This window comes from Rhizobium laguerreae, assembly GCF_019778565.1.
Classification (GTDB): Bacteria; Pseudomonadota; Alphaproteobacteria; order Rhizobiales; family Rhizobiaceae; genus Rhizobium; species Rhizobium laguerreae.
Map to the genome: position 1 here is coordinate 1 of NZ_JAAXQT010000002.1, position 225,579 is coordinate 225,579.

Here is a 225,579-nt window from a genome sequence, read left to right on the forward strand (position 1 = left end):
CGGTGCTTTCCGACGACGATATCGTCGACATGCTGAAGAAGGGCGGCGTCGATCTCGCCCGCCGCACCGTAGCGAAATACCGGGAGGCAATGAACATCGCCTCTTCGGTCCAGCGCCGCCGCGAGAAACGGGCGCTCGCCAAGGTCGCCGGCTTCTGACGCGGCAATGCTTCGACCTCGATCGAAGCATCCGGCCTGCAAATCCCGCTATTCCTCTCCGGCACCCTTCGTCTTTTCAGACGTGCAATGGCGCTGCAACCCTTTCAATTGTCTTCAACGAACATCGAAATGCCAACCATAACACCGCAAAATTCCAACCTGGCCAGGGAGCTTTTCCTGCTGCTGGTGCTGGCGACCCTTTGGGGTTCCTCCTATAGCTTCATCAAGATCGGTGTCGAGACGATCCCGCCGATCACGTTGATCGCCGCCCGCACGCTGATTGCCGGCGGCATTCTGCTGGCCGTCCTGCGCCACCGGCGTGTCCGTCTGCCGCGTGATCGTGCCACCTGGCGGCGGTTTTTCGTTCAGGCCTGTCTGAACAGCGTCGTCCCCTTCACGCTGATCGCCTGGGCGGAACAGTCCGTCGATGCCGGATTGGCGGTGATCCTGAATTCGGCAACGCCGATCTTCACCTTCCTCCTGGCCGTGCTGATCACCGGCCATGAGCAGGTGACGCTGCGAAGGCTTTTCGGCGTCATGGCCGGGCTTGCCGGCATCTGCCTCGTCATCGGCATCGAAGCGCTCAGTGGTCTCGGTGAAAACCTGATGGCGCAGCTTGCCATCATCCTGGCGACTATCTGTTATGCAGGTGCCGCGATTTTCAGCAAGAACTTCAAGGGGCTTGATCCCGCCGTGCCGGCGGCCGGCTCGTTGATCTCAGGCGCGGTCGTTCTCTTGCCGATGAGTCTTATCATCGATCGGCCGTGGGAACTCGATCCTTCGGCGGCATCGATGCTGGCACTGCTGGCCCTCTCCGCCTTTTCGACGGCGCTTGCCTTTGTGATCTATTTCCGTCTCGTCCAGACGCTGAGTTCGGTCGGAACCACCGCGCAAGCCTATCTCAGAGTGCCGATCGGTGTTGCGATCGGCATCGTCTTCCTCGGCGAAAGGCTGAGTCCGACGGCCTGGATCGGACTCATCTGCGTCATATCAGGTGTCGCCGCCATGACGATCCCCGCCAGAAGGGGCGCAACGCAGGCGCGAAACGCGTAAAGTGGATGGACTGGCGGTCGGCGGTATGCCTTGCCCGACAAGGCATCCGCCACACGTTGACCGAGTGCCACTGTTGGTGATTCGGCGCCCTATTGACTTTTCGGCACGCTCTGGCTAGAAGCCCGCCGCAATCGATGCCGTGAACGGCGTCTGGAGTTATCCCCAGCATCAGAAGGGCACCAAGGACCCGCAGGCCTAAGCCGATCTTGCTTGAGATTGTGCGAAGTGCTTGGATGAACCTGAGGCTTGGCGTAAACTGATACCCGCAAACGACCATAAGAAGGGAAACTCCATGAGTGTGCGTGTATCCGGGAAACATATGGAAATTGGTGAATCTTTCCGTCAAAAGATCGAGGACCAAATTGGTATGGCCATCACGAAATACTTCGACGGGGGATATTCCGGCCAGGTGACCGTGGAAAAGGCGAGTTCTCGTTACTCGGCGGATTGCAAGCTGCATCTCGACAGCGGGGTGGTGCTGCATGCGGCCGGCGAGGCGACCGACCCGCAATTGGCTTTCGATGCCGCCTCCCAGCGGATCGAAAAACGGCTGCGGCGATACAAGCGCAAGCTGAAGGACCATCACGCCGGAAACCATCTGAATGGTTTTGCAGAGGTCTCCTACACGGTTATGGATTCCGTTCCTGATCACGATGATGAAATCGCTGACGATTTCGCTCCGGCGATCGTCGCAGAAAGCACGAAGCAGCTGAAGACCATGTCGGTCGCCACCGCAGTGATGGCGCTCGACATGACCGACGAGCCGCTTCTCCTGTTCCGCAGCCCCGGCAAGGAACATCTGAACATCGTTTACCGTCGGCACGACGGAAATATTGGCTGGATCGATTCAGCCAGTATCAAAGGCTGAGATCAGGGTGGTGAGCGGCGGTATTGCCGCCGCTCCTTGCATTTGATCCCGGCGACAGAAGGAAAAAGAAATGGCATTGGCAGATTTGCTCCATCAGGATGCGATCATTCCCGCCCTCAGAGTAAATTCCAAGAAACAGTTGCTTCAGGAATTGGCTGCAAGAGCCTCCAGGATCACCGGGCTCTCCGAACGGGAGATCTTCGACGTCATCCTGCAGCGCGAACGCCTGGGCTCGACTGGAGTCGGCAACGGCATCGCCATTCCCCACGGCAAGCTGGGAAACATCCATTCGATCGTCGGCATCTTCGCCCGGCTGGAGCAGCCGGTCGATTTCGAGGCGCTGGATGACCAGCCGGTCGATCTCGTGTTCCTGCTGCTTGCGCCGGAGGGCGCGGGCGCTGATCATCTCAAGGCTCTGTCGCGTATCGCCCGCGTGCTGCGCGATCACGATCTGGTCGCCAAGTTGCGCGCCACCGATTCCGCCTCGGCGATCTACGCCTTCCTCAACGAAGAGCAGACGTCGAACGCTGCCTGACGCGCGTCGCGCGATAACGCATCGCATTCTCGAATGCAAAAAGGCGCCTGATCTCCCAGGCGCCTTTGCATTGTGAGAGGCTGAGCGGAACTTGTTGGGCAAACCCACCGCGTTGACCCATCGGGCCACAGTCTCCAGGGTCCCATCACTATGCGAAACAGCACATCGGCGTCTGTCGCCGTCCATCCCTTCAAGATTTCATATCCTGTCTGCGACTTCCTCGCTCAAGGGGATCGAAGGTTGCGCTCCGGCCTTGAGGCAGGCGAGCGAACCGGCGACTGCCGCGCGGCGCAGCGCCGAGACAAAATCGAGGCCATCGTCGAGGCTGGCGGCGAAATAGCCGCAGAACGTGTCTCCCGCGCCGACCGTATCGACAGGTTCGATCTTGAGACCCTGCGCTCGTGAAATCGCCCCGTCGCGGATGGCGATGACCCCATCGGCGCCAAGCGTCACGATCAGCGTCTGGCCGGTCTCCGCATGCAGGCGCGCAAGGGCTGCCTCGCGCGCTTGCGCGTCCATGCCTTCCTGTCCGGCAAGCCGCTCGAACTCGGTCTCGTTGGCGATGACGATATCGGCGAGCCGGCCGAGACGCGGGGCATCGGGGATCAGCGGCGCGAGGTTGAGAATGCTGGTGACGCCCTTGGCGCGGGCGGCCGACAGCGCGCGTTCGACGGCAGCAGCCGGCACTTCGAGCTGCAGCATCAGGATATCGCCTTCGTTCATGCGGCCGATTGCCGTCTCGGCGTCGGCAGGCGTGACCTGGCCATTGGCGCCGGGAATGACGGCAATCATGTTTTCGCCGTCGCCGCCGACAAGGATCAGCGCCGTGCCGGTGGGACCGTCGACATGGTTGACGAGAGAAAGATCGGTGCCTGCATCATCGAGCAGGGCCAGCGCCTCCGCAGCAAAGGCATCCTTGCCGACGGCGCCGTCCATATGCACGTAGCGTCCGGCGCGGCGCGCTGCCAGCGCCTGGTTGGCGCCTTTGCCGCCGGCGGCTGTGGCAAAGCCGTTGCCGGCCACCGTCTCACCGGGCTTCGGCAGGCGCTCGGTCGTGGCGATGAGATCCATGTTGATGGACCCGAAAACTGTGATCATGAATGTGTCCCGTCTTCTAGAGCATGATGCCGAAAAGTCTGAGCGGTTTTCGGAGGACATCATGCTCCTACTGTTTCATGCGGGCGCGACACTGCCCGAAGCGGTCAGTCCTCGTCAACCACCCGGAGTTTCAGAAGGCCGGTGCGGCTCTCCACCGATTTGGCCGCGGCTTCGCTGTCGCGGGCGGGCTTGGCCTCGCCGCCACTCGCTTCGAATTCCAGCGCTTCGATCCTGGCGCCGCGTTTGGTCAGCTTGTCGGCCGAGGTAACCACCATGTCGATGTCCTTCTGCGCCATGGCGAAATGGCCCTGCAGCTTGCGCACCCGCTCATCGAGGCGGCTGAGATCGTCCATCAGGATCGCCACCTCGCCCTGGATCAGATGCGCCTGCGCCCGCATGCGCTGATCCTTGAGCACGGCCTGGATGACCTGGATCGACAGCATCAGCAGCGACGGCGAGACGATGACGATACGCGCGCGGTGCGCCTTCTGCACCACCGGCTCGAAATTCTCGTGGATCTCGGCGAAGATCGATTCGGACGGCACGAAGAGAAAGGCCGTATCCTGGGTTTCGCCCTGGATCAGATATTTCTCGGAAATGTCCCTTATATGGACCTCCATGTCGCGGCGGAACTGCTGGCCGGCGATCTTGCCGGCCTCGGGGCTGCCGGCATCGCGGATCGCGTTCCAGGCTTCGAGCGGAAATTTTGCGTCGATCACCAGCGGCGGCGCACCGTTCGGCATGCGGATCGTGCAGTCAGGCCGCGAACCGTTGGACAGCGTCTGCTGGAAGGCGTAGGCGCCCATCGGCAGACCGTCGGCGACGATCGTTTCCATCCTGGACTGGCCGAAGGCGCCGCGCGTCTGCTTGTTGGACAGAATGGCCTGCAGCCCGACGACATCCTTGGCGAGCGTCTGGATATTGTTCTGCGCGGCATCGATGACCGCCAGCCGCTCCTGCAGCCGCTGCAGGTTCTCATGCGTCGATTTGGTCTGCTCGGTGATCGTCGAGCTGACACGCTGCGACATGCCGTCGAGACGTTGGCTGATCGTCTGGTTGAGTTCGCTCTGCCGCGCGCCGAAGACTTCGGTCATCGCCGCGATCCGGCCCTGCATCTCTGCCTGGATCTTCAAAAGCTCGGCCATCCGCGTCTCGTTTTCCTGAGCACGAAAGTTCGCTTCCTCCGCCTGCTCGCGGCGAAGGCTGGCGCCGCGCAGCAGAAGCACGATTACCAGCAGGGCGAGGGCGGCGAGAACGCCGCCGACAAGCGCCAGCATGGCCGGGCTGATCGAGGCAAGGGCAAGGGCGAGCGATTCGGAATGGATGGTCATGCCGCGAGCATAACAGAAGAAATGGCGATATATAGATCAAAACGTGAACGGAATGGGGGGGGGGGCCTCAATATCCTCGCAAGCGACCGCTCTTCCTCCCTTGGGGAGAAGTCCGCAACATGGGTGCGATCACCCAGCAGAATTCGGACATGGTCGAGCAATCCTCGGCGGAAACCCGCCGGCTCAAGGACGAGGTGGAGACGCTGATCGAGCTGCTGCGGCGTTTCCGCGCCCGACCGGAGGGCCGCTCCGCCGGTGCTGCTCGACGGGCTGCCTGAGGCCAATATGGCAAAATTCCAGACGGGGATGCAAAAAAGCGTATTCCCCGCCTACCGGATAATTCCATAGTCGGAAAAGATGGGTTATGGGAACGCCATGACCATCAAGCCACTCATCATTCTTCCCGATCCCGTTCTCCGCCAGCTGTCCAAGCCGATCGAGCGGGTGGATTCCGACCTGCAGCGTCTTGCCGACGATATGCTGGAAACCATGTACGACGCGCCGGGCATTGGCCTTGCCGCGATCCAGATCGGCGTGCCGCGCCGCATGCTCGTCATCGATATCTCGCGCGAGGGCGAAGAAAAGCAGCCGCAGGTCTTCATCAATCCGGAGATCCTCACATCCTCCGACGAGCGCTCCGTCTATGAGGAAGGCTGCCTTTCGATTCCGGATTATTATGCCGAGGTCGAGCGCCCGGCCACCGTCTCGGTCAAGTATCTCGACCGGAACGGCAAGGAACAGACGGTGGAAGCCGACGGCCTGCTCGCCACCTGCCTGCAGCACGAGATCGACCACCTGAACGGCGTGCTCTTCATCGATTACATCTCGCGGCTGAAGCGGGAGATGGTGATCAAGAAGTTCACCAAGGCGGCGAAGTCCAAGGCGCTCTGACGCTGCGTTGAAAATTCATCGGCGAGAAACTATGATATCACTGATATCATAGTGGAGGTGCCGAATGGGTGATTTTCTGATCAGAAACATTTCCGAAGCATTGAAGCGAGACATTGCGCAATCGGCGCAGCGGAGCGGAAACAGCCTTTCGGACGAGGCCAAGGAGCTTTTGCGGGAAGCGCTGAAAAGAAAAACCGAAACAAAGCCCGAGACTTTGTCGGCGTATGACGCAATACGCGCCGCTTTCGTCAGCGAAAACGCAGTCGACGATGAATTTGCTGCAATCATGGACGAAATCGAGGCCGCGCGGAAAAAGGATTTCGGTCGGCCGTTCGAGGATTTCGAATGATCGTTCTCGATACGAATGTGATTTCCGAGTTCGCCAGGCCATTGCCGAGTGAAAAGGTGAAGGCCTGGATATTGCAGCAGGATGGCTCGAGAATCTGGCTTTGCACGGTCGGCTTGATGGAGCAGATTTACGGAGCTGAAAGGGCTTTCTTGAAGACAGGATCGGACCGCTTCTTTCGCGCGATCGAGAATTTGGTGAAAGGCCAGTTTCGCGATCGTATCGTCGGCTGGGATTTGGAAACGGCAATGGCAACCGGTCGCTTGCGGGCGAAACGCGAAAATATGGGGCGGCCGATTTCGGTCCAGGATGCCATGATAGCCGCCATCTGCCTTGCAAACGGCGCAACGCTTGCGACCCGCAATACCCGAGATTTCGAGGGGCTTGATCTCAAGCTCGTAAACCCGTTTGAAGACGGTTGATCCTCAATTGGCGAGATAAAATGTCTCTTCGCATCATCTTCATGGGAACCCCGGAGTTCTCGGTTCCGACCCTGCGCCTGCTCGTCGATGCCGGTCACAGGATCGTTGCGGTCTATACGCAGCCGCCACGGCCGGGCGGGCGGCGCGGCCTCGATCTGCAGAAATCGCCGGTGCATCAGGCGGCCGAACTGCTGGGCCTCCCGGTCTTCACCCCGGTCAATTTCAAGGATCCCGAGGAACGTGAGAGGTTTCGAGGCCTGAAGGCCGATGTCGGCGTCGTCGTTGCTTACGGATTGCTGCTGCCAGAGGCGATTTTGAACGGCACAAGGGATGGCTGCTACAACGGCCATGCCTCGCTGCTGCCGCGCTGGCGGGGTGCGGCACCCATCCAGCGGGCGATCATGGCCGGCGACGCAAAGACCGGCATGATGGTGATGAAGATGGACAAAGGTCTGGATACCGGCGCCGTGGCACTGACCCGCGAAGTCGAGATCGGCCCGAACATGACGGCCGGCGAGTTGCACGACCGGCTGATGTTGGTCGGCGCCAAGGCGATGGCGGAGGCCATGGTGAAACTCGAAATGAACGACCTGCCGCTGACGCCGCAGCCGGAAGAGGGCGTGCTATATGCCGCCAAGATCGACAAGGCTGAGACGCGCATCGATTTTTCCAGGGATGTCAGCGACGTGCACAATCACATCCGTGGCCTGGCGCCGTTTCCGGGCGCCTGGTTCGCGCTCGAAATCGGCGGCAAGCCGGAGCGGGTGAAGGTGCTGGCGTCCGAACTGGCTGAAGGGCAGGGTGCTGCCGGGCAATTGCTGACGGATGATCTCATGGTCGCTTGCGGCTCGGGTGCGGTGCGGCTCACCAGGCTGCAGAAGGCCGGCGGCAAGCCGCTGGCGGCGGCCGATTTCCTCAGGGGCACGCCGCTTGCGGCGGGCACGAGGCTTTCCTGATGCCGCGTTTCCGCATGACCGTCGAATATGACGGCGGCCCCTATGTCGGCTGGCAGCGGCAGGAGAACGGTCCCTCGGTGCAGGGTGCGATCGAGGCCGCGCTGCTGTCGCTGACCGGCGAGACGGTGTCGGTCCGCGGCGCCGGACGCACCGATTCCGGCGTCCACGCCATGGGGCAGGTGATCCATGCCGATCTTTCGAAGGAGTGGTCGCCCTACCAGCTGCAGAATGCCTTGAACGCGCATCTGAGGCTTGCCGGCGAGCGCGTCTCCATTCTCGACGTCGAGGCGGCTGCCGAATTCTTCGATGCCCGTTTTTCGGCACTGCGGCGCCATTACCTCTATCGCATCGTCAGCCGCCGGGCGCCGCTGGCGCTCGAAGCCGGCAAGGCCTGGTGGGTGCCGAAGGTGCTCGATCACGAGGTCATGCATGCCGCTGCCCAGAGGCTGGTCGGCCGGCACGATTTTTCCACCTTCCGCGCCGCCCACTGCCAGGCAAACAGCCCGGTGCGCACGCTCGACCGGCTGGATGTGACGCGCAATGGCGAGCTGATCGAGATCCGCGCCACGGCGCAGAGTTTTCTTCACAACCAGATCCGTTCCTTCGCCGGCACGCTGAAGTTCGCCGGCGAAGGCAAATGGACGCCTGATGATGTTGAGGCCGCGCTTGAAGCGCGCGACCGCAAGGCCTGCGGCCCCGTGGCGCCGCCGGACGGGCTCTATTTCATGCAGGTGGACTATCCCGACGTCATCCCCGATCGCCGAAGACTGGTCGCCGATACCGATGCCAATGACGGGAATGCTGACGATCCCTCGTAAACCTGCTCAGACGGGATAGATGCCGAGGAAGTGCTGCAGATATTCCGAAAGGATCATCGATGGCACGAGCAGCACCAGTGTCAGCGCCCCGGTCATGAGCGCATGACCATGGCAGATCATCCGGAGAATGCGCGCCAGCACGAAGACCTGCGCCAGCATGAAGGCGAGCAGCAGCAGCGAGACGAGGCCGACGGATCCCGGCAGGAAGAACACCAGCGCCAGCAGCAGCCCGTTGATATAGGAAAGCGGCACGCCGAGCCAGTTGATGCTGACGACGACGGGCGCGAAACGCTCGCCCATGCGGAAGGCAAGCAGCAGAAACCCGGCAAAGATCAGCGGCACGAACCAGTTGGCGACCTCGACGAGGCCGAGCCTGATATAGAAGGCAAAATCGACATCGGCTTTCGGCGGCATCGATCGCAGGAAGGCCTGTCGCCACCAGAGCCAGGAAATACCCATCGGCGGCAGGCACCAGAGCATCGCCCAGAACGAGCGGTTGACGCCGCGCTCCGACATGTCGAGGTAGCGGAAGCCGCGCGGATCCAGCCGGATCAGCAGCCAGAGGCCGGCCAGATAATATTGAACTTCCCTAAAGCCCGGCATTGGCGAACCAGCGGGCGATGAAGGTTTCGTAGATCGCCGTCAGCGTCTCCAGATCGGCGACAGCGACCCGCTCGTCGACCATGTGCATCGTCTGGCCGACGAGGCCGAACTCGACGACGGGGCAATAATCCTTGATGAAGCGCGCATCCGATGTGCCGCCGGTGGTCGACAATTTAGGCGACTGGCCGGCAACGCTTTCGACGGCCGATGACAGCGAGGCGATCAGCGCATTGTTGCGCGTCAGGAAGACATGGCTCGGCCGGTCGGCCCAGGTGATATCGTAGGCCACCGGTTCGCGGCCCGGCCGCAACGCGCCGTTGCCTGCGGCGGCTTCCAGACGGCGCAGGATTTCGGCACGCAGCGTTTCGACGGTCCAGCTGTCGTTGAAGCGGATGTTGAAGCTTGCCGATGCTTTGGCCGGAATGACGTTGGTCGCCGGATTGCCGACGTCAACCGTGGTCACTTCGAGGTTCGACGGCTGGAAATCGTCGGTGCCGCCGTCAAACGGCGGGTCCATCAGCGCCTGCGTCAGCTGCAGCATGCCGCGCACCGGATTGTCGGCAAGATGCGGATAGGCGGCATGGCCCTGCACGCCGTGAACGGTGATTTTACCCGACAGCGAGCCGCGCCGGCCGATCTTGATCATGTCGCCCAACCTGTCAGGATTGGTCGGCTCGCCGACAAGGCAGGCATCCCAGCGCTCGCCGCGCTCGGCCGCCCATTGCAGCAGCTTGATCGTGCCGTTGATCGCCGGGCCTTCCTCGTCGCCGGTGATAAGAAAGGAGATCGAGCCCTTGGGTGGCCCGCTTTTCTCGATATGGCGGGCGACGGCGGCGACGAAACAGGCGATGCCGCCCTTCATGTCGACGGCGCCGCGGCCAAAAAGCTCGCCCTTCGAAATCTGGGCCTCAAAGGGCGGATGCGTCCAGGCGCCTTCGTCGCCGACCGGCACGACATCGGTATGGCCGGCAAACATCAGATGCGGGCCGTCCGTGCCGAGGCGGGCATAGAGGTTTTCGATGTCGGGCGTTCCCTCTTCGCTCGCCTTCACCCTGTCGACCGAAAAGCCGAGCGGCGCAAGCATCGCCTCCAGCGCCGACAGCGCGCCGCCTTCGGCGGGCGTCACGGACGGGCAGCGAATCAGCGTCTGGAGATTGGCGACGGGGTCGGTAGCGGTCATGGCGGTCGAACTATCCGGCGGGAATGGCAAAGACATGGCAAGGCGGGGTTGCCTACAGCGCCGCGCGTCTTTTAAGACGCGCAAAGGACGCTGTAGCACTTTGAATTGCTGCATAATTTTATCCTTAAATAGATCTCGATTTAAGGAATTATGCAGGTGCGTAAAAAGACGCCGTCTGTTTACCGGATCAACGTCCCGGTGTCATCAATCTCTGAGCAGCTCGTTGATGCCGGTCTTCGAGCGGGTCTTTTCATCGACGCGCTTGACGATGACGGCGCAGTAAAGATGCGGCGCCGGCTGGCCGTTGCCCATCGTCGCATTGCCCGACGGCATCGAGCCGGCGACGACGACGGAATAGGGCGGCACTTCGCCGTAGGTCACCTCGCCGGTGGCGCGGTCAACGATCTTGGTCGACTTGCCGATAAAGACCCCCATGCCGAGCACCGAGCCTTCGCGGATGATGCAGCCTTCGACCACCTCGGAACGGGCGCCGATGAAGCAATTGTCCTCGATGATCGTCGGGCCCGCCTGCATCGGCTCCAACACGCCGCCAATGCCGACGCCGCCGGAGAGATGCACATGTTTGCCGATCTGCGCGCAGGAGCCGACCGTTGCCCAGGTATCGACCATCGTGCCTTCGCCGACATAGGCGCCGAGATTGACGAAGGAAGGCATCAGGATCGCGTTCGGGGCGATGTAAGCCGAGCGGCGCACGACGCAGTTCGGCACGGCGCGGAAGCCGGCGGCGCGGAACTGGTTCTCACCCCAGTTTTCGAACTTCGAAGGAACCTTGTCCCACCAGGTCGAGTTGCCCGAGCCGCCCTTCACCACGTCCATGTCGTTGAGGCGGAAGGACAGCAGCACGGCCTTCTTCAGCCACTGATTGACCGTCCAGGCACCGTCTGAGCTACGTTCGGCGACACGGGCCTTGCCGGCATCGAGCAGATCGAGCGCTGCTTCGACCGCATCGCGAATCTCGCCTTTCGTCGACTGGTTCACATTGTCGCGATTGTCGAAGGCGGCTTCGATGATCTTTTCGAGGGATGCGAGGTCGGTGGGGCTCATGAGAATTCCTTAAACTTCGATCTTTATCGTGGAGACGGCGGGGTCTCCGGAATGCGGTTGGCGGGGATGTATCCTGCTCTACAGCATGAACCCGTAGAACGGAATGATTTTTCCGACAAGATCATATCTGGATTCAAAGCGTTATAGCGACATATCCGGCTTCGTAGCCGGCAATACTGAAAGGCATTTCGACATGGCGAAGGGACGAAACGGCGGTTCGCGGCGCAAGGATGGCGTATGGGACCCGCTGAAGAGCAGCTCGACCGACAGGCAGCGCGCCGAAGCCGTGCCGAAGACGCCGCAGACGATGTCGCCTGCCTATCGCCTTGCCTATGTCGACGAGGATTTCCTCTGCCGCGAGGAATTGCGGCCGATCCGCCTGCAGCTGGAGCTGTTGAAGACGGAGATGATGCTGACCGAACGCGGCATCAAGTCGACCGTCGTCATGTTCGGCGGCGCCCGCATTCCCGCTCCCGGCCAGAGCGCCTGGGCAGCCCGCAACGATATCCAGCGCATCAACCTGGAGGCGGCGTCGGTCTATTATGACGAGGCGCGCAAATTCGCCCGGCTCTGCTCGAAATATTCGGCCACCTTGAATTTCCACGAATATGTCATCGTCACCGGCGGCGGCCCCGGTGTGATGGAGGCGGGCAATCGCGGCGCGGCCGACGAGGGTGCGCCGTCGATCGGCCTCAACATCGTGCTGCCGCACGAGCAGGCGCCGAACGCCTATGTGACGCCGGAGCTCAGCTTCAACTTCCACTATTTCGCCATCCGCAAGATGCATTTCATGGTGCGCGCCAAGGCGATCGCGGTCTTTCCGGGCGGCTTCGGCACGCTCGACGAATTCTTCGAATGCCTGACGCTGATCCAGACCGGCCGCATGGAGCGCCTGCCGCTGATCCTCTTCGGAGAGACGTTCTGGCGGAGGATCATTAATTTCGAGGCATTGGCCGAATTCGGCACGATCGCGCCCGACGATGTCAAGCTGATCAGCTTCGTCGATACGGCTGAAGCGGCATGGAAGATCGTGCAGGATTTCTACGAACACCGCGAGTAGGGGCTCAAGCGGGCCCTTCGGCCGAACGACACGCATTCACAATTCCTCCCGCTCCTTCCCATCGGAGCGGGAAGGGAGCGGGAGGACGGTTCGTGCGGCCTTACAGAAGCGGTCGGTCCGGCATGTCGTCGATCGAGATGACGCCGTCCTTGTTGCGGTCCATCCGGGTAAACAGCTTGTCGAAGGCGGCTGTGGCTTCCTGTTTGGAAATCTGGCCGTTCTGGTCGGTATCGATCCGTTGCATCATCAGCGAGGCGCGCATGAAGTTGCCGCCATGGCGCATCCAGCGATGTCCATCACGACCGTCGTGGCCGTTGCGCGGCGGCCGTCCCTGGTCATTGTTGTCGGCGGTTTCAGGTGCCGTGGGTGCGGCGTTCGCATCCTTGTTTTCGCCGGCCTCCTGCTTGCGCTGATCTCTCATCGCCTGCATCTGCGTTTGCCGGTACGTACGGATTTCACCCGGTGTCAGCGAACCGTCCTTGTTGGTGTCGATCGCAGCGAACATCTTGTCGATGCCTGCGGTCGCCTCGTCCTTGGAGATCTGTCCGTCCTTGTTCGTGTCGAATTGCTTGAGCATGCGGACATAGGTGATTTCGCGGAAGGCAGCGGCGCCCGGACCGGGCCGGCCCATGCCGGCATGCTGGCGCGGTCCGTCGCCCGGCGCGGCAAAGCCTGCCCCGGCGGCTGCGCCGAAGATGAGGGTGGAGGAAAGCGCTGCCAGTATCAGCTTGTTGCGGTACATCGTGTTTGCCTTTCGTAAGGTGTCCCTTCACGAAAGAAGATATGACCGCAGCCCCGGAAGACCCAGTTAAACATCGGTAAGCTGAGTGAAAACTTGGTAATGCTTTAGCCGGTAATCTTGCCGAGAAAAGCAGCGAGGTCGTCGGTGACGAAATCGATGTGATCCTCATCGCCGCTGGTCTTTTCCCACCATTCGACGACCGTCTCTTCCAGATTGCGCGGCACCAGCAGTACGGTCTGCATGCCGAGCGCCTTCGGCACCGTCAGGTTGCGCGGCAGATCCTCGAACATAGCCGCCTTGGTGGTTTCGACCCGCTTCAGCGCCGTGAATTTGTCGTAGGTCGCCTGCGCCGGCTTCGGCACGTAGTCGGCAGCGACGATATCGAAAATGTCGTCGAAATGCTCGAGGATGCCGAGCGCCTCCGCCGTCATTTCGGCATGCTTGACGCTGCCATTGGTGAAGATGAACTTGCGCCCCGGCAGCGCCTTGATCGCCTCGCCGAGTTCCGCCTGCGGCGTCAGCGCCGTGTAATCGATCGCATGCGCCTTTTCGAGGAAATCGTTCGGGTCGATGCCGTGATGGATCATCAGGCCCTGCAGCGTCGTGCCATGCTCGAGGTAATATTGCTTCTGCAGCTTGCGCGCCTCTTCCCGTTCCATCTGCAGGAGTGCCGCGACATAGGCGGTCATGTTCTTGTCGATCTGCGCGAAGAGATTGACATAATGCGGATAGAGCGTGTTGTCGAGGTCGAAGACCCAGTCGGTGATGTGCTGGAAATCGGCTCTATCAGGCGTGCGATCGATCTTGTTCATGGCGGTCTTATGGCACGGCTGATCCGCCAAGGAAATCGGCAAGAAGGAATAGACGCCCGATTTTCGGCGGACGGCGCAGGCACGGAATGCTAGAAAGCGGTCATGCTTTTCGAACGCCCCGATGATGATACGCTTTATGATGCCCTGATCGCCCGCAGTGCCGATTATGAGGGGCAGGCCTATGTCTGCGTCAAGACGACAGGCATCTTCTGCCGTCTGACCTGCCCGGCGCGCAAGCCGAAGCGGGAAAATACGCTCTTCTTCGACACGATCGCCGCCTGCATGCATTCCGGCTTCCGCCCGTGCCAGCGCTGCAGACCGCTGGAGCAGCCGGGCAGGGAACCTATCGTCGACGAACTGCTTGCCGCATTGGACCGCGAGCCGCAGTTGCGCTGGACCGAGGATGAGCTTGTGCGCCGCGGCCATGATCCCTCGACCGTGCGCCGCGCCTTCAAACGCGGGCTCGGCATGACCTTCCACGATATAGTGCGATATCGCCGGCTGGGAGAGGCGGCCCGGCAACTGGCCGACGGCGCGCGCGTCATCGATGCGCAGCTCGATGCGGGATATAACTCCCCAAGCGGTTTCCGGGCGGCTTTCCAGCGGCTGGTCGGCAAGGCGCCGGCGCTGTCGCAGAACCGCGAACTGCTCTTTGCCGACTGGTTCGACACCCCACTCGGTCCAATGGTGGCCGTTGCCGACAAGACGCATCTGCATCTTCTCGAATTCCACGATCGTAAGGCGCTGCCGACCGAGCTCGAGGCGCTGCAGAAGCGCATCCGCTCCTCGGTCGCGATCGGCCGCACCCCGGCGATCGACCAGATCGAGGCGGAGATCGGGGATTATTTCAAAGGGCGGCTCACCGTCTTCAAGACGCCGTTGGCGCTCGGCGGCACGCCCTTCGAAAAACATGTCTGGGCAAAGCTCATGGAGATTCCTGTCGGCCAGACGCGCGCCTATGGCGATCTCGCAAGGAAAATGGAAAGGCCGGAGGTCGTGCGTGCCGTCGGTCGCGCCAACGGCGCCAACCAGCTTGCCATCATCGTGCCTTGCCATCGCATCCTCGGCGCGGATGGTTCGTTGACCGGTTATGGCGGGGGGCTCTGGCGCAAGCAATGGCTGCTGCGGCATGAAGAGAAGTTCAGAGCACAAGCACCTAACATGGAGGAGACGGCATGAGCCAGACTGAAAAGGCCAAGGCATTCGGAGCATTGCACCGCAAGGGCGACCCGGTTGTTCTTTACAATATCTGGGATGCCGGCACGGCGAAGGCGGTCGCCGATGCCGGCGCCAAGGCGCTTGCCACAGGAAGCTGGTCGGTCGCCGCTGCGCATGGTTATGCCGACGGCGAGGAGTTGCCGATGTCGGTGCTGGTCGAAACGGCGAAGTCCATCACCGCTGCCGTCGACCTGCCGCTTTCGGTCGATTTCGAAGGCGCCTATTCGGCCGAGCCTGACGGTGCGGCGGCCAACGTTGCCAAGCTCGTGGAGGCCGGCGCCGTCGGCATTAATTTCGAAGATCAGGTGGTCGGCGGCGGCGGGCTTTATCCGGCCGAGAGGCAGGCGGCCCGCATCCGCGCCATTCGCGCCATGGCGGAAGGTAAGGGCGTCCCCTTCTTCATCAACGCTCGCACCGATCTCTTCCTGGCCGAGAGCGATCTTTCCAAACATGCCGGTCTGGTGGACGAGGCGATCGAGCGCGGCAAAGCCTATGCGGCCGCCGGCGGCAGCGGCTTCTTCGTTCCCGGCTTGATCGATCCCGCCTTGATCGAGAAGATCTGCGCGGCATCGCCGTTGCCGGTCAACATCATGATGCGGACAGGCGCCCCGGATGTGAAGACGCTGGCCAGCCTCGGCGTCGGCCGCGTCAGTTATGGGCCAGGGCCTTACCGGTCGATGATGGAAAAGCTGAAACAGGAGGCGGCGGCGATTTACAGCCTGCTCTGACGTCGAATGCCCGAGGGCCGCAGGTCTGCTGCGACAATCTGCGGCCCGCGATGAAATCCCGTTCCGCTCAGGAACGGAAGCGCAGATTTCGCCGCGTCAGCTGGCTGACCGAGGTGCAGCCCATCAGCTTCATGCCGCGCTCGATTTCGGTGCGCATTGTCTCCAGCGCCCGTTCGACGCCGGGCTGTCCGGCAGCGGCAAGCGGGAAGAGGTAGTAGCGCCCGAGCCCGACGGCCTTCGCCCCCAGCGACAGCGCTTTGAGAACATGCGTTCCGCGCTGCACGCCGCCATCCATCATCACGTCGATCCGGTCGCCCACGGCGTCGACGATCTCGGCCAGCTGGTCGAAGGCGCTGCGCGAGCCGTCGAGCTGGCGCCCGCCATGATTGGAAAGCACGATGCCGCTGCAGCCGATCTCGGCCGCGCGCTTGGCGTCTTCCACCGACATGATGCCCTTAAGGCAGAATGGTCCGCCCCATTCGCGCACCATCTCCGCCACGTCGTCCCAGGACATCGAGGGGTCCAGCATCTCGGTGAAGTATCGGCTGATCGACAGCGCGCCGCCATCCATCTTGACGTGGTTTTCGAGCTGCGGCAGCCGGAAGCGCTCGTGTGTCAGCCAGTCGATCGCCCAGGAAGGCTTGATCGCGAACTGGGTCATGCCGGCAAGATTGAGCTTGAAGGGAATGGCAAAGCCCGTGCGCTTGTCGCGCTCGCGGTTGCCGCCGGTGATGCTGTCGACCGTCAGCATCATCGCCTGCACGCCGGCATTTTTCGCTCGCGCCATCATCTCGCGGTTGAGGCCGCGGTCCTTGTGGAAATAGAACTGATAGACCTGCGGCCCGTTGCTGATCTGTCTCGCTTCCTCCAGGCTGATCGTGCCGAGCGAGGAGACGCCGAACATCGTCCCGTGTTTTGCCGCCGCTGCCGCGACCGCCCGCTCTCCCTGGTGGTGGAAAAGGCGCTGCAACGCCGTCGGTGAGCAATAGACCGGCATTGCCAGCTTCTGCCCCATGACGGTCACTGACATGTCGACATCGGCCACACCGCGCAAGACGTCAGGCACCAGATCGCAGGCCTCAAAGGCCGCGGTATTGCGCCGGTACGTCACCTCGTCATCGGCGCCGCCGTCTATATAGTCGAATATCGGCCCGGGAAGACGCCGTTTGGCCATGCGCCGGAAATCGTGAAAATTATAGCAGTCTGTCAGGCGCATTTCTGTCCTCGATTCCCTGTTCCGGTGTGCGGAAGATCCACCCTTCGCAAGTGAAGGGCGCAGCTTCGTTCAGGGAACGATCAGCGTTCCGATACCATGCTCGGTGAAGATTTCGAGCAGGACGGAATGGGCCGTCTTGCCGTTCAGGATGACGACACCCTGCACGCCGGCCTTGATCGCATCGATGCAGGTCTCGACCTTCGGGATCATGCCGCCGGAAATCGTGCCATCGGCAATCAGCGCATGCGCTTCGGCGACGGAAAGCTCCTTGATGAGCTGGCCGTTCTTGTCGAGCACGCCGGCCACATCGGTCAGGAATAGCAGCCGGGTGGCGTTCAGCGCACCGGCGATGGCGCCCGCGAAAGTGTCGGCGTTGATATTATAGGTGGCGCCGTCGCGGCCAGGCGCCACGGGTGCGATGACCGGGATCATTTCGGAGCGGGCAAGCAGATCAAGCAGCGTCCGGTCGACCTCGACCACTTCGCCGACGAAACCGAGATCGAGCACGCGCTCAATGTTCGAATCCGGATCCTTGATGGTCTTGCGTGCCTTTTCGGCGAAGACCATGTTGCCGTCCTTGCCGCAAAGGCCGATCGCCCACTCGCCGGTCTGGTTGATCAGCGCGACGATTTCCTTGTTGATCGAGCCGGCGAGCACCATCTCGACGATCTCGACCGTTTTCTGGTCGGTGACGCGAAGGCCGCCCTCGAATTTTGATTCGATGCCCATCTTGCTCAGCATGGCGCCGATCTGCGGGCCGCCGCCATGAACGACGATCGGATTGACGCCCGATTGCTTCAAGAGCGCGATGTCGCTGGCAAAGGCCTTGCCGAGCTCGGGATTGCCCATGGCGTGGCCGCCATATTTCACGACAATCGTCTTGTTCTCGTAACGCTGCATGAAGGGCAGTGCCTTGGCCAGAAGCCGTGCCTGCATTTCGCTTTCGGTTTCGTTCATGGGAACCCCGCAGAATTGTTCGCGGCCTTTTATCGCAAGTTTCTGACGGAGGGAATAATCCAGAGGGCAATAGTTTTTCGTATCTGTCGCGGAGCCGGACGTCGTTACCGTCTGGCGCACGCAAGCTTGAGATGAGGAACGGCATGCAAGGCGATGAGATCGCAGACTTGATCGGCCGCGTCGCACTCGGCGATCGCAGGGCTTTCGTGGCACTCTACAATCAGACCGGACCGAAACTTTTCTCGATCTGCCTGCGTATCTTGAAGGATCGCACGGAAGCCGAAGAAGCCCTGCAGGAAGTCTATATCAGCATCTGGCAACGCGCTCGCAGCTTCTCTGTCTCCTCGGGTTCGTCCTCGGCATGGCTGGCCGCAATTGCCCGCAACCGGTCGATCGATGCGCTGCGAGCGCGCAAGCCCGTCGCCGACGAATTGGACACGGTCTACGATCTGGCCGATGCCGGACCCGACCCGGAAATGCAGACGGTGACCAAGGATGAAGGAAGGCGGATTGACACCTGCATGGAAGAGTTGGAAGCTGATCGTGCGGTCGCGGTGAAACGGGCTTATGTCGAAGGGCTGAGCTATCAGGAACTGGCCGATCAGTTTGGTGTCCCGCTGAACACGATGCGGACCTGGCTTAGGCGCAGCCTCTTGAAACTGAGAGAGTGCATGGAACGATGACATCGCCCGACAAAAGCAAGGGAGACCGCTCCCGCGACGAGGTTCTCGCCGGCGAATATGTGCTTGGCGTCCTGTCGTTGCAGGATCGCCGGGTGGTGGAAGAGCGCATGCGCCACGACCGCCCCTTCGCTGCAATCGTCAGCCGCTGGGAAACCAACCTCTCCGCCTTCAACGACGAGTACGAAGGTGTTGCTCCGAACCGGGAAACCTTCAAGCAGATCGAGGCGCGACTGTTCGGCTATGGCCAAAAGCCCCCCTCCTTTTCGCAAGGGCTCTGGAATTCCGCCGTTTTCTGGCGCTCGCTGAGCTTCGCCTGCATCGTCGTTGCCGTCAGCGCCGTCATCTTCGCCTCCGGCGTGGTGCCGGAGCCGCAGGGGCCTGCACCACTGGTGGCCTCGCTTTCGGGCCAGAACAGCACCATCAATCTTCTTGCCTCCTACGAGCTTCAGAGCGGCCGGCTGAAGATCGTGCCGGTCGCCGCCGGCAAGCCGGAGGAGAAATCGCTGGAACTTTGGCTGGTGCCGGGCAGCGGCATGACGAGATCGCTCGGCGTCTTCCAGCCGGGCAAAAGCGGTGAACTCGTCATTCCCGCCGAACTGCGCAGCATGATAGCCGATGGCGCAACGCTTGCCGTCAGTCTCGAACCCTTCGGCGGCTCGCCGACCGGCCAGGCGACCGGTCCGGTGATCGCAAGCGGTCCCCTGCGCCGGCCATAATCGCGCCGGCCGTAAATTATGTCTCCTCTCTGAAACTCTTGGCGCCGCCTTCCGTAGTTCAAAATGTCCGGACGACGCTGAGGCATGAAGCCGGCGGACGGTTTCCGGTGAGGAGAAAATCATGATCAAGTCCGTATTGCGCGGCTTCGCGCTTGCCACCGCCATGTCAGCCGTCGCCTTCGCCGCCGCGAAAAACCCGACGGTCGGCGGTGCGGCGATGTTTGATAGCAAGAACATCATCGAGAACGCCGTGAACTCCAAGGATCACACGACGTTGGTCGCAGCCGTCAAGGCAGCCGGCCTGGTCGGCACCCTCGAGGGTAAAGGCCCCTTCACCGTCTTCGCGCCGACCAACGAAGCTTTCGCCGCCCTGCCGAAGGGCACCGTCGATACGCTGCTGAAGCCGGAAAACAAAGCGACGCTCACCAAGGTTCTGACCTGCCACGTCGTTGCCGCCGATGCGATGGCCAAGACCGTTGCCAAGATGATCAAGGATGACGGCGGCGAGCACGACATCAAGACCGTCGGCGGCTGCGTGCTGAAAGCCAAGGAAAGCATGGGCAAGATCACCCTGACTGATGAAAACGGCGGCGTCTCCCATGTGACGATCGCCGACGTCAAACAGTCGAACGGCGTCATCCATGTCGTCGACAAGGTGCTGCTGCCGAAGATGTAAGCCCGCTCATATCGGCAGACGCATTGGGGCGCTCTTCGGGGCGCCCCAAACATAGGCGCTCTATCGGGCCGCTTCGGCTCTCGGGAAGACGAGGGAGACACTCATGCCGGCGTCAGGGGACGAGCTGACTTCAACCTCGGCGCGGGCATTCTGTTTCAGCGACTGTACGATCATCGCGCTCAGCTTTCCCGGCTGCGGCCAGGTGACATCCCGGGGAAGACCGACTCCATTGTCAGCAACGGTGATCCTGCATCCGGTTTCGCCGACGACACAGCGGAGCGTGATCTCGCCGCCATCGCGTCCGAGGAAGGCATGCTTCAGCGTATTGGTGAGGAGTTCGTTGATGACGAGGCCGGCCGGCATGGCGACATCGACCGAAACCGGCCAGGTATCGACCTTCATGTCCAGCCGGATCCCTTCCACGGCATGGGCCGCCATCACCGAGGCGGCAATCTGGCTGACATAGGTGCCAAGATCGACCGTGGCGTTTTTCTCTTCGTCCGACAGCGAGCGATAGAGCAGGGCCAAGGCTTCAATCCGCCCGGCAAGCCGCGCAAATCTCTCGCTTTCCTCGTTCTGTTGAGCATTGCGCGCCTCCATTCGGATGAGCGCCGTGATCATCTGAAGATTGTTCTTCACGCGATGCTGAAGTTCCCGCAGAAGGACATCCTTCTCCGTCAGCAATGCGCTGAAGCTCTCCGCGCCGGTCGCCTCGTTGCGGGCGGCAAAGGCCACCAGTCGGAAAAGCGGCGTGTCGTCATCGTCGATGATGGTATTCGACCAGACATCGATGATCACGGTGCTCTCGGGTTCGAGCACTAGCGAGAAGGCACCGATATACTCCTCCGCAGAGGTCACCGCGGTTGTGAGCGGCACGTCTCCGGAGATGGACGTTGAATTCAATTCGATTTCCGACCAAGGCTTCCCCTGGACCTGCTTTGCCTCAAGCGCCGTCAGCCGTTCGAATTCCAGGTTGACGTAAATCAGCGGCTCGTTGCCGGCGAGTTCGGAGACAGCCACCGCGAATGGCACATGATCGAGAAAGTGTCGAAACCGGCTATCATCGAGGGCTTCGGCAAGGTGAGGCAGGTTGCCCACACCTTCGGGCGAAAGGGGCTGGTCTTTGGTGTTAGTCATCGACGATCACTCAAGGGGGCGACTTTTCTTGCACGGGCGAGATTTGACGGTTGCTTGAAAAAACGGGCGGAGGCAAGCGCAATCGGTGCTGACCAGCCTCCGCGATCGCACCGATTATCTGTCGGCGTCTTTCTGGAGTGCTGCAAAACGGCGCGGAACAGCCACTCTGAGCCAAAGCTCTTCGCGCTTTAGGTCCTTGTTTTCTGCATAGTCGTGCGCGACATTTTTAAGCTCTGTCATACGTAAAAGATGTCAGCAGGGTCGTGACGAAATTGCTTGCCCTTTCCTTGACCAGGACTTCCGTCCATTCATCAGTCCCGCGTAGCCGCAGATCCGTGTGAATACTATCGACGGCCGCTTCTTCGATACGCTTGATATGGCTCCTGAACGAAGCTTCGCCGCCGCCGTGATACATGTCTCTGATCACCATGCGCAGGATTTCCTGAATGGCGATCTGCCATGCCGTATTGATCGATTGAATTTCGTTCGCAGTCTCTGCCATTGACGCTTCCTTAATGCGAGTGAATTCCAGCACGCCTCCGGCCATGCTGCAGCGCGTGATCTGCAAGCCCGTCACTTCAGGCGCGTTTTAAATATCGAGCCTTGTCGATCGGCTTGCTCAGCGGGCTCGGGCGCGTTTCGCAATGAGGGCAGAGGTTGCCGACACCCGGTTACTATGTTCCCGCGCAAGCCGGGCTTCCCGAAGCCGCAACGTCTTTGCCTGTTGCGATTGGGCGTCGGATTCGAGCTCTTCGGCCGCCTGGTTCTTCGCGAAGAACTGGGTCTGGACGTTACCGAAGGCTATCTCCGCCCGCTGGCGAGATTTGCTGTATGTCTCTGTCATCTTGGGTCCGATACTGCGGGCTCGACACGCGAGCGAAAACGAAAAAGGCCAGGCAAATCGCCTGGCCTTGGATTGATAACGTGCTTCCGGCAGTGCCAGTACATCCGTGGTCAAAGGGAAGCAGATACCGATTTAAGCGTTCTGGAGATTGCAAGCGGACATCTTGCCCGACTTGTTGTCACGCTCGAGGTCGAAGCCGATCTTCTGGCCTTCGACGAGTTCGCGCATTCCGGCGCGCTCGACAGCGGAGATGTGAACGAAGGCGTCGTCGCCGCCATTATCAGGCTGAATGAAGCCGAAGCCTTTGGTGGAATTGAACCATTTAACTGTGCCAGTGGTCATGATGATGAACCCTTTCATAGCAATATTGAAGAACCGCAACGCCAAGGCGATGCGGATGATGATAGCGATTTTTGAAAGGAAGTTCGTTCAGGGCGCGGTGCCAATCGCGCGATAACCAAGCCAGCAAGCAAAATTCGATGCTCGCTATCTAGCTCATCAAGCTTGCTTCGTCAACTGTTAGTTTTCTGTCGATGCCACGTTCAACTTTGAGGTGCCGCAGAGATCTTTGCACCAAATTGGACGTCGCGTCCGGGGCGCGTACGCCTCTACTTCCAGCGGGCGATGCCCACAGTTTCGGCGATCGCCTGGCGCAGTTCGTCCAACCCATCGCCCTTTTCGGACGAGGTGGACAGCACGCCCGGATAGGCGGCCGGGCGCTTGCGGATCTTTTCCGCCGTTTCGGCAATGAGCTTCGGCACACCGGCCGCCTTGATCTTGTCGGTCTTGGTCAGCACGATCTGGTAGGACACGGCGGCCTTGTCGAGCAGATCAAGCACGTCGTCGTCGTTCTTCTTGATGCCGTGGCGGCTGTCGATCAGCACATAGACGCGCTTCAGCGTCGCGCGGCCGCGCAGATAATCGAAGACGAGCTTGGTCCACTTGTCGACCTGCTCCTTCGGTGCTTGCGCATAACCATAGCCCGGCATGTCGACGATCGCAGTCGGCGGCAGGTCGCCGCCTTCGCCGGAATAACCGTCCGGAACGAAATAGTTCAGTTCCTGCGTGCGTCCCGGCGTGTTCGAGGTGCGCGCCAAGCCCTTCTGGCCGACCAGCGCATTGATCAGCGAGGACTTGCCGACATTCGAGCGACCGGCAAAAGCCACTTCCAGCGGCCCTTCCGGCGGCAGGAAATTCAGGGACGGCACGCCGCGGATGAAGATCCATGGGTGGCCGAAGAGCGGCTTTTCGATGTCGGACATGCGGGTTCTGCAATCTCTGGGTTCGGTCTTTTACCGGGCTTCGTGGTTTTGTGGGCGGATGTCAAGCTTTGACGGGCGCCTGCGCGGCATGCCTTGTTTCCTTCGTCCGCCGCCCGGAAATGAAAAGCCCCGCCGGAGCGGGGCTTGGCAAGCGTCATTTCGACGGCACTTCTTTTCGTCGGAACAGACCCTTCAGATTGTCGAAGAGTTCGACCTTGACGCCGTGGCGCTTCATGATCAGCCCCTGCTGCGCCACCGAGAGCGTGTTATTCCAGGCCCAGTAGATGACCAGGCCGGCCGGGAAGCTTGCCAGCATGAACATGAACACCAGCGGCATCCAGTTGAAGATCATCGCCTGTGTCGGATCGGGCGGCGTCGGGTTCATGCGCATCTGCACGAACATGGTGATGCCCATGATCAACGGCCAGACGCCGAGGTGCAGCAGCGCCGGCCCCTCGAAAGGCAGCAGGCCGAACAGATTGACGATCGTCGTCGGATCCGGCGCCGAAAGGTCCTTGATCCAGCCGAAGAAGGGTGCATGCCGCATTTCGATGGTGATGTAGATCACCTTGTAGAGCGAGAAAAAGATCGGGATCTGCAGCGCCACCGGCCAGCAGCCGGCGATCGGATTGATCTTCTCTTCCTTGTAGAGCTGCATCATCGCCTGCTGCAGCCCCATGCGGTCGTCGCCGAATTTTGCCTTCAACTCCTCCATCTTCGGCTGCATGCGCTTCATGTTCGCCATCGAAGCGTACTGCTTGCTGGCGAGCGGGAAGAACAGGAGCTTGACGACGATGGTCGTGCACAGGATCGCCACGCCGAAATTGCCGAAGTAGCGGAAGAAGAAGTCCATCAGCTTGAACATCGGCTTGGTGATGAAATAGAACCAGCCCCAGTCGATCAGCCGGTCGAACTTCGGGATCGAGTAGCTGGCCTCGTAACCGTCGATAACAGGCACTTCCTTGGCGCCGGCGAAGACGAGGTTCTTGAGCTCGAGCGATTGGCCCGGCGCAACGGTGAAGGCATCATCCTTGTAATCGGCCTGATAGCGCGGTTGGCCATCGGCAAAGTGCGAGAAGCGCGCCTCATAGGCGGCACTTTGCGGTGGAACGATCGTCGCCGCCCAATATTTGTCGGTGATGCCAAGCCAGCCGCCGGTGGATTTCGCCGGCGTGACGGCTTCCTCTTCGACGGCGCTGTATTTGGTTTCGATCAGGCCGTCGCCGATCACGCCGATGAAGCCTTCATGCAGCACGTAGACGGAGGGCGTCGTCGGCTTGTTGTAGCGCGTCACCCGGCCGTAGGAAGACAGCGATGCGGGCGCCTGGCCGGTATTCTCGATCTTGTCGGCGACGGTGAACATGTAGCGTTCGTCGACGGAGATGGTGCGGGTGAAGGTCAGGCCCTTGTCATTGGTGTAGGAGAGCGTCACCGGCGTCTTTTCGGTGAGCTTGGCGCCCTCGGGCGCGGTCCAGAGCGTCGAGGCACCCGGAACGGCGCCTGTCGCGTCGCTGCCGATATAGCCGAGTTCGGTGAAATAGCCGTCCTTGGTCTCGGCCGGGCTGAACAGCGTGATGATCGGGCTCGAGTCGTCGACGGTCTCGTGATAACCCTTGAGCTTCAGATCGTCGAGACGGGCGCCGGCAAGGTTGATAGAGCCGGAAAGTGCCGGCGTATCGATGGCGACGCGCGGGGTCTTTGTCAGCGCCTGCTCGAGCGTCGCTGTCGCGGCTGCCTGGCCTGAAGGGGCCGTACCGCTCGGCTGGGCCGGCGTCTCGCCGCCGGCTGCCGGCTGCTGCACCTGCTCGGTCTGTTGCTGCGCCTTCTGGGCTTCCTGCGCCTTGCGCTGGGCCTCGATGCGCGGATTCATATAGAGAAACTGCCAGCCGAGGACGATCAGCACCGAGAGAGCGATCGCAATGAAATAATTGCGGTTGTTTTCCATCATACGTTCCTGGGGCGTCCGTCTCCGGAGCGCCGGTGTTTCGGCCTGGTTTCCACGCGGGATTTCAGTTCCGCGGCCAATTCCTGGAAGGACGCGTCAAGCACGTCCCTGCGCGCGACAACCACATAGTCGTGTCCGGGCTGCATTGCAAACCCCGCATGAAGCCGCACCGCCTCTTTTAGGCGGCGGCGCATGCGGTTCCGTTCGACCGCGTTGCCATGTTTTTTGGTGACTGTAAAACCGACGCGTGCCTGGCTGTCCGGTTCCTTCCGGTCGAGGACTTCGAGAAGGAAGAAGCCGCCCCGGCGTTTTTCGCCCTCGCGCACGGCAAGAAACTGCGGGCGGCTCTTCAGCCGCCCGACAGTGTGTTTCTTCTCACTGATCGTCAATTCGCCCGCCATCTTTACCGGGCAACCCGGCTTACGCCGACAGACGATTGCGGCCCTGCGCGCGGCGGGCTGCGATGACCTTGCGGCCACCCTTCGTGGACATGCGGGCACGGAAACCGTGGCGACGCTTGCGAACAAGCTTGGATGGTTGGTAGGTACGCTTCATTTATTTTAAACACCGCGGAGTGCGGCCCTTCTTGAATTTGCATAATGCAAGGAGCGTTGTTTTTCGAACGGGCGGGCCAATGAAAGGCTTGCGTGACCGGACGTGCGCGGGCTTATAAGGACGAACCCCATAAAAGTCAATTATGCCGGATAATTTCACTCTGCGCTGCTGGTTCGGAAGGTATTTTCGCACTCTGGTGTTAATAAATTAGGCCTGCCCCGAGTGGTTGTAAGTTTCGCCGAGGCAGATCGATAGCCCCGGTTTTCAGGCGCTTAAGCGTCCTCGCCGCATTCGGCATCGATCACTTCCGAAGCCATAATCGTAAATATTGGAAATCTAACTTTAATAAATTTCGCCGATATTCAATGCATCGACTGGGAATTTGCTTTCCAGGCAGTGGCGTAGCTAGGAGCATTGCATTGAAGATCCGGGGCAAAATTAATCTGCTGGTTTGCGTGATGGGCGCGGTGGCACTTCTGATCGGCGCAACGGCGTTGTCCGCCATGCACGAATACAGTCGCAACCTGACGGCTTACGAGCATGCCGCCAGCCGCGCCTATGCCGGCGAACGCCTCAATCGTTTCGTCACCGCCGTGGTCATGGAATCGCGCGGCATTTATGCCGCCAAAACGATCAAGGATACACCGAACTTCGCCAAGGGCCTGATGGCCGGCCTCGACGAGATCGACAAGGTCATCTCGGGTTGGGCGCCGCTCGTTCCCGAGAGCCAGAAGGCCGATTTTGCCAAGCTCGTCGCCCGCGCCGCGGAATTCCGCACCTTCCGCACGGAAACGGCCCGCCTCGGCACGGAAGTCGGCCCCGAAGCCGCCGGCCAACAGGGCAACAACGACGCCAACCGCGCCAACCGCAAGGCGTTCCAGGCGGAAATCGATGCCGTCGTCGCCACCGACAAGGCAGCGCTGGAGACCGTGAATGCCGAGATCGAGAGCTTCCGCTCCTGGGTGCTGATGCTCGTGCTCAGCATTACCGGCATCGGCATCGCGGTCGGCATCGGCATGGGCTTCTATATCGGCACCAGCCATTTGAGCCGCCCGATCAAGCGCGTCACCCATGCCATCAAGGAAGTCGCCGACGGCAATTTCGACGCCGAGGTGCCCTTTGCCGGCCGTCCGGACGAAATCGGCGAGATGGCCGCAGCGGTTGCGGTCTTCAAGGCGAACGGCCTTGCCATCAAGCGCCTGAACGCCCAGGAGGCGGCGATGCGTGCCAAGAGCGACGACCTGCAGTCGAGCATGTCAGTCGTCGTGGCGGCGGCTGCGGCCGGCGATTTCGGCCACCGCATCAGCAAGGACTACGAGGACGACAACCTCAACCAGTTCGCCGGCAACATCAATATGCTGCTGTCGAGCGTCGATGCCGGCATCGGCGAGACCCGCCGCGTCATCGCAAGCCTTGCCGAAGGCGATCTCACCCAGACGATGAGCGGCAACTTCCAGGGCGCCTTCGCCGAGCTGCAGCAGAACGTCAACAATACCTTCGTCACCCTGCAGGCGACGATGCGCGAAGTGCGCGAAACCACGGAAGCGATGAACGGCAACACCGCCGAGCTGCGCAATGCCAGCGACGACCTGTCGAAGCGCACCGAGCAGCAGGCGGCCGCCCTCGAAGAGACCTCGGCAGCCCTCGACGAGATCACCGCCGTCGTCCAGAATTCCACCGAGCGGGCGCATGAAGCCACCATTATGGTGTCCGAAGCCAAGGAAAATGCCGGCCGCTCCGGCGTCGTTGTGGGCAATGCCGTCGAGGCGATGGGCCGCATCGAGCAGGCCTCGCGCGAAATCAGCCAGATCATCAATGTCATCGACGAGATCGCCTTCCAGACCAACTTGCTGGCGCTGAACGCCGGCGTCGAGGCCGCCCGCGCCGGCGATGCCGGAAAGGGTTTTGCGGTGGTCGCCCAGGAAGTGCGCGAACTCGCCCAGCGCTCGGCAAAGGCCGCCAAGGACATCAAGGCGCTGATCACTAAGTCAGGCAACGAAGTGCAGGTTGGCGTCAAGCTCGTTCAGGCGACCGGCGAGGCGCTGGCCGAAATCGGCACCCGCGTTATCGCCATCAACGACCATATCCATTCGATCGCCACCGCCGCGACCGAACAGTCGACCGGCCTTAAGGAAGTCAATACCGCCGTCAACCAGATGGACCAGGTGACCCAGCAGAATGCTGCGATGGTGGAAGAGACCTCCGCCGCCACGCACAGGCTTTCAGCCGAAGCCGGTGGCCTGGTGCGCCTCATTGCCCGCTTCAAGTTGTCGGATGATGCGCCGGCACCTGTGGCGCTCGTCCGCAACGAGCCGCAAAGGCCGGTCGCTTCGCCCGCCCGCCGGGCGATCGCCAAGGTCGCCCGCGCCTTCGGCGGCAACGCGGCCGCAGCCGAGCAGAGCTGGGAAGAGTTCTAAGCTTTACTGATCACTCGCCACTCTAACGCCGCCTCCGGGCGGCGTTTCTTTGTGACGACGTGACGCTGCTCGCAAAGATTTGAAAGCGGAGCATCTTGGTCTAATATAGAGCTCAACGGTAAGGGCGGCTGAAGTGCTGCCGATCGGGCGAGACGAGAATGCCGATAAGAGACCAGGGCGACAATCCTTCGGCGGAAATCCCCGCGGCCGGCGAGGCTGCAAGGGCGCGGTGCCCGCCTGCCCGCATGTTCGGCGGCCTCTCCGGCAAGCTGCTCTGGCTCACCGTCTTCTTTATCATGCTCGCCGAAATCCTGATCTTCTTTCCCTCGGTTGCCAGCATGCGGTTGCGCTGGCTGCAGGACAGGCTGAACACCGCCGCTGCCGCCGCCATCGTCATCGATGGGCTGCAGCCCGTCGAGCTGCCGCGGGCGCTGCAGAAGGAGACGCTGGAGGCGACCGGCACCAAGGCGATCGTTCTGCGCAAGGAGGGCACCTCGCGGCTCTTGGCGACGACCGATATGCCGGCCTCCGTCGATGAAGCCTATGATCTCACCGACGTGCCGCCGGTGACGGCGATACGCGACGCACTCGACACTTTGATCTTCGGCGGCAGCAGGATAATCCGCGTCTATGGCCCCGTCGGTGACACCAACACCGGCGTCGAGGTGGTGATGAAGGACCGGCAGCTGCGCACGGCGATGTTCGCCTATTCCCGCAACGTCCTGTTGCTGTCGGTGTTGATCTCGCTGTTCACGGCGACGCTGATCTTCTTTGCGATCAACCGCATCCTCATCGGCCCGATTCGCCGGCTGACTGGCAGCATGCAGCAATTCTCCTCCGATCCCGAGAACCCCGCCCATATCTATATCGGCGACGGCGGCCGCGACGAACTGGCGGTCGCCGGCCGCAATCTCACCTCGATGCAGATGGAGCTGCAAAAGACGCTGAAGCAGCAGAAGAACCTCGCCGCTCTCGGCCTCGCCGTCTCCAAGATCAATCACGACATGCGCAATATCCTGGCGTCCGCGCAGCTGATGTCAGATCGGCTGGTCGATGTCGACGACCCGATGGTGAAAAGCTTCGCTCCGAAGCTCTTGCGCACCATCGACCGCGCCGTCGGTTACACCACCGAGGTGTTGTCCTACGGCAAGGCGAGTGAATCGGCACCACGCCGCCGCCATATCCGCCTGTTGGAACTGACCCAGGACGTCAAAGACATGCTGGCGATTGATCCGCAAAGCGGCATCGAATTCGCAGAGCAGATCGGCGCCGAGCTTGAGGTCGATGCCGATAGCGAGCAGCTTTTCCGCGTCATCCACAATCTCTGCCGCAACGCGCTGCAGGCGCTGACGTCGCCGGGCGAGGGCGGCCAGGGCTCCGTCCGGCGCATCACCGTTTCCGCCCAGCGCGTCGGCAGCGTCGTCAGCATCACGGTGGATGATACCGGCCCCGGCATGCCGCTGAAGGCGCGCCAGAACCTTTTTGCCGCCTTCCGCGGCTCCGCCCGCTCCGGCGGCACCGGCCTCGGCCTCACCATCGCCCGCGAACTGGTGCTCGCCCATGGCGGCACGATCGCGCTGGTGGAAAAACCGACGGTCGGCACGCAGTTCCGCATCGAGATCCCCGATCGCCCGGTTTCGCTGGAGGATTACCGCAGCCGGACGCATATTGAAAAGTGACGGGGTTTCGCAAGGCGCGGCCGCGGGCAGACAAAGACGCGATTTTTTCAGAAATGCTCTTGCATTGTCCCGAAGGACGTTTTAGAGGATCGCCACGCAAGCGGCACCGCCGCATTTTGCACGCACCCGTAGCTCAGCTGGATAGAGCACCAGACTACGAATCTGGGGGTCAGGAGTTCGAATCTCTTCGGGTGCGCCATTTTCATATAAAGCTGGGCACTCCTGCCGCAGCCGCTCCGCTCATCACCAACGCTCCAGAACGTCCCGCCTTCCGAGGATGCGGATTCCATCGTCATCGACTTCGACCTGATTGATAACGGAGCGAGGTAGGCGCGGCGGAAAGGTATCGGCCCTTGCGTTATGCCGTCGCCCTCATCGATGAGGCGACGGGACCGCTCCAGGCGAAGTCGGGGCCGGCGGACCGCCAACTGACGGACCGTCTCAATATTCACGCATTTATGAGCTGTATTGATTACCGCTTCCCGAATTGCAGGACTAGTCTGAATGATCGCTGCACACCAATTGTTAGCAGTGACGGCCGTGTGCCAAGCCACTCCGTTGGGAGACTGAAATGCAACGCAAGCTCGCGGCAATCATGGCCGCTGATATCGTCGGCTATAGCCGGCTGATGGCCGAGGACGAGTCTTCCACCTATGCAGAGCTGCGCACCGTTTTTGACCACCTGATCGACCCCACTGTCGCCCGCCATGGCGGAACCACCTTCAAAACGACGGGTGACGGCTTTCTTGCGATGTTCCCGAGCGTCAACGCGGCCGTTGATGCGGCACTTGCCATCCAGCAAGGTTTTGACGACGGGCCTTTCAAGCTGCGTATCGGCATCAACCTCGGGGATGTCATCGAGGATAATGGTGATGTCTATGGCGATGGGGTGAACGTCGCGGCCCGGCTTGAGGCCATGACCGAACCCGGCCAGATATTCGTCAGCGGCGCTGTGGTGATGGCCGCCGAGCGCAACCGCGGCGATCTGTTCGCCCGAGTCGGCCGCAGGCGCGCCAAGAATATTCCCGAGCCGCTTGAAGTGTACCGCGTAAGGCGGGCGGGCTCTCCCTGGTCGATCTGGCGGCAGGTGCCACATATCCTGCGCTGCAGCGCGGCGCGCTGGTCTTATGGCATTGCTGCCATCGCTCTCATTCTCATCGGCACCCAGATTTCACCTCTTCCGCTGGCAGCGATGGTGAGCGGGATTCCGACTGCACTTTCTCTGGACCAGACCCGTGGAGACCCCAGGCCCTCGATTGCCGTCATGCCGTTCGCAACCATGAGCGGCAGCGATAACCAGCCTTACTTTGCAGACGGTCTGACCGAGGACGTGACCACGGCGCTCGCTCGTAATCCCGAGCTTCAGGTCATCGCCCGCGATTCCACCTATGCCGTGCGCGGTCAGGAGACGGATGTACGTAAGCTCGCGGCAAAGCTTGGCGTTGATTACGTGGTTGAAGGCAGCGCGCGCCGGGAAGGCGACCAGCTCCGCGTTTCGGCGCAGCTCATTGATGTAGGCACGGGGGCGCACTTATGGTCGCGCAGCTTCGACAAGAAGGTTGCTGACGTTTTTACCGTCCAGAGCGAGCTCACCACGGAAATCGTCGCGCAACTCGCGCCCTATATCGGCCGAAGCGAAGCGGCAGCGGCGGCGCTGCGGCCGACGGATAGTCTGCAGGCCTATGATCTCGTCTTGCAAGCCCGCAACCGTTACCGGCACGGCGCCGCTGACCAGAACGCTATTCTCGATGCCCGTGGCCTGTATCAGCGCGCCCTGGAAATGGACCCGGCTTATGCCGCAGCCCGCGCAGGCCTTGCGTTGACCTACATCGGCGAAGTAGCGCAAAGGCCCGGCAGTCAGGCCGCCGCGCCCGAACTGGATTTGGGTCTCAGTGAGGCGCGGCAGGCCGTGCGGCTCGATCCCAATCTCGGTTTTGGATATCAGGTAATCAGTTTCGGACTTGCGCTGCAGGCGGACTATTCCGGCGGACTTCAGGCGGCGCAGCGTGCGGTCGAACTGAACCCCAACGATCCCGACAGTATGATTGCGCTGGCCAAAGCGCAGGTCCGGTTCGGAGACTATCCGGACGCTGTCGCCAATGCGGAACGGGCGCGCCGACTGCACCCCATGGCACCGGAATACTATGCCTACGTGCATGGTCAGGCGCTTTATGCCGATGGCCGCCGCGAAGAGGCGGCCACGGTCATCAGCGAGTGTCTTGTCAGAGCGCCCCGCGATGCGAATTGCCTTCTCATCCAGGCCGCGTTGCAGGGTGGAAGCGGAGAGCTTGAAAAGGCGCAGGCTACCATGGCGAGCCTTGTCGAGGCCCATCCGACATTCTCGCTGGAAGCGGAAAGGGCTTATCGCCGGTTCGGCGACGAGCCCTTGATGGAAGAGTTCCTGCAGGACTTGGCGAGAGCCAAAGCCCCGGAGACGGCTTGAGGTTCCTGTCAGCGTCGTGGTTTTAGAAGTTCGTGGACTGAAGGCGATGATGATCTCTGGGTCGCTGATCTGGACGCTGGCACGGTAGTGCCTCTTCCGTCTCCCACGTCGGGCGGGCTGAAAGCGGTGACCGACCTTCGCGCGACCGGTCAATTGTGACGAAGGGCGTCAATCCGGCCGTGGTTGTCAAGTCTACGGAGGCAGCATTGCCGGGCCATTATGATGGCTGATCGCGTATAATCTCTGCGTCATCACGCTGGATGGCGGGCCGAGATGACCGCTCGCCTTCCAGCGCCAAATAGGCGCTGCCACGGGTCGTGGCCTCATTCCTTGATGGGGATTCCGGCTTCGATCGCAGCTTCGATGAACGCCTGCCGCGCCTCCTCCCGGTTTCGTTTGCCCGCCATGACATCGGCGCAAACCGCACAGGCCTTGTCCAAGGCGGGACCCTCTTCGGTCGGCCAGTCTTCGACCAGCGCCCATGTTGCGGCCTGGGTCGTCTGGATCACCACCCACTGATCCGGCCCTTCAAGGGCGAGCGTTACCGGCTTCTTCCAAATGGTTTGCATGATCTCAGAACCTCTGCTGCGTGCTCTCTGCCGTTGCAGCCTGCACACATAGGGCGATTCATCCGGTGTGGCGAGGCGCAGTATGAACGAGATGCCTTTCTCGGTCAGCGAACTGCTGGGATGTGCTTTTCGAAAAGGGTTTCGTGCCGCCGCTTTGCGCGCTTATGCGGAGCCTCCTAGAATTCCTGCACGAATTCACACGCCAGCAAGGTTTTGCCGGGCAAAGCGTCTCCCTGGCGGGCAACGATGGAGACCCTTCCGGGGCCGGCCATTCCGGGTTCTGGCTGCAGGTCTGCAGGAAGTTCAAGCGAATAGCCCTTGGTGGATGTGCCGAGCAGGTCCGAGGTCTCCGGCTCCAAACCATATTTCGCGGCCAGATCGTCGGCGCGTTCGCCCTCGATCAAGACGCCAACAGCGTTACTTGCAAAGAAAATCTCGGTCGACTTAAAGCCGTCGCGGCCTATCTGGTTCGGGAGTTTGTAGATCGCCGCGCCCAAAGACGACGTGTCCGGCTTGGCCAGGGCTTCCACGACATCATAGATCTTCATTGCCGATGTCATCGTATAGGGTGGCTTGCAAAGGGCTGCGTCAAAGAACTTGTCATTGGCCGAATCGGCCAGAACCTGCCCGGCCTGAAATGCCGCAAAAGCGACGCACGCAGAGAAGGCGGCGTAGCGAATGAATTTGGGGTTTTGCATGAAACATTCCCGAGAAAGTGGCTGCCGTGGTTTCGCGTATTGCGAATGCCTAGGGGATTCGAGGTAATTATGCTACCCCAAGTTTAACCTCTCGGCGCCACTCTTCTCTTCCGTCTGACCGTACTGATGGGTAGGATGAGTGGCATCGGACGCGGAGACGGAGATATCGCAGCGCCGATCCGAAGGCAGGAAAGTCATGATCGCAGCCTATATCGATGAAATCATCATGTTTTGCGCCGGCCTGTGGATGACATCCGTGGGCTTTGGTTATCTGCCGTTTCCCGGCAAGCCGGCCAACCGGCCGCCGTTGGTTCGCCACTTCAAGTGGATGGGTCCCTTGCTGCTCGCGATCGCTATCATTCTGGCGGCTGCCTCATAAGCCGCGTGCTCAGACTGGGGTGAAGCAATGAACAATATGTTGGCCTGCCCGTCGTGCGGATTGGACAAAACGGAATCGATCGTCCACCGCGGTTCCTACATTCTCCGATGCGCCGCCTGCGGTGAAATGATTGTCGCGACATCCTTCATGGCGATGCTCGACTCGGATCATCAGTGTTCGGCCTTTATCGACCCTGGTCCCGGAAAACGCCCATCGCCAGAGATGCTCGTCGCGCGTGGACCGTTCCGGCAGATCGCAACGGCAATCAGCGCTGCGGCGAGTGACGGGACTCTGATACGTCTGATCTCCGACGTGAGAGATTGAAGTCCGCCTTAGCGTTGGCTTAGCCGTTTCACTTTGCGGTTGCGATCGAGCCGGCAGCTGGGAGGGGGCGCCCTCATGGGCGTAACCGGACGAGAATCTTGGCTTCGGGGAGGGTCAACTGTTCCGCCATGTCTTGCAATAGCTTCGAGTCCGGTTCGCTTATCACAAGATGGCCGCCCGTGATCGGCGTCAGGATCCGGGGTTCGATGACGACCTTGTCGTTAATCAGCACCTGCGTTATTTCTCCCACCGCCGCCTGCGTAAAATCCTGAAATTTTGCAGCGCTTTCGGGTGTGAGCATGATATCCAACTCAGATCCAAAAGAAGTGGGGGCCGAAACCACCTTCGCGCTCTTCACTTCGAGCGAGACAGGCGCGATCGCCTTCGGTCCGTCATTGTCTGGAGCCACGGTCTGCGATGCCTTCCGTGGGGCAGGCGGTATCGAAAGCTCATCCAGGATGCCTGGTCCGACTTTGGACGATGGCAGCGGCTCGATGTGCAAGTCGGGCGTCTGCAAGTCCTTTGCTGTCAGCACGGTGGGAAGCTGCAGGCTGGCCGGCATGTCCTCGCGTTGGATGTGGGTGTATGTGCGCAACGTCGTCCCTCCTGACGCGACCGTCACGATCTCCGACGCTTCGAGCGTCGAGCCATCGTTCAGGGACACCACGAGCTCGACGCTTCGGCTCTTGCTGGCGCGTTTGACGGAAGCCAGCTGATCGGCGGTGAGGTTCTTTGCCCGCTCGGCAAAGCCGCTGATCAAATTTGCGATCGCCGGCTGCTGCGACTGGCTGAATGCTGCGGCGTCGGCTTCCTCCGACAGGGAAAGGGTTGCCGTGCGTGCGGTTGCGTCGGTCGATTCCAGGGTCCAGGTCGACGTCACCGGAACACTGACGCCGCCATAATCCTCGTCTCGCGAGGTCGCCGAAGCCTGACCAATCTCCATGGTCTCCGCCTGATAGGATTGTCCCGTGGCAAGCAGTTGCGCCTCCGGCACCAAGGCGGCAATGATCTGAAGAGGGTTTGCCTCCAGCTTGGCGATGATGTCATAGACCCCGCTTTCCCCCGCCGCGGGAACTCCACCCGGTCCATTGGCCGCCATCTCCCGCATGCGCGTCACGATCTGATCGACACCGGAGAGATCGCGCGGGTTGCCGTTCTGGTCGGTTTCGAGTTCGAGCGCAGCGGTGCCATAGGCCGTGAGGGAATTTCGATAGAGCAGGTTCATCTGATAGCTGTCGGCAAGGCCCGCAATGCCTTCCGGCAAGTCGGCGCTGAGGGACCAGCGGACCCGCATGCCGTCTTCATCCCGAGACAGGACCGTCATACGCTGGCGAAACGCGCCGCGCATCGTCATGGCCGAGGCGCCTGGCTTGTCGAACCAGAACGACATATCGGTTTCGGTTGCTTTTAGCACGCGATAGCTACGCTCGACTCCCGTCGCCGGCGCGTAACCCGGGATCTCGATACCGCCGGCCGACCATGCCGGATGGGAGAGCGTGACGCACAGGCAAGCGGAGGCAAAACTCTTCCAGTACAATGATGTCATGCTGACAGGGCCCTGAAGATTGAAGCTTATGCGGCGCCTTCCGGTCGCCGGTCGCGAGCTTATTTGCTGATGAAGAGAATGGGTAGTGCCGGCGATGCGATAATCGTCCTGCGCGAAACTGATTCAAGTTTTCATTCGGTATCGCGCTCCACTGTGTGAATCATTGCCGAAAATCTAGCAGAAGGGATCGGGTGACATAAAGATGCAACCTAAGAATATTTTCCTAGTCGACGGGCCGTTCTTGCGTTAGCTTATCCGCAATTGCAACCTTGGACTGGCGGATGTCGAGCAAGTTTTTCTCTATCGGCGATGTGATCGCGTCAACGAGCCCTGGCCGTCGCGCACGGTGTGATCAGGGTTCCCGCAATGGGTCCGAGGCGAGGGGCTGATGGCCGAATTCAACCCTCGCGACAAAAGCCGAACCAGTCAGGGAAAGACGCGGGCGATGGTGCGCAAGCATACCGCTCCGCCGAGCGGGACGGATGACGGCAGCCTTCGCTGGCAATGGTTCACCATTCAGTTGCTGGAATCTGCGGCCTTCACCACATTGAGCGCGAATGCCTGCCGTGCCTTCTTCCGCATCGTCATCGAGCACACGTCGCATGCCGGCTTGGAAAACGGCAAGCTTGTCGTGACCCATCCTCAGTTCGTATCTTGCGGCGTGACCGGCGAATATGTGGCCGATGCGATCGATGAGCTCGAATATAAAGGACTGATAAAAATTCGCCGCGGCCGAGCGGGCAGCGGTGTCGCGCATCCCAACCGGTTCACGCTGACCTTTGTCGGTGACCACGAGGGTGCGCCGCCCACCGACGAGTGGAAGCGATGCACGGCAGAGAGGTGCCGGAAGTGGTCCGAAACCGACCGCAAGATTGCCGCCGACAAACGCGGACGCGTCGGCAGGAAGAAAAAAGTCCCACTTCGGAATTCCGAAATCCCCCCGCTTCGGGATTCCGAAATTCGTCGCGCTTCGTGAGATGTTGATATGAGGAAACATTGAATGATTTCAACGCCGCAACCAATTTCGGCATTCCGAAGTGCTATATAGATCTTGGTGGGGAGTGCCTAACGAAGGCACTTTGCCACGATCAGGAACTCTGTCTCCCGCCCTCCGATCTTCCCACCCGAAGTCGTGCGAAGCAGCAGGCCGAAAGCCTCGTAGAGCCAATACAGCGGGGGAATTCGGTCCTTGAGCGCATGCACCTGCGTCGACACATATTCGCCGACGAAGACCACATCCATGCCGAGTTCCTTTAATGTCCCGGCAATCTCCGAATGGGATGCCTCTGCGGCGTGCTCGACGCGGAATGGGGCATAGCCCGGCTTTCCGGCGTTTTTCTGCCTCAACACGTAGCGATAGAACAAGACGTGGGTCCACCAGGGCGTGAGATCGGTGAAGATCCCCTTGGCCGAGTTCAGGATCGGCCCCTTGACGAACACCAGGCCGCCGGGAGATAGGGTGTCATGGGCTCTCAGCAAGGCAGAGCGTGGGCTTTCCAGATGCTCGAGAACGTCCCAGAAGACGCAGGCGTCGAAGTGACGATCTCCATAGTCGATGGTCTGAGCATCGCCGAGGATCCTCTCGGCGGCGTCCTGGTTCTTTTCGAGTTGCTCTTTGGAGATGTCGACAACCGTATATCGCGCTCCTTTCAAGGGGATATGCGTGCGAGAGCCGCCTCCGACCTCAAGGATATTTGTATCAGTCTTGCTGGAAAATGCTGTTTGTGCGTGCGAGAGCGCGTCGTTTACCCACGGCGAAGCCATAATCTTTCCCTCCCGAAAGATTAGTGTTTACGACTATAAGTAAGCATTAATATAATATTTTAGCAATATTTCAACATGACTGGTCAAGTGGCGCGTCCGGCCGGAATGGCAGGCAAGCCCCCCAGTCTAGTTTCGCGCAACCTTGCTGATGTATCCGCAGGTCTGATGATCTTTGAGGCGTTTCAGCCGGAGGAATGCATGACGGTGGGAATTTGGGCTCTGGCTGTCCTGGCGATGATGACGGGTCTTGGCGGCTGCATCGACCATGCCAATGATCCCGTGCTCCTGGCGGTCGGCGTGCCGGTCAATCCGCCGGTTGTTGCGCACGGTCTTTGCATGACCGACGGCAACGCCATGTATGACGAGGCGAGGAAGCAGTATCAGCTGCGTGCCCAGCTGACCGGCTATGCCGGGGCGGATGAGTTGGAAGCCGAAACCACGGCGCGCGCTGCCGCCCACCGGCAATATGTCGCTTGCCTCTCCGGCCAGGGTTACCGGACATTATACGCGAATTGAGAACAGAGAATTCACGTTTCGTCACCAGCGCCGTTCGAGCCCTCTCCTGATCGCGACTTTTCACGTTTTTTGGCGATTTAGTCACGCCGGATCGCCTGCAATCACGAGTTTTGGAATTGCGGTCGAGTCGCGGAACTCCGCTGGTCAGAACGGCATTCTTCCAAGATAAATCCATAAGGAGGGTTTATCATGAAGATGTTCAGACTTGCCCCATCCGCCGCCGCGCTCGGCGCCCTTCTCGCCCTCGCGTCGATCATCCCCGCGCAGGCGGCACCCGTTCAGACGGCTCGGCCGCCTGCTGCTTCGGACGTGAAAATGGTGCAATATAAACCACATGCCGGTACGTGGCATGGCTATCGCGGCTTTCGCACGGAGCACGTCGGCACCCGCCGCCATTCCGATGGCTACTGGTATCCGCTTGCCGCCTTTGGCATTGAGGCCAATACCACGGGCTCCATCGTCCGCCACCCGGTCAACAGGGCGGCAGCCCCGCCAATGTGCAACCCTACGTTTACAGGATCGATCGGTCCCGGCAGCATGCCCTGTGATAACGGCTATTGAGCCGGCAAATGAAAGAGGCGGCGATGAGCCGCCTCTTTCTTGATCGTGCCGCTGCTCACATGTCTGTGATGGCCGTTGCGGTGCCGTAGTATGTGACGGATCCGCTTCCTAGCTCCGGGGCGTAAATTCCACGAATCCTCCCAAGGAGACGATTATGACCATGACTTTCAAGTACGGCCTGATGGCGGCTGCCTTCGGCGCAATCCTCGGCCTTTCGGCCTTCTCGGCCACGGCAGCTCCCCTTCAGTCGAGCGCGACAGAGCAAGGTTCAGCCGAGCGTCCGGTTGCCCAACAAGAAACCACGGTTGAGCATGACAGGCGCACCACCGGTTCGATCGGTGAGCGCGGCTCGGAAACCTCAGGTCGGATGACGCCTTACATGATGGATCCGAAGAAGCCCCTCAAGAGGGATTGCAAGCTCGGCTTCAACCCCGGGAGCGGCTCCAGCTGCAACTACTGACGAGACGCTCGGGCGTTCGCAACCGCGAGCGGCCCCGTCGGAGCTGAAGGGCGGCCTCCGAGCCGCCATCAGCTTGTTGGCAGACCTCGCTCTTCCTTCGGCGCCATCCTCGGCCTTGCCAGCATGTCCTTCCCCAGCTGTCGTTCGCACAGCGTTGCATTAAATGCAAAAATGCAGTAAGTAAAAAATCAAGCAGACTGTTGGCGCGCGGGTGTTGCGAAAGGCCGCAGCGACGAGCGATTGACGCCTCTGCCTTGGAATTGCCATGCTCGCCGCGATGGTCGCTTTTCATATTCAATCGAATTTCAGACAGGTGGGATAGTCATGACTGCAAAGGCCGCATGCACCGATTTCCTGCATTTTTTCCGCTCCTGGATCAGCAACCCGCTTCGAGTCGCGGCCATCGCGCCGTCGGGGGATTCGCTTGCCAGGATCATGACCAGTGAAATTGCCGCACTCGACGGCCCGATCATCGAGCTCGGCCCGGGAACCGGCGTTTTCACCCGGGCGCTGCTGGCGCGCGGGGTCAGCGAAGCGGATCTGACCCTGATCGAGTACGGTCCGGAATTCATCTCATCGCTGCAGGCGCGTTTTCCGACGGCGCGTGTGTTGCAGATGGACGCCGCCCATCTCGCCGATGCCGATATTTTCGAGGGCGAACCGGTCGGCGCGGTTGTCAGTGGCCTGCCGCTCTTGTCCATGTCGCCGCGCAAGATCGTGTCGATCCTGGCCGGCGCCTTCGCCTATATGCGGCCGGGCGGCGCCGTCTATCAGTTCACCTATGGCCCGCGCTGCCCGGTGCCGCGGCCGATCCTCGACCGTTTGGGCCTGAAGGCAGTGCGCATCGGCGGTACGGTGCGCAACCTGCCGCCGGCCTCCGTCTACCGGATTTCGCGCCGCAAGCCGCTGGAACTGTCGCGCGAGCGCTTTAGCTATCGTGAAAGCGACACTGAGATCGACGATATCGCGGCCTTTTCCAACGAAACGGCGGCTGAACGATGATGCCGGGCAGGAATGGCTGAGACTAAGCGGACGGAGACGACGGAAGGCAGGCGGGAACGCAAGCGGCGGCAGACGCGCGAGCGCATCGAGCAGGCGGCGATGACCCTGTTCCTGCAGCGCGGCTTCGAGGCCACGACGATCGAGGACATCACCGAGGCGGCCGATGTCTCCAAACGCAGTTTCTTCGATTATTTCCCCTCCAAGGAAGAGGTGGTTTTCGCCTGGCAGGATGCCTTCGCCGATCGCCTGATGGCGGCAATCGCCGCAAGGCCGGCGGACGAATCCTCCGTCACCGTGGTCGAGGCGGCGATCACCGCAAGCGTCATTGCGGCAGTCGACGAGCCTGGCCTAGCGTTAGGCGAACTCATCCATCGCACGCCAGCGCTGAAGGCCCGCGATCAGCTGAAATACGCCAAGCTCGAACAGAAGCTCGCCGAGGCGCTGCTGCTGCGCAAGGGAGGTGATCCGCTTGAGCGGCCCCGCATGCGCGTCCTTGCGGCCATCGTCATCGGTGCGCTGCGCGTCGGGGCTGAGCTCTGGCAGCAGCGCCCGCCAAGCGTTTCGCCGCAGGATTTCGCCCGGGAGATTTTCACCGACCTTTGGAAGATGCTGGCGGAATTCGGCGACGAGGCGAAGGCCAGGCTCTGACGCGGGCCGCCTGAGTCTCCGTGTGCACTGCCTGCGGCGTCAACTCGATGTCGATGTTTCCGCTCATCACCGTCATCAGGCCCTGTTATCGGAACCAGGCCGTCCTATATCTGCAAGCGTCGCAGCGGCCACATTCTGACGATCCCCGCGATAGGCAGATCATCACCATGCCGGGCATCGCTTTCGATCAGGGCAGACATTCGCGTTCGAAGGCATCTCCGAAAGCCGCGGCATTCGTGCCGCCGCTGTTCAACCGCCTCCGAGCGTTCCACCGATTTCAATGATTGATTGATAAGAGAGGAAAGACCATGTCGAGTTACAACGCAGCAAAGTCAGGCACCTTCAAGATCGGCGGCGATATCGAGATCAACCGTCTCGGTTTCGGCGCCATGCGCGTCACCGGCAAGGGCATCTGGGGCGAGCCTTCCGATCATGCCGAATCCATCCGCACGCTGAAGCGCCTGCCGGAACTCGGCGTCAACTTCATCGATACGGCCGATTCCTACGGCCCCGATGTCTCCGAATGGCTGATTAAGGAAGCCCTGCATCCCTATGGCGGCAAGTCTGTCATCGCCACCAAGGGCGGCCTGACCCGCCACGGCCCCGATATCTGGCTGCCCGTCGGACGTCCGGAATATCTGATCCAGCAAGTGCATAAGAGCCTGCGCAATCTCGGCGTCGAGCAGATCGATCTCTGGCAGTTGCATAGGATCGATCCGAAGGTGCCGGCCAGGGAACAATTCGATGCGATCAAATCGCTGCTCGATACGGGCCTCATCCGCCATGCGGGTCTGAGCGAAGTATCCGTTGCCGACATCGAGGCCGCCTCGAAGCATTTCAAGGTCGCGACGGTCCAGAACCGCTACAATCTCGTCGACCGCACCAGCGAGGACGTGCTCGATTATTGCACCAAGCACAATATCGGCTTCATCCCGTGGTATCCGTTGGCAGCCGGCGACCTCGCCAAGCCGGGCTCGCTGCTCGATACCATCGCCAAAAAGCACAATGCAGCCCCCAGCCAGATCGCGCTCGCCTGGGTGCTGAAGCGCAGCCCGGTGATGCTGCCGATCCCCGGCACCTCCAAGGTCAAGCATCTTGAGGAAAACGTCGCCGCCGTCGACATCACCCTCTCGAACGAAGAATTCTCCGCCCTCGACGCCGAGGGCAGCAAGGTCTTCAAGGCCGCTTGACGGGGCGAAGAACGGAGAGGGTGCGGCGTATTCCCTTCTCCCCTCGGGGAGAAGGTGCCGGCAGGCGGATGAGGGGGCCACACGGCACGCCCTTCACGTAAAATCTATTCCGGTACTCCGACGGCAACGCCGTTTCCCAGCGCCCTGAATACGTTTGAGACGATGTCATTGCGGCCGAAACCTGCACGGGTTGTAAGAAAGACCGGCTTCGCCGGCCCCCTCATCCGCCCTACGGGCACCTTCTCCCCAGCGGGGAGAAGAGGGAATCGAGACGTTGCGGCATATACTGTCTCCCCGCACGCGATCCCCGAGGCCGCAATCGGCATAATTTTGACCATCTGGTCAAACATGCTGCAAAATGAGGCGGTGGTGTGCCGTTTGGGAGGCAAGCATTGCGCTCAGCGCATTGCTGCATTGCGGTATTTTCGCTATTCCGAATCAAAAGAATTGGCTATTACTATCTTCGTAAGCAGTGCACTCCTCCTCCCAGCGCTCTTACATCGGACTGACAACACTCCTCCTCCCAGTTGTTAGTCAGGATCAAGAGCCCGGCGCACCTCCTCCCGCGTCGGGCTTTTTTCTATTTTCCCAAGTCTCTATTTTCTCATGCCCAAAAAGGCTTTCACTTCCCGCGGTTTGACTCGGCAAGCCTCGTCGGACTATTTGGACGGGCGCCGCCTGTCCGGTGCGTGAACCGATTGGAGTTGGTCATGATCGGCAAAAGACGCGGCTTGCCCGCGGCTCTGACAGGTCTTCTGATTGCAACGATGGCGCTCGCCGGCTGCGGCGGCAGGCCGGTCGGTGTCATGCAGGCGGCCGGCACCGCGGCCCCCGGCACGTCGAAGGTCGATCTTCTCGTCGCGACGACGCGCGCTGCCGACGACAATCCTGCCGTGCTTTTCTCCGGCGAGCGCGGCACCGGGCTCGCCGTCAATGCCGTCGACGTCTCGATCCCGCCGGAAGCCAATCGCAAGGCCGGCCAGCTGCAATGGCCAAACCGCCTGCCGGCCGATCCGTTGCGCGATTTCGTCACCGTTTCGGTCGATCCGCTGGAAGGCGAGCGGGCCGGCGAAACCTGGCTGAAGACCCATATGCCGAAGAGCCGCCGCGTGCTCGTCTTCGTTCACGGCTTCAACAATCGTTACGAGGATGCAGTCTACCGCTTCGCGCAGATCGTCCATGATTCGCATGCCGACGTTGCCCCCGTCGTCTTCACCTGGCCGTCGCGCGGCAGCATCTTCGATTATAATTACGACAAGGAAAGCACCAACTATTCCCGCGACGCGCTGGAAGAATTGCTGACCCGCACCGCCGCCAATCCGGCTGTCAGCGACATCACCATCATGGCCCATTCGATGGGCACGTGGCTGACCGTCGAAGCGCTCAGGCAGATGGCGATCCGCAACGGCCACGTCGCTCCGAAGATCAACAATGTCATCCTCGCCTCGCCGGATCTCGATGTCGACGTTTTCGGCCGCCAGTTCGCAAGCCTCGGCAAGGAAAGGCCGCACTTCACCATCTTCGTCTCGCAGGACGATCGCGCTTTGGCGCTGTCGCGGCGCATCTCCGGCAATGTCGACCGGCTCGGCCAGATCGATCCTTCCGTCGAACCCTATCGCAGCAAGCTCGAGGCGGCCGGCATCACCGTGCTCGACCTCACCAAGCTCAAGGGCGGCGACCGGCTGAACCACGGCAAGTTCGCCGAAAGCCCTGAAGTGGTGAAGCTGATCGGCGACCGGCTGATTGCCGGCCAGACGATCACCGATTCCAATGTCGGCCTCGGTGAGGCCGTCGGCGCCGTGGCGATGGGCGCTGCCCAGACCGCCGGAAGTGCGGTCAGTGTTGCCGTCAGCACGCCGATTGCGATCTTCGATCCGCGCACCCGGCGCAACTACGACGCCCAGCTGAAGCGTCTCGGCCAGTCGATGAACAACACCGTCGGTTCGGTCGGCGACAGCGTCGGCGCCGGCCTGCCGGAAAGCCAGTAAAAATTCCACAGAGCAATTCGAGCAAAAGTGCACAGCGGTTTTGCGTTTCGGAGAAAACGAAAAATCCCGTAGGCATCGCATCTTGATGTGATATATCAGATTCACGACGGCACTTCTGTCTGCCGTGCGATGGATTGATGGCATGGCGGATGAGACGAAGAAGAGCGTGGCTGTCGTCGGCGCGGGCGTGATCGGCGCCTCGATCGCTTTCGAGCTGCAGCGGCGCGGCCTCGAGGTGACGCTGATCGACAAGGGCGAGCCGGGACGTGGCACCTCTTTCGGCAATATGGCGAGCATAGCGCTCGATTTTGCCGCCGGCTCGGGCCCTTCGACCTGGAAGAAGATCCCCGGCTGGCTGCTTGATCCGGAAGGCCCGGTTTGGCTGCGTCCCTCCTATGCCGCCAGGATGCTGCCCTGGTTCCTGCGCTTCCTCGCTGCCGGCCGGCCCTCGCGTCTCCGAGAGATCGAGGATGCAGGCATGAGCCTGTCGAACCGCGTGCTCGGCGATTTCAGGCAGATGCTCCAGGCGATCGGCGCACCTGACTTGATGACCGAGGAGGGCTGTCTCGCGATCTACGAGACGGAGGCGGAATTTGCCGCCGATCGCGGCCATCTCGCCATGATGCAGCGCTACGGCCTTGAATTCGAGGTTTTGAGCAACGGCGCCATCCAATATTACGAACCCACTTTGTCACCGGCGATCGCCAAAGCCGTGCTGCTCCCCGACAACAAGTCGATCCGCGACCCTTATACGCTGGTGGTGAAACTCACAGACGCCGCAAAGGCTGCGGGCACGACTTTCGTCTCCGGCTCTGTGCGAAATATCGAGCGCAGAGGCGATGGCACCGCCGTCGTTCTCCTCGAGGATGGCAGACGGATCGAGGCGGGTTCGGTCGTGCTTGCCGCCGGCGTCCACACCCGTTTCCTTGCCGAAAAGCTCGGCGAGCCGATCCCGCTCGAAACCGAGCGCGGCTATCACACGCAGATCATGAAGCCCGGCATCGAGATGCGCTATTCGGTGATCTGGCCGCATCGCGCCTTCATGGTGACGCCGACGGCGGGCGGCATCCGGGTCGGCGGCAATGTCGAACTCGCCGGCCTCGACGCCGCGCCGGATTTCCGCCGTCCGCGGGTGCTGGTGCGCCATGCCCAGCGTGCGCTGCCGGGCCTGAAGGTCGAAGAGACGACGGAATGGATGGGACATCGTCCGGCGCTGCCCGATACGATCCCGATCATCTCGCCCTCGTCGAAAATGCCGGGCGTCTTTTACGCGACCGGCCACGGCCATCTCGGCCTGACCTTTTCGGCAACGACAGCGCTCGTGATCGCCGATATGGTAACCGGGCTCAAACCATCCCTCGACATGACCCCGTTCCGCATAGACCGTTATTAGGAGGTCCCGATGTCCGAAACCACCAAACCCGTAGCGCTGATCACCGGCGGCGGCCGCGGCATGGGCGAGGCGATCGCCCGTGAGCTTTCCGCCCAGGGTTATCAGCTGGCACTGATGTCGCCGTCCGAAAGCTGTGAGAAGCTGGCGGCCGAACTTGGCGGCGTCGCCTCGCGCGGCGTGGCCGAAAAGGCCGAGGATCTGAAGGCGATCTTCGACCTGACGATGAAGACCTATGGCCGCATCGATGCCGTCGTCAACCTGAGCGGCCATCCGCCGAAGGGCGACCTGCTCGATATTTCGGACGAGAACTGGACGCTCGGTTCCGACATGATGATCCTGTCGCTGGTGCGCATGGCCCGCCTGGTCACACCGGTCATGCTGAAACAGGGCAAGGGCGCCTTCGTCAACATCACCACTTTCGCCGCCTACGAGCCGACGTTGGTCTTCCCGGTTTCCTGCACCTACCGCGCCGCTGCCGGCGCCTTCACCAAGCTCTATTCCGATCGTTATGCGGCCGACAATATCCGCATGAACTGCATCCTGCCGGGTTATATCGATAGCCTGAACCACAAGCCCGGGACCGCCGAGACGGTCCCGATGAAGCGCATCGGCCATGTGGAGGAGATCGCCAAGACCGCGGCCTTCTTGCTCTCCGATGGCGCCGGTTATATCACCGGCCAGAATATCCGCGTCGATGGCGGCGTCACCCGTCACGTCTGATCTGGAGTTTTCGATATGAGATGGAAGCGCACGATCCAGCTGCTGGATGTCCATGCCGAAGGCGAGATCGGCCGTGTGGCGATCGGCGGCGTGCCGAAGATCCCGGGCGATACCATCGCCGCCCAGCTGCACTGGCTGAACACCGATCCGAAGGGTGGCGAACTGCGCCGCTTCCTTTGCCTGGAGCCGCGCGGCGCGCCCATTGGCTCGGTCAACCTGCTGCTGCCGGCGCGGCACCCGGAGGCCGACGCCGCCTTCATCATCCTGCAGCCCGACCAGGCGCATGCGAGTTCGGGCTCAAACTCGATCTGCGTCACCACGGCGCTTCTCGAATCCGGCATCGTCGAGATGCAGGAGCCGGAGACGATCGTCACACTCGAAACCGCCGCCGGCCTCGTCAGGGCGACGGCAACCTGCCGCGACGGGCGCTGCGAAAAGGTCAGGCTGACCATGGTGCCCTCCTTCGTGCAGGAGCTCGATGTCGCGATCGACACGCCGCATTGGGGAAGGATCAAGGCCGATATCTGCTACGGCGGCATCTTCTATGCGTTGGTCGATGTCTGCCAGATCGGCCTGACGATCGAGAAGGCCAATGCCGCCGGCCTCGTCCAGGCCGGCATGATCCTCAAAGAGCTGATCAACCGCGACATCAAGGTCGTCCATCCCGAGATCCCGGCGATCTCGGGCGTCGCCTATGTGATGTTCCGCGATACCGAAGCCGATGGCACGGTGCGCACCTGCACCACCATGTGGCCGGGCCGGGCCGACCGTTCGCCCTGCGGCACCGGCAACTCCGCCAATCTCGCCACGCTTTATGCCCGCGGCAGGGCCAAGGTCGGCGACGTCTTCACCTCGAAATCGATCATCGGCTCCCAATTCGAAGTCGGCCTCCAGGCAGTGACCGAAGTGGCCGGCCGCCCCGCCGTCATCCCCACCATCACCGGCCGCGGCTTCACCTTCGGCCTGACCCAGGTAGCGCTCGACCCCTTTGACCCGCATCCGAACGGTTTTGCGCTGACGGACGTCTGGGGGCCATCGGCTGGGGAGATTTGATCGTTCAGGGTTGATGCCGGAAAGTGCGAGCGGTTTCCCGGACGGTTGGCGCGAATGGCTGCCCCTCACCCTAACCCTCTCCCCGTAAAAACGGGGAGAGGGGACGTGCCTTGCGAGAGGCGGGAGAGGAACCGAGAGAGTGCGGCATATGCCCTTCTCCCCGCGCGCGGGGAGAAGGTGGCGGCAGCCGGATCAGGGGCAGCAGCACGCTCCAGCGATCCTACGAAGCGTCCGCGACCGACTGACCAAAGGTGACGCATGAGCATCCGCGTAACGCTATTCGAAATGCGGTCAGCCTTGCCTGCGTTCAGCAGCCCCGGTTCGAGTGTCCCAACCCAGCATGGCCAGCTCGGCGACTTCCTCCAGTTCGCCGCGGGTCGCTCCGTCGCGGGCCAGGATCGACATGCCGTTCTGAACGGTCTGCACGAAGCGGGCAAGTGCGTGGACGTCGGTCGAGGCTGGAATTTCGCCTGCTGATATCGCCTGGTTCAGGCGCGCCTTCAGGCGGTCGAGCGTGATGGCGCGGGCAGTTCGCACGAGTTCGCCGAGGTCCGCGTGGCCCTCGCTGCCGACCGAGGAGAGCGTCACCATGCAGCCGCGGGGAATATCCGCGACACAGCCGGTCAGGGCAGCGGCCGAATCCATCAGCAACGACATCACCGCTTCACGCGCCGCGCCGGCGGAAAAGAACCCTGCCCAGACAAGCGCCTCGTTATTGTCGCGATAGTGGCGCAGCGCCTCGGCGTAGAGCGCCTCCTTCGAACCGAACGCCGCGTAAAGGCTCGGCGATCCGATCCCCATCGCCTCGGTGAGGTCGGCGATCGAGGTCGCCTCGAAGCCCTTGATCCAGAACAGCCGGGTCGCTTGCGCCAAGGCTGCTTCCCGGTCGAACGCCCGCGGCCGCCCGCGACTGCGGGCAGGGGTTTCATTGACGTTCGACATCTCATCCGAATTTTGCACCGATCATTATATAAACCCGTTGACACTCCATCGCAACGTGCCTAGCTATTTATGTGTCGATCACTACAGAAAGAGAAGATCATGACAGAACTGGCTGGAATGCGTGCCCTCGTCACAGGTGGCTCGCGTGGCATTGGCGCCGCCATCGCATTGGCGCTTGCCGACAAGGGGGCTGATGTCGCCATCACCTACGAGCGTTCGGCCGATCGCGCCGCCGAAGTCGTGAAGGCGATCGAGGGCAAGGGCCGCAAAGCGCTTGCCATCCAGGCCGACAGCGCCGATCCGGCGGCCGTGAAGCGCTCGGTCGACGAGGCGGCCCGGGCACTTGGCGGTCTCGACATTCTCGTCAACAATGCAGCAATCGCGCTTTACGGTGCGATCGCCGATGTCAGCGTCGAGCAGATCGACGCGCTGCTTGATGTCAATGTGCGGTCGCCTCTGCTCGCTTCGCAGGCCGCCATTCCCTATCTGCAGGCGGGAGGCCGCGTCATTACGATCGGCTCGGTCGGCGCCGAACGCATCGTCGGTGACACCGGCACGGTCTATTTCATGACAAAATCCGCGCTCCACTCATTTACCCGCGGCCTCGCGCGGGAACTCGGATCTCGCGATATCACCGTAAACCTGGTCCAGCCGGGTTCGACCGACACCGATATGAATCCCGCCAATGGCGACTTCGCCGACTTCCAGCGTGCCCTGATCCCACTTGGCCGTTACGGTACGCCGGAAGATGTGGCGGCGGCCGTGGCTTTCCTCGCAAGCCCTGCTGCAAGGCACATCACCGGAACCATCCTCACGGTGGATGGCGGCTTGAATACCTGAACCGGGACATGTTGCCGCGGGGCTGCGAAAAGACAGGGATCGACAGATATCGGTCCTTTTCTTTCGCGCAGGGGGCAGGGGTTGGGGGATATCGAGCCGTATCCGTGGTCTGGAGCAATCGACGAAGTGACGGACCCGCCAGCCCACGCACTAGCCGCACGGGGTGACGCTAGATCGTATCGGCGAGCCGGTGGCCGGGCGTGGCGGTTGCGTGCAATGCACGCTCCGCGTAGCTGTGCAGCAGCGCGGGATCATCGATCACATGTGCGGGAACGGCGTAGTAGCGGCGAACCGTGACCGTCCGGCCGGCAGCGCGGTAGCTGAACGGCTCGCAGCCATCTGCCTCGAACTCCGCGCCCATCGCTGCGTCGACGCGGAGATACAAAGTGCCCTTCATGACGAACCCGAACTGCGCGCCGTTTCGAACCAGGGCGGAGCCGCCGAAGAAGCGCCTGATATCGATGCATCCGGCTGGGGCAATCTGGCTCGCAAAGTCGAGCGCCACCTGGCGTGTCGCCTCGCTATTCATGGTGCTGCTCCGCCAGAGGATCGAAGAAGCCGGTGATCGCGCCGAGCCGGCCATCGGAAATCACCCCGAAGCTCGTGCCGGTCTGCAAGACCCTCTCGTCTTCCTGGCGCAGTGCCCAGCGCGCCAGCGAACGGTCATTATGGTGGAGGACGCTCAATATCTTGAACCAGCCTCCCGGCATGCTCTCCTTGAAGCCGGCCATGTAAGCCGAGAGACCGGCGCGCCCGGCGATCGTTCCATTCGGGTCGCAATAGGTCACATCGTCAGCGAGGCAAGCCAGCATTTCCGGCTCGCGAGCGGAAGCATCCAGCGACCAGATGGCTGCATATCGATTCCAGAGGGCCTCAGGTGTCATAACATCGTCTCCAATTGATTGAATTCGTCTTCTATCGCCTGCCGCAGCCCGGCCTTGTCGTCACCGCCGCGAATGAGCACGAGAAGACCCTGATAGAAGGCCAGAAGGCGGGTGGCTGTTCTGTCCGCCTTGGCGCCATCGGCGTCCCGAACGAAGGTCGATGCCTCGGTCAGCCTTGAGCGGAATGTGGTGCGAAGGAGGCCGAGCGCCGCCTCGACACGGGGGTGCGGATCGGCACCACCGCCGAATTCCACCGCCATATTGGTGATCAGGCAGCCGAGCGAGCCATCGTCGGGCTCATGCAGGAGCGAAAGGAACAATTCGCGCAAGCCTTTAAGCCCGCTTCCCGGCGGCGCAAACCGCTCGATCCGTCCCTCCAGCACCGTGCAGTTGTAATGCCCGAACGCCGCGTCGAAGAGGCCGGCCTTGTCGCCGAAAGCGTGATAGATGCTTCCGCCTTTGAGCCCGGTCGCCTCCTCGAGATCCCGGATCGACGCCCCTTGATAGCCGTGCTTGCGAAAGATGTGCATCGCCCCCTTCAGCACCGCCTCCTCATCGAATTCCCGCGTTCGGCCCATTGTCGCCCCGATTCTTTATCAATTGTTCTAGAATGGCTGCTCAAGAATGGAAATGCAACGGTCTCGGTGACTTTCGGCGAAAAATCTCGGCCCGGTCGAGTTCGGTCATCGCCGGCGAGCGCGGGATCGGCATGTAGCGAGGAGCGACTCGGGGGCTCATGACGAAGTTTGAAGTGAGAATAGACCATCCCGACCGTGGTGATCTTTGCACCCTTCCTGGCTCGAGCGATCCGCGTACCAGCCTGCGGGAGATGGTGTTTGATTCGGCTGAGAAAAATTCCGCTTGACAACTTTGATGACAGGTATCATTAATCATCTTATGATGACGGTTGTCATTAAAGGTAGAGCGACCGAAGCTGCGTGCTTTCCTCTGACCCAACCCTGCCGGTTGGGGCCGGATATTGGAGTAAACGATGAACACTTCTGTAAGATATCTTCGGTCTGCGACGTGTTATGCCGAGGCGCCAAATCTCTGGATCAATGTTGGGGAAACCCCTTTTGCCTATCGCGACCTTGGCCCCCAGGGTGGCGTGCCGATCATTCTTCTCAACCATTGGGGCGCGGTGTTGGACAATTTCGATCCCCGCATTGTCGATGGTCTCGCCACCAGGCATCACGTAATCGCCACCAATTACAGAGGTATCGGCGCCTCAGGCGGTACGGCCCCTCTGACCATCGACGAGATGGCACGCGACACGATCGCGTTGATCCGAACGCTTGGGTTCAAAAAAGTCGATCTGCTTGGATTTTCTCTCGGGGGATTTGTCGCGCAGGACATCACGCTGAAAGCCCCCGATCTCGTGCGCAAACTTATTTTAGCCGGTACCGGTCCCGCCGGAGGCCGGGGCATCGAGAAGGTGGGAGCGATATCCTGGCCACTCATTATCAAAGGTCTGCTGACGTTGCGCGATCCAAAAACCTATCTGTTCTTCACGTCCACCGCCAATGGTCGCCAAGCCGCGAAAGCCTTTCTGGATCGGCTGAAAGAGCGGAAGGCGGGAAGGGACAAGGGGCCAACTCCAAGGGCTTTCCTGCACCAACTCCAGGCGATCAAAGCCTGGGGGCGGCAGGCGCCTCAGGATCTCGGCCGTATCACTATTCCGGTCCTGATCGCCAATGGCGACGATGACATCATGGTTCCGACCGTCAACAGCGCCGATATGGCCCAGCGCATCCCCGGAGCGGAGCTGGTTGTCTACAAGGACGCCGGGCATGGCGGGATTTTGCAGAACTACGCCGATTTCGTGCCGAAGGCTTTGTCCTTCCTTGGCGCCTGATACCACAATAGACTTTGAATTGGAGAAAGCCTCGTGAGGGCATTCGTCGTTGATAAGTACAAGAAGAAGGGCGCTTTGCGTCTGGCCAACCTGCCCGAACCGGAATTGCAGGACAATGATGTCCTGGTCCGGATTCAGGCCACGGCCGTAAACCTCCTGGACTCCAAGGTCCGGGATGGAGAGTTCAAGCTTATCCTTCCCTATCGCCCACCCTTCGTCCTGGGGCACGACGTTGCCGGAACGGTCGTCAAAGCCGGATCCGGGGTCAGGCGGTTCAAGGTGGGGGATCAGGTCTATGCACGGCCGCGCGATCATCGGGTCGGTACCTTCGCCGAATTCATCGCCGTCGATGAAGCCGACGTGGCGCTGAAGCCGAACAACCTCAGCATGACGGAAGCGGCGTCCATCCCGTTGGTGGGGCTGACCGCGTGGCAGGCGCTGGTCGAGGTGGGCAAGGTGAAACCCGGCGAGAAGGTCTTCATCCAGGCCGGTTCCGGCGGGGTCGGGACTTTCGCCATTCAGCTCGGCAAGCATCTCGGCGCGACCGTCGCGACGACGACGAGCGCTGGCAATGCCGAGCTGGCCAGAAGCCTCGGGGCGGATGTGGTGATCGATTACAAGACACAGGATTTCGAGAAGGTCTTGTCGGGTTACGATCTCGTGCTGAACAGCCAGGATCCAAAGACGCTCGAAAAATCCCTGGCTGTGCTGAAGCCGGGCGGCCAGCTCATTTCCATTTCCGGTCCGCCCGATCCCGCTTTCGCCGGGAAGCTCGGCCTGAACCTGTTTCTGAAACTGGTGCTGCGCCTGCTGAGCCGAGGAGTCCGAAAAAAAGCCAAGCGTCTCGGCATTCGCTACTCGTTCCTGTTCATGCGCGCCGAAGGGCAGCAATTGGGTCAAATCACCTCGCTGATCGAATCGGGCGCGATCCGCCCGGTCGTCGACAAGGTGTTCCCGTTTGAGAAGACCGGGGATGCGCTGGCCTATGTCGAGACCGGGCGCGCGAAGGGCAAGGTGGTCATCACGGTCGCAGACTAGAACCCTTGGAGAGCTCAGCGGCTCACCGGATTTTCATGACCTCTGCGACGCTGGCCCTTCCCAGCCGACTTTACGCCTCCAGCAACATACGCGTTTAACGCAATTCAAGGAGCTGACAGCATTGCATATATTAAGAAGGTCCACCGTTTTCGCACTCACCGCCGTTGCGGCCCTCATGTCATCGGCGGCATGGGCTGACAATACCTCGCCTGTTGGCTTGTGGCGGAATGTCGATGACATCAGCGGCAAGCCGAGGGCCTTGATCCGAATTACCGAGTCAAATGGCACCTTGCAGGGCAGGATCGAAAAAGTCTTTCTCGCCGCGAACGAAAGCCCGACCTGCGCGAAATGCGAAGGCGCGCTCAAGAACACGCCGGTCGTTGGCTTGGTCATCCTGAGCGGCCTGAAGAAGGACGGCAACGAATATACCGGTGGCCAGATTCTCGATCCGGACAATGGCAAGGTCTACAGCAGCAAGATTTCCGTCACCAACGGCGGCACGAAGCTCAACGTGCGCGGCTTTATCGGCGTGTCGTTGCTCGGACGTTCACAGGTCTGGGAACGTCAACAATAATTTCTAACTCTTTGTGAAAGTGACACATGACCAACAAGACACTCTTTGGGCCCTCTGTACTCGGCTCCCTCACGCTCTCCAACCGCATCGTCATGGCGCCATTGACTCGCAACAGAGCAGGCGCCGGATTTGTGCCGGGGGATCTCATTGCCGAATATTATGCGCAGCGGGCCTCGGCAGGACTGATCATCTCGGAGGCGACCCAGATTTCGCAGCAGGGTCAAGGCTATCAGGACACGCCCGGCATCTACACAGAGGCGCAGATCGACGGCTGGCGTAAGGTGACCGACGCGGTGCATGCCAAGTGCGGCCACATCTTCCTGCAGCTCTGGCATGTCGGCCGGGTATCGCATGTCGACCTGCAGCCGGATGGGCAGCCCCCGGTGGCGCCTTCCGCCATCAGGGCCGAAACCAAGACGTTTGTAAACAACGCCTTCGTGGATGTGTCGGCGCCTCGGGCGCTCGAACCGGGCGAGATCCCCGGCATTATCAAGGATTTCCGTGGCGCCGCCGCCAATGCGATCGCCGCCGGTTTCGATGGCGTCGAAGTTCACGGCGCCAATGGCTACCTGCTCGACCAGTTCGCCAGGGATGGATCGAACACCCGCGTCGACGCTTATGGCGGCTCGATCGAAAACCGCGCCCGGCTGACGCTGGAGGTGACGGCCGCGGTCATCGAGGAAGTTGGAGCGCAGCGAACCGGCGTTCGGATTTCGCCGGTGTCGCCGGCCAACGGGATCTCCGCAACCGATCCGCAGGCGCAGTTCAACTACATCGTCGAGCAGCTCGACGAGATGGGCATTGCTTACCTCCATGTCGTCGAAGGCGCGACGGGCGGGCCGCGCGACGTTGCCCCCTTCGACTATGAGGCGCTTCGCCGCAGGTTCAAGAACACTTACATCGCCAACAACGGCTACGATCTGGAACTCGCGACGGCAAGGCTGGAGCAGGGACTGGCGGATTTGTTCGCCTTTGGCAGGCCGTTCATTGCCAACCCGGATTTTGTCGAACGCCTGAAGGCCGGTGCACCGCTGGCCAATCTCGATATGGCGACACTCTATGGCGGAGGTGCTGCGGGCTACACCGACTATCCCACCATGGCCGCGCCGGTCGACGCCTGACTGCATGGGGCCGCGCATGCGCGGCCCTATTGGTTGCGCGCGTGATTTCCGATGGCATCACGGCAGTCGGCCCGGCAGGCATCCAGGATTTCATCCGCCAGGGTAGAATTGTCCGGGCAGGCTCTCGAAAGGACGATGGCGCCCACGGCCTGAGCAAGGAGGCTGATGGTCAGCGCGCGAGATCCGGCGCCGGAGGCGTGATCGCGCGCCATGTCGCCCTCGAACGTGCTGAGCAGGTTTTCGATTCCTGCGGCAAAAGCCGATCTCGTCTCATCCGGCAGCCGTGCTGCTTCGCAACTCAGTGCCGCAGCGGGGCACCCATGACCGCGCGCATCCCGGTGCTCGCGCGAGATATAGGCTTCGATGGCGGCAAGCGCATCATATCCTGCGTAGCGTTCCGCGGTCTCGCCGAAACCCCTGGCGGTCGCCGCTGCGATCAGCTCCTCCTTGGATCGGAAGTGGTTGTAGAAGCCGCCATGAGTGAGCCCGGCACGCTCCATCAGTTCCGCCACCGCCACGCCATCGAACCCGCGCTCGCGAAACAGCTCGGAAGCGATGGTGATAATCCGCGTGTAGTTTTCCTGCTTTTTTTCCTTGGTGATCCGCACTTCGCAGCCCTTTCGACGGCCATGCCCAACTATGATGTCGTGCGTCATTATAGCTTGACTTATTGATGACGTATATCATTAATAATGTCAACCAGTATAAGGATTACATCAGGGCAAGACGGACCTCACGGCATCCAACCCGCTGTAGAGGCGTCACAATCGTCGCGACACTGGAGCGAAGTATGTTTGAGGGTTTTGAAAGCGGCCGGATTGCCGTCGATAGCGTGGAGATCGCTTATGTCGCCGCGGGTGCGGGGGAGCCGCTGCTGATGCTGCATGGATTTCCGCAGACCAAGGCACTTTGGGCACGGATCGCACCAGAGCTGGTCGCGCTCGGCTATCGGGTGATCTGTGCAGATTTGCGCGGCTATGGCGCCTCCGACAAACCACCGGCTGGCGCTGATCTGACCAATTACAGCTTCCGCGCCATGGCAGCCGATCAACTCGGTTTGATGAAAGCGCTTGGACACGAGAGGTTTCACCTCGCGGGTCACGACCGCGGCGCCCGGGTGGCGCACAGGCTGGCTCTCGACCATCCTGCTGTTGTGGCGAGCGTCACTCTGATGGACATCGTGCCGACGGCGGTGATGCTGGGCGACCTGCGCCGCGAGGTCGCTCAAAGCTACTGGCACTGGTTCTTCCTCGCTCAACCCGCGCCCTTCCCGGAGCGAATGATCGAAGCCAATCCCGATCTCTTTTATGAAACCTGCCTGTTTGGATGGGGCGCGGCAGGCCCGCAGGATTTCGACGCCGAACAGCTCGCGGCCTATCGGGCTTCATGGCATGATGCCAAGGCGATTGCCGGCGGCTGCAACGATTACCGTGCGGCGCTGGCCGTCGATCTCGCCGACGATCTGGCGGAGCAAGGGAGACGTATATCGGCGCCTGCGCTGATCCTGTACGGCGCCGCCGGCGCGATGGCCAAACTCTATGATCTTCCAGCCACCTGGGCGGATCGCGGCACCACCATGGACGCTTGCGCTGTACCAGGCGGGCATTTTTTCCCGGACTCCGCGCCGGTCGAGGTTACAGAACAAGTGGCTGCGTTTCTTGGGCGTCATCCTTTTACCCCTGTGTCGGAGTAAAGTCCGGATGATTGCTCCGGCGCGCCGTCACGCTGTAAAACTTTGGACTGCTGCCCCGAGCGGCTCTCCGAGCGCCTGCGATATCACGCTCCAGTGGAACGGCCGGTCGGCCAGGGTGGACAGGGCTTGCTCGACAACGGCGACGTATCGTCAGGGATTGCGCCGTCGCGTCAATCAATGACACGCCCAACCCATTTGCCGACGGCGTCAGATCCTATGCGCTCGATGCCGACAAAGCCAAGCAGCTCCGGACGAAAAGTGAGGCATTGATAAGCGTAACTTGAAGTCGGTAAGCTCGTGTCGGCTTTGGTTCAGAGCCGACATACCGCCGCCCCCATCAATCGCGTTGCAAAATTCTGGCGCCGACCTGGCCTGTGGCAAGCTTCTCGGCCGGCGCTGGCCTGCCAAGCAGATAACCTTGGCCGATGTCGCAACCCAGCTCCTGAAGCCGCCGAAGCTGGCTCTCCTCTTCGATACCCTCCGCGGTTATCGTCACGCCAAGTCCCACACCGAGAGCGATGATCGCCTTGATCACCTTGTCTTGCTTATCGTCGGTTTCGAATGAAGAGACGAAACTCCTGTCAATCTTGATCTTGTCGAACCGGTAGTTGGATAGTTGTGAGAGGCTGGAATAACCTGTTCCAAAGTCGTCGAGAGCAATCCCGACCCCGGCATTCACCAGATCATCGAGGACGATTCGTGCCGTAACGGCGTCCTGGATGATGGCGCTCTCCGTCACTTCCAGCTCGACCCGGTGCGCGGGCAGACCGACATCGCCCAATATCTTGAGAATTCTGAGCCCCAGTAACCGATCGCTCAGCTGGATCGGAGAAAGGTTGAATGACAGGACGAGCTCACTTGGCCAGGAAAGCGCATCGGTGCAGGCGTGGCGAAGCAGTTGGTCGGTCAATTCGACGATCAGACCGGCTTCCTCCGCCACCGGAATAAAGTCGTTCGGTGGGATGAATTCGCCGGAGGCCGTCTTCCAGCGTGCCAGCGCCTCGAAGCCGATAATCCTGTTCGTTTTCAGGTCCACGAGCGGTTGATAGTAGGGAACGATTTCAGCCTTCTTGATGGCTGCTCTCAGATCAGCTTCCATCCGAATCCGCTTCGCCAACTCGTCCTGCATCGAAGGCACGAAGGGCTTCACCAGATTGCGCCCCTGCTTTTTGGCGACATACATCGCACAGTCGGAGTGTCGAATGACCTGACTGAGGTCATCGCCGTTCTCCGGAAAAAGCGCGAAGCCGACACTGGCGCCGAGGTCAACGGCGACACCATTGAATGTGAACGGCTTGCCGATCACGGTCACTATGCGGTTCGCCAACGCGGCAAGATCGGGATTTCCGGTTCGCCGCGCCAGAACAACGAATTCGTCTCCACCAAGGCGGAAAACGTATTCGCGGGGAAAGAGGGAAGAGAGCCGCTGAGCAACAGTCTTCAGCACCGCATCACCGTGATCGTGCCCCAGGAGGTCATTGACCTTCTTGAAGCCGTCGAGATCGATGCTGAACACGGCGTAGGTTTCTTCCCTTTGATCGGTCATCGCCTGCGCGCATACGGAATCCAGAAACCTGCGGTTAGGCAGTTCGGTCAGCGTGTCGTGACAGGCAATCCAGTCTACGTTCTTTTCGGCCTGCAGCCGGCGGTTGACCTCCCTCGAAAGATCCCGGATTCTCAGCGCGGAATAAATGAGCCCGAGAAACCCGGAGATATTGAGGGCGAGGAGCGCGTGGTCCAGCGGATAGTCATGATGCTTCTCGATGAACCGATCCAGCCCTTCATGCCATTGGAGGAACCAAGATAGGCAGAAGAGAACCAGGAAGACCGCGAGCCAGGCAACGATCTCCATCTGCGGTCTGGTTGGTCGGATGCGAGGCATATGAACAGGCTCCTGTTGTGTGAAGAGCCGTCATGGCCAGTTTGGTACACTCGTATCACCGAATGCCGACGACGGATGGCGCAACTTCGCGGCATCGGCGGTCACGCCGTGATCGAAGACCGCCTCAATTCATTCGGGCGGAATAAGAGGGCCGGTATCGCAGTGGCTGATGAAGCCGCGCAGCACCGACAAATCCCAAAGATCATCTGTTCGCTTGATAGGTTAATGGTGGGTTGCCTTTACGAAGGCACGGGAGTTTCGCTGCGCACAATGGATATCTTTGCCGTAAATCGGATGAGGATTCGGTCCCATGGTTTCTACCGTTCGCCGAATAAGACAGGAGCGCCCTAAAGATGGACCGGATTATCAAGGCTAATTCGATTGGCGGAGCGAGATGAGTTGGGCGTTTGCCTCACCCAGGACGCCATTCGTCATTCGCAGGTAGAGTGCTGTGCCGGTCTGTTCGAAGAGCGGCTTGACGCCTTCAGCCAAATTGACCGCCTCTTCCAACATGGCGATCCTCTCGTTTTTCGTAACCGAAGCAAGCTCTGCCTTTGCATAGTGCTGCAGGGTCAGCGCAAGTTTCATATTCATATAGGCGGTAGCGTCTTGCGAATTCAGCTTTTCCGTTATCACGTATGCGTCGCGGTGAAGTTTCAACGCTTTTTGAAATCCTGCTTCCTCTCGGTTCAGTTCGGCCAATAGCAGCGTGTCATCGCCAAGATTCGCCATGTTTTCCCAGCTCGGGCCGTCCTTGTCCAATTTCCTGGCTATTTCGAAGGTCAGACTATTGAATTTTACGGCCTTTTCAGCGTCGGCACGCTGCTGGCTATCCGATGCGATACGTCCATATGCTGCGCCAACCGTGCTATAGATGTATCGCAACGCACGTTCATCGGTGCTGTTTTCATATTTGCCCAGCCACTCCTCCAACGGCTTCACGCCACGCCTGGCGTGAGCGCTTCCGTTTCCTGGATTGAGTTCATTGGCATAACCCAGCGTTGCGGAAAAATCCTGAGCAAAATCAAGCTCCTTGCTCTTGCTTGGATCTTTGATCGCCCTGTATTCGCGTTCCAACAGTTCTGCAGAACGCAACAGCAAGGCCTCATCGGATTTCCAGCGCCCAAGCTCTTCCAGCGCCTTGGGCATTCCGCTTGGTACGAAGCTATCGCAGTCGCTCCGACCGGCAATTGGGCACAGGGCCAGCAGAGCTTCACCGGCTTCAGCTTTCATGGCGGAGCGAAATAGGAAGGGCGGATTATAACCAGCAAAGGCGCCGCTTGCATCGTTTGCGATCCAAAGGCTATCGAGAGCGGAGAAGGCCTCTTTTGCAGCATCCGGCGCAGCAGCATCCAGTGCGGCTCTCAGCATCGAAATCGCCAGGACAACGCGCTTGTTCCGATCGATTTCGTTGTCGGAAAGGGAATAAGTATATTCCTCGTCTCCGTCGCCAAGCATCGTGGCCAGCCAGATACGCTTTTGGCTTATCTCAACCGCGCTGCCCGTTGAAATGTCGTCGCATGCGTCCAGAAGCTCTTCTGCGGCCTCCGCATTGGATTTTGTCATTTCCCGTAGTTCGATGCAGAGGTCGGCATCTCCGGCATAGGAGAATTTATCCAGCAAGGGCGTCGCTATATGCACCTCGCGTCCCGAAGCATCCTTGTAGATCCTGGAAGGCGGCGTTTCGCTCGCCTGTGGGATGCCGTCTGGCTTGATTGGGGTAGACAATCGAGTTTCTGTCGTCAGCGCCATGTAGGCGGCGGCAACGAGCACGCAAGCAATCAGCAGGCGCACCTTCATTTGATTTTCTCAAACCAGTTCGACGCAGAGAAATGATCGATCAATCGACGCTCCCGGTTCCACATGTTTTACGGCGTTGAGCCGCTTCGCCAGGGTAGGGCGCATCCCGGAGCCGATCAACCCGCCAGCATGGTGTCCGCCAGGCTGTAGCAGTGGCTCGCCTGATAGGCGTTCCGACCTCGGTTCATGTGCGTCACATTGAAAGTCCGGATGGCGCGCAAGATGCGGCGCTCCGCCAGGAATTTGCGGATCGAGGCGGAGCCCTGCACAGTGATGCCAAAAATGTCCTCGCCGCGCGGAAAAAAGTAACCGACGTCTTGGGGCGTCACGACACAGTCCTCGAGAAAAGCCTCGTCCACATCGCCCTGCGCCGGTGAATGATCCGTGGTGAAGTCAGAAAGATGCACCAGGAATCGTGCACGCAGACCCTCGCCGTCGGCGTAGAGCGTGAAAAGCTCCATCCAGCTCGCATTAACGCGGATGAGCGGCTTGTCGGAAGTCGAGGGCAGGCACGAAACCGACCAGTAGTGCCGCTCGGTCTTGCGCGGGATGGGGATGCAGGTTTGTCCGTATGCCCCGAGAATTTGCAGAAGGTCTTGCGCCTGCGGGCGACGAAGCAGCTTCTCGAACCGTGCGACGTACTTGAACCGCTGTTCCAGGGACTCCACGCGCTCTTCGGCGTCGATCAACTCCGCCTTGCCTTCTATCCAATCCCGCTGCTGCTCAGGATCCAGAAATTTGCGCAGACCGGTGGTGCTGCGACGAGGAGTTGCGCTCATGTCAGGTGCCATGTGATCCGTGTCCTCATCGCTTCACCGGCTAATCCCGCACGTGCCCATGCAGCCGCTCGACGTCCGCTCCTGGTGTTGAGGTGCCGTTCGCAGCACTTGGCTTAACGAGCGATTTGGCGGCCTGGCCGACAGGACGCCAACGCACCGACCGCACCATAACATCTATCGAACCAGTGGCGAAAGTCGCCTGGGCGTCCGCCCCCTTGGGTAGATCATACTCTTGCGCAGGATGATATTGGCATAGAACCTGGGCCGCCGGTCTGGATTACCGCATAGGCGGTCTTCACCGGCTGCCAATCCCGGCCGACGAGCGGCAGGCCTCCTTATGGCTAGGCCTCAGGCTGCTTCGGCGCCGATCCTGAACGGGTTTTGCCAATCGGTCGTTTTAAAGTTCCGCCTCCCGCAACAGGTCGTTCAGGCGGGTGGCCCATTTCTTGTTGTCATCCCTGAACGGACCAAGCGCATCGCCGGCGGATTCGGAAAGGTCGCTGGCAGCCGCAGCAAAGCGGCGGGCCTGTTCACGATGTCCCGCGGCCATATGGCAGCACGCCTGAATGCGCAGAAGCGCCGGCCAGTCAGGCCGCGCCTTTAGCGCCGTACGTCCCGTTTCGAGTGCGCCCTCGACGTCGCCCGAAAAGAACAGTGCAAGCATCAGAAGGCTGAACCAAACCCCATTCTGCGGGTCATGGGGGTTAAGTTCGAGGCCGCGAGCCAGGGGCTGCCGCGCGCCGGCCGCATCCCCCGAAAAGAGACGGGCCATGCCGAAGACGAGATACCCCAAGGCGAAACTCGAACCGAGTTCGATGGACCGTTCCGCTGCGAGGATCGCCTGGTCAGCCCTGCCTGTGTAGGCCGACACAATCGCCAGCGCATAGTGCGAGTACGGGTTCCGCGCATCGAGATAGATCGCCCGAAGGGCCGCATCCAATCCTTCCTTCCCGTCCGCGGCGGGGTTATCAGTCCAGCCGTAGCCAATGAGGCCCGCATTGACCCGCGCCCGCCAGATCTGCGCCTCTGGAAGCATGGGATCGAGCTCCGCAGCCTGGCGGAAGAATCGCCGTGCGACAAGGTGGGTGGGCTGGGTGACCTTGTGGAAATTGAATGTACCTTGCCTTACAAGGTTCCAGGCAGTGATGTTGCCGGTGTGCGGAGCCATCGGAAGCCCATGACGCAACAGCAGCTCAGGCTCCACCGCCGCTGCGATCCGCTCGGCGATGGCGTCTTGCACTGCAAATACCTCGGCCACCTGAAGATCGTAATGTTCGGACCAGACGGTGGCGCCTTTCACTGCGTCGGCGAGGTGCACCGATATCCGGATCTGATCGCGGGTATTCCGGATAGCTCCATCCACCAGAAAATCGACGCCAAGTTCGCGCGCGATAGATTGCGGATCCCTTGAGCCAGCCTTCCTTGTGAAACTCGCCCCACGTGAGGCGACGCGGAACCATCTGAACCGAACGAGCGCCATGATCAGGTCGTCGGTGATACCGTCGGCCAGATACTGTCTTTCAGCATCACCGCCGAGATTTTCGAATGGCAGTACCGCAATCGCCGGCATCGAACTGGTCTGCGCGTGCCATCCGCTTTCGGCTGCGTCGGTCCGGCTCTCCACCGGACCGGAAAATCTGTATCCGACCCGCGGGACCGTGACGATCCATTCGCAGCCGTCTGATGCAGGGCCGAGCAGCTTGCGAAGGGCGGCAATCTGAACGGAAAGATTGCTTTCCTCAACAGTCAATCCCGGCCAAACCGCATCCATCAGGGCCGACTTGGAGACGACACCTCCCTGTGCCGAAAGCAGAGCGGCAAGCAGGGAAGCACCTCGGGCGCCGATAGCGACAGGCCTATTGTCGCGAAACAGGCATCCGTTCTCGGCAATGAACTCGAAGTGGCCGAAGGCAAGGTGCTGGGTGTTCATGGCCGGGAATGATACGCCGATTTCGCAACTTTTCGGAATTTTTCGGCCCCGCTTCAGGACTTGCGCCGGCCGAGCGCGCAGAGTCTGCTCCAGTGCAGCGGCTGAAGTGGTGAGAGCGATGAAGAACGAAGCAACGCAACCGAAATATCCTCATGGATTAACCGCGAAAGTCGTACGCGGGAGCGGCAGCCATGTCGCCGAGCAAGGGTCGGTCTATCGCTCGGGCGTCTCGGCACAAAGCGTCGGATCAAGCATGCTGTGGCTGGGGATGATTTCGCTACCGGCAGGCAGACGAACCAAGGCCCATCGCCATGAGGGACACGAGACGGCCCTTCTGATGACTGCGGGCCAAGAAATCGAGATCTGGTCGGGGCCGGAGCTCGAGCGGTGCGAATTGGTCCACGCCGGTGACTATCTGTTCATTCCGGCCGGCGTTCCCCACGTGGCCGTCAATCGCAGCACCGAAAGCGCCGAGTTCCTCGGTGCCCGCAACGACCCCGCAGCCAACGAGAGCGTCGTTCTGATGCCGGAGCTCGACAACATCGTACCTTAATCACACCGGGGAGCTGCACCATGGCCATCATCGAACAACGTCTGGCCGAAATGGGTCTGGAATTGCCCGAACCTTTGAAGGTTCGCGAGGGGCTGCATATGCCCTTCGCCTGGGTTCGGGTGCGCGGCACCCGCGCTTACATCTCGGGTCACGTCGCGTGCAACCGCGATGGGACATTGGCAGACCCCCTTGGCAAGGTCGGAGCGGAGGTTTCGCCAGAGCAGGGTTACGCGTCAGCCCGGCTCGTTGCCCTGGCCCATCTCGCCAGTCTCAAACGTGCTGTCGGAGACCTTGATCGGGTCACGGCTTGGCTGCGCGTCTTCGCCATGGTGAATGTTGCTCCGGGTTTCAATGAGACGCCGCTGGTCACAAACGGCTATTCCGATCTGATACTGGAGCTGTACGGCCCCAGCGTTGGCGCCCACGCCCGCTCGTCCATCGGCATGGCCATCCCTTTAAATGCGCCCGTAAACTGTGAAGCGGAAGTCGAAATAGACGGGTGACCCGCCGGAACAGGATGATTTAGGTCAGTTTGGCCTAAAATCTGAATCCTGTTCTACGTCAGATCGTCTGAGCATGATGTCGCCCGATAACCGCTCACACTTTCGGCATCATGCTCTAGTAAACGAAGGGATCAACCTCGGCCTGCGCCCCCGCCTCCTTCGGATAGATCACACCCTTGCGCAGGATGATATTGGCATAGAGCCTGGGCTCGCCGGTCTGGATCACCGCATGGGCGGCCCGCACCCTTCCGTAGAAATCCTGGCCGATCAGCGGCACCACCTGCCGGTGCGGCTCGTGGCGCGCGCAGCAATCGATCATCTCCTCATGCACGGGGTCGAGCTTGTCGCGCTCGGCCTTGACGGTCGAACGGAAGATCGCTTCCGCCACGAAATCGTCGATCGGCAGCACGCTGAGCACGGCGTTGAGAACCGGGATGAGGCGGTGGCCGTCGAGCCGGATCAGCCGGCGGGCATGTTCGACGCCCGGATAATTGCCGTCGACGATGGCGATCTCGTCGCCGTGGCCCATGGCGCGAAGCGTCAAAAGCAGCTCCGGGCTCAACAGCGGATCAAGTCCTTTCAGCATGGTCTACCTCCTTGAAGAGTACGTTCTGGTCGGTGAGGTAACGCGCGAAGATCGGCAGGCTGGCGCCGCCGATGGCGCGCGCCTGGGCGCCGACAGCGCCCTCGATGATTTCAGGCATGACGACGCCCTGCAGGTCGAGCTTGGCGGCTTCGTCGATCGTGGCCTGCACCACCCGGCTGCGCACCCAATCGGGAAAGCCGCCGTCGATCACGGCCGCGCTGAAATCGACGATCGAGGCGGCGGCAACGATCGCCTGCGCCAGCGCTTTGGCGCTGTCCTGGATCCAGGCTTCCATCGGCTCGCCGAAATCCACCCAGCCGTCGGCTGAATACCAGAGCGGCTCGGGATCGATGCCGCGCTCGCGCAGCATGTTTTCGAGCACGAAGATCGAGGCGATTTCGAGCAGCTGCATCGTCTCGCCGTTCTTGCCGCGCACCGGCAGCGGCCCGATCGCGCCCGCCGTGCCGGTGCGGCCGGAAAAGATTGCCGAATTCAGGACGATGCCGCCGCCGATGAAGGAGCCGATGAAGAAATAGACGAAATCCGGATAGGACGGTCCCACGCCGAAGACCAGCTCGGCGCCGCAGGCGCTGGTCGCATCGTTCTGCATGAAGACCGGATGGGAGACGCGGGAGGCGATGTCGGCCTGCAGGTCGATCTCCCGCCAGACCTCCATGGCGCCGGCCGGCGCCCCCACCTCTTCGGCCCAGTTCCAGAGCTCGAAAGGCGCGGCGATGCCGAGGCCGGCAATACGGCTGCGCTGCTTGTCGTCGAGCCGTTCTTCGAGTTCGCGGATGCCCGAGGTGACGAAGGCGAGGATTTCATCCGGCAACGGATAGGCATAGGTCTTATGCAGCTGCATGCGGATGCGGCCGACGAAATCCATCAGCACAAGATCGGCGCTGCGCCGGCCCATCTTCAAGCCGAAGGAATAGACGGCGTCGGGATTGAGATGCATCGGGATCGACGGCTGGCCGACACGGCCGCGCACCGGATCCCCGCGCGACAGCAGCCCTTCCTTTTCCAACACCCGCATGATGACGGAGACGGTCTGCGCCGACAGCCCGCTGCGGCGCGCGATATCGGCCTTCGACAGCGCGCCGTAGAGACGCACCAGCGACAGCACGAGCCGTTCGTTATAGGCTCGTACCCTGACCTGGTTTGCACCGCCGGCCGGATTCAGAATTGGTGGCGGGACCGGTGTGTTTGCCGGTCCATCCAAGGACGACATGGCCGCTCCTCCCGATTGTTGGCCTATGCCCTAATTCGATGGAGCATGCCACATCGAATTAATAATTCAATTGGATTTATTTATTGACAAGGCGATTTCTTTTCGCTCTTAATTGCCGTCGTCAAGGGCACGGGACCGCTGGGGGCATTGCGATCCACGGCGAAGTGTCGTTCTGTAAATTCCGGCCCCGCACGGGCGGCGCCGGCAAACTCTGGGAGGAGTTCCATGAAGAAATCTGTTCTCGCTTTCGGCGCGCTCGCGCTTGGTGTCACCTTTTCCGCTCCTGTCATGGCGGCTGACGTTGCTGCCTGCCTCATCACCAAGACCGACACCAACCCCTTCTTCGTCAAGATGAAGGAAGGTGCGACGGCTAAGGCCAAGGAACTCGGTGTCTCGCTGAAGTCCTATGCCGGCAAGGTCGACGGTGACAGCGAAAGCCAGGTGGCCGCGATCGAAAGCTGCATTGCCGACGGCGCAAAGGGCATCCTGATTGCTGCTTCCGACACCAAGGGCATCGTGTCTTCGGTCAAGAAGGCCCGTGATGCCGGCCTGCTGGTCATCGCTCTCGACACGCCGCTTGAGCCGGCCGATGCCGCCGACGCCACCTTCGCCACCGACAACCTGCTCGCTGGCAAGCTGATCGGCCAGTGGGCCAAGGAAACGATGGGCGACAAGGCCAAGGATGCCAAGGTCGGCTTCCTCGACCTGACCCCGTCACAGCCGACGGTCGACGTTCTGCGCGACCAGGGCTTCATGATGGGCTTCGGCATCGATCCGAAGGACCCGAACAAGATCGGCGACGAGGACGATGCTCGCGTCGTCGGTCATGACGTGACCAACGGCAATGAAGAAGGCGGCCGCAAGGCCATGGAAAACCTTCTCCAGAAGGATCCGAGCATCAACGTCATCCACACGATCAACGAGCCGGCCGCGGTCGGCGCCTATCAGGCGCTGAAGGCCGTCGGCATGGAAAAGAACGTGCTGATCGTCTCGGTCGACGGCGGTTGCCCGGGTGTGAAGTCGGTCAAGGAAGGCGTCATCGGCGCCACCTCGCAGCAATATCCGCTGATGATGGCAGCCCTTGGCGTCGAAGCGATCAAGAAGTTCGCTGACAACGGTGAAAAGCCGAAGCCGACCGAAGGCAAGTCCTTCTACGACACCGGCGTCTCGCTCGTCACCGACAAGCCGGTTTCCGGCGTCAAGTCGATCGACACCAAGGAAGGCACCGACAAGTGCTGGGGCTGAGCCCTGATTGTTGAAAGCAGACCGGCCGGGGCTTGATCCCCGGCCGTTTTCGACGGACGATGTGCCGTCGCCTCACGAACCGGCTCAGCAAAGACCGGATGGATATCGGTGACGGCCCCCGCGTGAGTTCGGCGCGCGGTTGCGGAGGAGGAACCATGACCGGAACACAGGAATTTGAACGCGTCCTCGACGACAGCGACAAGAGCGTCGCCTCCTTCGAGCACGAGAATATCTCGCTGATCAAGCGCGCGCAGCATTTTCTCCACTCGACACCGGCCGCCGTGCCGCTGATCGTGCTGGTGCTGGCGATCATCATCTTCGGGCTCACCATCGGCGAACGGTTCTTCTCGTCCTACACGCTGACGCTGATCCTGCAGCAGATCGCCATCGTCGGTATTCTCGGCGCCGCCCAGACGCTGGTCATCCTGACCGCCGGCATCGATCTTTCGATCGGCGTCATCATGGTGATCTCGGCGGTTATCATGGGCAATGTCGCCATCACTTACGGCATACCGACGCCGATTGCAGTGGTCGCCGGGCTTGTCGTCGGCGGCCTTTGCGGATTGCTGAACGGCTTCCTCGTCGCCTATATGAAACTGCCGCCCTTCATCGTCACGCTCGGCACGTGGAACATCGTCATGGCGACGAATTTCATCTATTCCGCCAATGAGACGATCCGCGATACCGACGTCGACGAAAAGGCGCCGCTGCTGCATCTTTTCGCCGTGAGCTTCAAGCTCGGCAGCGCCGTGCTGACCCTCGGCGTCATCGCCATGGTGCTGCTCGTCTTGGTGCTCTGGTATGTCCTCAATCACACCGCCTGGGGCCGGCATGTCTATGCCGTCGGCGACGATCCGGAGGCAGCCAAGCTCTCCGGCATTCAGACGAAGAAGGTGCTGCTCACCGTTTACGCCATATCAGGCGTCATTGCCGGCTTGGCCGCCTGGGTCTCGATCGGCCGCAACGGCTCGATCTCGCCGTCCTCGGCGGTGACCGATTTTAACCTCCAGGCGATCACCGCGACTGTGATCGGCGGCATCTCGCTGTTCGGCGGCCGCGGTTCCATTCTCGGCACGCTCTTCGGTGCCATGATCGTCGGCGTCGTCTCGATGGGCCTCAACATGCTCGGCGCCGACCCGCAATGGAAAGTCCTTTTGACAGGCGTGCTGATCATCGCCGCCGTCGCCATCGATCAGTGGATCAGAAAGGTTTCGGTGTAATCATGGCTCGCGAACCCCTTCTCACCGCCCGCGGTCTCGTCAAGCGTTATGGCCGCGTGACCGCGCTCGACAATGCCGATTTCGACCTCTATCCGGGTGAAATCCTCGCCGTCATCGGCGATAACGGCGCCGGCAAATCCTCGCTCATCAAGGCGATATCGGGCGCCGTCACCCCGGACGAGGGGGTGATCACACTGGAAGGCCGGCAGGTGCAGTTCCGCTCGCCGATGGAGGCGCGCGACGCTGGCATCGAGACCGTCTATCAGAATCTCGCCTTGTCGCCGGCGCTGTCGATCGCCGACAACATGTTCCTCGGCCGCGAGATCCGCAAACCGGGCGTGCTCGGTTCCATGTTCCGCATGCTCGACCGGCCAGCCATGGAAAAGCTGGCGCGCAACAAGCTGTCCGAACTCGGCCTGATGACCATCCAGAACATCAACCAGGCGGTGGAAACGCTCTCAGGCGGTCAGCGCCAGGGTGTCGCGGTCGCCCGCGCCGCCGCCTTCGGCTCGAAGGTTATCATCATGGACGAACCGACGGCAGCGCTTGGCGTCAAGGAAAGCCGCCGCGTGCTGGAACTGATTCTCGACGTGCGCGCCCGCGGCCTGCCGATCGTGCTGATCTCGCACAACATGCCGCATGTCTTCGAGGTGGCCGACCGGATCCATATCCACCGCCTCGGCCGGCGGCTGACGGTGATCGATCCGAAGGAATACACCATGTCCGACGCCGTCGCCTTCATGACCGGCGCCAAGGCGGTGCCGACGGAGCCCGTCGCCGCATGAATGCACGTATCGATGAAATCGCCGGCGAGGTGCTTGACCGCGCCGGCCATTCCAGACGTTTCCTGGTCGCCATCGCCGGACCGCCGGGCGCCGGAAAATCGACCATGGCCGACAATCTGGCGGAAGCGCTGAAGGCCAGGGGCGAAAGTGCCGAAGTTCTGCCGATGGATGGTTTCCACATGGACAACGCCATCCTGATCGAACGCGGCCTGCTGGCGCGCAAGGGGATCCCCGAGACTTTCGATGTTCGCGGTTTCCTCGATATCATCCGCGCCGTCCGGCTGGCCGATCAGGAGGTTCTGGTGCCGGTCTTCGACCGCTCGCGTGAACTCGCCATTGCGTCGGCCCGCCCTGTTTCCCCCGATCACCGCTTCATCATCGTCGAGGGCAATTATCTGCTTTTTTCGCTCGGCAAATGGGCCGAACTCGAAGGCGTCTTCGACTTTTCGATCATGCTGGCGCCGCCGATCGAGGTGCTGGAGGAGCGGCTCTGGGCCCGCTGGCGCGGTTATAACCTGACCGAGGAGGCCGCCAGCGCCAAGGTCTACGGCAATGACCTGCCGAACGGCCGGCTGATCCTCGAAAACCGCCGCCCGGCCGATGTGACGCTGGAGATCGCGCTGGCGTGATGCCGCGGCGATTGTTTTCATGTAAAAGATAGTGCTATCGAGGCCGCAGACGCATCGCTTCGGAGGCCTGCCATGCAATCGATCACCATCCGCCGTCCTGATGACTGGCACCTGCATCTGCGCGACGGCGCCATGCTGGAGGGCGTGATCGCCGATACGAGCCGCACTTTCGCCCGCGCCATCATCATGCCCAATCTCGTGCCGCCGGTCGTCACGTCAGCCGACGCCAAGGCCTATCGTGAGCGTATCCTCAAGGCCTTGCCGGACGGCCATCGTTTCCAGCCGCTGATGACGCTTTATCTCACCGAACATACCCGCCCCGATGACGTGGAGGAGGGGAAGAACAGCGGCCTCATCACCGCCGTCAAGCTTTATCCCGCCGGCGCCACGACCAATTCGCATGGCGGCGTCCGCGACATGGAGAAGGCGATGCCGGTGCTGGAGCGCATGGCAAAGATCGGCCTGCCGCTCTGCGTCCATGGCGAGGTGACGACGCCTGACGTCGATATCTTCGACCGCGAGGCCGTCTTCATCGAGACCGTGCTCGACCCGCTGCGGCAGCGCCTGCCGGAGCTGAAGGTGACAATGGAGCATGTGACGACATCAGATGGTGTCGATTACATCAAGGCGGCCAAGGGCAATCTCGCCGGCTCGATCACCACCCACCATCTGATCATCAACCGCAACGCCATCCTCGTCGGCGGCATCCGCCCGCATTATTATTGCCTGCCGGTCGCCAAGCGCGAAAACCACCGGCTGGCCTTGCGTGCCGCGGCCGTCAGCGGCGACCCGCGCTTCTTCCTCGGTACGGATTCGGCCCCGCATGTCGACCCGCTGAAGGAATGCGCCTGCGGCTGCGCCGGCATCTACACCTCGGTCAATACGATGAGCTGCCTTGCCCATGTCTTCGAGGAGGAGGGCGCCCTAGAGCGGCTCGAAGCCTTCGTGTCGCTGAACGGGCCAGCCTGGTACGGGCTTCAGCCGAACGAGGAGCGCATCACCCTATCACGGCAGGCCGACCCGATCATCTTTCCCGCCAAGATAGAAACCGGCGCCGGGCCGGTGACGGTGTTCGATCCGATGTTTCCCCTGCACTGGCAGGTGGTCCAGCAGGCGTAAGCTTCCGGATTTCAATTTTAAATAGATTTTTTATCCTAAATCCCGGCGTAACGTTAAACGCGTAACATTTGTATTGTGCAGTGCATCATTTGTTAACGGATGCATAAGACATTCCTCAGCACCGACCCCATGAGCTGCCGACATCATCCGGCGCGGCTGCAGTCGCGGAGGCTGAAAAGCATGATGCTTGACTATAACTCCCTCTTGCTGGCGCTCGGCGTTTCGGCGGCCTGCCTTGCGGTGACGCTGATGGGCAGCTGGCTTGTCCGCCGGGCGGAAACCGTGCTGTTGACAGCCACCGTCGGCCTGGTCCTCGTCGTCAGCGGCATTTTCGTCTACAGCGCCTATGTGACGACACCGGAGAAATGGTTGGGCGTCGCCAATTTCGTGCTGTTCCATGCCGGTTTTGCCACCATCTGGGGCGCAGGCAAACAATTCCTCACCGGCCGGGTGTCTCTCCTCGCCATCGCGATCCGCGCGCTTGCGGCGATGGTCTTCTCCGTCGTGCCGATGCTGTCGGGCTATGACGGCCTGGCTTTCATCGCCGACAACCTCGCCATCGCCCTTTTGCTTTTTGCCACCGCCCGGCAATATTGGCTCGCCCGTGCCGAAGCACCGGCGCCGCTCCTCGGCATCACAGCGCTTTATACGTTGACGGCGATCTCCTTCGTTCTCTGCGCCGCCGTGCTGATATCAGACGGCAAGCTCGTGATCGGCAAAGCCCCCAGCAACTGGGCCGAAGATCTGAGTCTTGCCGTCTGCATCGCCGGCATGACCGGGATCGGTGCGCTGTCGCTGGCGCTGCATCAATGGCGGCTTGCCGCCCGCCATCGTCTCGATGCGATCACCGATCCGCTGACCGGCCTGCTCAACCGCCGCGCCCTCTTCGACCAATATGGCGCCCGTCCGATGGGCACGACCACCGCCGTTATCGTCTTCGATATTGACCATTTCAAATCCGTCAACGACCGCTTCGGCCATGCCGCCGGCGACCGCGTGCTCAATATCTTCGCCGGCGAACTTTCGGCCCATTGCCGTAGCGGCGACACCGCTGCCCGGCTCGGCGGCGAGGAATTCGTACTGGTGCTGAAGGAGATCATGCCTGGCCGGGCAGAACTGACGGCCGAGCGCATCCGCCGGGCGTTCGAGGCGCGCGAGATCCATATCGACGACGAGGTGCTGACATGCACGGTCAGCGTCGGCGTCGCCCCCGGCCGGTCGAAGAGCTTGGATTTCGACACCATGCTGAGTGCCGCCGACAAGGCGCTCTACGTCGCCAAGCGCGCCGGCCGCAACCGGGTCGAACTTGCCAGCTATCTCAAGGCGGTTCCCGTCGAGGCAACGCGCACGGCGTCTTGATTCCTGATAAAACCCTCTCATAATATCGCCCTGGGCCGGATGCGGCCAGCCGCCCCGCGACGCTTAGCGTTATGGTGAATGCATCCAGACAACATCCTTCACATCCCTTGCCGTTTGGCGATCGATGGCGAACGGGTCAGCAGACGCGGGCACTGATCTTCCTGTTTGCCGCCAACGGAAGGATGACATCATGCGCGATTTTCGCGACGCCAAGCTCATGGCAAAGACATTGCGGCAGGCGCTTGCCGACCGCGATATTTCGCTGACCCACAGCGAGACGCTCGAAATCGTCGCCCGGCAGTTCGGGCTCGACCAATGGAATATCCTCTCGGCAAAGATAGAGGAGGCAGGCACCTCCCGCTCCGCGATCGGCATCGAACCGCCGATGCCGATCTTCCGCATCTTCTCGGTCGAAAAGGCCATGGAGTTCTATTGCGGCTTCCTCGGCTTCCATCTCGATTGGGAGCACCGCTTCGGTGAAAACTTCCCGCTCTATTGCCAGGTCTCGCGCGACGGCATGGCGCTGCACCTCAGCGAACATTCCGGCGACGCCAGCCCCGGCGCCAAGGCCTTCGTCCGCGTCGCCAACGTGCGGGCCTATCACGCCGAACTCTCAGGCAAGGACTACCGCTACATGAAACCCGGCGTCGAGGAAGCGCCGTGGGGGCTGGAGATGACCGTCACCGACCCCTTCAGCAACCGCATCGCCTTTTGCGAACAGACGTAGTCAGCGCAGCTTGGCTTATGGGTGACAAAGCCGGAGGCAGTTCGAAAGTTGGAAGCCGCGACCGTGTGCAGACCTGCCGCTAAAGAGCTTCAGTGCCTGGGCGACCAACAAGACCGCCGTTGCACTCTGAGGCGTCCGCGCACGGCGTCTTGATCCCGGACTGTCGTCTCGTCGTACACCCCACGGTCGGAGAGGTGTTGCGGCAGTGACGTTTGTTCAATCTATCCGGCGCAGACTTTCCACAAAGACACCTCGACTGGTGCCTCTGCCCGAAACGGCGATCCGGTGTAGCGGCCCAAGTTCTCTCCTGATGTCATCAGGGACACGGCAAATTTCGTCGAATAACATCGGAACCCCTTCGACCTGAACCGGTGTCCGACATTTTGAGTCGCCCCATTCATGTGCGTCGACGACGGTGAAGGAAAGCTCTACCTGATGGCCAGCGATCACGGCGAATAGCATCGGCACAGCGATGACGACGAGATGCTTTCCGAGGAAATAACCAGCAACCGGAGCGCCTAGCAGGCCGAAACCTTTCTTTACGCCGTCGTGCCTGCTCCTCAAAATAAGCCAGAACGGCAATGCCGCAGAGACCACGCCGACGGCGAGAGCAGGAAGGGCGGTCTTGGAAATCCACTCGTTTGACGGCAGAAAGTTAAAGCCGGATCTCTGGACGAAAATGGCAACTACAGTCGGCAAAAACAACATTGCCAGAAGGATCCCGCCCGGTTTGCCGAGCGGCCATTCGACATTCTCTTCCTTCGACCCCATGGACAACATACCGCTCTTTGCATGGAAACCTATCAATCACTCTGTGACACATTTCGGCTGGCAGCTTCAAGCGGGGTACGGTCAGGGCAGCAAAAACCATTTTGGCTGCGTCTAAGAGGTCGCGGAGTTCTTTTTACGACAAACTAAGGATCACGCTCCCTTGGATGTCGGCGCTTGCATCTCCGTCCTTGGAACTTACAGTCACACCATCGATGTTGTTTCAATGGAAATGAGTCCTGGTCGGTAGGATGGGGAACCAGATGAAATATGTTTCGGTGCTGATTTTAGCGCTTCTGTCGATTGTCTTCGGATGGTTATTCTATGAAAGGTACTGGAAGTTCCGAGATTGCATATCGCAAGCCTTATCCAGCTGCCTCACTCCCGACGGTGACAACCTGACGCAAGGCGGTTCTCTGTGGGCTGGTTTGGCAGGCTTGTTCTTGCTGCTCGCGGTGATCTCAGCCTGGCGCGCTTTCCGGAGCCGGTGACCGAACCGGGAGCGAAGCTGCGCCCTCCAATTTGCCTCATCCAAGGCGCGATCCGCAGGATCGCCTCGAAGGACACGCCGCCACGCTGCTCCTTGAATGCCTCCGCCTTCCTCAGACGATCATCAACGCCCGCACTAAGGCCACCGAGGCAAGCAGCGAGGCGATGGTCCGCACATGGTTCCACCACGTCCAGTTCCTGAGATAGGTGGTCCAGAGCTGAACCGCTTCCGTCCCGTTGCCGCCGGCCTTTGCCAGCGCATCGTTCATTGGCACGTTGAAGATGATGGTCGAGAGAAAGGCGGCGAAGATGTAGAGGGCTGCTCCGGCCAGCATCAGAAAGGATGCCCCGCCGCGCCAGTCGATCAGGGCGAGCACGGCTATGACGATGCAGAGGATTGCCGTCGGCACGAAGAGGCCCATGAAGGGCGAGCGGACGATCGTCACGTTGATCGAGTTCATCGCCGCGATGCCTTGTTCCGCCGGAATCCGCGAGAAGGCGGTCATGATGAAGGTCGAGAAGGCGAAGAAGATGCCGGCGACGAGGCCGCTGCCGATCGCTGCCGCCACGAGGGAGAGGATGAGAATGATCTGCATGGTCAGGCGCTCCATAGTCCGGTTGCCGCGGTCCGGCGGGCATATTGGCTGAAATCGGTGGCGGGACGGCCGAGAATTTCGGCGACGCCGCCCGTCACGTTGGAATTGCGCCCATCGAGTACCTGTCCGAAAAGCTCCTCCAGAAGATCGATCAGGCCCTGCGGCAGGCCGGCATCCGCAAGCCCGCCGGTGAAATCCGCCATCGACACCTGCTCGTATTCGATCGGCCGCCCGGTGGCCTGAGCGATCTCGGCGACCGCCTGGCGGAATGTCAGTGCCCGCGGGCCGGTCAGTTCGTAAGTCCTGTTGCGATGGCCGGGATCGATCAAGGCGGCGACGGCGGCATCGGCAATGTCGTCGGCATCGATGAAAGGTTCGCTGATCTCGCCCGCCGGCAATTGCAGGCGGCCGCTCAGGATCTGCTCCAGGAAGGCGCCCTCGCTGAAATTCTGGCAGAACCAGGAGGCGCGCAGGATGGTGGTGTTTATGCCGGACGCTTTCAGCGCCGCTTCGCTCCGCTGCGCGCCCTCTTCGCCGCGGCCCGAGAGCAGCACGATATGCTCAAGACCGCATTCCCCAGCGACCTTGGCGAGCGCTTCGATCGCTTCCGCCGCCCAGGCGACGGCAAGATCCGGCTGGAAGGCGACATAGGCGCTCGATGCGCCCTCAAGCGCACCGCGCCAGGTCGACCTGTCCTCCCAGTCGAACGGCCGTGCGCTGGAGCGCGATGCGGCGCGGACGGTGAGGCCGCACTCTTCAAGGCGTTTGATGATGCGGCCGCCGGTCTTTCCCGATCCACCGACGAGGACGATTTCGGAAGTCTGCATGTCAAAACTCCTCCCAAACTTTGAAAACAAGAGAAACTCTCTCATTTGCAAAATGAGATAATGTCTCTTATTTTGTTTGTCAACGTGGAAAAGGAGAAAGCATGTCGGAACAGCCGGTCGCGACGCGCAGGCGTCAGCAGGAGTCCACCGGCCAGCTGCGCCGCATCCCCAGCCAGCAGCGCGGCCGCGAGCGCTTCGAAAAGATCCTCGCCGTTGCCTCGCAGTTGATCGAGAGCCATGGCAGCGACGGCCTGAAGATGAGCGAGATTGTCGAGAAAGCCGGTCTCTCCTTCGGCGCCCTCTACCAATATTTCCCGGACAAGACCTCAATCATCCGCACATTGGCTGAGCGCTTCAACGAAGAGGGCAGGCGGTGCGTCGAAGAGGAACTGGCGAAGGTGACCGACGCTGCGGCCCTGCAGGGCGCACTCGCCAATATCGTCGACGAATATTACGCCTTCTTCCGCCGCGAGCCCGTCATGCGCGACATCTGGCATGCGACGCATACCGACAAGCTGCTGCAACAGGTCGATGCCGAGGACATGGAATTCCATGCCCAGGCATTTCTCGCGGTCCTTATCCGCCTATGGCCGGATCGCGACCGGAAGGAACTGCTCGCGATCGCGCGGCTGACGATGCAGCTGCTTGCTGCCGCCGTGCGTTATGCCGTGTCGCTGGATGCGGAGGAGGGCGCTCAGGCAGTCGCTCTGTTCAAGAAGATGCAGATCGTTGATATCGGCCGCCTGCTGCAGCAATAGCCCGCCTTTCGTCTGGAAACGGCGGGCTCTTGCTGCTATTCCCGCAGGGATCCAAGCCGAAGGAGAGCCGCATGATCCAGACCACATTTCCCGACCGCGACGTGATGGCCGAATTGCTGGCCAAGATGCTTTGGGAGATCAAGGCGGTGCATTTCAATGCCGCCCAGCCCTATAAACTCTCTTCCGGCATGGCGAGCCCTGTTTATATCGATTGCCGCAAGCTGCTCTCCTTCCCGCGCATCCGTTCGACGGTGATGGATTTCGCCGCCAGCACCCTGCTGCGCGATGCCGGCTTCGAGCAGTTCGATTGCATCGCCGGCGGCGAGACTGCCGGCATTCCCTTCGCCGCCCTGCTGGCCGACCGCCTCGGCCTGCCGATGGTCTATGTCCGCAAGCAGCCGAAGGGCCACGGACGCAATGCCCAGATCGAAGGCAACATGCCGGAAGGGTCGAGGGTGCTGGTCATCGAAGACCTGACGACAGCAGGCGGCAGCATGTTTAAGTTCATCGATGCCATCCGTGCCGCCGGCGGCATCGTCGATCACGGCATAGCGCTTTTCTTCTACGGCATATTTGGCGAGGAGCGCTTTGCCGATGGCAAGGTCAGGCTGCATCACATCGCCACCTGGCGTAATGTTCTGGCCGTCGCCAGGGAGCAGAAGCTCTTCGACGACACGACGCTGTCGGAAGTCGAGGCCTTCCTCGATGCGCCGCTGGCCTGGTCGGGAAGAAATGGTGGGGTTAGTGAGCTTTCGCTCTAGCCGGTTGACAAAAGCTCGCTTAATCAGTTGATGAACGTGCAAGTCCTGTTGGGAGGAATACGATGATTTTGTGCTGCGGCGAAGCCTTGATCGACATGCTGCCGAGGGAGACGACCTTCGGCGAAAAGGGCTTTGCGCCCTATGCCGGCGGCGCGATCTTCAACACCGCGATCGCGCTCGGCCGGCTCGGCATCCCCACCGCCTTTTTCACCGGCATTGCCGATGACATGATGGGCGAAATCCTGTTGGAGACGCTGAAGGCGAGCAATGTCGATTACAGCCCGTGCGCCATCACGCCGCGTCCCTCGACCATCGCCTTCGTCAAGCTGGTGAACGGCCAGGCGACCTATGCCTTCTACGACGAGGGCACCGCCGGCCGGATGATCACCACGGCCGACCTGCCGGATCTCGGCGATGATTGCGAAGCGCTGCATTTCGGCGCGATCAGCCTGATCCCCAGCCCCTGCGGCGAAACCTACGAAGCGCTGCTCGACCGGGAAGCTGCAAGCCGCGTCATCTCGCTCGATCCGAATATCCGTCCCGGTTTCATCAAGGACAAGCCGTCGCATATGGCCCGCATCAAGCGGATGGCCGCGAAAGCCGACGTCGTCAAATTCTCCGACGAGGATCTCGAATGGTTCGGCCTGCAGGGCGACCATGATGCGCTCGCCGCCCATTGGCTGAACCACGGTGCCAAGCTCGTCGTCATCACCAAGGGCGCGGAAGGCGCCTCCGGTTATACCAGGGATCGCAAGGTAACGGTGCCGAGCGAGCGCGTCACCGTCGTCGACACGGTCGGTGCCGGCGATACCTTCGATGCCGGCATCCTGGCGTCGCTGAAGATGGATAATCTGCTGACCAAGCGCCAAGTCGCTTCGCTGGATGAGCAGGCGCTGCGCAACGCCCTGACCCTCGGCGCCAAAGCCGCCGCCGTCACCGTCTCCCGCGCCGGCGCCAACCCACCCTGGGCGCGCGAGATTGGGCTTTAAGGCTTAAGCCGCAACCTCTCGATTTCCCCTTCTCCCCAGCGGGGAGAAGGTGCCCGTAGGGCGGATGAGGGGGCCGGCGAAGCCGGTCTTAACAACGCTCCTGCGGGGTTCGGCCGCGCTGGAAACGTCCGACCGTGTTCAGGGCGTTGGGACATGGCATTTCGGGATGGGTTTTGGATGAGGGATTGTGCCGTGCGGCCCCCTCATCCGCCTGCCGGCACCTTCTCCCCGAGGGGAGAAGAGATACGCGGCAACGTCTCGATTCCCTCTTCTCTCCTCGGGAATCCGAAAGTCGGGTCGGCCCGAGGGGTCAGATGCGCGAGGCCGGGTCGATGCCGATCGATCAGGAGACTATCCGGGGTCACGCTCCGAGCGAAGCTCGGGAGCAGGCACCAGATCCCGCAAGAAGTTTTTGCACCAAAGTGAGACGTCGTGAGACAGCAGATGCTCCATCATCATGCTCCAGCGGTCGCGGCGCTCCCCCAGCGACATGGCAAGGCCCTTGGCGATGGCATTGGCAGTGCCTTCGACATCGTAAGGATTGACCAGCAGCGCACCCTTCAACTCGCGAGCCGCGCCGGCGAAGCGCGATAGCACCAATACGCCCGGGCGATCGGGATCCTGGGCGGCGACATATTCCTTGGCGACGAGATTCATGCCGTCGCGCAATGGCGTGACCAACCCGATCGTCGCCAGCCGGTAGAGGCCGGCAAGCACGTTGCGGCTGATCGATCGGTTGACATAGCGGATCGGCACCCAGTCGACCGTTCCGATGGCGCCGTTGACGCGGCCTGCCTGTTCGGCGACCATCTTCTGCATATGCTCGTATTCGGGAACTTCCGATCGCGATTTCGGCGTGACCTGCAGATAGGTGACCTTGTTCTGGTAGGCAGGATTGCTGGTGAGGAAGGTTTCGAACGCTTCCAGCCGTTGAATGATGCCCTTCGAATAATCGAGGCGGTCGACCCCGATGATCATGTCCCGGCCTTCAACGCTGCGCCGGGTCTTCTGTACCATGATGTTGTTTGCGGCTCTCTCGGCGAACTCGGCGAAACCAGCAGTTTCGATCCCGATCGGATAGGCGCCGGCCTTGAATATCCGCCCATGGGAATCGAACAATCCATTTCCGAGGTCGTCGCCAATTCCCTCCCTTCTGAGATAGCCGGCAAAGTTCTGGAGGTCGTAATCGGTCTGGAAGCCGACGAGATCGTAATGCGAGAGGCCGCGCATGATTTCCTCATGGACGGGCATCGTGACCAGAATGTCGGCCGGCGGCCAGGGAATGTGCAGGAAGAAGCCGATCCGGTTCTTCAGCCCCATTTGGCGGAGTTCGGCCGCCAGCGGAATGAGGTGGTAATCATGAACCCAGATGATGTCGTCCGGCTCGATCATCGGCGCCAACCTGTGTGCGAAGAAGCGGTTGACGCGGAAATAGCCGGCCATTTCCTTACGGCCATATTCGGCGAGGTCCAGGCGATAATGGCAGATGGGCCAGAGAACGCGGTTTGCGAAGCCGCGATAATACTCCTCGACGTCGGTGTCGGTGAGATCGGTCAGCGCATAGGTGATGTTGCCCTTCTGCAGTTGCGACAACGGGCCAGGTTCCCTGTCCCCGCTCGATTCTCCCGACCATCCCATCCAGATGCCGCCACGTTCCTGCAGGGCTGCCTGCAGCGCGACGGCCAGGCCGCCGGCAGCGGCGCTCCCATCTTTGGCCGGCATGGGAACACGATTGGAAACGACAACAAGACGGCTCATGAGCTTCCTTTGGTGAAGATGGGCCATGAAAACGCTGTGTGACGAGCGTTTTGAGGCATCTCCCGAACTTGGGCAGGGACCCCATGCGGTGAAGGCGCCGACATCGACAGAGCCGACCCGGACGCGAGCGGCCCGGTGCAGATGCCAACAAGAACAACGATCGGAGCATTTTCCGCACAGATTTTGCTTGAATCTAGGGCGATTGCGGCGGATTGAAAGAATTATTTCTAAAGTTTTCCATTAGAAGAACGTTCAATCCGGTTTCGCACCATAGGCCCCATCAACAGGGATGCACCAGGCCGACCGCCATCAGTTCGCCATTGCGGCGGCAATGTCGATGTTGTCGCCAATCCGCCCTGGCGCGTGAGATTGGTTTGTAAGGTGGAGCCAGCGTCAGCCCCTCATCCGCCTGCCGGCACCTTCTCCCCGTCCTGACGGGGAGGAGGGAATATGCCGTGACCTCTCCGTTCCTCACTCGCCTTTCGCAGGGCACGTCCCCTCTCCCCGTCAGAACGGGGAGAGGGCTAGGGTGAGGGGCAATCTCGATCGCTTACTTCGCAAGCTTCGCCAACGCCGCAACCAGGCCCTGCGTCGAGGAGTCGTGCGATGCCGCACTTTCCTTGCCTTCGACGACCGGCAGCAGGCCCGTCGCCAGTTCCTTGCCGAGCTCGACTCCCCACTGGTCGAAGGAGTTGATACGGAAGAGCACGCCTTCGACGAAGACGCGATGTTCGTAAAGCGCGATCAGGCGGCCGAGCGCATAAGGCGTCAGCTTGTCGTAGACGAAGGTGATCGATGGGCGGTTGCCGGTAAAGACGCGGTGCGGCGCGATGAAATCGGCCTTTTTGTCGTCCATGCCCTTGTCGGTCAGCTGCTTCTTGGCTTCTGCGAAGGTGCGCCCCTTCATCAGCGCTTCCGACTGGGCGAGAACGTTCGAGATCAGCAACTGGTGCTGGTGCCGCAGTTTCGGCTCGAAGGCGTTGGCGGCGATCATGAATTCGGCCGGGATGATGCTCGTGCCCTGATGGATGAGCTGGTAGAAGGCGTGCTGGCCGTTGGTGCCGGGTTCGCCCCAGACGACCGGGCCGGAATTGCCTTCGACCGGCGTGCCGTCGATGGTGACGCCCTTGCCGTTCGATTCCATGTCGAGCTGCTGCAGATAGGCCGGGAAACGCGACAGGCGCTGGTCGTAGGGCAGGATGGCGCGGGTGGGGTAGCCGAGCACGTTGCGATGGTAGAAGCCGATCAGGCCGAGCAGCATCGGCAGGTTTTCGGTAATCGGTGCCTTACGGAAATGATTGTCGACGGCATGGGCGCCGTCGAGGAATCTGCCGAAATTCTCAGGCCCGACGGCGATCATCAGCGGCAGGCCGATCGCCGACCAGATCGAGTAACGGCCGCCGACCCAGTCCCAGAAGCCGAAGACGCGGGCGCTGTCGATGCCGAAGGCGGCGACCTTGTCGAGCGCCGTCGAGACGGCGGCGAAGTGGTGCTGTACGGCGGCTTCGCCGAGCGCCTTGGCGATGAAGTTGCGCGCCGTCTGCGCATTGGTCATCGTCTCGACGGTGGTGAAGGTCTTCGAGGCAACGATGAACAGCGTCGTTTCCGGCTGTACCAGCTTCAGGATGTCGGCGATATGGGCGCCGTCGATGTTGGAGACGAAATGCGCGCGCGGACCGTCATGGAAGGGGGCAAGCGCCAGCGTTGCCATGACAGGGCCAAGGTCCGAGCCGCCGATGCCGATATTGATGACATCAGTGATCGCCTTGCCGGTCGCACCCTTGAGCGTGCCGGAGCGGACGTCGTCGGCAAACTTGCCCATGGCGGCAAGCACTGCATTGACGTCGGGCATGACGTCCTTGCCGTCGACCAGAACCGGCGTGTTGGAACGGTTGCGCAATGCGGTGTGCAGAACGGCGCGATCCTCGGTGAAGTTGATCGCCTTGCCGGAGAACATTTCCTCGCGCTTCTTTTCGACACCGCCTTCTTCGGCGAGCTTCACCAAGAGCTTGAGGATGTCGTCATTCACCGCGGTCTTGGAAAAATCCATCAGCAGGTCGTCAAGCGCGACGGAAAAGCGCGAAAAGCGCTGCGAATCGGCGGCGAAGGCGGCACGGATATCGGTTGCCTTGGTGGCATCAGCGGTGCTTTTCAGCTGTTCGACGATGGCGTTCATGGGAGGCTCCTTTGGAGGCGGAAAGGTTGCGGAAACTATTCGCTTTCTCACCCGCAAATCAAGTTCAGCCACCTGCCGAAATAGAAAAAAGCCACCCGCGGCAAGCGGATGGCTGTCAATTTCATGACAGCGCCGCGCGTCCGAAAGACGTGCAAAGGACGCTGTAACACTTTGAATTTGTCAATTCAGCCGCGCAGGTCCTTGCGCAGGATCTTGCCGACCGGCGACTTCGGCAGCTCGGTGCGGAATTCGATGAAGCGCGGGCGTTTGTAGTTGGTGAGGTTGGCGATGCAATGGGCTTTCACTTCGGCTTCCGTCAGGTTCGGATCCTTCCTGACCACGAAGAGCTTCACCGCCTCACCCGAATGTCCGTCCGGCACGCCGATGGCCGCGGCTTCGAGGATGCCGGCATGCATGGCGGCGACTTCCTCGATCTCGTTCGGATAGACGTTGAAGCCGGAGACCAGGATCATGTCCTTCTTGCGGTCGACGATCTTGGTATAGCCGCGATCGTCCATGAAACCCATGTCGCCCGTGCGGAAGTAGCCGTCGTCGGTCATCGCCCGCGCCGTCTCTTCCGGCTTCTGCCAATAGCCGGCCATCACCTGCGGCCCGCGGATGCAGATCTCGCCGACGTCGCCGAGCGGCAGCGAATTGCCTGCCTCGTCGCGGATGTCGAGGTCGGTGGAGGGAAGCGGCAGACCGATCGTGCCGGTGAACTCAGGCGAATCGAAGCGGTTGGCAGTGGCAACAGGCGATGTCTCGGAAAGGCCGTAGCCTTCCGTCACTGCCGTGCCCGTCATCTTCAGCCAGCGTTCGGCGACCGGGCGCTGGACGGCCATGCCGCCACCCAGCGACATGATCAGCGAGGAGAAGTCGAGCTTGGCAAAATCGGCATTGTTCATCAGCGCATTGAACAGCGTGTTGAGGCCGGGGAAGATATGCACCTTCGATTTTTCGAATTCCTTGACGAGACCGGGAATGTCGCGCGGATTGGCGATCAGGATATTGTGGGCGCCAAGCGACATGCCCATCAGCGAATTCACCGTCAGCGCGAAGATGTGGTAGAGCGGCAGGGCGCAGAGGAAATTCAGCACCTCCGGCTCTTTCTTGCGCTCGAAGGCCGATCGAAGCCAGAGCGATAGCTGCGCCTTGTTGGCAAGCAGGTTTTCATGCGTCAGCACCGCGCCCTTGGCAACACCCGTCGTGCCGCCGGTATATTGCAGGAAGGCGATATCGCTGCCCGTCAGCGTGACCGGCTGGAGCTTTTTTCCCGCACCTTCACGCAGCACCTGGCCGAAGCTCCTGTGCTGAGGGATCGACCAGGAGGGAACGAGCTTCTTCACCTTGCGCACGACGAAATTGACGATCAGCCCCTTCGGCCCCAGCATTTCCCCGAGCGAGGTGACGACGACATGGCGAAGGTCGGTCTTGTTGAGAACCTGCTCCACGGTGCGGGCGAAATTCTCCAGCACGAAGATCGCCTTGGCGCCGGAATCCCGCAACTGGTGTTCGAGCTCGCGCGGCGTATAGAGCGGGTTGACGTTCACGACGACGAGGCCGGCGCGCAGTATGGCATAGGTCGCGATCGGGTTCTGCAGCACGTTCGGCATCATCACGGCGACGCGGTCGCCCTTCTGAAGGCCGGTGCTTTGCAGCCAGGCGGCGAGTTTGCGCGTCTGGCTCTCCAGTTCGCGGTAGCGCATCGCCTTGCCCATGCTGGAAAAGGCGTTCCGGTCGGCGTAACGGGCGCAGGATTTTTCGAGCAGTTCTGTAAGCGAGGCATATTCCAGCGGCGGAATCTCTGCCGGAACGATATCGGGATAGGAGGCAAGCCAGGGCTTGCCGGGCTTGGCTCCGTTCGGATGGACGGAAATGCTGTTCATCGTTTTCCTCTCTCCCTTGCGGCCGCCGCGCCGGCCGCGCCGGTGATCGGCTGGCCCACAATTGACTGGAAGAGTCCTCCATCTTCCAGTCCAGCAGCTTATGCCATTGCCTGAACGGTTCAAGCCGAATGAAGCTATACTGACCTTGACGTAAACGTCAACATCCGCCCGTTGCGAGATCGTGGAAGGATGGGAACTTTGAGTCCGCCATGACGTTGATCTTGCATACCCATCATGAGGAAAACACCAAAAGGAGGTGCACAAATGTTGAACGAGGATACTGACGCCACCCGCCGTGACCCCAATGTCAAGGACACGCATTCGCTGATCGCCAGCGACCGCGTCGAGGGCACCCGCGTCTATGGTCCGGATGGCAGGCATATCGGCTCGATCGAACGCCTGATCATCGGAAAGCGCGACGGCCGCGTCGCCTATGCCGTGCTGAGCTTCGGCGGCTTCCTGGGCATCGGTCACGATCACTATCCGCTTCCCTGGGAAAAGCTGAACTACGACACCCAGCTGGACGGCTATCGCATCGACTTGACCAAGGAGCAGATCGAAGGCGCTCCGAGCTATTCGGACGATGACGACACCTGGTACAACGACAATGGCCGCCGGGTCTATGATTACTACGGCGTGCCGCCCTACTGGATGTAACGTCGTCCGATAGGCCGAGCTGGAAGGGCCCCGCGGATGCGGGGCCTTTTTGGTGTTTGGCGATGAGCTTCGCTCTTACCCGAGGTCATTGAGCACTCGATCCGGCAGATGCTTGCTCACCCTCATTCCTGTGCTTGTCACAGGAATCCAGTGCGTCCAAGTCCTTGGGCGCGGAAGACTTTTCGCTTGAGGTATCGGGTCAATTCACCGCGCGGACGCGCGGTGGCTGGATTCCTGTGACGAGCACAGGGATGCGAGACCTCTTTAGTCCCCTGCGACGAGATCGTTGGCCGAGCGCAGCACGGCGCCGACGGTGATGTCACCTGCTTCAATCGTCCTTGCCGTCCTGACCGCAAACACATGGCTCTCGCCTGGCAGCAGGGTCACCAGCATCGTGTCGACAACGGCATCCGGATCCAGTCGATCCGCCATCAGGCAGAGATCCTTGAGGAAGTTTTGCGCCGTCACCTTGACCGCATACCCGCCATCGATCCCGACGACATCGACCGTCAGCCGCGGTACCGGCAGGGTAAGCTCGATATCCTCGACGAAATAATGGAAGGCCCGCCGGTCCAGCATCTGCACGACGATGAGTTCGTCCTTCGGTAAGCCGGGGGTGACGATATCCTCGGGCAACGGAAACTCCTTTGCCTCGAAACGGTCGCACAGCAGCCGCCAGAATTCGAATTCGGCAAGCACGGTGCCGTCGAGCTTCATGCGTTTGCCGCTGATCTTCGCCCGCCAGAACAGCGTTCGTTCATTGACCGCAACCGCCGCAAGTCCGCCGCCGCGCGGCTGGATCGTCAGCAGGCGCGGATCATAGGCGGCCTTCAGCGCATACCAGAGCGGCTTGCGGCGCCCGGCCGAATCGAGTGCCGCCCACGAGGTCACCGGCCAGCAATCGTTGAACTGCCAGACCACCGCACCCTTGCAGATATTGCGATGCGAGCGCATGTGCTCGACGCCGAAGCGGATGGCGCGCGCCTGATTGAGCTGGGTGGCGAAGTGCCAGTCGTCCATTGTCCTTGGCTCCGGCAGATGGCCGGACAGGCCGCGGATCAGCTTGTCATTGCCATCAGTTGCCTTCTGATGGTGGAAGACGCCGTTCGATTGCGGCGTCAGCGGCGCGTCGTGCACGCTTTCTTCGATCGTCGCCCAGGCGGCCGGCGCCTGCCAGCCGAATTCGGAGCAGAAGCGCGGGATATAGTTGCGATAGACCTCGTAGCCGACATCGTTCCAGACGTCCCAGATATGTTTGCAGCCATGTGCGTCGGCATTGGGTTCGATCTCCATCGAGCCGGAATAGGGACTGCCGGGATAGTAGGGCCGGTCCGGATCCAGTTCGGCGCAGAGTTTCGGCAGCAGGTCGAGATAGTAGCCGAGCCCCCAGCTTTCGCCTGCCTTGATGATCGGCCGCCAGCCCCATTCGTCGAAGCCCCAGATGTTTTCGTTATTGCCGTTCCAGAGGACGAGCGAGGCATGCGACATCAGCCGCACGACATTGTCGCGCACCTCCGCCTCGACCTCGCTTCTGAGCGGCTCCTCCTCGGGATAGGCGGCGCAGGCAAAGAGGAAATCCTGCCAGACCAGCATGCCGGCGCGGTCGCAGGCCTCATAGAACTCGTCTGCCTCGAAGATGCCGCCGCCCCAGACGCGCAGCATGTGAATATTGGCGCTTTTTGCCTCCTCGATCCGCGCGGCATAATGCTCGGCCGTCACCCGCGATGGAAAACAATCGTCCGGAATCCAGTTCGCCCCGCAGATGAAGAGCGGCACGTCGTTGATGACGAAGGTAAAGGCCGAGCCGTGTTCGTCGGCTGCGGTATCGAGCCGCAGCGAGCGGAAACCCAGCTCCCTTTCAAAGCCATCGAGCAGATCGTCGCTGAAATCGTCGATCAGCCTGACGGTCATCGGGTAGAGCGGCTGCGCGCCGAGATGGTGCGGCCACCAGAGCTGCGGCGAGGGGAGGGTAAGCTCGAAGGAAACCGCGTCTTCGTCAGGCCCAATCGCCACCGTCGTGGTCACGCCGCCGATTTCGGCAACGAGCCTCAACGGCGTCTTGTCGCCCTGCCGCGCCAGCCGGGCATGGACCTTCACCAGGCCGTCGCCGCCGGCACGTGTTGCCGATACCCGTGTTTCGGCAAGCCGCGACCGATCCCAGCTTTCCAGCCGTACCGGCTTCCAGAGGCCTGCCGTCACCAGCGTCGGCCCCCAGTCCCAGCCGAAATTGCAGGCCATCTTGCGCATCAGATTGCCCGGTCCCGGATAGTTGTTGGGACGGTAGCCGTAATGTTTCTCCATCTCCGCGCCATAGGCGTAGGCGGAGCGGAAGGTGACAGAAAGTTCGTTGGCGCCGGCCTTCAGCAGTGCCGAAACATCGAAACGATAGGTGCGGTGCATGTTGAAGGTACGGCCGATCTCTTCGCCGTTGAGTGATATCACCGCGACCGTATCGAGCCCGTCGAAGACCAATTCCTGCACCCGGCCATCGCCAGACATCGCCTCGAAGCTGCAGCGATAGCTCCAGTCGGTCTTGCCGATCCAGTCATTGGTGATTTCGTTGACGTCGATATAGGGATCGGGGATCAGCCGGTTGGCGAGAAGGTCGAGATGCACGCAGCCCGGCACCGTCGCGGGTATTGCAGCCGGCAGGCCGGGCCTGCCTGTATCGTTACAGGAGAGCGTCCAGCCGGAATTGAGCGCAGTCTTTTCGATCATGGCGGGCTCCTCATGCATGCCGCTTGAAGCTGTGGGATTATCTGTGGCTTGGAATGTATCGGTGGTTCGGCGTCGGATGCCTCAGAGAAACCGGCCGTGGCGCTGCAGCACCTCGATCTTGTAGCCATCGGGGTCGCTGATGAAGAAGAACAGGCCGAAGAGCTTGCCGTCGCGGTTGAGCTCCACCAGTTCACCGGGCTTGAGCCCGAGCTTTGACAGCCGCTCGCGCTCGACCGCCACCTCTTCGACGGAGACGGCGAGATGGCCATAGGCATTGCCCTGATCGTAGGGCGCGGTCCGGCCCTTGTTGACGGTCAGTTCCAGCTCGAAGCCGGTCTCGGCATTGCTCATGTAAATCAGCGTGAAGGTTTCGAAATCGACGCGGTCGGCGACCGAAAGGCCGAATGCCCTCTCGTAGAATTCGACGGAGCGCGCCTCATCGAGAACGCGGATCATGGAGTGGATCATCTTCGCCAAGTCTGCCTCCCAGTGCGCCGATCACTGCGATCTTGGTACCCGTCCTCCTACGCCGGGCGCAAGCCGATTCTTCGGGTGATCGCCGCTTCGACCAAGCCCATGGCATCATAGATCAGCACCGCCATCAGGCCGACGATCAGGCCGCCCTGCAGGATGAAGGCGGTGTTGTCGGAAATCAGCCCGGCAATGATGACCTCGCCGAGGCCCTTTGCCGCAACCGTCGAGCCTATCGTCGCCGTGCCGATATTGATCACGGTCGCAACCTTCAGCCCTTCGAGGATCAGCGGCAAGGCAAGCGGCAGCTCGACCCGCAGCAGCCGCTGCGTGCCGTTCATGCCCATTCCGTCGGCGGCATCGAGAACCTGCGGCGAAACCTGCTTCAGCCCGGCGACGGTGTTTTCGAAGATCGGCAGCAGGCCGTAGAGAAAGAGCGCGATCAGCGTCGGCATGGCGCCGAAGCCGGTGGCGGGAACGGCGAGCGCTAGCACCGCGACCGGCGGAAAGGTCTGCCCGGCATTGGCGATGGCGCGCGACAGCGGCAGAAAATCAGCCCCGCTTTCCCGCGTCACGAAGATGCCGCCGATAACGGCAAGCACGGCGCTGCAGACGATCGAGCCGATCACCAACTGCAGATGGCCGGCGGCCAGCGAGGCCAGGCTGTTCTGCGTATAAACGGCAGGCGCATTGTTGCTGGTCAGCGGCACCAGCATGAAGGAAAGCCACTCCGTCCTGAACAGCAGGATGAGCAGCAAAACCAGCGCCGCCAGGCGGAAGAGATTGGCGACGACGAGCTTCATGCCTTGCGGCCCAGTTCGAGGAGCCGCGTCATCGATATCGATCCCACCGGCGCCTTTTGCGCATCCTGCACCGCCGCCTCGTCGACCCCCTGCCAGATCATTTCGGCCAGCGCGTCGCGCAGACTGAGCGATTGCGGCAGGGCATAGGCGAGACCGCTCTTGGCCGGCTCCATGCTTTCCTTCAGCGGCAGCAGCGACATCAGCTTCAGCGCCCGGTCGGAGGTGCCGGTCAATTGCTGCACGAAGGGATCGGCAGGTTCGGTGAGGATCTTTTCCGGCGTCGAGCATTGCAGCAATCTGCCCTCGCTCATCACCGCGATCTGGTTGCCGAGATGGAAGGCCTCATCCATGTCATGGGTGACGAGAATAACCGTCGTGCCGAACTGCTTCTGGATCGCCAACAGATCGTCCTGCGCCTTGCCGCGGATGACGGGATCGAGCGCGCCGAAAGGCTCGTCCATCAAAAGCAGCTCCGGCTCGGCCGCCAGCGCCCGGGCGACGCCGACGCGCTGCTGCTGGCCGCCGGAGAGCTGGTGCGGATATTTGTCGGCAAATGTTGCCGGATCGAGGTTGAAAAGCCCGAGCAGTTCCTCGACACGCTTGGCGATGCGGGCGGAATCCCAATCGAGAAGCTGTGGGACGGTGGCGATATTCTGCGCTACGGTCCGGTGCGGAAAGAGGCCGTGTCCCTGGATGGCATAGCCGATCTTGCGGCGAAGCTCGGTTACCTCAACGTCCATCACATTATGCCCGCCGACTGAGATTTCGCCCTCGGTGATCGGCACCAGCCGGTTGATCATCCGCATCAGCGTCGATTTGCCGGAGCCCGACGTGCCGACGATGACGGTGATCTCGCCCTTCTCGACATTCATCGAGACGTCGTCGACGACGGTGGCCGCGCCATAGCGCTTGGTGACGTTCCTGATCTCGATCATGGTCATGCGGCAGATCCCCGGATGCTTTCGATGACCGCATCGAGGGTGACGGCCGATGAGAAGGCGAAGAAGACGGTCGGCACGGCGCCGAGCAGAACGAGGTCCATGGCCGTCTGGCCAAGCCCCTGGAAGATGAAGATGCCGAAGCCGCCGCCGCCGATCAGTGCGGCGATCGTCACCATGCCGATCGCCTGCACCAGCACGATGCGGATACCGGTGAGGATAACGGGAAAGGCGAGCGGCATGTCGATGCGGGTCAGGATCTGCCAGCGTGTCAGCCCCATGCCGGCCGCGGCGTCCCGCACCGAGGGATCGACGCCCTGAAGGCCGACGACGGTGTTGGCGACGATCGGCAGCAGCGAGTAGAGCACCAGCGCAATCAAGGCAGGCGCCGTGCCGATGCCGCGAATGCCGATGGCGGCGGCGAGGGGCATATGGGTGGCGAGATAACCGAGCGGCAGCATCAACAGGCCGAAGAGCGCCAGACTCGGGATCGTTTGGATGAGGCTGAGCCCTTGCAGCACGATAGCCCGCAGCTTCGGCACCCAAAAGCAGAGGATGCCGAGCGGCAGGCCAAGAACAATGGCAATGGCAAGCGAGCCGAACGCCAAGAGCAGATGCGAGATCGCTTCGGTTTCGAACTGCGGTGCCCGTGTCGAAAATTCCTTCATGATCGAAAGGCTGTCGAGCAGGCCGGAGGAGAGCGAGATGAAGAGCAGCGCCGTATAGGCGGCAAGGGCTGCGACCCGCATCCAGGGCGCCAGCCGGATCTTCACCAGCGCATCCGATATGACGAGGCCGATCACGGCAAACAGCACCCAGAAGCCGCCGCCGGGCGTCATGCGCGCCACCGTGCTGCCGGGTGGCGTCGCGGCGGTCGAGACGAGGCCGATCGCAACGATCAGCGCCGCAAGGCAGAGTGTGGCGATGACAAGCCGCGTGACGGCATGACGTAGGAACAGCGTGGCGAAGGCGGTGAGAAGGAGAAGCACGGTCAGGATGATGACGGAAAGCTGGGGAAGAAGCTGCATCAGCAGCATCGGCTTGCCGGCGGCGATACGGTTCGCCTTCACGTAGATGAAGGGCATCAGTGCAGTCGCCGCAATGCCGCCTGCCACCAGAACCACGCCGAGCCGGTCCAGCCTGCGGACCGCTAAGGTTTCTGCCATGAATCCCAATCCTGTCTGGCCAACCCTGTCAGGAAAGCCAATCCTGTCAGGAAAGAAAGCTCCGCCCGTAATCGGGCGGAGCGGGCAATGACTACTTCAGGAAGCCCTTTTCCTTGAGATAGGCTTCGGCGACGGATTTTGCCGGCTCGCCGTCGACCTGGATCTTGGCGTTGAGCTTGCGCAGCTCATCGGCGGTCAGGCTCTTGAAGATCGGCGACAGCACTTCCTCGATCTTCGGATTGGCCTTCAACACCTCTTCGCGGATGATCGGCGTCGGGGCATAGACCTGCTGCACGTTCTTGTCGTCTTCGAGAACGGTGAGTTCGGCCGCTTCGATGGCGCCGTCGGTGCCGTAGACCATGGCGGTGTTGACGCCGTTCGTCTGATCGGCGGCCGCCTTGATCGTTGCCGCCGTGTCGCCGCCGGAAAGAACGACCATCTGGTCGGGCTTCAGCTGGAAGCCGTAGGTCGTCTGGAAGGCGGGAAGCGCGCCGGCCGAATTGACGAATTCGGCGGAGGCGGCAAGCTTGGCGGCACCGCCGCCGGCAACCCATTTGCCGAAGTCGGTGAGGCTCTTCAAGTTGTTCGGGCCGGCGACGTCGCTGCGCACGGCGAGCGCCCAGGTGTTGTTGGCAGGCGACGGTGTCAGCCAGACGATCTTGTTGGCGTCGTAATCGAGCTTCTTCGCCAGCTCATAGCCCTGGTCGATGTTCTTCCAGGCGGCGTCATCGGCCTTGTTGAAGAAGAAGCCGGCATTGCCGGTATATTCGGGATAGATATCGATTTCGCCGGCGGTGATCGCCTTGCGCACGACCGGTGTCGCGCCAAGCGCGATGCGGTCCTGCGTCTTGATGCCGTTCGCTTCGAGAGCGAGCGCGATGACGTTGCCGAGCAGCGTGCCTTCCGTGTCGATCTTCGACGAAACGACGACGTCGGCGGCGTGGGCCGCACCCGCTGCGAAGGCGGAGAGCGAAACGGCAAGTGCGAGTTTCTTCAGCATGGAAAGTCCCCTTTTTCAAAAACCGTTGACCTACAGCGCTGCACGTCTTTCGGACGTGCAAGGACGTTGTAGCACTTTGAATTGCTGCACAATTTTATCTTAAATCGATACCGAATTAAGGAATTATGCAGTGGCCCAAGCCCCGGGCGGGAGGCCTGCGCATAGGAAATCCGCCGGCGAAGGCGGTGAAGCCGCCATCATGCCGGAATTGCGTGCGTGATGGAAATAGCGTGCATGCTCGAAAAATCGATGCAAGCCCCCTCCAGTATTTGCGGTCGCGGCACGATTATGGCGGCGAATGCACCTCCGCGCGCGGAAACGCATTCCCTTTTCCAAGGCCGGCGCGATTTGTTTTTGTCCCCTTGCGTGTTTCCACGATATTCCCCGGCTCTGTTGCGGATTCCCGCCGGCCGGATTTTTCTATGATCGAACGATAGCCCGCCTCTCCGGAAGCAGGGATATCTTTTTTCCTGAACACATCATATCGTCCGGTTTTTCCAGCGCTTTCCGGAGGCGGCCGTTTGCATCTTGGTGCCCTGTTCATCGCAAGCCATGTCCTGACCTCCGGTTCGGTCCGCGAGACCGCGCGGCGCTTCCAGCTGTCGCCCTCCACCGTCTCGACGGCAATCCATAATCTCGAGACCGAACTGGCGATGACGCTGACGGAACGCGCCTCCGGCGAGCTGGCGACGCTGATTGCGAGCGGCAGGGTGCTGGAAGGCCTGAAGCCGATCATGGCTGCGATCGCTGAGCTCGGCCAATGGGCCGGTCACGACGGCGCCGCCGCCGAGATTGACGAGGCCTGGGCTTCCCGCATTCCCGTCAAGATCGTCACGATGGAGCGGTTTCTCGAAGTTGCCGACCAGGGCAGCATCAACCGGGCCGCCCGTCGCCTTCGCCTCGGACAGCCGCAGCTTTCGCTTCAGCTTGCCAATCTTGAGAAATTTCTTGGCCATCGCCTGTTCGAGCGCCAGGCGCAGGGCTCGGTGCTGACGGAGGAGGGCAGGCGCGCCTACCAGATCTTCATGGCGATCAGCCAGGCGTGGAACGATCTCAAATCATCGGCCGACGAGCGTTATCGGCGCACCGCCCGGTCGCTGCGTATCGGCTCGATCATCCCGACCGGATCGGAAAGCTGGGTGGCGCGCTGCCTGGGATCGCTCGTGTCGGAATGGAATATGCGCCGCAACAACAATGCGATTTCGCTGGTCTCGATGACTGCCGACGATCTGCGCGAGGCGCTGAAGAGCGGCCGCATCGATGTCGCGATCCTGGATTCGGTCTTCGGCCTGGAAAGCTTCCGGCATCGCGAACTGCTGCAGACCGAGATGGTGGTGATTGCTCCGCCTGACAGTACCGGAACTAGCGTTGCCGATCTCGTTGCCGGCCACCCGATCTGCATGCCGAGCCCGCGCACCGGCCTCGGCCATGCGGCCATGGCCCTCAGCTACGAACGCGCCCCCAACCGGCGCCTGCGCGGCCAGGATATCACCGCGGCGGATTCGCTGCCTGTCATCGTCGACCTCGTCGCCAATCACGGCTACGTCTCCTTCCTCGGCCGGGTCAGCGCCATGCCGATTGCCGACAAGGTGCGTATCGTCGATCTCGACGAGCATCTGCCGATGTCCTATCACGTCGCCTTCAACCATCGCAAAGCCGCCGCCGATGCCTGCACAATGATCATCGATGCGGCGGCGAGAATTACATCGGAAGCGGTCGTCAAAACCGCAGCCGTGGCTTAAGCCGCGGCGGAGCTAGGGAGACTGTAGCGTGACGATCTTGCTGGAAGTGTGCGTCGACAGTGCCGAAGGCCTTGCCGCTGCGATCGAGGGTGGCGCCGGGCGCATCGAGCTCTGCTCGGCGCTGGAACTCGGTGGTCTGACGCCGGTGCCGAGCCTGATGCGGATCGCCGCCCGCGCACCCATTCCGGTCTACGCGATGATCCGCCCACATGCCGGTCCGTTCATCTTCGACGGGGCAGATGAGGAGGCGATGATGATCGACATCGATGCCGTGCGGACATCAGGCCTTGCCGGTGTGGTCATCGGCGCCAACCGGCCGGATGGCACGCTCGACATGCCGTTGATCCACCGTTTGAAGGCGCATGCCGCGGGCCTCGGTTCGACGCTGCATCGCGCTTTCGATCTGGTGCCGGATGCCGATCAGGCGCTGGAGCAGGCGGTCGAACTCGGCTGCGAACGCATCCTGACCTCCGGCTGCGCGCTCAAGGCCACCGACGGTCTCGAAACGCTGAAACGCATTTCGGCAAAGGCCGCCGGCCGGATCGCCATCATGCCCGGCAGCGGCATCCGCCCCGCCAACGTCGGCGAGATATTGAAGGCGACCGACGCCCGCGAGATCCACGGTTCCTGTAGCTCGCCCGTCGAAAGCGCCGATCCGCGCGCCGTGGCTTTTGGCTTCGAGGCGAAAAGCACGAACAAGACGGACGTCACGGTCGTCAGGCAGATGCGCAGGGCGATTGAGGCGGCGGCAGGATAACGGGGCGTGAGGACAAGGGAGCCTGCGTTTGTCGATGCCTCGCTGATGACGGAGTGCGGGGAACCTACGCAGCAGGTACCCGCGAACATGACAAAATAGGCGCCTAACGCTGTAGAGCTTTTCCGGCGCTGCTAACCACCAACACTGATCACCGCCTTGATCAGCCCATTCTTCTCATGCGCCCAGCGCGCGAGATCGCGCGGTGTATCGGCAAGCGTCGTGCGATGGGTGATGAGTTTGTCTACCGGCACCAGCCCTGTGGCGATCGAATCCGCCACATGTTCGAAATCGACGCGGGTGGCGTTGCGGCTGCCGATTACCATCATCTCGCGCTTGTGGAATTCCGGATCGGAGAAGCGGATATCGTCCTTGACGACGCTGACCAGCACCAGCGCGCCGCCATGGGCGACGAAGGAAAATGCCTTCTCCATCGAAGGGCCGTAACCCGTCGCGTCGAAGACCACGTCGAAGCCGTCGCCATTGGTCTTGTCGCGAACGGCCTCCGTTGTCGCCTCGTTGGCAATGATGCCGGAGGTGAAGCCGAAACGATCCGATGCCATCTGCAGCCGCTCGGTGCTGGTATCGAGCAGCGTCACCTGATGGCCAGCGATGCGCGAGAAGATCGCTGCCCCGAGCCCGATGGGCCCGGCGCCGATGACGAGCGCCCGTGCTCCCGCACCGGTCATCGAGCGGCGCACCGCATGCGCGCCGATCGCCAGGAACTCGGTCGTTGCCGCCGCTTCGAGACTTAAGCCTTCGGCGGCATAGAGGTTCTCGGCCGGAACCGAAATCTCCTCGCAGAAGGCGCCGTCGGTATGGACGCCGAGCACCTTGATATTGGTGCAGCAATTCGGCTTGCCCTGGCGGCAGGCGATACATTGCCCGCAGGAGAGATAGGGATTGACGATGACGGGCGTGCCGACCGCGATAGTGACGCCGTCGCCGGCTTCCAGCACCGTTGCCGAGATCTCATGCCCCATCACCCGGGGATATTCGAGGAAGGGATGTTTGCCCTCGAAGATGTGGTAGTCGGTGCCGCAGATGCCGACATGGCTGACGGCAAGCCGCACCCAGCCGGCGGCGGGAGCCGCTGGCGAAGGACGCTCGACGATATCGAGCACGCCGGGCTCCCGGCAAAGAACTGCTTTCATGACGGATCTCGCATTCCTTGAATGGAGGAAGCCGGCTTGTTCAGGCCGGCTGCCTCTTGTCGCTCAATTGCTCCGGCGGCGGCGCAGCTGGTCGAAGAACACGATCACGATGATCAGCAGACCGGTGATGATACGCTGCCAGAAGGAGTTGACGTTCAGAAGGTTCGCGCCGTTGTTGATGGTGGCGAGAATGAAGGCGCCGATCAGTGGGCCATGCACCGAGCCGACCGCGCCGAACAGGCTGGTGCCGCCGATGACGGAGGAGGCGATTGCCTGCAGTTCCCAGCCGTCGGCCTGCGTCGCATTGCCGATCGCGATGCGCGAGGCGAGCAGCACGCCGACGAAGGCGGCGAAGGAGGCAGACAGGATATAGGCAAGGTAGATCATACCCTTGACGTTGACGCCGGAAAGGCGTGCCGCCTCGGCATTCGAACCGACCGCGAAGAGATAGCGGCCCCAACGGCTTAGATGCAGGAAGATGAAGGAGGGGACCGCCACCAGGATGACCATCCAGAACAGGCTCGGAATACTGAGCAGATCGGCGCGGGCGAAATTGCTGAAGCCCTCATTGGTGATGTTGATCGTCGAGCCGTTGGTGATCAAGAGGCCGATGCCGCGCAGCGATGTCAGGGTTGCCAGCGTGATGATGAACGGCGGCAGGCCCATGTGCACGATGCCGAAGCCATGGAAGGCGCCGATCGCCACACCCATGAGCAGCGTCAGCGCGATCGCACCCCAGACCGGCACGCCCGCCTGCAGCAGCCAGGCGATGATCACCGTGCAGAAGCCGACGATGGCGCCGACCGAAAGGTCAATGCCGGCGGTGATGATGACGAAGGTCTGGCCGAGCGCCAGGATTGCCGTCATCGCGCCCTGACGCAGCAGGTTGGAGATATTGAGCGGCGTCCAGAAGCTCGGGGTGACAACGCCAAGCACGATCCAGAGGAAGATCAGCAGGCCGATCAGCGTCAGGCCGAACAGAATGTTCATTTTCCGGCGCGGCGGCGGCGCGACGATTTCGGTGGGGGTGACAGTCATGAATTTTCTCCCTCTTATTCTTTTGGCTCAGACGCCGATCGCTTCGCTGAGCACTTCTTCATGCGTCGCCGAGTGATAATTATGGCTCGCGACGATTTTGCCGGCGCGGAAGACGTGCAGCCGGTCGGCCAGTTCGTAGACCTCGGGCAGGTAGGAGGAGATCAGGATGATACCGGCGCCGTCCTTCAGAAGCTTGGCGAACAGCCGGTAGATTTCCGCCTTGGTGCCGACGTCAACTCCGACGGTCGGCTCGTCGAAGATGAAAAGCCGGGCGCCATGGCTCAGCCACTTGCCGATGACGATCTTCTGCTGGTTGCCGCCCGACATGCTGGAGGCCGGAACGCGCCGGCTCGGCGTCTTGATGCTGAGATTGCGGATCTGCTGGTCGGCATTGGCCGATTCGCGCGCGTGATTGATCACCGGCCCGTGGCTCAGCCGCCCGAACACCGGCAGGTTGATGTTGAGGCCGATCGGCAGGTTGAGGCAAAGCCCCTGGTCGCGCCGGCTTTCCGGCGCCAGCGCAATGCCGAGCTCCATGGCGGTGCGTTCGTTGCGGATGTCGACACGCTTGCCCATCCATTCGACATCGCCGGATGTCGTCGGCTGGCGGCCGTAGAGCCCGAGCGCGAATTCGCTGCGCCCCGCGCCGATCAGGCCGTAGAGGCCGACGATCTGTCCCGCCTTGACGCTCAGCGACACATCTTCGAAGCCCGGGCCGGAGAGGCCGTTGACCGTGAGGATCGTCTCGCCGATCGCGATTTCTTCCTTGTGGTAGATCTGTTCAATCGAGCGATTGATCATCAGCGAGATCAGTTCGGCATCGTTGGTCTCGCCGATCAGGCGCGTGCCGACATGCGTTCCGTCGCGCAGCACCGAGACACGGTCGGCAAGCTCGAAGACTTCCTCCATGCGGTGGCTGATATAGACGATGGTGACGCCTTCGCCCTGCAGGCGGCGGATCAGCTTGAAGAGCTGCGCCGATTCCTGGCGCGTCAGATAGGCTGTCGGCTCGTCGAAGATCAGGAATTGCGTGCCGCGCATCGCCGCGCGCGCGGTTGCCACCAGCTGCTGCTGGCCGATGGTCAGCTCGCTTAGCAGTGCACCCGCTGGCAGCCCAAAGCCGAGATCGTCGAGCACGGCCTGCGCCATCTTCTCCATCTGCTTCTTGCGCATCAGGCCATAGCGGTTGACCTCGTCGCCGAGGAAGAGATTGGCGGCGACCGTCAGGTGCCGGCAGAGCACGACTTCCTGGTGGACGGCGTTGATGCCGCGGGCGATCGCCTCGTTCGGCGTCGACAGTCCTACCGATTGGCCGCACCACAGCACTTCGCCGGCGGTGCGGGTGATGACGCCGGTCAGCAATTTGATGAGGGTGGATTTGCCGGCGCCGTTTTCGCCGACGATGGCGTGGATTTCGCCGGCAAGAAAGGTCAGCGTCGCTGGCTTCAGCGCCTGCACATGACCGTAATTCTTCTGCAGGCCCTTGAGTTCGAGGATAGGCGATCCGGCGGGAATTCGATTGGCTTCTTTCAGCGTCGCACTGTCATCATGGCGATGACTGACCTCTTCCAGTCCGATCATGGGACCTCTCCTCCTTGTGTCGCGTCTGCTCTCCATCCCCTGCAAAACATAGCACGGATGGAAAAGGCCGCGCCGGTTTTTGAAGCCGGCGCGGCCTGTCTGTCGTTATTACTTGATCTTCGGGTTCAGCAGCGCGTCGATCTTCGGATCGGCCATATTCGCCTTGGTGACGAGGTTTGCGCCGGTGTCGACGTTCTCTTCGACCTTCTCGCCCTTGGAGACGGCAAGCGCGGTCTTCACGCCGTCATAACCCATGCGGTAGGGGTCCTGAACGACGAGGCCGGCAATCGCGCCATCCTTGAGGAAGCCGACCGTCTTGTCGTCGCTGTCGAAGCCGATGACCTTGATCTTGTCGCCGAGCTTATTTTCGGCGATCGCCTGGCCAACACCCTGCGCCATGATCAGGTTCGAGGCGAAGATGCCGACGAGATTCGGGTTTGCCGTGATCAGGTCGGTCATCATGTTGAGGCCGGTCGTTGCCTGGCCGTCGCCGTACTTGTCGGCAATGACCTTAAGACCCGGATACTTGGTCTTCACCTGATCCAGGAAGCCTTCGCGGCGCTGTTCCAGCGAGCCAACGCCCGGAAGGTTGGTGAGGATGACGACTTCGCCCTCTTCCTTGCCGGTGGCGCCCTTGATAGCGGCGGCCAGACCGTCAGCGGCGATGCGACCGCCCTGAACGTTGTCGGTCGTCAGGAACGACTTGAACGCCTTGGAGTCAGCACCCGAGTCGATGCCGATGATCGGTACCGACTTGGCCGCTTCATCGATCGGCTTGCCGAGCGCCTTGAATTCGGTCGGCGAAATGACGATGGCCGCCGGCTTGCCGGCAACGGCGTTCTCAAGAATGCTGATCTGGCCGTTGACGTCGGATTCGGCCTGTGCGCCGAGTTCCGGCACGTTGACGCCGAGATCCTTGCCGGCCTTGCGGGCGCCGGCCAGAACGATCTGCCAGTAGAAGGACGTCGTGTCCTTGACGATGATCGGGATCGTCACGTCGGCTGCAAACGACGGTGCCGGTATCGCCGTGGCGATAACTGCGGCGCCCGCAAGCGCGGTAAAGGCGCGGCGGGACAGAAGGGATTTCACGAAACTCATAAGGGTTCTCCTCTCAGGGTGCGTTCTCCTCCAAATAAATCGACCGCTGAACGCAGGCGGACGATTTTTATCGATAAAAAACATTTGCCAGGTGAAGCTAGCCGAGGCGCAATCAAATTGCAAGAGCGCCAAACAGGCTTTTTTTATTCGCCAAACTCCCGCCAAGCAACTGATTTTATTCCAATACCACGATACCCTAAAATAGGGATCAGGCCATGTCGACCTCGTGCGGATGGACGACGCCCTTTTTCAAAATCAGGTTGCCGTACAGCCGGAATTCCGTCGTCGCGACGATATAGGTGGCCTTGCGGGCCATCGCGTAAAACGCAAAACGCTCGACCGGCACGATACGGAAATCGCCGGCGTGTTTTGCAACGATCTGCTGGAATTCGGTGCAGACCTCCGGCATCGCATCGGGATCGCCCACCACCTCCATCCGCCATGCCGCTTCCGGCACGAAGGTGTCGAGCGGCATATGGGTCAGGATGGCCTCGGCCATGTCGGTGGCGCTGACGCCGTCGGCGCGAATGACCGGCGGGCCCATCGACCCCGAGGGAAAATTGGCGTCCGATATGACGATGTCGTCGCCATGCCCCATGGTCTTCAGCGCATGGAGCAGGTCGGGGCCAAGCAGCGGATGAATACCCTTGAGCATAATCTCTCCTCAGACTCGGACGGCTTCGGCGCCGAGCGGCGGCGCGACCAGCGTATAGGGTTCGAATTCGGCATAGATCTCGTCGGCAAGCCGCGGCTCGACGATCTCCATATTGCGCGTCAGGCTCGAAGGCTTCGCCGTGCCGATCAGCACCGATGCGACGATCGCCTCGCGCAGCGGAAACTGCAGGGCGGGAGCCGCCAGCGGCACGCCGTGGCGTTTGGCGATCGCCTCCATGGCGCCCACCTTGGCAAGCACGTCGTTATCAGCCGGCATATAGTCGAAATGCGAACCCGGCACCGGGCCGGTGGCGAGAATGCCGGAGTTGAAGACGCCGCCGACGACGAGCGACGTGCCCTTCTGCCGGCAAAGCGGCAGCAGTTCGGCGACGGCCGAGCGGTCGAGCAGCGTGTAGCGGCCGGCCATCAGGATGCAGTCGAGATCGGAATGGCGCATGACGTCAAGGCAGACCGGCACTTCGTTGACGCCGAGGCCGAAGGCGGAGATCGCGCCAGACGACTTGAGTTCCTCCAGCGCCTTAACGCCGGAATCGAGAAACTGCTTCTGGTGGACCGCATTCTTCGCCGCGCCGTGTGTGTAGACGCCGAGGTCGTGCACATAGAGGATATCGATGCGGTTGAGGCCGAGCCGCGCATAGCTGAATTCGACCGAGCGCATGATTCCGTCATAGGAATAGTCGTAATCGGCATCGAAGGAGAGCGGATCGACATAGCTGTAATCAGGCACGGTGCCGGTCGGCACCGGTCGAAGCAGCCGGCCGACCTTGGTGGACAGCACGTAAGAGCCGTCCGGTTGGTCGCGCAGGAAATCACCGACCCGCCGTTCGGCAAGGCCGAGCCCGTACCAGGGCGCCACGTCGAAATAGCGGATGCCGCTGTCCCAGGCCGCCTGCAGCGTGTCCATTGCCTGCTCGCGCGGGCAGGCGCGATAGAGACCGCCGAGAGCGGCTGCGCCGAAACTGATTTCGGTCACCTCCAGCTTGGTCTTGCCGATCCGTCTCGTCTTCATCATTCCTCCTTACGAAGAAGCTGAAACTATCTATCTGGAGCAATCCCAGGAAAAGTGTGAAGCGGTTTTCCGTCCGGGATCGCGTAAAAAGAAAGGCTACAGCGTCGCACCGAGATGCCAGGGCACGAATTCATTGTCGCCGTAGCCGAAGAGCTCGCTCTTGGTCTTCTTGCCCGAGGCGGTATCGACGATGAGGTCGAAGATCTCGCGGCCCTTGCCGCTGATCGTCGCGTCGCCGGTGGCGATCGTGCCGCAATCGATGTCCATATCCTCTTCCATCGAAGCATAGAGCGCCGAATTGCTGGAAAGCTTCAGCGACGGCGCCGGCCGACAGCCGAAGCAACTGCCGCGGCCTGTGGTAAAGGCGATCATGTTTGCCCCACCGGCCACCTGGCCGGTCGCCGAGACCGGGTCGTAGCCGGGTGTGTCCATGAAGACGAGACCGGGGGCCGTGACCCGCTCAGCATAACCATAGACCGCCGTCAGCGGCGAACGCCCGCCTTTGGCAACCGCGCCGAGCGACTTTTCGAGGATGGTTGTGAGACCACCGCGCTTGTTGCCGGGCGACGGGTTGTTGTCGAGCGAGGCGCCATGCAGAGCGACGTAATCCTCCCACCACGCAATCTTGTCGTCGAGCTTCTTTGCCACCTCGTCGCTGACGGCGCGGCTGCGCAGCAGATGTTCGGCACCGTAGATTTCCGAAGTTTCCGACAGGATCGCCGTGCCGCCGGCTGCGGCCAGCAGGTCGGCCGCCACACCCAGCGCCGGATTGGCGGTGATGCCGGAAAAGCCGTCCGAGCCGCCGCATTGCAGACCGATGATGATCTCCCCGATCGACATCGGCACGCGCTTTTCTTTGCCGACATCGGCGGCGATCTCGCGCAGCATGCCCATGGCGCGTACCACCGCGCGGCGTGAACCGCCGGCATCCTGGATGTTGAAATGCCGCTTCGAGGCGCCGGCACCACTCTGCCCGTACAGCGTCAGCTGGTTGACCTCGCAGCCGAGGCCGATCATCAGCACGCCGCCGAAATTCACATGCCTTGTGTAGCCGGCGAGCGTCCGGTGCAGCACGTTCATGCCGTCGCCGGTCGAGCTCATGCCGCAGCCCTGATCGTGCACGATCGGCACGAAACCGTCGATGCCTTCATAATGCGGCAGGATCGTCCGGTTCGCCTCGTCGGCGATTGCCCGGCAGACCGTGGTGGAACAGTTCACGCTGGCAATGATGCCGATATAGTTGCGAGTTGCCGCCCGCCCGTCGGCGCGGCGATAGCCCATGAAGGTGCGCCCGACGTCGTCGACTGTGGCCGCTTCCGGCGCCGAATTGGCGGTGGCGGCGAGGCGGTCGTTTTCGAAATGCAGGTTGTGGCTGTGCACATGGTCGCCGGCCTTGACCTCGGCCGTGGTGCGGCCGATCGCCTGTCCGTATTTCACCACGGGTGACCCGAACGGAATATCCGCTATCGCCACCTTGTGGCCGGGGTCGATCTTCTCGCGGGTCTGAATGCCGGCAACCGTCGAACCCGGCGCGATTGCCGCCGTTGCGACCGCGACATTGTCGCCGGCCGAAAGGATGATCCAAGGCAGTTTGTCCAAGTCTCTATCTCCCTGGGAAAGGCTCGCTGCATCGGCGAAAGCGCATTGATTTTGTTTTTTATCTACAATAAACATTTTCAAGTCAACGGGAATATTGATCCTGTGGACGAGGGAGGCAATGAGCCGCAGGCGACCGGAAATAAGCTAAAGGTCGTTTGAACAAGCCCCGGTCTGTTCTGTCCTGCTTTGAAGCGGGGCGGTGGATACGAGGGCGGAAAGCGGGGTCTGGTGGCAAGGCAGAATACGGTCTTCAAGGAAGCCTATAACAGGTATGCCGTAGCCCTGCGCACGGATACCGCGCTGCCTTCGGAACCGGAGATCGCCGCCCAGCTCGGCGTCAGCCGTTCGACGGCGCGCGCCATCCTGACGCGGCTCAACGAAGAGGGCATCATCCGCTGGAACAAGCGCCAGAAGATCGTGCTGCGCCAACCCACAGACCACGACCTCTTTCCCTCCGAAGAAACCGACTCCCTGCATGATATCATCGAGCGCAGCTTCATGCAGCGCATCCTTGCCGATGATGCAGCACCCGGCATGCAGATCAACGAATTGGAGCTTGCCCGCGAGATCGGCACCGGCACCACCAGCGTCCGCGAATTCCTGATCCGCTTCTCCCGCTTCGGCCTCATCGAGAAACGCCCGAACAGCCACTGGACGCTCAAAGGCTTCACCCGCGAATTCGCGCTTGAGTTGGCCGATGTGCGCGAAATGTTCGAACTGCATTCCGCCGCCGAATTCGGCCGGCTTCCCAGGGATAATCAGAGTTGGGCCGATCTTGCCGCTATGCGCGACGAACATCACGCCATGCTTGCCGACATCAACCAGCGCTTCAAAGATTTCTCCGTCCTCGACGAGCGCTTCCACTTGCTGATCCATCGCGCCTCGAAGAACCGCTTCATCGCCGATTTCTACGACGCCATCGCCATCGTCTTCCACTATCACTACCAGTGGAACAAGACCGCCGCCCGCCAGCGCAACGAGCGCGCCATCCACGAACATCTGGATTATATCGCAGCCTTGGAATCCGGCGACCAGGCGGCGATCGAAACCGCCTGCCGAGCGCATCTGCACTCCGCCCGCCAGACCCTGCTGCAATCCCTGCCGCAGGTCGCGACGGAGAGCGCGTGAGGAGCGTAAGCGGAGGGGCGACATCAACGACGATTAGCCCATCCCGATGCAGCGTCGCTGCAAATGTCCGGTGGCATTTTTCGTTTTTCCGTCCGCTGTTGCCGCGTTACGGCCGACCTTGCCCGAACTCAACCAGAATGAGACACGATTGCCCTTGTTGCGTCCACCCGGCACCTTTCGGCCCGAAGGCAAGATTTATAAATCCGTCTCGATATGTCGGCAAAACCTCTGGGCTGATCCGGATGCCGCGTCAAAGCTATTGAAATAACCTCCTCGATGCGCATGGTCGACGCATCCACCGTCTGCGATGAGCGATGATCATCAATGGAGAGCAAGTTTCACCGATGGAAAACACCTCTGCCCCCTCCCGCAATGCCGAATGGACGCTGGCCGATTTCCTCAGCACCTATCGCTATTGGGCCGTGTTTTTTTCCTCGCTTCTTTTGGCAATCGGTGGACAGGGTTTCAGCACGGTCTTTCCCGTGATCTCGCAAATGACGGGCAACAGCGCTCAGACGATCGGGATCTTCTATTCCGGCTCCACTCTTGGCTGGGTTGCCGGCGCCTTCCTGGCTTTTATCGTCGCGAGCCGCCATGGCCGGTCGGCTTTGATTTCCCCCCTTCTCGTCTGTGCCATTCTCGCCATCGCTTTTCTGCCGGCGCCTGCTTTGTGGGGATCGCCGGTGTTTCTGTTTTTGTTTGGTGTGGTGTTCGGCACGGTTCGGGCCGTTTTCCCTCTCGCGATCGCGATATTCCTGGTGGGCGGGCGACCAGGAAAAATCGACTTCAGCTGCGCTCTCACGCTGATGTCGACGACGATCCTGCTCTCAGCCTTTGCTCCGATCGGCGCCTCGTGGTTATACGGGCTCGATCTCGGCGCCGTACCTGTCGTTTCGGGTTTGCTGGCCTGCCTGCTCCTCGCTGTCATATTGCTGGTGCCGGCCGGAAACCTGGCCTTCGATGAAGCTCCGCGTCCGCGACACAAGCCGCTTGCGCCGCGCCGGCGATCCCCTCTCCTGGTCGCCATCATCCTGATCACCCCGCCGATCCTGATTTTTCTGATGGCGTTCGGTGTCCATCTGTTTCAGGCAAATGATGCCGACGTCGCCTCCTCCCCCATCACGCTGCTTTTAGCGCTTCTGGTCTTCACCATTGCTGTGGCCGCCCTTATCTATCTTGCCTACTGGGTCTATCGCATACACGGGGAGCTAGCGGGCGCGGCGCAGTCGCAGCGCCTGCTGACGCCGCTTGCCGCCATGCTGATCGCGATCCTCGTACCGCTCGGATTGCCGGTTCTTGTGATGACCCTTGGCGATCTCCTCAACGAGCGGGCACGCGACAGAGGCCGGGGAGGTTTGATGTCGATTGCCTGGCTCGGCATCTGGAGTTTCATCTTGCCGCCGGTCGCCATCGCAATGATCCAGAACGCGGCGAACGACAGCTATGTCATGGGCTCAGATACGGTGTAACAGCGACAGCACGGCCGCGGTCTTCCCCTCATTTTCTCGACAAGCCCTTCGATGACACGTACGTCACCGGCCTCATGAAACATTTCGATGTGTAAGCCGTTATCGCGCTTATGGCCGACGCTAAACTCAATCCGACATCGGTCGACGGCACCGACGAACCGCACGGTGCCGAAAAGACGCGCCAGGAGAAGGCATCGACTGTCGAGGTCGTGCCGCCGCCAGATATCATTGAACCCGATCCGGAGTTGACGCCCGAGGAGGCCGAGCATGCGCGCAAGCGGTATTTGCTCAAGCGCTTCTGGATCACCGCGCGCCGTTTCTGGGGCCGTGGCGGTGACAAGCTCGCCTGGCCGTTGTCGATCGGGCTGCTTGCCATGATCTGCATGAATGTCGGCTTCCAGTATGGGATCAATCGCTGGAACCGCGCGATTTTCGACGCTATAGAGCGGCACGATGCCGGCACCGTCTATTACCTCAGCGGCGTGTTCGTGCCGCTCGTGCTTGGAACCGTCGCTCTTGTCACCACACAGGTCGCTGTTCGCATGATGATCCAGCGGCGCTGGCGTTCCTGGCTGGCGACGGCAGTCATCGCGCGCTGGCTGGCAAACGGCCGATACTACCAGCTGAACCTCATCGGCGGCGACCACAAGAACCCCGAGGCGCGCATCTCGGAGGATTTGAGGATCGCCACCGAAGCCCCCGTCGATTTTACCGCCGGTGTCATCGCGGCGTTCCTCTCGGCCTCGACCTTCATCGTGGTGCTGTGGACGATCGGCGGAGCCTTGACGCTGCCGATCGGAGGCTGGACCATTACCATTCCGGGCTTTCTCGTCGTCACCGCGGTCCTCTACGCCGTGATCACTTCCAGCGTGATCGCGGTGATCGGCCGCCATTTCGTGCAGGTCTCCGAGGTCAAGAACCAGGTAGAGGCCGAATTTCGCTATACGCTGACGCATGTGCGGGAAAACGGTGAGAGCATCGCGCTTCTCGGCGGCGAGGAGGAAGAGCGCAACGACCTCGACAAGACCTTCGGCAATGTGCTGAAGCAATGGGCTTTGCTCGCCCGCCAGCATATGCGCACGACGTTTGTGTCGCATGGGTCGATGCTGATTGCCCCTGTTGTGCCGCTCCTCCTTTGCGCCCCCAAATTTCTCGAAGGCAGCATGACGCTGGGCGAGGTCATGCAGGCAGCGTCAGCCTTCGCCATCGTCCAGACCGCCTTCGGCTGGCTGGTCGATAACTATCCGCGCCTTGCCGACTGGAACGCATGTGCACGACGCGTCGCGTCGCTGATGATGTCGCTCGACGGGCTCGAGCGTGCAGAACAGAGCGACGCGCTCGGCCGGATCAAGCATGGCCAAACCGAAAGTGAGGCGATGCTCAGCCTCAACGATCTCGCCGTGTCGCTTGACGATGGCACCGCTGTGGTCAAGGAAACCCGGGTCGAGATCCAGCCCGGCGAGCGGGTGCTTGTGTCAGGTGAATCCGGTTCGGGCAAGAGCACGCTGGTGCGGGCCATCTCCGGTCTCTGGCCGTGGGGTGGCGGCAGCGTCGATTTCCGCGCCGATCGACAATTGTTCATGTTGCCGCAACGATCTTATATTCCTTCGGGGACGCTTGGCCGTGCTGTCGCCTATCCCGGCGCCGCCGATAACTGGCCGCCGGATGAGATCAAGTCGGCCCTCGACAAGGTGGGACTGGATTATCTGAAAGATAAGATCGAGGAAGACGCGCCATGGGACCAGACCTTGTCGGGCGGCGAAAAGCAGCGGCTGGCCTTTGCCCGTCTCCTGCTGCATAAACCCGATATCGTCGTGCTGGATGAAGCAACCTCGGCACTCGACGAGAAGAGCCAGGACAAGATGATGCAGATGGTGATCGATGAATTGCCTGATGTCACCATCATCAGCGTCGCGCATCGCGCTGAGCTGGAAACCTTCCATAGCCGCAAGATCACCTTGGAGCGCCGCCGGGGCGGCGCAAAGCTTGTCAGCGATATCGATCTCATCCCGCGCAAGAGAAAGGGGAACTTGCTGTCACGCGTCTTGGAGAACCGCCGCTCCCTGCCGAAGGGTGGCACGAGTTCGAGCAAGCCGCCGCAGCCGCAGAATAGAAATTGAAGTCCGCTCGCGGGCGAGCAACCGCTGCCTATTGCGCATTCTGTGGCAGGTTGTCGGTGATGTCATAGTAATCGCCTTTGTCGGCAACAAAGATATGCATTTTCAATTTGGTTTCGGTCGGGCTATCAAATGCACCCATCGCGACAGCAATCCAGTCGTGATGGGGTGGATCCCAAAACAGCGATGAACCACATACCCCGCAAAATCCACGCCTCACCTTTTCTGAGGATTGATACCAGGTAAGACTTTCACCTCCTTGGATCGCGATCTGACGCTTTGGCACGTCGGTTGAAGCGAAGAAGTGGCCGGATTGTTTTCGGCATTTGGAGCAATGGCACGCGTCCGGCGCTCGAAGATCACCTTCGATCTCGAAAGTTACCGCACCACACAGACAGGATCCTTTGTGCATTAGCCTTCCTCTCATAAGCACCACTGGTGCTTCTAAAGCTGCGCCGAGGATTGCGCACTTGCAATCTGATCCAGATTTTCGATCAGCCGCTCGAGCAAATCGACAAGTTGCTCCGCTTCCGCATCCGTGAAGCCGGTCAATGCTCATGATTGCCCAGGGACAGGGCCGCGATTGCTTCCGGCATGCTGCGACTGTCAGCCGGATCGGCTAAAGCATGTCGCGCAAAAGTGTGCCGCGGTTTTGCGATAACGACATGCGTAAAAAAGGACCTAAAGCGCGAGGAGCGAATCTGAAAGATCGCGACGCGCTTTAGTGCGTTCAATTCGCGCTTGGCAGGCGGTATCGGTTCAGAGCTTGCGCGCTTCGAGACGCCGCTTGTCGCGCTCGACATAGTTGGAGCCCAGCTCCGTCAAACGGAATTGCCGTTTCTGAAATTCCCCACGGATCAGGATGAAGCCTTGCTCTTCGGCTTCGTTCAATGTCTTCAGGCTGGTGCCTTTAGGGGGAGACTGCCAAGCCATGCCATCGGCGCTGTGCAGCAAGACCATGATCTTTATAATTTTGTTTCTCCATGGCTGATGCATACAGCCGAGCTGTAACGCGTCGGCAATCCGCTGGTTTCGCTTTCTTGATTTGACACCATCCAGGAGAAGCCCGTTGATTTATAAGGATTATTTTTGGCCAATCCGGAGTTTCGCAAAAGCTGTTGTATAAAAGCTCCAATAGTCTTGGTCAATTCAATCACTCCGTCCCAACAGGTTGGGTCATGCCTGGCGATTGGTCCAATGGCGTTTATTTCCATTGAATCCCGCCATCAGCGGCGCATAGTGACGTTCCCGGCTTTGCCGGTTGGACGTAGGGGGGCCGGTGCATGTCAGCAAATCTCGACGATATCCGTAACCAGCAACGTGAGACCTGGGACAAGTTTTCCGCCGGCTGGAAGAAATGGGACAGCTTGGTTCTCAGCTGGCTTGCGCCGTTTGGTGACGCCATGCTCCGGCACGCAAATCTCTCCAACGGCTTTAGCGTGCTTGACATAGCCGCCGGCACTGGCGAACCCGGCCTGACGGCGGCGGCGGCAATCCCGGACGGCCATGTTGTCGTAACCGATCTCTCGGAAAATATGCTGACTGTTGCCGCAGAAAATGCGACCAAACGTGGCCTCAAAAACTTCGAAACTCGCCGATGCGATGCGGGAGCCTTGCCTTTTGCCGATGCCAGTTTCGATGCCGTCCTGTGCCGGTTTGGGTTTATGTTCTTCCCGGATATCGCTGCCGCCGCCAAGGAGATGGCACGCGTGACAAAGCCCGGTGCGCGCGTCTGCGCCGCAGTCTGGAGCACTCCTGTCAAAAATTCATGGGCGACCACCATCATGGGCACGATCGCCCGCCACGTGGAAATGCCCTCGCCACCACCCGGCTCTCCGGGCCTGTTCCGCTGTGCGGGGGAAGGCATGATGGTCGAGACCTTCAGAGAGGCGGGCCTTCTCGATGTCTCCGAGGAAGAGGTGTCAGCGATAATGGTGCACGACACCCCGGAGCGTTACTGGGACTTCATGACTGAGGTCGCCGCGCCGGTTGTCGCCGGACTATCCAAGGCAGATGCGGCAACACGGGAGAAAATCCGGGACGAGGTCCTGGAGCTAGCTCTCCAATCCGTCAGCGATGGCAAGATTCACCTTCGCTCAACGGCAACGGTCATCACAGGCACGCGATAACCTCAGAATCTCGTCGACAACGACGGCGAGCGGGAGAGCGGCGTCGATGACGACGCCACCCTTCGGAATATCTTCCATCGTTGCATGCAATCGCACAATCAGCTCCCGTTCGGCAGGTCTTCCGCTATCGGCGCGAAGGGCTGTACCGCTCAGCGCAGCATGTCACAACATGATCCCGTATCGCCGCAGCACTTTCTGAAGGCGACATGAAAGTCACATCCAACGTCAGCGCGTGCTGGTGCGGTATATCGAGAACCAGGGCCTGTTGGCTTCGGCTCCTCGACATCTCGACGTCGGTGGTTTTCAGGTGGTCGCGCCGCGCGGGGGAGGAAACGCGATATGCCAATTCTTCTTCGGCACAAATCAATCTCACGGGAATGAAGACCGCGGCGCGATGTCCGGCGGCTTCGACGAATTGTTGGTACGTCCGCGTGCTCCGCTCATCGCCTTCGACACCGGCATGGGTGAAGATGAAATTCGGCGACGGGCCGCCATAGGCCGTGATCGCATCCAGAACGGCCTGCCGGACCCGACCAGTGTACTCCCAGACGCCTTTTGGCAGCGGAGCGGCCTCGTCGAGGAGGCGCAAGATCGGGTTGTTGAACCAGTGATTATCAACGATCTTTGCTGATATAAGTGAGCCGAGCTCTTTGGCGATCGTCAGCTTCCCCACGCCCGGAAACCCCAAGAGCAACACGAAAACGCTCATCGTCCGACAACTCTCCAAACAGCCCAAATCTACCAGAATTTCCACCATGGACGCTTTGGATCGGAAGGCATCGAAGGCTCGGGCGGGAGTATGGCTTTCGCCGGCGTCACGATGCTCTCGCCATCTCGGCCATAATATTCTCCCTCTTCTCCCTGGACTTCGGCTTCGAGAGATTGGGCGATAAGCCACATTTTCCGACGGATTTCTTGATCGGGATTTTTGACAACGATGTTGCCTCCGCTCCACCAAAGCCATGCGGCGTTTTCTCGATTTTCGCCGGGTGAATATTCTTTCCAGACGCACATGCCCGTCTGTTCCACCCGTAGAACACCTCCATCGGCGGTAGGAGTTTCAGCAAAGCCGCGGTGCTGAATTTCCGGATCGTTGGCGACGTATTCGAGCCAATCGTCGAGAGTGATCGACGGAGACGCATCGAACCAATTTATTTTACGAGTGATGTGAAGATCGTAACCCATCAGAGCCTCTTACCTAAGTCGCGCCGAACGGCTGAACCGCTTTAATGGGAGGGCGCCTCGCTTGCCGCAGCCGGAGCCTCGCGCTTCCCACTAGGCCCAACCGGGATCAGCCAGGTGGTGAAGAAGGTGAGAACCGCGACGACGACCACGCCCCAGAAGCTCCAGTGCAGGGCCGCATTGAAGACAGCACGGATCGCCGGATCAGCGGCGAGCGTGGAGAGCCCGGTCGGCTGGTTCAGCACCTCATGCAGGCCCGCCGCCGCATCGCCGCTCGCATAATGGTTGATGCCGGCATTGAGGATGGCGCCGAGCACGGTGGCGCCGAGCGTATTGCCGAGGCTGCGGGCAAAGATGATCGAGGCAGTGGCGCTGCCGCGCATCGACCATTCGACGCTGTCCTGCACGAGCACGAGGCTGGTGAGGCTGATGAGACCCATGCCGAAACCCATGAAGAACGAGCCGGCGCCGGCAACGACCGGCGAACTGTCAGGCGTCAGGAACAACAGGAAACAGGCGCCGAAGGGAAACATCAGGCTGCCGACGCGCAGCGTGCGGCGGATGCCGAAGGCCTTGTAGAGGCGGCTGGAGAGCATCACCGCCAAGGGCCAGCCGACGACGAGCATGGTGAGCGTGAACCCCGCGACAAGAGGCGAGCGGCCGAGCACGCCCTGCACATAAAGCGGCAGGATTGTCGAAAGCCCGATCAGCGCCATGCCGGCCAGCAGCGTTGCCGCATTGCTGGTCGCAATCAGCCTTCGGCTCCACAGCGGGATCGAGATGATCGGCTCCGGTGCCCGCTTCTCCTGGGCGAGAAAGAGCAGGCCCGTGACCACGAAGACGGCGAAAAGCGAAAGCAGGATCCAGGCGCTCGCATCGGTTTCCGTCAGCATGACGAGAAGTGCCACGATCGAGATCGAAAACAGCACCGAGCCGAGATAATCGATCTTTGCCTGCTTGTGCGCCACGTCCTCCTTGAGGAAGACCATGAAGGCGATGATCGAGATGACGCCGATCGGCAGGTTGATCCAGAAGATCCAGGCCCAGGAGATATTGTCGACGATGATGCCGCCGGCAAGCGGCCCGACGACGGCCGAGGTCGCCCAGACGGTCGCCATCGCGCCCTGCACGCGGCCGCGTTCCTCGAGCTTGAAGAGATCGCCGATGATCGTCATCGTCACCGGCTGGATGGCGCCGGCGCCGAGCCCCTGCAGCAGCCGGAACAGCACCAACGACATCATCGACCAGGCAAGCCCGCAGAGCAAAGAGCCGACGAGGAAGATTAGGATGCCGCCGATCAGCACCGGCTTGCGCCCGAAAATGTCGGAAAGCTTGCCGTAGATGACCGTCGTCGTCGACTGCGCCAGCAGGAAGGCCGAAAACACCCAGCTGTAATAGGAAAAGCCGCCAAGTTCCCCGACGATGCGCGGCATCGCGGTCGCCACGATCGTCGCCTCGATCGCCACCATGAAGGTCGCGAGCATAATGGTGGCGACGATAAGCACGCGGTTCGAGCGTTGCGCTGCATTCGACATGACGATCCTCTTCGGGTGCTCCGCAGATGCCGGAAATATCGGCAGGCTGGCTGGGTGTGGGGCGATGCGCCGCTTGCGGAGTGATGGGCCCTTTTACGACCTCGAGCCCGGCCGGTAAAGCAGGCCGCGACCGGTTTCTGACAGCACCGGTTGTTTTCGCGTGATGTCAGGGAAGTTTCGGCCGAAAGCGAAGGCCCGGTGCCATTCCGCTCCGGGCCTTCGTTTTGTCAGAAGGAAGGCGAACAATCACCTCATCCTCATTGCGGGCATGCCTCGCCGAGCGAGCCGGTATCCGCGCTGCCGCTGGTGCAACCCGGCGTCTGCTGCAGGTTGGGATTGACCCCGCCGGGGTTGATCGTGCTGCGGCCGCTGTTGAGATTGACGCCGCCAGTGCCGGTCGTGCTGCCGGTGGTGCCGGAATCGGTGCCGACAGACCCTGTGCCCGTTGCACCGCCGCCGACAGAACCAGTGCCAGCTGACCCGGCGCCTGCGGAACCGGCGCCCGAACTCCCCGATCCGCCGATTACAGGCGCCACCGAAAGCCGCCCATTGGCATCCGCACCCCCGGCCGTCTGCGCCAGCGCCGGGCCGGCAAGACCGATCGAAAGCAGTGATATCGCGATGAACTTGCAGGACATGATTTTCTCCATGCTGGTTGTCTCACGGGAGAGAACCTGATCGGTGGGGGCATTGTTCCTGTCGTAGTTGCGATTTTCACGGTCGGTTGATGGGAGCCGCGGAGGAGAAGAAGCAGGTTAAATGTCGGGATCTAGCGATGTGTTGAAATCTGATGATTGGTAATCTCCACCAGCAAGCGCCGCCCGACTTTCTGCTTGGAATACACCCACTCATGTTCGATTAGGGAAAGAGCCTGTTCAACGCGGTTCGCGGAGACTGGGATACTGCAGCCGCAAAAGACCATGGAAAGGTTCTTGAACCGCTCATCCGTGACCCCGAACCGCCTGGTAAGCTGCTTCATATCTTTATCGACCGCGACCAAGATTGCATCGTTGGCCGAAGCAGTCTGGCAAACAACAGGGTCTTTCACACCCTCTTCAAGCGCCTCGCGGTGATAAATGACTTCGTGGCCGGCGGCTGACAACACCTGGCCAACGGAATCGGGCACGCTCGCATCAAGGAAGAAGCGCAACCCGACATCCCCTGATCATTAAGCAGCCGCCTCATAGCTGATGGCGGCGAGAATGTCCTCGGTAGTGAGGGTGGGATACTCCATCCGGATCTTTTCGATGGAATATCCCTCGGCTGCGAAAGCTTTGATCGTGTCTACCGGAATCCGCGTTCCGGCGATCACTGGCCTGCTGTTCGCAATACCTTTCTTCGACTCGATTTTACCGACAGAGGAGCTTTTCCGCTCCTTCATCTTCGCGACGGCATCCTTCATGTTCCCGGTCACAACCTCCAGCGGAATCTGCAGGACGCCCTGGCCTGAAAGGACTTCCTCCTTCGTTTTGCTTTCCGGATTGTCAAAAACGACCTTGCGCTTGAGCACATACAGCGTCGTCTTAGACCAGAGTGCATCGCCAAGATGAGCGAGCTTGTCTTTAACCCCGCGAAGATGTTGCAAGGAAACTTTCGAATCATTGCGTAGTGCACTCAGGACCTTCAGCGACACCAAGTCCCTAAAAGAATACAAGCGACTAAAGGGCTGACTTCTATCCTCATAAGCAAGGGTCGGAACAAAAAATTTAGTCCGATCCCAGTGCCTGAGTTGGCGCAAGGTAACACCTGTCAGCCGTTCCACCTGCTCCTCGGTGAACGCCGCAATGACAGAATTTTCCTTATCTTGCACCATGATTGCCTCTTTCAAATGATAAGTAGTCCTATCCGGTTAAAATATCCATATTGCTTTTTTGCGCAGGGCAATTGGGACACCTACAAGTCTTTGAAAATAACAGGAAAAATACCGTGCCTTTAGGCTTCTGCCCGTTTCGCTCGCCATACCCGCGCCGTGCGCCGTTGACGTGACGCGTAACAAAACATCTTAACATACAACGCGCGATCGCTCTAAATTAGATGCGCTCAAAACGGGTACTGGGCCTGTCCAAAAAACTCACGGCGTAACTCGGGAGGGGCTGAACGGGATCAAGCCTGTCACCTGGGATCAACTATGGAGGGTTCAGAGTAAATCTCACCGTCTGGATTTGCGTCACAGTGACGTTAAACGGTCGGCATTGTGTCAACGGCGGGGAAAATGGTGCCGCTTGCAGGACTCGAACCTGCGACCCCATCATTACGAATGATGTGCTCTACCACCTGAGCTAAAGCGGCGTTTCACGGCCGAAGCATGCGGCCTGCGATTTGCATGGCGCTGATACAGGCATTGTTGGAAGATTTCAAGCACCCTGTCATGGCTTTGGCAAAAAAGACGGGAGGGGCGGGAAGGCGCCTCACAGCGTCAGCCGGGCACGCGCTGCCCTGTATTCGGCCTCCAGCCGGTCGACGAGATTTGCCACCGGCTCGACGGCCTTGATGGCGCTGATGCCCTGGCCGCTGCCCCATATGTCCTTCCAGGCCTTGGCGCCGCCGACAGCCTGCTCGAAATCCATCTTCGAGACATCGGCAAGCGGCAGGTTGTCCGGATCCATGCCGGCAGCCACGATCGAGGACTTGAGATAGTTGCCGTGCACACCGGTGAAGTAATTGGAATAGACGATATCGCCGGCGGCCCCTTCGACGATCGCCTGCTTGTAGGCGTCCGCGGCGCGCGCCTCTTCGGTGGCGATGAAGGGCGAGCCGATATAGGCCATGTCGGCGCCCATCGCTTCTGCGGCGAGGATGGCGCCGCCGGTGGCGATTGCGCCTGCCAGCAGCAGCGGCCCGTCGAACCATTCGCGGATTTCCTGGACAAGGGCGAAGGGCGAGAGCGTGCCGGCATGGCCGCCGGCGCCGGCAGCGACCGCAATCAGCCCATCGGCGCCCTTGCGGATCGCTGAATGGGCATGGCGGTTGTTGATAATGTCATGCAGCACGATGCCACCATAGGAATGCACGGCGGCATTGACCTCGGGCACGGCGCCGAGCGAGGAGATGACGATCGGCACCTTGTATTTGACGCAGAGCGTAAGGTCGTGCTCCAGCCGCTTGTTCGACATGTGGACGATCTGGTTGACCGCGAAGGGCGCCGCCGGCCGCTCCGGATGGGCGGCGTCGTGGCAGGCAAGCTCCTCGGTAATCTCCGCCAGCCATTCGTCGAGCTGGCTTTCCGGCCGGGCGTTCAGCGCCGGAAACGCTCCGACGATGCCCGCCTTGCATTGCGCCAGCGTCAGTGCCGGATACGAGATGATGAAGAGCGGCGAGCCGATGACTGGTAGTCTCAGTTTATCCCTCAGGATCGGGGGCAGGGCCAAGGTCATCACCTCCTTTGACGTTTACGAAAACGTCAATCTCATAACAGAGATGAAAAGGCGATAAAAGACCGGCTGCCATGCCTTCGTCGATTTCAGCCCGAATATATACGTCCGAGAAAGCTAATAGAATAAGGCCCATAAGCGGTGAAAGCTGCCGATATCTCCGTCGATCGATGGCAGCAGGGCCCGCAAGGCTTGCGGTTTGCCGCACTTGCCGTTACCGAATTTTGATGGAGAACGGCAGGGATTGCAGTCCGATGCCGAGTTCAAGCTGAAGGACTGGATGTGAGCGGATTAGAAACGGCCATCAGAACAGCGCTCGAGAATTCCGATCGCGACAATCCGGAGGTTCGAGCGAGGATCTATCAGTCGGCCCGCCAGGCGCTGGAAGCCGGGCTGCGCAAGCAGGATATCACCGACACCGAAGTCGTCGCCCATCACCGCCACCGCCTGGAAAGCACCATCCACGCCATCGAAGGCGAGGAGCGCGACCGCCTTCACCCCCGCCAGAGGCCGCCTGAAGTGCCCGTGCCGCCGGTCGTGGAAATGCCGGCTCCGCCGGTTCCCCGCGGTGATGTGGCCGATATCGACAGCCTTATCGACAATCCTGTGCCTGTTGGCGAAACCCGCACCCCCGAGGTGGCCTTCAGCCGCGGCGACGAGTCCAGCCTCCACGACGTGCATGCCGGCAATGCCGATCATCTGGCTGCCGCTCCCGTCGGCGAGGAACGCCTTGCCCGCGGTCAGCGCGCCACCAATATGGATTTCCGCCCGGAGCGGGCTGCAGGCCGTCGCAAGCCGCGCAAATTCTTTTCGCGGCTCCTCGTCTGGTGCGTCCTGCTCGCCTTCATCGGCATCGGCGCCTGGTGGGCGCATACATCGGGCTTGCTGATGACGGCGGCCGAGCGCGACACCAGCGTTGCCAATCCGCCGGCAAGCACGCAGCCGGAGGATTTTACCGGCAATGACGAGAGCGCCGGGAATGCGGGCTCTCATACCGATGAGCCGGTGACCATCGATCCGCAGAACAGTTTCTCGGCCGATTGGATCCCGCTGTTCAAGCCTGAGGACGCCGACAAGATGCAAAGCGGCCCGCGGGCGCGCACCGAAAAGATCACCGAGAATGACGGTCCGGCCATCCGGTTGATTTCCGAAAGCGGTGCGGCCGATGGCAATATATCGATCAGCGTGCCACCTTCGGTGCTGCAGCAACTGGCCGGCAAATCCTCGACGATCGCGCTGACGCTGCAATCCACCACCGATGAGCCGACGCAGGTTACCGTCGAATGCAATTTTCAGACGCTCGGCAATTGCGCCCGCCATCGCTTCAACGTCACCCGGGAAAAGTCGGATGCGCTGCTGCAGGTCAAGTTCGACCGCTCGCTCGCGCCGAATTCGCCGGGCACGCTGACGATCAACAGCGATCTCGACGGCAAGGCGCGCGGCATCAACCTCTTCGCCATCCGCATCCTGCCGGGGCAGTAAGGCCGGTCCCGGCGGGGCCGGTGACCCCGGCTTCTATTTCAGAAACCCGGGCCCCGAGCCGATGATCTTCTCGTCGACCGTGCCGAGCGCTTGTCTGTCCTTGCCGTCATAATCGATCTTGTTCAGCATGTGACGGATAATTTCGAGGCGCGCTCGCCGCTTGTCGTTGCCGTGAATCACCGTCCACGGCGCGAAATCCGTATGGGTTTCCTTCAGCATCCGGTTGCGCTTGTCGCTGTAATCGTCCCATTTCGTCAGCGCGGCGATATCCATCGACGACAGTTTCCAGACTTTCAGCGGATCGTGCCGGCGGTCGTGGAAGCGCTTGAGCTGCATCTCGCGGCCGATATCGAGATAGAACTTGAAGAAGAAGATGCCCTCATGGGCGATGATCTTTTCGAGCTGCGGCGCCTGTTTGAGGAAATCCTCATATTGCTGCGGCGTGCAGAAGCCCATGACTGGCTCGACGCCGGCGCGGTTGTACCAGGACCGGTCGAACAGCACGAATTCGCCAGCCGTCGGAAATTGCGCGACATAGCGCTGGAAATACCATTGTCCCTGCTCGCGGTCGGTCGGCTTGGTCAGCGCCACGACCCGCGCAAGGCGTGGGTTCATATTCGCCGAGGAGGCCGAAATCGCGCCGCCCTTGCCGGCAGCGTCCCGTCCTTCGAACAGCGCCATCACCCGCTTGCCAGTCGCCTGCAGCCAGAACTGCACCTTGACGAGTTCGATCTGCAGCTTTTCCAGCTGCTCCAGATAGTCCTCTTCCTTGAGCTTCTTCTTGTGGGGAAAGTCGCCTGATTCCAGCGCGCGTTCGTCCACCCAGGCCGGCAGGGTGGGATCGTCGACATCGAAGATGCGCTTCTTGCCGCGGATCTCCAGCTCCACGGCCCTGTTTTCGACGTCCTCGTCCATATGATCCTCCTCAGCCTGATCGCTTTTCTCCCGCAGGCCAACATAGTTGCCGTTGAAAATCAAATCTTTCGCGACCCGCCGGCAATTATCCGCGGGTTTCGGCTGCGGTCTTTCGCATCTGAGCAGCAGCCCGAAAACTTCTGTCATGAATTGCCGCTATCAGGCAGAGTTCCAATATAAGAAAAACGAATCGACGCCGCGAGGGCACTTGCCAGACGAAACTCCATGGAGAAAAAGCCTGTTGGCGCGCATAAAGCGCGAACGGCCGGTGCTGCTTGCGGCAATCCTCAGCGCGCTCGCCGCGCTTGCCGCCGGCATGAACAAGTGGGTGGTGCTTGTCCTGCTGCTTGTGATGATCCTCACGGCGCTTTTCAACGAGGCGCCCACCATCGAGGCCGAGCCGGCACCGCCGGTGGAGATCGAGCCGGAAGCGCCACCAAGCCGGCTGCCTGAAGTTTCCGCCACGCTCTCCGGCCTCGATATCCCCGTCATGGTGCTGTCGGACGACGCCTCGGTGCTCTTCCAGAACCGCGCTGCCGAAAAGGCCTTCGGCGAGGTGGTGCTCGGCGCCCATATATCGGCCCGTATGCGCTCGCCCGGCGTGCTCGACATGGTGCGCGAAACCATCGCCACCAATGCGCCGAACCAGATAGAGCATTCCGAGCGGCTGCCCTCCGAGCGCGTCTATATCGTCCGCAGCGCGCCCATAGAATTCGCAGCCGATGACGGGCCGCATGAGCGCTATTTCATCCTGTCCTTCCGCGATATTTCCGAGGTCCGCCGCATCGACCGCATGCGCTCGGATTTCGTCGCCAATGCCAGCCACGAGCTGCGCACGCCGCTTGCCTCGTTGCGCGGCTTCATCGAGACCATCCAGGGACCGGCGAAGAACGATCTGAAGGCGCAGGCGCGTTTCCTCAACATCATGCTCGACCAGACGACGCGCATGAGCCGGCTGGTCGACGACCTGCTGTCGCTCTCTCGCCTGGAGCTGAAATCGCATATCGCTCCGGATGAGAAGATCGATCTGGTGCCGCTGCTTGGCCATGTCAGGGATGCGCTGGTGCCGCTGGCCAGGGATGTCGGCGTCGACATCAATCTGCATCTGCCCGACGGCAAGGTCGAGGTGCTGGGCGACCGCGACGAACTTGTCCAGGTCTTTGAGAACCTGATGGAAAATGCCTGCAAATACGGCCAGGAGGGCGAAATCGTCGATGTCTGGCTGAAGAACGGCACCGGCCAGCCGGTCGAGGTCAGCATCGTCGACAAGGGCCCGGGCATCCCGGCCGAGCATGTGCCGCGGCTGACGGAGCGCTTCTACCGGGTCAGCATCGAGGACAGCCGCTCAAAGAAGGGCACCGGCCTCGGCCTTGCCATCGTCAAACACATCCTCACCCGCCACCGGGCGCGGCTGATCGTCAAGTCGGAAGTCGGCAAGGGCACCGATTTTACCGTCCGTTTTTGACGATATGTCGCAACACTTTTACGTTGCATAATTTTATCATTTTAAATCAATAACTTATATTGTCACAAATGTTTCATCGATTTGACATAAAAGGACGAGGCTTCAAGAGCTAAGAGAGTCCCGCCGATGAAAAAAGGCAATGCGAGGGCCTCTCTAAGGCCGCACTCACACAAGCCCAATGCGGGAGATTTACATGAACACCTTCAAGCTCACCGTTGCCGCGCTCGCTGCAACTGCTGCTTTCGCTGGCGCTGCCGTCGCCCGCGACCAGATTCAGGTCGCTGGTTCGTCCACCGTCCTGCCTTACGCAAAGATCGTTGCCGAGTCCTTCGGCGAAACCTTCACCAACTTCAAGACGCCGGTCGTCGAATCCGGCGGCTCGGGCGCTGGTCTGAAGGAATTCTGCAAGGGCGTTGGCGAGGACACCATCGATATTGCGAATTCATCGCGTCCGATCAACAAGAACGAACTGGAAGCCTGCAAGGCTGCCGGCGTAACCGACATCCAGGAAGTCAAGATCGGTTATGACGGCATCGTCTTCGCAACCGACGCTTCCAACCCTGATCTCGCTTACGTTCCTGCCGATATCTACAAGGCCCTCGCAGCCCAGGTCGTCGTCGACGGCAAGCTCGTCGCCAACCCCTACAAGAAGTGGTCGGAAGTCAACCCGAAGCTTCCGGCTGTTGATATTGCTGCCTACATTCCGGGCGAAAAGCACGGCACCCGCGAAGTCTTCGAACAGAACGTTCTCGCTGCCGGCTGCAAGGCCTCTGGCGCAACCGACGTCATCGCCAAGGAAATCGCCGAGAAGGCTGCCCAGGGCAAGGCCTGCGTCGCAGTCCGCAAGGACGGCGTCGCCGTTGACATCGACGGCGACTATCCGGAAACGCTGGCGCGCATCGCCGCCAACAAGACCGGCGTCGGCGTATTCGGCCTTTCCTTCTATGAAAACAACGCCGACAAGCTCAAGGTTGCTTCGATGAGCGGTATCGTTCCGTCCACCGAAACGATCGCCAACGGCACTTACCCGGTTTCCCGCCCGCTGTTCTTCTACGTCAAGAAGGCACATCTCGGCGCTGTTCCGGGCCTGAAGGAATACGTCAACTTCTTCGTATCCGACCAGATGATCGGCCCTGACAGCCCGCTCGTCGAATACGGCCTCGTTGCCGCTCCGGATGCCGAGCGCGAAGCGATCCGCAAGGAAGTCGAAGCCGGTAAGGCTATGTAATGAATTTTGCCGGCGCGGTGCCTTTCAGCCCGCGCCGGCATTGCTTATGTCCCTGCCGGGCATGTCCGCTGCAGGGTTGAATTCCTTCTCCATGATTGGAAGCTGAAGGCAGCTGACGAAGCTGCCGGGCTTTTTGGGGCTATGGGCCTGGGGACGTAACGAATGAGCACATCCATCATACTTTTGTGCCTTGTGGTGATCGGAGTCGCCGCCTATCTGGTCGCGCGCAACCGTGCCACGGCGCTTGCCGGAGGCAGATCCTCCGCACTGCATTCACGGCCGGCCTATTACGGCGCCTATGCGGCGATCTGGGCAGTTCTTCCCGCCCTCATCGTCCTTGGCCTCTGGCTCTCCATCAGCCCCGGCATCATCCAGTCTTCGGTTCGCAGCGCTTTCCCTGACGACATCAAGGCTCAGGTCTCGGTCGAGCAGGATCTTGGTTATTCGACGGTGGCGACGGTCGCCCGCGGCCTGACGATGCTGACCTCGGATGAAACTGCGGCGGTCGGCAACGATCCAGCTGCGCTTCAGGCCAAGCTCCTCGAAAAGGGCGTGCCGCTTGCCGGCCAGCCGCTGCCTTACATGATCGACGCCGCCAGGACGCTCAACGCCATGAGCTTGACGAGCCGCATCGCCATGACGGCGATCGTCTTCGCGCTCGCCATTGCCGGCGCCTTCTATGCGCTGCGCTCCATCGCTCCGCGCTTCCGCGCCCGCAACCGGGTCGAGCGCGTCATGCTCTGGGGCCTGCTGCTCGCCTCCTCGATCGCCATTCTGACGACGATCGGCATCGTGCTCTCCATGCTGTCGGAAGCCGCTCGCTTCTTTACGGCCGTTCCCGCCATGGACTTCTTCTTCGGCACCGTCTGGGATCCGCGCTTTGCCGGAGCCGGCAGCTCGTCCTTCGGTCAGTTCGGGCTGATCCCGCTGCTGCTCGGTACGATCTATATCGGCCTGGTCGCCATGCTGGTCGCCGTGCCGGTCGGCCTCTTTGCCGCCATCTACATGGCCGAATACGCCTCGCCGAAGGTGCGCGGGGTCGCCAAGCCGCTGCTGGAAGTGCTCGCCGGCATTCCGACGATCGTCTACGGCTTCTTCGCGCTCGTCACCGTCGGTCCGTTCCTGCGCGATTTCTCCGCTCAGGTCAGCGGCCTTCTGTCCGGCAACTACAGCAATTTCATTCAGGCGCAGAGCGTTCTGACGGCCGGTATCGTCATGGGCATCATGCTGATCCCTTACGTGTCCTCGCTGTCGGACGATATCATCACCGCCGTGCCGCGGTCCCTGCGTGACGGTTCGCTCGGTCTTGGTGCCACACGCTCCGAAACCGTCAAGAAGGTGGTCTTGCCCGCAGCCCTTCCCGGCATCGTCGGCGCATTGCTGATGACTGCCTCGCGCGCCGTCGGCGAAACCATGATCGTCGTGCTGGCCGCCGGTGTGGCCGCCCGCATCCAGATCAACCCGTTCGAGCCGATGACGACGGTGACGGTCAAGATCGTCAACCAGCTGACCGGCGACCTTGAGTTCACCTCGCCGCAGACGCTGGTTGCCTTTGCCCTTGGCATCACCCTGTTCTGCATCACGCTTTGCCTCAATATCTATGCGCTTTACATCGTGCGCAAATACCGGGAGCAGTACGAATGACGGATATTGTTTCTCCCACATCAGGCGTCACCGTTTCCAAGGCGCCCGCGCGCCGCGATATCGGCATCAAGCGCCGCTATGCCGCCGAGCGCCGGTTCCAGGCCTATGGCATCGCCGCCATCACCTTCGGTCTCGTCTTCCTCTTCATCCTGCTGTGGACGGTGATCGGCAAAGGTTATACCGCCTTCCAGCAGACGGCGATCACCCTGCCGATCGAATTCGTCGAGAAGACGATCGACCCCGACAATAAGCGTGCGACCGATCCCTCGGTGCTGATCGCCGCCAATTATCCGGTTCTCCTGCGTGACGCGATCGTCAAGCAGCTGAACATCAATGCCTCGAGCCGTCCCGACGTGCGCGATGCAACCGCCATGCTGTCGAAGAGTGCGCCGATCCAGCTGCGCGATATGGTGCTCGCCGATCCGTCGATCATCGGCAAGACGGTCAATGTCACGGTGCTCGCCGACGCCAATGTCGACAGCGCCAACAAGGCCCAGATCGACCTCTCGGTCGATGAGAAGAACCGCAAGGTCAACGACAAGCAGGTCGGCTGGATGAACGAGCTGAAGGCGAGCGGCGCTCTCCACAAGCAGTTCAACACCGGCCTCTTCGTCAACGGCAATTCCAGCCGTCCGGAGGCCGCAGGCCTTGGCGTCGCCCTGATCGGCTCGCTCTACCTGATGCTGATCGTCCTCGTGCTCGCTCTGCCGATCGGCGTCGCCGCCTCGATCTATCTCGAGGAGTTCGCGCCGAAGAACAAGCTGACGGACCTGATCGAGGTCAACATCAACAACCTCGCCGCGGTGCCTTCGATCGTCTACGGTCTGCTCGGTCTTTCCGTCTTCATCAATTTCATCGGCCTGCCGCGCTCGGCCTCGCTGGTCGGCGGCCTGGTGCTGACGCTGATGACCCTGCCGACGATCATCATCGCGACGCGTGCGGCACTGCGCGCCGTGCCGCCGTCGATCCGCGCCGCAGCGCTCGGCCTTGGCGCTTCGAAGATGCAGATGGTGTTCCACCATGTGCTGCCGCTCGCCATGCCGGGCATCCTGACCGGCACGATCATCGGCCTGGCGCACGCGCTCGGCGAAACCGCGCCGCTGCTCCTGATCGGCATGGTCGCCTTCGTCGCCAATGCGCCGACGACACCGCTCGATCCCTCGACGGCTCTGCCCGTACAGGTCTATATGTGGGCCAACGAGGCAGAACGTGCCTTCGTTGAGCGTACTTCGGGTGCCATCATAGTCCTGCTCCTGTTCCTGATCGTCATGAACATGGGCGCCATCCTCTTGCGTCGTCGCTTCGAGCGCCGCTGGTAAACGGAGTTAAACATCATGAATATGTTGACGGAAGCTGCAGTTGAAAAGGCGCTGGATCAGAAGATGAGCAACGTCCCTTATAAGATGATCGGAAAGGATGTCTCGGTATACTACGGCGAGAAGCGCGCGCTTTTCGATGTGAACCTGAACGTCCGCGAAAACACCGTAACCGCTCTGATCGGCCCGTCCGGCTGCGGCAAGTCGACCTTCCTGCGGTGCCTCAACCGCATGAACGATACGATCGACGGCTGCCGCGTCACCGGCAAGATCACGCTTGATACCGACGATGTCTATGATCCCGATATTGACGTCGTCGAACTTCGCGCCCGCGTCGGCATGGTCTTCCAGAAGCCGAACCCGTTCCCGAAGACGATCTATGAAAACGTCTCCTACGGCCCGCGCATCCATGGCCTTGCCAAGTCGAAGGCCGATCTCGACCAGATCGTCGAAACCAGCCTGCAGCGCGCCGGCCTCTGGAACGAGGTCAAGGACCGCGTGCACGAATCCGGCACCGGCCTGTCGGGCGGTCAGCAGCAGCGCCTCTGCATTGCGCGTGCCGTCGCCGTCAGCCCTGAAGTCATCCTGATGGACGAGCCCTGCTCGGCGCTCGACCCGATCGCCACCGCCAAGGTCGAGGAACTGATCCACGAGTTGCGCGAGAACTACACGATCGTCATCGTCACCCACTCCATGCAGCAGGCCGCGCGTGTCTCGCAGCGCACCGCAATGTTCCACCTCGGCAATCTCGTCGAGGAGAACGACACCGACAAGATGTTCACCAATCCCGACGATCCGCGCACCCAGGACTACATCATGGGTCGCTTCGGTTGATTTTGGCGACACCAAGCCTTCCCGTTATTCGAGGATAAAGCCCCATGGCATCGACACATATTTTTTCTGCCTACGATGATGATTTGAAGTTCCTGTCCAGGCGGATTTCCGAAATGGGCGGCCTGGCCGAGCAGATGGTCAGCGAAGCCGTCCGCGCCCTCGTCAACGGCGATACCGCACTGGCGCAGAAGGTCATCTCCGACGATGTGATCCTCGATCACGCCGAACGCGAAATCGGCGACAAGGCGATCGTCACCATCGCCCGCCGTCAGCCGATGGCCTCGGACCTGCGTGAAATCATGGGTTCGATCCGCATCGCCGCCGATCTCGAACGCGTCGGCGACCTCGGCAAGAACACCGCCAAGCGCGTCATCGCCGTCCAAAGCACTGGCGTTCCCCGTAAGCTCGCCCGCGGCCTCGAGCATCTGTCCGAGCTGGCGCTCGTCCAGCTCAAGGAAGTACTCGATGTCTACACCAATCGTTCAGCCGACAAGGCGAATGCGATCCGTGAACGCGACAACGAGATCGACGCGATGTACACCTCGCTGTTTCGCGAACTCCTGACCTATATGATGGAGGATCCGCGCAACATCACCAGCTGCACGCATCTTCTCTTCTGCGCCAAGAATATCGAGCGCATCGGCGACCATGCCACCAACATCGCCGAGACGATCTTTTACATGACGACAGGCGCACAGCCGGAAGGCGATCGTCCGAAGGACGACAGCGCCAACACCGTAGGCGCGGTCACGGAATAACCGCCCGCATAGTTAGTTGCGTGCGCGCCCGTCCGGGCGCGCAAAGAGGTCGCAGCCAATTTCTGAATTTGCGCAGGATGAATTGCTTAAATCACCCCTGATTTAAGGATGATGCGCGAGGAGACCGACACGCATGATCCCGAGAGTTGCAGTTGTTGAAGACGAGGAAGCCCTCAGCGTGCTTCTTCGCTACAATCTCGAAGCGGAAGGCTTCGAGGTCGATACCATCCTTCGTGGCGACGAAGCCGAGATGAGGCTTCAGGAGCGCACGCCCGATCTTCTCATCCTCGATTGGATGCTGCCCGGTGTCTCCGGCATCGAGCTCTGCCGGCGCCTGCGCATGCGGCCCGAGACCGAGCGCCTGCCGATTATCATGCTGACGGCGCGCGGCGAGGAGAGCGAGCGCGTCCGCGGATTGTCGACGGGTGCCGACGATTATGTCGTCAAGCCCTTCTCGACCCCGGAACTCGTTGCCCGCGTCAAGGCGATGCTGCGCCGCGCCCGTCCCGAGGTGCTGTCGACGGTGCTGAAATGCGGCGATATCGAGCTCGACCGCGAAACCCATCGCGTCCATCGCAAGAGCCGCGAAGTCCGCCTCGGCCCCACCGAATTCCGCCTGCTGGAATTCCTGATGTCGTCGCCGGGCCGGGTGTTCTCCCGCTCGCAGCTTCTCGATGGCGTCTGGGGCCACGATATCTATGTCGACGAGCGCACCGTCGACGTCCATGTCGGCCGTCTGCGCAAGGCGCTGAATTTCTCCAACATGCAAGACGTCATCCGCACCGTCCGCGGCGCCGGTTATTCGATGGAAGCCTGAGGGCTTCCGTTCTGGTTACTGACAGAGTCGACCGACGATTTTTTCGTCGTGCTCGGGCTTGTCCCGCTGCTGTCCGGTTCGCGGCGATAGACCGCCCCTCATCCGGCTGCCGCCACCTTCTCCCCGCTCGCGGGGCGAAGGGACCCGCTGCGACGTCTCCGTTCCCCGTCCTCCACCTCTCCTGTGGCACGTCCCCTCGCCCCGTTTACGGGGAGAGAGTTAGGGTGAGGGGCAGCCATCCCGCAATAAGCGCTTCCATCCACTCGCATAAAAAAACGGGCCACTCGGCCCGCTTTCTGCATTCTAAACGATGTTCGCTCGTTCAGCTGGCCCGCGCCGCTGCCCGGCGGCGTTCATTCACCGGCTGGTAGGCGAGTTTCTGGTGATAGCCGCAATAAGGCGAATTGTCGGGGGATTCGCAGCCGCAGAAATGGAAGTCGTCCTTCAGCGGATCGCCGACTGGCCACTTGCAGGTGCGTTCGGTCAGTTCCGTCAGGCCGAGGCGGCGCGAAATCGGCACCACCACGTTGCCCCTCGGCACGTATTCCATTTCCTCGATCGTTTCGATCTCGATCTCTTCCTTCAGCATCGTCGCGCCCTGCTGGCGGGTGACGGTGCGGGTCGTGATCCGGGAGGCGTAGTTCGGTGCGCGCGGCGCCGATGTGTTGCGCTTCGGCGTTCGCGCCGCGGTGTTGGTGCCGCCGGCCTTGGCACGGCCGGGAAGGCACAGCCGGTGCACTTTGCCGATGACCGCGTTTCTGCTGACCCCACCGAGCTGCGCAGCAATCTGGCTGGCGCTCAGTCCTTCGGCCCAAAGCTTCTTGAGTTTCTCGACCCGCTCGTCTGTCCAGTTCATGCCCTGTCTCCACCTTTTGCGTTGGTGATGGCAGAATCCCTCACCGTTGTCCCGGGAGCTCCGAAACAAGAAACGCTTGATCAATTTTGGTGACTAGTTCCGCCGCATGCAGTCTAGTAATTGATCTTTAACCTAGTGTGAGGCTGACTCCGTGACAAGAGTCGCATGAATCCGGATGAATCGAATTCGTAGTTTTCCCCAACTTGCTGCCCCTGCGTGTCATTTCTGCAATAATGCCTGTTGATGACTGAAAATGCCGCTGTACACCCTTGCTGCATACGCTAAGGGCGCCGTTTTGTTGACATTGCAGCGCGAAAAGGAAATAGTGCCACTCGCCGCCGCAAGGCGGCATTTTTGATTTTTCGGGCCTGGTTTCCTTAGCCGGAGTCATTGCCCGGCAACTTTGATGGAGATCGCGCCATGGCTGAAGCCGCGCCGCTTTATGACACCTATTCTCGTGCCCCGCTGCGGTTCGAGCGAGGCGAGGGCGTGTGGCTGATCACCGAAAGCGGCGAGCGATATCTCGATTTCGGCGCCGGCGTCGCCGTCACGTCAGTCGGCCACAGCAATCCGCATGTGGTCGGCGCATTGAAGGAGCAGGCCGACAAGGTCTGGCACCTGTCGAACATCTATGAGATCCCCGGCCAGGAGCGTCTGGCAAAGCGCCTGACGGACGCCACCTTCGCCGACAAGGTGTTCTTCACCAATTCAGGCGCCGAGGCGCTCGAATGCGCAATCAAGACGGCGCGCCGCTATCAGTTTTCCAAGGGCCATCCCGAGCGCTTCCATATCATCACCTTCGAAGGCGCCTTCCACGGACGGACGCTGGCGACGATCGCCGCCGGCGGCCAGGAGAAATATCTCGAAGGCTTCGGCCCCAAGGCGCCAGGTTTCGATCAGGTGGCTTTCGGCGACATCGAAGCGGTCCGCGCCGCGATCACCGAGGCGACGGCTGGCATCCTCATCGAGCCCGTGCAGGGCGAGGGCGGCGTCCGTCCCGCCACGCCTGAGTTCATGAAGGCGCTTCGCCAGCTCTGCGACGACAACGGCCTGCTGCTGATTCTCGACGAGGTCCAGACCGGCGTCGGCCGCACCGGCAAGCTCTTCGCTCATGAATGGTCGGGCGTCACCCCCGACATCATGGCTGTCGCGAAGGGCATCGGCGGCGGTTTCCCGCTCGGCGCCTGCCTTGCCACATCAGAGGCCGCCTCCGGCATGAAGGCCGGCACGCATGGCTCGACCTATGGCGGCAATCCGCTTGCCATGGCCGTCGGCAGCGCCGTGCTCGACATCATCCTTGCCGATGGCTTCCTCCAGCAGGTGCGCGACGTAGCACTCGTCTTCCGCCAGGGTCTCGCCTCGCTGAAGGATCGTTATCCCGATGTGATCGAAGACGTGCGCGGCGAGGGGCTTTTGCTCGGCATCAAGGCTGCCGTTCCCTCAGCCGAACTGCTGCAGGCGATCCGCGCCGCCCATCTGCTCGGCGTGCCCGCCGGCGACAACGTCATCCGCCTTCTTCCGCCGCTTGTGGTCACCGCCGAGGAAGCCCGCGAGGGCCTTGCCCGCGTCGAGCGCGCCGCCGAGAGGATCCGCGCTTCCAAGGTTAAGAAGACGGCTTGAAGAAATTGCCGCCTTCGGGCGCAGCACAGGTACAGGTAAGTAGACGATATGAGCCCTAAACACTTCCTCGATCTTTCGGCGGTCACATCCGCCGATCTCAGAACGATCATGAACGATGCGCTCACCCGCAAGCAGGCCTTCAAGGCAGGCACGGGCGACAAGCCGCTCGCGGGCAAGATGCTGGCGATGATCTTCGAGAAGCCGTCGACGCGCACCCGCGTCTCCTTCGACGTCGGCATGCGCCAGCTCGGCGGCGAAACGCTGTTCCTGTCCGGCACCGAGATGCAGCTCGGCCGCGCCGAGACGATCGGCGACACCGCCAAGGTGCTGTCGCGCTATGTCGATGCGATCATGATCCGCACCACCGAGCATTCCAGGCTGCTGGAGCTTGCCCAGCATGCGACCGTGCCCGTGATCAATGCGCTGACGGATGACACCCATCCCTGCCAGATCATGGCCGATATCATGACCTTCGAAGAGCATCGCGGCCCGATCAAGGGCAAGACCATCGCCTGGACCGGCGACGGCAACAATGTGCTGCATTCGCTGGTCGAGGGTGCCGCGCGTTTCGGCTATCGCATGAACATGGCCGTGCCCCTTGGCTCGGAGCCAAAGGATCACTATCTGAACTGGGCCCGCAATGAGGGCGCCGAAATCATGCTTTGCCATGATGCCGACCGTGCGGTCGCCGGCGTCGATTGCGTGGTGACCGATACCTGGGTCTCCATGAATCAGGAACATCGGGCCCGGGGTCACAATGTCTTCCAGCCTTATCAGGTCAACGCGGCCTTGATGGCGAAAGCCGGCAATGATGCATTGTTCATGCATTGCCTGCCCGCTCATCGCGGTGAGGAAGTGACAGACGAAGTGATCGACGGTCCGCAATCCGTAGTCTTCGATGAGGCGGAAAACCGTCTTCATGCGCAGAAGTCGATTCTTGCTTGGTGCCTGGGCGCGATCTGAACCATAATCGGACGTCGCGAGTCACAAACTCGCGACCGCGCGAGCGAAGGGCACGCTGGCCCATCGCTCGGAAACTAGGAGTGAAAGCCATGGCAGAAGCTGCAGCCGCCCTCGGCCAGTTCGATTTCGCCGGCGATGACCATGTCGTCCCTTTCCAGGTGGAGGGGCTGGATGTGCGCGGCCGCGCCGTCCAGCTCGGCCCTATGCTCGATGCGATCCTCGAGCGCCATCATTATCCCGCACCCGTTGCCCGGCTGCTTGCCGAAGTCGTCGTGCTGACGGTGCTGCTCGGCACCTCGCTGAAGTTCGACGGCAAGTTCACGGTGCAGACCAAGGGCGACGGCCCGGTCGATCTTCTCGTCGCCGATTTCTCGACGCCGGAAAACGTCCGCGCCTATGCCCGTTTCGATCAGGCGCTGCTCAACAAGGCGATCGAGTCAGGCGAAACCGAGCCGGAGCAACTGCTCGGCAAAGGCATTCTCGCCTTCACCATCGACCAGGGCAAGTTCAGCCAGCCCTACCAAGGCATTGTCGCGCTCGACGGCACTACGCTGGAAGAAATTGCCGGCGTCTATTTCCGCCAGTCGGAACAGATCCCGACGCGCGTCCGTCTTGCCGCGGCCGAGCTCTTCGATCGCGACGATGCCGGCAAGCCGCGCCATCGTTGGCGGGCTGGCGGCCTCGTCGCCCAGTTCCTGCCGGAAGCGCCGGAGCGCATGCGCCAGCCGGATCTGCACGGCGGCGACGGCGACACCGGCAGCCGCCCGCATGGCGAGGACGATGCCTGGCTCGAAGCCCGTTCGCTGGTCGAGACCATCGACGCCGATGAACTGACCGATCCGCTGGTCGGCACCGAGCGGCTGCTGTTCCGCCTGTTCCACGAGCGCGGCGTGCGCGTCTACGAACCGCGCGCCGTTTTCGACCGCTGCAGCTGCTCGCGCGACAAGATCAAGGGCGTGCTCAAGGGCTTTTCGGCCGAGGAGATCGAGGCCAGCCAGGAAGATGGCGAAATCGCCGTGACCTGCGAATTCTGCTCGACCACCTACCACTTCGAGCCGGCCGAGCTTCAGCCGGCGGAATAGGCTCGGTTTGCATTGATGGCTGCCCCAAGTCCCTTCTCCCCAGCGGGGAGAAGGTGCCGGCAGGCGGATGAGGGGGCCACACGGCACATCCTTCACATAAAACCCATTCCGGCACTCCGACGGCAATGCCGTGTGCCCCGCCGCCCTGAACATGGTCGAGACGGTGTCATCGCGGCCGAAACCTGCATGGATGTTGTTGGAAAGACCGGCTTCGCCGGCCCCCTCATCCGCCCTACGGGCACCTTCCCCCGCTGGGGAGAAGAGGGAGTCGAGATGTTGCGGCATGCCCCTTCGCCCCGGGCGTCGAAGATCTCAGGAACGTGGCGCTGACGGAAAATGACGTCTCAATTGATGCGCCTCAGTTAAGCACGCGCAGCAGCCCAGGCGAATCCAGCGAGAAGGCGGGGATGTCGACATCGAACATCTCGCCGTCGTCCGTTTCCATCTGGTAATGGCCGAACATCAGCCCTGAGGGCGTGTCGAGCGGGCAGCCAGAGGAATATTCGTAGGTGTCGCCGGGCCTGAGCCGCGGCTGCTCGCCGACGACGCCGGGACCAGTCACCTCGTCCACCTGGCCGTTCTGGTCGGTGATGTTCCAGTAACGATTGACCAGCCGAACGGCTATGCCGGAATTGTTGCTGATGACAATCCGGTAACCCCAGACATAGCGATCGTCTTCCGGATCGGATTGCTCCTCCAGATAGAACGGCTCGACGACTACTTCGATCTCTCTTGTGAGGGCGCGATACATGCCTTGCACCTTAGTCAAGATATGTTACCCGTATCTTATAAGAGGCCCTGTCCGTCAAGAAACGGAACAATTATCATCGCTGAAATGGCTGTGATCCGAGGGGTTTTCGATCGTTAAGCCTAATTGTCAGTGTTAATTCCGTTTCGGAACGCCGCGGCGAGCGAACTTGTTCCCCCGGCCTCACCCAGTGAGGTCCGGCACGGCCTCACCTTGGTGAGATCCGGCCGAACCCGGGTGGGGTCCGGCCGCCTTTATTCCTAAATCAGGCCGATACCTTGGCAAGCGCCTTCGCGAAATCCTCGATCAGGTCGTCGGTATCCTCGATGCCGGCCGAAAGGCGGACCGTACCAGGCGAGATGCCGAGTTCGGTGCGTGCCTCTTCCGTCAGGTTCTTGTGCGTCGTCGTTGCCGGATGGGTGATCAGGCTCTTGCTGTCGCCGAGATTGTTGGAGATCTTGATGATCTCAAGCGCGTTCTGCAGCGCAAAGGCCGCATCCTTGCCGCCCTTCAGCTCGAAGCAGACCAGGGTCGAGCCGCCGGTCATCTGCTTGGCGATGATATCGGCCTGCGGATGGTCCTTGCGACCGGGATAGATCACCTTGGCGACCTTGCCTTGCTCGGCCAGGAAATCTGCGATCTTTGCGGCATTCTCGGTCTGCTGGCGCACGCGCAGCGGCAGCGTCTCAATGCCCTTCAGCAAAGTCCAGGCGTTGAACGGCGACATGGCCGGGCCGGTATGACGGAAATAATCGTGCAGGTTCTCGTCGATCCATTCCTTGTCGGAAAGCACGACGCCGCCGAGGCAGCGGCCCTGGCCGTCAATATGCTTGGTGGCGGAATAGACGACGATATGGGCGCCGAGCTCCAGCGGCTTCTGGAAGAGTGGCGTGGCGAAGACATTGTCGACGACGACCTTGGCGCCGATCTGGTTGGCCAGTTTGGCGACGCCTGCAATATCGATCACTTCGAGCGTCGGGTTGGTCGGGCTTTCCAGGAAGAACACCTTGGTCTTCGGCGTGATCGCCTTTTCCCAGTTGGCCAGATCCCGGCCGTCGATCAGCGTGCAGTCGATGCCGTATTTCGGCGCCAGCGTCTCGACGACCCAGCGGCAGGAGCCGAACAGGGCGCGCGCGGCGACGATATGATCGCCTGATTTCAGCTGGCAGAGGATCGCCGCGGTGACGGCGGCCATGCCGGAAGCGGTGGCGCGGGCGTCTTCAGCGCCTTCGAGCATGCACATGCGCTTTTCGAACATGTCGTTGGTGGGGCTGCCGTAGCGGGCATAGATGAAGCCCTCCGTCTCGCCCTTGAAGCGGGCTTCGGCCGCCTCCGACGTCTCGTAGACGAAGCCTTGGGTGAGATAGATTGCCTCGGACGTCTCGCCATATTGCGAACGCAGCGTGCCACCGTGGACGAGTTGGGTTGCCGGGCGCCAGGTCTTGCTCATGCCATCACCTTCACATAACAAAAAAACCGGTCGCAAAAGCAGACCGGTTTCAACCCGGTCTTTTTAGCCACTTGTTTAACGTGGCTGCAAGCCGACCGGCCAAATCACCACGGGATAATTCTGCAATACTGCTGTTAGCTGCTTGCGTCAATTCCCCGAGTTTGGTTTTGTCGGCGGCAAATGATGGATGAGGCATGATGGCTCGCGAAACGGGAATTCTGGCGGATCGCGCGATCTCCGCGCTGTTCGAAACGGGGCGTCTGATCTCCGAGCGGGAGCTGGACCGCGACCAGATCCAGCCGGCAAGCCTGGACCTGCGATTGGGTGGCAAGGCTTTTCGCGTGCGTGCCAGCTTCATGCCCGGCCCCTCGCATCTGGTGTCCGACAAGCTCGACCGGCTGAGCCTGCATGTGATCGACCTTACCGAGGGGGCGGTGCTCGAAACCGGCTGCGTCTATATCGTGCCGCTGATGGAGAGCCTGGCGCTGCCGGCCGACATGTCAGCCTCGGCCAATCCGAAGAGCTCGACCGGGCGCCTCGATATCTTCACCCGCGTTATCACCGATTACGCCCAGGAATTCGACAAGATCCCATCAGGCTATTCCGGCCCGCTCTATCTCGAAATCAGTCCGCGCACCTTCCCGATCGTCGTGCGCCGCGGCTCGCGCCTGTCGCAGATCCGTTTCCGCGTCGGCCATTCCCTGCTCGGCGAGCCGGAACTGTTGAAGCTACATGAAAGCGAAACGCTGGTTGCCAGCAAGCTGCCCAACATTTCTGGCGGCGGCATCGCGCTGTCGATCGACCTCGCCGGAGACAAGGACGGCCTGATCGGCTATCGCGGCAAACATCACACCGCCGTCGTCGACGTCGACAAGAAGGCCGAGCACGACCTCTTCGATTTCTGGGAACCGCTCCACAGCCGCGGCCGCAACGAGCTGATCCTCGATCCCGATGAATTCTATATCCTCGTCTCGCGCGAGGCGGTGCACGTGCCGCCGGATTATGCAGCCGAGATGACCCCGTTCGATCCGCTGGTCGGCGAATTCCGCGTCCATTATGCCGGCTTCTTCGATCCAGGCTTCGGCCATGCGCCGGCCGGCGGGCGCGGCAGCCGCGCCGTGCTCGAAGTGCGCAGCCACGAGGTGCCCTTCATCCTCGAAGACGGCCAGATCGTCGGCCGCCTCGTCTACGAACATATGCAGGAAAAGCCCGCCAGCCTCTACGGCTCCGGTCTCGGCTCGAACTACCAGGCCCAGGGCCTCAAACTCTCGAAGCACTTCCGCATCTGAGCCTTCCCGACCGCCGCGACTTGACAGCGGCCCCCATCTGTTGGAAATCTCGCTTCATCGCGGGTGTAGCTCAATGGTAGAGCAGCAGCTTCCCAAGCTGAATACGAGGGTTCGATTCCCTTCACCCGCTCCAGCTGCCCCGGCCGTCCGTTCGCCGCCTTTTGAAGGCGCTTCGTGATCTTTTATGAAAAGGGTTGCGCGCAGGCATCGGCTCCTAAAGGACACAGATGGCGCCTCGGCCGCGCGCAACCCCTAGCTTCGCCTTTATCTGGTCTTACTGACGCTCATCTCAATTCCCCCCAATTGAGACCTCACGTAGTCGCCGCGGCGAAGCTTTGCGAATTCGTCGGTGGCTTGTGCCGGTGCGCTCTTGAAAAGGTACCATTGACCGTCCGGTTCGCGTTTCTGATAGATCAGGCCGCCCTTCTTGCGGTGGCTGAAGCAGGTGATTGCCGTCGCCGTTCCGGTCTTGGCGTGCCAGTCGGCGTTGAAGCAGAGTTTACCCGACTCCGTGATGAACCAGCGGCCCATGCCGAAGGACGGCGAGCCATTTTCCCGCGACCAGGCGGTAAAGCGACGCGCCTTTGCGGAGAAGTAGCCGGCGCCGGCTTTCCACATCCAGGAATTCTGGTTGTAAAGCCGATAGATTTCCGCGCTGCTCATCGGCTTTGCGGTCTCGATCCCCGCAGGCTCATTGGTTTCGGCAGCGGACGCGGCCGTGGCGATACCGCCGGTCAGGACCACGGCCAGGAACATTTTTTGAAGCATGGACATGTTCAGGTTCCTTCTTGTTCAATTGATGCTTTCGCGGACGATCCGCCAGTCGGGGCGGCCATAGCCGTCCGGCCACGGATAGACTTCACGGTCGTTGAAGTAGATAACGGCGCTGAGCGCCGGGAACTGGGGATAGCGTTTCGTTACGCTTTCAGCCCAGTTTCGCACGAAGGAATCGCCGCCTTCGTATCCGAGTTCGGCAACCATGATGGGCTTGCCGTAACCGGCGACACGGGCGTATCCGGGCGCAAGGTGCTCGGCAAACGTCTGGTCACGGCCAGTCTTGTCCCTGTCGTATTGCTCCAGGCCAAAGACCGAGAGCCCGATAAGATCGACGACATCGTTGCCGGGATAAAAGGCTTGAAGCCCCTCATTGCCCTTCGGTGACCACATGTATTTGGCCGTCTTCAGGTGGACCTTGCAGACCTCCACCATCCGGCGATAGGCCTTGGCATAATCGTCGCCCTGCCAATGCGACCAGGAGAACTGGCTGTCGGTTTCGTCCATTTCCTGACCCCAGCGAATGATGACCGGACTTTTCAGCTTGGCAGCAGTCGAGCAGACGGCGGCCATGTTCGCATCGCGCGAACCGTCCAGGATGCTGTGCAGCAGTTCCTGCGAGGTTTGGCGCGAACCGGTCGACCAGGTCCAGGGCTCGACCGAGATCAGCAGGGTGCGGCCACGCGCTTGCGCATAATCGTCGGCGAGGGCGAGCGTGCCCAGATCGACATCTTCCCAGGGCAGGAAAAGGTGTTCGATCTTCGAATCGGGTGAGGCGCCTAAATCTCCGTGCGGATCATAGGCGCCGAACGTGATCGACTCCTTCGTGACGACCGGCATTTTGGTCGGCGGCGCAATGGACGATGTCGTCATTGCTAGCGGCTGCCCTTCGGCAGAACTGCCCAGAGCGGTCGGCAGGACCGCGACTCCCGACAGCAACAGGCCGGCTAACGACAACAGGGCTATTTTGGATGGGCTATGCATTGTGTAGTTCCTCCACGCTCGGCCGCACATCCGGGTGAGCGGCATCCGTTCTCAGTTGGATCTCCTCCGGATCGGAAATCCATCGTGGTTTGAAGAAGATCGTGCGCAGGGCGGTCCCGCCCCGGCCTGCACCGGAGGCGGCGTAGCGCTCTTCGAACAGCTGAAAGCGGCCGCTGCCCCAGGCGAGTGCCTCGGTCGCATCCTTTCCGCGCATGATGGTGGCAGCCCCCGGCAACGCGACGAGCGCAAGAAGCACGGTCGCCATCGCCGGACGGTAGAAACGCGGGGCCGCCGCAACCGTATTTTCCTTCGAATGACGCCCGACGATGACCAACAGCAGCGCGCAGTAGATTGCCGCGTTCAGGATGGTAAAGAAGTAACCACCCTTGGAGGCCCCGGCATCGCCGATTGCCAGGGCAGGCGATACCGCCATGAGCGCCAGCAAAGCGTAGGGCGCCAGGACACGCACCGGCAGCAGATCGACTTCGGACCGGCCTTTCGGCGTGACGCGGAAATCGACGAAGGAGCCTGTCACAAAATCGTGCACCGCAGCCAGCGTGCCGGCGAGCGCCCAGGGCCAGCGCGCGAAGAGAAAGAGCATGCATTCCCAGCTCAGGATCTTGGCGTCGTAGGGGCGGAACGAGCTGCTGGCGCGCCAGCGATAAGCCATCACCACGAGAGCGATAGAAAGCGGTGCGAAATGCGCCAGGAAATCGGGGTAGCTCACCGTCACGAAGTTCTGGCCGCGCACGAGTGCGATGATCGGCAACGTAAACATGAGCAACATAAAGAACGCAAAAAGCGGATACCAGAGTTGCGAAAAGAGGAACTGAAACTTGAGCCGGGGCGGCAGCCGGCCGACGAGGCTCGGCGAGTACCGCAACAGCACCATGACCAGGCTGCGCGACCACTGGAATTCCTGCGTCACGAGATCGCTGAAGGTTCTGGGGCCGTCACCATGGGCGATGGCATCCAGCGCATGCACACCCCGCCAGCCGCCGGCATTCATCATCAATGTCGTCGAATGGTCTTCAGCCAACTCCGGACCGAGGCCGCCGATCTGTTTGAGGGCGACGGTACGTACCGCGTAATGCGACCCTATGCACATCGGCGCCAGGCCGCCATTGTAACCGGCTTGGAGCGAGCCATGCATGCTGGCCTCGGCATAGAGCCTTCCACGTGCCGACCAGCTTTCGGAAGCGTTCTTGTCGCAAATGCTGGGGGCCGAGACATAGCCGACCTTTGGATCGGCGAACGGACGCAGCATGTGGAAGAGATAGTCGGGCGCGGGAACATGATCTGCATCAAGTTGCGCCACGAAATCGTAGCGGCTGTAGCCGTAGTGGTCGTAGAAGAAGGCGAGGTTGCCTTCCTTGCACCGCGTGCGTCGGGGCCACGACGTCCGATGATAATCGGATCGCCCCTTGCGGGTCGAGACGAAGACCCCGTGCCCGGAGCACCAGTCGAGAGTCTCGGGGGAAGGGTCTTCGTCGGCAAGCCAGGTGTCGTGTTCCACCTCCTGGGCAAGCATTGCCAGCAGGGTTTCACGGACGACCGAGAAGGGTTCCGCCGGCGCCTTGGTCACGACCATGGCCACTCGACTGCCCGCCGGCAGGCGCAAGGGACCGTTCGGTCTTGCCGCCCGATAGAAGACGACGATGAAATAGGCCGGCAGAGCGGTAACCCAGGCAAGAACGAGGCTCACCGTAATTGTGCCGAAAGCATCGACGTGATGGCGCGGCTCCAGCCACCAGATCCAGAAATAGGCGAAGGCGCAGACCCACACGGCCGCCGAGAACAGATATTCGGCCCGCCGATGTCCGGTCAGAACCGGGACAAGAAGCGGCTCGTGGGAGGGTTCCGGAGCATGCATCGCTTGGGTGATCGCAGGTTGGGTCACGCGCGCGCCTCCAGTCCGAAGAACGGAGCCGCCGTCCGCACGATGGTTTCGAGGTCGGAATATCGAGGCTGGAAGCAGAGCGTCTCGCGGGCCAGGCTGGCGTCGGCGTAGAGGCTGGGCGGATCGCCCGGCCGGCGTGGATGGATGACGACCGGGACTTCGCACCCGGTCGTTTCCTGAATCACGCGCAGGACTTCCCTGATGGAAAACCCCCGCCCGGTGCCGAGGTTGACAGCGAGGTTTGCTCCGCCTTTGGCGAGATGGGTGAAGGCCTGAACATGGGCGCGCGCGAGATCTGCGACATGAATATAGTCCCTTATGCAGGTGCCGTCAGGGGTATCGTAATCATCGCCGAATATCTCCAGGTGCGGAATCCGGCCGGCCGCGGCCAGCAGCGCCCGCGGAATGAGATGGGTTTCCGGAACGTGCCATTCGCCAAGCTCGCCGTCCGGATCGGCTCCACAGGCATTGAAATAACGCAGGGCAACGTACCGCAGGCCGTAGGCCGCCGCATAATCGGCGAGCATATGCTCGAAGATCAGCTTGGTCTTGCCGTAGGGATTGATGGGAGCCTTCGGCAACGTCTCGTCGATCGGCAGCACGGAAGGGACGCCATAGACGGCACAGCTCGAGGAGAAGATGACGTTCTGAAGCCCCGTCTGCCGGCAGGCATCGATAAGCGACAATGCACCGCAGACATTATTATTGTAATATTTCGCTGGGTTTTCCACGGACTCGCCGACGTAGGCCGAGGCGGCAAAGTGGATGACGGCATCGGGAGCATATTTCTCGATGACCTCGATCAGGCACGACGTGTCGAGGACGTCACCTTCGACGAAAGGCCCCCAGCGCACGGACGAACGGTTTCCGGTCGTGAGATTGTCGTAGACGACAGGCTCAATCCCCTCCGAGCGGAGGAGCTTGGCGGTGTGGCTGCCGATATAGCCGGCACCGCCCGTGACCAGGACCCGGGGCGCAGCCATCAGACCGCCTCCAGCTCGCGTGCCGGACGGGTGAGAAGGCCATCGAAATAGTCGATCGTCTGACGCAGGCCACTCGACAAGTCGATCTTCGGCCGCCAGTCGAGTTCCTGCATGGCAAGCGAAATATCGGGGCGACGCTGACGGGGATCGTCAACCGGCAGAGCGCGATGGATGATTTGCGACCGGGAGCCGGTCAATCCGATCACCTGCTCGGCCAGCTCCCGGATCGTGAATTCGCCCGGATTGCCGAGATTGACAGGCCCCGTCAGCGACGACGGTGAGGCCATCATGCGGACCATGCCGCCGATGAGATCATCGACGAAACAGAACGAGCGGGTCTGGGAACCGTCGCCATATATCGTAATGTCTTGCCCCGTCAGGGCCTGAACGATGAAATTCGAGACGACGCGGCCGTCGTCCGGACGCATCCGCGGGCCATAGGTGTTGAAGATGCGGATGATCTTGATCTCGACGCCGTGCGTGTTGTGGAAGTCGAAGAACAGCGTCTCGGCGCACCGCTTGCCCTCGTCATAGCAGGAGCGTGGCCCGAACGAATTGACGTTGCCCCAGTAGCTTTCGACTTGCGGGTGGACGTTCGGGTCGCCGTAGACTTCGGAGGTGGATGCCTGAAGGATGCGTGCGCCGGTGCGCGCGGCCAGCTCCAGAAGGTTGAGGGAGCCCAGCACGCAGGTCTTTGTCGTATGGATCGGATCGGCCTGATAGTGCGGGGGCGATGCCGGGCAGGCGAGGTTATAGATCTCGTCGACTTCCAGATCGAGCGGGTGGACGATATCGTGGGCGACGACATTGAAGCGATCGACTCGCTTCAGATGGACGATATTGCGCCGCATGCCGGTGGAAAAGTTGTCGAGGCAGATCACCTGGTGTCCGGCGGCCAAAAGCGTCTCGCACAGATGCGATCCGAGGAAACCTGCGCCGCCGGTGACAAGAACTCTCTTGGGAGTGCGATGTATTCCGGATGGACAATTTGCATCATGAGCCGAAGCTTGTACAGAGCGCGCACGAATCTTACCAAGATAGTTCACGACTACCTCCCGTGTTTCAGATTTTGCTATGAGATATTCGATATTTACTTCGACATATCGCGAAACCAAGTCGTTAGTTCATGCGAATATTTTGTTTGTCCGGTTTTCTGTTGGAAAGAACCGATGTTTATTTAGATACAGCTAAGAAAGGCAATTGTCGTTATCATCACGTCCTGGAAATTATCGCTCCGTACATTTCGGAGCGAAAATATGATAAACAACTTATGGAGGAGAATCTTCGGGCACTTCCGCTTTTTCAGACGGAGTTCTGCGGAGATTTCAGCCGCAAAAACAATTGCTTTTCTCAATATCCATGGCTCGGGTCGGGTTATGCGCTGGAGGAATTGGATGGCAACGGGGTCTGAATCCGACGATGATCCTTCCTCGGAACAGGAACGGCCGGCGCATATGGAGCGGCGGCGCTGGCCGCGTGAACCGGCCATGAGCAAGGAACGCCCGCCCCATGCCTCCCCTGCACTCGAGCCGCTGCGATTCTCGACGCAGGACCTGCCACCGGCAGAACAATTCCAGGCCTGGCGGGCACATATGGCGCCGCTCGTGGATGTTCATCTGCCGGAGGGAAAATCACCCGAAGACGGGTTTCTCGCGGAGCAGACCGGCTGGCATCTCGGCGATATCCTCATCGTCCAGCAGCGCGCGCATGCCCACAGATATATCCGCGATCAGGCCATGCTTCGATCGAGCCCCATCGACCATTGGAACGTCTGCCTGCAGCGCAGCGGCCAGGCCTGGACCGAGGTCAACCGTCGTGTCACCGAGACCGCTGCCGGCGAGATATTTTTCATGTCTCTCGGCAGCCCCTATCGCGGACGGACGACCGATACCGAAGCTTTGCTCGTGTTCCTGCCGTATGAGCTGCTGGCTCGCGATGCGAGCCTTCTCCAGAGCGCAGGCAACACGGTTCTTTCGGGCAGCCATGCCGAGTTGCTCACGGGCTATCTCACGGGCCTCGAAACGAACCTCGAGAATCTGACGATAGAGGAAGTGCCCCGGATCATCCAAACCATCGGCGATATGGTCGTTGCGGGCGCCGCATCGTCCACAAGGACTGATACCGGTCAAAACCAGGCCAACATGGGACTGATGGAGCGGGCGCACCGCTACATTCACGTCAATCTCCATTCGGAAAACTTGACACCGGACGTGATGTGCCGCGCGTTGGGGATTTCGCGTACGCGGCTTTACCAACTGTTTGAGGCGAGCGGAGGCGTGCTCAATTATATTCGCAAGCGGCGATTGCTGCAGGCCTATGCAGATCTCAGCAATTCGGCCGACCACAGGCCGATTTCAGAAATCGCAGAAGCCGCCGGTTTCGAGGTCGCCGCCAATTTTACGCGCGCCTTCACCCACGAATTCGGGCTGAGCCCGCGTGAAATCCGAAGGACGGTGGCAACCCAACAGCGGCCGGCTCCGGCCATCCGCTCGACGCGGCGTTACGGAAAAACGATCGGTGATTGGCTGGCCCTGACGGGTTGATCCGGCTCGGGCTGAAATCCAGACTCGAATCCGTTATGCGGCGGTCGACGCGCTTGCCGAAGACACCGCGGACTTGATCCAGACCCATGGCCTCTAAACCGCCTGTTGCAGTCTATGATGCCTGCTCCTCTCTTTTTCATCTTCGCAATGTGCAATGATTGATGCAGCTTTATGCTGAACAAACCGGTTCGCGTCAGATGCGATCTGAGGGCCTCCGTTCGCAATTGAGCGCATATTTCCCTTCACCCGCTCCATCTCCCGCAAACCATGCCGACTAAGCCTAGTCTCCAAAGAACCGGATCGGCTTGTATTGCCGATGCGCGATGATCAGGCTCCGGTCGGGCTGGATGATGTAGGTTTCCTCCACCTGCCGGCCGTATTGGTCGGTGAAATCATGCGGGAAGGCGGAACCAACAGGCGATTTGGTGAGCTTGGTGCGCGGCTGGCCACTATAGGTGATGCTGCCGGGGATGGGTTCGAGACCCGGTCCGCTGTAGCTGACGGTGTTGCATCCCGCCAGAACGAGCGTGCCGACGAGGCCGATGATTGCAGCTTTCATGTCCATCCCTCCCAATGCTTGAATAATATCACTCTACGCCTCACCGGCTAGAGTTCACGACACGAATGCCCATGCCGCTCTTCAATCCTTCGGGAAGCGTCGCCGGGGGCGCCGTGATCGAGCGGCTGGACGCGACATCCACCTGTTGATATTAGGGTGAGTATCCTGTCTCTCCAGCCGCGATGACGCATCATTGCCGAAACCGGTGCCCTCTGCTAGATCGGCATCGTCGAAAAAGGCAGGATCGGTTGAGGTAAGCCCGATCCCTTCCGCTGCAGCGTTAAGCGCTCTGGCGAAGCTCTGCTCCGTGCCATGGCACGAGAACCCCCGACGTGATCCGCATGAAGATGCGGGATCCCGGCGGCGTGCGGAGACGGCAAAAAGGCAGTCCCGGGATTTTTTTCGAACGGAGACTGTCATGCACTTGAACCATCTCGATTTCCACGTTCCCGATATTGCTGCCACGGCGGATTTCTTCATCCGCCATTTCGGCCTGACGCTGAAGGATATGCGCGGCCAGAACGGTCTCGCGATCCTGGAGGACGATGCCGGCCTCGAAATCATCCTCAGCCACGCAATCGCAAAATTCGGCACCGCCGATCAGGTGGAGATGGGGCGCCAGACCTATCACATCGGCTTCATCCTGCCCGAAAGGACGGATGTCGATGCGGTCCATGCCGGGCTTGCGGCTGCCAGTGCTGATCTGTCTGGCCCGCCGGGCGCGATGCGCGGCGGCTGGCTGTTTTATTGCACGGCGCCTGGAAACATCCTCATCGAGATCGGCTGGCGGCCGGGTTAGACGATACCCAAAAGGAAAGGGCGGCCGCAGCCGCCCTTTCCAATGCTTGTTTTGACAGGCTCAGAATTCCGTCCAGTCGGGATCCTGGCTTGACGATGTGCTGCTGCCGGCGCCGAAGGCGTGGGCGATTTTCTGGCCGAGCGCGCGGGCCGGCGAGGCGGCCGGGCGGGCGGTGCCTTCGCGGGCGACGCGGACCGGAGCTGCCCTGGCTGCCGGGCGGGCGGCAGCGCGTGGTGCTGCTGTGGCCATTGGCGCACTGGCAGTGAAGCCGCCGGTGCCGGTCAGCCTGAATTGGCCGAGCAGGTTGTTGAGCGCTGCAGCTTCCGTCGCCAGGTTGTGGCTGGCGGCGGTGGATTCTTCGACCATCGCCGCATTCTGCTGCGTGCCCTGGTCCATGGTGTTGACGGCGGTGTTGATCTCCTGCAGGCCGATCGACTGTTCGCGGGAGGCTTCGGCGATTGCGTGGACGTGCTGGTTGATCTCCTGCACCTCCTGGACGATCGCGTCGAGCGCCTTGCCGGTTTCGCCGACCAGCGAGACGCCGGTCTGCACATGCGAGCCGGAGGTGCTGATCAGCGCCTTGATCTCCTTGGCGGCCTTGGCCGAGCGCTGGGCGAGTTCGCGCACTTCTTGCGCGACGACGGCAAAACCCTTGCCGGCATCGCCGGCGCGGGCGGCTTCGACGCCTGCATTCAGCGCCAAAAGATTGGTCTGGAAGGCGATGTCGTCGATGACTCCGATGATGTTGGAGATTTCGCCCGACGACTTCTCGATCTGCTGCATGGCGGAGACGGCCTTGCGGACGACCTCGCCGGATTTTTCCGCTCCGAGGCGGGTACGGGCAACGAGCTGGCTCGCCTCCTCGGCCCGCTTGGCGGCGTCGCGCACTGTCGTGGTGATCTCCTCCAGCGCTGCTGCCGTTTGTTCGACGGAGGCCGATTGCTGTTCCGTCCGCTGGGAAAGCTGGTCCGCGGAGGAACGAATCTCGTTGGCGCCTGCGCCGATCGCCCGGGCATTGGCGCCGACCGTATGCATGGTTTCGTTGAGCTTCTCCACCGAGTTGTTGAAATCCTCACGCAGCGCATCGAGATGCGCGACGAAGGGCTCGGCGATATGCGAGGCGAGATCGCCGGCGGCAAGGCGGCGCAGGCCGTCGCCGAGTGCGGTGACGGCGCGGTCGAGTTCGGATGCTTCGCGGGCCTTCTGCGCCTCACGGTCGCGGCGCTCGCTGTCGCTGACGTCGCGGTCTGCTTCGGCACGCGCTTCGATCCGGGCGCGCTCGATCGCATTGTCGCGGAAGACCGAAACGGCCTTTGCCATCTGGCCGACTTCGTCGCCGCGGTCGAGGCCGCTGACATCGCTTGTCGTGTCGCCCTCGGCAAGCCGCGTCATGCGCTGGCGCAGCTGCATCATCGGGCCGGCGATGCCTATCTGGGCCACGACCACGCTGAAGCCGACGGCAGCGAGAACGGCGATGCCGATCAGAACGAGACAGAAGACGATCCGTTCGTTGACGGAAGCCGAGAGCGCGTCGCCGCCATCGTTGAGCATCGCCATCATCGCATCATTGTTGGCGATCATCTTCGGCGTCAGTGCATCGAGCTTGGCATTGATCAGGGCAACATTTGCCTGGGCGCCGGCGCCGTCCTTGGCTTTGCTCTGTTCGATGATCTTGTTCGCCAGCGTTTCGATCTCATCAATGCCCGCCTGGATTTCATCGATCGCCGGCTTGCGGCTGGGCACCAGCGCCAGCGCCTGCTTCATGCGGTCACGCGCCTGCGGCAGCTTGCTCGGCGTGGCGAGCGCCTTCTCGAATTCCGGCGTATCGAGCTTCATGTCGGCAAGCAGGCTTACCTGCAGCACCGAGGCCACCGCCGATGCGCTGGCGCGCGCGCTCAGCATCGAGGCCTGCGCCTCATGATCGATGAAGGCGCTGTAGGCGGCGTCCGCACGGCGGAACTCGGAAATGACGTAGATCAGCCCGGCCATCGTGATCAGCCCCAGGAGCGCCACCACCGATATGATTTTTGTGCGGATTTTCAGATGTTTCAGCATGGAAATGTCACCCGATTGACGGGGCGTGCTCGCGCGCCCGGTGCTTTTGAAATCAATTGTTGCAGAAAAAGCGCTGCTTCAATATCGCGGATTGGAGATTACGTTTGGGCTGACGCTTGCATCATGCGATCGGCTGGCGGGGTCCGATGTCGTCGCAACAAATAAGAGGCGATATTCTTTAATTCCGCGCTAACAGAGGGTGGCGGATGAGAGTGATTTTTAGGGGCTGACTTGTCCTCTTATGAGTTCGCGCGCGTCGTCGGCTCCCCTCACTCCCACGCATATTCCCCAACACGCATGACTCTGATACATCTCGCCGACGCTGCAATGCTTCGCGCTTAACCTGAGACCAAGATCAAGATGATGCAATTCAAGCTCGCATCCGTGACTCTGAAGGGCTTTTTCGCGTTCGGGCTGTTGCTGGGCGCGCTTTTTTCAAGTTGCGCCGCGTCCGCCCAGCAGGCGGCACCTTCGCTGCCGCTGCTCTTCGATGCGCGCGAACGTCTTGCGAGGCCCGATCTCTCCTCGCTGGTGCGCCTGCGCTTCCTGACGTCGGTCGATTTCCCGCCCTTCAATTTCACCGATCAGAACGGCAAGCTTTCCGGTTTCAATGTCGACCTCGCCCGCGAAATCTGCAGTGAGTTGGAGATTTCAGACAAGTGCCAGATCCAGGCGCTCCCCTTTACCGACCTCAGGGATGCGCTCGCCGCCTCACAGGGCGATGCCATCATCGCCGGTCTTGCCGTGACCCCGGAGCTGCGCCGGCAATTCGTCTTCTCCAGACCTTATCTGATGCTGCCGGCGCGCTTCGTGCGCAATCTCGCCGTGCCGCTTGACGGAAAGACCGCTGCCGCCCTTTCCAGCCACCCGGTCGGCGTCGTCAGGGGGACGGTGCATGAGGCGATGCTGGCCGCCTTCTTCCCCACGCTCAAGGCCGAGCCGTTCGATACGAAGGACGCTCTGCTTGCGGCGCTCAAGGACCGCAAGGTCGATGCCGCCTTTGCCGATGCGCTGCAGCTTTCCTTCTGGGTCTCTTCGCCGGCCTCGGCCAAATGCTGCGCGCTGTTCGACGGCCCCTATCTCTCCGAGCATTTCCTCGGCGAGGGCATGACGATCATGCTGCGGCAGAAGGACAGCGTGCTGACGGCAGCCATCGACCACGCGCTCGCCACGCTGTCGCGCAACGGCCGCCTCCAGGAAATCTATCTGCGTTATTTCCCCTACGGGCTTTATTGAAGCCGCAGTCCAAATTGCTCGCCTTCAGCCCCTGCGGAAGCGCGCAATCGCACTGCGCTCGATCGCCGCGCAGGTGAGCTTGTCGAGGCCGAGCCGATCGCGCAGCAGGCTGAGCAGCCGCAACTCCTCCGCCTTGACCGAGAGATCGGCGGATGCCACCTCGACGGCCAGCGCATAGGCCGTGTCGTAGAGCTTTGCGGGCAGGGTATCGCGCACGGTTTCGAGGACGACGTCGAGGCCTTCCGGCCCGGCCAGCAGCGCGGCGCAGTCGCGCGCCACCGAAATCAGCTTGTCGTCGTCGAAGTCCCGGAAAACCGGCAGGAATCCGATCAATTGGCCGATCCTTGTCATCTCCCTGTCGTTCATCGTGCTGTCGACGGCGGATGCCATCACCATCACGTAGATCAGCGCATCATGGGCGGAAAGCGGCTTGTTCATCTCTGATTCCTTTTTCGGTCAGCCCAGATTAGGAATTGGCGACAGCCATTACAAGGGATCGGCCCGATCCGGGCTGTCCAACCACTGTCGTGGCTGCCGGTTTAATTGCGGCGCGGGTCATCGCCGTAGAGGCCTTTTCCCGCCTGCCTGGCCTTTTCGGCGGCGGATGTAAGCGGCGAACCCGCCGTCGGTTCCGCCCAGCCCTTTTCGGCGAGCCATGAGCCGAGATCCTCCGTGCCCAGCCGGCAGGCAGTCGTGACGGTTTCCTTCCATTCCACCGTCTCGAGATCGCAGCTGACGCTGCGGTTGCGCAACAGCAGGCGCAGCGCCGTCTTCGCCATCATGCCGCAGGGCCATTGCCGGCCCGCCGGCCCGCATATCCTGTCGACCGGCGTCGGCACGATGCCGGCAAGCTGAAGCCGGCGCTCGCCGAAAGAAAGAATGCCGGCATTGTCGGCCATCGGCCGCGCCAGCTCCACCGCCTTTTTCGCAGCCGGACTTGGCGTTGCCCCGGCCGGAGTCTCCGCTTGTTGCGGTGCATCGGCCGGTTTGGGTGCCCCGCCGTCGCCCGGGTCGGGGGAGGGGGGAGCCGCCGGAGAGGGCGGAGCCTTTGGTTCCACTGAGCGGGCAATCATTTCGGCACGCTCGTCCGACATCGCCGCGGGTTCGCCGGGTTCGGGAGCAGCATCTGCCGCTGCCGTTGCCGCCTCTTCTGCGGACGCCGTCTCTTCGCCGGCCGTGCCGCCGCCAAGCCTTGCTTCGCCTGCCAGCAGCAGGCCGGCTACCACCGCCATCCCCGTGATACCTGTGATGAAGGCGGCAGGGCGCATGGAATATCTTCCTATTGGCTGGCCCAGATGATCCGGGCGATCCAGGCGACGTCGGAAAGCTCGAGAGTGCGGTTGGGATGTTCGGGATTGAGCGACAGCAGCTCGATCGACCGCGGGCTCTGGCGCAGCAGCACCTTGGCCATCACCTCGCCCTCGTTTGTGCGCACGACGACGCGGTCGTTGCGGCGCACCTGTGCCCCCGGCTCGACGATCAGCACGTCGCCGTCGCGGTAGAGCGGCATCATGCTTTCGCCCTGCACCTCCAGCGCATAGACGCCTGCCTTCCGTGCCGGGGCGGCCGGAAATTCCACCACGTCCCAGCCCTGGCCGGCCGGAAAGCCGCCATCGTCGAAGAAGCCGCCGGCGCCCGCCTGCGCGAAGCCGAGTAGCGGAATAGAGCCGCCTTGCTGGGGAAACGCGCTTTCCTGCGGCGCGGCCAGCTGTTTGGAAAGATCGGCATCCCGCCGCATGAAGGCCAAAAACTCCTCCATGCTTGCCCCTGTGGCGTCGAGCACTTTGGCGATCGATTCCGTCGAGGGCCAGCGCAGCCGCCCGTCGGCAGAAAGCCGTTTCGATTTGTTGAAGGAGGTCGGGTCGAGGCCGGCGCGGCGCGCAAGTCCCGATGGCGTCAGCTCGTGCCGTTCGGCAAGCCTGTCGAGCGCTTCCCAGATCTGGTCGTGTGACAGCATGCGCGCGATTCCGTCGCGGCTCATTTCAACGCCGCGCTTCAACCCGGCGCAATATTAATCGACCGTGCCGTCTGAGTAAAGATGAAAGAGGAATAAAATCCTGTTTCCAAAGGGAAATGTATCGCTCAGGCAACCATCGCCATATTGATCTTGCCGAGCTGGATGACGGCCTGCGTCCGGCTGTCGACGTCAAGTTTCAACAGGATCGCCGAGACATGGGCCTTGATCGTCGCCTCGGAGACGCCGAGTTCGTAGGCGATCTGCTTGTTCAGCAGCCCTTCGCCGAGCATGGTCAGCACCCGGCTCTGCTGTGGCGTCAGCGTATGCAGGCGGTGGATCAGGTCTGCGACATCGGGATCCTGCTCCTGCCCGTCGCGATAACTTTCCGGTGTGGCGATGTCGCCGGCAAGCACCGTCTGGATGCTGCGGCGAATATCCTCGATGCCGGCGGATTTCGAAATGAAGCCGGAAGCGCCGAGTTCCAGCGCCCGGCGGATCGTCGTCGCGTCGTCGGTTGCCGAGACGATGACGATCGGCAGGCTGGCGAATTCGGAGCGCAATGCCATCAGGCCGGAAAAGCCGCTGACGCCGGGCATGGCGAGATCGAGCAGCATCAGGTCGGCATCAGCATGGGCGCCGGCGGCCCGGCGCGCGGCGGCGAAATCGCCGGCCTCGACGATCGACTGCCGGCCTTCCATGCCGATCACCGCCTGGCGCAGCGCGTCACGGAAAAGCGGATGATCGTCCGCAATGATGATGGTCTGTTCCTGCATCGAAAACTCCCTCCCAAGAGCCCGACCATGCCGGCATGTGCCTCCGCCCCTCCGCGTTGCGCGCCAGCTTGTTCATAGTGACTATATCAGATCAGGTCTTCTGCGGAAGGGGATTGGTGTTTTCCTCGGCCTGGAACTCCTTCACCATCCCCATGAAACTCTTCATCATCCGCTCCATGATGCTGATCGAACGGTCGACCTCGGCATCGCTCGGCAGCGCACGTTGAATGACGCCGCCCTGTTCGAGCGCCGTCACCCGCTTTGCCAGCCGGTCGAGTTCGTCCTCATAGGCCGCCCGCTCGTCGGCGGCCATCCGGCAGACGAGGGCGCCGTCCTTGTCCTGGCAGATCGACATCGCCCCGGTCTGCCGGTCGAGCCGGACGAAATGGTCGCCGCTCTTCTCCAGTTGGAACCGGCCCGCATCGGCTTCGGCCGCCGCGGCCGCCAACGGCATCAGAAAAACGCCAAGCGTGAGAGCCAAAACCTTCATCGTCTCATCCTCCGGATTTTCGGGAGCATGATGCCGAAAAGTGTGCGCGGTTTTCGGACGACATCATGCTCTAATTCTGTTCCAGCTGTCCCGTTTTTCGGCGCCGAGGCGTGGACATCGCCGTCTCTTTCCGGCAAAGCCCTCGTGACCGAGGAACAGCCTATCGTGAGGCCATGATGACCCTGACACCGACCCTTTACAAGATCGTGACGGAAACGCTCTGGCAGCAAGCCAGACAAACCGGCACTTTTCATGGCGCCGGCATCGATCTCAAGGACGGCTTCATCCATTTTTCGACGGCGGAGCAGGTGAAGCAGACTGCCGCCCTGCATTTTGCCGGACAGTCCGGCCTGCTGCTGATTGCCGTCGATGGCAGCCGCTTCGCCGACAAGCTGGTCTTCGAGCCCTCGCGCGGCGGCGATCTCTTCCCGCATCTCTACGCCGATCTGCCGCTTGCGGCCGTGCTCTGGGAGGCGCCGCTGCTGCTCGACGAAGCCGGCGCCCATGTCTTCCCGGAGCTGCAGCCATGATCGATCCGTTCAAGCGTCTCGCCCGCAAGGGTCTCTTCCTGTTCGATCCGGAAACGGCGCACGGCATGTCGATCGCCGCCTTGAAATCCGGCCTCGTGCCCGCCTGTCAGATCACGCCCGATCCGCGGCTGCGCCAGACCGTTGCCGGCCTTGCTTTCGAAAATCCGCTCGGCATGGCCGCCGGCTACGACAAGAATGCCGAAGTGCCGGAGGCGCTGTTGAAGCTCGGCTTCGGCTTTACCGAGATCGGCACGGTGACGCCGAAGCCGCAATCCGGCAATCCGCGCCCGCGCATCTTCCGCCTGGTGGAGGATGAAGGCGTCATCAATCGTCTCGGTTTCAACAATGAAGGCCATGACGCCGCCTTCAGGCGCCTCGCCGCGCTAAAGGGCGGTGGCATGATCGGCGTCAATATGGGCGCCAACAAGGATAGCGAGGACCGCATCGCCGATTACGTCGCCGGCATCCGGCGCTTTTATTCCGTCGCGCGTTATTTCACCGCCAACATCTCCTCGCCGAACACGCCCGGTCTGCGCGACCTGCAGGGGCGCGAAAGCCTTGCTATGCTGCTGTCATCAGTGCTTGCGGCGCGCGACGAAATGGCGGGAACATCCGGGCGGAAGATCCCGGTCTTTCTTAAGATCGCGCCTGATCTGACCGAGGAAGGCATGGACGATATCGCCGCGGAAGTGCTTTCGCATGCGCTTGATGGCCTGATCGTCTCCAACACCACGCTGTCGCGCGACGGACTTAAGGATCAGCGCCAGGCGAAGGAGGCGGGTGGCCTCTCCGGCGTGCCGCTTTTCGAAAGGTCGACGGCGGTACTCGCTAGGATGCGCAAGCGGGTCGGTCCGGCCCTGCCGATCATCGGCGTCGGCGGCGTTTCCTCGGCCGAAACCGCGCTGGAGAAGGTCCGGGCGGGCGCCGATCTCGTCCAGCTCTATTCCTGCATGGTCTATGAGGGCCCCGGCCTGGCCGGCGATATCATCCGCGGCCTCTCGAAACTCCTGCACCGCGAAAAGGCCGCCTCGATCCGCGACCTGCGCGATACCAGTCTGGATTATTGGGCGGCGCGAAAGGTCTGATCGGCCCGCGGCTTCACCAGCATTGCCAGGAAGAAGCCGCGGAAGAGCAGGAAGGCGTTCATCGCCAGCCACAGGCCGTGATTGCCGAAGAGCGGCACGAAGACCGCGAGCATCAGGAGATAGCCGGCGAAGGATATCAGCATCCGGTTACGCATGTCGGCCGACCATGTGGCGCCGATGAAGACCCCGTCCATCAGGAAGGCGAGTGCGCCCGTCACTCCCGTCACCGCCGCCCAGGGCAGATAGGTTTCGGCTGCCTGCCGCACCTCGGGTGAGGTCGTCAGCACCGAGATCAGCCAGGGGCCGGCGAGAAAGAAGAAGGCCGAGCCGATCGCCGCCAGCCCGAAGGACCACAAGATCGTCAGCTTCAGCCCGCGGTCGAAGGCCGGCCGGTAATGCGCGCCGATCGCCCTGCCGGCGATCTGTTCGGCGGCATTGGCAAGCCCGTCGAGATAATAGCCGGACAGCAGAAAGAAATTCATCAGCACGGCATTGGCGGCAAGCGTCACAGCGCCGAAGCTGGTGCCGATCCGCGTCATGATGGTATAGGCGCCGAGCAGCACGAAGGTACGGATCAGGATGTCGCGGTTGAGGGCGAAAAGCTCGGCCAGCCGGTGCCGGGAAAAGACCTCCGCCCATTGAGGCCGCTCGGCCTTGTTAAAGCCGCTGAGTACGATGAAAAGTCCGGCAAGCGCGCCGACGGTTTCGCCAGCCATTGTACCCCAGGCGACGCCGGCTACGCCCCAGCCGAGCGTCAGGCCGAGATAGATGGAAAGCACGATGTTGATGCCGTTGATGATTGCCTGCAGCAGCAGCCCGATACTGCCCTGGCCGCGCCCGAGCACGAAACCGAGGATGGCGTAATTCGCCAGTGCCGCCGGTGCTGCCAGGATGCGGATCGAAAAATAGGTGCTGGTCGCCTCTGCAATCGGCCCATGCGCGCCCATCAACCTCAGCCCGGCGGTGATCAGCAGGGGCGAAAGGCAGAGCAGCGCCAGACCGCAGCCGAGCGCCGAAATCATCGCCCGGGAAAAGACCGCCTGCTGCTCGTGCTGGTCCCGCCGGCCATAGGCCTGCGCCGTCAGCCCTGTCGTCGAGGCGCGCAGGAAGTTGAAACTGCCCATGATGAGATCGAAGAGCATGGCGCCGATCGCCAGTCCCGCAAGCGCTTCCGGGTCGCCCATATGACCGACGACGGCAGTGTTCGTCAGCCCGAGCAGCGGCGTCGTCAGAAAGCCGAGCATCATCGGAATGGCAATCGACAGCACCATCAGGTGCGTCACGTCGAATGCCAGCGCATTGTCGTTGGTTCTGCTATCCATGCCTGCCTCGCCGCTTCGGCGCCGCGCGTTTTCTCAAACGCCCAAAGGACGCCGTACACTTTGAACTGCTGCAGGCGGAATCACCTCAGCTGGAAAGCACCATGGCCCAATAGGGCAGGTTCCTGGAAGATGTATTATGGGCGACGGCAACGCCAAGGCCGCCATAACGTCCCAGCATGTTTTCCAGGTGATGCGGCGAGTTGATCCAGGCCGTCACCACGGCATCGACGCTCTGCTGGCCCGACGCGATGTTTTCCGCCGCCGGCAGCCGAACGCCGCTCGCCTTGACGCGCGCGCCGAAACTGTCGGTTATACCCATCAGATGCGCCATCTTGCCGGCGCTGGCCATGCGTTTTGCCTGGAAAAGAGCGGCAGTGCTCGCCGCCGGATCGACGGCAAGCGGCGGCAGGCCGTTTTTGGCCCGCAGCTGGTTGACGAGCGGCAGCACGCTCGCCGTCTCGTCCTCGCCGTTTGACGGCGTGCCGGCCATCCGCGGGGTCGTGGTGCAGCCGGCGATGCCGGCGGCGAGCGCAAGTCCGGAAAGGCGCAGCAGGCCGCGCCTGGAAAGATCGATGGATGTCATGTTACCGGCGGTAGCTGAAAAGACGAAGAATGATGAAGAGCGGGATGACGATCGTCGCGCCGAGGATGAGATAGTCGCCGACGCGCCCGAGAGCCGAGAAGCCCCGGTACCAGATCTCGAGGACGAAGTCGCGCACGCCGTCGATGATGCTCCACGGCGTCAGGCCGAAAACGGTCATGACGAAACCGACGATCAGCGACACCACGAGAAGCTTTATCAATGTGCGGCCGATTGAATCGCCGAGGAACCTGTTCGCCTGATCGGACATAAGCCATCTCCTGTTTGCCCTTGGAATAAGGTCGCGGCGCGGCGCCCGCAAGCCCTTTCCCGAATTGGCCGCTCCGCCTCTGAAATAGGACTTGAGTTTTTTTGTGGCCGCCGCCAGATGCGGGCCGACGCATGTCGCGCAAAAGTGTGCAGCGGTTTTGCGGCAACGACATGCGTAAAAGATTTGACAGGCCCATTGATGCAACCCCACCAGCTTTCCTCCGGCGACGTCATCGCCGACCGCCGCGCCGATTATGCCAGGATGCTCGAAGAAGGCGGCGAGCCGGAAGCGGCTGCCGAGCTGATGGAACAGGCTCTCGAGCTCGTGCCTGCCTGGGCCGCCGGCTGGTATCGCCTTGCCAACTATGTGGAAAAAGCGGGCAGGGCAGATGCCGCGATCGAGGCCTATCGCAAGACGCTTGCCCTCGATCCGGAAGATATTTTCGGCGCCGCCCTCAAGCTCGCCCTTCTCGGCGACGTGGCCACGCCTGACCTGCCGTCGAGCCGTTATGTCGAGCGCCTCTTCGACGACTATGCCGACCGTTTTGAATCGGCACTTGTCGAAAAGCTCGACTACAGCGTCCCGCAGAAGCTTGCAGCGCTCATCGCCTCCACCGGCAGGCGCTACGAACACGCCGTCGATCTCGGCTGCGGCACTGGCCTGCTCGGCTCGGAGATCCGCGCCAATGTCGGTCGCCTCGAAGGCTTCGACCTCTCGCAGAACATGCTGGCCAAGGCCGCCGATAAACAAGTCTATGACAGTCTCGCCCAGGCCGATCTCTCGCTCACGCCCGATCTCTCCGGCTTCTTTGCCGATGCCGCGCGCCATCGCGCCGACCTGGTGACGGCAGCCGATGTGCTGATGTATCTCGGCAATCTCGAAAGCGTCTTTGCCATCGTCGGAGAACTCGCTGCATCAGGCGCCGATATCGCCTTTTCCGTCGAGGATGCGGGTGATGGCGAAGGCTTCCATCTCGCTCCGTCGCTGCGTTATGCCCATTCGGAAGCCTATGTCAGGACGCTTCTCGCCCGTCATGGCTTCCAATTTCTCAAGATCGTCAAATCGGTCATTCGCAAAGATGGCGGAAAACCTGTTTCCGGCATTCTATTCCTTACGCAAAAACCCGCGTAAGCGAACATTTCTTGCGATGTTTTTATAGGTCAGCATTACTTACCTATTTCGCTTGATCGGAAGACCGAAAAGCCCGATACTGCATCGCATCGGCAGAGCGCCCGGCAATATTACGCCGAGGCGCTCGGGCTCCTTTCATGATCCAAAATTCCGTCGCGCCCGGGCCTTCTCAAGCGCGTTCTTAAACTCGTCTGCCGTGGAGACTGGCGACATGACACAGCTCATCAATGCCCTTGGTTTTTGGAATACGACTGCGACGCGCCACACTCCGATCGAAGACGTGCAGGGCATATTCTCCGGCAGCCTCGTTGCGGCGCTCGGCCTTTATGTGCTCGCCAGCGCCGGCCTTCTGACCGGCAGCACGGCCGGCGTGGCCTTCCTCCTGCATTATGCCTTCGGCGCCAATTTCGGTCTCGCCTTCTTCCTGCTCAACCTGCCGTTCTTCTATCTCTCCTGGAAGCGACTCGGCATGGCCTTCACCATCAAGACCTTCATCGCCATCGGCCTGACGGCGGTGCTTGCTGATGTGCAGTCGCGCTTCTTGTCCATTTCGAGCATTCATCCGGCCTGGGCGGCACTTCTCGGCGGCCTGCTGCTCGGCTTCGGGCTGCTGGCGCTTTATCGTCACCGCGCCAGCCTCGGCGGCGTGGGCATTCTCGGCATCTACCTGCAGGAGCGTTTCGGCATCCGCGCCGGCCTCGTCCAGCTCGCCATCGACATGTGCGTGCTCGCCGCCGCCTTCTTCGTCACCACGCCGCCTGTCGTCTTCTATTCAGTGCTCGGCGCTGTCGTCCTCAACCTCTTCGTCGCCATCAATCACCGTGCTGATCGCTATATCGCGCTGTAACGTTACAAAACGGTAAGCCATTCTAAACAAAACGTAACTTGGCTGTGATCGGTCTCGGCGCCAAATTCATCTCGCGCCGGATTTGATGAGGTGAACTATGTCAGATTTGGAAAAACTTGTGAGACGCCGTATGCAGGAAGAATACGCCAAGGGCGCTTCCGCAGAAGACATTGCGAAAGTCGTCCGCGACCTGTTCAACAGCATCGACCTCTCGGGCAATCGGTTTGACGCCGTTGCCGTACGGGCCACCAGGGATCACGAGTGACCCGATATTCGACCGACCCGAGATTTTCGGGTCGGTTGCCAGGATGAATTCCTCGCCATCAGTCACGGCGCCCACACTAGCCCCTCCATGGCTGCCGCCACCAAACCGGGGTCGAGCCACGGGTCTCGACCCGTCCTTCGGACCCTCGTAAACGGGGCGAAGGATAAGCCGCACGGACTTCCTCGACTTCAATGCTGCGTTTGGCACGTCCCCTCTCCCCGTCTTTACGGGGAGAGGGTTAGGGTGAGGGGCAAGCCACACGGCAAACCATCATTAATCACTCGCAGCCGGAAAGAACCGTAAATCCGCCACTTCGACACGCTCGGTCAATCGCCCGTCGCAGACTGCAAGAATCGTATGCAGCACCGATGGCAGCGCTCTCAGCACGTCCACATTCCAGAAACGAACAACCGACCAGCCATTGCCGGTCATGAAGACATCACGAATGCCGTCTCGTCGACTTTCCGCATGTTGACTACCGTCGATTTCGATAACGAGTCGCAGTTCACGGCAGGCGAAATCTGCAAAATAGGGACCAATCGGCAATTGTCGGACAAACTTGTTTCCACTGAGCCGCCGGTCGCGCAGCTCATTCCACAGTCTGTCTTCTGCATCATTATCCGACTGGCGCAACGATCGCGCTCGGGCGGTGGTTTTGGGCTTGGGACCTCTCATTAAAGTCGTTCCGTGTGATTTGCCCCTCACCCTAACCCTCTCCCCGTAAAAACGGGGAGAGGGGACAAGCCTCAGGCTGCCTTCGCTACCGCATCGAGCGGATGTTGCGAGCGGAAGCCGACGGCCAGCCGGTTCCAGACATTGATGGCGCCGATTGCCACGGTAATCTTCGTCATTTCTTCCTCGGAAAAATGCGCCTTCAGAGTCTCGTAGTCGGCATCCGGCGCGCCTGTCTTGGCGATATTGGTCACTGAATCCACCCACCCAAGCAGCGCCCGTTCGCGGGCGTCATAGACCGGCGATTCCCGCCAGACGCACATCAGGTTGATCCATTGTTCGGAGAGCCCATCGTGGCGGGCTTCCTTCACATGCATGTCGACGCAATAGGCACAGCCGTTGATCTGCGAAGCGCGCAGCTTGATCAGGTGGATGAAGCGGCGCTCCAGCCCGGAGGACTGGACATATTGCTCGAGCGCGGCGACTGCCTTGTAGGCGTCGGGAGCGGCTTTGGCGAAATTGAAGCGTGGTTGCATGCTCTTTCTCCTTTGTTGTGGCTCAACGAGCCGTCTTGCGTTCATGGATTTCAAGGAAGGCGCAGCCTCTGGCTGCGATCGATCCGTCGTCGACGGCGGCAAGTTCGATGCCGATATCGGCCAGGCTCGTCTTGGCGAGTTCGGCGCGATAGACTTGTTCGGCTTTCAGCATCGCCGCGTTGATGGTGCAGGGCTGGGCGAACAAGCGATCGGAGACCGGGTTCGGTCCACGCTGGCGGATTTCAGCGCAGCGGAACGCCGGTGCAGACCCCTCGACCGCGAGCACGATGTCGAGCAGCGAAATATCCTTCGGCGCTTTTGCCAGCCGATATCCGCCCTTCGGCCCCGGTACGGTATCGAGGATGCCGGCGCCCGACAGCGCCTGTAGATGCTTCAGCAGATAGCTTGTCGAGACGCCGTGGAATTCTGCCAGCGCGGCGGCCGAAAGCACGCTGCCTTCGGAGAGGCCGGAAAGCATCGCAACGCTGTGAATGGCCTGCTCGACCCCGTCGCCCATCTTCATGCACCCGGCCTCCTCAATTCATGGATAAAAAATATCCACGATTATGCCTGATGTCAAGAGGTGCCCTCGCTGCTTGCCACTTGCCTTTATCCTGACCCCGGATAGAAGACGGAAACGCCGACAGGGGAACATCATGGCATCCAACGCTTTCGCAGGCTTTCTGAATTCCAGCGCCGATCGTCACTCGCTCTTCGACGACGCCCAGGGCATCGTCGCCGGCAGCATGCTCGCCGTGCTCGGCGTAACGCTTCTCTCCGGCGCGGGGCTGCTTGCCGGCGGCACGGCGGGCCTTGCCTTCCTCGCCCATTATGCGACGGGCTTCAGCTTCGGCCTCTGCTTCTTTGCCGTGAACCTGCCATTCTATTATCTCGCCTTCCGCCGCTTGGGCGCCGCCTTTACCATCAAGACCTTCGCCGCCATCGCGCTCACCTCGGTCCTGTCGGAATTCGTCTCGGGATTCATCAGCATGGCGCATGTCGATCCTATCGCCGGCGCGCTCTTCGGCGGCCTCGTTATCGGCGCCGGCATGCTGGCGCTCTTCCGCCACCGCGCCAGCCTCGGCGGCATCGGCATTCTCGCTCTCTATATCCAGGATCGCTTCGGCTGGCGCGCCGGCTTCGTCCAACTCGGCTTCGACGGCATCATCCTGGCGCTCTCCTTCTTCGTCGCAAGCCCCTTCATCATCGCCTGCTCGGTGCTCGGTGCGATCGTTCTCAACCTCACGATCGCCATCAACCACCGCAAGGACCGCTATATCGCCATGTAAAGGCTCGCGGCTCTTCTTTTTCCCCTGCATTTCACTACCTTCCAGGCGTGGACCAGATCGATTCCGAAGCCCGTGCCCTGCTGCCTGCCGCCTTTACCCGCTGGTTTGCGGAAAAGGGCTGGCGAGCGCGCGTCCATCAGCTGGAGCTGCTTGCTCGCGCCGAGGCCGGCGAAAGTACGCTGCTGATTGCGCCGACCGGCGCCGGCAAGACGCTCGCCGGTTTCCTGCCCTCGCTCACCGATCTCACCCGCCGCGGCAAGATCCCGCCCGGCTCCGCCTTCACCGGCATCCACACGCTCTATGTCTCGCCGCTGAAGGCGCTTGCCATCGATATCGAGCGCAACCTGATGAAGCCGGTCGACGAGATGGGCCTGCCGGTCACCGTCGAAAACCGCACCGGCGATACGCCGAACGCCAAGCGCCAGCGCCAGAAGCTCAACCCTCCGGATATTCTGCTGACGACACCCGAACAGGTCGCCCTGCTGCTGGCCAACCGGGAGGCCGAGCGCTTCTTCAAGGATCTGAAATATATCGTCCTCGACGAGCTGCATTCGCTCGTCACGTCCAAGCGCGGCCATATGCTATCGCTCGGCCTTGCCCGCCTGCGCCGCCTTGCCCCCGGTCTCCAGACGATCGGCCTGTCCGCCACCGTCGCCGAGCCCATGGATCTGCAGAAGTGGCTGGTCGGCCAGGAAGAGGGTAGCGAACATCATGCCGGCCTCGTCGTCGTCGAAGGCGGCGCCAAGCCCGATATCTCGATCCTGTCGACCGAGGAGCGTATTCCCTGGTCCGGCCATTCCGCCCGATATGCCATTCCCGACGTGTACCGCCAGCTCGTTGAACATCGCACGACGCTGCTCTTCGTCAACACCCGCAGCCAGGCGGAAATGCTTTTCCAGGCGCTCTGGACGATCAATGACGACAACCTGCCGATCGCCCTCCACCACGGCTCCCTCGACGTCGCCCAGCGCCGCAAGGTCGAGGCGGCGATGGCCGAAAACCGGCTGCGCGCCGTCGTCGCCACCTCCACCCTCGATCTCGGAATCGACTGGGGCGATGTCGATCTCGTCATTCATGTCGGCGCGCCGAAGGGCGCCTCGCGTCTTGCCCAGCGCATCGGCCGCGCCAACCACCGCATGGACGAGCCCTCGAAGGCGATCCTCGTGCCCGCCAACCGTTTCGAGGTCATGGAGTGTCAGGCCGCCCTCGATGCCAATTATATTGGCGCGCAGGACACCCCGCCGGTTGGCCGCGGCGCGCTCGATGTGCTCGCCCAGCATGTGCTCGGCATGGCCTGCGCCGAACCTTTCGACATGCTGGAACTCTACGATGAGGTCATCAGCGCCTCGCCCTATGCCGATCTGAGTTGGGAGACCTTCGAGCGCGTCGTCGATTTCGTCGCGACCGGCGGTTATGCGCTCCGCACCTATGACCGCTACGCCCGTATCCGCAAGACAGCGGAGGGCCGCTGGCGCGTCTCCAACCCTGCAGTCGCCCAGCAATACCGTCTCAACCTCGGCACGATCGTCGAGAGCCCGATGCTGAATATCCGCATGGTCAAGCGCGGCGAGGGCGGTAGAATCGGCCGCGGCGGCGCCACGCTGGGGAAGGTCGAGGAATATTTCCTCGAGCAGTTGTCGCCGGGCGATACCTTCGTCTTCTCCGGCAAGGTGCTGCGCTTCGAGGGCATCCGCGAAAATGAGTGCCTGGCGTCGCAGGCTTTTTCGCTCGATCCGAAGATCCCCTCCTACAATGGCGGCAAGTTTCCGCTGTCGACCTATCTCGCCGAGCAGGTGCGGGCGATGATCGCCGATCCCGATCGCTGGCGCCACCTGCCGGATCAGGTGCGCGACTGGCTGTCGCTGCAGGACGACAAGTCGATGCTGCCGAAGCGCGACGAGTTCCTGATCGAAACCTTCCCGCGCGGCAGCCGCGCCTATATGGTCGCTTATCCCTTCGAAGGCCGTCTTGCCCACCAGACGCTCGGCATGCTGCTCACCCGCCGGCTGGAGCGGATAGGCGCCAAGCCCCTCGGTTTCGTCGCCACCGATTATTCGCTGGCCATCTGGGGCCTCGAGGATATGGGACTGATGATCCGCAATGGCCGGCTCAATCTCTCCGACCTCTTCGACGAGGACATGCTCGGCGACGATCTCGAAGCCTGGCTGGACGAATCCTTCCTGTTGAAGCGTACCTTCCGCAATTGCGCCGTGATTGCAGGCTTGATCGAACGCCGCCATCCGGGCAAGGAAAAGAGCGGCCGCCAGATCACCGTCTCCGCCGATTTGATTTATGACGTGCTGCGCAGCCACGAGCCGGATCACATCCTCTTGCAGGCGACGCGGCAGGATGCGGCGACGGGGCTTTTGGACATTGGCCGTCTTGGCGATATGCTGAGGCGAATCAGGGGCCACATCACCCTCCGCGCTCTCGACCATATTTCCCCGCTCGCCGTGCCGGTGATGCTGGAAATCGGACGCGAGGCGGTGCCGGGCGAGGCCCATGACGCACTCCTGGCCGAAGCGGCGGACGATCTGATCGCCGAAGCGCTCGCTTGACGAGAATCGGGCCTGATGAGAATTGGGGCCCGACGATTTAGGCCTGACGACGATTTGGGAATGACGACCGTGATGAACCGCCTGGCGCTGGCGCGCGACATATCAGGACTGGCCGCGATGCCGGGCATCGAGACATCGGTCCATGGCATTGCCGCCGTCTGCGATCCGCTCGGCGCCCTCTATCTGCCGGATGCCGGCCTGCTCGTCGTCTCCGACCTGCATCTGGAAAAGGGCGCAGCCTTTGCGCGCCGCGGCATGATGCTGCCGCCTTACGATACGCTGGCGACGCTGACCGTCCTTGCCGCCGTCATTTCCCGCTATAACCCGAAGCTCGTTATCTCGCTCGGCGACAATTTCCACGACCGCATCGGTTCCAAGCACCTGCCGGAGAATCTTCGCGCCCTGATTGTCGAGATGGCGCGCGGCCGCGAATGGATCTGGATCAATGGCAACCATGATCCGGATGGCATCGTCGATCTGCCGGGCACATCTGCCGACGAGATGCATTATGCCGGCCTGACCTTCCGGCACGAGCCGAAGAACGGTTTGCAGAGCGGCGAAATCGCCGGCCACCTGCATCCGTCGGCGACCGTGCGCCGCCGCGAGAAATCCGTCCGCCGCCCCTGCTTTGCCACCGACGGCGCCCGCCTGCTGATGCCGGCCTTCGGCCTCATGAGCGGCGGTCTGGATCTCGGCCACCAGGCGATGAAGGGCCTGTTCGACAGGGGGGCGCTGATTGCGCATCTGCTTGGCAGGGATCGCATTTATTCTGTCCGGTATGGGAATTTGCGGGGATAGCGCTTGTTATCTCGATGTGCCGTGGCCGCCCCCCTCTGCCCTGCCGGGCCCGGGGTCGAGACATGTGGCTCGACCCCGGGCCTGGCAGGGCAGAGGGGGGCTGACGGGCACGCCATTGAATACCCTCAATCGCACTCCTGCAACTGCCGCTGATATGTCCCTGCCATCCGCGCAAACTTCTGCGCTGTCTGCTGCAATTGCCCGTTCGAGCGCCAGTCGCCGCGTTTGTACCCTGTCGGACCGGAATAATAGGCAAGATAAAGATTATAGGCATCGTTCAGCGGAATGCCGGTCTCCACGCTGTTCTGGTAGTGATACCAACCAATGAAATCGATCGCGTCGGCGAAGTTCGCCCGTCGCGCCGTCCAGTTCCCCGTCTGCGACTGATAGTGATCCCAGGTCCCGTCGAGCGCCTGCGAATAGCCGTAGGCGGTCGAAGGACGGGACCAGGGAATGAAGCCGAACAGCTTGGTGCGCGGCGGCCGCGCATAGGGCTGGAAGCCGGATTCGGTATACATCGTCGCCATCAGGATCGGCACGGGCACGCCGTATTTCTTCTCCGTCCGTTCGGCGGCGCTCTGCCAGCTGGAGAAGAGCCCGTCGCGCTCGTCGAAGACGGCACAGATGTTCCTCGTCTGCTTCGGCGCCGTCGCGCAGCCGGCAAGCAGCGCGAGACCCACGGCCGTCAGAACGATACGAGTACGCATGACAAAACCTCTCGTTTCCGAGAGATTACTAACTCGTAAATGTTAAAAACCGGTTTTTAGTCGAATGCGAACTTCCCGGGCTGCTCTCTTGTGCGGCCAGGGATGATTACCCTGGCCTGATCACCGGGACGGCGTCGCATCAAAATCCCACCGGGTGGAACGCCGCTAAGCCTTGACGGGCTCGTAGCGCAGGATCATCGCGCCGCCTTCCGTCGTGGAGGATTCGATGAGCTTCAGTGGCACCCGGCTCTCTGCCGGTTTGAAAAGCGGATTGCCTCCGCCGAGGATCACCGGCACCAGGCAAACCCTGATCTCGTCGATAAGGCCTGCCTTCAGCAGGCTGTCGGCAAGCTCGGCGCTGCCGAAGATGAACATCGTCTTGCCGTCCTCCTGCTTCAGCCGCGTCAATTCGGGGATCGGATCGCTGACGACGCGGGCATTGTTCCAGCCGGGCTCGCTCATCGTCCGCGACACGGCGATCTTGGCGATGCCGTTCATATAGGCTTTGATCTCGCCTTCGCCCTCGGCTGTCGGCCAGTAGGAGGCCATGCCCTCATAGGTCTTTCGGCCAAACACCAGCAGATCGCTTTCGTTCCCCAACTGTTCGGCATAGCGCTGCAGCTCGGGCCCCCAGGCGAAATTGTGGAAGTCGATATCCCACGGTTTCGTGCCTTCGAAGTAACCATCGAGCGTCATCAGGTTCCAGACAGCAAGCTTTCTCATTTTTCATCCTCCTTCTGAATTTCCATCGAAGATTAAAACTGGTTGCGCTTAACAACTGGTTGAAAGTTAAATCGACTGATAGCAATATGCAAGCGGTTTTTTGGGGGAAAACGGATGAGCCGCGACAAACATCCGGGCCAGCAGCTGCCGCACAGCGGGCGACGCCTGAGCTGGGCCAATAGGAAGAAATGGAGTGCGGCGCCCTGGCTGTGGATCAGTCCTTGCGGAAAATCAGGCTGGCACCCCAGCCGGTGATGACGGCGAGCAGCACGGCCGCAAAGCCGTAGAGGATCGGCTGCTCATGCGCCGCATCGGTGATCGTCTGCTCGATGCCGGTCTTGATGACCCGCAGCGGCAACGATTTTTCGGTGACGAAAAGGCCACTCTTGAAGAGGTAGGCGCGCACGGTGTGCACCCCGTTCGGAATATTTGCCGGCAGGCGCAGGCTCGCCTTGAAAAGGTTGGAGGAAACGAACCGCACACCGCTCGGGTTGCGGTCGTAGAGCCCGCCGCCCTGCTGCAGCCGCCGGAAGGCGTCGCGGAACTCGCCGAGATTGCTGCCGTCGCCGACGAAGCCGACCGGCGTCAGCGGAATGTGGTCGATGCCGATCCCCTGATCGGTCAGCTCGAGCGGTGTCGTCAGATCGTCGATCATGCGCGAGCTCGACATCGAATAGGAATGCGGCACCGCTTCGAAGGTCATCGAGCGGGTGTTCACCCAGATGCCGAAGACGCGTTCCTTCCTGCGCACCGTCGCATCCTCGCGCGGGCCCTCCAGTACCACGACCACGTCATATTGGCCGATGGCGAGCAGCAGCTGGTCGGTATTCGAGAGCGCCCCGAAGATGGTGAGATCAGCGCCGTGGAAATCCGAGGTGATGGCGATTTCGCTGGTCGACGTGCCGATTTCCAAAACTTCACGCACCGCTTCCGTTGCTTGCCCCGGCAACCACTGCGCTCCGGCAGAGGTCGGCAGCAGGCAAAGCAATGCGATGACAGCGGCAGCCAGGCGCATCAGTTGCCCGCTCCCATCACCACCGAGTAGACGTCCGCCGGCGTCACCACCAACGCGACCGCCAGACGCACGCCGACGGCGAGCACCAGCAGGCCGAGCAGGGCGCGCAGCTGCTCGCCGCGCAGTTTCTGGCCGACGCGCACGCCGTATTGCGCCCCGATCACACCCGCCACCATCAGGATGAAGGCGAGCACGATGTCGACGGAAAAGTTGGTCGCCGCCTGCACGATCGTCGTATAGGCGGTCACGAAGATGATCTGGAACAGCGAGGTGCCGACGACGACATTGGTCGGGATACGCAACAGGTAGATCATCGCCGGCACCATGATGAAGCCGCCGCCGACACCCATGATCGAGGTGAGGATTCCGATCGCAAAGCCGAGTGCGACGATCGGAATGACGCTGAGAAAGATCTTTGATTTCTTGAAGCGCACCTTCAGCGGCAGCTTGTGCACCCAGTGCTGGTGACCGGGCTTGCGCGGTACGGGCGGCTCGTTGCGCGCTGCCCGCCGCATGGCATTGATGCTTTCGAGCAGCATCAGTCCGCCGACGGTGCCGAGGAAGATGACATACATCAGCGAGATGATGAGATCGAGCTGGCCGATGGCGCGCAACAGCGAGAAGATCCAGATCCCGACCGTCGCACCCGCAAGGCCGCCGACCAGCAGCACCGTGCCGAGCTTGACGTCGAGCGAGCCGCGCCGGAAATGCGAGATCGCGCCAGATATCGACGACGCCACCACCTGGTTGGCGCCGGTCGCGACTGCGACAACCGGGGGGATGTTGTAGAAGATCAACAGCGGCGTGATGAGAAAACCGCCGCCGACGCCGAACATTCCAGACAGGAATCCGACGGCCGCCCCCATGCCGAGAATGATGAAGATGTTCACCGACAATTCTGCGATGGGCAGATAGATTGTCACAGCCGACCCCGAATGATGACCGCCCCTGCCGGGCGGTTTCTTGTCACGTCCCCGTTCGAATGCGCACCATACTGTGAAATCGTTGCCAGAGGCTTTCGATCGGCCCCGTGATTAAGCCATAGAGAATGACGGAGAGATCGGTGGCAGAGGATTCGCCGGATGCGCGGATCGATATGTCCGGGCATAATCCGGCTTTTTTCAGGTTTTGTGACAGGCGACGGCAAAATTGAAAAAAGCCTTGCGGCATAGTGCCGCCAGGCACTTTTCATCGCCCGGAATAAAGAGGCTATCCTGCGTCGATGCGACGCGGGCGTCAGATTGCCTTGCTGCCCTGCTTGTTGCGCTCGAGCAGCGCCTTCACGGTCGCGTCGGTCACCTTGCCGTCCGGCTCTTGGCCGACGGCCTTCTGGAAGTTTTTGATCGCGGTCACGGTCTTGGCACCCATTTCGCCGTCCGGCACGCCGGCGTCGAAGCCGTTATTGTTGAGGATCGCCTGGATGTTGCGGATCGCCTTCTTCATGTCGACGCTCGCTGTCTTGACGCCGGTTCCCGCCCATTCGTCGGGAATGTCGATGGCGTTCGTGCGATGGTCGACCGGCTCCGCCTTCCAGAGATCGGCCTTGGCGCGCGCCCGTTCGAGCTGGTCGGGCTTCATGGCTTTGGCCACTTCGTCGCGCTTCTGCGCCGCATCCTTGTCGCCGCCCTTGGCGGCGATCGCAAACCACTTGTAAGACTCTTCGAGATCCGCCGGAACCCCGTTGCCGCGCGCGCAGAGGATTGCCAGGTTGAACTGGCTGTCGGTGATGCCGAGGTTCGCTGCCTTGGTGAACCACGAGGCGGCCGTCGCATAATCCTGCTGGCCGAGGGCGCCGGAGGCGTAGAGGACGGCAAGATTGTGCATGGCGCTGGCATTGCCCTGGTTTGCCGCTTGCTCGTAAAAACCCTTCGCCTTGGCGATGTCGCGTTCGACGCCGTTGCCCTTCTCGTACATGCTGCCGAGCCGGTATTGCGCAGGCGCAAAGCCCTTATCGGCCGCAAGCTGGTACCAGCCTGCGGCCTGCTTCTGATCGACCGTCATGCCGTTGCGGCCGTCGGAATAACGCGCGCCGATCTCGAACAGCGCCAGCACATCGCCGCTGCTCGCCGCATCGGCAAGCGATTTCGGCTGGATGGTGTCGGGAATGGTGATGGCCGGTGCGGGTGCTGCCGCAGCCGGGGCGTTCGGAACGAAGCCCGATGCTTCCTGTGCCGCGCCGGACGGACCGGGAGCGGCAAAGGTCGCTGCCCCTTCGCCGTCAAGCGGTGTCTCGTCGGTCAGATGCTCACCGCCGACCGGCGGGACTGCGTCCGGCTGCGCCTGTTCGGCGGCGGGCGGTACAGCTTCCGCTGCCGGAGCGGTCGTTCCGAGAGCGGCGGCATCCGGCTGGGCGGGTGTCGCGTCAGGCAAGGCTGGCGCCGGGTTTTCCGCGCCGGTCAGCGCCGAGACTTCCGCTGGCGGCTGCGGCGCGCGCTCGCCGCTTGTCAGCGTTCGGGCGAGCGGAAAGGCCATGATCGCGAGCAGCACGGCGCCGACAGCCAGCAGGATCGGCCGCCGGTAGCGCGAAAAGGCGCTGGTCTTGCCGGTCTTGTCAGAAGCCTTGCCGACCTTGTCGGCATTCGCGCCCTTCTTCTCGGCCTTGCCGGCTACCTGCTTCGGATTGGCATCCACCTCCATCGCAGCCGCCTGCGCCGCACGGCGCGCGGCAGCGATATAATCGGCGCGATCGGTTTCGCCGGCAGGTTTGCCGCGTGCCGCACTCTGGCTGGCGCGAACCCGTTCAAGGATCTTCTTCACGTCAGGCGCGCCCGAACCCGGCTCGAGCAATTCGTTTGCCGCATCCGTCGGCACGACGTCGGTGGGATCGATCGACGGCGCTGGGTCGATCATCGGGCGTTCGGTCGTCCGGCTCTCGGACTTCTTGCCGGGCAGCAGCCGCTTGCCGAGGTTGGCGAGCAGGCTGGCCTTCGCCGGCGCCTGTGTCCGTGCCGCTGTCGCAGCCTCCGTCGTCCTGGTCGCGGCTTCGATCGCGATCGCGCTCGTTCCGCTCATGGCGTTGGTTTGTGCCGGGGCGTTGGCTTTTGCCGGGGCGGCAGGCTCTGTTGCGACCTCGGCCGTGCGGATAACAGGAGAAGCCTTCGCTATCGGGGCAGCGGCCGGCGTCCTGTTCATCTCGGCTTCGGCCACCATCAGCGCATAGGGATCGACATCGAAATCGACGTCGGCGATCGGCATCTGGGCCGCCGGCCGGCCGCGATCTTCCATGCCGTCGAGGCGGTCGGCAATATGCACCAGCGTCTCGTGCAGCGCCTGGAAAGTCTTGTGCGTGCGTTCTTCGCTGTCGCGGCTGAGATCCTCGAGGTGGCGCAGATCCTCGGCCAGTGCCGTCAGCGCCGACATGTCGGCGGCGGGCATGACGACACCCTGCGGGCCGCCATGGCGCGAATAGGCTTCGACGACGGCCTCTGCCGCCTGGCGTGCCGCCTCGATGATATATTCGTCGCTCGTTGCCATGTAATCTTCGATCGCGCCCATGCGCTGGTCGAATTCGGGAGGTATCGCAGCGCTTTCGCGCGGCGCGCTCATCAGTGCCGAAAGATTGGCGATCTGGTCTTCGAGGTTCTTCAGTGCGTGCGGATCGGTCGGCGCTGCCGATGTGCTCTCCTCCAGCCGGGCGGCAATGTCGCTCAGCCGCCCTTCGAGACGCAGGAAGGCGCTGTCGTCGGCTACAGCGGCGGGCGCCGGCGCCTGCTGCTGATGGGCCATCTCGTCGATGCGCCGGGCGAGATGGTCGAGCCGCTGCGCCAGCACGTCGTTGACGGCGCCGTTCTCAAGCGCGTCGATCTTGCGGGAGATGTCGGAAAGCGTGCCGGTGAGATCGGTCTGCGGCGCAGTCTCCTGCGTGCGCTCTAGCAGATAGGAAAGATGTTCCAGCCGTTCGTCGAGCCGCGACGTCGATTCCGCCTTCGTCAGTTCCTCGACGCGTCCCGTCAGCGCCTCCAGCCGCATCGCCAGCTCGTCGGCCGGGTTCACGCGGCTGGCCGCATCATGGCTCATCAGGTCGATCTGGTCGGCGAGCGCCGCAAGCCGGCTTTCCAGCCGCTGCATCAGACCCGGATCATTTGCAGTGGCGGTGCGGCCGCTTGCCGCGATTGCCCGGCTGATCTCGTCGAGCCGCATGTCCATGGCCGCGAACTGCTCGGACATGACCCGGTCGTGCGGCTGGATCATATTGCCGAAATGCTCCATCGCCGTGGCGATCGAGATCAGCTTGTCTTCCAGCGCCCGAACGGCCGGGCTTTCGCCCATGCCGCCGATATGGCGCTTGATATCGTCGAGCCGATAGGCGAGCGAAACGAGCTCTTCCTGCAACCCCTCGGTATCGAGCGCCGCAAGCCGGTTTTCGAAGCCATCCCAGCGATTTTCCAAATGGCGCAGCGAATCTTCGCGCGCCAGCCCGTCCATCAGCGAGCGCAGCTCTTCGAAATCCTCGCGAAGGCCCGTGGCCTCCGGTGCGGCGGAGCGGCCGGTCAGTTGCGTGATGCTCTGGGCCAGGCGGCCCATGTCCGCGCGTATGTCGTCGGCGAAACGGCCGTCTCCGGCATTTGTCTTGATTTCGCGCAGCTCGGCGCGCAGCGCGTTCATCTCGCGGGTGACGCCCTCGGAAATGTCGCGCTTCAGGTCTTGTCGCAAGTTGACGAGCGCCTGGGCAATCTCCGTCATCGTGTCGTCGCCGGCGCGGAAGGCAGGCGCCGGCGCTGCGGCGCGCGGCGCAGGTTCACGAAGTTGCGGGGCCTGCTCGCGTGCGTAGGGCCGTTCGCGGCTGGCTTCGAGCGCGCGCTGGCGTTGACGAATTTCGGCGAGCGGATCCGGCCGCGGCTCGGGCGGGGCCTTTGCGGGCCGGGGAGCATGGGAAGCGGCATAAGGATCGCGCTCGGCCGTTGCCGCGCGCGGCCGCTGTTCGCGCCCGCTGCCCATCAGCCCTTCGATGCGCGCCTCCAGCCCTTCGATCGTGCGGTTCAGCGCATCGAGCGAGGTCCTATCGGACTGTCGGGAAGGATTTGATCGCGATCCGTTCATCTTCTTGCTCGCTTCGACTGCTCGACCCCTCGTCAGAGCTCGATCGTTGGCTTTTCGTCTGCTGCCCGCTTTACGCGGGCCTGAGCGCACCATTCATAAGACGATAGTCAATTAGACTTTCCTCAAGCTGAACGATGTAGCGGCATCCTAAGGGAACGCGAGACGGGGGAAAGGATGCGGATCACTACTGCTCAATCCGCACCTTTCACGAAACGTGGTAAACAAGCCGTTAATGCCGATGGGAATTTTTTAACGTATGTGTTCTAAACGCCGTTTTTGGCGGCAATTGCCCCCGAACGCGTCATATCGAATGGCCGCTCGCGCGCTCAGGCCGGCCTGGATATTGCAGCTCGATCTTCACGCCTTTAGGGCCATAGACGAAGACCTGGCCGAGATCGGTGTCGGGAATATCGTAATATTCGAAGCGATAGCCGCCCGCCAGCAGGGCTCAGAAGCTCTCCGTCCAGGGCCGGACTTCCACCTCCAGCGACCATGCGCTGCGGTGCTGGCGAAGCACATCGATATAGGTCTGGGCGATCGCATCCGGCAGCAGCGTGCCATCCGGCTTCTCCACCCGATCCGGCCGGATCTGCGAGCGCACCGCGCCGTCGATGACGAAATGCGCGACATGGATGCCCATCGGCCCGAGTTCGCGGGCGGCACTCTGGGCAAGGCCGCGCAGCGCGAACTTGCCCATCGCGAAGGGGGCCGATTGCGCAAAGCCCTTCACGCTTGCCGACGCGCCTGTCATGAGGATGGCGCCGCGGCCGCGCGGGATCATCCGTCGCGCCGCCTGCTGCACCACCAGGAAACCGCCGAAAGCAGTAGTCGCAATCGCCTTTTCGACCTCGGCGGGATCGAGTTCCGCCAGCGGGCCGCGCTGACGGGCGCTGGCATTGAAGATCACCACGTCAGGCCCGCCGATTGCGCCAGCGGCCTCTTCGAAGAGTGCCGCGACGCTCGCCGGCTGCGAGACGTCGGCGGTAAAGGCGCTGGCGCCCGTTTCATCGACCAGCGCCTGGAGTTTTTCGATATTGCGGGCGGCGAGCCCGACCCTGACGCCCTGCGCCGACAATTGCCGCGCAAGCGATGCGCTGATGCCGGAGCCCGCGCCGACGATAAGCGCGCTCTCATAGGGAAAGTCGGTCATAATATCTTCCTCGATGGATCGTCCCATAGACGTAGGACGTCGGAACGACTTGCGCCACTGCCCGGCCGACACTCCGTTCTGCGATGGACAAGGAAGATGAGATGGCGTCTGCTCCGCCAGTGCTTCATCGCCGCGGATTCGTGCTCTCGAATTTTTTCAGGAAAAGACGGCACAAGCGCAGAATTTGACGTTTACGCAAACGTCAATATTTTGTAAGACAGTGCCCAAGGCCGGCGCGATCCGGTCAGTCGAATGGGAGGAATTTGAGAGATGCCAGTCTACAAGGCCCCGGTGAACGATACGCTTTTCGTCCTGAACGACGTACTGGGTCTCGAGCGCTACAACAATCTGCCGGGTTTTGCCGACGCGACCCCCGATATGATCGAAGCGATCCTCGGCGAGGCCGGAAGGGTTGCCGAGGAAGCTCTCTTTCCGTTGAACTATTCCGGCGACCAGGAAGGCTGCACGCGTCACGACGATGCCAGCGTCTCGACGCCGAAGGGCTTCAAGGAAGCCTATAAAGCCTATCGCGACGGCGGCTGGATCGGTCTTGCGGTGCCGGAGGAATTCGGCGGGCAGGGGCTTCCCTATACGCTGCATACCGCCGTCGGCGAATATACTTCGGCCGCGAACATGTCGCTGATGATGTATCCGGGCCTGACGCAGGGCGCGATCGCGGCACTCCTCGTCCACGGTTCCGACGAGCAGAAGGCCACCTATCTGCCGAAGATGGTGGACGGCACGTGGTCTGGCACCATGAACCTCACCGAGCCGCATTGCGGCACCGATCTCGGCATGCTGCGCACCAAGGCGGTGCCGCAGGCTGACGGCAGCTACAAGATCTCTGGCCAGAAGATCTTCATCTCCGCCGGCGAGCACGACCTGACCGACAATATCGTCCATCTGGTGCTGGCCCGTATCGAGGGTGCGCCCGAAGGCACCAAGGGCATCTCGCTCTTCATCGTTCCGAAATTCCTCGTCGGCAAGGACGGCGTGCTCGGCGCCCGCAACACTGTCTCCTGCGGCGCCATCGAGCACAAGATGGGCATCCACGCCAACGCCACCTGCGTGATGAATTACGACGAGGCGACCGGCTTTCTGATCGGCGCCGAAAACCGCGGCCTCAACGCCATGTTCGTGATGATGAACGAGGCCCGCCTGATGGTCGGCCTGCAGGGCATCGCCATTTCCGAGATCGCCTATCAGAACGCCGCCAGCTATGCCCGCGACCGCATCCAGGGCCGTTCGCTGTCCGGCCCCAAGGCGCCGGACAAGAAGGCCGATCCGATCATCGTCCATCCGGATATTCGCCGCACGCTGATGACCATCCGCGCTTTCAACGAGGCCGGCCGCGCCTTCCTGCTCTGGACCGCGCTCAAGTCTGATATCGCCCACCGCGCTAGCGACGAGAAGGAGCGGCAGACGGCCGACGATATTCTCGGCCTCGTCACCCCGATCCTCAAGGGCGTGATGACAGATAAGGGCTTCGATCATGCCGTCATGGCTCAGCAGGTCTTCGGCGGCCACGGCTATGTCGAAGAGCACGGCATGAGCCAGTATGTGCGCGATGCCCGCATCGCCATGATCTATGAAGGCGCCAACGGCATCCAGGCGCTCGATCTCGTTGGCCGCAAGCTCGCCTTGAACGGCGGCCGCGCCGCCATGGCCCTCTTCAAGGAGATCGGTGATTTCTGCGAGGAGAACCGCAGCAACGAAAAGCTCTCCTTCTTCACCAAGCATCTCAAGAAGGGCTTGAACGACGTCCAGGGCGCGACCATGTGGTTCATGCAGAACGCCATGGCCAAACCCGATAATGCCGGCGCCGGCTCGACCGACTACCTGCACCTCTTCGGCCTCGTCATTCTCGGCTATATGTGGGCGAAGATGGCCAAAGCCGCCGAGGATGGCCTTGCATCCGGCGATGCGGCTCGCGAGGATTACCTGAAGAACAAGCTGGTCACCGCCCGCTTCTTCATGGAACGCCTCATGCCGGAAACCGCGCTTCGCAAGGCCCGCATCGAGGCTGGCGCCGACACGATGATGGAACTGGCCGCCGAAGCGTTTTGAGCCGGTTCTCCCTCCCCCTTGTGGGGAGGGCTGGGGAGGGGTCTTATCTCCTCCTTCCAAGAGTTGAGGCAAGATAGATTGCCGTCAGGGAGATGAGACGATGACCGAGGTTTTCATTTACGACCACGTGCGTACGCCGCGCGGCCGCGGCAAGAAGGACGGCGCCCTGCATGAGGTGCCCTCCGTCCGCCTTGCGGCAAAGACGCTGGAGGCGATCCGCGACCGCAATGGGCTCGATACGGGAACGGTCGACGACATCATCATGGGCTGCGTCGATCCGGTCATGGATGCCGGCGCCGTCATCCCCAAGGCCGCCGCCTTCGAAGCCGGTTACTCCACGAAGGCGCCTGGCATGCAGATTTCCCGCTTCTGCGCCTCCGGCCTCGATGCCGTCAATTTCGGTGCCGGCAAGATCGCCCAAGGGGCCGACGATATCGTCATCGCCGGCGGCGTCGAAAGCATGTCGCGCGTTGGCCTCGGCATGTCCGGCGGCGCCTGGTTCATGGACCCGTCGGTAAATTTCCCGGCCTATTTCATGCCGCAGGGTGTCTCGGCTGACCTGATCGCCACCAAATACGGCTTCAGCAGAACCGATGTCGATGCCTACGCGGTCGAGAGCCAGATGCGCGCCGCCCAGGCCTGGGAAAAGGGCTGGTTCGACAAGTCGGTCATCCCGGTCAAGGACCAGAACGGCCTGACGATCCTGGCAAAGGATGAGCATATGCGTCCCGGCACGGATATGCAGGCGCTCGCCTCCCTCAATCCGTCCTTCCAGATGCCCGGCGAGATGGGCGGCTTCGAGGCCGTCGGCATCCAGGCCCATCCTGAAATCGAGCGCATCAACTATGTCCACCATGCCGGCAATTCCTCCGGCATCGTCGATGGCGCCAGCGTCGTCCTGCTCGGCTCCAAAGCCGGCGGTGAGAGCATGGGCAAAAAGCCGCGCGCCCGCATCAGGGCTTTCGCCAATATCGGCTCCGATCCGGCCCTGATGCTGACCGGGCCTGTCGACGTCACCGAGAAACTGTTGAAACGATCAGGCATGAGCCTTGCCGACATCGATCTCTTCGAACTCAACGAGGCCTTCGCTGCCGTGGTGCTGCGCTACATGCAGGCCTTCGACATCGACCATGACAGGATCAACGTCAATGGCGGCGCCATCGCCATGGGCCATCCGCTCGGCGCCACCGGCGCGATGATCCTCGGCACGGTGCTGGACGAACTTGAACGCCGCGACCTCAACACCGCGCTGGTGACGCTCTGCATCGGCGCAGGCATGGGCACGGCAACGGTTATCGAGAGGGTCTGACGATGGGCTTCAACACCGGTACGATCGAAACCGAATATGCCGAGGTCACCGAGCACTGGTCGCCCCGCGTCATCGCCGATCTCAACGGCCAGAGCGTCAAGCTCGCCAAGGTCCAAGGCCAGCTCGCCTGGCATTCGCACCGCGACGAGGACGAGCTTTTCCTCATCTGGAAGGGCGCGCTGACCATCGAATATCGCGACCGGCCGCATGTGCATCTCAAGGCGGGCGATTTTCATGTCGTGCCGAGGGGTGTCGAGCATAATCCGGTTGCCGAGGAGGAATGCTGGATCGTGCTTTCCGAGCCGTCGCAGACCAAGCATACCGGCGATGTCGTCACCGAAAAGACGAAGACCTTAGACGCGCAGCGCAGCCATTTGCCGGCCTGATCGGGGAGGAAACCCAATGACCTACACCAATTTCACGCTCGAAACCGACGCCGACGGCATCGCTCTCGTCACCTGGGACATGCCCGGCAAATCGATGAACGTCTTCACCGCGGAGGTGATGGTCGAGCTCGACGCGATCATCGACGCCACGACCGCTGATGCCGCCGTCAAGGGCGTCGTCTTCACCTCGGGTAAATCCTCCTTCTCCGGCGGCGCCGATCTGTCGATGATCAAGTCGATGTTCAGTTCCTACCAGGAGGAGAAGGCAAAGAGCCCCGAGACGGCCGTGCAGAACCTCTTCGGTCTGGTCGGCCGCATGAGCGGCCTGTTCCGCAAGCTCGAAACATCGGGTAAGCCCTGGGTTTCAGCCATCAACGGCACCTGCATGGGCGGCGCTTTCGAACTGTCGCTCGCCTGCCACGGCCGCGTCGCCTCCAATGCCAAGAGCGTCAAGATCGCGCTGCCCGAAGTGAAGGTCGGTATCTTCCCCGGCGCCGGCGGCACGCAGCGTGTGCCGCGGCTGGCGAACGCCCAGGATGCGCTGCAGATGATGACGACGGGCCAGTCGCTGACCGGCTCCCGCGCCAAGGCGATGAACCTCGTGCATCAGGTGGTCGAGCCAGATCAGCTCATCCCGGCAGCCAAGCAGATGATCAAGGATGGCCTGAAGCCGGTCGCCCCCTGGGACGAGAAGGGCTTCAAGCTGCCGGGCGGCGGCATCTGGACGCCGGCCTCTGCCCAGCTCTGGCCGGCAGCCCCGGCAATCCTGCGCCGGGAAACATCGGGCAATTATCCGGCAGCGCTTGCCATCCTGAAATGCGTCTACGAAGGCCTGCAGGTGCCGTTCGACACCGGCCTGAAGATCGAGCAGCGTTATTTCACCGAAGTGCTGCAGACCCGCGAAGCCTTCTCGATGATCCGTTCGCTGTTCATCTCCATGCAGGAGCTCGGCAAGGGCGCCCGCCGCCCGGCAGGTCACGCGATGACCGAGCTGAAGCATGTCGGCGTCGTCGGCGCCGGCTTCATGGGCGCCTCGATCGCTTATGTCACCGCCGCCGCCGGAATCCCGGTGACGTTGATCGACCGCGACATCGAAGCGGCGACCAAGGGCAAGACCGTCTCCGAAGGCCTGGTCAAGGATTCTGTCGGTAAGGGACGTCTTACGCAGGATGAGGCTGCTGCATTGCTCTCCCGCATCACGCCCTCGGCAAACTATGCCGACCTCGCCAATGCCGATCTCGTCATCGAGGCGGTGTTCGAGGATCGCGAGGTGAAGAAAGCGGTCATCGAGGCGGTCGAAGCCGTGCTGCCGGAAGGCGCGGTCTTTGCCTCCAACACCTCGACCCTGCCGATCTCAGGTCTCGCCAAGAATTCGAAACGCCCGGCCGATTTCATCGGCATCCACTTCTTCTCGCCTGTCGAGAAGATGATGCTGACCGAGGTCATCCTCGGAAGCGACACCGGCGACAGGGCGCTGGCTGTTGCTCTTGACTATGTCGCAGCCATCAAGAAGACGCCGATCGTCGTCAACGACACCCGCGGCTTCTTCGTCAATCGTTGCGTGCTGCGCTACATGTCGGAAAGCTACGACATGCTGATCGAGGGTGTGCCGCCTGCCATGATCGAGAATGCCGCCAAGATGGCCGGCATGCCGGTCGGTCCCTTGGCGCTCAACGACGAGGTCGCTATCGACCTCTCGCTGAAGATCCTCAAGGCCACGGTCGCCGATCTCGGCGAAAAAGCCATCGACCCCAAGCATATGGAACTCATCTCCCGCATGGTGGAAAAGGAGGGCCGTTTCGGCCGCAAGAATTCCAAGGGCTTCTACGACTACCCGCCGAAACCGGCGAAGAAGTCCCTCTGGCCCGACCTCAAGAACCTCTACCCGCAGAAGCCGGCGGATGAGGTTGACTTCAACGTCCTCAAACAACGTTTCCTCGTTACCATCGCGCTCGAAGCCGCCCGCACCGTCGAGGAAGGCATCGTCACCGATCCGCGCGAAGCGGATGTCGGCTCGATCCTCGGCTTTGGCTTCGCGCCCTATACCGGCGGCGCGCTGAGCTATATCGACGGGATGGGTGCGAAGGCTTTCGTGGAATTGGCAGAAAAGTTAGCTGCTGCTTACGGGGATCACTTCAGCCCGACGCCGCTGCTGAAGGACATGGCCGCTAAGGGCGAGACGTTCTACGGCCGGTTCGACCCCTATGCGAAGGTGGGGAAGGCGGCCTAGGCCGCCTTTTCAGCTGTGCAGCTCTTGCCGGGTTTCAAATTGAATGGGACAGGGTGGCTGCGGCAATCTCAACCGCAAGCAGCGCACGCCTCGCTGTCACCTGGACCGGACCGCCCATGCAACCATCAACCGATATCCTGGGATTCGCCGATCCCATGGCGTGGGAATCCTGGCTCTGCCGGCATCACGCAGCATCGACCGGCGCTTGGCTGAAGATCGGCAAGAAAAATGCGAAACGAACTCTGATCACCATCGACGAGGCGCTGGATGTGGCGCTCTGTTACGGCTGGATCGATAGCCAGCGCAAAGGATTTGACGCGAACTCCTACCTGCAGCGCTACTCGCCCCGGCGAACCAAAAGTCCGTGGTCCAAGCTCAATGTCGATCGAGTAGCAACACTCGCAGAAGCTGGCCGCATGCGGCCCGCAGGACTTGCCGAAGTCGCTGCCGCCAAAGCCGACGGACGGTGGGCTGCCGCCTACGCTCCGCAGCGCGATGCCAGCCTGCCGGACGATCTGCTGGCGGCGCTCGCTGAGAACGCTGCCGCCGGCGCTGCCTTTGCGCGGCTCGACAAGACCGGCCAATATGCAATCGTTCTTCCGCTTCTCAAGGCAACGACCCCGGAAGTGCGGGTCGCCCGCCTCGGCAAGGCGATCACCAGGTTGGCGCAGGCAGAATAGACAGTATTTTCAGCCTCTGCCCAATTCTTGCCGCCGGTTTTCCGCGCTGCTCGGCGGGGAGAGACCTGCCGGCGGTGCCTGAAACGTCGTCGATTTCCCTTGCTGCGGCCTTGTCACGGACACAATTTCCGATTACATATTCGCGCATCGATCTTGCTAGATGAACTTTGAAACGACCTCGCGTCGTTCCTGGCGAACTTCCTCCAAAATCGGTTTTCATCGCCGCTTGGCATTTATCCGAGCTGCAGTCTTCTATGAACGATTCGAAAAGGATATCGTCATGAGCACAGGTACCGTAAAGTGGTTCAACGCAACCAAGGGCTTCGGCTTCATTCAGCCGGATGACGGCGCAGCCGACGTTTTCGTCCACATCTCTGCCGTTGAACGCGCTGGCATGCGCGATCTCAAGGATGGCCAGAAGCTGTCTTACGAGCTCGTCCGCGACAACAAGTCCGGCAAGATGTCGGCAGACCGCCTCCAGGCGGCCTGAGCCTTTTACAGCGCCGCGCGTCTTCTGGACGCGCAAAGGACGCTGTAACACTTTGACTTGCTGCAAATGTGCAGCAAGTCTCTAAATATCATCTCCGGATCGTGACCACGGATGTACTGGCACGGTTCGTTGAGATAGCAGGGAAGGTCGGGTTAACCCGGCCTTTTTTTGTGTCTGGCTGGCTGATGTGGTGCCCAGTTGGCGGAGTAGCCGGCCACGGCACGACCTTAAAGAATCTTCCGTTTCGCCAAGCTGAATACGTAACCGGCGACAACAAGCCCCGCAATACAGGTAAGTCCCTCAACCGCCTACCGCCTCGCCACCATCCAGCATCTCCATGACCCGCGTCATCACCACCCGCGCCGCATCGAGTTCGGCTGAGGTAAACGCCGCGCCCAGCCCATCGGCCCATCCGGCTTGGGCGATCTCGATGACGCCGAGCCGCGCCGCTCCTTCTTCCGTCAGCCGCACCAGCTTGGCGCGCTGGTGCAGCGGGTTGTCGGCATAGGCGATCAGCCCTTCGCTTTCCAGCACGTCGGCAAGCCGCTGCACGCCCTGGCGGGCGAGGCCGAGCGCGCGGGCGATCTGCGCCACCGACATGCCGCCGCGTCGTGCCGCGGCCAACACCTGCCAGCGCGCGCTGGTTTGTCCCGCCGGCTTTGCCAACTGGTCGCCGGCGGCCGTCAGGTGGCCGGCGAGGCGGAGAGCGGTGATCGCGAATGCGGAGAACGCATCCCCCTCCATCGTCCGCTCCGGTCGATTTTGTTTGACAACATGTTGTCGATTTTGTATCTCATCCATAATGACAACATATTGTCATATGCGGAGACTGAAGGCAACGCCGGAGGAGGAGATCGCCATGAGGAAGACTTACAAGGGAAGCTGCCATTGCGGCAAAGTGCATTACGAGGTGGACATGGACCTCCAGGAGGGCACCGGCCGCTGCAATTGTTCGATCTGCGCCAAGCGCCGCTATTGGGGCGCCAACGTCAAGCCGGAGGATTTCCGGCTGATGTGCGACCAGGCGGAAACGTCCGACTATCAGTTCAACACCATGAGCGGTCATCACCGCTTCTGCCGCACCTGCGGTGTATCATCCTATGGCGACGGTTATGTCGAAGCGATCGGCGGCGCCTATGTCTCGATCAACATCGCCTGCCTTGACGATATCACCCCTGAGGAACTGGCAGCACTGCCGGTCCGTTACTCCGACGGCAGGCACGATGCCTGGTGGAACGAACCGACGGTGACGAGTTATCTCTAATCGATGTCGGATCCTCGTCCTCCCCTTCGTCCTCTGTCCATAACGGAAAAGGAGAACGATCGTGAAAGACGAAGCGAATGCCAGGATCGACGAAGAGGCGATCATCGCCATGTTGATGATGCGCGCCAAGGCGCTGGGCGAAAAGAACGCCAAGGACGTGCTTTCCTACGAAACCGAGGATGAGATCGAATTTTCGCTGGCGCCGCCGCTGGTCGGCATTGGCAAGGATGAGGCGAGCCTGCAGGCTTGGTTCGATACCTGGGAAGGCCCGATCGGCGGCGATGTACGTGATGCCAAACTGACCGTCGGCGAGGATGTCGCTTTCTGGAGCGGCCTCACGCGCATGACCGGGACCAAGACCGACGGCGCCGCCGTCGATCTGTGGTTCCGCCAGACCCTCGGCCTCGTCAAGCAGGATGGCCGATGGCTGGTTGCCCACCAGCACGCCTCGGTGCCCTTCGCCATGGATGGCAGCGGCCGGGCGCTACTCGATCTCAAACCGTGAAGACTGTCAGGCAGCACTCCCCGCGACCTTCCGCCGGTCGGCGCGAATGCTCACCAATCCGACGCCCATCAAAAGCAGGATCGCCGTCGCATAGATATCCGTCGTCAATGCGTAACCGGCCGACTTTGCCAGAAATCCGGCCAGGATCGCCGGCAGGCTGAAGGCGAGGTAGCTCTGGACATAGAAGGCCGACAGCAGCCCGGCCCGCTCGTCCGGTTTGGCGAGCGGCATAATGGTGCCGATCGAACCGAGGAAATTGGTGCCGAAACCGGCGCCGGTGAAAATCGTGCCGATCAGCAGCAGCGGCACATTGGCGAGATGCACGCCGGCAACGACGGTCAGGATGCCGATCGCCTTGGCCGACACGCCGAAAGCGAGATTGGCCGAGGCCGTCTTGCTGCGCCTGAGATAGACGGCGATTGCTCCGCTCACCATCAGCGTGGTGACGACGGCTCCACCCGTCAGCGGCGCCCGGCTGCCGGTTGTACTGGCGACCAAGGACGGGACCAGCGAGAGATAGAAGCCGGCAAGCGTCCAGTTGGCGATATTGATCGGCGTCACCAGCGAGAGTGGCCGCTTCACCTGCTTGGGAATGGTGACCCGCGGTATCAGCGAGCCGAGAGCACCCGGCCGCGTGCCGCCGGTCTCGCCTGTCAGCCAGATGGCGGCGGCCTGCAGCGTGAAGGCCAAGAGCAACAGCGCATAGACCAGATGCATCGGGAAGGGGCCATATTGGATCAAGGCGCTGGTGCCGACCGCACCCACCGCCATGCCGCAAAGCGGCGCGATCGAGTTGACGATCTGTCCCTTTGCCCGATCGACATCGACGAGCGCCGCTCCGATCGAGGCGCCGGCGATCCCCGTTGCCAGCCCCTGCACGATCCGCGCTGCGATCAGCCAGGCGGGACCGCTTGCGACGACGAAGAGGCCCATGGCGACGATTTCGAGCACTAGGGCGAAAAAGATCACCGGCTTGCGGCCGAGGTGATCCGAGATCGAACCGGCAATCAGCAGCGCCGCCAGCAGAGCGAAGGCGTAGACCGCGAAGATCACTGTGATCAGCACCGGCGCGACGGAAAAGTTTTCCTGATAGATCCGATAGAGCGGCGTCGGTGCGGCGGAGGCGCCGAAGAAGGTCGCGAGCGTCAGCGCATGAAAGCCGATCGAGGCGCGCGGCGAATTCTCGGTGGATTTGGCTGCGGCGAACATTTATAAGCCTCTTAAAGCTAAGCCGTTGCGTTAGCTTATGTAGAGCGGGCATTTCATAAAAGCAAATTATTTGCGTTAATAGGTCTGTCAAAGATTTTGAACCATCGAGGTCAAAGGGCGAAAGACGATTGCAGGCATGACAGTGAAAGAGAATCTCCGTCCGGGCGGCAGAAGCGCCCGGGTTCAGGCATCGGTACACAAGGCGGTCCGTGAGCTGATGGCCGAAATGAGCCGCGCCGAGGTGACGATCCCGCTGATTGCCGGCAAGGCGGGGGTAACGCCATCGACCATCTATCGCCGCTGGGGCGACCTGCAGGAGCTTCTCGCCGATGTCGCCGTCGATCGGCTGCGGCCGGATATGCAGCCGATCGATGCCGGCAGCGGCAAGGCCGATCTCGAAACCTGGGCCGAGCAATATGCCGAGGAAATGTCCTCCGGCCCGGGCCGCGAGATGATCCGCGACGTGCTGGCGGCGCAGGCGGGCGCGAACGCCTGCAAATGCGCTGAATTTACCCGCCAGCAGATCGGCGTCATCGCCGAGAGGGCAAAGGCCCGCGGCGAGGTCTTTCCGGATGTCGAGCGCGTCATGGACCAAGTCGTGGCGCCGATTATATACCGCATCCTGTTTGGCGACGTGCCGGCGACAAGGCGCGTGCGTGATCTGGTTGCGCGTGTCATGAGCGCAACGGACTAGAGCAATCTCAGCAAAAGTGCGTAGCGGTTTTGCGTCCGGAATTGCGTGAAAACAAGAAGATAGAGCATCTCCGTGTTTCGGAGAAAAACGGAAATGCTCTAAGTTTTTGTGTTACTCCGCGGCGGCGCGCTTGAGGCCGGAAATCTGGGTGATATAGGCGCGCAGCGCCGCCGGCCGCACCGGCTTGTGCTGGACGGCGATGCCGTATCGCTCGGCCTCGCTGCGCACCTCCGGCGTGCGGTCTGCCGTGATCAGCAAAGCGGGGATATCGGCGCCGAACCGCCGGCGCAGATGCAGGATCGCGGCAATACCGGTGCCGTCGCCGAGATGATAATCGGCGATGACGATATCAGGCGGTCCCTCCTGGCCATCGACGGTGGTGACCTCGGCGAGGCAATTGAGCGCCTCCACCTCGCAGCCCCAGCCGCTGATCAACAGCCGCATGCCTTCGAGGATCTTCGGCTCGTTGTCGATGCAGAGGATCTTCAACCCGCCCAGCGGCTGGCCCGGACGGTCGGCGGGAGCAACCGCTGCTGCCGCCGCGGCCGGGCGCGAGACGTCGAGCGGCATGGCAATGCGGAATTCCGTGCCCTTGCCATGCGTCGACTGCAGCTCGACCGGATGGTTGAGCACGCGGGCGATGCGGTCGACGATCGACAGGCCGAGCCCGAGGCCGGAGGCGGTTTTCGCGCCTTCGTCCAGCCGCGCGAATTCCTTGAACACGGTGCGGAATTTCGACGGCGGGATACCGATACCGGAATCGATCACCTGGATGATCACCTGGTTGCCGCGCCGCCGCGCCCCGACCAGCACCTTGCCGGTGATCGTGTATTTGATGGCGTTGGAGACCAGGTTCTGCACCAACCGGCGCAGCAGGTTGGGGTCGGAGCGGACGCGTAACGACGTTGGCATGACCACCAGCTTCAGCCGCTTTTCGCGGGCGATCGGCGCGAAATCGGTCTGAATACGCTCCAAGAGGTCGGAGAGCGCGACGGAGGCGAGCCGCGGCCGCATGGCGCCGGTATCGAGCCTGGATATATCGAGCACCGCGCCGAGAATGGTCTCGACCGATTCCAGCGCCGAATCGATGTTGCGCACGATCGGGCTGTTCTCGGATTGCGCCATGCGCTCGACCAAAGCCGAGGAATAGAGCCGCGCGGCATTGAGCGGCTGCAGGATATCGTGGCCGGCGGCGGCGAAAAAGCGCGTCTTACCAATATTCGCCTCGTCGGCGGCGGCGCGCGCCTCGCCGAGTTCGCGGTTAACTCGGGTAAGCTCGGCCGTGCGTTCGGCAACGCGCTGCTCCAGCGTCTCATTCGCCTGTTTCAGCGCTTTATCGGCACTGACGCGCTGGGTAATGTCGGTGAAGGTGGCGACGATGCCCTTGTCGGGCATGGCATTGGAGCGCACCTCGATAATCCGCTCGCCGCCGCCGAGCACCAGCGAGAAAGGTTTGTCGAGCGTCAGGAAATGCCGGACAGTCTGGCTGAGATCGCCGGGCGCGATGTCGCCGCGCTGGCTGAGCGTCGTGACGATTTCGGACAAGGGAAAACCGACCTGGCCGGCATTCTCCGGCAGGTCCAGCAATTGCCGGAATCGCCGGTTCCAGATCGTCAACCGGTTGGAACTGTCGAAGACGGCAATGCCTTGGTCCATCTGTGAAAGCGCCGTCTGCAGCATGTCCTGGTTATATTGCAGCGCCTCGCTCGCCTGGTCGAGCAGCCAAGCGGTGTCGGAAGAAGCATCCTCGATCTTCTGCAGGATCAACGACAGCACCAGCCGGGCCGAGGACGAGCCGATGGCGCTGCCGAGCAGCTGTTCGCTGAAGTGGATAAGCGCCATGTCGGCCGGCTGTTCATCTTCGAGCTTGCGGCCGGAGCTTTGTTCGTAGGTCGTCAGCGAGCGCTGCATGCGCTCTTCGCCGAGATAACGCGAGATCGCCGCCTTGAGATCGCCGACGCTGATGCGGGTCTTCCAGCCGCGTGTGGCAAATTGCGAGCGCGAATGCCGCTTCACGAAAATGCCGGCCTGGATGCGCTCCAGCGGCTTGGCGTTGCGGGTGAGCGAGCCGACGACGAAGAAGGCGCTGTTGACCAGCAGGCTCATCGCCGTCGCATTGACCAGCGGATCGGCGTCGGGCGCGGTGAACAATGTCGTCCCGGGAAAGATGAAGCCCAGCACGGCGCTCGCCACATAGGAATAATCGGGGCCGCCGAGCGAGGGCAGGAACAGCAGGTAGATCCAGATGACGAAGCCGGAGGTCAGCCCGAGGATCGCGCCGCGCGCATTCGCCCGCCGCCAGATCAGCCCGCCGAAAAGCGCTGGGGCGATCTGCGCGATCGCGGCAAAGGAGAGAAGGCCGATCGAGGCAAGGCCGGCGGTGCTGTCGGTCGAGCGGTAATAGGCGTAGCCGAACAGCAGCACGGCGAAGATGGCGCTGCGGCGGATGTTGAGCAGCGTCTTGGCGAAATTGTCGCGCTGGCCGGCGCGGCCGGCGAGTTTGCGCCTGAGGAAGATCGGCATGATGATGTCGTTCGACACCATGATCGACAGTGCGACGGAATCGACGATGACCATCGCCGTTGCGGCGGAGAAACCGCCGATGAAGATGATCAGTGAAATCAGAGGCATCTGGCCGGCAAGCGGCAGCGACAGCATGTAGAAATCGGCATTGCCGGTGCCGCCGAAGGTCAAGAGCCCGCCGATCGCCACCGGCAGCACGAAGAGATTGATGGCGATGAGATAGGTGGGAAACAGGAAGCCTGCGAGTTTCAGCTGTTTCGGGGTTCGGTTTTCGACAACCGTCACGTGGAATTGCCGCGGCAGCAGGATGATCGCAAAGGCCGACAAGATGATCAGGGTGATCCAGCGGCTGATCGGCGTATGGTAGCTGAGCGCCGACATGACCAGCTCGTTGTCGACGGTCTTGCGCCAGAGATCGGTCGGACCGTCGAACAGAAACCAGATGACGCAGACGCCGGCCGTCAGGAAGGCGACGAGCTTGACCACGGATTCCATCGAGACGGCGAGGATGAGGCCATCCTGATGCTCCGTCGCATCCGTATGCCGCGTGCCGAACATGATGGCGAAGCAGGCAAGCACCAGCGTTGCGGCGAGCGGCAGGTCGAGGAAATAGAGATTGCCGCTGCCGATGCCGTAATCGGAGGGATTGACCATGGCGCTGACGGTGCTGGAGATCGCCTTGAGCTGCAGCGCGATATAGGGAATGGCGCCGATCAGCGAGATCAGTGCGACGATCGTGGCGACCGTCGGGTTCTTGCCGTAGCGCGCCGCGACGAAATCGGCGACCGAGGTGAGCTTCTCTGCCTTGGCGAGCTCGATGATGCGGCGAAGCAGCGGCATGCCGAGGGTGAAGACCAGGATCGGGCCGATATAGATGCCGGCAAACTCCAACCCGCGCTGCGCCGCAAGCCCGACGCTGCCGAAATAGGTCCAGGAAGTGCAGTAGATCGCAAGGCTCAGCGCATAGACGACCGGCCATCCGCCTTCCAGTGCTCCGGGGCCGCGCTTCTTGCGGTCGCCATAGCTTGCCACGGCGAAAAGCAGGAGCAGATAGCCGAAGGCAGACGCGAATATGACCCAGCCTGGAAGCATTGACCCTCCGCCGGCAGAAAACCCGCCGGACCTCCCGTACATGGCCAGCTTAAGTCATTTCAGGCGCTTTGAAAATTGCTGGCCGTCTAGGCCTTAAGTCAAAGACCGCAGGGGAGGTATTGCCGAATAATTGCGATTGCCGATTGATTAATTGCAATGAAGATGTAGCTAATTAACACAATTGTATCAAAGGGAGACGGATCCGATGCTCAATGAGTTCAAGGCCTTTATCGCCCGTGGCAATGTCATGGATCTTGCAGTCGGCGTCATCATCGGCGGCGCCTTTGGCGGCATCGTCAAATCTTTGGTGGATGACCTTATTATGCCGATCGTCGGCGCCATTTTCGGCGGCTTCGATTTTTCGAATTACTTCCTCCCACTCTCGTCGGCCGTCAACGCGCAGTCGCTCGCCGCCGCCCGCGAGCAGGGAGCGGTGTTTGCCTATGGCAGCTTCCTCACCGTGCTCATCAACTTTCTCATTCTCGCCTGGATCATCTTTCTGATGGTCAAGGGCGTGAACACCCTGCGTGCCCAGGTCGAGCGCCAGGAAAAGGCGGCACCGGAGGAGCTGCCAGCGCCGCCGGCAGACGTTCAGCTGCTGACGGAAATCCGCGATCTTCTCGCCACGCGCCCGACGGCTTGATCCCGTCCGCTTCGGCCGGGCTTATTCATCACCAAAATCGATATGCCATCACTGGATGTCATGGGATTTGCCGGCGCAAATCCGCTATGAAGGCGGAAACCGGAGATATGCATGTCGATTGTCAGCAGCCTCAGCCCGCGCGCCCTGGCGGCGCCCGAAAGCGGGATCGTCGAACTCGTCAACTATGCCCGTGGCCGCGAAGGCCTGCTGCCGCTCTGGGTGGGTGAGGGCGATCTGCCGACGCCTGAATTCATCAGCAGAGCGGCGATGGATGCGCTTGCCGCCGGCGAGACCTTTTACACCTGGCAGCGCGGCATTCCGGAGCTTCGCCAGGCGCTTTCCGATTATTACAACAGACATTTCGAAATCCGGCTTCCGGTCGAGCATTTCTACGTCACCGGCTCCGGCATGCAGGCGATCCAGATCGCCGTGCAGGCGCTGACCTCGCCCGGCGACGAACTGGTTTACCTCTCGCCTTCCTGGCCGAACATTGCCGCCGCCCTCGAGATAGCAGGTGCGCGTTCGCTCAGTGTCGAGCTGCAGTTTGAAGGTGGCAAATGGGCGGTCGATCTTGGCCGCATCGAAACCGCGATCACCCCGAAGACCAAGGGCATATTCATCAACACGCCGTCGAACCCGACGGGCTGGACGGCAACGAAGCAGGATCTTGGCGATATCCTGGCGCTTGCCCGCAAGCATGACCTCTGGATCCTCGCAGATGAAATCTACGCCCGCTATTATTTTGCCGGCGGCCGCGCGCCCTCTTTCCTCGATGTGATGGACGAGGGCGACAAGATCATCTTCGTCAATTCCTTCTCGAAGAACTGGTCGATGACCGGCTGGCGCGTCGGCTGGATCGTCGCGCCCCCTGAAATGGGCCAGGTGCTCGAAAACCTCATTCAGTATTCGACATCGGGGGTGGCGCAGTTCATGCAGAAGGGCGCTGTCGCAGCCCTTGATCAAGGCGACGATTTCGTCGCTGCCAATATTGCCAAGGCGGCCCGCTCCCGCGATATCCTCTGCGATGCGCTAATTGCCACGAACCGCGTCGAGACGCTGAAACCGGATGGCGCGATCTATGCTTTCCTGAAGATCGACGGCGTCGCCGACAGCCGCAAGGCAGCGCTCGACATCGTCGACAAGACAGGCGTCGGGCTTGCACCCGGAACAGCCTTCGGACCGGGCGGCGAACTCTTCCTGCGCGCCTGCTTCCTACGTGACCCCACGCAGGTTGCGGTCGCGGCCGAGCGCCTCTGCAACTATATCCTCAAGCTCTGAGAAGCGTCGGCCAAGCCGATTTTGTGCCGAAATCGCCGGATCGATAAAACTCTAGCAAAGCCCGAAATCGGCCTCTAACCACGACTCCAAACATACCCGTTCAAAGGCCTTCCAAAGGCCGTGAGATAAGAAAATTGGAAAGAAAAACTGGCGCCTGATGCCCCTGCTTCTAAAAAACGAAAAAGCAGGGATGCGGGACATGGCGGTTTTGGTGACGGGCGGGGCCGGTTATATCGGCAGTCACATGGTTTGGGCGCTGCTGGATGCAGGCGAGGATGTGGTCGTGCTCGACCGTCTCTCCACAGGCTTTCGCTGGGCCGTGGCGCCGGCGGCGCGCTTCTATCTCGGCGACGTTGCCGATCCCGATATTTTGAAAAAGGTCTTCATCGAAAACGACATAGAGGCGATCATCCATTTCGCCGGCTCCGCCGTCGTCCCGGTCTCGGTCGCCGATCCGCTCTCCTACTACGACAACAATTCCGGCAAGACCCGGGCGCTGCTGAGCGCTTCGGTCAAGGCCGGTATCCGCAACTTCGTCTTCTCCTCGACGGCGGCCGTCTACGGCCAGCAAAAGACCGACCTGCCGGTGAAGGAGACGGCCCCCCTCAATCCGGAAAATCCTTACGGCCAGTCGAAGCTGATGACCGAGTTCATGCTGCGCGACGCCGCCGCCGCCTATGATTTCAACTATGTCGCGCTTCGCTACTTCAACGTCGCCGGCGCCGACCCGCACCACCGCGCCGGCCAGTCGACCTCAGGCGCCACGCACCTCATCAAGGTCGCCTGCGAGGCAGCGCTCGGCAGGCGCGACAGCGTCAATGTCTACGGCATCGATTATCCCACCCATGACGGCACCGGCGTGCGCGACTACATCCATGTCAGCGATCTTGTCGATGCGCATCTGAAAGCGCTGCAGCACCTGCGCAGGGATAAGGGTTCACTCGTTGCCAATTGCGGTTATGGCAGCGGCTATTCCGTGCTCGACGTGCTGAACATGGTCACCCGCCTGCACGGACATTCCTTCAAGATCCACATGGCGCCCCGGCGCGCCGGCGATTCGGCAAGCGTCGTCGCAGACGCTTCCCTCGCCCGGCAGGTGCTCGACTGGAAGCCCAAATACGATTCGCTGGAAACCATCGTCCAGAGCTCGCTCGATTGGGAACTGTTCCTTTCGAACAAGAATGTCGACGACCTGCACAGCATCCACCGGGCACTCGCCGCCGCGTCCTTCTGATCCAGGAACCCGTTTATCATCCCCGCGCCCGCGGGGGCCGCATGCCGTCACGTGAATAAGGAAAAATCAAGCTTTCTCTGGCTGGCTCTGGCCAACGGAAAAGAGAAGATGAAGAACTTTCTGGCCTCATTGCAGCTGCAAAAAGACAATCCGACGCTTCTGCTGGCGCAGTTCAGGGCCCTGTCGTCGCAGATTCCCATTCTCTATGTCCTGTTGGTCATCAACGCCCTTGCGGTGGCGATCACCCACCTCAAATCCGCGCCCCTTTGGCTCTCGCTCTACATTCCCGTGGCCTTGAGCGTCGTCTGTGTCTTCCGTCTCTGCTGGTGGGAGATCCGGGGCAAGGAAAACGTCACCGCCGAGCGGGCCTACAGGCTGATGAAGCTCACGATATCAGGGGCCGGCATCCTGGCCGTCGCTTTCGGCAGCTGGGCGATCGCGCTTTACCAATATGGCGACGCTTCCCAGCAGGGCCAGATCGCCTATTTCCTCGTCGTGACGGGCATTTCCTGCATCTTTTGCCTGATGCACCTGCCGATGGCGGCGGCGCTCACCACGGTCATCACCTTCTCGGCCATGGTCGCGACCTTCTTGTTCTCAGGCAATCCCGTTTTCGTGGCGACGGCCATCAGCGGCCTCTTCCTGATCCTGCCCTTCCTCAGGGTGATCAACAGCTATTTCCAGAATTTCGTCGGTCTCGTGCAATTGACCGAGGAGCTGAAGAAGAAGCAGGCGGAGGCCGAGGAACTGAACCTCGTCAACAGCCGCAATGCGCTGCATGACCAGCTGACCGGCCTTGCCAATCGCCGCAGCTTCTTTCTCTCGCTGGAAAAACGGCTGCAGAAGAATCCGTCCTCGCCGCCCGTCCTCGGCATTCTCGATCTCGACGGCTTCAAGCCTGTTAACGACGTCTTCGGCCATGCCGCCGGCGACCTCGTGCTCAAGGAGACGGCGCGCCAATGGCGCTGCTGGCCATGATCACCCGCTCGGGCATTGATCCGAAGCGCATCGAATTCGAGATTACCGAGACCGCACTGCTCTCCGATTTCGACACTGCCGACCAGGTGATCACTATGCTGCGCGCTGCCGGCATCTCGATTGCGCTCGACGATTTCGGCACCGGCTATTCGAGCCTCAGCCATATTCATCGTCTCGGCTTCGACAAGCTGAAGATCGACAAGTCCTTCGTGATGAATTTCGATCGCGATGCCCGCCGCATGAACATCACCCGCTCGGTCGCCAATCTCTGCCAGAATCTCGGCATCGCCTCCGTCGCCGAAGGCGTCGAAAGCGAAGAGATCGCCGAGGGATTGAAGGCGATGGGCGTTCGTCTGGCGCAGGGCTATCATTTCTCGCGGCCGCTGCCGCTCGAACTTGCCATCGATTACGCCGCCCGGTGCGAGGCTGATGCCTCCGCCCGTAATTCGCTGTCTGCCTGAACGAACTCTCGATCCGCCGCAAATCGACTGGAGTGATGCTTCACCGTCGTCTATTCATGGTCTCAACAGATGAGGTGGACCATGCAAGACGGCGAAGTCATCATTGAGCGGCGAGGGACTGCTGCTATCATCCGCCTCAACCGGCCGCGGGCGCTGAACAGCCTGACCCTGCCGATGATCCGGGCGATCACTGCGGCCCTTCACGACTTTGCCGGTGATCCCGAGTTGGCGAGCGTCGTGGCGACGGGAGAGGGCGAACGCGGCTTCTGTGCCGGCGGCGATATCCGCGCCCTGCATGAGAGCGCCCGCGCCGGCGATGGCCTGGCGGCAAGCTTCTGGCGTGAGGAGTTCCGCCTCAACCATATGATTGCCGCCTATCCCAAACCCTATGTCGCGCTGATGGACGGCATCACCATGGGCGGCGGCGTCGGCCTGTCGTCGCATGGCCGCCACCGCATCGTCACCGAGCGCACGCGGCTTGCCATGCCCGAAACCGGCATCGGCTATGTCCCGGATGTCGGCGCCACCTGGCTGCTGCCGCGTGGCCCCGGCGAGGCTGGAACATGGCTCGGCCTGACGGGGCTCGATATCGGCGCTGCCGACGCGATCCACGCTCGCCTTGCCGACCTTCAGATCGCTTCGTCGCGGCTGGGCGAAGTGAGCGATGCTCTCTCGGCGCTGCCGCGCGCCAGCACGTCGAGCGATGTTGATGCCGTGTTACAAGCTCTTGCGGAGCCCGCGGGAGAAGGTCGGCTGCGGCAGAACGCGGCGGTGATTGATCGCACATTCCGTTTCCACAGCGTCGAGGAAATCCTGGCAGCACTCGCCGAGGAGGAAGGCGAATTCGCCGCTGAGACGCGCCGGGTGATGCTGACGCGTTCGCCGACCAGCCTGAAGCTCGCTTTGCGGCTGCTCAGAGCCGGCCGCCGCAGCGCCTCGCTTGCCGAATGCCTCGGCCGTGAACTCGGCGCCTGTCTGCAGATGCTGGATAATCCGGATTTCTTCGAGGGCATCCGCGCTGCCGTCATCGACAAGGATCGCAATCCGCAATGGTCGCCGGCATCAGTCGAGGCTGTGGAGGTGGCTAGGGTCGAGCAATTCCTAAAACCGGCCGAGCCGCCGCTTTCACTCTGAACGCTATCCAGTTATCGCCACATGCCGCGCATGCGGGCGCCGACATCGATGCGCACCTGCCGCGCCTGGGCTTGAGCTGCCTCCGATTTTCCCTGAGGCCAGTTGCAGGCCTCGAAGAACTGCAGCAGGGTGGCCGGAATGAAGCGGCTGCGTGAGGCATAGACGTGCCGGTCGCCCTGCGAATTCTGCCCATAGGTGAAAAAGCGTTGCGGCACGACGAGGTCAAGACCATCCCGGGCGCGCGTCATCGCCACATAGAGCAGCCGACGTTCCTCCTCGATTTCGGCGGTGGTGCCGACGGCGAGATCGCTCGGTATGCAGCCGTCGACGACGTTCAGCATGAAGACCTTCGTCCATTCCTGGCCCTTGGCGGAATGGATGGTCGACAGGATGAGATAGTCTTCGTCGAGAAGCGGCACGCCCGCCTGGTCGCTGGTCGCGTCCGGCGGATCGAGGGTGAGTTCGGTGAGGAAACGCTCGCGCGAGGCATAACCGCTGCCGATCTGCTCGAGCTGCAGCAGGTCGGCCTGCCGCGTCGCTGCGTCCTCGTGCAGCCGTTCCAGATGCGGCGCATACCATTGCCGTGCCAGGCCGATCTCTGCCGGCCAGCCGGCCTTGCCGGTCTTCAGCTCCTGCAGCATCGAAACGAACATTGTCCAGTCCTCGCCGGAGCGCGGCGGTGCCGGCATGGCAGCGAGAGCAGAAATCGGGCTGGCGTCTTCGGCCATCAGATCGAGCGTCTTCTGCGCGGTCGACGGCCCGACGCCCGGCAGGATCTGCATCAGCCGGAAGCCCGCCACCCGGTCGCGCGGGTTCTGCGCGAAGCGAAGGGCGGCCAGCATGTCCTTCACATGTGCGCTGTCGAGGAACTTCAACCCGCCGAATTTGACGAAGGGGATGTTGCGCCGGGTCAGCTCGACCTCCAGCGGCCCGCTGTGATGCGAGGCGCGGAAGAGCACGGCCTGCTGCTTGAGTGTCACACCTTCCTCGCGATTGTCGAGCACCATGTCGGTGATGTAGCGCGCCTGCTCGGCCTCGTCGCGCACCGTGACCAAGCGCGGCCGCTCGGACGATTGGCGCTCGGTCCAGAGGTTCTTGGTGAAGCGCTCCGAGGCGAGATCGATGACGGCGTTGGCGGCCGCGAGGATCGGCTGCGTCGAGCGGTAGTTGCGGTCGAGCGTGACGATATTGGCGGCCGGGCTGAAGGCGGCGGGAAAGTCGAGAATATTGCGTATTGTCGCGGCACGGAAGGAATAGATCGATTGTGCGTCGTCGCCGACGACGGTCAGCCCCTGGCCCTGGGGCTTTAGCGCCAGCAGGATCGAGGCCTGCAGCCGATTGGTGTCCTGATATTCGTCGACCAGCACATGGTCGAAGCGGCTGCCGATATCCTCAGCAATCATCGCTTCGCCGACCATCTGCGCCCAGTAGAGCAGCAGGTCGTCGTAATCGAGCACGTTCTGGCTCTGCTTGGCCTCGACATAGCTGGCGAAAAGTTCGCGCAGCTGTTTCTCCCACGTCGCGCACCAGGGAAAGACGTCGCGCAGCACCAGGTCGAGCGCGGTTTCGGAATTCACCGCCCTGGAATAGATGGCAAGGCAGGTGCCTTTGGTGGGAAAGCGGCTTTCCGTCTTCGAGAAGCCGAGGTCGTGCCGGATCAGGTTCATCAGATCGGCGCTGTCTTCGCGGTCGTGGATGGTAAACCCAGGATCGAGACCGATCTGCTCCGCATAGTCGCGCAACAGCCGCGCGCCGATGCCGTGGAAGGTGCCGGACCAGGAAAGCGCGTCCGCCATGACGCCGGCATTCGCACCAAGCACGTCGCGGCAGATACGCTCGACGCGTCGCGCCATCTCGGCGGCTGCCCGGCGCGAGAAGGTCATCAGCAGGATGCGGCGGGGATCGGCGCCTTTGACGATCAGATGGGCGACCCGATGCGCCAAGGTATTCGTCTTGCCGGAGCCGGCGCCAGCAATGACCAGCAGCGGCCCGGCAATATGGCTGCCGTCGGTGAGCGTGCCGTGCTCGACGGCCATGCGCTGCTGCGGATTGAGCTTTTCGAGATACATCCAGCCGTCCGGTTGGGCTCCCGCAGAATCACCGCGGAAAGATTAGATGTTCCTTGAATGTTCGCGATTGCCGCCGCTGTCAAGCGATCTGGCGCGCGAGCAACATCTCAGTCGGGGAAATCGGGGCCGATCTCGCGCCGCACCAGCTTCAGGCTGCGGTCGGGCTGAAGGATATAGGTTTCCTCCACGCGCTGTCCCGTCCCGTTGTAGAACTGGTTGTAGACGGCGCTGCCGACCGGCGACTTGGCAAGTTTTGTTCGCGGCTGGCCGCCATAGGTAATGCTGCCAGGAATGGGTTCCAGCGCCGGCGTATCGGCCGAAGAGCAGCCGGCAAGCAATGCCCCGGTTAACAAGGCGAGCAGAAGCGCTTTCATCGTTGTCATCCTTCTCAGATTGCCGCCAGATATGGAAGCCGCGGCGACTTTCGCCAAGGGTAGCCCATGCCACCGCGCAGGTATCGCTGTCGAGCAGGCTCGTCTTTTCCGGGGGACGCAACGAAATGAGTCGCTGTCGCGTTAACAGACATCAACCAACATCAGGAAACGTTCACGGTGCTCGGCTTTCCAGCATTCACGGGCATGACGAGCCCGGCCGGCAGGGCCACAGCGATGCCGCGACGCGGGCCTCGGTGGAGAGCGCCCTTCATGCGGCCGCCGATTTCGAAGCCGGCGAAATCACCGTCAGCATGTCGGGCTCCTATGTCATCCTGGAAGGTTTCGTGCGCCGGCGGGGCGATGTCGAGCGGGCGATCGAGATCGCCGAGGGCGTCGTCGGCCGAGGCTATGTGCGTGGTCGCCTGCTGCGACGCTAATGCATGTCGCACAAAACTGTGCAGCGGTTTTGGAACAGCCGCACGCGCATGTCTTTCTGTTGGACGAGGGAACCAAAATGCTCCTCTGCGTGTTGAAATGCCGGACCTAAACGCTGGAGACTCTCATGCAGTTGCTTCCTCGCCTCTGGGCAACCACCTTGATAGTGGGTTGCGGTGTCTTTGCCGGCTCCGCCCATGCTTCGCTGGAAACCGGCACGAATTATTCCGCTTTGCCGAAGGACCAGATCGCCCTCAACGAATATACCGGTGCCGTCGCCTGCACACCGGTAGAGCCCCACTATCTCCCCTCCTTCATCCGCGCGGCGGACGGCACGATCATCGGCGTCGGTTATGTCGAAATTGAGAATGAGGGCGCGGACTGCTAAGGCATCCGCTTTGCTCGGACGAGGCTCGCCTGCGTTTCCGCAGAGGTGACGAGCCTCTAACCATCATCATGATGGCTGGTCATCTTCTATTGATGCACCTGTAGCAGGCGCAACGCCCCTTGCACCAAAACCCGGCACGCATTTGTTGCAGGGTTAAACTAAAATTAAAGCATTGTTCCGTTCCGGCACGCTTGCGCGCCCAGAAGGCGAAAATCGCCCGAAATTCCTTGCCGAACTGTTAATGCAGCTTCAGCTTCGCCTCTTCGGCGGCCGCCAGAAACTCGGCTCTTGCTTCTTCCACGCTCTTGCGCCCGTCGAGCGCCGCCCGGCAGGCGCTGCGGGCCTTGATATAACGAAGCCCGCGCATACTCGGCCACAGATCCGCCAGGCACTTCAGCGCATCGAACGGCCCATTGACCGTTCGCGCATCGGCACCTTCGAAGCCGACCGTGACCGGGCTGTTCCATCTTTCAGTTGCCATTGACGCTCCTCCACGATTGTCGACAGAAACGAAGCGCAGCATCTCCCAGTTCCTCCGGGGAGACTTTGCGATAGTTAATAGTCTAGCGTGATTTTTGCGGTCAGCAATGGTGGAATGCATTGGGGCTGATGAGGCGAAATGTCCTCTTGATGAGATTCACCAAGCGATCGGTGGGCGCGGGCCAGGAATTCCATTGGAATCTGCAATCATGACTCCCAACCCGAGGGGAATTTTTGGAGGGTGCAACCAAATCGCATGGCGCCGGCGCGGCATCATCGCTACCATGCTGTCGAAGCTGAGGGCTCCACATGGGTTTCGGTCGAAATCTGATCCAGACTGCTTTTCTCTGTGGGGCCTTGGCAATGCCGGTCCTCGCCCGCGGGGCAGAGGTGTCTGCTGAAGACGCTCTGCTGACGCGTCTCTCCATTGAAACCGTGCCACGACTCCAGCGGGAATATTTGCGGGCGACCCTGACACCCCAGGATGAAGGCACGGCGATAGATGTTGCTGCCTATGTTTTGTCTAAGACTTTTGATCGGTGGTATGTCGAAGGTATATTCGATGGAACTTTTTCGTGGCTTCACGCGCCAATTAAGGACGAAGTGTTGGTCACCAGAGAACTGATTGAACTGTGGCAGTTTTCGCCGTTTATATCTTACTATCTCGAGGTAACCGAGATTCCCGACTGCGCAAACAACAGCGTGCTGCTTCCCAGCTGTCACTAGTTTTGCCGAGGGGCGCAAAGGGAGGTCATATTCTTACCGAAAAACTGGTGCTGCCGAGTGGGATTAACCACCGACCTCACCCTTACCAAGGGTCGCCTGTGGTCCGTCGACAATTGTCCCCATCGTTGATCGCCCCTTGAAGGGGTGGTTTCTTATTGCTTGTTTCTGAGCAGGAGATTTGTAGTGGGTTGGCACGCATACATTGATGAAAGCTACTCGCCGGATAAGGATGCCTACGTTATTGGCGGCTGCATATCAACCAAGGAGGAGTGGGCTTCGTTCTCTACGGAGTGGCAATCCTACTTATGGCGATTTGGTCGGGTGGACGAGTCTGGGCTTCGATATTTTCACATGCAAGAAATGGCTCACAATCTTGAAGAGGTCGGCTTTTTCTATAGCGTAATGCAACTTTATGTCGCAGCGTACATTTCAGCGCGCTTCCATAAGTCTGATTTTGAACGAGCCATGAGGCGGATCTATATTCCTGGTAAGATCGTGGAATGGGATCGGCCGAACTATTACTGGATCGCGTTTCGCTGCCTGTTGGACAAATTCCATCTTGAAAGAGAGAAGCTTGCAGACTTGATCCCCTTGGATGAAACGGTTCAGTTTCACATGGATCAAATCTCAAGCGGGAAAGTGGTTGATAAGCTTTGGCCAGAATACATGCAGAACCGAAGCGACATGATGCGAGAGCGCTACGCTGGAATACCCACCTTCGAAAGCGACAAGAACTCTCTTCCGCTGCAGGCAGCAGATCTGTGGGTATGGTGGGTCCGTAAATGGTGCGATCTTAACCAGACCCACCGCATAACCGCTCATGATTTTGACGGCTTTGCGAAGTCCGCCAAACGGCGAGCTCCGAGGGTGACGGTCGATATATCCTTTTCGGAAGATGAATTCTTGCCTACCATGGAGAGATGGGCAAAATCCCAGTCAGGGGGAAACCAAGTCATGGTTTTACCAAGGGGCGCGGCGGAGTTTGATTTGCCGCAATTCTCTTCACAATCGCATTTTAGTATTGCCCGATATCCGTAGTGTTCATGGGGGACTTCGGCGTTGATCGTAGTGAAACGTCGCTTGAATTTGCTCAAGGGTTCACGAACCTTCCCAAGCTGAATATCCATTCAGGGCCGCCACGAGTACTCTTGATGCTGTTTTGTGCGAGATCGCGCCGGACGCGTTGCCAGTCTTCCAACTGAATTTGTTGAAAGAAAACTGGTGCTGCCGAGTGGGATTGAACCACCGACCTCACCCTTACCAAGGGTGTGCTCTACCACTGAGCTACGGCAGCAGGACCAGGACCCGTGCGAGCCGTGTGGCTCAATCGCGAGAACGGGGGGCTATTGCCACAGCTTGGCGGCCAGCGCAAGCCGCAAATTCCAACTTCGCGTGGATTGAGATGCAAGGGCCTTTTGGATCGGCGCGAATTCGGCTAATCCTGTCGCATGAATGAAAAGACCGAAACCGGCCAGCAGAGCCGCAAACAGGCGATCGAGGCACAGGCGAAACTGCGCCGCGAGCGCGCCGCCGAAAAGCTCAGGGAAAATCTGGGGCGGCGCAAACAGCAGGTGCGCGCCCGCCGTTCCGGCCAAGCCGACGAAACAAATGGGCTGCCCGCCGCAAAAATGGACGAATCGTAATGTTCCGTCCGTCGCGAATTGAAGCGTCTCGATAAATCCCCTAAACACCTCACTCCTTATTTCAAGGCAGAACTTTCAGGAAAGGCGGGCGCTGCCCGTAAGCGCACATGGATCGTATCAGAATCGTCGGCGGTAATGAGCTGAATGGCATCATTCCGATTTCCGGCGCCAAGAATGCCGCACTGCCGCTGATGATCGCCTCGCTTCTGACCAGCGACACGCTGACGCTCGAAAATGTGCCGCATCTGGCCGATGTCGAGCTGCTGATGCGCATCCTCGGCAATCACGGCGTCGATGTCGCCGTCAACGGCCGCCGCGAGCGCCAGGAAGATTCCTATTCGCGCACAATCCACTTCACCTGCCGCACCATCGTCGATACCACAGCATCCTATGAGCTGGTCTCGAAGATGCGCGCTTCCTTCTGGGTCATCGGCCCGCTGCTGGCGCGCGAAGGACATTGCCGCGTTTCGCTTCCGGGCGGCTGTGCCATCGGCACGCGCCCCGTCGATCTCTTCATCGAAGGCCTGACGGCGCTCGGCGCGACCATGGAGATCGATGCCGGTTATATCAACGCCAAGGCGCCTGCCGGCGGCCTGATCGGCGCACGCTACACCTTCCCGAAGGTTTCCGTCGGCGCCACCCATGTGGTGATGATGGCGGCAACGCTTGCCCGCGGCACGACGGTCATCGGCAATGCCGCCCGCGAACCTGAGGTTGTCGATCTCGCCAACTGCCTGAACGCTATGGGCGCCAAGATATCGGGCGCGGGTACCGCGACGATCACCATCGAAGGCGTCACCTCGCTCTCCGGCGCCCGCCACCGCGTCCTGCCGGATCGCATCGAGACCGGCACCTATGCGATGGCCGTCGCCATGGCCGGCGGCGACGTCGTGCTCGAAAATACCGATGTGGCGCTGCTCGAAACCGCGCTGGAAACGCTGCGCCGGGCCGGCGCGGAAATCTCGTCGACCAACAATGGCATGCGCATCAAGCGCAACGGCGCCGGCATCAGGCCGGTCGATATCGTCACCGATCCTTTCCCGGGCTTCCCGACCGATCTGCAGGCGCAGTTCATGGCACTGATGACCCGCTCTTCCGGCGTCTCGCATGTCACCGAGACCATCTTCGAAAACCGTTTCATGCATGTGCAGGAGCTCGCCCGCCTCGGCGCCAGGATCTCGCTGTCCGGCCAGACGGCGAAGATCGAGGGTGTCCAACGCCTGCGCGGCGCGCCTGTTATGGCGACCGATCTGCGCGCCTCCGTCTCGCTGGTCATCGCCGGTCTTGCCGCCGAGGGCGAAACCACGGTCTCCCGCGTCTATCACCTCGACCGCGGTTTCGAGCGGCTCGAGGAGAAGCTGACCCGCTGCGGCGCCATCGTCGAGCGCATCAGCGAGTAAGCACCGTTCATCCCGGTTGCGTAATTGGTCGCCGCGCCTTATTTCCCTTGTCTGACGCATCGCCATTCCGGCGGTGCCCGGCCTTGGCCGGTTATGGGATGAGGCTGAATGACCGACCTGAAACTTGTTGCGCTCGATAACGAGGATCTTGCGATCATGTCCGCGCATATGCAGGACAGCGTCTTCAAGGTCGGCGACATCGACTGGTCGCCGCGCGGCGCGCAGTTCGCGCTTGCCGCCAATCGTTTCGTCTGGGAAGGTGCCGAGCGCAAGCGCAAGGGTTTCGAGCGCCGTCGTGCTGCCTTGGTCTTCAAGCGCGTGCTTGCCGTCCGTTCGCTCGGCATTGATCGCGGCAAACGCGACGAGGTGCTGTCGCTGCTGGCGCTGCTCTTCGAGCAAAAGGGCGAGGGGCCGGAGGGCACGATCGAGCTGTCCCTGTCCGGCACCGCCTCGATTGCGCTCGATGTCGAATGCATCGAGGTCCAGCTGGCCGATATCGGCGGCGCCTGGGAGGCTTCCTCCAAGCCTCGTCACCGCTAATGCATGTCGCCCGGAAGTGTGCAGCGGTTCCGGGATAACGACATGCATAAAACAATGAGTGTTTGACGCCCTAAAGTTTGAACATCGCAGTTTCGAGTTGGGAAGGAATATCGACCTTGGCAATCTGGCTGGATCAGGCATCGGAAGGTTTCGAGCAGCATTTTGCCGCCTTTCTGACGACGAAGCGTGAAGTCTCCGAGGATGTGAACGTGGTCGTTCGCGCCATCATTGATGACGTGCGCGCCCGTGGCGATGTGGCGCTTGCCGAATATTCGCTGAAATTCGACGGCATCGATTACGCCACCGTCCCGATGCGTGTCACGCCTGAAGAGATCGACGCCGCCGTCGAGGCGGTGCCTTCGGAAGTGCTGGGGGCGCTGAAGCTCGCCGCACTGCGCATCGAGTCCCATCATCGCCGGCAGCTGCCGAAGGACGATATCTACGAGGACGATATGGGTGTCGGTCTCGGCTCGCGCTGGACGGCGATCCAAGCGGTCGGGCTCTATGTTCCGGGCGGCACCGCGAGTTATCCGAGCTCGGTATTGATGAATGCGGTGCCGGCCAAGGTCGCCGGCGTCGATCGCATCGTCATCGCCGTTCCTGCCACCGGCGGCGCCGTCAATCCGGCGGTGCTTGCCGCCGCCAAGCTTGTCGGTGTCACGGAGATTTATCGTGTCGGCGGCGCCCAGGCGATCGCGGCTCTTGCCTATGGCACCGAGACGATCGCTCCGGTCGCCAAGATCACCGGCCCCGGCAATGCCTATGTCGCCGCCGCCAAGCGCCATGTCTTCGGCACCGTCGGCATCGACATGATCGCCGGCCCCTCCGAGGTGCTTGTCATTGCAGACAAGGACAACAATCCGGATTGGATCGCAGCCGACCTCTTGGCCCAGGCCGAGCACGATGTCAGTTCCCAGGCGATCCTGATCACCGACGATGCCGCATTCGGCAAGGCGGTGGAGCAGGCCGTCGAACGCCAGCTGAAGACGCTGAACCGCGCCGAGACGGCGGCGGCAAGCTGGCGCGATTTCGGCGCAGTCATCCTCGTTTCCGACCTGAAACAGGCCATTCCGCTGGCAAACCGTATCGCTGCCGAGCATCTGGAGCTCGCCGTCGCCGATCCGGACCGGCTGCTCGACGGCATCCGCAATGCCGGCGCGATCTTCATCGGCGCCCATACGCCTGAGGTGATCGGTGATTATGTCGGCGGTTCGAACCATGTGCTGCCGACGGCGCGTTCGGCGCGCTTCTCGTCCGGCCTTTCGGTGCTCGATTTCGTCAAGCGCACCTCGATCCTGCGCCTTGGGCCTCAGCAGCTCCGCACCCTTGGCCCGGCGGCGATCGCCCTTGCTGTCTCCGAAGGCCTCGATGCCCATGCGCGGTCGGTCGCGATCCGCCTCAACCTCGAAAGGTGAGGGCATGGCGAAGGGCGAATTCCGGCTTTGCGACGTCGTTCTTGACGATACGATCGGCCGTTCGACGCCCGATGTCGAGCATGAACGCGCCGTCGCCATCTTCGATTTGATCGAGGAGAACAGGTTCGAGCCGCTCGGCCATGTCGGCGGACCTTACCGGCTGAACATCTCGCTGGTCGATTCGAAACTGGTTTTTGCCATCACCACTGAAGAGGGCGGCGGCGTCGCCACTCATATCCTGTCGCTCACGCCCTTCCGGCGGATCGTCAAGGATTACTTCATGATCTGCGAGAGCTATTACGAAGCGATCCGTTCGTCGACGCCGAGCCGCATCGAGGCGATCGACATGGGCCGGCGCGGCATCCACAATGAAGGCTCGCAGACGCTGAAGGATAGGCTGGCCGGCAAGATAGAGGTCGATTTCGATACCGCCCGGCGCCTTTTCACGCTGGTCTGCGTGCTCTACTGGCGCGGATGACGGCAATGGAGCGCGCCGCCGATGTCGAGGAGGGAAAGCGGCCGGGTGCCATCCTCTTCATGTGCGGGATGAATGCCATCCGCTCGCCGATAGCCGAAGCGATCGCCCGTAGCATTCTGCCGGCCAATACCTATATCAGGTCTGCCGGCGTTCGCGCCGGCGAGCGCGATCCCTTCGTAGATGCCGTGCTCGAGGAGATCGGGCTTTCCCTTGGGCGCCGCCAGCCGCAGACGCTGGAAGAGCTCGAGGATGATTACTTCGATCTGATCATCACGTTGTCGCCCCAGGCCCATCATGCAGCACTCGAGCTGACGCGGTCGAATGCGATCGACGTTGTCTATTGGCCGACCATGGATCCGACGGTTGCAATCGGAACGCGCGAGCAGATTCTGGAGAGCTACCGCGAGGTCCGCGATCACCTGGCCGGCCTCATCGAAAGCCGGCTACTCAAACGAAATGGCATTGCCGCGCAATCGGCGTGAAAACAAATAAAGGAAAGCCTGATCAACGAGGTTCACAAACCTGCGTTGATTGTGTAGTTTCCGCCCAAATTTTAAAGGCGCGCGCTGCGCTGCCTATTCAACGCACAGGAAGAAAACACTTATATGCCTAAAGAAGAAGTCCTCGAATTCCCGGGAATCGTCACCGAACTTCTGCCGAATGCGACGTTCCGCGTGAAGCTCGAAAACGAACACGAGATCATTGCCCACACCGCGGGCCGCATGCGCAAGAACCGCATCCGCGTTCTCGCCGGCGACAAGGTACTTGTGGAAATGACGCCCTACGATCTGACCAAGGGCCGCATCACCTACCGTTTCAAGTAAGTTTGCCCGAAGGTCCCCGCAAGGGTTTTTGCTCCCGTCTGACGATGGTCGAGGTTCCATGGCGCTGAAATACAAGCTCATTCTGGCCTCGGGCTCGCCCCGTCGCGTCGACCTGCTCAACCAGGCCGGCATCGAGCCGTCGCGCCTTATGCCGATGGATATCGACGAGGCGCCGAAGAAGTCGGAGCACCCGCGTTCGCTCGCCCGCAGGCTTTCGGCGGAGAAGGCGGAAGCAGCCCTTGCCGCCATCAAGAGCGATATCACCTGGAAGGGCAGCTATATCCTCTCTGCCGATACGGTGGTCGCTGTCGGCCGGCGCATTCTCGGCAAGGCAGAGTTCGCCGACGAGGCGTTGAACTCGCTGCATCTCTTGTCGGGACGCAACCATATGGTCTACACCGGCGTTTGCCTGGTGACCCCGGATCGTAAGGTCCGTCAGAAGATCGTCGAGACCAAGGTGCGCTTCAAGCGTCTCTCCGGCTTCGAGATCGAGAACTACCTGGCCTCCGGCCAGTGGCGCGGCAAGGCAGGCGCCTACGGCATCCAGGGCCTCGCCGGCACCTTCGTACAGAAGATGGTGGGCTCCTACACCAATGTCGTCGGCCTGCCGCTTTATGAAACCATTTTGCTTTTGACCGGCGAGGGCTTCGATGTGCATAGCCGGTGGCCCGAGGGCTGAGCCCGACGGCTAATCCCATAGGATGAACCGATATGCCTGAAGACAAGAAAGCGGCCGCCAAGGTCGAACCGCTGCGCAAGACGCGCCCTTGCCCCGAATGCGGCAAACCTTCCCACCGCGAACATTATCCCTTCTGTTCCAACCGCTGCCGCGAGGCCGATCTCTCCCGCTGGCTGACCGGCGCCTATGCCATTCCGGTTGCCGACGACGAGACGAAGGCCGATTATCCGGATGAGGAAAACTAGAGAAATCCACCCGCGAAGCTCTTATTTTTCCTCATGAATCCGCAAAGCCGGCAAGACCGTCAAAAAAGAGTCATTTGACGCTTGCCATGGGCGAACAAGATGCTATAACCCCGCTCGCTTCCGGGGTGAACCAAGGCCCCATGGTTCCTTTCTTGAAAGGAGCCATCGGAAGCAGGTTAGCCCAGGTAGCTCAGTTGGTAGAGCAGCGGATTGAAAATCCGCGTGTCACTGGTTCGATTCCGGTCCTGGGCACCACTTTGATTTCCTTGCATAATTAGCGAACTTTTGGCCTTGGAAAAAGGCGTCTGCTTGGCGGCCGTGGTAGCACATTGGTAGCCGCGCCAAACGGGGTGGAGAGGGCCAAAAACAGCGTGGCCGGCGCGATGGCGGGCCGTGTATCGACGGGGCGTTCGTTTCAACGGGCCTCATATCGTGATGGCCTGGAACAGGGAAGACCCGACCACCTCGCGTGACGACATCATCGATATCGCACGCTCGCTGGTGCCGCCGGCCAGGTGAGCGCATGGAACGTCAGCCGTTTCGCCGGGTCGGCCTCTTCACCTTAACCTTGATCTACGCGTTACATTGTGGACGAGTTCGCTGATGGTCGCGAACTCACCGAATAAAGCAGTAAGCTTGGCTTGCTCCTTGCCATCCAATCGGTGCTGCGAGCAGAAGTCCGCGATGCACCAGACCTTCGCCGCTGCGATAGGCTCGGCAGTAATCGAATCAATGTGTTGCATTGTAGTCCTCCCGCAAAGGAAGCTAACGAAGTTCAAATTAGCTTTCAATGAAATAAGAGGTCTTCCAAAAACTGCGGTTCCCATTGCCCGACGCGCCGCCGCTCTCGTTTCTACGCCGCGAAACGGCGTGCAGCCTTGTCGGACCATATCAAGCACGCTGCCGCTGGTTCCTGACGTCGAAGACGGACTGAGCGACGTCTGGGGTCGCGCGGTGCCACGGATCGGCAGACCTCTCAATTCTCAGAGGTCCTACGATATTCCGTCGGTGCGCAGCCAACCGCATTTTTGAATTGGCTGGAAAAATGGAAGGCGGAATGAAAGCCGAGAAGGCCGGCGATTTCTTTTACGGATTTGTCGGTGTTTACCAGGAAGTCGCGTGCTCGCTGAACGCGGACGTTCATTTGATACTGTTTCGCCGACATCCCGGTTTGCTCACGAAACAGCCGGCGAAAATAGGGGTAGCTCACCCCCATCTCTGCTGCGAGATCCTCGACCGATTGTGAAGTTCCGCAGCGCTCCATCAGGATCATGCGCGCCCGATCGACGAGGCGCGCGCCGGCGCCGCTTGCCAGATCGTCCGGCCGGCAGAGCAGCGCAAGGAGCTGCAACCCGAGCGTGGATATCACCAGCTGATGAAGCACAGGATCCTGCCGCGCCAGGTCATGGATGGCGGCGAACACATGATTGATCTCATCGCTTGCCGGGTTGAGCGGGCGTTCGACATGCAGGAGGCCAGCATCCACTGCAAAATCGAAAGCGGTTCCCCGGCACTCTATCCAGTGCTCGGTCCAGCCGGTTCGCCGATCGGGCGCGAACCTGTGCCACACGTCTGGGAACAGGAGAAAAATCGATCCTTCCGTGACGCGCACCTGTCGGCGCAGGTTGCCGAATTCGAGCTTCCCGCTGCCGGCGCTGATCAGCACGACCTGATAGGCCTGAAGGATGCGGCCTCGAGACCAGCTGAAATGATGGTCGTCCGGATGACGGCTCGGAGGGTAACTGGAGTGCGGCGCAATGACCGAATAGCCCGTCGAGACAGCGGTGCAGCCCCATGCTGCAGAAATTCTGCTGTCAGGCATGTAGACGAAGTAGTTTTCCGTCATTTGACGTCGCCTTTTTAGGATCATTTTTTGTATGCAAATGATCACTTTTGTGGATTTTGGCGTCGTGTCAACAGGTGGGGCCGATGGTACCGTCATCAGGTCAGGGCAAAGTCGATCGAATTTGCCGAAACGCTGATTGCATCAGCTATCGCCGCTGCCGGGGAGGGTAGGGGCTGGGAGGAGAATAGATATGAAAACTCACGCCAGACTGCTGGTCGCAGCCGCTTGCCTCGCCGCATCTGCTGCCCATGCCGATGATTTCCACGGGTTCGATCCCGCGAAGTTCGACGGCAATATGCTTTCGGCCGAGGCTCTCAAGGCCATGGCCGCCGACGCGTCGAAAGTGACGCCTCCGAAAAACGGCAGCAAGTACAGCATCGGCTTCGCCAATCTTCAGCGTGACATCGCTTTCGGCGTGCTCGTGGAGAAAGGCATTCAGGCAAACGCCGATGCTGCCGGCGTGGAACTCGTTGTCGCCGACAACCGGCTCGATGGGCCGACCGCGCTTGCCAATGCCAAATCTTTCGCCGAACGCAAGGTTGACTACGTCATCGAGTTTCAGACCGACGCAAACTTCGGTCAGACCGTGATGGACGTGTTCAAGCAAGACGGCACCAAGGTCACGGCAATCGATATCCCCATGCCCGGTGCAAGTTTCTTCGGCGTGAACAATCCGAAGTCCGGTTTCATGGGCGGGTCCTACCTTGCAACGGCTGCGGCAAAACAATTTGGCGCGGACACGGTAAAAAGCGGCTATCTCGTCATCGGCGCACTGCCCCAGTCGGGCGTCATCCCGCGCATGCGCACGGAAGGTCAGCGCGCCGGCTTCCTGGCCCTGACCAAGGATTTCCCGGCCGACCACATCATCGAGATCGATACGAAGAATACGCTGCAGGAATCCTATACCCAGATGAACAACGTACTCGGCCGCATTCCGCCAGGAGCGCCGATCCTGATCATCGCGATCAACGACCAGGCGACCATGGGCATGCTGCAGGCCGTCCGAGCAGCCGGACGTGTTGATCAGGCCATCGCCGTCGGCAACGGCGCGGATGAAGCCGAGGCGCTTGCCAGGGACCCGAAACTCGTGGCGGCGACGGGTTCGTTTCCAGGCAGCTACGGGAATTATCTCATTCCGATTGCGCTGTCTGCGCTCGCCGGAAAGGCCGTGCCGGAGGCAACCTTCGTCACCCATCAGATGGTAACAAAGGCAAACATCTGCAAATTCTACAAGGAATTCGCGTGCGCCGGCGAAGCCGACGGTTACACGTTTCCCGAGGCAGAGTTCGCAAGCTACCTCTCTGGTCTGAAAAAAGAGGATTGGTTGAAGGGGTACGAGGCAATTCTCCCCAAGCAATGATCTGGGGTCGGAGGCGATTCTGATGCAGACTGTATCGAGCACGGAGAACCGCGTGGCGCGGCTCCAAATCACCAACGTCACGAAGTCCTTCTCCGGCGTGCAGGTCCTGAAAAACGTCACCTGTTCGGCCGATGCTGGCGAGGTCGTGGCGCTGCTCGGGGCTAACGGTGCAGGCAAATCCACGCTGATGAAGATCCTGTCCGGCGTCTATTCCTGCGACGCCGGACAGATACAGATCGATGGGGCCGCAGTCGACATCACGTCGGCACGTGCGGCCATAGCATCGGGCATTCGCCTGATGCCGCAGGAACTGTCCGTGCATCCGGACTTGTCGGTCGCGGAGAACATCGCGTTGGGATCGATGCCCCAGCGCAAGATCGCCGGCATAAGTTTCGTCGACCGTGCCGCCATGCAGAGGCAGGCGACGACGCTGCTCGGCCGACTGAAGCTCGGTCATGTCTCTGCGAGCCGGAGAATGGGATCGCTATCGCTTCCGGAGCAGCGGATCGTCGAGATCGCCCGGGCATTGGCCGGCCAGGCTCGTATTCTGATCATGGATGAACCGACTGCTGCACTCGGAGAAGCAGATGCCGAAACCCTGTTCGGGGTGATCGACGCGCTTCGCGCCGACGGCGTCACGATCATCTATATCTCCCACTACCTCGACGAGGTGTTTCGCCTCTCCGACCGGATCGTCGTGTTGCGGGACGGCGAGGTGAGCGGCCAGTTCCAGACGAGCGCCACCAGTCACGAAGAGGTGCTGCGGGCGATGCTCGGAAGCGATCTCGGCGATCTTTTTCCGGCAAAGTCGCAATTCCTGCCGGACGAGACGATCCTGACTGTCGAAGGACTGTCGCTGCCAGGCTGGCTCAGCGACGTGTCCTTTTCGGTGCGCCGCGGCGAGGTCCTGGGTGCGTTCGGCCTGATCGGCTCCGGGATTGAGAAGGTCGGCAGAGCCATTTATGGGGCGGAGCCCAGGGCGAAGGTCCGTTCAATCCGGATGGGGACAGCCGAAACGGCGTTGTCGAACCCGCGGGCAAGCATTCGAAGCGGTATCGGTTTCGTTGCAGCCGAGCGCAAGCGGCAAGGCCTGATTGCCAACCTCACCGTCCGTACCAACACGACCCTTCCTTACCTCACGCGGTTTACGCGCTTCGGGCTCGTTGATGACAATCGGGAGCGGGTAATGTCGCAACACTGGATCCGCACCCTGCGCGTCAAGACGACGGGTCCGGAGCAGAAGATAAGACTCCTGTCCGGCGGCAACCAGCAGAAAGTGTGCCTGGTGCGATGGCTGCTCGGCGACCCCAAGCTGCTCATTCTCGAGGAACCGACCCGCGGGGTCGACCTCGGCGCTCGACGAGAGATTTATGAGGAGATCCGCCGGCTCGCAGCGAACGGATTGGGCATACTCCTCGTCTCATCGGACGCTGAGGAGGTCGCCGGTCTTGCCGACCGAGCGATCGTCTTCGAAGAAGGCCGGGCCGTGGCCACACTGGGAGCCAATGCATCGGCCGCCGAGCTGATGCAGGCGGCGGAGTCGCACTCCGTGTCTGCTGCGAACGAATTGGAGAAAGCATGAACAAGTCAAACTCGATCGTTGCGGGCGAACCCAAGCCGACCAGCCAACGCCAGTCGATGACGGAGATCCTTGCCAGACCGGTCGCCGGGATCGTGGTCCTGCTGGGCTTCTATGTCATCCTTCTCGCGGCTTTCGCTATGCTGTCGCCGTTCTTTCTGTCGGTGAGCAATCTTGCCAATATCGGCACGAACATGGCCTTTATCGGGCTCATGGCCGCAGCCGGAACGCCGCTGATCATAGGCGGTGGACTCGACCTGTCGGTGGCTGCCGTTGCCGGACTGGCCGGCGTCATCGTCGCATTGATGCATTCCAACGGGATCAATATCTGGGTTGGATGCCTGACAGCCTTGGTCATCGGCGCCGGGGTCGGAATTTTGAATGGCGTGATCGTCACCAAGCTGCGCCTCAATCCCCTGATTGTGACACTCGGGACGATGAGCATCTTCTCGGGCCTGTCGATGGTCATGACGGGTGGCTTGAGCAAGCCGCTTTTCGTGCCGGCCTTCAACTGGCTTGGTTCAGGTCGCATCTTTTTCGTGCCGTTTCCCGTCATCGTCATGCTGATCGTCTTTGCCGTCCTTTGGCTCGTGCTTGCCAAGACGCCGTTCGGACGGTTTGTGTACGCAACCGGCGGCAATCCCGAGGCCAGCAGCCTTCTCGGCGTGCCGGTCGAGCGCACCCAGATGATCCTCTACGTGATCTCGGGCATTTCAGGCGCTGCCGCTGGTATCATTCTTGCAGCAATGCTCGGCGCGGCAGCCCCGAATGCAGCAAGTCAGCATCTGCTGACGATCATCGCCGCGATCATTCTTGGAGGCACGAGCCTCTTTGGCGGGCGGGGAAGCGTCTGGGGTACGCTGATTGCGGTGCTGATCCTCGGAACTCTGAACAACGGCCTGACCCTCATGAACGTGTCCAGTTTTTGGCAGGATGTCACGCGCGGTGTCGTGTTGCTTCTGGCCGTGGGCCTCGACCAGCTTCGTGTCCGCCTGCAGGGCTGACCCCGCTATAATTCCAGGAGAAAATGGAATGTCTGATCGCCCTTTGAAGGCCGGCCTGTTCGGGATCGGTCTGGAGGCCTATTGGCCGCAGTTTGACGGCCTCGAAGCAAGGCTGCGCGGATATGTACATGTCGTCGCGTCCAAGCTGGAACGGCCTGGGGTCGAAGTCGTCAATCTTGGCCTCGTCGATACGCCGGAGAAGGCCGTCGATGCCGGCCATTTGTTTCGCCAGGCCGATGTCGATATCATTTTCCTTTACATCACCACCTACGCTCTATCGTCGACCGTCTTGCCGGTTGTTCGGCGTGCAAAGGTGCCGGTCATTATTTTGAATCTGCAGCCGGCTGGTGCGATCGATTACGCGTCCTTCAACGCACTCGGCAATAGGACTGCCATGACCGGCGAGTGGCTGGCGCACTGCGCTGCATGCCCGGTGCCCGAGATTGCCAATGTGTTCACTCGAGCGGGCATTCGGTTCCACCAAGTAACAGGCGTTCTCAACGATGACCCGTTTGTCGACAACGAGATCGAGGAGTGGATCGAGGCCGCACGGGTAGCCCAAGTCATGTCGCATAATCGCCTTGGCGTCATGGGGCGCTATTACAACGGCATGCTCGATATCTATTCCGATCTCACAGCTCAAAGCACGGCATTCGGGACACACATCGAAGTGGTGGAGATTGACGAACTAGCACGCCTCAGACGCGACGTTGGCGAGGCGGAAGTGGCGGCCTGCTTGGACAGAATCCGAACGGAATTCGACGTGCAGCCGGATTGCGATCCGGACGAACTGGCGCGGGCGGCAAGAACTGCTGTCGCGCTGCGCAAACTCGTCGACGCGAAGCGTCTCGGCTCGCTCGCCTATTATCATGAATCGGTGTCCGGGCATGAATACGAGGACGTCATCACGTCGGTAATCGTTGGTTGTTCGATGCTCACCGCCGAAGGCATACCCGTTGCTGGCGAATATGAGATCAAGAACGCGCAGGCCATGAAGATCATGGACAGCTTTGGCGCCGGAGGTTCCTTCACCGAATATTATGCAATGGATTTCGAAGCAGATGTGGTCCTGATGGGCCATGATGGCCCAGGCCATACCAAAATTGCAGAGGGTCGAACCAAGATCCGTCCTCTGGAGGTCTATCACGGTAAGGTCGGCGCCGGCGTTAGCGTCGAAATGTCGGTTAAGAATGGCCCGGTCACACTGCTCTCCGTGGTGGAGTGCGCCGGAAAAGTGAAGCTGTTGTGCGCCGAAGGACAATCGGTGCCCGGGCCGATCCTGGAAATTGGAAACACCAACAGCCGCTATCAATTTCCAATCGGGGCGCGCGCGTTCGTCGAGAATTGGAACGCCGAAGGACCGGCGCATCATTGCGCAGTCGGCGTCGGACACATTGGGAGCAGCATCGAAAAATTAGGAAAGCTGTTGGAGGTCGAATTCGTGAGAATTTGCTAATTGTCAAAATATTTCTCGATGCGGGAACTGCTTGACGAATAAAAAGCCAGTCGAAACGATCGCAGCTCCTCTACCCATCTTGCCGGCGTTGCTCTGGAGCCTCAAGGGGTGCGCCTGAGCCAGCGCGTTGAAGGCTCCCCGGGCATGAACACTTATCGCGCCGGTCGCGATAAATGTGGCCGCTTTCGTGTTTGGCGGCCGTAGTGGCATGCTGGTGGCAGCGCCTAACCCCGCAGCGAGGGCAAAAATCAGCTTGGCCGGCGCGATGCATGGCCGGGTCTCGACGGGGCGGTCGTGTCAACGGGTCTCATATCGTGATCGCCTGATGGGAACCGCGACTCCGCCCGTCCGTTACCATTGAGCAACGGAGGAAATGGACATGCGCAAGAAAAAAGCCATCGTCGAGGCGGCGCTCGAGTCCGAGTACGAGCGCCAGGCACTGGGGATCATGAATACGGAGCAAGCTTTGAAGCTTGAGGATTCCGACGGTCTTGTCTTCAGTCATCCGGATAAGGAGGCAGGAGTGACGGATCACTTCGTTGATCAAGATGAGCTGCGCCGGTTGGTGCGGCGGTCAACCTCGCCGGTTCCCGTATTGCAATCGCAGGATCGTACTACTCGGCAGGGCCGGACTGCACGTTAGTCCTGAACTTCAGGCAATCATGTAACCGCCGTCCACCGGCATCGATATGCCGTTCACCATGGCAGCCTGGTCGGACAGCAGGAAAAGAACAACCTCGGCAATGTCTACCGGCTCAGCGAAGCGTCCGACCGGAATTCGCTTCATCATCCCCGCGGCCTTTTCGGGATCGCTCCATGCCTTCACCGCCATTGGTGTCAACGTCACCGTCGGGTGGACGCCGTTCGCGCGGATGCCGTGAGGCGCGAGCTCTTTTGCCATGACCCGCGTCAAGCCATCCAATCCACCCTTGGACGCGCAATAAGCGGCGTGATCGGGGATGCCGACGAAGGATGCGACCGACGAGACATTGACGATGGCGCCTGGACGGCCTTCCTTGATCAGCGAACGGGCATATTCCTGGGCGACGATCATCGGAGCGCGCGTATTGACCGCGACAAGACGGTCGAATGCTTCGACGGTTGTCTCCAGGAACGGCTGAAGCTCGGTCGTGCCGGCGCAGTTGATAAGGAAATCTGCGGGAAGGGCAGCGATCGCCGCCTCTTTGGTCGCATCGGCATCCGCGAGATCGACCTGGATTGCCCGGCAGCCGAATTCCCCTCGCAGCGCTTCGACGTCGGCGCCGCTGCGGGTCAGGGCGACGACCTGCGCACCCCGTTCGACGAGCATCCTTACAATTTCACGTCCGATGCCTTTGCCGGCGCCGGTCACGATCACCGTCTTTCCTTTGAACTCCATGCGTCGTCCTCCTACAGTCTCTGGCCTGTTTCCCGATCGAAGATATGCGCACGTCGGGGATCTATGTGGAAGTACATCGTCCGTCCGGGATCGACCTCGATGCGCTCGCGGATCAGGGCGTCGATCGGCACGCCTCCCGTGCGACCGAAGATCAATGTCTCTGAACCCGTCGGCTCGAACACCGAGACTTCGACCGGAACGCCTTCTTCGCCGATCGTGATGTGCTCCGGTCGGATACCGTAGGTCACGGCTCGTCCTTCATCCGCATTTGTGTCCGCCAGCGGAAGAGTGATGCCCTGGTCGGTGACGACGATCTTCCTGCCGTCGCTTGTGGCTATGCGGCCCTGAAGGAAGTTCATCGATGGGCTGCCGATGAAGCCGGCGACGAAGAGGTTGACCGGGAAGTCGTAGAGATCAAGAGGCTTGCCGATCTGCTCGACCCTGCCGTCGCGCATCACCACGATCTTGTTGGCCATCGTCATCGCCTCGATCTGATCGTGCGTGACGTAGACGGTGGTGGTCTTCAGCCGCTGGTGAAGCTCCTTTATCTCGACGCGCATGGTGACGCGGAGTTTGGCGTCGAGGTTCGACAGCGGCTCGTCGAACAGGAAGACCTGTGGATCGCGGACGATGGCGCGGCCCATCGCCACGCGTTGACGCTGTCCGCCCGACAGTTGCTTCGGATAGCGGTCGAGATAACGTGTCAGGTCGAGGATCTCGGCTGCCCTGCCGACCTTCTCGGCGATCTCCGCCTTCGGTCGCTTGGCCATCTTTAGCGGAAAGCCCATATTCTCGGCGACCGTCTTATGGGGATAGAGCGCGTAGCTCTGAAACACCATCGCGATGTCACGCTCCTTCGGGGGAGCATTGGTGACGACACGGCTGCCGATCCGGATATCTCCGCTGCTGACCGTCTCCAGCCCGGCGATCATCCGGAGCAGGGTGGATTTGCCGCAGCCGGATGGACCGACCAGCACGACGAATTCGCCGTCCTCGATGTCGACGCTGACGCCATGCATGACCTGAAGAGAGCCATATTTCTTGGTGACGTCGCTAACCTGTACGTTTGCCAATGTCGTTCCCCCTAAAGCAGCACGATTTGTGACTTGATGTCGTTGACGGAATTCATCGCCTCATCCCTTCCAGACGATATAGGCGCCAAGGACTGCCGAGATTGCCGCCGCGAACCATACGGAAAGCCCGAACGGCTCGATGAACCGCATCCAAAACAGGGAGAGCGCGACCCAGATCACGATCGAGATGAAGAGCCGGTCGAACCAGTTCGTTTCGATTGGCAGGAAGCCTGGCTTGGGTTCGTTATTTTCTGATTGAGACGTCATCGCTTCATCCTTTCACGGCACCGAAGGTCAGGCCGGCGACGATGTGACGCTGGACAACCGAAAAGACGATGAGCGCCGGAACCAATGTCAGCATCGAGATCGCGGCCATGATGCCCCAGGCCGTCCCCGTCGTCGTCACATATTCCGACAGGCCGGTGGTGAGTGTCCGCGCATGGAAGTTGGTGAGCGTCGCCGCCAGCAGATATTCGTTCCACGCAAACACCCAGGTTAGGATCAGCGTCACCGCAAGTCCGGGCCGTGCCAAAGGAAAGATGATATCATAGAGCACGGTCCATGGGCTCGCGCCGTCCATATAGGCCGCCTCGTCCAATTCCTTCGGAATGCCTTCCACGGTCGGGCGCAGCGTCCAGATCGCGAAGGGAAGGTTGAAGGAGCAATAGACCAGGATCATGCCCAACTTGGAATCGGCGAGCGAGAAGTCGCCGATCCTGTAGACCTGCGTCAAAAGCAGGAAAAGCGGCAGGAGGAAAACCGCCGGCGGCGCCATGCGGTTGGTGATCGTCCAGAAGAAGATGCTTTCCTTGCCGGCGAGGTCGAAGCGCGTCAGGGCGTAGCAGGCAAGGAAGCCGAGCGTGGTGACGAGCAGCGCGTTGCCCGACGAAATGATCAGCGAGTTGAGCATGTATCCGCGCAAGGTCGGATTGGTCAGCACGTCCTGGTAATTCTTCCAGAAGAAGCTCCGGAGAATGACATCGGGCGTCGAAAACAGGTCGAACGGCTGTTTCACCGATATGACGAAGAGCCAGTAGATCGGGAAAAGGGTGACGAAGCTTATCAAGGTCCAGAGGACGACCGGAAGCCAGGGAAAACGGGTCTTCATCGCTTCAACCTCTCTTCACGCGGGGTGCAATCAGGCCGACATAGAGCAGCCAGCAGACGACGATGGTGAGATAGAGGACGATGACGGAGATCGCCGAACCGTAGCCGTAATTCGTCTTGGGAAAGACTTCCCTGAAGATATGGACGCCGATGTAGCGCGTCGATGAGCCCGGGCCGCCGCCGGTCAGCATCAGGACTTCGTCGACGGTGCGCAGTGCGTCCATCAGCCTGATGAACACCGTGGCGAGCAGGGCCGGGCGGATCAGGGGCAGCGTTATGTGCCAGAAGATCTGGCTCTTGCCGGCGCCGTCGATCTGCGCCTGCTCGAACGGGTCTGATGGAAGCGAGACGAGTGCGGCGATCAGCGAGAGGGTGACGAGCGGCGTCCAGTGCCAGATATCCATGATGACAGTGACGGTGAAGGCCGCAACGGCGCTCTGGCCGATATTCAGATCGTAGCCGAACCAGCTCCTCAGAAGATAGGGAATGATGCCGATGGACGGGGTGGTCATCAGCTTCCAGACCGAGCCGACGATGATCGGCGCCATGATCAGCGGCAGAGTATGGATCGTGCGAAACACCGCTTTTCCGGGAAAGTCCTTGAGCAGCGCCTGGGCGAGGATATAGCCGAGGACCAGTTCCGACACGACCGCGAAGAAAACGAATGCCAGGGTGATGCCGAGCGATGCCAGGAATTGCGGGTCGAAGACGAGCCGCCGATAGTTCTCAGCCCAGTTGAAGATCATGCCCGGATTGGCCGCGAACGGGTTCCATGAATGGAAAGAGACCCAGAGGACGTAGATGAACGGAAAGATCCCGAACAGTCCGAGGATCACTATGGTCGGTGACAGCAACAGCCACCCGAGCTTCTGCGAATGCATCGCCTACCCCCCATTGAACACTATGTGGATGTCCGGCCCATCTGGGAACGGAAGATGACGGGTCGTCGGAACGACCCGTCAAGTTGGGGAGGATGTTTTATTTGCGATAGCCGAGCGAGGTGAGCTCTTCTTCGGCTTTGGCCGCCATCTGGTCGAGGCCTTCATCAGGCCCGATGTTGCCGGTCAGGATGTCGTAGAAGATAGGAGCGGTCGCTTCACGCACCTGAGCGTGGAAGGGGTAGGGGGGAGCGCCGGCGAAGAGCTTGCCGTCGTCCTTCAGCATCGTGTAGAAGCCGCCGAGCTTGGCGTCCATCTCCTTCACCTTCGGATCGTCGAACGTCGCCGCATTGGTGATGCGCGGTGCGGCGATGGCCCAATCGGGCTGCACTTCGTTCTGGCCGATGAATTCGAGGAACAGCAGTGACGCTTCCTTGTTCTTGGACGTGACCGGCACGCCGAAGGCACCGCCATCGTAATAGCCGATATAGCCCTTTCCGGCTTTCGCGTCGTCCAGCACGCCCGGCTCGAGCGGCGGCAGAGCGAAACCGACCTGGCCGACCACCTTCGACTGCGCCGGATCGCTTGCGATCCACGCGGCATTCTCACCGTAGATCAGTCCCTGGGCGACACGGCCCGCGGCGAAGGTCGTTGCGGTTTCCGTCCAGGTTGACTGCGTCGATTCCGGAGGAGCGATGTCGCGCAGGTGCAGCCAGTACTTCAACGCCGCCTTCGCCTTGTCGCTGTTCATCGCGCCGCCATGTTCGACCGTCGCCGCATAGTTGTTCTTGGCGTCGATGCCCCAATTGTAGACGCCGAAGGTCGGCACGATGGACTCGAAGAATTCATACCAGGACGCCGGATGGCCTGTATGTGCCTGAGCCGTCGTGCCCCAGAGCTCCATGCCGTTGTCCTTGCCGTACTTCGTGAAGAAGTCGGCGATCTCGGTATATTCCGCGTGTGTGGTCGCCGGCTTCAGGTCCTTGCCTGTTTCCTTCTTGAAGGCTTCCTTGATCTTCGGATCGTCGAAGAGGTCCTTGCGATAGAGATACGCCTTCAGGAAGGCTTCCATCGGAACGCCGAAGAGATCGCCGCTCGAGTCCTTGAAGTAGTCGGCAAAGCTGGTGAAATTGGCGTCGTCGTAGGTCGGCGCCTTCAGATCCGGCTGGTCTTTCAGCGTCTTCGTGATGTCGACGAGGAAATTCCTGGCCAGATAGGAGTAGATGATGTCCTGCTCGATATAGACCATGTCATAGATGCCGGTCTTGGCTTCCATGTCCTTGATGGCCTTGTCATACATCTGATCCCAGGACGTCGTCTCGATGTCGACCTTGATGCCGGTCTTTTTTTCGAATTCCGGAGCGAGCACGGTCCTGATGTAGTTCGATGGCGGGGTGCTCTCGGTGACGCCGTGCAGTGTCACGCCCTTGAATTTGGCGCCGGCGTCGGACCAGAAGTCAGCCCAGGCCGGCGAAGCAGTCGTGGCGAGGCCGAGCGTCAGCGCAAGCGCGCTGGCCTTCAAAGCATAATTCATTTTCAATCCTCCCAAAGTGCAGCGAGATCATTTCGCCGGTCCTTTGTGTAGGCCAAAAAAACTGGCGACGCAACATTTGTTGTTTAACCATGCAAATCGTTGATCTATCCCATTGATTTTTGCAGAAACTAATTTCCGGCGGAGGGTGTGATGCAAATCGCAAGAAGTGTAATATATTGCATTGCAAGGTAATTTCGCAAAGCAGCACAAAAATTGCCGTTAAAATTATTTGTTGTCTTGCCAAACTAAATGGCATAGCACTGTCCACAGCCAAAGGCATTTTTTGGAGGAAAAGGCTATGCGTCGATTGGGTATCCATTCATTTGTATGGACAGGCGGCCAAACGCAGGAAGGGCTGGAGATGGCCCTGAACAAGACGGCCGAACACGGATATCGCACCATCGAATTTGCCTATCTGCGCCCCGAGAAATTCAATCTCGATCGACTTGCAAAGCTTGCGCAGTCGCTTGACGTCGAGATTGGCGTGACGATGGGTCTGCCGCTCGACAGGGACGTATCGAGCGAGGACGCTTCTGCCGTGTCTGCCGGCAAGCAGACGCTGGCCGACGCCGTTCGTGCGGTCCGTGATATCGGCGGCAACAAGCTGGGTGGAATTCTCTATTCCGCGCACACCAAGTACAATCGCCAGCCGACGAAGAGGGGCTGGGACAACAGCGTCGCCGCGATCGCCGCGACAGCCGAAGTCGCGAGACAAGCGAACGTCGACCTCGTCCTGGAAATTGTCAACCGGTTCGAGACCAACCTGCTGAATACGGCGGCGCAGGGGCTGAAGTTCATCGCCGAGACCGGATCGGAGCATGTCCGTCTCCACCTCGACACGTTCCATATGAATATCGAGGAAGCCAATCCGGCCGCGGCGATCCGCCTGGCCGGCGACAAGATCGGTTACTTCCACATCGGCGAGAGTAACCGCGGTTATCTCGGCGACGGCGTCATCAACTTCGATCTGATCTTCGACGCTCTGCTCGACATCGACTACAAGCGCGACATCGTGTTCGAAAGCTTCTCGACGACGGTCGTGGACGAAGGCCTGTCGCTCGCCTGCGCGATCTGGCGCGACACCTGGGAGGATAATGATCCGCTCGCGGCGCACGCGAAGCGCTACATCGAGCTGAAATATGACGAGGCCAAGCGCCGCCGCGCCACAAACGCGCGGCCCTGATTATCCCTCTGACAGCCTGTTCCAGTCGTGTAAGGGTTGGGCCGACTGAAGGGAATTGAAATATGAACGACACCGTCTCCATCGGAAGTTCGCCGCGCAGGATCCGGCAGAATAATATCGTCGCCGCCTTGCAGACGATCTATGCCCACCGAAGCCTCAGCCGGGCGGATCTCGCCCGGAAGCTCGGGATGAATCGCTCGTCCTCGGGAGAGATCGTCGCCGAACTCACGGAAGGCGGGTTCGTTCAGGAGTCGGACGAGAGCGGCAAGCAGCGCCTGGAACATTCCCGTGCCGGGCGCCCGGGCATCATGCTCGAACTTGTGCCCGATGCCGCATTCTTCGTCGGGATAGAGATTGGCGTCGAGCATATATCGGCTGCAGTTGTCGATCTCTCCGCTGAAGTCCGGGCATGTCGGAAAATCGCGTTCGACACGCCGTCGTCGACCGTGGAGGAGGCCGTGGCGCAGGGCGTCGAGCTGATCATAGGCGCAATGGCGAAGGGGATGATCGGACGGTGCAAGGGTCTCGGCATATCGGCGCCGGCCCACATCCGGCCGGACGGAATCGTCACCCTCGCACCCATCATCGGCTGGCGGGAGGTGTCGTTGAAGGAGGTTGGGCGGTCTGCTTTCCCGGCCACCGTCCCGATCGCGGTTGAAAACGACGCCAACGCCTTTGCGATCGGCGACAGCTATCGTCACGGCGTCTCAGGCGTGACCCTGTTCCTGCTGATGGAAACCGGCGTCGGCGGCGGCATCATGATCGATGGCAAACTGTTCCGGGGCGGCCACGGCCTGGCGGGAGAAATCGGCCACACTCTGGTGCCGGGAAGCGGCGGTCAGAAGTTTGAGCAGCTGATCGGTCGCGAAGTGCTGATCAGGCAGTATCGCGAGGCTATTGGACGTAAGCACGTCGATCTGCAGGAGTTCCTTGGCGACGTTCATGATCGCGTCCCGGCCGCGGTCAATATCGCCGAAACCTGGTCGCGCCATCTCGCTTACGCATTGCTGCAGGCCTGTCGTTTGCTCGACCCCGACAGGATCGTGCTGGGTGGCTCCGTGGCATCCCTCTACCCGATGGTGGCCGCCCGCGTGGCGGTCCACATGTCGGAGGGCCAGAGTATACCTTTCCCCACGCCTGACATCGTCGTGGACGATGATGCGGAGTTCGGTTCCGCCTTCGGGGCGGCGTGCATGTTGCACCAGCGCTTTCTGTCATTGGAGAGCGAGGAATTCGGCGGCGAGGACGGTGCGCCGATCCAGTCGGCGACGAGTTGACGACAAGAACGATCGAAAGCAGGATTGCAAATGACTTCAGTACTGGCTCCGGACCCGCTTGGTCCCACCGTTTGCGTAGGGGAGATCCTCGTCGAGATCGTCGCCACGACGGTCGGAGACGGGTTTCTCGAAGCCCAGCCGCTCGTCGGTCCGTTCGCGAGCGGAGCGCCGGCGATCTTCATCTCCCAATGCGGCCGCCTCGGCGGTAAGGCCGCAATGGTCGGCGCCGTCGGCGATGACGATTTCGGTCGTGTCAATACCGATCGCCTCAAACGCGACGGCGTCGATGTTTCGACGATCTCGATCGATCCGGACTATCCCACGGGAAGCGCTTTCGTTCGCTACCGCAAGGATGGCTCCCGGGATTTCGTCTACAACATCGCCACATCAGCAGCTGCGCGCTTCGGCTGGTCTCAAACGGTCGGCGATCTCATCCATCGGAGCGGGCATCTTCACGTGATGGGTTCCGCGCTGTCGGTCCCCAGTGCGCGTGAGGTGATCGACAAGGCGGTCGACATCGTCAAGGCACGCGGGGGAACGCTCTCGGTAGATCCGAACATTCGCAAGGAATTGAAGCTGGATGAGAATACCGAGCGCCGCTTTTCCAAGCTTGTCGCTGCCGCCGATCTGCTTCTGCCGTCCGGAGAGGAGCTTGAGCGTGCCGCAGGTGTCGAAGGGGAGGCAGACGCGATCCGCCGCTTGTTCGAGGTGGGCGTCAAAGAGATCGTGCTGAAGCGCGGAGCCGAAGGCGCGACCTATTTCGGCAGAGACGGAGACCGCATCGACGCTCCGGCATTTGTCGTTCAAGAGGTCGACCCCACCGGCGCCGGCGACTGCTTCGGGGGTGCCTATCTCACCTGCCGGCGGCTCGGAATGTCTCCGCAGCAAGCTCTGACCTATGCCTCCGCCGCCGGCGCCCGCAACGTGACGGTCCTCGGTCCGATGGAAGGTGCCGGCACTCAGCAAGAACTCGACGCGTTTATCGCTTCAACGGAAAGGCGCCCGTGATGCAGGTGCATCTCAACGAACTGGCCAGGCTGAGGATCGAAGGCCACCCCAGAGGCGTGACCTCCGTATGCTCGGCCCATCCCATCGTGCTTCGAGCAGCACTCCGACACGGGCGGCAACAGGCAAGCACCGTCCTGATCGAAGCGACCTGCAACCAGGTCAACCACCTCGGCGGCTACACCGGGATGACGCCAAGCGACTTCGCGTCCCTCGTCCGCAAAATAGCAGTCGAGGAGGGGTGCCCCGAAAATCTGATCGTTCTCGGTGGCGATCACCTCGGCCCCAATCCTTGGCGCGACCGCCCGGCCGAAGAGGCCATGGCCGAGGCGGAGAAGATGGTTTCCGCCTATGTCGAGGCAGGGTTTCGCAAGCTTCACCTCGACGCCTCGATGGGCTGCAGGGGCGAGCCGGCGGCGCTCGACGACGAAACCACCGCCCATCGCGCCGCCCGGCTTGCGGCGGTCGCCGAGGCGTCGGCGAAGAAGAGCGGCGGCGCAATGCCGGTTTATGTCATCGGCACCGAAGTGCCACCGCCGGGTGGAGCCGACCACGCCCTGACAACGATCGAACCGACGGCGGCCGCAGCGGCGCTGAAGACGATCGGAGTCCACCGCCGGATCTTTGCGGAGGCCGGACTCGGGCAAGCGTTTGGACGGGCCATCGGTCTGGTCGTTCAGCCGGGCGTCGAGTTCGGCAATCAGAATGTCATCCATTATGATCGCAGCAAGATAGACGCGCTGAAATCGGTGCTCACCGAGGAGCCGCAGTTCGTCTTCGAGGCGCACTCGACGGATTATCAGGGAACCCGGCCCTTGACCGCGCTGGTGGAGGACGGCTTTCCCATTTTGAAGGTCGGTCCCGAGCTGACCTTCGTCCTGCGCGAGGCGCTCTACGCACTGGATGCGATCGCCTCTGACCTCTTGCCCGATTACGGCCAGCGTCCGCTCTATGTGGCGATGGAGGCGCTGATGCTCGATCAGCCGGGCAACTGGAGCCGCCACTACCACGGCACGAACGCCGAGATGCGCTGGTTGCGGCACTATTCGCTGTCTGACCGCATTCGCTATTATTGGGCGTCGGCTGAAGCCCAAGATGCCGTCCGGCAGCTATGTGAGGCGCTTCGAGGGCAAATCGTACCGCTGCCCTTGTTTTGGCAGCACATGCCGGCCGCACAGGAATTCGCAGATGCGCCGCTCGATCCGGAACAGGTTTTGATCTGGAGGGTGACGAAGAGTCTTGCAGACTATCACGCCGCCTGCGGCGTCGGGAATAAATAGCAATCAGAATCAAGACAGGAGGAAAAATCGATGACGGAATTGAATGGGAAGATCGCGGCGGTCACGGGTGCTGCGTCCGGAATAGGGCTCGCTTCGACGGAGGCAATGCTCGCAGCTGGCGCGACGGTCGTGCTGGTGGACCGCGATGAGAAGGCCCTTGAGACGGTTTGTGCCCGGCTTGGCGAGCGCGCTATTCCGCTGGTGCTCAACTTGCTGGATCCGCACCAGTGCGCGGGATTGCTCGAGGGCATCCTGTCGAAGACGGGCAAGCTCGATATCCTGCATGCCAATGCAGGCACCTATATCGGCGGCGACCTGATGGAGACCGATCTCGATACCATCGATCGGATGCTCAATCTCAACGTCAATGTCGTCATCAAGAACGTTCGAAACGTCATTCCGCACATGATCGAACGCGGCACCGGCGACATTGTCGTCACCAGTTCCGTCGCCGGACACTCGGCGATTCCATGGGAACCGGTTTATTCGTCGTCGAAATGGGCGATGACGTGTTTTGTCCAGACGATGCGGCGCCAGCTTCTGAAAAGTGGCATTCGTGTGGGATCGGTTTCTCCAGGGCCGGTGATCAGCGCTTTGCTTGCGGATTGGCCGGAGGAAAACCTTCGCAAGGCCAAGGAGGCCGGAGCCTTGATCGAGCCCAAGGAAGTCGCCGACGCGATCATCTTCATGCTGACCCGGCCGCGCAACGTCACCATCCGCGATATCGTCGTGCTGCCAAGCGCCTTTGACATTTGAGGAGACGTGAGATGAGCTACCAGCAGAAATTTCGCCTCGACGGCGAACGGGCGGTGATCACCGGAGGAGGGCGCGCAATTGGGCTCTGCTGCGCCGAGGCGCTGGCGGAGGCGGGCGCCGCCGTCGTCGTCATCGAACGCAGCGAGGCCGACGCTGAGCAAGCGCTTGCGCTGCGCGACCGAGGCTACGACATCGAAGTCCGGGTCGGCGACGTCACCGACGCGGCCCGAATGGACGCAATCGCAACCGAGCTTGCCGTTGGCGGGCGGCCGGCGACCATCCTGGTGAACAATGCCGGAATTGGCCAAAGCGGCATCCCGGCGCAGGATCTCACCGACGCCGATTGGCTGCGCATGATGGACGTCAATCTCAACGGCGTCTTCTGGTGCTCGCGCGCCTTCGGTCGTTCCATGATTTCGATGAAACGCGGCGCCATCGTCAACCTCGGCTCGATGTCGGGGCACATCTGCAACCGGCCCCAGCCTCAGACGGCCTATAACGTCTCCAAGGCGGCGGTCCATCACCTCACGCGTTCGTTGGCCGCCGAGTGGGCGCATCATGGCATCAGGGTAAACGCCGTCGCGCCTACCTACATCGAAACGCCGATGGTGGTGGCCGTCGAAGCCAATCGGGAGCGTATCCCGCTCTGGCTCGCCGACACGCCGATGGGAAGAATGGGAACGCCGGAGGAGGTTGCCAGCGCGGTCCTCTTCCTTGCATCAGGCGCCGCCAGCCTCATGACCGGGGCGATCGTCAACGTCGATGCAGGGTTCACCTGCTGGTAGTCGGTCCCGGACGAGGTGCGAGCGGCACCTCGTCCACACCTGGAAACCAAGTATGGAAACGTTACCACATTACCTTGACTCGCATTCCTGCTGCGTTTATCCAAATGTGGAAACGTTACCATATTGGGAGGAGGTTTGATGAAATCCGCGCGATTGAACCGACTTTTCGGCGTGTCTGGAAATTGTTTTGACGTTGCTATCGATCACGGCATGTTCAATGAACGAACCTTCCTTTCCGGCATCGAGAACATGAAGACGGCGATCGAGGTGATCGCGGATGCGGCGCCGGATGCCATTCAGCTTCCGCCGGGGACGGCACCCCTTCTGCAGGCTATTCCCGGCAAACATCGCCCGGCACTGGTGCTGCGCACCGACATCGCCAACATCTATGGCAATCCCCTGCCGTCTCAGCTGTTTTCCGAAATGATCGACAGGGCGGTGGAACAGGGCGTTGCGTTGGATGCCGCCTGTGTCGTCGTCAATCTTTTGATGCTGCCGGACCAGCCGAAAGTCTACCGCGCCTGCGTGCGCAATGTGAACAGCCTGAAACGCGAATGCGAGATCTACGGCATGCCGCTGATGGTCGAGCCGCTCGTCATGCAGGACAATTCCAAGGGCGCCTATATGGTCGACGGCGCGATCGACAAGATCCTGCCGCTTGTGCGCCAGGCGGCCGAACTCGGCGCCGATATCATCAAGGCCGACCCCTGCGACAATGTCGAGGAATATCACCGCGTGGTCGAAATCGCCCAAGGCCTGCCGGTGCTCGTGCGCGGCGGCGGTCGCGTTTCGGATCAGGAAATCCTGATCCGCACCAAGCAGTTGATGGAGCAGGGCGCCCGTGGCATCGTCTATGGCCGCAACGTCATCCAGCATCAAAATCCCGCCGGTATGACGCGGGCCTTGATGGCAATCGTCCATGACAAGGCTTCCGTCGAGCAAGCCTTGCTGCATATTGGCTGACGCGCGTCTGGGAGGAGATGTCATGACGAAAATATTCCGCTTCGGCGTCATCGGTTGCGGTCTGATGGGGCGCGAGTTCGCGAGTGCTGCGGCGCGCTGGCTGCATCTGGCCGATGTGAAGGCGCGACCGGAAATCGTCGCCGTCTGTGACACCAACGCGACGCTGCTCGACTGGTTCAGGGATCATGTGCCGACCGTTCGGCAGTTCACCGCCGATTATAAGGAGCTTCTGGCCAATCCCGAGATCGATGCGGTCTATTGCGCTGTCCCGCATGTGCTGCACCAGCAATTCTACATCGACATCCTGGAGGCCGGAAAACATCTTCTCGGCGAAAAGCCCTTCGGCATGGACGCCGCGCAGAACCGGGAGATCATGGCGGTTCTCGCCGAGCATCCCGAGCTCCTAGTCCGCTGTTCGTCGGAAATGCCTTTCTTCCCCGGCGCGCAGAAAGTCATCGCGCTCGCAAAAAGCGGCGAGATGGGGGATATAATCGAAGTCGAGGCGGGTTTCCTGCACTCTTCGGATATCGACCGGCAGAAGCCGATCAACTGGAAGCGCATGGCCGATCTCAATGGCGACTATGGCTGCATGGGTGATCTCGGCATGCATGTGCTGCACGTGCCGCTGCGTCTCGGCTGGCGCCCGACCACCCTGCATGCGCAATTGGTCAAGAAGGTCACCGAACGTCCTGACGGCAAGAGCGGCATGCTGCCCTGCACCACCTGGGACAATGCCACGATCAGCAGCCGCGTGCGCACCGGCGATCAGGATTTCCCGATGGTGCTGAAAACCTGGCGCATCGCGCCCGGCGAATCCAACACCTGGTACATCCGCATTCTGGGCATGAAGAAGAGCGCGTTCTTCAGCACGAAGTCGCCGCGCCAATGGCAGTGGATGGACTATAATGGCGGTGTGCAGGCTTGGAGCACCGAGGATCTCGGCTATGGCTCGCTGTTTCCAGCCATAACAGGCAAGATCTTCGAATTCGGTTTTGCCGACGCCATACAGCAGATGTGGGCGGCCTTCGTCGATGAGCTTGCCGGCGGCAATGCCAACGGTTTCGGCTGCGCGACCCCGGCGGAGGCGCAGGCGCATCATGCGGTCCTGACGGCAGCCCTCAAATCCGGCCGCGAGGACGTCGTGGTGCCGGTCGACTATGACGGGGCATCCGCCTGATGAAGCGCTCCGAGATCAACGCCGCGTTGCTGCAGGCAACCGAGACTCTCGAGCGTTGGCACTGGTCCCTGCCGGCATGGGGCTCTTGGACGGCGGCCGATTTTGCCGCTCATCCCGAGGCATCGGCCTATTTGCGCGCTCATCAGCTGGGGTGGGATGTCACCGACTTCGGCTCGGACCGCTTCGCCGAATGCGGTCTGGTGTTGTTCTGCCTGCGCAATGGCATCGTTGATATCAGGGGTGAACGGACCTATGCCGAAAAGCTGCTCTTCGTCGAGGAAGGGCAGCTCACGCCGACGCACCGTCATGCGGCGAAGATGGAAGACATCATCAATCGCGCCGGCGGCGATCTCGTCATCGAATTCGCCGCAACCGATGCCGATGGCAATGTGCTGACGGAGGATGTGACGGTGCCGGTAGACGGGCTACCGCACCGGCTCGCGGCACGGGAGCCGCTGGTTCTCCGGCCGGGCCAGAGCGTGACGATCCGCACCGGGCTTTACCACCGCTTCTACGGCAGGAAAGATGGCGGACCTGTCCTTGTCGGCGAGGTCAGCCAGGTCAACGACGACAATAGCGACAATTTCTTTCTGGAGCCGATCGCGCGCTTTGCCGCGATCAAGGAAGACGAGCCGCCGCTGAGACCTCTGTGGAACGAAGGAGTCAGCTGATGCGAGCCGGGGAGGAGGTTCACGATCGCGACAGTCAAAAGCAGGGCGGCATCGTTTGCGCGGGAAACTTCATCGTCGATCGCGTCCACACCCTGTCCTATTGGCCCGAACAGGGCAATCTCGCGCATATCCTGCACCAGGATCTGGGCGTGGGGGGCGGGGCGGCCAACGTCGTCACCGATCTGGCCTCGCTCGGATTTCCGGGAAAGCTGGCGGCAGCAGGATGCATCGGCGCCGATCAGGACGGAGAGATCGTCAAGGCCCGTCTTGCGGTTGCCGGCGTCGATGTCGGGGGGCTCACCGCGCTTGCCGACCGGGTGACGGCGCATACGCATGTCATGAATGTGCCCGGCCAGAACCGGACCTTCTTCTATCATGGTGGCGCCAACGATGCCGTCACGGACAAGCTTGTCTCACCCGTGGTCTTCGCCACGGCCGGCTACGGGCTGTTCTATCTCGGTTATCTCATGCTGTTGCCGGGTCTCGACCGCATTGACCCTGACGGCCGTTCGGGAGCATCGCGCCTGCTGGAAGCGGCGCGGCGCGCCGGCCTGACGACCTGCGTGGATTTCGTATCGAGCGAAGACCCGGAATTTGCGGCCAAGGTCGGCGTCGCTCTGCCCTTCTGCGATTTCCTGATCATCAACGAGATGGAGGCGGGGCGGGCAACCGGCGTTATCGTTCGCGATGCGAAGGGAGATTTGATCGAGGCGGGGCTTTTGGAAGCGGGCGAGCGCCTGCTTGCGGCGGGCGTCGCCAAGGGCGCGATCATCCATGCGCCGGAAACCTGCTTCTGGTTTTCGCCCGACGCTTCTCCGATCATGACGCGTTCACGACCCGTCGATCCCGATGACATCGTCAGTACCGTCGGCGCAGGAGACGCTTTCTGCGCCGCCGTGCTCTACGGCCTGCATGAGAACTGGCCGGTCGAGCATATCTGCGCCGTCGCCCATGCCGCAGCTGCGCGTTGCCTCAAGGGGGCGACGGCCACCGATGGCATCCCCGACATGTCTGTCCTTATTCGCGAGGCGAAGGAGACGAACCCGGAATCCGCTTAGCCCATTGGCGCGGCCTCAGGAGGGCGGCTCCGATTATCGTTCAGTCAAAAGGGGAGGAGCAAACATGAAGCTATTCATTATGGCAGCCGCGCACGGCGCCTTTGCCGATTTAGGCGCGACCGGGGAGGCAGTGCGATGACCCATACGGAAACGGCGCGGCTCTCCGGCAAGGTGGCATTGGTTACAGGAGGAGCGAGCGGCATCGGCAAGGCGGTCTGCGAACGCTTTGCCGCCGAAGGCGCCAGGGTTGTCGTGGCGGACCTCGACGGTGAACGATGCGCACGGGTCGCCGAAGCGATCGGCCCGCAGGCCTGGGGTGTGGCGCTTGACGTGACCAGCCAGGACAGCATCGAAGAAGCTGTACGCTTCACCATCGCCACCGCCGGTCAGACCGACATCCTGGTCAACGCCGCAGGCATTTACGACGTCGAGTCCATCCTGGAAATATCCCGGGAACGGACCGCTAGGGTATTTCAGGTCAATATCGAAGGCCTGATCTTCATGACGCAGGCCGTTGCCCGGCACATGGTGGAGAGAGGGGAAGGTGGACGCATCATCAACTTCTCGTCCCAGGCTGGGCGCCGGGGCGAAGGACCGGCCGTGGCTTACTGCGCTTCCAAGGCGGCCGTCATCAGCATCACCCAAAGCTGCGCTCTTGAGCTGATCCGTTACGGGATCAACGTCAACGCCATCGCTCCCGGCGTCGTCGATACGCCGATGTGGGACGTCGTCGATTCAAAACTCGGCAGCCGGGAAGGTTTGAAACCCGGCGACGTCAAGCGCCGCGTGGCCGCCGCCGTGCCCGCCGGACGATTTGGCGCCCCCCAAGAACAAGCTGCCATGGCCGCCTTCCTGGCCGGGCCCGATGCAGCATATATCGTGGCGCAGTGCTACAATGTCGATGGCGGCAATGTCATGAGCTGAGCGCTTGAGCCGTGCCCGGGATGGTCGATGCCGCGGGGCGGACGTGTGATCAGCACAATCACTTGTGCTCTGGAGGAGTGGAATGAGAGCTGTACGTTTAGAGTCGATCGGGTCTTTGACCATGCGCATCGTCGAGAAGCCGGTTGCCGGGCCGGGCGAGCTGCTTGTCCGGGTTGCAGTGGCCGGCGTCTGCGGTTCCGATCGCCACATGTACAAGGGTGAGTATCCGACGGCTATCCCCGTGACGCTGGGCCACGAATTCTGCGGCATAGTCGAAGCGATCGGCGATACCGTTACCCGCTTTACCGGTGATGAGCTTGTGACGGTGGACCCGAATATTGCCTGCGGCACCTGTCGGGCTTGCACGCAGGCGCGGCCGAACTTGTGCGAGAGCTTGACTGCCATCGGTGTGACACGGGATGGCGGCTTTGCCGAATATGTGGCGGTGCCACAGGCCCAGGCCTTCGTCCTGCCGGCTGACGTCGATCCCGTTCACGGCGCCTTCAGTGAA

At 61.3% G+C, this 225,579-nt stretch carries 224 protein-coding genes, 5 tRNA genes, 6 pseudogenes and 1 riboswitch (1 of these 236 only partly in view); of the genes and pseudogenes, 129 read left to right on the top strand and 106 right to left on the bottom strand.

Annotated features, from left to right (window positions below; all coding sequences use genetic code 11):
* The 4 genes from HFO71_RS06860 to ptsN form a co-directional block, all read left to right on the top strand.
* A partial coding sequence (locus HFO71_RS06860; protein ID WP_221978157.1) for an RNA polymerase factor sigma-54 occupies positions 1-158 on the top strand: 158 nt, incomplete at its 5' end.
* A gap of 129 nt (positions 159-287) precedes the next feature.
* The gene (locus tag HFO71_RS06865; RefSeq protein ID WP_221956152.1) at positions 288-1,211 is read left to right on the top strand and encodes a DMT family transporter; all 924 of its coding nucleotides are present in this window, start codon (positions 288-290) and stop codon (positions 1,209-1,211) included.
* Positions 1,212-1,503: 292 nt separating this feature from the next.
* Positions 1,504-2,079 carry a ribosome hibernation-promoting factor, HPF/YfiA family gene (gene hpf / locus HFO71_RS06870; RefSeq protein ID WP_017958734.1) on the top strand — a complete coding sequence of 192 codons (576 nt, stop codon included), beginning with the start codon at positions 1,504-1,506 and terminating at the stop codon, positions 2,077-2,079.
* A 70-nt stretch (positions 2,080-2,149) separates the two neighbouring features.
* On the top strand, positions 2,150-2,614 hold the full coding sequence (gene ptsN, locus HFO71_RS06875) for a PTS IIA-like nitrogen regulatory protein PtsN (RefSeq protein WP_017995882.1): 465 nt from the start codon (positions 2,150-2,152) through the stop codon (positions 2,612-2,614).
* 198 nt (positions 2,615-2,812) lie between these two features.
* On the opposite strand, the gene HFO71_RS06880 is transcribed toward ptsN, so the two are convergent.
* Positions 2,813-3,712, bottom strand: coding sequence for a ribokinase (locus tag HFO71_RS06880; protein WP_168337617.1), 900 nt, complete (start codon positions 3,710-3,712; stop codon positions 2,813-2,815).
* A 104-nt stretch (positions 3,713-3,816) separates the two neighbouring features.
* Positions 3,817-5,043: a DNA recombination protein RmuC gene (locus HFO71_RS06885; RefSeq protein ID WP_168337618.1), complete on the bottom strand. Its 1,227-nt coding sequence runs from the start codon at positions 5,041-5,043 to the stop codon at positions 3,817-3,819.
* A gap of 110 nt (positions 5,044-5,153) precedes the next feature.
* On the opposite strand from HFO71_RS06885, the pseudogene HFO71_RS06890 reads away from it, so the two are divergent.
* From HFO71_RS06890 to truA, 6 genes and pseudogenes are all read left to right on the top strand, one after another.
* Positions 5,154-5,321: pseudogene (locus tag HFO71_RS06890) on the top strand (globin-coupled sensor protein); the annotation flags it as partial.
* 97 nt (positions 5,322-5,418) lie between these two features.
* Positions 5,419-5,934: a peptide deformylase gene (def, locus tag HFO71_RS06895; protein WP_072640856.1), complete on the top strand. Its 516-nt coding sequence runs from the start codon at positions 5,419-5,421 to the stop codon at positions 5,932-5,934.
* A 64-nt stretch (positions 5,935-5,998) separates the two neighbouring features.
* Positions 5,999-6,283, top strand: coding sequence for a FitA-like ribbon-helix-helix domain-containing protein (locus HFO71_RS06900; protein ID WP_077977386.1), 285 nt, complete (start codon positions 5,999-6,001; stop codon positions 6,281-6,283).
* Positions 6,280-6,702 (top strand): type II toxin-antitoxin system VapC family toxin, encoded by a 423-nt coding sequence (locus tag HFO71_RS06905; protein WP_027666161.1) that lies wholly within the window; start codon positions 6,280-6,282, stop codon positions 6,700-6,702. The genes HFO71_RS06900 and HFO71_RS06905 overlap by 4 nt, the downstream gene beginning before the upstream one ends.
* Before the next feature lie 20 nt (positions 6,703-6,722).
* A complete protein-coding gene (gene fmt, locus HFO71_RS06910; protein WP_168256938.1) occupies positions 6,723-7,658 on the top strand; it encodes a methionyl-tRNA formyltransferase in 936 nt (311 codons plus the stop codon).
* Complete coding sequence (truA, locus tag HFO71_RS06915; protein ID WP_221987715.1) at positions 7,658-8,476, top strand: tRNA pseudouridine(38-40) synthase TruA; 819 nt, start codon at positions 7,658-7,660, stop codon at positions 8,474-8,476. Before fmt ends, truA begins: the two co-directional genes overlap by 1 nt.
* A gap of 6 nt (positions 8,477-8,482) precedes the next feature.
* On the opposite strand, the gene HFO71_RS06920 is transcribed toward truA, so the two are convergent.
* The 3 genes from HFO71_RS06920 to dapD all read right to left on the bottom strand — a co-directional run bounded on the left by HFO71_RS06920 (position 8,483) and on the right by dapD (position 11,324).
* A complete protein-coding gene (locus HFO71_RS06920; protein WP_131661834.1) occupies positions 8,483-9,079 on the bottom strand; it encodes a hypothetical protein in 597 nt (198 codons plus the stop codon).
* Positions 9,066-10,259 (bottom strand): succinyl-diaminopimelate desuccinylase, encoded by a 1,194-nt coding sequence (gene dapE / locus HFO71_RS06925; RefSeq protein ID WP_168337620.1) that lies wholly within the window; start codon positions 10,257-10,259, stop codon positions 9,066-9,068. Before dapE ends, HFO71_RS06920 begins: the two co-directional genes overlap by 14 nt.
* A gap of 204 nt (positions 10,260-10,463) precedes the next feature.
* Entirely contained in the window at positions 10,464-11,324 is an 861-nt protein-coding gene (gene dapD, locus HFO71_RS06930; protein ID WP_221987717.1) for a 2,3,4,5-tetrahydropyridine-2,6-dicarboxylate N-succinyltransferase, read from the bottom strand.
* A 193-nt stretch (positions 11,325-11,517) separates the two neighbouring features.
* Between dapD and HFO71_RS06935 the strand changes: the two genes are divergently transcribed.
* Positions 11,518-12,384, top strand: a complete 867-nt coding sequence (locus HFO71_RS06935) for an LOG family protein (protein ID WP_077977714.1) — start codon at positions 11,518-11,520, stop codon at positions 12,382-12,384.
* A gap of 100 nt (positions 12,385-12,484) precedes the next feature.
* Here the strand turns inward: HFO71_RS06935 and HFO71_RS06940 are convergent, their stop codons facing one another.
* Positions 12,485-13,126, bottom strand: a complete 642-nt coding sequence (locus tag HFO71_RS06940; RefSeq protein WP_131661837.1) for an EF-hand domain-containing protein — start codon at positions 13,124-13,126, stop codon at positions 12,485-12,487.
* Between the two features lie 104 nt (positions 13,127-13,230).
* The gene (locus HFO71_RS06945) at positions 13,231-13,938 is read right to left on the bottom strand and encodes a pyrimidine 5'-nucleotidase (protein ID WP_221987719.1); all 708 of its coding nucleotides are present in this window, start codon (positions 13,936-13,938) and stop codon (positions 13,231-13,233) included.
* A 102-nt stretch (positions 13,939-14,040) separates the two neighbouring features.
* On the opposite strand from HFO71_RS06945, the gene HFO71_RS06950 reads away from it, so the two are divergent.
* A complete protein-coding gene (locus tag HFO71_RS06950) occupies positions 14,041-15,117 on the top strand; it encodes a bifunctional transcriptional activator/DNA repair enzyme AdaA (RefSeq protein WP_221987721.1) in 1,077 nt (358 codons plus the stop codon).
* The gene (locus tag HFO71_RS06955; RefSeq protein WP_221987723.1) at positions 15,114-15,884 is read left to right on the top strand and encodes an isocitrate lyase/PEP mutase family protein; all 771 of its coding nucleotides are present in this window, start codon (positions 15,114-15,116) and stop codon (positions 15,882-15,884) included. The genes HFO71_RS06950 and HFO71_RS06955 overlap by 4 nt, the downstream gene beginning before the upstream one ends.
* Positions 15,885-15,951: 67 nt before the next feature.
* Here HFO71_RS06955 and HFO71_RS06960 read toward each other — a convergent pair whose 3' ends face one another.
* Positions 15,952-17,100 (bottom strand): alpha-hydroxy acid oxidase, encoded by a 1,149-nt coding sequence (locus HFO71_RS06960; protein ID WP_028740514.1) that lies wholly within the window; start codon positions 17,098-17,100, stop codon positions 15,952-15,954.
* A gap of 69 nt (positions 17,101-17,169) precedes the next feature.
* Positions 17,170-18,057 (bottom strand): acetylglutamate kinase, encoded by an 888-nt coding sequence (argB, locus tag HFO71_RS06965; protein ID WP_221949524.1) that lies wholly within the window; start codon positions 18,055-18,057, stop codon positions 17,170-17,172.
* 143 nt (positions 18,058-18,200) lie between these two features.
* Between argB and HFO71_RS06970 the strand changes: the two genes are divergently transcribed.
* The 3 genes from HFO71_RS06970 (at position 18,201) to HFO71_RS06980 (ending at position 20,132) form a co-directional block, all read left to right on the top strand.
* Positions 18,201-18,740, top strand: coding sequence for a sigma-70 family RNA polymerase sigma factor (locus HFO71_RS06970; protein ID WP_025392940.1), 540 nt, complete (start codon positions 18,201-18,203; stop codon positions 18,738-18,740).
* On the top strand, positions 18,737-19,456 hold the full coding sequence (locus HFO71_RS06975) for an anti-sigma factor (RefSeq protein ID WP_221987725.1): 720 nt from the start codon (positions 18,737-18,739) through the stop codon (positions 19,454-19,456). Before HFO71_RS06970 ends, HFO71_RS06975 begins: the two co-directional genes overlap by 4 nt.
* 121 nt (positions 19,457-19,577) lie before the next feature.
* A complete protein-coding gene (locus tag HFO71_RS06980; protein ID WP_011650236.1) occupies positions 19,578-20,132 on the top strand; it encodes a fasciclin domain-containing protein in 555 nt (184 codons plus the stop codon).
* Positions 20,133-20,192: 60 nt separating this feature from the next.
* On the opposite strand, the gene HFO71_RS06985 is transcribed toward HFO71_RS06980, so the two are convergent.
* The 8 genes from HFO71_RS06985 to rpmH form a co-directional block, all read right to left on the bottom strand.
* Positions 20,193-21,269, bottom strand: coding sequence for a sensor histidine kinase (locus HFO71_RS06985; RefSeq protein ID WP_077977397.1), 1,077 nt, complete (start codon positions 21,267-21,269; stop codon positions 20,193-20,195).
* A gap of 226 nt (positions 21,270-21,495) precedes the next feature.
* A complete protein-coding gene (locus HFO71_RS06990; protein ID WP_025392943.1) occupies positions 21,496-21,771 on the bottom strand; it encodes a hypothetical protein in 276 nt (91 codons plus the stop codon).
* Between the two features lie 117 nt (positions 21,772-21,888).
* A complete protein-coding gene (locus HFO71_RS06995; protein WP_027666179.1) occupies positions 21,889-22,113 on the bottom strand; it encodes a hypothetical protein in 225 nt (74 codons plus the stop codon).
* Between the two features lie 132 nt (positions 22,114-22,245).
* Positions 22,246-22,455 (bottom strand): cold-shock protein, encoded by a 210-nt coding sequence (locus HFO71_RS07000; RefSeq protein ID WP_017958759.1) that lies wholly within the window; start codon positions 22,453-22,455, stop codon positions 22,246-22,248.
* Positions 22,456-22,721: 266 nt separating this feature from the next.
* Positions 22,722-23,375: a ribosome biogenesis GTP-binding protein YihA/YsxC gene (gene yihA, locus HFO71_RS07005; protein ID WP_020048239.1), complete on the bottom strand. Its 654-nt coding sequence runs from the start codon at positions 23,373-23,375 to the stop codon at positions 22,722-22,724.
* Between the two features lie 154 nt (positions 23,376-23,529).
* Positions 23,530-25,320 carry a membrane protein insertase YidC gene (gene yidC / locus HFO71_RS07010; RefSeq protein ID WP_077977398.1) on the bottom strand — a complete coding sequence of 597 codons (1,791 nt, stop codon included), beginning with the start codon at positions 25,318-25,320 and terminating at the stop codon, positions 23,530-23,532.
* Entirely contained in the window at positions 25,320-25,721 is a 402-nt protein-coding gene (rnpA, locus tag HFO71_RS07015; RefSeq protein WP_020048241.1) for a ribonuclease P protein component, read from the bottom strand. The genes yidC and rnpA overlap by 1 nt, the downstream gene beginning before the upstream one ends.
* Positions 25,722-25,740: 19 nt before the next feature.
* Entirely contained in the window at positions 25,741-25,875 is a 135-nt protein-coding gene (gene rpmH, locus HFO71_RS07020; protein WP_003545006.1) for a 50S ribosomal protein L34, read from the bottom strand.
* A gap of 419 nt (positions 25,876-26,294) precedes the next feature.
* Here rpmH and HFO71_RS07025 point away from each other — a divergent pair, with 419 nt between their 5' ends.
* From HFO71_RS07025 to HFO71_RS35750, 5 genes and pseudogenes are all read left to right on the top strand, one after another.
* A complete protein-coding gene (locus HFO71_RS07025; RefSeq protein WP_221987727.1) occupies positions 26,295-28,292 on the top strand; it encodes a methyl-accepting chemotaxis protein in 1,998 nt (665 codons plus the stop codon).
* Between the two features lie 158 nt (positions 28,293-28,450).
* Positions 28,451-29,971: an ATP-binding protein gene (locus HFO71_RS07030; protein WP_131639880.1), complete on the top strand. Its 1,521-nt coding sequence runs from the start codon at positions 28,451-28,453 to the stop codon at positions 29,969-29,971.
* Positions 29,972-30,093: 122 nt separating this feature from the next.
* Positions 30,094-30,170: transfer RNA gene (locus HFO71_RS07035), tRNA-Arg, on the top strand.
* A gap of 372 nt (positions 30,171-30,542) precedes the next feature.
* Positions 30,543-32,414 carry an adenylate/guanylate cyclase domain-containing protein gene (locus tag HFO71_RS07040; RefSeq protein ID WP_131661846.1) on the top strand — a complete coding sequence of 624 codons (1,872 nt, stop codon included), beginning with the start codon at positions 30,543-30,545 and terminating at the stop codon, positions 32,412-32,414.
* Positions 32,415-32,453: 39 nt separating this feature from the next.
* Positions 32,454-32,644, top strand: a pseudogene (locus tag HFO71_RS35750) (hypothetical protein); the annotation flags it as partial.
* Between the two features lie 93 nt (positions 32,645-32,737).
* Here HFO71_RS35750 and HFO71_RS07045 read toward each other — a convergent pair.
* A complete protein-coding gene (locus HFO71_RS07045; protein ID WP_221987729.1) occupies positions 32,738-32,983 on the bottom strand; it encodes a DUF982 domain-containing protein in 246 nt (81 codons plus the stop codon).
* Positions 32,984-33,159: 176 nt separating this feature from the next.
* Entirely contained in the window at positions 33,160-33,681 is a 522-nt protein-coding gene (locus HFO71_RS07050) for a hypothetical protein (protein ID WP_221987731.1), read from the bottom strand.
* A 196-nt stretch (positions 33,682-33,877) separates the two neighbouring features.
* Between HFO71_RS07050 and HFO71_RS07055 the strand changes: the two genes are divergently transcribed.
* Positions 33,878-34,060 carry a hypothetical protein gene (locus tag HFO71_RS07055; RefSeq protein WP_131639877.1) on the top strand — a complete coding sequence of 61 codons (183 nt, stop codon included), beginning with the start codon at positions 33,878-33,880 and terminating at the stop codon, positions 34,058-34,060.
* Between the two features lie 27 nt (positions 34,061-34,087).
* Positions 34,088-34,384 carry a hypothetical protein gene (locus tag HFO71_RS07060; protein WP_131661848.1) on the top strand — a complete coding sequence of 99 codons (297 nt, stop codon included), beginning with the start codon at positions 34,088-34,090 and terminating at the stop codon, positions 34,382-34,384.
* A gap of 73 nt (positions 34,385-34,457) precedes the next feature.
* On the opposite strand, the gene HFO71_RS07065 is transcribed toward HFO71_RS07060, so the two are convergent.
* Positions 34,458-35,930 (bottom strand): hypothetical protein, encoded by a 1,473-nt coding sequence (locus tag HFO71_RS07065; RefSeq protein ID WP_221987733.1) that lies wholly within the window; start codon positions 35,928-35,930, stop codon positions 34,458-34,460.
* A 388-nt stretch (positions 35,931-36,318) separates the two neighbouring features.
* Here HFO71_RS07065 and HFO71_RS07070 point away from each other — a divergent pair, with 388 nt between their 5' ends.
* Positions 36,319-36,906 (top strand): hypothetical protein, encoded by a 588-nt coding sequence (locus HFO71_RS07070; protein WP_131661850.1) that lies wholly within the window; start codon positions 36,319-36,321, stop codon positions 36,904-36,906.
* An 89-nt stretch (positions 36,907-36,995) separates the two neighbouring features.
* Here HFO71_RS07070 and HFO71_RS07075 read toward each other — a convergent pair whose 3' ends face one another.
* Positions 36,996-37,694 (bottom strand): class I SAM-dependent methyltransferase, encoded by a 699-nt coding sequence (locus HFO71_RS07075; protein ID WP_131661737.1) that lies wholly within the window; start codon positions 37,692-37,694, stop codon positions 36,996-36,998.
* Positions 37,695-37,892: 198 nt separating this feature from the next.
* On the opposite strand from HFO71_RS07075, the gene HFO71_RS07080 reads away from it, so the two are divergent.
* From HFO71_RS07080 to HFO71_RS07125, 10 genes are all read left to right on the top strand, one after another.
* Positions 37,893-38,210, top strand: a complete 318-nt coding sequence (locus HFO71_RS07080) for a hypothetical protein (protein ID WP_221987734.1) — start codon at positions 37,893-37,895, stop codon at positions 38,208-38,210.
* Between the two features lie 189 nt (positions 38,211-38,399).
* Positions 38,400-38,771 carry a cell surface protein gene (locus HFO71_RS07085; RefSeq protein WP_221987735.1) on the top strand — a complete coding sequence of 124 codons (372 nt, stop codon included), beginning with the start codon at positions 38,400-38,402 and terminating at the stop codon, positions 38,769-38,771.
* A gap of 154 nt (positions 38,772-38,925) precedes the next feature.
* Positions 38,926-39,231, top strand: a complete 306-nt coding sequence (locus tag HFO71_RS07090) for a hypothetical protein (RefSeq protein WP_221987736.1) — start codon at positions 38,926-38,928, stop codon at positions 39,229-39,231.
* A 324-nt stretch (positions 39,232-39,555) separates the two neighbouring features.
* Positions 39,556-40,233, top strand: coding sequence for a class I SAM-dependent methyltransferase (locus HFO71_RS07095; RefSeq protein WP_065282021.1), 678 nt, complete (start codon positions 39,556-39,558; stop codon positions 40,231-40,233).
* A 12-nt stretch (positions 40,234-40,245) separates the two neighbouring features.
* On the top strand, positions 40,246-40,881 hold the full coding sequence (locus tag HFO71_RS07100; protein WP_221987737.1) for a TetR family transcriptional regulator: 636 nt from the start codon (positions 40,246-40,248) through the stop codon (positions 40,879-40,881).
* A gap of 308 nt (positions 40,882-41,189) precedes the next feature.
* The gene (locus HFO71_RS07105; RefSeq protein WP_131661732.1) at positions 41,190-42,071 is read left to right on the top strand and encodes an aldo/keto reductase; all 882 of its coding nucleotides are present in this window, start codon (positions 41,190-41,192) and stop codon (positions 42,069-42,071) included.
* Positions 42,072-42,781: 710 nt separating this feature from the next.
* Positions 42,782-44,059: an alpha/beta hydrolase gene (locus tag HFO71_RS07110; RefSeq protein ID WP_221987738.1), complete on the top strand. Its 1,278-nt coding sequence runs from the start codon at positions 42,782-42,784 to the stop codon at positions 44,057-44,059.
* A 142-nt stretch (positions 44,060-44,201) separates the two neighbouring features.
* Positions 44,202-45,452 (top strand): NAD(P)/FAD-dependent oxidoreductase, encoded by a 1,251-nt coding sequence (locus tag HFO71_RS07115; RefSeq protein ID WP_221987739.1) that lies wholly within the window; start codon positions 44,202-44,204, stop codon positions 45,450-45,452.
* A gap of 9 nt (positions 45,453-45,461) precedes the next feature.
* Positions 45,462-46,172: an SDR family oxidoreductase gene (locus HFO71_RS07120; protein ID WP_130817941.1), complete on the top strand. Its 711-nt coding sequence runs from the start codon at positions 45,462-45,464 to the stop codon at positions 46,170-46,172.
* Between the two features lie 15 nt (positions 46,173-46,187).
* The gene (locus HFO71_RS07125; protein ID WP_221987740.1) at positions 46,188-47,225 is read left to right on the top strand and encodes a 4-hydroxyproline epimerase; all 1,038 of its coding nucleotides are present in this window, start codon (positions 46,188-46,190) and stop codon (positions 47,223-47,225) included.
* 291 nt (positions 47,226-47,516) lie between these two features.
* Here the strand turns inward: HFO71_RS07125 and HFO71_RS07130 are convergent, their stop codons facing one another.
* Positions 47,517-48,167, bottom strand: a complete 651-nt coding sequence (locus tag HFO71_RS07130) for a TetR/AcrR family transcriptional regulator (protein WP_221987741.1) — start codon at positions 48,165-48,167, stop codon at positions 47,517-47,519.
* Positions 48,168-48,266: 99 nt separating this feature from the next.
* Here HFO71_RS07130 and HFO71_RS07135 point away from each other — a divergent pair, with 99 nt between their 5' ends.
* Complete coding sequence (locus HFO71_RS07135) at positions 48,267-49,007, top strand: SDR family NAD(P)-dependent oxidoreductase (RefSeq protein ID WP_221987743.1); 741 nt, start codon at positions 48,267-48,269, stop codon at positions 49,005-49,007.
* 169 nt (positions 49,008-49,176) lie between these two features.
* Here the strand turns inward: HFO71_RS07135 and HFO71_RS07140 are convergent, their stop codons facing one another.
* The 3 genes from HFO71_RS07140 to HFO71_RS07150 are packed head-to-tail and all read right to left on the bottom strand — an operon-like array spanning position 49,177 to position 50,469.
* Complete coding sequence (locus HFO71_RS07140) at positions 49,177-49,536, bottom strand: TfoX/Sxy family protein (RefSeq protein WP_221987745.1); 360 nt, start codon at positions 49,534-49,536, stop codon at positions 49,177-49,179.
* The gene (locus HFO71_RS07145) at positions 49,529-49,891 is read right to left on the bottom strand and encodes a nuclear transport factor 2 family protein (RefSeq protein ID WP_077977420.1); all 363 of its coding nucleotides are present in this window, start codon (positions 49,889-49,891) and stop codon (positions 49,529-49,531) included. The genes HFO71_RS07140 and HFO71_RS07145 overlap by 8 nt, the downstream gene beginning before the upstream one ends.
* Positions 49,888-50,469: a TetR/AcrR family transcriptional regulator gene (locus HFO71_RS07150; RefSeq protein ID WP_077977421.1), complete on the bottom strand. Its 582-nt coding sequence runs from the start codon at positions 50,467-50,469 to the stop codon at positions 49,888-49,890. Before HFO71_RS07150 ends, HFO71_RS07145 begins: the two co-directional genes overlap by 4 nt.
* 413 nt (positions 50,470-50,882) lie before the next feature.
* Here HFO71_RS07150 and HFO71_RS07155 point away from each other — a divergent pair, with 413 nt between their 5' ends.
* The 4 genes from HFO71_RS07155 to HFO71_RS07170 all read left to right on the top strand — a co-directional run bounded on the left by HFO71_RS07155 (position 50,883) and on the right by HFO71_RS07170 (position 54,479).
* Complete coding sequence (locus HFO71_RS07155; RefSeq protein WP_221967558.1) at positions 50,883-51,746, top strand: alpha/beta fold hydrolase; 864 nt, start codon at positions 50,883-50,885, stop codon at positions 51,744-51,746.
* A gap of 33 nt (positions 51,747-51,779) precedes the next feature.
* Positions 51,780-52,784, top strand: coding sequence for an NADP-dependent oxidoreductase (locus HFO71_RS07160; RefSeq protein WP_221987746.1), 1,005 nt, complete (start codon positions 51,780-51,782; stop codon positions 52,782-52,784).
* A gap of 175 nt (positions 52,785-52,959) precedes the next feature.
* Positions 52,960-53,358 carry a DUF2147 domain-containing protein gene (locus HFO71_RS07165; protein WP_168256966.1) on the top strand — a complete coding sequence of 133 codons (399 nt, stop codon included), beginning with the start codon at positions 52,960-52,962 and terminating at the stop codon, positions 53,356-53,358.
* 26 nt (positions 53,359-53,384) lie between these two features.
* Positions 53,385-54,479: an alkene reductase gene (locus tag HFO71_RS07170; RefSeq protein ID WP_221987747.1), complete on the top strand. Its 1,095-nt coding sequence runs from the start codon at positions 53,385-53,387 to the stop codon at positions 54,477-54,479.
* 26 nt (positions 54,480-54,505) lie between these two features.
* On the opposite strand, the gene HFO71_RS07175 is transcribed toward HFO71_RS07170, so the two are convergent.
* Positions 54,506-55,087 (bottom strand): TetR/AcrR family transcriptional regulator, encoded by a 582-nt coding sequence (locus HFO71_RS07175; protein ID WP_168257030.1) that lies wholly within the window; start codon positions 55,085-55,087, stop codon positions 54,506-54,508.
* Between the two features lie 182 nt (positions 55,088-55,269).
* On the opposite strand from HFO71_RS07175, the gene HFO71_RS07180 reads away from it, so the two are divergent.
* Positions 55,270-56,172: an alpha/beta fold hydrolase gene (locus tag HFO71_RS07180; RefSeq protein ID WP_168257031.1), complete on the top strand. Its 903-nt coding sequence runs from the start codon at positions 55,270-55,272 to the stop codon at positions 56,170-56,172.
* Between the two features lie 337 nt (positions 56,173-56,509).
* Here HFO71_RS07180 and HFO71_RS07185 read toward each other — a convergent pair whose 3' ends face one another.
* The 4 genes from HFO71_RS07185 to HFO71_RS07200 all read right to left on the bottom strand — a co-directional run bounded on the left by HFO71_RS07185 (position 56,510) and on the right by HFO71_RS07200 (position 62,563).
* Positions 56,510-58,054, bottom strand: coding sequence for a putative bifunctional diguanylate cyclase/phosphodiesterase (locus HFO71_RS07185; protein ID WP_168256968.1), 1,545 nt, complete (start codon positions 58,052-58,054; stop codon positions 56,510-56,512).
* Between the two features lie 372 nt (positions 58,055-58,426).
* Positions 58,427-59,854 carry a hypothetical protein gene (locus tag HFO71_RS07190; RefSeq protein ID WP_221987748.1) on the bottom strand — a complete coding sequence of 476 codons (1,428 nt, stop codon included), beginning with the start codon at positions 59,852-59,854 and terminating at the stop codon, positions 58,427-58,429.
* Positions 59,855-59,970: 116 nt separating this feature from the next.
* Positions 59,971-60,645 (bottom strand): hypothetical protein, encoded by a 675-nt coding sequence (locus HFO71_RS07195; RefSeq protein ID WP_077977430.1) that lies wholly within the window; start codon positions 60,643-60,645, stop codon positions 59,971-59,973.
* Between the two features lie 385 nt (positions 60,646-61,030).
* The gene (locus HFO71_RS07200; RefSeq protein ID WP_221987749.1) at positions 61,031-62,563 is read right to left on the bottom strand and encodes a winged helix-turn-helix domain-containing protein; all 1,533 of its coding nucleotides are present in this window, start codon (positions 62,561-62,563) and stop codon (positions 61,031-61,033) included.
* A gap of 118 nt (positions 62,564-62,681) precedes the next feature.
* Here HFO71_RS07200 and HFO71_RS07205 point away from each other — a divergent pair, with 118 nt between their 5' ends.
* Together HFO71_RS07205 and HFO71_RS07210 are read left to right on the top strand one after the other, a co-directional pair.
* Positions 62,682-63,116 (top strand): cupin domain-containing protein, encoded by a 435-nt coding sequence (locus HFO71_RS07205; RefSeq protein ID WP_221956122.1) that lies wholly within the window; start codon positions 62,682-62,684, stop codon positions 63,114-63,116.
* 20 nt (positions 63,117-63,136) lie between these two features.
* Positions 63,137-63,619, top strand: coding sequence for a RidA family protein (locus HFO71_RS07210; protein ID WP_077977433.1), 483 nt, complete (start codon positions 63,137-63,139; stop codon positions 63,617-63,619).
* Positions 63,620-63,734: 115 nt separating this feature from the next.
* Here the strand turns inward: HFO71_RS07210 and HFO71_RS07215 are convergent, their stop codons facing one another.
* Together HFO71_RS07215 and HFO71_RS07220 are read right to left on the bottom strand one after the other, a co-directional pair.
* Complete coding sequence (locus tag HFO71_RS07215; RefSeq protein WP_131663019.1) at positions 63,735-64,205, bottom strand: RbsD/FucU family protein; 471 nt, start codon at positions 64,203-64,205, stop codon at positions 63,735-63,737.
* Complete coding sequence (locus HFO71_RS07220; protein ID WP_077977435.1) at positions 64,189-65,436, bottom strand: ROK family transcriptional regulator; 1,248 nt, start codon at positions 65,434-65,436, stop codon at positions 64,189-64,191. The genes HFO71_RS07215 and HFO71_RS07220 overlap by 17 nt, the downstream gene beginning before the upstream one ends.
* 225 nt (positions 65,437-65,661) lie before the next feature.
* Between HFO71_RS07220 and HFO71_RS07225 the strand changes: the two genes are divergently transcribed.
* The 7 genes from HFO71_RS07225 (at position 65,662) to HFO71_RS07255 (ending at position 72,520) form a co-directional block, all read left to right on the top strand.
* A complete protein-coding gene (locus HFO71_RS07225; RefSeq protein ID WP_020048287.1) occupies positions 65,662-66,681 on the top strand; it encodes a sugar ABC transporter substrate-binding protein in 1,020 nt (339 codons plus the stop codon).
* Between the two features lie 155 nt (positions 66,682-66,836).
* Positions 66,837-67,901: an ABC transporter permease gene (locus tag HFO71_RS07230; protein ID WP_077977436.1), complete on the top strand. Its 1,065-nt coding sequence runs from the start codon at positions 66,837-66,839 to the stop codon at positions 67,899-67,901.
* A 2-nt stretch (positions 67,902-67,903) separates the two neighbouring features.
* The gene (locus tag HFO71_RS07235; RefSeq protein ID WP_003556145.1) at positions 67,904-68,686 is read left to right on the top strand and encodes an ATP-binding cassette domain-containing protein; all 783 of its coding nucleotides are present in this window, start codon (positions 67,904-67,906) and stop codon (positions 68,684-68,686) included.
* Positions 68,683-69,315, top strand: coding sequence for a nucleoside triphosphate hydrolase (locus HFO71_RS07240; protein WP_163881620.1), 633 nt, complete (start codon positions 68,683-68,685; stop codon positions 69,313-69,315). The genes HFO71_RS07235 and HFO71_RS07240 overlap by 4 nt, the downstream gene beginning before the upstream one ends.
* Before the next feature lie 72 nt (positions 69,316-69,387).
* Positions 69,388-70,434, top strand: coding sequence for a dihydroorotase (gene pyrC, locus HFO71_RS07245; RefSeq protein WP_221964092.1), 1,047 nt, complete (start codon positions 69,388-69,390; stop codon positions 70,432-70,434).
* A 180-nt stretch (positions 70,435-70,614) separates the two neighbouring features.
* Positions 70,615-71,793 carry a GGDEF domain-containing protein gene (locus tag HFO71_RS07250; RefSeq protein WP_221956120.1) on the top strand — a complete coding sequence of 393 codons (1,179 nt, stop codon included), beginning with the start codon at positions 70,615-70,617 and terminating at the stop codon, positions 71,791-71,793.
* Between the two features lie 190 nt (positions 71,794-71,983).
* Positions 71,984-72,520, top strand: a complete 537-nt coding sequence (locus HFO71_RS07255) for a glyoxalase superfamily protein (protein WP_017958804.1) — start codon at positions 71,984-71,986, stop codon at positions 72,518-72,520.
* A 216-nt stretch (positions 72,521-72,736) separates the two neighbouring features.
* Here the strand turns inward: HFO71_RS07255 and HFO71_RS07260 are convergent, their stop codons facing one another.
* The 3 genes from HFO71_RS07260 to HFO71_RS07270 all read right to left on the bottom strand — a co-directional run bounded on the left by HFO71_RS07260 (position 72,737) and on the right by HFO71_RS07270 (position 75,200).
* Complete coding sequence (locus tag HFO71_RS07260; protein WP_221956119.1) at positions 72,737-73,291, bottom strand: hypothetical protein; 555 nt, start codon at positions 73,289-73,291, stop codon at positions 72,737-72,739.
* 599 nt (positions 73,292-73,890) lie between these two features.
* On the bottom strand, positions 73,891-74,388 hold the full coding sequence (locus HFO71_RS07265; protein ID WP_221956118.1) for an anthrone oxygenase family protein: 498 nt from the start codon (positions 74,386-74,388) through the stop codon (positions 73,891-73,893).
* Positions 74,376-75,200, bottom strand: coding sequence for an NmrA family NAD(P)-binding protein (locus HFO71_RS07270; protein ID WP_221987750.1), 825 nt, complete (start codon positions 75,198-75,200; stop codon positions 74,376-74,378). Before HFO71_RS07270 ends, HFO71_RS07265 begins: the two co-directional genes overlap by 13 nt.
* Before the next feature lie 101 nt (positions 75,201-75,301).
* Between HFO71_RS07270 and HFO71_RS07275 the strand changes: the two genes are divergently transcribed.
* From HFO71_RS07275 to HFO71_RS07285, 3 genes are all read left to right on the top strand, one after another.
* Positions 75,302-75,958 (top strand): TetR/AcrR family transcriptional regulator, encoded by a 657-nt coding sequence (locus HFO71_RS07275; protein ID WP_131661706.1) that lies wholly within the window; start codon positions 75,302-75,304, stop codon positions 75,956-75,958.
* A gap of 71 nt (positions 75,959-76,029) precedes the next feature.
* A complete protein-coding gene (locus HFO71_RS07280) occupies positions 76,030-76,719 on the top strand; it encodes an orotate phosphoribosyltransferase (protein ID WP_077977445.1) in 690 nt (229 codons plus the stop codon).
* A gap of 62 nt (positions 76,720-76,781) precedes the next feature.
* Positions 76,782-77,708: a carbohydrate kinase family protein gene (locus HFO71_RS07285; RefSeq protein ID WP_221956116.1), complete on the top strand. Its 927-nt coding sequence runs from the start codon at positions 76,782-76,784 to the stop codon at positions 77,706-77,708.
* A 351-nt stretch (positions 77,709-78,059) separates the two neighbouring features.
* Here the strand turns inward: HFO71_RS07285 and otsA are convergent, their stop codons facing one another.
* The 3 genes from otsA to HFO71_RS07300 form a co-directional block, all read right to left on the bottom strand.
* A complete protein-coding gene (gene otsA / locus HFO71_RS07290; protein WP_168256977.1) occupies positions 78,060-79,466 on the bottom strand; it encodes an alpha,alpha-trehalose-phosphate synthase (UDP-forming) in 1,407 nt (468 codons plus the stop codon).
* 550 nt (positions 79,467-80,016) lie between these two features.
* Positions 80,017-81,642 (bottom strand): glucose-6-phosphate isomerase, encoded by a 1,626-nt coding sequence (gene pgi / locus HFO71_RS07295; protein WP_168256978.1) that lies wholly within the window; start codon positions 81,640-81,642, stop codon positions 80,017-80,019.
* Positions 81,643-81,827: 185 nt separating this feature from the next.
* Entirely contained in the window at positions 81,828-83,528 is a 1,701-nt protein-coding gene (locus HFO71_RS07300) for a long-chain fatty acid--CoA ligase (protein WP_168256979.1), read from the bottom strand.
* A gap of 264 nt (positions 83,529-83,792) precedes the next feature.
* Between HFO71_RS07300 and HFO71_RS07305 the strand changes: the two genes are divergently transcribed.
* Complete coding sequence (locus HFO71_RS07305) at positions 83,793-84,185, top strand: PRC-barrel domain-containing protein (protein ID WP_017958814.1); 393 nt, start codon at positions 83,793-83,795, stop codon at positions 84,183-84,185.
* 264 nt (positions 84,186-84,449) lie between these two features.
* On the opposite strand, the gene HFO71_RS07310 is transcribed toward HFO71_RS07305, so the two are convergent.
* The 6 genes from HFO71_RS07310 to osmF all read right to left on the bottom strand — a co-directional run bounded on the left by HFO71_RS07310 (position 84,450) and on the right by osmF (position 91,281).
* Positions 84,450-86,903: a glycoside hydrolase family 2 protein gene (locus HFO71_RS07310; protein ID WP_170268734.1), complete on the bottom strand. Its 2,454-nt coding sequence runs from the start codon at positions 86,901-86,903 to the stop codon at positions 84,450-84,452.
* Between the two features lie 81 nt (positions 86,904-86,984).
* Positions 86,985-87,380 carry a VOC family protein gene (locus HFO71_RS07315; protein WP_168258760.1) on the bottom strand — a complete coding sequence of 132 codons (396 nt, stop codon included), beginning with the start codon at positions 87,378-87,380 and terminating at the stop codon, positions 86,985-86,987.
* A gap of 47 nt (positions 87,381-87,427) precedes the next feature.
* Complete coding sequence (locus HFO71_RS07320) at positions 87,428-88,177, bottom strand: ABC transporter permease (protein ID WP_170268735.1); 750 nt, start codon at positions 88,175-88,177, stop codon at positions 87,428-87,430.
* Positions 88,174-89,118 carry an ABC transporter ATP-binding protein gene (locus HFO71_RS07325; RefSeq protein ID WP_221987751.1) on the bottom strand — a complete coding sequence of 315 codons (945 nt, stop codon included), beginning with the start codon at positions 89,116-89,118 and terminating at the stop codon, positions 88,174-88,176. Before HFO71_RS07325 ends, HFO71_RS07320 begins: the two co-directional genes overlap by 4 nt.
* Positions 89,115-90,281 (bottom strand): ABC transporter permease, encoded by a 1,167-nt coding sequence (locus HFO71_RS07330; protein WP_221987752.1) that lies wholly within the window; start codon positions 90,279-90,281, stop codon positions 89,115-89,117. Before HFO71_RS07330 ends, HFO71_RS07325 begins: the two co-directional genes overlap by 4 nt.
* Before the next feature lie 91 nt (positions 90,282-90,372).
* Positions 90,373-91,281, bottom strand: a complete 909-nt coding sequence (gene osmF / locus HFO71_RS07335; protein WP_077977455.1) for a glycine betaine ABC transporter substrate-binding protein OsmF — start codon at positions 91,279-91,281, stop codon at positions 90,373-90,375.
* Between the two features lie 521 nt (positions 91,282-91,802).
* Between osmF and HFO71_RS07340 the strand changes: the two genes are divergently transcribed.
* Both HFO71_RS07340 and HFO71_RS07345 read left to right on the top strand, forming a co-directional pair.
* Positions 91,803-93,023, top strand: coding sequence for a LysR family transcriptional regulator (locus HFO71_RS07340; protein ID WP_168286242.1), 1,221 nt, complete (start codon positions 91,803-91,805; stop codon positions 93,021-93,023).
* A 28-nt stretch (positions 93,024-93,051) separates the two neighbouring features.
* Positions 93,052-93,780 (top strand): copper homeostasis protein CutC, encoded by a 729-nt coding sequence (locus HFO71_RS07345; RefSeq protein ID WP_168256982.1) that lies wholly within the window; start codon positions 93,052-93,054, stop codon positions 93,778-93,780.
* A 131-nt stretch (positions 93,781-93,911) separates the two neighbouring features.
* Here HFO71_RS07345 and HFO71_RS07350 read toward each other — a convergent pair whose 3' ends face one another.
* From HFO71_RS07350 to HFO71_RS07380, 7 genes are all read right to left on the bottom strand, one after another.
* Positions 93,912-94,931 carry a zinc-binding alcohol dehydrogenase family protein gene (locus HFO71_RS07350; RefSeq protein ID WP_221987753.1) on the bottom strand — a complete coding sequence of 340 codons (1,020 nt, stop codon included), beginning with the start codon at positions 94,929-94,931 and terminating at the stop codon, positions 93,912-93,914.
* A 63-nt stretch (positions 94,932-94,994) separates the two neighbouring features.
* A complete protein-coding gene (locus HFO71_RS07355; protein ID WP_025393012.1) occupies positions 94,995-95,969 on the bottom strand; it encodes an ABC transporter permease in 975 nt (324 codons plus the stop codon).
* 27 nt (positions 95,970-95,996) lie between these two features.
* Positions 95,997-97,550, bottom strand: a complete 1,554-nt coding sequence (locus HFO71_RS07360; protein WP_131639833.1) for a sugar ABC transporter ATP-binding protein — start codon at positions 97,548-97,550, stop codon at positions 95,997-95,999.
* Positions 97,551-97,658: 108 nt separating this feature from the next.
* Complete coding sequence (locus HFO71_RS07365) at positions 97,659-98,648, bottom strand: ABC transporter substrate-binding protein (RefSeq protein WP_131639832.1); 990 nt, start codon at positions 98,646-98,648, stop codon at positions 97,659-97,661.
* A gap of 208 nt (positions 98,649-98,856) precedes the next feature.
* A complete protein-coding gene (locus HFO71_RS07370) occupies positions 98,857-99,303 on the bottom strand; it encodes an RbsD/FucU family protein (RefSeq protein WP_025393015.1) in 447 nt (148 codons plus the stop codon).
* A 9-nt stretch (positions 99,304-99,312) separates the two neighbouring features.
* Complete coding sequence (locus HFO71_RS07375) at positions 99,313-100,332, bottom strand: aldo/keto reductase (RefSeq protein ID WP_025393016.1); 1,020 nt, start codon at positions 100,330-100,332, stop codon at positions 99,313-99,315.
* Positions 100,333-100,428: 96 nt separating this feature from the next.
* Positions 100,429-101,931, bottom strand: coding sequence for a UxaA family hydrolase (locus tag HFO71_RS07380; protein WP_221987754.1), 1,503 nt, complete (start codon positions 101,929-101,931; stop codon positions 100,429-100,431).
* Positions 101,932-102,159: 228 nt separating this feature from the next.
* On the opposite strand from HFO71_RS07380, the gene HFO71_RS07385 reads away from it, so the two are divergent.
* The 3 genes from HFO71_RS07385 (at position 102,160) to HFO71_RS07395 (ending at position 106,648) form a co-directional block, all read left to right on the top strand.
* Positions 102,160-103,059, top strand: a complete 900-nt coding sequence (locus HFO71_RS07385; protein WP_221951506.1) for a GntR family transcriptional regulator — start codon at positions 102,160-102,162, stop codon at positions 103,057-103,059.
* Between the two features lie 344 nt (positions 103,060-103,403).
* Positions 103,404-104,528 carry an MFS transporter gene (locus tag HFO71_RS07390; protein ID WP_131707899.1) on the top strand — a complete coding sequence of 375 codons (1,125 nt, stop codon included), beginning with the start codon at positions 103,404-103,406 and terminating at the stop codon, positions 104,526-104,528.
* Positions 104,529-104,638: 110 nt separating this feature from the next.
* Complete coding sequence (locus HFO71_RS07395) at positions 104,639-106,648, top strand: ABC transporter ATP-binding protein/permease (protein ID WP_131639828.1); 2,010 nt, start codon at positions 104,639-104,641, stop codon at positions 106,646-106,648.
* 28 nt (positions 106,649-106,676) lie between these two features.
* On the opposite strand, the gene HFO71_RS07400 is transcribed toward HFO71_RS07395, so the two are convergent.
* The 4 genes and pseudogenes from HFO71_RS07400 to HFO71_RS07410 all read right to left on the bottom strand — a co-directional run bounded on the left by HFO71_RS07400 (position 106,677) and on the right by HFO71_RS07410 (position 107,859).
* Positions 106,677-107,057: a GFA family protein gene (locus HFO71_RS07400; protein WP_131639827.1), complete on the bottom strand. Its 381-nt coding sequence runs from the start codon at positions 107,055-107,057 to the stop codon at positions 106,677-106,679.
* Between the two features lie 32 nt (positions 107,058-107,089).
* Positions 107,090-107,262 (bottom strand): annotated as a pseudogene (locus tag HFO71_RS35755) (MarR family transcriptional regulator); the annotation flags it as partial.
* A gap of 142 nt (positions 107,263-107,404) precedes the next feature.
* Positions 107,405-107,605 carry a hypothetical protein gene (locus HFO71_RS07405; protein ID WP_038613687.1) on the bottom strand — a complete coding sequence of 67 codons (201 nt, stop codon included), beginning with the start codon at positions 107,603-107,605 and terminating at the stop codon, positions 107,405-107,407.
* 5 nt (positions 107,606-107,610) lie between these two features.
* A complete protein-coding gene (locus HFO71_RS07410) occupies positions 107,611-107,859 on the bottom strand; it encodes a hypothetical protein (RefSeq protein ID WP_221988030.1) in 249 nt (82 codons plus the stop codon).
* A gap of 69 nt (positions 107,860-107,928) precedes the next feature.
* On the opposite strand from HFO71_RS07410, the gene HFO71_RS07415 reads away from it, so the two are divergent.
* On the top strand, positions 107,929-108,774 hold the full coding sequence (locus tag HFO71_RS07415; RefSeq protein ID WP_131639826.1) for a class I SAM-dependent methyltransferase: 846 nt from the start codon (positions 107,929-107,931) through the stop codon (positions 108,772-108,774).
* 124 nt (positions 108,775-108,898) lie between these two features.
* Here HFO71_RS07415 and HFO71_RS07420 read toward each other — a convergent pair whose 3' ends face one another.
* The 8 genes from HFO71_RS07420 to HFO71_RS07455 all read right to left on the bottom strand — a co-directional run bounded on the left by HFO71_RS07420 (position 108,899) and on the right by HFO71_RS07455 (position 114,859).
* The gene (locus HFO71_RS07420) at positions 108,899-109,483 is read right to left on the bottom strand and encodes a DEAD/DEAH box helicase family protein (RefSeq protein WP_168256987.1); all 585 of its coding nucleotides are present in this window, start codon (positions 109,481-109,483) and stop codon (positions 108,899-108,901) included.
* Between the two features lie 29 nt (positions 109,484-109,512).
* Positions 109,513-109,959, bottom strand: coding sequence for a hypothetical protein (locus HFO71_RS07425; protein WP_131639825.1), 447 nt, complete (start codon positions 109,957-109,959; stop codon positions 109,513-109,515).
* 41 nt (positions 109,960-110,000) lie between these two features.
* Positions 110,001-111,491, bottom strand: a complete 1,491-nt coding sequence (locus tag HFO71_RS07430) for an MDR family MFS transporter (RefSeq protein ID WP_168256988.1) — start codon at positions 111,489-111,491, stop codon at positions 110,001-110,003.
* 257 nt (positions 111,492-111,748) lie between these two features.
* Positions 111,749-112,129, bottom strand: a complete 381-nt coding sequence (locus HFO71_RS07435; protein WP_131639823.1) for a hypothetical protein — start codon at positions 112,127-112,129, stop codon at positions 111,749-111,751.
* A gap of 131 nt (positions 112,130-112,260) precedes the next feature.
* Positions 112,261-112,641, bottom strand: coding sequence for a DUF5615 family PIN-like protein (locus HFO71_RS07440; protein WP_131663047.1), 381 nt, complete (start codon positions 112,639-112,641; stop codon positions 112,261-112,263).
* Between the two features lie 18 nt (positions 112,642-112,659).
* Positions 112,660-113,304, bottom strand: a complete 645-nt coding sequence (locus tag HFO71_RS07445) for a DUF433 domain-containing protein (protein ID WP_077977471.1) — start codon at positions 113,302-113,304, stop codon at positions 112,660-112,662.
* 400 nt (positions 113,305-113,704) lie between these two features.
* Positions 113,705-113,780, bottom strand: a tRNA-Thr gene (locus HFO71_RS07450).
* A 119-nt stretch (positions 113,781-113,899) separates the two neighbouring features.
* A complete protein-coding gene (locus HFO71_RS07455; RefSeq protein ID WP_077977719.1) occupies positions 113,900-114,859 on the bottom strand; it encodes an NAD(P)H-dependent flavin oxidoreductase in 960 nt (319 codons plus the stop codon).
* A gap of 285 nt (positions 114,860-115,144) precedes the next feature.
* Here HFO71_RS07455 and HFO71_RS07460 point away from each other — a divergent pair, with 285 nt between their 5' ends.
* Positions 115,145-116,344: a regulator gene (locus HFO71_RS07460; protein WP_221987756.1), complete on the top strand. Its 1,200-nt coding sequence runs from the start codon at positions 115,145-115,147 to the stop codon at positions 116,342-116,344.
* Positions 116,345-116,377: 33 nt separating this feature from the next.
* Here the strand turns inward: HFO71_RS07460 and ppk2 are convergent, their stop codons facing one another.
* Positions 116,378-117,259: a polyphosphate kinase 2 gene (gene ppk2, locus HFO71_RS07465; protein ID WP_221978831.1), complete on the bottom strand. Its 882-nt coding sequence runs from the start codon at positions 117,257-117,259 to the stop codon at positions 116,378-116,380.
* A gap of 241 nt (positions 117,260-117,500) precedes the next feature.
* On the opposite strand from ppk2, the gene phoR reads away from it, so the two are divergent.
* The 7 genes from phoR to phoB all read left to right on the top strand — a co-directional run bounded on the left by phoR (position 117,501) and on the right by phoB (position 125,321).
* The gene (gene phoR / locus HFO71_RS07470; RefSeq protein ID WP_221966306.1) at positions 117,501-118,724 is read left to right on the top strand and encodes a phosphate regulon sensor histidine kinase PhoR; all 1,224 of its coding nucleotides are present in this window, start codon (positions 117,501-117,503) and stop codon (positions 118,722-118,724) included.
* A 193-nt stretch (positions 118,725-118,917) separates the two neighbouring features.
* Entirely contained in the window at positions 118,918-119,952 is a 1,035-nt protein-coding gene (locus HFO71_RS07475) for a substrate-binding domain-containing protein (protein WP_017958845.1), read from the top strand.
* 162 nt (positions 119,953-120,114) lie between these two features.
* A complete protein-coding gene (gene pstC, locus HFO71_RS07480) occupies positions 120,115-121,596 on the top strand; it encodes a phosphate ABC transporter permease subunit PstC (protein WP_077977474.1) in 1,482 nt (493 codons plus the stop codon).
* The gene (gene pstA, locus HFO71_RS07485) at positions 121,593-122,915 is read left to right on the top strand and encodes a phosphate ABC transporter permease PstA (protein WP_131639816.1); all 1,323 of its coding nucleotides are present in this window, start codon (positions 121,593-121,595) and stop codon (positions 122,913-122,915) included. Before pstC ends, pstA begins: the two co-directional genes overlap by 4 nt.
* 15 nt (positions 122,916-122,930) lie before the next feature.
* On the top strand, positions 122,931-123,746 hold the full coding sequence (gene pstB, locus HFO71_RS07490; RefSeq protein ID WP_017958848.1) for a phosphate ABC transporter ATP-binding protein PstB: 816 nt from the start codon (positions 122,931-122,933) through the stop codon (positions 123,744-123,746).
* A 44-nt stretch (positions 123,747-123,790) separates the two neighbouring features.
* Positions 123,791-124,504: a phosphate signaling complex protein PhoU gene (gene phoU, locus HFO71_RS07495; protein WP_003556199.1), complete on the top strand. Its 714-nt coding sequence runs from the start codon at positions 123,791-123,793 to the stop codon at positions 124,502-124,504.
* Positions 124,505-124,637: 133 nt separating this feature from the next.
* Positions 124,638-125,321: a phosphate regulon transcriptional regulator PhoB gene (gene phoB / locus HFO71_RS07500; protein WP_010068798.1), complete on the top strand. Its 684-nt coding sequence runs from the start codon at positions 124,638-124,640 to the stop codon at positions 125,319-125,321.
* Between the two features lie 322 nt (positions 125,322-125,643).
* Here the strand turns inward: phoB and HFO71_RS07505 are convergent, their stop codons facing one another.
* Positions 125,644-126,177 carry a GcrA family cell cycle regulator gene (locus HFO71_RS07505; protein WP_025393034.1) on the bottom strand — a complete coding sequence of 178 codons (534 nt, stop codon included), beginning with the start codon at positions 126,175-126,177 and terminating at the stop codon, positions 125,644-125,646.
* A gap of 420 nt (positions 126,178-126,597) precedes the next feature.
* On the opposite strand from HFO71_RS07505, the gene HFO71_RS07510 reads away from it, so the two are divergent.
* The 3 genes from HFO71_RS07510 to HFO71_RS07520 all read left to right on the top strand — a co-directional run bounded on the left by HFO71_RS07510 (position 126,598) and on the right by HFO71_RS07520 (position 129,842).
* A complete protein-coding gene (locus HFO71_RS07510) occupies positions 126,598-127,797 on the top strand; it encodes an aspartate aminotransferase family protein (protein WP_221987758.1) in 1,200 nt (399 codons plus the stop codon).
* 48 nt (positions 127,798-127,845) lie between these two features.
* Positions 127,846-128,760 carry an ornithine carbamoyltransferase gene (argF, locus tag HFO71_RS07515; RefSeq protein ID WP_025393036.1) on the top strand — a complete coding sequence of 305 codons (915 nt, stop codon included), beginning with the start codon at positions 127,846-127,848 and terminating at the stop codon, positions 128,758-128,760.
* An 89-nt stretch (positions 128,761-128,849) separates the two neighbouring features.
* Positions 128,850-129,842 carry an Hsp33 family molecular chaperone gene (locus HFO71_RS07520; RefSeq protein ID WP_221976835.1) on the top strand — a complete coding sequence of 331 codons (993 nt, stop codon included), beginning with the start codon at positions 128,850-128,852 and terminating at the stop codon, positions 129,840-129,842.
* Between the two features lie 358 nt (positions 129,843-130,200).
* On the opposite strand, the gene apaG is transcribed toward HFO71_RS07520, so the two are convergent.
* Entirely contained in the window at positions 130,201-130,593 is a 393-nt protein-coding gene (gene apaG, locus HFO71_RS07525; protein WP_077977479.1) for a Co2+/Mg2+ efflux protein ApaG, read from the bottom strand.
* A 262-nt stretch (positions 130,594-130,855) separates the two neighbouring features.
* Positions 130,856-132,040, bottom strand: coding sequence for an O-succinylhomoserine sulfhydrylase (locus HFO71_RS07530; protein ID WP_131639814.1), 1,185 nt, complete (start codon positions 132,038-132,040; stop codon positions 130,856-130,858).
* A 42-nt stretch (positions 132,041-132,082) separates the two neighbouring features.
* Positions 132,083-132,161: riboswitch (SAM riboswitch) on the bottom strand.
* Positions 132,162-132,234: 73 nt separating this feature from the next.
* Between HFO71_RS07530 and HFO71_RS07535 the strand changes: the two genes are divergently transcribed.
* Both HFO71_RS07535 and HFO71_RS07540 read left to right on the top strand, forming a co-directional pair.
* Positions 132,235-133,329, top strand: a complete 1,095-nt coding sequence (locus HFO71_RS07535; RefSeq protein WP_221987760.1) for a 2'-deoxycytidine 5'-triphosphate deaminase — start codon at positions 132,235-132,237, stop codon at positions 133,327-133,329.
* Between the two features lie 59 nt (positions 133,330-133,388).
* Positions 133,389-133,462 (top strand) — tRNA-Gly (locus HFO71_RS07540).
* 131 nt (positions 133,463-133,593) lie between these two features.
* Here HFO71_RS07540 and HFO71_RS07545 read toward each other — a convergent pair.
* The 5 genes from HFO71_RS07545 to HFO71_RS07565 are packed head-to-tail and all read right to left on the bottom strand — an operon-like array spanning position 133,594 to position 139,016.
* Positions 133,594-134,103, bottom strand: coding sequence for a DUF995 domain-containing protein (locus tag HFO71_RS07545; protein WP_221976831.1), 510 nt, complete (start codon positions 134,101-134,103; stop codon positions 133,594-133,596).
* A gap of 18 nt (positions 134,104-134,121) precedes the next feature.
* Positions 134,122-135,060, bottom strand: coding sequence for a glycoside hydrolase family 26 protein (locus HFO71_RS07550; RefSeq protein ID WP_221988018.1), 939 nt, complete (start codon positions 135,058-135,060; stop codon positions 134,122-134,124).
* A 19-nt stretch (positions 135,061-135,079) separates the two neighbouring features.
* Positions 135,080-136,987, bottom strand: a complete 1,908-nt coding sequence (locus HFO71_RS07555) for a glycosyltransferase family 2 protein (RefSeq protein ID WP_131639812.1) — start codon at positions 136,985-136,987, stop codon at positions 135,080-135,082.
* Positions 136,984-137,970, bottom strand: a complete 987-nt coding sequence (galE, locus tag HFO71_RS07560) for a UDP-glucose 4-epimerase GalE (protein ID WP_131661678.1) — start codon at positions 137,968-137,970, stop codon at positions 136,984-136,986. Before galE (HFO71_RS07560) ends, HFO71_RS07555 begins: the two co-directional genes overlap by 4 nt.
* Positions 137,970-139,016, bottom strand: a complete 1,047-nt coding sequence (locus tag HFO71_RS07565) for a UDP-glucuronic acid decarboxylase family protein (protein WP_168343407.1) — start codon at positions 139,014-139,016, stop codon at positions 137,970-137,972. Before HFO71_RS07565 ends, galE (HFO71_RS07560) begins: the two co-directional genes overlap by 1 nt.
* A 95-nt stretch (positions 139,017-139,111) precedes the next feature.
* Here HFO71_RS07565 and HFO71_RS07570 point away from each other — a divergent pair, with 95 nt between their 5' ends.
* Positions 139,112-139,381, top strand: coding sequence for a hypothetical protein (locus HFO71_RS07570; RefSeq protein WP_168343406.1), 270 nt, complete (start codon positions 139,112-139,114; stop codon positions 139,379-139,381).
* Positions 139,365-140,513 carry a helix-turn-helix domain-containing protein gene (locus HFO71_RS07575; protein ID WP_221987761.1) on the top strand — a complete coding sequence of 383 codons (1,149 nt, stop codon included), beginning with the start codon at positions 139,365-139,367 and terminating at the stop codon, positions 140,511-140,513. Before HFO71_RS07570 ends, HFO71_RS07575 begins: the two co-directional genes overlap by 17 nt.
* Before the next feature lie 280 nt (positions 140,514-140,793).
* Here HFO71_RS07575 and HFO71_RS07580 read toward each other — a convergent pair whose 3' ends face one another.
* Entirely contained in the window at positions 140,794-141,072 is a 279-nt protein-coding gene (locus tag HFO71_RS07580; RefSeq protein ID WP_164050970.1) for a hypothetical protein, read from the bottom strand.
* Between the two features lie 418 nt (positions 141,073-141,490).
* Here HFO71_RS07580 and HFO71_RS07585 point away from each other — a divergent pair, with 418 nt between their 5' ends.
* Complete coding sequence (locus tag HFO71_RS07585) at positions 141,491-141,871, top strand: VOC family protein (RefSeq protein WP_168343404.1); 381 nt, start codon at positions 141,491-141,493, stop codon at positions 141,869-141,871.
* Between the two features lie 60 nt (positions 141,872-141,931).
* On the opposite strand, the gene HFO71_RS07590 is transcribed toward HFO71_RS07585, so the two are convergent.
* Positions 141,932-143,926: a methyl-accepting chemotaxis protein gene (locus HFO71_RS07590; RefSeq protein ID WP_221987763.1), complete on the bottom strand. Its 1,995-nt coding sequence runs from the start codon at positions 143,924-143,926 to the stop codon at positions 141,932-141,934.
* A gap of 360 nt (positions 143,927-144,286) precedes the next feature.
* On the opposite strand from HFO71_RS07590, the gene HFO71_RS07595 reads away from it, so the two are divergent.
* Positions 144,287-145,162 (top strand): transporter substrate-binding domain-containing protein, encoded by an 876-nt coding sequence (locus HFO71_RS07595; protein WP_168257005.1) that lies wholly within the window; start codon positions 144,287-144,289, stop codon positions 145,160-145,162.
* Positions 145,163-145,186: 24 nt separating this feature from the next.
* Here the strand turns inward: HFO71_RS07595 and HFO71_RS07600 are convergent, their stop codons facing one another.
* From HFO71_RS07600 to HFO71_RS07620, 5 genes are all read right to left on the bottom strand, one after another.
* A complete protein-coding gene (locus tag HFO71_RS07600) occupies positions 145,187-145,600 on the bottom strand; it encodes a tellurite resistance TerB family protein (RefSeq protein WP_020048350.1) in 414 nt (137 codons plus the stop codon).
* A gap of 101 nt (positions 145,601-145,701) precedes the next feature.
* On the bottom strand, positions 145,702-146,430 hold the full coding sequence (locus HFO71_RS07605) for a thermonuclease family protein (RefSeq protein WP_221987765.1): 729 nt from the start codon (positions 146,428-146,430) through the stop codon (positions 145,702-145,704).
* 11 nt (positions 146,431-146,441) lie between these two features.
* On the bottom strand, positions 146,442-147,119 hold the full coding sequence (locus HFO71_RS07610; protein WP_221988020.1) for a LexA family transcriptional regulator: 678 nt from the start codon (positions 147,117-147,119) through the stop codon (positions 146,442-146,444).
* Between the two features lie 125 nt (positions 147,120-147,244).
* A complete protein-coding gene (locus tag HFO71_RS07615; protein WP_025393052.1) occupies positions 147,245-147,892 on the bottom strand; it encodes a response regulator in 648 nt (215 codons plus the stop codon).
* A gap of 91 nt (positions 147,893-147,983) precedes the next feature.
* Positions 147,984-148,382: a hypothetical protein gene (locus HFO71_RS07620; RefSeq protein WP_168286260.1), complete on the bottom strand. Its 399-nt coding sequence runs from the start codon at positions 148,380-148,382 to the stop codon at positions 147,984-147,986.
* Between the two features lie 176 nt (positions 148,383-148,558).
* Here HFO71_RS07620 and HFO71_RS07625 point away from each other — a divergent pair, with 176 nt between their 5' ends.
* Positions 148,559-148,912, top strand: coding sequence for a DUF952 domain-containing protein (locus tag HFO71_RS07625; protein ID WP_168286261.1), 354 nt, complete (start codon positions 148,559-148,561; stop codon positions 148,910-148,912).
* Entirely contained in the window at positions 148,909-149,997 is a 1,089-nt protein-coding gene (locus HFO71_RS07630) for a quinone-dependent dihydroorotate dehydrogenase (RefSeq protein WP_221987767.1), read from the top strand. The genes HFO71_RS07625 and HFO71_RS07630 overlap by 4 nt, the downstream gene beginning before the upstream one ends.
* Here the strand turns inward: HFO71_RS07630 and HFO71_RS07635 are convergent.
* From HFO71_RS07635 to HFO71_RS07645, 3 genes are all read right to left on the bottom strand, one after another.
* Positions 149,973-151,319, bottom strand: a complete 1,347-nt coding sequence (locus tag HFO71_RS07635) for an MATE family efflux transporter (RefSeq protein ID WP_221987770.1) — start codon at positions 151,317-151,319, stop codon at positions 149,973-149,975. The two genes, HFO71_RS07630 and HFO71_RS07635, sit on opposite strands and share 25 nt — an antisense overlap.
* 85 nt (positions 151,320-151,404) lie before the next feature.
* Positions 151,405-151,902 (bottom strand): CAP domain-containing protein, encoded by a 498-nt coding sequence (locus HFO71_RS07640; protein ID WP_025393057.1) that lies wholly within the window; start codon positions 151,900-151,902, stop codon positions 151,405-151,407.
* Position 151,903: 1 nt separating this feature from the next.
* A complete protein-coding gene (locus tag HFO71_RS07645) occupies positions 151,904-152,170 on the bottom strand; it encodes a DUF6460 domain-containing protein (protein WP_131707919.1) in 267 nt (88 codons plus the stop codon).
* 198 nt (positions 152,171-152,368) lie between these two features.
* Here HFO71_RS07645 and HFO71_RS07650 point away from each other — a divergent pair, with 198 nt between their 5' ends.
* Both HFO71_RS07650 and HFO71_RS07655 read left to right on the top strand, forming a co-directional pair.
* Positions 152,369-153,301 (top strand): class I SAM-dependent DNA methyltransferase, encoded by a 933-nt coding sequence (locus HFO71_RS07650; RefSeq protein ID WP_221987772.1) that lies wholly within the window; start codon positions 152,369-152,371, stop codon positions 153,299-153,301.
* Positions 153,302-153,512: 211 nt separating this feature from the next.
* Entirely contained in the window at positions 153,513-154,148 is a 636-nt protein-coding gene (locus HFO71_RS07655; protein ID WP_131663067.1) for a YitT family protein, read from the top strand.
* A 100-nt stretch (positions 154,149-154,248) separates the two neighbouring features.
* Here the strand turns inward: HFO71_RS07655 and HFO71_RS07660 are convergent, their stop codons facing one another.
* The 4 genes from HFO71_RS07660 to HFO71_RS07675 form a co-directional block, all read right to left on the bottom strand.
* Positions 154,249-154,488, bottom strand: coding sequence for a hypothetical protein (locus HFO71_RS07660; protein ID WP_165504399.1), 240 nt, complete (start codon positions 154,486-154,488; stop codon positions 154,249-154,251).
* Positions 154,489-154,686: 198 nt separating this feature from the next.
* Entirely contained in the window at positions 154,687-155,088 is a 402-nt protein-coding gene (locus HFO71_RS07665) for an endonuclease domain-containing protein (protein WP_131663068.1), read from the bottom strand.
* Positions 155,089-155,159: 71 nt separating this feature from the next.
* A complete protein-coding gene (locus tag HFO71_RS07670; RefSeq protein ID WP_131663069.1) occupies positions 155,160-155,621 on the bottom strand; it encodes a carboxymuconolactone decarboxylase family protein in 462 nt (153 codons plus the stop codon).
* 22 nt (positions 155,622-155,643) lie between these two features.
* Positions 155,644-156,144, bottom strand: a complete 501-nt coding sequence (locus HFO71_RS07675) for an RrF2 family transcriptional regulator (protein WP_131663070.1) — start codon at positions 156,142-156,144, stop codon at positions 155,644-155,646.
* 133 nt (positions 156,145-156,277) lie between these two features.
* Here HFO71_RS07675 and HFO71_RS07680 point away from each other — a divergent pair, with 133 nt between their 5' ends.
* The 3 genes from HFO71_RS07680 (at position 156,278) to pdeM (ending at position 160,266) form a co-directional block, all read left to right on the top strand.
* Positions 156,278-156,910 (top strand): YitT family protein, encoded by a 633-nt coding sequence (locus HFO71_RS07680; protein WP_168258738.1) that lies wholly within the window; start codon positions 156,278-156,280, stop codon positions 156,908-156,910.
* A gap of 47 nt (positions 156,911-156,957) precedes the next feature.
* On the top strand, positions 156,958-159,468 hold the full coding sequence (locus HFO71_RS07685; RefSeq protein WP_221987774.1) for a ligase-associated DNA damage response DEXH box helicase: 2,511 nt from the start codon (positions 156,958-156,960) through the stop codon (positions 159,466-159,468).
* A gap of 72 nt (positions 159,469-159,540) precedes the next feature.
* Positions 159,541-160,266 carry a ligase-associated DNA damage response endonuclease PdeM gene (gene pdeM / locus HFO71_RS07690; protein WP_276522899.1) on the top strand — a complete coding sequence of 242 codons (726 nt, stop codon included), beginning with the start codon at positions 159,541-159,543 and terminating at the stop codon, positions 160,264-160,266.
* Positions 160,267-160,391: 125 nt separating this feature from the next.
* On the opposite strand, the gene HFO71_RS07695 is transcribed toward pdeM, so the two are convergent.
* The 6 genes from HFO71_RS07695 to HFO71_RS07720 all read right to left on the bottom strand — a co-directional run bounded on the left by HFO71_RS07695 (position 160,392) and on the right by HFO71_RS07720 (position 168,901).
* The gene (locus tag HFO71_RS07695) at positions 160,392-160,973 is read right to left on the bottom strand and encodes a transglycosylase SLT domain-containing protein (RefSeq protein WP_131663073.1); all 582 of its coding nucleotides are present in this window, start codon (positions 160,971-160,973) and stop codon (positions 160,392-160,394) included.
* Positions 160,974-161,138: 165 nt separating this feature from the next.
* Positions 161,139-161,696, bottom strand: a complete 558-nt coding sequence (locus HFO71_RS07700; protein ID WP_221987776.1) for a dihydrofolate reductase family protein — start codon at positions 161,694-161,696, stop codon at positions 161,139-161,141.
* A gap of 214 nt (positions 161,697-161,910) precedes the next feature.
* Complete coding sequence (locus HFO71_RS07705; RefSeq protein ID WP_077977500.1) at positions 161,911-162,711, bottom strand: TIGR02186 family protein; 801 nt, start codon at positions 162,709-162,711, stop codon at positions 161,911-161,913.
* Positions 162,711-163,634 carry a sulfite exporter TauE/SafE family protein gene (locus HFO71_RS07710; RefSeq protein ID WP_025393069.1) on the bottom strand — a complete coding sequence of 308 codons (924 nt, stop codon included), beginning with the start codon at positions 163,632-163,634 and terminating at the stop codon, positions 162,711-162,713. Before HFO71_RS07710 ends, HFO71_RS07705 begins: the two co-directional genes overlap by 1 nt.
* A 313-nt stretch (positions 163,635-163,947) precedes the next feature.
* Positions 163,948-167,751: a peptidoglycan-binding protein gene (locus HFO71_RS07715; protein WP_221987777.1), complete on the bottom strand. Its 3,804-nt coding sequence runs from the start codon at positions 167,749-167,751 to the stop codon at positions 163,948-163,950.
* A 448-nt stretch (positions 167,752-168,199) separates the two neighbouring features.
* Positions 168,200-168,901 (bottom strand): SDR family NAD(P)-dependent oxidoreductase, encoded by a 702-nt coding sequence (locus HFO71_RS07720; RefSeq protein ID WP_132613120.1) that lies wholly within the window; start codon positions 168,899-168,901, stop codon positions 168,200-168,202.
* Between the two features lie 270 nt (positions 168,902-169,171).
* Between HFO71_RS07720 and HFO71_RS07725 the strand changes: the two genes are divergently transcribed.
* The 6 genes from HFO71_RS07725 (at position 169,172) to HFO71_RS07750 (ending at position 176,063) form a co-directional block, all read left to right on the top strand.
* On the top strand, positions 169,172-170,968 hold the full coding sequence (locus HFO71_RS07725; protein WP_168258733.1) for an acyl-CoA dehydrogenase C-terminal domain-containing protein: 1,797 nt from the start codon (positions 169,172-169,174) through the stop codon (positions 170,966-170,968).
* Positions 170,969-171,068: 100 nt separating this feature from the next.
* Positions 171,069-172,277: an acetyl-CoA C-acetyltransferase gene (locus HFO71_RS07730; protein WP_025393073.1), complete on the top strand. Its 1,209-nt coding sequence runs from the start codon at positions 171,069-171,071 to the stop codon at positions 172,275-172,277.
* Between the two features lie 2 nt (positions 172,278-172,279).
* Positions 172,280-172,663, top strand: coding sequence for a cupin domain-containing protein (locus tag HFO71_RS07735; protein ID WP_025393074.1), 384 nt, complete (start codon positions 172,280-172,282; stop codon positions 172,661-172,663).
* Between the two features lie 16 nt (positions 172,664-172,679).
* Positions 172,680-174,893 carry a 3-hydroxyacyl-CoA dehydrogenase NAD-binding domain-containing protein gene (locus HFO71_RS07740; RefSeq protein WP_131639792.1) on the top strand — a complete coding sequence of 738 codons (2,214 nt, stop codon included), beginning with the start codon at positions 172,680-172,682 and terminating at the stop codon, positions 174,891-174,893.
* Between the two features lie 116 nt (positions 174,894-175,009).
* Positions 175,010-175,573, top strand: a complete 564-nt coding sequence (locus HFO71_RS07745) for a YdeI/OmpD-associated family protein (RefSeq protein WP_131639791.1) — start codon at positions 175,010-175,012, stop codon at positions 175,571-175,573.
* Positions 175,574-175,853: 280 nt separating this feature from the next.
* Positions 175,854-176,063, top strand: a complete 210-nt coding sequence (locus HFO71_RS07750; RefSeq protein WP_003545273.1) for a cold-shock protein — start codon at positions 175,854-175,856, stop codon at positions 176,061-176,063.
* A gap of 300 nt (positions 176,064-176,363) precedes the next feature.
* Here the strand turns inward: HFO71_RS07750 and HFO71_RS07755 are convergent, their stop codons facing one another.
* Entirely contained in the window at positions 176,364-176,807 is a 444-nt protein-coding gene (locus HFO71_RS07755; RefSeq protein WP_168257019.1) for a MarR family winged helix-turn-helix transcriptional regulator, read from the bottom strand.
* A 115-nt stretch (positions 176,808-176,922) separates the two neighbouring features.
* On the opposite strand from HFO71_RS07755, the gene HFO71_RS07760 reads away from it, so the two are divergent.
* The gene (locus HFO71_RS07760) at positions 176,923-177,327 is read left to right on the top strand and encodes a GFA family protein (RefSeq protein ID WP_221978878.1); all 405 of its coding nucleotides are present in this window, start codon (positions 176,923-176,925) and stop codon (positions 177,325-177,327) included.
* Between the two features lie 61 nt (positions 177,328-177,388).
* A complete protein-coding gene (locus HFO71_RS07765; RefSeq protein ID WP_077977508.1) occupies positions 177,389-177,832 on the top strand; it encodes a YybH family protein in 444 nt (147 codons plus the stop codon).
* A gap of 6 nt (positions 177,833-177,838) precedes the next feature.
* On the opposite strand, the gene HFO71_RS07770 is transcribed toward HFO71_RS07765, so the two are convergent.
* On the bottom strand, positions 177,839-179,041 hold the full coding sequence (locus tag HFO71_RS07770) for an MFS transporter (protein WP_221987778.1): 1,203 nt from the start codon (positions 179,039-179,041) through the stop codon (positions 177,839-177,841).
* Positions 179,042-179,177: 136 nt separating this feature from the next.
* Between HFO71_RS07770 and HFO71_RS07775 the strand changes: the two genes are divergently transcribed.
* On the top strand, positions 179,178-179,735 hold the full coding sequence (locus tag HFO71_RS07775) for a TetR/AcrR family transcriptional regulator (protein WP_221967613.1): 558 nt from the start codon (positions 179,178-179,180) through the stop codon (positions 179,733-179,735).
* Between the two features lie 111 nt (positions 179,736-179,846).
* Here the strand turns inward: HFO71_RS07775 and HFO71_RS07780 are convergent, their stop codons facing one another.
* On the bottom strand, positions 179,847-183,350 hold the full coding sequence (locus HFO71_RS07780) for a PAS domain-containing hybrid sensor histidine kinase/response regulator (RefSeq protein WP_221987779.1): 3,504 nt from the start codon (positions 183,348-183,350) through the stop codon (positions 179,847-179,849).
* Between the two features lie 205 nt (positions 183,351-183,555).
* Between HFO71_RS07780 and mscL the strand changes: the two genes are divergently transcribed.
* The 5 genes and pseudogenes from mscL to HFO71_RS07805 all read left to right on the top strand — a co-directional run bounded on the left by mscL (position 183,556) and on the right by HFO71_RS07805 (position 189,078).
* On the top strand, positions 183,556-183,993 hold the full coding sequence (mscL, locus tag HFO71_RS07785; protein ID WP_017958900.1) for a large conductance mechanosensitive channel protein MscL: 438 nt from the start codon (positions 183,556-183,558) through the stop codon (positions 183,991-183,993).
* A 111-nt stretch (positions 183,994-184,104) separates the two neighbouring features.
* Positions 184,105-185,271 (top strand): pyridoxal phosphate-dependent aminotransferase, encoded by a 1,167-nt coding sequence (locus tag HFO71_RS07790; RefSeq protein WP_077977512.1) that lies wholly within the window; start codon positions 184,105-184,107, stop codon positions 185,269-185,271.
* 199 nt (positions 185,272-185,470) lie between these two features.
* Positions 185,471-186,505, top strand: coding sequence for a UDP-glucose 4-epimerase GalE (gene galE, locus HFO71_RS07795; protein WP_077977726.1), 1,035 nt, complete (start codon positions 185,471-185,473; stop codon positions 186,503-186,505).
* A 108-nt stretch (positions 186,506-186,613) separates the two neighbouring features.
* Positions 186,614-187,944, top strand: a pseudogene (locus tag HFO71_RS07800) (bifunctional diguanylate cyclase/phosphodiesterase).
* A gap of 81 nt (positions 187,945-188,025) precedes the next feature.
* Positions 188,026-189,078 (top strand): enoyl-CoA hydratase/isomerase family protein, encoded by a 1,053-nt coding sequence (locus HFO71_RS07805; protein ID WP_168337676.1) that lies wholly within the window; start codon positions 188,026-188,028, stop codon positions 189,076-189,078.
* Positions 189,079-189,089: 11 nt separating this feature from the next.
* Here the strand turns inward: HFO71_RS07805 and HFO71_RS07810 are convergent, their stop codons facing one another.
* Positions 189,090-191,147: an ATP-dependent helicase gene (locus tag HFO71_RS07810; RefSeq protein WP_221987780.1), complete on the bottom strand. Its 2,058-nt coding sequence runs from the start codon at positions 191,145-191,147 to the stop codon at positions 189,090-189,092.
* Between the two features lie 107 nt (positions 191,148-191,254).
* On the bottom strand, positions 191,255-191,530 hold the full coding sequence (locus HFO71_RS07815; RefSeq protein ID WP_221987781.1) for a hypothetical protein: 276 nt from the start codon (positions 191,528-191,530) through the stop codon (positions 191,255-191,257).
* 168 nt (positions 191,531-191,698) lie between these two features.
* Between HFO71_RS07815 and HFO71_RS07820 the strand changes: the two are divergent.
* Together HFO71_RS07820 and HFO71_RS07825 are read left to right on the top strand one after the other, a co-directional pair.
* Positions 191,699-191,958 (top strand): annotated as a pseudogene (locus tag HFO71_RS07820) (BON domain-containing protein).
* Between the two features lie 125 nt (positions 191,959-192,083).
* Positions 192,084-192,344 carry a hypothetical protein gene (locus HFO71_RS07825; RefSeq protein ID WP_132613092.1) on the top strand — a complete coding sequence of 87 codons (261 nt, stop codon included), beginning with the start codon at positions 192,084-192,086 and terminating at the stop codon, positions 192,342-192,344.
* A 238-nt stretch (positions 192,345-192,582) separates the two neighbouring features.
* On the opposite strand, the gene HFO71_RS07830 is transcribed toward HFO71_RS07825, so the two are convergent.
* Positions 192,583-192,825 carry a DUF982 domain-containing protein gene (locus HFO71_RS07830; protein ID WP_131639777.1) on the bottom strand — a complete coding sequence of 81 codons (243 nt, stop codon included), beginning with the start codon at positions 192,823-192,825 and terminating at the stop codon, positions 192,583-192,585.
* Positions 192,826-193,133: 308 nt separating this feature from the next.
* Between HFO71_RS07830 and HFO71_RS07835 the strand changes: the two genes are divergently transcribed.
* Together HFO71_RS07835 and HFO71_RS07840 are read left to right on the top strand one after the other, a co-directional pair.
* The gene (locus HFO71_RS07835) at positions 193,134-193,550 is read left to right on the top strand and encodes a hypothetical protein (RefSeq protein WP_131639776.1); all 417 of its coding nucleotides are present in this window, start codon (positions 193,134-193,136) and stop codon (positions 193,548-193,550) included.
* 183 nt (positions 193,551-193,733) lie between these two features.
* Positions 193,734-194,588, top strand: a complete 855-nt coding sequence (locus HFO71_RS07840) for a DUF3800 domain-containing protein (protein ID WP_221987782.1) — start codon at positions 193,734-193,736, stop codon at positions 194,586-194,588.
* 181 nt (positions 194,589-194,769) lie between these two features.
* Here the strand turns inward: HFO71_RS07840 and HFO71_RS07845 are convergent.
* Positions 194,770-194,844, bottom strand: a tRNA-Thr gene (locus HFO71_RS07845).
* 154 nt (positions 194,845-194,998) lie between these two features.
* On the opposite strand from HFO71_RS07845, the gene HFO71_RS07850 reads away from it, so the two are divergent.
* From HFO71_RS07850 to HFO71_RS36175, 11 genes and pseudogenes are all read left to right on the top strand, one after another.
* Positions 194,999-195,193: a hypothetical protein gene (locus tag HFO71_RS07850; RefSeq protein WP_003556333.1), complete on the top strand. Its 195-nt coding sequence runs from the start codon at positions 194,999-195,001 to the stop codon at positions 195,191-195,193.
* 107 nt (positions 195,194-195,300) lie between these two features.
* The gene (gene murA, locus HFO71_RS07855) at positions 195,301-196,593 is read left to right on the top strand and encodes a UDP-N-acetylglucosamine 1-carboxyvinyltransferase (protein ID WP_020048399.1); all 1,293 of its coding nucleotides are present in this window, start codon (positions 195,301-195,303) and stop codon (positions 196,591-196,593) included.
* A gap of 108 nt (positions 196,594-196,701) precedes the next feature.
* Complete coding sequence (locus HFO71_RS07860; RefSeq protein ID WP_131639774.1) at positions 196,702-197,133, top strand: DUF2948 family protein; 432 nt, start codon at positions 196,702-196,704, stop codon at positions 197,131-197,133.
* Between the two features lie 116 nt (positions 197,134-197,249).
* Entirely contained in the window at positions 197,250-198,548 is a 1,299-nt protein-coding gene (hisD, locus tag HFO71_RS07865; protein WP_131639773.1) for a histidinol dehydrogenase, read from the top strand.
* Positions 198,549-198,552: 4 nt separating this feature from the next.
* Positions 198,553-199,026 (top strand): UPF0262 family protein, encoded by a 474-nt coding sequence (locus HFO71_RS07870; protein WP_018493697.1) that lies wholly within the window; start codon positions 198,553-198,555, stop codon positions 199,024-199,026.
* Positions 199,023-199,508, top strand: coding sequence for an arsenate-mycothiol transferase ArsC (locus HFO71_RS07875; RefSeq protein WP_025393094.1), 486 nt, complete (start codon positions 199,023-199,025; stop codon positions 199,506-199,508). Before HFO71_RS07870 ends, HFO71_RS07875 begins: the two co-directional genes overlap by 4 nt.
* 123 nt (positions 199,509-199,631) lie before the next feature.
* Positions 199,632-199,850, top strand: coding sequence for a translation initiation factor IF-1 (gene infA / locus HFO71_RS07880; protein ID WP_003545338.1), 219 nt, complete (start codon positions 199,632-199,634; stop codon positions 199,848-199,850).
* A 58-nt stretch (positions 199,851-199,908) separates the two neighbouring features.
* Positions 199,909-200,529, top strand: coding sequence for a Maf-like protein (locus HFO71_RS07885; protein WP_020048403.1), 621 nt, complete (start codon positions 199,909-199,911; stop codon positions 200,527-200,529).
* A 32-nt stretch (positions 200,530-200,561) separates the two neighbouring features.
* On the top strand, positions 200,562-200,774 hold the full coding sequence (gene yacG, locus HFO71_RS07890) for a DNA gyrase inhibitor YacG (protein WP_012755993.1): 213 nt from the start codon (positions 200,562-200,564) through the stop codon (positions 200,772-200,774).
* 179 nt (positions 200,775-200,953) lie between these two features.
* Positions 200,954-201,029: transfer RNA gene (locus HFO71_RS07895), tRNA-Phe, on the top strand.
* Positions 201,030-201,209: 180 nt separating this feature from the next.
* Positions 201,210-201,293, top strand: a pseudogene (locus HFO71_RS36175) (LysR family substrate-binding domain-containing protein); the annotation flags it as partial.
* 457 nt (positions 201,294-201,750) lie between these two features.
* Here HFO71_RS36175 and HFO71_RS07900 read toward each other — a convergent pair.
* Positions 201,751-202,620, bottom strand: coding sequence for a helix-turn-helix domain-containing protein (locus HFO71_RS07900; RefSeq protein ID WP_245006886.1), 870 nt, complete (start codon positions 202,618-202,620; stop codon positions 201,751-201,753).
* Positions 202,621-202,810: 190 nt separating this feature from the next.
* Here HFO71_RS07900 and HFO71_RS07905 point away from each other — a divergent pair, with 190 nt between their 5' ends.
* The 5 genes from HFO71_RS07905 to HFO71_RS07925 all read left to right on the top strand — a co-directional run bounded on the left by HFO71_RS07905 (position 202,811) and on the right by HFO71_RS07925 (position 208,662).
* The gene (locus HFO71_RS07905) at positions 202,811-203,980 is read left to right on the top strand and encodes a sugar ABC transporter substrate-binding protein (RefSeq protein WP_131642153.1); all 1,170 of its coding nucleotides are present in this window, start codon (positions 202,811-202,813) and stop codon (positions 203,978-203,980) included.
* 22 nt (positions 203,981-204,002) lie between these two features.
* Entirely contained in the window at positions 204,003-205,562 is a 1,560-nt protein-coding gene (locus HFO71_RS07910; RefSeq protein ID WP_221987785.1) for a sugar ABC transporter ATP-binding protein, read from the top strand.
* Positions 205,559-206,563: an ABC transporter permease gene (locus HFO71_RS07915; RefSeq protein ID WP_132613084.1), complete on the top strand. Its 1,005-nt coding sequence runs from the start codon at positions 205,559-205,561 to the stop codon at positions 206,561-206,563. The genes HFO71_RS07910 and HFO71_RS07915 overlap by 4 nt, the downstream gene beginning before the upstream one ends.
* A 28-nt stretch (positions 206,564-206,591) precedes the next feature.
* The gene (locus HFO71_RS07920; protein ID WP_221987786.1) at positions 206,592-208,019 is read left to right on the top strand and encodes an L-arabinose isomerase family protein; all 1,428 of its coding nucleotides are present in this window, start codon (positions 206,592-206,594) and stop codon (positions 208,017-208,019) included.
* A gap of 373 nt (positions 208,020-208,392) precedes the next feature.
* Positions 208,393-208,662 carry a hypothetical protein gene (locus HFO71_RS07925; RefSeq protein ID WP_025393102.1) on the top strand — a complete coding sequence of 90 codons (270 nt, stop codon included), beginning with the start codon at positions 208,393-208,395 and terminating at the stop codon, positions 208,660-208,662.
* 9 nt (positions 208,663-208,671) lie between these two features.
* Here the strand turns inward: HFO71_RS07925 and HFO71_RS07930 are convergent, their stop codons facing one another.
* The 6 genes from HFO71_RS07930 to HFO71_RS07955 all read right to left on the bottom strand — a co-directional run bounded on the left by HFO71_RS07930 (position 208,672) and on the right by HFO71_RS07955 (position 213,989).
* Complete coding sequence (locus tag HFO71_RS07930) at positions 208,672-209,397, bottom strand: SDR family oxidoreductase (RefSeq protein ID WP_131642149.1); 726 nt, start codon at positions 209,395-209,397, stop codon at positions 208,672-208,674.
* Between the two features lie 11 nt (positions 209,398-209,408).
* On the bottom strand, positions 209,409-210,470 hold the full coding sequence (locus tag HFO71_RS07935) for an ABC transporter ATP-binding protein (protein WP_131642148.1): 1,062 nt from the start codon (positions 210,468-210,470) through the stop codon (positions 209,409-209,411).
* A gap of 60 nt (positions 210,471-210,530) precedes the next feature.
* Complete coding sequence (locus HFO71_RS07940) at positions 210,531-210,737, bottom strand: DUF2160 family membrane protein (RefSeq protein WP_003545406.1); 207 nt, start codon at positions 210,735-210,737, stop codon at positions 210,531-210,533.
* 4 nt (positions 210,738-210,741) lie between these two features.
* A complete protein-coding gene (locus HFO71_RS07945) occupies positions 210,742-211,578 on the bottom strand; it encodes a carbohydrate ABC transporter permease (RefSeq protein ID WP_017958929.1) in 837 nt (278 codons plus the stop codon).
* Between the two features lie 4 nt (positions 211,579-211,582).
* Positions 211,583-212,458, bottom strand: coding sequence for a carbohydrate ABC transporter permease (locus tag HFO71_RS07950; protein ID WP_017958930.1), 876 nt, complete (start codon positions 212,456-212,458; stop codon positions 211,583-211,585).
* A gap of 97 nt (positions 212,459-212,555) precedes the next feature.
* Entirely contained in the window at positions 212,556-213,989 is a 1,434-nt protein-coding gene (locus HFO71_RS07955) for an extracellular solute-binding protein (RefSeq protein WP_131642147.1), read from the bottom strand.
* Between the two features lie 298 nt (positions 213,990-214,287).
* Between HFO71_RS07955 and HFO71_RS07960 the strand changes: the two genes are divergently transcribed.
* From HFO71_RS07960 to HFO71_RS08015, 12 genes are all read left to right on the top strand, one after another.
* Complete coding sequence (locus tag HFO71_RS07960; protein ID WP_017958932.1) at positions 214,288-215,172, top strand: sugar phosphate isomerase/epimerase family protein; 885 nt, start codon at positions 214,288-214,290, stop codon at positions 215,170-215,172.
* Positions 215,173-215,234: 62 nt separating this feature from the next.
* Complete coding sequence (locus HFO71_RS07965; RefSeq protein WP_077977533.1) at positions 215,235-216,449, top strand: ROK family transcriptional regulator; 1,215 nt, start codon at positions 215,235-215,237, stop codon at positions 216,447-216,449.
* A gap of 30 nt (positions 216,450-216,479) precedes the next feature.
* Positions 216,480-217,457: a tagatose kinase gene (locus tag HFO71_RS07970; protein WP_131642146.1), complete on the top strand. Its 978-nt coding sequence runs from the start codon at positions 216,480-216,482 to the stop codon at positions 217,455-217,457.
* Positions 217,457-218,734, top strand: a complete 1,278-nt coding sequence (locus HFO71_RS07975; protein ID WP_168259475.1) for a D-tagatose-bisphosphate aldolase, class II, non-catalytic subunit — start codon at positions 217,457-217,459, stop codon at positions 218,732-218,734. The genes HFO71_RS07970 and HFO71_RS07975 overlap by 1 nt, the downstream gene beginning before the upstream one ends.
* 30 nt (positions 218,735-218,764) lie before the next feature.
* Positions 218,765-219,490, top strand: coding sequence for an SDR family oxidoreductase (locus HFO71_RS07980; RefSeq protein WP_003545418.1), 726 nt, complete (start codon positions 218,765-218,767; stop codon positions 219,488-219,490).
* Between the two features lie 11 nt (positions 219,491-219,501).
* Positions 219,502-220,275 (top strand): SDR family NAD(P)-dependent oxidoreductase, encoded by a 774-nt coding sequence (locus HFO71_RS07985; RefSeq protein WP_221987787.1) that lies wholly within the window; start codon positions 219,502-219,504, stop codon positions 220,273-220,275.
* Between the two features lie 138 nt (positions 220,276-220,413).
* Complete coding sequence (locus HFO71_RS07990; RefSeq protein WP_221987788.1) at positions 220,414-221,238, top strand: class I fructose-bisphosphate aldolase; 825 nt, start codon at positions 220,414-220,416, stop codon at positions 221,236-221,238.
* Between the two features lie 22 nt (positions 221,239-221,260).
* Positions 221,261-222,415: a Gfo/Idh/MocA family protein gene (locus tag HFO71_RS07995; protein ID WP_221987789.1), complete on the top strand. Its 1,155-nt coding sequence runs from the start codon at positions 221,261-221,263 to the stop codon at positions 222,413-222,415.
* Entirely contained in the window at positions 222,415-223,086 is a 672-nt protein-coding gene (locus HFO71_RS08000; RefSeq protein ID WP_221987790.1) for a D-lyxose/D-mannose family sugar isomerase, read from the top strand. The genes HFO71_RS07995 and HFO71_RS08000 overlap by 1 nt, the downstream gene beginning before the upstream one ends.
* A complete protein-coding gene (locus HFO71_RS08005; RefSeq protein WP_221987791.1) occupies positions 223,086-224,144 on the top strand; it encodes a carbohydrate kinase family protein in 1,059 nt (352 codons plus the stop codon). Before HFO71_RS08000 ends, HFO71_RS08005 begins: the two co-directional genes overlap by 1 nt.
* 135 nt (positions 224,145-224,279) lie before the next feature.
* Positions 224,280-225,068 carry an L-iditol 2-dehydrogenase gene (locus tag HFO71_RS08010; protein ID WP_221987792.1) on the top strand — a complete coding sequence of 263 codons (789 nt, stop codon included), beginning with the start codon at positions 224,280-224,282 and terminating at the stop codon, positions 225,066-225,068.
* 82 nt (positions 225,069-225,150) lie between these two features.
* Positions 225,151-225,579, top strand: the 5' end (the start) of a protein-coding gene (locus HFO71_RS08015) for a zinc-dependent alcohol dehydrogenase family protein (RefSeq protein ID WP_221987793.1). It continues 582 nt past the right edge of the window; the window shows 429 of its 1,011 coding nt (coding positions 1-429); it begins with the start codon at positions 225,151-225,153; its stop codon lies beyond the right edge, outside the window.

Coding starts and splice junctions, on each gene's coding strand:
- HFO71_RS07445 (WP_077977471.1), bottom strand. CDS start 113,304: ATGGTGCAAGATAAGGAAAATTCTGTCATTGCGGCGTTCACCGAGGAG.
- HFO71_RS07225 (WP_020048287.1), top strand. CDS start 65,662: ATGAAGAAATCTGTTCTCGCTTTCGGCGCGCTCGCGCTTGGTGTCACC.
- HFO71_RS07425 (WP_131639825.1), bottom strand. CDS start 109,959: ATGGGTTACGATCTTCACATCACTCGTAAAATAAATTGGTTCGATGCG.
- HFO71_RS06920 (WP_131661834.1), bottom strand. CDS start 9,079: ATGCCGGGCTTTAGGGAAGTTCAATATTATCTGGCCGGCCTCTGGCTG.
- HFO71_RS07070 (WP_131661850.1), top strand. CDS start 36,319: ATGGCCGAATTCAACCCTCGCGACAAAAGCCGAACCAGTCAGGGAAAG.
- HFO71_RS07140 (WP_221987745.1), bottom strand. CDS start 49,536: ATGAATAGCGAGGCGACACGCCAGGTGGCGCTCGACTTTGCGAGCCAG.
- HFO71_RS07235 (WP_003556145.1), top strand. CDS start 67,904: ATGGCTCGCGAACCCCTTCTCACCGCCCGCGGTCTCGTCAAGCGTTAT.
- HFO71_RS07615 (WP_025393052.1), bottom strand. CDS start 147,892: ATGCAGGAACAGACCATCATCATTGCGGACGATCATCCGCTTTTCCGT.
- HFO71_RS07930 (WP_131642149.1), bottom strand. CDS start 209,397: ATGGAGTTCAAAGGAAAGACGGTGATCGTGACCGGCGCCGGCAAAGGC.
- HFO71_RS07130 (WP_221987741.1), bottom strand. CDS start 48,167: ATGTCGAACGTCAATGAAACCCCTGCCCGCAGTCGCGGGCGGCCGCGG.
- HFO71_RS07720 (WP_132613120.1), bottom strand. CDS start 168,901: ATGACCGACTTTCCCTATGAGAGCGCGCTTATCGTCGGCGCGGGCTCC.
- HFO71_RS07995 (WP_221987789.1), top strand. CDS start 221,261: ATGACGAAAATATTCCGCTTCGGCGTCATCGGTTGCGGTCTGATGGGG.
- HFO71_RS07725 (WP_168258733.1), top strand. CDS start 169,172: ATGCCAGTCTACAAGGCCCCGGTGAACGATACGCTTTTCGTCCTGAAC.
- HFO71_RS07255 (WP_017958804.1), top strand. CDS start 71,984: ATGCGCGATTTTCGCGACGCCAAGCTCATGGCAAAGACATTGCGGCAG.
- HFO71_RS07590 (WP_221987763.1), bottom strand. CDS start 143,926: ATGCTGAAACATCTGAAAATCCGCACAAAAATCATATCGGTGGTGGCG.
- HFO71_RS07265 (WP_221956118.1), bottom strand. CDS start 74,388: ATGGAGCGCCTGACCATGCAGATCATTCTCATCCTCTCCCTCGTGGCG.
- HFO71_RS07120 (WP_130817941.1), top strand. CDS start 45,462: ATGTCCGAAACCACCAAACCCGTAGCGCTGATCACCGGCGGCGGCCGC.
- HFO71_RS07620 (WP_168286260.1), bottom strand. CDS start 148,382: ATGAAGGTTTTGGCTCTCACGCTTGGCGTTTTTCTGATGCCGTTGGCG.
- HFO71_RS07155 (WP_221967558.1), top strand. CDS start 50,883: ATGAACACTTCTGTAAGATATCTTCGGTCTGCGACGTGTTATGCCGAG.
- HFO71_RS07535 (WP_221987760.1), top strand. CDS start 132,235: ATGATGGCTCGCGAAACGGGAATTCTGGCGGATCGCGCGATCTCCGCG.
- HFO71_RS07640 (WP_025393057.1), bottom strand. CDS start 151,902: ATGACATCCATCGATCTTTCCAGGCGCGGCCTGCTGCGCCTTTCCGGA.
- HFO71_RS07870 (WP_018493697.1), top strand. CDS start 198,553: ATGGCGAAGGGCGAATTCCGGCTTTGCGACGTCGTTCTTGACGATACG.
- HFO71_RS07645 (WP_131707919.1), bottom strand. CDS start 152,170: ATGTCCGATCAGGCGAACAGGTTCCTCGGCGATTCAATCGGCCGCACA.
- HFO71_RS07715 (WP_221987777.1), bottom strand. CDS start 167,751: ATGAACGGATCGCGATCAAATCCTTCCCGACAGTCCGATAGGACCTCG.
- HFO71_RS07240 (WP_163881620.1), top strand. CDS start 68,683: ATGAATGCACGTATCGATGAAATCGCCGGCGAGGTGCTTGACCGCGCC.
- HFO71_RS07950 (WP_017958930.1), bottom strand. CDS start 212,458: ATGCATTCGCAGAAGCTCGGGTGGCTGTTGCTGTCACCGACCATAGTG.
- HFO71_RS07975 (WP_168259475.1), top strand. CDS start 217,457: ATGCAGGTGCATCTCAACGAACTGGCCAGGCTGAGGATCGAAGGCCAC.
- truA (WP_221987715.1), top strand. CDS start 7,658: ATGCCGCGTTTCCGCATGACCGTCGAATATGACGGCGGCCCCTATGTC.
- HFO71_RS07745 (WP_131639791.1), top strand. CDS start 175,010: ATGCAACCATCAACCGATATCCTGGGATTCGCCGATCCCATGGCGTGG.
- galE (WP_077977726.1), top strand. CDS start 185,471: ATGGCGGTTTTGGTGACGGGCGGGGCCGGTTATATCGGCAGTCACATG.
- HFO71_RS06960 (WP_028740514.1), bottom strand. CDS start 17,100: ATGCGCCTGACAGACTGCTATAATTTTCACGATTTCCGGCGCATGGCC.
- HFO71_RS07195 (WP_077977430.1), bottom strand. CDS start 60,645: ATGGCACCTGACATGAGCGCAACTCCTCGTCGCAGCACCACCGGTCTG.
- HFO71_RS07680 (WP_168258738.1), top strand. CDS start 156,278: ATGGCATCCAACGCTTTCGCAGGCTTTCTGAATTCCAGCGCCGATCGT.
- HFO71_RS07250 (WP_221956120.1), top strand. CDS start 70,615: ATGATGCTTGACTATAACTCCCTCTTGCTGGCGCTCGGCGTTTCGGCG.
- HFO71_RS07310 (WP_170268734.1), bottom strand. CDS start 86,903: ATGATCGAAAAGACTGCGCTCAATTCCGGCTGGACGCTCTCCTGTAAC.
- apaG (WP_077977479.1), bottom strand. CDS start 130,593: ATGTATCGCGCCCTCACAAGAGAGATCGAAGTAGTCGTCGAGCCGTTC.
- HFO71_RS06980 (WP_011650236.1), top strand. CDS start 19,578: ATGATCAAGTCCGTATTGCGCGGCTTCGCGCTTGCCACCGCCATGTCA.
- HFO71_RS07040 (WP_131661846.1), top strand. CDS start 30,543: ATGCAACGCAAGCTCGCGGCAATCATGGCCGCTGATATCGTCGGCTAT.
- yidC (WP_077977398.1), bottom strand. CDS start 25,320: ATGGAAAACAACCGCAATTATTTCATTGCGATCGCTCTCTCGGTGCTG.
- HFO71_RS07075 (WP_131661737.1), bottom strand. CDS start 37,694: ATGGCTTCGCCGTGGGTAAACGACGCGCTCTCGCACGCACAAACAGCA.
- HFO71_RS07735 (WP_025393074.1), top strand. CDS start 172,280: ATGGGCTTCAACACCGGTACGATCGAAACCGAATATGCCGAGGTCACC.
- HFO71_RS07405 (WP_038613687.1), bottom strand. CDS start 107,605: ATGGTCTTGCTGCACAGCGCCGATGGCATGGCTTGGCAGTCTCCCCCT.
- HFO71_RS07105 (WP_131661732.1), top strand. CDS start 41,190: ATGTCGAGTTACAACGCAGCAAAGTCAGGCACCTTCAAGATCGGCGGC.
- HFO71_RS07625 (WP_168286261.1), top strand. CDS start 148,559: ATGACCCTGACACCGACCCTTTACAAGATCGTGACGGAAACGCTCTGG.
- HFO71_RS07350 (WP_221987753.1), bottom strand. CDS start 94,931: ATGAAAGCAGTTCTTTGCCGGGAGCCCGGCGTGCTCGATATCGTCGAG.
- HFO71_RS07420 (WP_168256987.1), bottom strand. CDS start 109,483: ATGAGCGTTTTCGTGTTGCTCTTGGGGTTTCCGGGCGTGGGGAAGCTG.
- phoB (WP_010068798.1), top strand. CDS start 124,638: ATGATCCCGAGAGTTGCAGTTGTTGAAGACGAGGAAGCCCTCAGCGTG.
- HFO71_RS07100 (WP_221987737.1), top strand. CDS start 40,246: ATGGCTGAGACTAAGCGGACGGAGACGACGGAAGGCAGGCGGGAACGC.
- fmt (WP_168256938.1), top strand. CDS start 6,723: ATGTCTCTTCGCATCATCTTCATGGGAACCCCGGAGTTCTCGGTTCCG.
- HFO71_RS07860 (WP_131639774.1), top strand. CDS start 196,702: ATGACCGACCTGAAACTTGTTGCGCTCGATAACGAGGATCTTGCGATC.
- HFO71_RS07045 (WP_221987729.1), bottom strand. CDS start 32,983: ATGCAAACCATTTGGAAGAAGCCGGTAACGCTCGCCCTTGAAGGGCCG.
- HFO71_RS07920 (WP_221987786.1), top strand. CDS start 206,592: ATGTCTGATCGCCCTTTGAAGGCCGGCCTGTTCGGGATCGGTCTGGAG.
- HFO71_RS06985 (WP_077977397.1), bottom strand. CDS start 21,269: ATGACTAACACCAAAGACCAGCCCCTTTCGCCCGAAGGTGTGGGCAAC.
- HFO71_RS07705 (WP_077977500.1), bottom strand. CDS start 162,711: ATGCGCCTGGCTGCCGCTGTCATCGCATTGCTTTGCCTGCTGCCGACC.
- HFO71_RS07545 (WP_221976831.1), bottom strand. CDS start 134,103: ATGTCCATGCTTCAAAAAATGTTCCTGGCCGTGGTCCTGACCGGCGGT.
- HFO71_RS07700 (WP_221987776.1), bottom strand. CDS start 161,696: ATGAGAAAGCTTGCTGTCTGGAACCTGATGACGCTCGATGGTTACTTC.
- argF (WP_025393036.1), top strand. CDS start 127,846: ATGAGCCCTAAACACTTCCTCGATCTTTCGGCGGTCACATCCGCCGAT.
- ptsN (WP_017995882.1), top strand. CDS start 2,150: ATGGCATTGGCAGATTTGCTCCATCAGGATGCGATCATTCCCGCCCTC.
- HFO71_RS07580 (WP_164050970.1), bottom strand. CDS start 141,072: ATGAAAGCTGCAATCATCGGCCTCGTCGGCACGCTCGTTCTGGCGGGA.
- HFO71_RS07085 (WP_221987735.1), top strand. CDS start 38,400: ATGAAGATGTTCAGACTTGCCCCATCCGCCGCCGCGCTCGGCGCCCTT.
- HFO71_RS07055 (WP_131639877.1), top strand. CDS start 33,878: ATGATCGCAGCCTATATCGATGAAATCATCATGTTTTGCGCCGGCCTG.
- yacG (WP_012755993.1), top strand. CDS start 200,562: ATGCCTGAAGACAAGAAAGCGGCCGCCAAGGTCGAACCGCTGCGCAAG.
- murA (WP_020048399.1), top strand. CDS start 195,301: ATGGATCGTATCAGAATCGTCGGCGGTAATGAGCTGAATGGCATCATT.
- HFO71_RS07510 (WP_221987758.1), top strand. CDS start 126,598: ATGGCTGAAGCCGCGCCGCTTTATGACACCTATTCTCGTGCCCCGCTG.
- HFO71_RS07320 (WP_170268735.1), bottom strand. CDS start 88,177: ATGAAGCTCGTCGTCGCCAATCTCTTCCGCCTGGCGGCGCTGGTTTTG.
- pgi (WP_168256978.1), bottom strand. CDS start 81,642: ATGAACGCCATCGTCGAACAGCTGAAAAGCACCGCTGATGCCACCAAG.
- HFO71_RS07885 (WP_020048403.1), top strand. CDS start 199,909: ATGGCGCTGAAATACAAGCTCATTCTGGCCTCGGGCTCGCCCCGTCGC.
- HFO71_RS07520 (WP_221976835.1), top strand. CDS start 128,850: ATGGCAGAAGCTGCAGCCGCCCTCGGCCAGTTCGATTTCGCCGGCGAT.
- HFO71_RS07575 (WP_221987761.1), top strand. CDS start 139,365: ATGGCAACGGGGTCTGAATCCGACGATGATCCTTCCTCGGAACAGGAA.
- rpmH (WP_003545006.1), bottom strand. CDS start 25,875: ATGAAGCGTACCTACCAACCATCCAAGCTTGTTCGCAAGCGTCGCCAC.
- HFO71_RS06955 (WP_221987723.1), top strand. CDS start 15,114: ATGAGCCAGACTGAAAAGGCCAAGGCATTCGGAGCATTGCACCGCAAG.
- HFO71_RS07190 (WP_221987748.1), bottom strand. CDS start 59,854: ATGAAGGTGCGCCTGCTGATTGCTTGCGTGCTCGTTGCCGCCGCCTAC.
- HFO71_RS07790 (WP_077977512.1), top strand. CDS start 184,105: ATGTCGATTGTCAGCAGCCTCAGCCCGCGCGCCCTGGCGGCGCCCGAA.
- HFO71_RS06935 (WP_077977714.1), top strand. CDS start 11,518: ATGGCGAAGGGACGAAACGGCGGTTCGCGGCGCAAGGATGGCGTATGG.
- HFO71_RS07280 (WP_077977445.1), top strand. CDS start 76,030: ATGATCCAGACCACATTTCCCGACCGCGACGTGATGGCCGAATTGCTG.
- HFO71_RS06885 (WP_168337618.1), bottom strand. CDS start 5,043: ATGACCATCCATTCCGAATCGCTCGCCCTTGCCCTTGCCTCGATCAGC.
- HFO71_RS06865 (WP_221956152.1), top strand. CDS start 288: ATGCCAACCATAACACCGCAAAATTCCAACCTGGCCAGGGAGCTTTTC.
- HFO71_RS07585 (WP_168343404.1), top strand. CDS start 141,491: ATGCACTTGAACCATCTCGATTTCCACGTTCCCGATATTGCTGCCACG.
- infA (WP_003545338.1), top strand. CDS start 199,632: ATGCCTAAAGAAGAAGTCCTCGAATTCCCGGGAATCGTCACCGAACTT.
- HFO71_RS07325 (WP_221987751.1), bottom strand. CDS start 89,118: ATGACCATGATCGAGATCAGGAACGTCACCAAGCGCTATGGCGCGGCC.
- argB (WP_221949524.1), bottom strand. CDS start 18,057: ATGAACGAAACCGAAAGCGAAATGCAGGCACGGCTTCTGGCCAAGGCA.
- HFO71_RS07530 (WP_131639814.1), bottom strand. CDS start 132,040: ATGAGCAAGACCTGGCGCCCGGCAACCCAACTCGTCCACGGTGGCACG.
- HFO71_RS07600 (WP_020048350.1), bottom strand. CDS start 145,600: ATGAACAAGCCGCTTTCCGCCCATGATGCGCTGATCTACGTGATGGTG.
- HFO71_RS07595 (WP_168257005.1), top strand. CDS start 144,287: ATGATGCAATTCAAGCTCGCATCCGTGACTCTGAAGGGCTTTTTCGCG.
- HFO71_RS07360 (WP_131639833.1), bottom strand. CDS start 97,550: ATGATCGGACTGGAAGAGGTCAGTCATCGCCATGATGACAGTGCGACG.
- HFO71_RS07670 (WP_131663069.1), bottom strand. CDS start 155,621: ATGCAACCACGCTTCAATTTCGCCAAAGCCGCTCCCGACGCCTACAAG.
- HFO71_RS07050 (WP_221987731.1), bottom strand. CDS start 33,681: ATGCAAAACCCCAAATTCATTCGCTACGCCGCCTTCTCTGCGTGCGTC.
- HFO71_RS07905 (WP_131642153.1), top strand. CDS start 202,811: ATGAAAACTCACGCCAGACTGCTGGTCGCAGCCGCTTGCCTCGCCGCA.
- HFO71_RS07430 (WP_168256988.1), bottom strand. CDS start 111,491: ATGTCGAATGCAGCGCAACGCTCGAACCGCGTGCTTATCGTCGCCACC.
- HFO71_RS07230 (WP_077977436.1), top strand. CDS start 66,837: ATGACCGGAACACAGGAATTTGAACGCGTCCTCGACGACAGCGACAAG.
- pdeM (WP_276522899.1), top strand. CDS start 159,541: ATGAACCGCCTGGCGCTGGCGCGCGACATATCAGGACTGGCCGCGATG.
- HFO71_RS06990 (WP_025392943.1), bottom strand. CDS start 21,771: ATGGCAGAGACTGCGAACGAAATTCAATCGATCAATACGGCATGGCAG.
- HFO71_RS07285 (WP_221956116.1), top strand. CDS start 76,782: ATGATTTTGTGCTGCGGCGAAGCCTTGATCGACATGCTGCCGAGGGAG.
- HFO71_RS06970 (WP_025392940.1), top strand. CDS start 18,201: ATGCAAGGCGATGAGATCGCAGACTTGATCGGCCGCGTCGCACTCGGC.
- osmF (WP_077977455.1), bottom strand. CDS start 91,281: ATGCTGAAGAAACTCGCACTTGCCGTTTCGCTCTCCGCCTTCGCAGCG.
- HFO71_RS07665 (WP_131663068.1), bottom strand. CDS start 155,088: ATGAGAGGTCCCAAGCCCAAAACCACCGCCCGAGCGCGATCGTTGCGC.
- HFO71_RS07205 (WP_221956122.1), top strand. CDS start 62,682: ATGAAGAACGAAGCAACGCAACCGAAATATCCTCATGGATTAACCGCG.
- HFO71_RS07435 (WP_131639823.1), bottom strand. CDS start 112,129: ATGTCCTGCAAGTTCATCGCGATATCACTGCTTTCGATCGGTCTTGCC.
- HFO71_RS06950 (WP_221987721.1), top strand. CDS start 14,041: ATGCTTTTCGAACGCCCCGATGATGATACGCTTTATGATGCCCTGATC.
- HFO71_RS07825 (WP_132613092.1), top strand. CDS start 192,084: ATGCAGTTGCTTCCTCGCCTCTGGGCAACCACCTTGATAGTGGGTTGC.
- yihA (WP_020048239.1), bottom strand. CDS start 23,375: ATGTCCGACATCGAAAAGCCGCTCTTCGGCCACCCATGGATCTTCATC.
- HFO71_RS07030 (WP_131639880.1), top strand. CDS start 28,451: ATGCCGATAAGAGACCAGGGCGACAATCCTTCGGCGGAAATCCCCGCG.
- HFO71_RS07475 (WP_017958845.1), top strand. CDS start 118,918: ATGAACACCTTCAAGCTCACCGTTGCCGCGCTCGCTGCAACTGCTGCT.
- HFO71_RS07180 (WP_168257031.1), top strand. CDS start 55,270: ATGTTTGAGGGTTTTGAAAGCGGCCGGATTGCCGTCGATAGCGTGGAG.
- HFO71_RS08005 (WP_221987791.1), top strand. CDS start 223,086: ATGCGAGCCGGGGAGGAGGTTCACGATCGCGACAGTCAAAAGCAGGGC.
- HFO71_RS07695 (WP_131663073.1), bottom strand. CDS start 160,973: ATGCGTACTCGTATCGTTCTGACGGCCGTGGGTCTCGCGCTGCTTGCC.
- HFO71_RS07675 (WP_131663070.1), bottom strand. CDS start 156,144: ATGAAGATGGGCGACGGGGTCGAGCAGGCCATTCACAGCGTTGCGATG.
- HFO71_RS07390 (WP_131707899.1), top strand. CDS start 103,404: ATGGAAAACACCTCTGCCCCCTCCCGCAATGCCGAATGGACGCTGGCC.
- HFO71_RS07375 (WP_025393016.1), bottom strand. CDS start 100,332: ATGAAGACGAGACGGATCGGCAAGACCAAGCTGGAGGTGACCGAAATC.
- HFO71_RS07095 (WP_065282021.1), top strand. CDS start 39,556: ATGACTGCAAAGGCCGCATGCACCGATTTCCTGCATTTTTTCCGCTCC.
- HFO71_RS07815 (WP_221987781.1), bottom strand. CDS start 191,530: ATGACAACGATGAAAGCGCTTCTGCTCGCCTTGTTAACCGGGGCATTG.
- HFO71_RS07940 (WP_003545406.1), bottom strand. CDS start 210,737: ATGACGTCTCAATCAGAAAATAACGAACCCAAGCCAGGCTTCCTGCCA.
- HFO71_RS07955 (WP_131642147.1), bottom strand. CDS start 213,989: ATGAATTATGCTTTGAAGGCCAGCGCGCTTGCGCTGACGCTCGGCCTC.
- HFO71_RS07145 (WP_077977420.1), bottom strand. CDS start 49,891: ATGACACCTGAGGCCCTCTGGAATCGATATGCAGCCATCTGGTCGCTG.
- HFO71_RS07210 (WP_077977433.1), top strand. CDS start 63,137: ATGGCCATCATCGAACAACGTCTGGCCGAAATGGGTCTGGAATTGCCC.
- HFO71_RS07090 (WP_221987736.1), top strand. CDS start 38,926: ATGACCATGACTTTCAAGTACGGCCTGATGGCGGCTGCCTTCGGCGCA.
- HFO71_RS07080 (WP_221987734.1), top strand. CDS start 37,893: ATGACGGTGGGAATTTGGGCTCTGGCTGTCCTGGCGATGATGACGGGT.
- HFO71_RS07165 (WP_168256966.1), top strand. CDS start 52,960: ATGTCATCGGCGGCATGGGCTGACAATACCTCGCCTGTTGGCTTGTGG.
- otsA (WP_168256977.1), bottom strand. CDS start 79,466: ATGAGCCGTCTTGTTGTCGTTTCCAATCGTGTTCCCATGCCGGCCAAA.
- HFO71_RS07810 (WP_221987780.1), bottom strand. CDS start 191,147: ATGTATCTCGAAAAGCTCAATCCGCAGCAGCGCATGGCCGTCGAGCAC.
- HFO71_RS07965 (WP_077977533.1), top strand. CDS start 215,235: ATGAACGACACCGTCTCCATCGGAAGTTCGCCGCGCAGGATCCGGCAG.
- HFO71_RS07990 (WP_221987788.1), top strand. CDS start 220,414: ATGAAATCCGCGCGATTGAACCGACTTTTCGGCGTGTCTGGAAATTGT.
- pstB (WP_017958848.1), top strand. CDS start 122,931: ATGAATATGTTGACGGAAGCTGCAGTTGAAAAGGCGCTGGATCAGAAG.
- HFO71_RS07630 (WP_221987767.1), top strand. CDS start 148,909: ATGATCGATCCGTTCAAGCGTCTCGCCCGCAAGGGTCTCTTCCTGTTC.
- HFO71_RS06995 (WP_027666179.1), bottom strand. CDS start 22,113: ATGACAGAGACATACAGCAAATCTCGCCAGCGGGCGGAGATAGCCTTC.
- HFO71_RS06975 (WP_221987725.1), top strand. CDS start 18,737: ATGACATCGCCCGACAAAAGCAAGGGAGACCGCTCCCGCGACGAGGTT.
- HFO71_RS07125 (WP_221987740.1), top strand. CDS start 46,188: ATGAGATGGAAGCGCACGATCCAGCTGCTGGATGTCCATGCCGAAGGC.
- HFO71_RS07060 (WP_131661848.1), top strand. CDS start 34,088: ATGAACAATATGTTGGCCTGCCCGTCGTGCGGATTGGACAAAACGGAA.
- HFO71_RS07185 (WP_168256968.1), bottom strand. CDS start 58,054: ATGCCTCGCATCCGACCAACCAGACCGCAGATGGAGATCGTTGCCTGG.
- HFO71_RS07875 (WP_025393094.1), top strand. CDS start 199,023: ATGACGGCAATGGAGCGCGCCGCCGATGTCGAGGAGGGAAAGCGGCCG.
- HFO71_RS07915 (WP_132613084.1), top strand. CDS start 205,559: ATGAACAAGTCAAACTCGATCGTTGCGGGCGAACCCAAGCCGACCAGC.
- HFO71_RS07215 (WP_131663019.1), bottom strand. CDS start 64,205: ATGCTGAAAGGACTTGATCCGCTGTTGAGCCCGGAGCTGCTTTTGACG.
- HFO71_RS07300 (WP_168256979.1), bottom strand. CDS start 83,528: ATGAACAGCATTTCCGTCCATCCGAACGGAGCCAAGCCCGGCAAGCCC.
- HFO71_RS07395 (WP_131639828.1), top strand. CDS start 104,639: ATGGCCGACGCTAAACTCAATCCGACATCGGTCGACGGCACCGACGAA.
- pstA (WP_131639816.1), top strand. CDS start 121,593: ATGACGGATATTGTTTCTCCCACATCAGGCGTCACCGTTTCCAAGGCG.
- ppk2 (WP_221978831.1), bottom strand. CDS start 117,259: ATGGACGAGGACGTCGAAAACAGGGCCGTGGAGCTGGAGATCCGCGGC.
- HFO71_RS07730 (WP_025393073.1), top strand. CDS start 171,069: ATGACCGAGGTTTTCATTTACGACCACGTGCGTACGCCGCGCGGCCGC.
- HFO71_RS07610 (WP_221988020.1), bottom strand. CDS start 147,119: ATGCTGTCACACGACCAGATCTGGGAAGCGCTCGACAGGCTTGCCGAA.
- HFO71_RS07900 (WP_245006886.1), bottom strand. CDS start 202,620: ATGACGGAAAACTACTTCGTCTACATGCCTGACAGCAGAATTTCTGCA.
- HFO71_RS07330 (WP_221987752.1), bottom strand. CDS start 90,281: ATGGCAGAAACCTTAGCGGTCCGCAGGCTGGACCGGCTCGGCGTGGTT.
- HFO71_RS07365 (WP_131639832.1), bottom strand. CDS start 98,648: ATGAGTTTCGTGAAATCCCTTCTGTCCCGCCGCGCCTTTACCGCGCTT.
- HFO71_RS07065 (WP_221987733.1), bottom strand. CDS start 35,930: ATGACATCATTGTACTGGAAGAGTTTTGCCTCCGCTTGCCTGTGCGTC.
- HFO71_RS07655 (WP_131663067.1), top strand. CDS start 153,513: ATGACACAGCTCATCAATGCCCTTGGTTTTTGGAATACGACTGCGACG.
- HFO71_RS07925 (WP_025393102.1), top strand. CDS start 208,393: ATGGACATGCGCAAGAAAAAAGCCATCGTCGAGGCGGCGCTCGAGTCC.
- dapD (WP_221987717.1), bottom strand. CDS start 11,324: ATGAGCCCCACCGACCTCGCATCCCTCGAAAAGATCATCGAAGCCGCC.
- HFO71_RS06905 (WP_027666161.1), top strand. CDS start 6,280: ATGATCGTTCTCGATACGAATGTGATTTCCGAGTTCGCCAGGCCATTG.
- HFO71_RS07850 (WP_003556333.1), top strand. CDS start 194,999: ATGAATGAAAAGACCGAAACCGGCCAGCAGAGCCGCAAACAGGCGATC.
- HFO71_RS07505 (WP_025393034.1), bottom strand. CDS start 126,177: ATGAACTGGACAGACGAGCGGGTCGAGAAACTCAAGAAGCTTTGGGCC.
- HFO71_RS07740 (WP_131639792.1), top strand. CDS start 172,680: ATGACCTACACCAATTTCACGCTCGAAACCGACGCCGACGGCATCGCT.
- HFO71_RS07410 (WP_221988030.1), bottom strand. CDS start 107,859: ATGGAAATAAACGCCATTGGACCAATCGCCAGGCATGACCCAACCTGT.
- mscL (WP_017958900.1), top strand. CDS start 183,556: ATGCTCAATGAGTTCAAGGCCTTTATCGCCCGTGGCAATGTCATGGAT.
- HFO71_RS07770 (WP_221987778.1), bottom strand. CDS start 179,041: ATGTTCGCCGCAGCCAAATCCACCGAGAATTCGCCGCGCGCCTCGATC.
- HFO71_RS07650 (WP_221987772.1), top strand. CDS start 152,369: ATGCAACCCCACCAGCTTTCCTCCGGCGACGTCATCGCCGACCGCCGC.
- HFO71_RS07170 (WP_221987747.1), top strand. CDS start 53,385: ATGACCAACAAGACACTCTTTGGGCCCTCTGTACTCGGCTCCCTCACG.
- HFO71_RS07755 (WP_168257019.1), bottom strand. CDS start 176,807: ATGGAGGGGGATGCGTTCTCCGCATTCGCGATCACCGCTCTCCGCCTC.
- pstC (WP_077977474.1), top strand. CDS start 120,115: ATGAGCACATCCATCATACTTTTGTGCCTTGTGGTGATCGGAGTCGCC.
- HFO71_RS07910 (WP_221987785.1), top strand. CDS start 204,003: ATGCAGACTGTATCGAGCACGGAGAACCGCGTGGCGCGGCTCCAAATC.
- HFO71_RS07135 (WP_221987743.1), top strand. CDS start 48,267: ATGACAGAACTGGCTGGAATGCGTGCCCTCGTCACAGGTGGCTCGCGT.
- HFO71_RS06945 (WP_221987719.1), bottom strand. CDS start 13,938: ATGAACAAGATCGATCGCACGCCTGATAGAGCCGATTTCCAGCACATC.
- HFO71_RS07780 (WP_221987779.1), bottom strand. CDS start 183,350: ATGCTTCCAGGCTGGGTCATATTCGCGTCTGCCTTCGGCTATCTGCTC.
- pyrC (WP_221964092.1), top strand. CDS start 69,388: ATGCAATCGATCACCATCCGCCGTCCTGATGACTGGCACCTGCATCTG.
- HFO71_RS07200 (WP_221987749.1), bottom strand. CDS start 62,563: ATGAACACCCAGCACCTTGCCTTCGGCCACTTCGAGTTCATTGCCGAG.
- HFO71_RS07985 (WP_221987787.1), top strand. CDS start 219,502: ATGAGCTACCAGCAGAAATTTCGCCTCGACGGCGAACGGGCGGTGATC.
- dapE (WP_168337620.1), bottom strand. CDS start 10,259: ATGACCGCTACCGACCCCGTCGCCAATCTCCAGACGCTGATTCGCTGC.
- HFO71_RS07305 (WP_017958814.1), top strand. CDS start 83,793: ATGTTGAACGAGGATACTGACGCCACCCGCCGTGACCCCAATGTCAAG.
- HFO71_RS07960 (WP_017958932.1), top strand. CDS start 214,288: ATGCGTCGATTGGGTATCCATTCATTTGTATGGACAGGCGGCCAAACG.
- HFO71_RS07805 (WP_168337676.1), top strand. CDS start 188,026: ATGCAAGACGGCGAAGTCATCATTGAGCGGCGAGGGACTGCTGCTATC.
- HFO71_RS07635 (WP_221987770.1), bottom strand. CDS start 151,319: ATGGATAGCAGAACCAACGACAATGCGCTGGCATTCGACGTGACGCAC.
- HFO71_RS07415 (WP_131639826.1), top strand. CDS start 107,929: ATGTCAGCAAATCTCGACGATATCCGTAACCAGCAACGTGAGACCTGG.
- hpf (WP_017958734.1), top strand. CDS start 1,504: ATGAGTGTGCGTGTATCCGGGAAACATATGGAAATTGGTGAATCTTTC.
- HFO71_RS06940 (WP_131661837.1), bottom strand. CDS start 13,126: ATGTACCGCAACAAGCTGATACTGGCAGCGCTTTCCTCCACCCTCATC.
- HFO71_RS07370 (WP_025393015.1), bottom strand. CDS start 99,303: ATGCTCAAGGGTATTCATCCGCTGCTTGGCCCCGACCTGCTCCATGCG.
- def (WP_072640856.1), top strand. CDS start 5,419: ATGACCATCAAGCCACTCATCATTCTTCCCGATCCCGTTCTCCGCCAG.
- HFO71_RS07115 (WP_221987739.1), top strand. CDS start 44,202: ATGGCGGATGAGACGAAGAAGAGCGTGGCTGTCGTCGGCGCGGGCGTG.
- HFO71_RS07150 (WP_077977421.1), bottom strand. CDS start 50,469: ATGGGCCGAACGCGGGAATTCGATGAGGAGGCGGTGCTGAAGGGGGCG.
- HFO71_RS07000 (WP_017958759.1), bottom strand. CDS start 22,455: ATGACCACTGGCACAGTTAAATGGTTCAATTCCACCAAAGGCTTCGGC.
- HFO71_RS07835 (WP_131639776.1), top strand. CDS start 193,134: ATGGGTTTCGGTCGAAATCTGATCCAGACTGCTTTTCTCTGTGGGGCC.
- HFO71_RS06880 (WP_168337617.1), bottom strand. CDS start 3,712: ATGATCACAGTTTTCGGGTCCATCAACATGGATCTCATCGCCACGACC.
- HFO71_RS07270 (WP_221987750.1), bottom strand. CDS start 75,200: ATGCAGACTTCCGAAATCGTCCTCGTCGGTGGATCGGGAAAGACCGGC.
- phoU (WP_003556199.1), top strand. CDS start 123,791: ATGGCATCGACACATATTTTTTCTGCCTACGATGATGATTTGAAGTTC.
- HFO71_RS07760 (WP_221978878.1), top strand. CDS start 176,923: ATGAGGAAGACTTACAAGGGAAGCTGCCATTGCGGCAAAGTGCATTAC.
- HFO71_RS08010 (WP_221987792.1), top strand. CDS start 224,280: ATGACCCATACGGAAACGGCGCGGCTCTCCGGCAAGGTGGCATTGGTT.
- HFO71_RS07605 (WP_221987765.1), bottom strand. CDS start 146,430: ATGCGCCCTGCCGCCTTCATCACAGGTATCACGGGGATGGCGGTGGTA.
- HFO71_RS07775 (WP_221967613.1), top strand. CDS start 179,178: ATGACAGTGAAAGAGAATCTCCGTCCGGGCGGCAGAAGCGCCCGGGTT.
- HFO71_RS07970 (WP_131642146.1), top strand. CDS start 216,480: ATGACTTCAGTACTGGCTCCGGACCCGCTTGGTCCCACCGTTTGCGTA.
- HFO71_RS07355 (WP_025393012.1), bottom strand. CDS start 95,969: ATGACTGTCACCCCCACCGAAATCGTCGCGCCGCCGCCGCGCCGGAAA.
- galE (WP_131661678.1), bottom strand. CDS start 137,970: ATGGCTGCGCCCCGGGTCCTGGTCACGGGCGGTGCCGGCTATATCGGC.
- HFO71_RS07830 (WP_131639777.1), bottom strand. CDS start 192,825: ATGGCAACTGAAAGATGGAACAGCCCGGTCACGGTCGGCTTCGAAGGT.
- HFO71_RS07220 (WP_077977435.1), bottom strand. CDS start 65,436: ATGTCGTCCTTGGATGGACCGGCAAACACACCGGTCCCGCCACCAATT.
- HFO71_RS07260 (WP_221956119.1), bottom strand. CDS start 73,291: ATGGGGTCGAAGGAAGAGAATGTCGAATGGCCGCTCGGCAAACCGGGC.
- HFO71_RS08000 (WP_221987790.1), top strand. CDS start 222,415: ATGAAGCGCTCCGAGATCAACGCCGCGTTGCTGCAGGCAACCGAGACT.
- HFO71_RS07400 (WP_131639827.1), bottom strand. CDS start 107,057: ATGCACAAAGGATCCTGTCTGTGTGGTGCGGTAACTTTCGAGATCGAA.
- HFO71_RS07945 (WP_017958929.1), bottom strand. CDS start 211,578: ATGAAGACCCGTTTTCCCTGGCTTCCGGTCGTCCTCTGGACCTTGATA.
- HFO71_RS06900 (WP_077977386.1), top strand. CDS start 5,999: ATGGGTGATTTTCTGATCAGAAACATTTCCGAAGCATTGAAGCGAGAC.
- rnpA (WP_020048241.1), bottom strand. CDS start 25,721: ATGGCGGGCGAATTGACGATCAGTGAGAAGAAACACACTGTCGGGCGG.
- HFO71_RS07750 (WP_003545273.1), top strand. CDS start 175,854: ATGAGCACAGGTACCGTAAAGTGGTTCAACGCAACCAAGGGCTTCGGC.
- HFO71_RS07980 (WP_003545418.1), top strand. CDS start 218,765: ATGACGGAATTGAATGGGAAGATCGCGGCGGTCACGGGTGCTGCGTCC.
- HFO71_RS07275 (WP_131661706.1), top strand. CDS start 75,302: ATGTCGGAACAGCCGGTCGCGACGCGCAGGCGTCAGCAGGAGTCCACC.
- HFO71_RS07110 (WP_221987738.1), top strand. CDS start 42,782: ATGATCGGCAAAAGACGCGGCTTGCCCGCGGCTCTGACAGGTCTTCTG.